Consider the following 230,686-nt stretch of genomic DNA (forward strand, 5'->3'; position numbering starts at 1 on the left):
TTGTACATGTTTCTATTCTTTATTTTTTGTTGTGTTTCTTTGGCTTCATTTTTCTTTTTCTTTTGTTTTTCACCATATCCATAATAACTAATCAATAAAAACAGTATTCCAGCTATAATATCCATTGGAATCCAATACGATTTTAGATATAAATACATTGGAAAAATTGGATTGAATAGTATAGCTATCGGCATAAAAGGCAGTTTCCAAACTAAGGAGGTTTTTTTATGAAAAAATATCAGTATGCACCCTACAAAAGTTAGTATTCTTAAAAAAGAATAATATTGAATAGGTAGATTGGCTATTCCTATGAATAAGGCTAAAGCGCAAGAAGTATTAAATCCTTTTTGAAAAGTATAATATTCCATTTTTCACTTTTAACAATTACACTCAGATCTATCTACATACTCTTTATTCCCATTACTGTTATAGTAATAGCAACCCCCTTTTGGTCCAACAAATAATAATTTACCGTTGTGTGTACCACATTCTCTTTCTTCACTTACTAGTTCATTACTAGAAGTACAGTTAATTAAAAAAATTATTAGGAAAGTTAATACCAAGTATTGTTTTACATTAGTTTTCATTTTTTAAAATTTAATTAGATTCTATTACTCCAAATCTAATCCCCTTATAAAACAAAAGCTTACGGAAATCCGTAAGCTTTTGTTTTATATCATAATTTTTAAATTTCTGTAAACACATCTTTGTAATATATAAACCCGATTGTCTCTGTTCTTTTAACCTTTACTTTAAACCATTCATTGTGAACAGATAATAAAATTAACTCTTCGTATTTATTAAGTTTATTAATAATATAATACGATTCACCTGGACCGCTTCTTAGAGGAGTTTTAGCTTTTTTAATTAATAGTTGTTTTTTATTTGTTTTATTATTTTGTTTAGTTTCTTTATTATTCTTAACATCATAATTTATTCTCTTTATATCCTGTTTCTTTGATTTAGTAATAAATTCTTTCCTCTCGCATACTCCACAAGATCCTCCACTATTGCAATGCTTACATCTACTACGGTTTTTACAAGCTCTACAATAAGGAGAACCTGTACACCTTGCTTCAGATATGGAAACACAAGCCAATGCCGCTGTATTTTTGTTCCTTTTTGGTGATTCTTCAGTTTTACTATTTAATAAAAGTGTAAGTCCTAAAATTATTACTAAAGCAATAGTAGCTTGGTATGCTTTTTTATTTGTTCTTTCATTTATTGCGAGAGACTTTAATTATTTAAAAAAATTAACCCTATGAAAATACTCATAGGGATAAAATAGAAGTCTAATTAACTTGTATGACAAGCTCTGGAACAGTGGTAACAACCATTGACCTTATTGTAATGTTTTTTTGCTTCTTTAACCGCATCTTTACAGTTTGTAAAATTTCCTAAATAAATCCTATTTTCAACTTTTGGAAGCCAAAAACATCCAAATTTATGCACTTCGTGATCTCCATTTTCTTGTGCATTCTTATTTACATAATATTTCGCCATGCGATTTTATTTTTATAATTAATACTAGCTCAAAATTACCTTTACAAAAACACAAAACTCTACGGTAATCCGTAGAGTTATAAATCATTTTAATAATCTTTCAGCTATATCTTTTTCATTAATGATCGTTTTATCTGGCAAAATCATTTCAATTTGTTCACTTTTGGGGTTTCTGTATATTTTAAACCCACCCCGACAATTTTTAAATCGGAATTTAAGTGCTCTTATTCCTTTCCAAAAACCTTTTTGCTCTGTAATTTCAAAAACATAATTGGAGCATGACTTTCTGAATATACAGCAAGGTGTTTTATTTCTTGGCTTTAAAAACCAATAAAGTCGAATACCAACTAATAAAAATTGTTTCATTAAGTTTATCTTTTACTAAAAACAATCATTTGTCTATAAGCTGTATAACCTGGTTTAGCACCAATACCAAAACACCCGAAGTCAGGTAAAATATATGTTTGTACGCTTTCTACTCGTACATATTGCCATCCTTGAACTGTGTAGTTTTCGATAATATTCTCGAGTTGTTTTGCTACTTCTTTTGAGTTTTCTTTTTTTCGATTGATTGTTGGCACAAATGGTATTACTTTATATTCCATATTAATTGATTGAAGTTATTAATACTTCAAACATAAATTCAGAATATCGTTAATCCTTACGGATAACCATAAATTAAAAAAATCTCAACTTTAAATCAATCCAAAATCTTTTGTTATGGCTACTAATTGTGTAGGATTATTTGCATTAAAGTTTTCTTTTAATAGCTTTAATCGTTTTTCTACAGAACTAATGCTTGCAGGTTTTATCTGTTGACTTTTTAACGCTTCACTAATTTCTTTTTGATCTAACCCTTCAGCTAATTGTTTTAAAATGAAAACATCATAAGAGGTCACTTCAAAAGTTTCTTTTGTGCGTAATGCATGTGACAATTGTGGAGAAATGAAAAAGTTTCCATCTTTAACTTCTCTGATAGCCTTTTTTAAGTCTTTTAGTGCATTTGTAGATTTCCACACATAACCATTTAAATCTAAATCTTTACATAACTGTTTTACTCGATAGGCTCTGTCTTCGATTGAAAATATAATTGTTTTTAAGTCAGGTTGTAATTCTTTAACTGCAGTAATTAAGTCTTCTCCTGTATACAATCGCTGTTCATGTGGATTATCGATAAATGACAAATCACTAATTATTAAATCAAAAGGTTCATTTATTTGTAAAGCCTTTTTAAATTTCAAGAACGCCTCATCACAATACTGTGCATAATCTAACTTTGTATTTTCTAAACTTTCTTCTAATGATTTCACCACACCATTAGACTCATGATCTTTATCTTCTGCTATTAGTATTTTTTTGAACATAACTACTTTTTAAATTGGAAATTAACTTGAAATCCTTTTTGATTTTCTGATTCAAATGTAATTGTTCCTCCTATTGATTTTATACGGGTTTCCATATTTTGTAGTCCGCCTTTGAATTGTATTGATGTAGCTCCTAATCCGTTATCTTTATATTGAATTTTAATTTTATTTTTCTCTTCTTTAAAACTGATTACTACAATATCTGCTTTACTATGCTTGTGCATATTAATTAACAACTCTTGTAATACTCTGTACACTATAATTTGCTTCTCCTCAGTAAGGTTTTCAATAAATACTTCTGTAATTCCTTTGCTAATTACCTTACGTGTATCTGTTGAAAAGTCAGTAAATAATTGTTGTAGAAACTCTCTAAACTTTACTCCCGTAACTACTGGACTATTTTCGTGTGAAATATCTCTAGTTTGCGTATAGATATGTTCCAAATCTGAAAGTAAAGACGTTTGAGAATAACTTTCTCCGTTTTGCAACTTATTCATTGTTAAATACACATCGTTCGCCAATTCATCATGAATTCTTTTGGCTAAACGTGTTTCTGTTTTGTATACTTCTATTACTTTTTCTTTTTTTGTTTTTTGCCTCCTATAATAGATATAAGTAATTGAAGTTAGTAATAAAGCTATAGCAGTAAAAATCCATTGTTGCTTTTGGGATTTTTGTTCTAAGTGCTTTGTCTTTTCTTTTGCATAATTTGCTTCTGCTATTAATTTTTTCTTATTCTCTTCTTTATAATTATAAACGGTAGTTACAAATTCATTTCTTTTCTTTTCTTTAGCATTATTTATACTATCAGATAATATTATTCTTTCTTCACTTAATTCTTTCAAGTATGATTCGGATTGTAAAGATAAGATTTGATCAATTGCAAAAACTCTATCATTAGGTCTATTGTGATCTAAAGAAAGCTTATACATTAAATTAGCATAATATTGAGCTCTTTTTAAATTTCTATATTTTTCATTATAATAACTTAGAAAAGAATAACTTGAAAATAAACTTGCTATTTCATTCTTTTCTTTTTTAGCCTCTGCAATTTTTACGAAATCTTCTTCCTTAACAGGTTCATTATTTTCAAGTTTTGCATAGTTATAATTATCGATAACTTTCCACTGTAGATTAAGATTTAAACTGTCAAAGTAGGAACTCGTTTTTATCTTGAATAAGATATCTTTAGCTTTATTATACTTTTCTAATGAAATAAAATTATTAGCAATATTATTTAAATATCGATACTTTTTTACGGAGTCTTTTGTCAACAACAGAGCTTTATTATACCATTCTATAGCTTGTTTGTATTTTTTCGTCGAATTTGCATTAATTCCTAATGAGTTGTATATAGAGGTAGTTATTTTAGACTCTTTCTTTTTATCTTTCAATAGTTTTAAGGCTTCAACAAATGTAGAGTCACTTTTAAAATATAATTCTTTTGCATATTCTATGTTTCCCAAACTATACAATCTTTTTACTGTCTTCAAAGTATCTTTTAGTTTTACATTTAAATTTTTAGACAATAAAATGTATTTATATGCACTGTCTATCTGTGCTTGCTTTTTATAAACATAACCTAATTTATAATAGTATCTTGCTAGATCTTTATCTTCTTTAGTGATTGATATTTTCTTTTTAATTTTTTTGATATCATTATTTTCTTGACCAAACGAAAAATTATAATAAATCAAAAAAAAGAGGAGGACTAATTTGTTCAATTTCATCCTCCTAATTTACCTTTTTATAGATTATATATCAAGTATTTTTATCCATTATCAGATTCTGGATCTGGTTCAGGCTCTGGATCTGGATCCGGGTCATTATTTCCTCCATTTGAACCACCTCCAGTTCCTTGTATTTCTTGTTGTAAATCATTTGTAACTAAATTTTCTTCCGTTAAATCTGTACAAGATGTAAAAGTGGTGTTCCCTATAATCAATGCGAATATTACAAATAATCGTTTCATAATAAAATTCTCTATTAAAATTTGAGCATTAATATTCTTTCCAAGCAAGAGTGCTCAGTTCCAAAATATGCTTGGAAAAACCTAAAATTTTAAAAGAGTCGCGCGCCTCTTTCGCGGGAAGTAAGGTGTCTAATCAGCTTCGTTTAAAAGCTTCCCTTCTTAAAAAGTCAGCTGATATAGATCTCATAGAATGTGAAAAAATCGTTGTGTTTATATTTTGATTCCCCGATCAATCACATTGCAAAGATTCTGATTATTTGAGGTTTAGCATTTATCAAAAATTAATCAATTATTTATTGTAGAGGTATTGTATAGTTTATGGAAAACCGTAATCAATTTTTGGAGAACTCAATTACATTTGGGTAACATTTGTATAAAAATTGAGTAATTATGATTGAAAAACTTATTGTAGATTTTTTTCGTCGAGTGGAAGAAAGAGAAGGCATTACTAAAAGACATGGTAAAGCTAAATTTCTAGTAGAAGAATTACTTGAAAAAAAGTATGGTAAGTTTAATTATATAAGCATACAAAAAGCCTCTAGATTACATAAAAAATATGTTGAAGAGGAACATGATGAAAATGTAGCTATAAATGATTCTTTTCTTAAAAATGTTTTAGCTGAATATCTAGGTTATAAAGACTATGAGGACTTTCAAAAGCAAAACGAAGTTTTAATAGTTACTCCACAAAAGGGTAACGGCGATCAAGAAGTAGAACGAGGAAAAACAGAAGGAATAGAAATTATAAAAGAACCCGATATTCAAATTGCAAAAGAATATAAAAACTGGAAAAAAACAGGATTAGTAAGTATTACTATACTTTCTTCATTATACATTGCTATAATTATAAATAAAGATATTTTATTTAATTCAAATGAATGTATTGTGTGGAAAATTGACCATTATGAGAAATCTTCATGTTTCATCTCAGGTGCCATTGATAATACCAAACACAAAGTCAATATAGATTTATTTAAAAAAGTAGCTGTAGATACTAGCACAGTATTCTTCACTAACGGAAGACCTAATTATTGGTATGGAGAAAATGAAAAAGGTAAAGGTGAGTTCTTTACACATCGCGGTATTCATCCTCAAACAAAAAAAGAATTAAAACCTATAAATAGAATAATTATAAATTCTGAAGGATTATTAAATGAATAAAAAACTCTGTCAACATAGTTATTAACAGAGTTCCATAAAATATTTTATAACCTAAAATTATCTTCTACTATAGTTCGGTGCTTCTTTAGTAATTGCTACATCATGAGGATGACTTTCATTAATACCACTTGCCGTAATTCTAACGAATTTTCCAGTCTCTTTTAAGGTATCAATATCTTTTGCTCCACAATATCCCATTCCAGCTCTTAATCCTCCAACAAATTGATGAATACTCTCATATAATTCACCTTTGTAAGGAACTCTACCAACGATTCCTTCTGGAACTAATTTTTTAATATCATCTTCTACATCTTGGAAATAACGATCTTTAGAACCTTTTTTCATGGCTTCAACAGATCCCATTCCTCTGTACGACTTAAATTTTCTTCCTTCATATATAATTGTTTCTCCAGGACTTTCTTTAGTTCCTGCTAATAATGATCCTAACATTACACAATCTGCTCCTGCGGCAATTGCCTTTGGAATATCTCCTGTATAACGAATACCTCCATCTGCAATAACTGGAACTCCGCTTCCTTTAATAGCAGCAGAAACCTCTAACACAGCCGAAAATTGAGGAAAACCAACACCTGCTACAACTCTTGTTGTACAAATTGAACCTGGACCAATTCCTACTTTAATAGCATCAGCACCAGCTTCAACCAAATATTTTGCTGCTTCCGGAGTTGCGATATTTCCAACAACCACATCTAACTCAGGAAACTTCTCTTTTACATTTTTTAAAACTGTTACCACACCTTTTGTATGCCCATGAGCTGTATCAATAATTACAGCATCAACACCAGCTTTTACTAATGCTTCAGCTCTTTCAACAGCGTCGTACGTTACACCTAAAGCTGCAGCTACTCTTAACCTACCTAATCGATCTTTATTTGCAATTGGTTTTTGAGTGGTTTTTGTAATATCTCTAAATGTAATTAACCCAACTAATTTGTATTGATCATTAACTACAGGAAGTTTTTCAATCTTATTACTTTGAAGAATAATTTCTGCTTCTTGTAATGAAGTTCCCTCAGCTACTGTAATTAAGTTCTCTGAAGTCATTACTTCTGTGATAGCACGATCATTATCTTTCTCAAAACGTAAATCTCTATTCGTAACTATTCCTACAAGAGTTTTCTCTTCATTTACCACAGGAATACCTCCAATTTTATGCTCACGCATTGCCTTTTTTGCATCTAAAACAACAGCATCTAAAGGAAGTGTAATTGGATCTATAATCATCCCACTTTCAGCTCTCTTAACTTTACGAACCTCCTGAGCTTGTTGCTCAATTGTCATATTCTTATGTAAAACTCCAATACCACCTTCTCTAGCAATAGCAATTGCCATAGCACTTTCCGTTACTGTATCCATTGCAGCTGATACAATTGGCACATTAATAGTGATGTTTTTAGTGAATTTTGTTTGAATACTAACTTCTCTTGGAAGAACTTCTGAGTAAGCTGGGACAAGTAAAACGTCGTCGTATGTTAAACCTTCTCCTACGAATTTAGATGAGTGGGCGTTCATGTTGCAATCAATATTAGGTTTCTAATTAATTGCATGCAAATATACTGCTTTTATTGGAATTCTAAGTTTATGTTTATGTTAAGAGAATAATATATAGCCAAAACGCTTATGGTCAATATTCTTACGTTTAAGGAATAAGTTCTAAAATAGCTGAAATCTAAAAATATCTTTGATACAAGATTAGTAAGAAAATTAAGAATTAACCTATAAAACCAAACTATTATGGCTACTTTAAAAGAACCAAAAACATTAATCGACTCAGCTTATTTAACAAAAGGAACTATCGGAAACGTTGGAATGCCTGGAGCTCCTATTGCACATTTTTCTTTAGTTGTAAATGCTGCATCTGGAACAGTATCTGGAATGGTAGAAATTACACAAGCTATTGATAGCGCTCCAATCGAAGTAAAAGTAACTGGAAATGTACGTGCAACTGGATACGGAGAAGTTACTAAAATTGTAAGCTTAAATGGTGAATATGTTGTATCTGTGCCACCTCCTGCAATTGGAAGTTACTTACAAAAATTTGAAGCTCATATGGATATTAATAATGAGTGGAACGGTACTGGAGGATTCTCTTATGGAAGTCATAACATCGAAAATGTTCCAGTAAAATCAGAAAATTAAAACAATAAACTTAGGGGATTATAGCAATCAAGGTAGTACAAGTTTCTTTTAATGAGTGCTACCTTTTTTCTATCTGAAAATTGTATTGTCTCTTACAAACGCGTGTTTATAACGTTCACTAAAAGGAATTTTCTCTAAGTTGTTTAGAATAATCAAATTATCCTCTAGATATATCTCCTTAATACTCTTCATGTTTACTAAATAATTTCTGTGTACTTGCCTGAAATTATCGTTATTCAACATATCTTTTAACTTTACTAAAGATAACTTTACCAAATATCTACTTTCTCCACATTGAAGATTACAGTATTTCTCTTTAACATCAACATAATCAATCGAGTCTACATCAACTTTTACTACACTTCGTTTATGTTTAATGAATAAAAACTTTGGACTTAAAACGGCATTATCGTCATCAAAACTAATACTGTTATTTTGATCATAACAAGATTCAATTGCTAATTCTAATGAGTATAACAACTCTAGTTTATTGAAAGGTTTAAGTAAGTAAACTAGTGGATTAGTCAATTTTGCTTCATCAAAAATTGCCCTACTTTGCATACTCGTTAAAAATAAAAAAGGAACATTTAACCCTTCTTTATTCATACGTTGTGCAAACGTAATTCCTTCTGGTTTACCATCAATCATGATATCCAAGATTACAGCATCAAAAAATCGATTTTTAATCTCTCCTTCGGCTTCACTCATATTCTTGACTCTAATTACTTCGTAATCATTCTCCTCAAGAAAGGCAACAATATCTTTCGCTTCTTCATCAAGATCTTCTAAGAGTAGTAATCGGAGGTTTTTCATGTATAATGGTTTTGAAAGTAAAGATATAAAAAAGTTCCGAGCCTACTAATCTTCACTTCTCGGTAATTGAATAGTAACTTTAGTTCCTTTACCTTCTTCACTATCAAAGGATAAAATTCCTTTATTTTTTTTCACTAAAGTTTGACATAAAATTAATCCTAAACCAACTCCTTCTGATCTATTAATTTTATCAATACTAACATCTTTCAAACTATTAATTTTAGCTAATCTCTCAGCTGATATTCCAATTCCAGTATCTTGAATTGAAACATATGCATAATTCTCAGAATCAACACCCATTTCAATGGTAATTTTTCCTTGACCATTCATATATTTTACTGAATTATCTAGAAGATTTCTTAGCACAATTTTTAACGATTCACGATCTGCTTTAATTAATGAGTTTTTAGTGTAATTTGTTTCTATTTCTACATCATTAGCTTCAATCAAATTTTCATAATCGTACAAAACATGTTCAACAATTGGTTTAAAAGGATATTCTTTCTGTTCAAAAACCATTTGATTATTTTGTTCCAAAGACCAATGCAGAACATTGTTTAATAAATGACTTGTACTTTCGGTAACAGTTATGGCTGAATTATTTGCTTCTTTTATTCCTTCTAAATTATTATTCTCTATATGTTTTTTTAGTTGTAAATGCTGATGTTTGATGGTATTCATTGGAGAACGTAAATCATGAGAAACTACAGAAAATAAATAGTTTTTAGTTTTATTAGCGATTGCTAAATCTTCTTTTTGCTGTGTAATTAATGAATTTTTCTTTTGGAGTTTCTTGTAAAAGAAAGCCAAAAACCCGAGAAAAATTAATAACCCAGAAGTTCCAAAAATTAAACCTTTTTGTACCACTTTTTGCGTTTTTAATTTCTCTTCTTGAATAGCTATTTCACTATCTTTTTGAGCAACTACAATCTCTTTATCTTTATCAGCAAGTTCAATAATTCTATCTCTATTCCATATAGAATCTTTCCACATTATATATTCACGATAGTATTTTACACTTTCTTTATAGCCCTTTCGATTACGTTCTACAACAGCCATGTTTAAAGCAGAATTTTGTTTTAATTCCACATCTGAAAAAGATTTTGAAAGGTTATAAGACTCTAAAAATAACGGAATAGCATCGTCATCAAGATATTGATTATAATACACATTAGCTAATTCCATCTTAGCTCTAATTATTGATGAAGTATCTTTTTTTTTAATTAAAGTAAATTCTTTATTAAAATATAATTTTGCTTTATCATATTCCTTGGTATGAACATAGCATAAACCTAAATTATGATAAACTTCACGAATAGCTATACTGTCAAAATTATCAACTTTAGTTAATAACTTTTCTAAGTACAAAATCGCTTCTTTATATTTTTTGAGATTAATACATACACTTCCTAGTTGTTTATTTCTCAAAAAATCAATAGAACTGTTCTTACTTATAGAAATTAAATTTTCATAGGCTTTCTGATAAATTTCTTTATGTAACGCACTACTGCCTAATAAATATTTTAGAATATCATTTTTAGTCTCATGTATATTATTAGATAATAAAGCCTTAGAGCTATAAATATAACAAGAGTCTAACTCATCAGATTTATAATACTCTAAAGCTAAGCAAAAATTTTCATCCTTACTTTCTTCACATATTCCATGAGATAGACGATATAAATCATTTAATTTAGACTTTGGTCGAATACTCTGAGAAATGGAATATGTGAAATTTAAGATAAATATAAAGGTTAATATTATTTTCAAAATAATGAACTATTTTCCTTTCACTGGAGTAGTCACTGTACCTCTATCCGTCTCTGGATCATCATTTCTTTCATGAACACAAATTGCTTCAGCACTTCCTCCAGTTTGTTCTATAGTATAATCAAATTGTGTATGATATAAATTATAAGTTGTACCCGCAGGTGGATTATCTAAATCTACAGGAGAATTATATTCAAACCAAAATACTCTACAATTCACATCACCTTGATTAATGGATGTATTTACAGCCTGTATCCCATTATATGCCAAATATAAATATCCTGCATTATTATCTAATGAAATCACTACATTCGGATCTGGTGGTGTATCCACATTTAATTGCGTTGGAACATGACTTACGATATTTACAGTATATGTATTTGCAACACCTTCTTTAGCATAAACATTTGCCAATGGTGAGCCTTTAGAAATTTCATCTAATGGTATCGGTTGACAATTAATTTGGTTACAAAAACTTACTTGAATGTTAATCCCATTAATAGATTTTTGGGTGCTCATAATTTATAATTTAGTTTAGTTAGATGAACTAAATGTACAATAAAATTTAGCATAAAAACAAACAACCCTTTCGTAAAAAATGAAAGAAAAATTTTTGTAGAATTAAAAATCAGTAATACAATTAAGAAATTTTATGATACAATTATAACAACCATAAGGGATTTTACTGAATTTTATCATGTTCACTTTTCCACGAAAATTTCGTGAAATTTTTTCCAATTGCTACTCCGTAGAATAATGCCATTCCAATAACTCCTTTTAAAAAGAATAAGAAAACAACAAAAAATTGAGCAACTGTTCCTTCTTCACCAAAAAATAATCTATGAGATAAACCTGTTAATACTATACTTGTAATTAGCAATGAGAAAGCGAAATTATCAAAACTTCTTACTGGCCAATATTTGATTTTTCTTGACAAGTTGATGTCATTTCCCCATTTATCAATTAAATAGTATAAATCGTTACCTAATGGAGTAAACAGTAAAGGATCATCAGCTTTTTTTAATCTGAAAAGAATTGAAGGCGCAACTATTTTAAATTCTTCAATTTTTACATCATGACTATTTTCGAGTTCATTGATTTTGCTAATCGTTTCTACAGGGTAGTCACCTTTGAAGAATGAAGTGCTTAGGAATTTAAGTCGATACTGAATACAAATTGTTCTAATTTGAGAAATATGAAAGATTTTATCTTCTTCAAGTTTTTCTCTTTTAAAATTAGCTACGTAATTATTTGACTGAGAAGAATTCAGCTTAGTTCTAATCATTTCATGCTGACTATCAACATTTTTAAGAACATCATCTACCCATTTCAAAACCTCAATTCCATTAAGGTCTTTTCTTCTATTTTTTAATAACTCTTTGTGAAGATCAACTAAACCTAACATACTGAATATCTTTTACCTAAAAATACGATAAAAAGACAACAGTAAAAAAGGGTTAGAACAACTACCTTTATTTAGAATTATTCTAAAACTTAAACTGCAACGTTGTATACCAATTTCTTGGTGCAGATGGAATTATTCCTGGACCTGGATAACCTGTAGCTCTTCTCGTAAAATAGACTTCATCCAATAAATTATTAACTCCGACTTCTAACTTTAAAAACTTATAAGAATAAGAGGCTGAAAAATCCAATATTCCATAAGATGGAATTGGACCTCTTACCGCATTGGAAGCATCAGGTTGCGCAGAATTATTAGCATCATTAAATTGCTCTGACAAATAAGAATATTGCAGACTTGTTGTAAAATCCTTGTATCCGAATTTTAAACCAGTCTTTAAGTTCACATCAGGTACGAATTCAACTCTATTACCTTTTATATTGTTTTCTTTTGAATCTGTATATTCAGAACTAATAAACGAGGTATTGATAAACGTATTTAAACTATAATCATTTGATAAATCGAAAACACGTTTTAAGTTAACATCGATTAAAGATTCAAGACCAATAATACGAGCTTCTCCAACATTAGTTCTCAATTGACCGACAGTATTAAGTGGAGGAATTGTAGTTGTAAAATCTCCTATTCGATTGTTATAGAATAAGGCAAATCCGCTTAAATCATAAGAAATAAACTTATTTAAATTACCTCTAATTCCAGCATCTATTGTAAAACCTGTTTCATCATCTAAATTTGGATCTACAGCATTTGACGGATTAACAATATTTACATCTGAAAATGTAATAGAACGATAATTTTGGGAAATGTTTCCATATACTTCTAAAACATCATTTGGTTTATAACTCAACCCTAATCCTAATAATACAAAAGAACGTTCTTTGGTGAGATTATCTGATTCTTCTACTGTTCCAATTGGATTACCAGCAGCATCTGTATTTACTCGTTTTCTAAAACCATTACTTCCTGTATTTATATATTCAAATCTAAAACCAGGAGTTACAGAAAACTTATCACTAACGTAAAATATATTCTCTCCAAAAATTGCAATATTCTCATTGGGATTATCAAAATCTGATTGGAAAGTATAATTTGGAAACTGATCAATAGCTGAAGAAAAATTAGCATCACTTTCATCTGTTCCTGGTCCTTGAAAAGAAGTGTTATTTGCGTTATAATACTTACCTCCTATTAAGTACGTTGCTTCTTTTCCGAATAACTTGTATTTATCTAAAAAACGAGCTTCGAATCCAAAATTGCTAAAATCACTAGTTAATAATTCTCTAGCTCCTAAATTATCAGCTAAATCAACTCTTCTATCTCTAAATCCAACGGCATCTCTTGAGGCATTTAAACCAAAGAAGTTAAAGGTAAACTTTGTATTATCAGTAAAATCATGTGTGAATTTTAAATTATATAATAACCAATCTACATTAAACCAATTTCTACTTCTATTACTTTGAAACGGATTATCAGCAAACATTGCGTCGGTTAACCCACCCGCTTGTTGAGCTAAATACGTTAAATATGTTGCTTCTGCCTCTAGTTTTGTTTTTGTATTGAAATCATAACCTACGTAAGCATATGCATTTTTTGAGTTAAATCCAGAGTTTGGTCTAAACCCATCACCTTGTTTATAGTTATAATATCCATAATAACTCAATTTACCAGATGTTCCACCTATGCTAGTAAAGTTTGTAAAAAGATTAAAACTCCCTAAGGTAGTTCTTGAAACAACTTCAAGCGCTTTATTAGAGTTTGGTTTTTTCATTATAAAGTTGATCAAACCTCCAAATTGAGTTCCATATTGTAAAGAAGCAGCGCCGCGAATTACTTGAATTTCCTGAAGTCCTTCTGCTGCTGGTGTATAATAACTCTCAGGATATCCTAATACATCGGCACTAATATCATATCCATTTTGACGTGTATTAAAATTAGAAGTTCTATTAGGATCTAAACCGCGACCTCCAACATTTAATTGTAAACCTGCGTCATCATTTTCAAAAATATTTAAACCAGCAACTTGATTATATAGTTGACGAGCATTATTGGTTGCTAAATTTGCAGTAGATTCTGTTACTAGAACCACTTCTGTTTTTTTACCCGCGTAAATTGCTGTTCCCTCAACGTCCTTTAGTCTTTTTAATTCAAAAGCTTTGCGTTTTTTAGCTTTAATTTCCACTTCTGATAATTCTTCTGAAAAGGAATTTAATGTGATGTTATAAACAGTATTTACATTTGAATCAAACTTTGTTTCTAAAAGTTCGTATTCATCTAAATAAAATACAACTGTAAACACTTTCTTAGTACTTGAAAATTCAAAATATCCATTCGAATCCGTTGTAGACAATACGTTTCCTGAAACATCAAACAACTGTACTTTTTGAAGCTTTTTCTTAGTTTCTGAAGATACAACACCAGTAAACTTTGTTTGTGCAGTTAAGGCAGTTATACATAGAAACAATACAAATACAATACTATAATCCTTTAATTTCAATCTCATCGTTAAAAGGTAAAATCCAATCTTTATGTTTAAAACTTTCTTTTTGTTTATATAAATCAACCTTAGGGTCAATATATAGCTTACTTGGTCTTCCATTTAATGCTACATAGGATTCCACGTATACTTCTACATTTTGATGTCCATCTTTTGTGAAATGGTCTCCTAAAAAATGTGCATACTCTAATATAAAGTCAGGTTGAAAACTCATTTGCTTCTCTTGAAAAGAAGTCAAAAAATCTTTATTATCTACATAGAAAAACTGTTTTGTTTTTCCATCGACTATTTTAAAATTTGAATAACCAGCTTTTTCCATTAACATCACTCTCCATGAAAAACGATATCCTTGTTCAGTCCAAAATAATTCGCCTGGATACAATAAATATCTCCAAGGAAACAACAATTGAATTAAAACAAAAACAGCTACTAATTTAGGAATTACTTGATTTTTATATTGAAAGGCCTCTTTAACTTGAACCTTATAATTCAAAAAACTGATCCTGCTTTTCAACATAGAAATTACTCCTTCATGAAAACTTGGTTCAAAGAAAATCATAGTTGCCACAATCATAATGTATGGAAACATTCCTATTGGGAATAATATTCTCGTAAACACATGAAAAACTACAACGAAAAAGAAACCTATAGTTCTGGTTCTTTTAAAAAGTAATAAAAAAGGAATACACAAATCATAAATCGCACCACTCCAACTCATGGCAAAATGAAACCATTCTTGCTGCATCACATTATTCCCAATTAATGGCAAATCGTACTTAGATGGTAACCATATTTTTAATGGTTGAGCTCTAAAAAGCCAATCTGTATTAAGTTTTGCGAGACCTGCGTAGAAATAAACTATTCCAAGTAAAAATTTAATACTATCAATTGTCCAATTTGGAATCTTAGCATATTCAATTCCTTTATTGTTACTATCAATAGAAAAAGTTGCATTTGCTGGTAAGAAAATCATTAAAAAACTAACAAGACTTACGAAATAGTAATGATTTAGATAAGTCGTTTTGTCCATTAGTTCTATGTAAGTAAAGCTTAAAAAGAAAGAAATTATGGCAATTCTATATTTATATCCAAAAGCTACAAATAATGCTGATAAACCACAAAAAATAAAAAGCAAATAGGTGTAGTTGCCAAAAGGTTTTATCCAATCAAAACCATAGAATGAAAAAAAGAATTTTGGAGCAATGTATAGCTTATCAATCCATCCATTATACCAAAACCTAATAATACTTAAGCACATTAAAACTCCAAAAGCAATTCTAAAAAACGCCAAAGGAGCTGCACTTGTTGTTTTATTTATGTAGCACTTAAAATACAATTATCCTAATACACAAAAAAACTGTCTGAATAAACAGACAGTTTCATTATTTTTTTACTCTTAACTTCTAATCTCCGTCAGCATCTACAAAATCAACGCTTACATTAAAAGCTTGTAGCATGTCTACCTTTAGTAAAACTACTGCTTTTTGTAATTCATCATAAGCCATTAAAGCTGGTTGATTGTTTGTATTGATTTGTTCATATAGACTAGCACTCAATGTATTGATTTGAGTTCTTGCTGATTCAAATTGATTTGTAATTGAAGTTGATAAAGTTGACTTACTCAAACTATTTAGGTAAGTCTGAAAACTAGCACCCGTTGCACTACTTCCATAAGCTCTACCAGAAAACACATTATTTACAGCTGCCAATGCATCTAAAGCTAATTCTTTTGAATATTGTTTTGCATAAAAAGCTTCAACCTTTTCCGGTAACGGCGTAGCTGAAAAGTTACCTACTGGAATACCAAATTTATTTGCTCTTAATCTTTTTTCGTAGTGGAAAATAAAATCATTAACAAACTTATTTAATGCACTTGTAGCAGTGTTACCTGAATTAGAAACAAAATCTCCTCTATAACTTCCATTCCAATCATCTGAAATTTCTGTTGCTATATCAGTCATTTTAGCAATAACATCATTTACATACTTCTTATAATTAGAAGCATTAGCATCAGTAGTATACTTAGCAATGATATCCGTTTCAGTAGCAGCAACTCCAAAGAATAAATAATCTAATGCAGGAAATCCTTGCGCATCATGATTATTTGTACTATTCAAGTCATATGTTCCAGTACTAATATTATTATCTACATCAGCAACAGTAACTGGATAAATGTTAAAATGATTTACAAATTGTAATTCTTCGGCCTTTCCTATTTCGAAAATGGCTGCGTATTGCCATACTTTATATGCATTCAACCAAGATGTTTTAACTGCTGAAAACGTAGTTGTATTTGGAGTTGAATTGAAACTATCAAATTTTGTTTTTAAATCTTCTAGTTTAGCTTTTAAATCAGCAAATACAGGCTTTGCCATATTATCTGCTACGTTAGCTAATAAACTAGATCTATCAAAATTATCTGTACTTCCTCCAGAAGGATCTGTATCTGAACTAGAGCACGAATAAGCTAAAAGTAAGATTGTTAGTATTGCGAAATATCTTCTCATCATAATTATTTCTATTTATTCTAAATAAACTGTGCAAATATAAAAAGTAGCTATGAAACATAGCTACTTTTTAAGTAATTATTTTTATTTAGAATAGATTTAATTAGCAGCCTCAGCTACTGTAAATCCATATGCATTTGCAATCTTAGTTGAAATATCATCTAAAGTTGCGTTAGTAACATCCCAGAAACCATTATCCGCCATTAAAGTTGTTAAGTAACCTTCGATGTCAGCAGCAGGTAAATGCGTTGTATTTGTTGTAGTATTTCTTGTAAATCGTAATGATTGAATAAATCCAAATCCTTCTGATAAATCATGAAATGCTGAAGCTTTATCATTAGCTAATGTAGCCTTTGCTTGTTGTAAATAGTAAACAGCTCTAATTGCAATAATTTTCGAAACTGCATTTCTAATAATAGAAGCTTGTTGGTTTCTTACATTATAATTCTTTGCAACGATTGCAGCTCTTCCTAATTTAAATGCGTCATAAATTTCTTGTGAGATTCCGGCAAAATCTGCATCACCTTCAACTCTGGCAACATACTTACTTAAAAAACTATCTGCACCATATTGTGGATTTTCAGCATCATCTGTACCATATAAATAACCAAATGCCTCATCCCATTTGTGCTCCATTGTTGTATAGTTTTTATCTGTTGCTAAAATATCTGAGTTATTATCAGAAATATTAGAAGCCTCATCTAAAACAGCAGTTCCTAAATAGTTATTTAACATTTGATCTACCATTAAACCACCAATTAATCCTTTGTTAATTGCTTGATTATATTCTAATCCCTTCGCACTAACGTAACGAATTGATCCACCTCCAGCTTCTTGAATTTGACCAGCAACTCCTTCTGATGCTAATGTATTCCAGTTAGGAAAAACCTCAGAAACTTGCGCAGCAATCCATCCATCGAATTTTGCTTTTAAAGTATTGGCTTCAGCTGTATTAGTTGAGAAATAATCTCTCGATGCTGCAGTTTTACTTCTTATACTTTTATCAGATGCATTTAATTCAGCTTCAGAAAAATCATTATTTCCTTCAACATGAGCGAACATTGCGTCTAATTGAGCTTCAGTTTTACTAGGATCTTTTAGAGCAGCAATAAACTCCTCTCCCATTTTAATACGTGTTGTTTGACCAGAATAACTTACTGAAGTACTTCCGTTTCTTTCGAATTTATAAGTTTGAGGTGCTGTTACTCCAGATCCTACATTATCATCATCAGAACATGAAACCATTGACAATGTGGTTAAAGCTAATGAAGCTATAATTACTTTTTTCATTTTATTTAGATTAATTTCAAATAATGATGCAAAAATATAAAAGGATACGAAACCACCAAAGTTTATTTAGAATAATTTAAAATAAATCATTTTGACTTTAAAAAGTCTATGACTGCCTTACGAACGTCATAAGCTTTTTCTTCTTTCGTTGGAGTATAAACCTCTATAACTTCTTTGTTTGAAGGCTTTAAGAATGGGATATCGAATCCTTTTAATAGATAATCTGAAGTTGCTACAATATAAATTTGATCGTCTAAAATCTTCTCATTTTGAATTAACCACTCATTCTTATCAGATTTTTTGATATTATATCGTTGTAAATATGCACCTGTCCCGGAAGCATTTTCGCCATAATCCAAAACTTCATTTAATAAACTTCCCTTTAGTTTTACTTTCAGAACTTCCCCACCATAAGGAAGAACTCTAAATATATCAATTGCTGAGACATCTCCTGATAGAACATCATCGATACGAATTGATCCTCCATTAACAATTGCGCAATCAATGTCGGTATCATAACTTCTACTCATTGCTTCTGCTACAATTTCGCCCATATTAGTCTGTACAGATCGAATTGGAGTATCTCTGGCTTCTAACGGAGTTGTAGTATGGTAAACTATTTCATTAGGGTTTTCTACAACATCTTTTATTTTAGTTGTTAAAATATTGTCCCATTTTTGAACAATCTCCCCTACTCTTTCATCTACTTTAATAGAATCATTTATAGTTTTTAATTCCGATTTAAAATCTAACTTCTTTGTAGTTGGATCAAATTGAAATCTATGAATATAGATGGTTTTAGCGTTAGCATCGGCTTTAGTAATTATTGAATTCCCCAACTTATGATACATATTAGTATGCTCATGACCTCCCATAATTAAAGGGATTTCTGGAAGAAATTTAGCCATTTCCTTATCCTGTTCAATGGTCAAGTGTGTTAAACCAATTACATAATCGGTTTTATCTTTTAATTCGTTGTAAGATTTCTTTGCTTCTTCAAAAACATCGGTATAGGTTACATAACTTTTAGGATTTGATGGAATACAAACACTTATAAACCCTAAATTAATAATATGATCTCCCACTGTAATTCTTTTAGTAAAGGTTGGGTTTAGAGACTTTTTGCTCCCATTGACTACTTTATGAAATGGAACATTCTCACCATTTACATTATGGTATACGTTAGACGAAATCCAATCAAAATTACTTTCATTAATTCTTTTTTGTAGGTTTTCATAACTCAAATCAAATTCATGATTTCCAAAGGCAACTACATCAAAATTCATGGCGTTCATGACTTCAACCATTTGTTTACCTCGGACTCTTTCACCATTGACCTTAATGGTTCCTAATAAAGATGGATTCAGGAAATCTCCAGCTAGAACTAATAATGTATTCGGATCTTCTTTAAGAACTTCTTGATGAATTGTTTCCACTCTTGCCATTCCTCCAAATTTCCCTCCTTGAATAGGTGAAATCTCATATACATCATTAAGCTGAATTATTGTAAAGTATAGCTTATTTGAATCTTTTACGAACTGATATGGAGAAATATCTTGAGCATTCTTATCATCAGAAGGCTTACAAGAAATAATAAATAATAATGTTAAAAGTAGAAGTGCAGTTTTTTTGAAGAAATTCATAGCAAAGGCTAAATTCTATTGGTACTTGCGAATATTTTTTCTAATTACTTTTCTGTAGTATACTAATTCTTCAAATTGGTAGAAGAAATTGATTTTCTTTTCTGCAATAGTTTCAGGATTCTCAATCTTGTCTCCTAATACAAAAGCCGTCCAACTTTCGGCAATATCCTCTTCTGGACTCTCAGCGGCGTAATCAGTTAAAAAATCAGTATAATTATCTTTGTAAAGACCGTATAACTTCTCTAAACAACTTTTTTGTTCCGTAACACAAAAATTACGTTGAATGTAATCCCATTCTTTTAATAATCCACCACCCCAAAACTCTTCGACAAACTTATTGATGTAACTATTTTTTACAGCTACACCTTCAATTGTAACATAAGGTTCACCCTTTTCCTGCTCTCTTTTCTTAGTAGGTTTGATTTGGGTGTGATTTAATGTTAATAAATGTCCAAACTCGTGAACTAGTGTATAAATTGATTGGTGAATTCTTGTTTCATCCTTACTTGTAAAATCTACATCAATAGGATCAAGAACTAATTGCCATTCATTATTCTTATCGTTTAGCGCGCCTAATGCTCCAGTTTTTTCATCTTCACCGTCAGTCATTAAGACTAACTTTTTAATATATCGTTGTGTAATTCTTTTTGGAAACATGTTGTAGAAAATGTTCCAATTATATCGAGCGATGTTAGTTTCTTCGTCGTTATTTTCAATAAATATTCCGTTCTTAATCTCCCATGAACCAAGCGTAACATCAGTATTCGCCGGTGGATCTGGGTGGACTATAGCTCCTAAGAAGAATAATATTAAAAATTTAATTTTCATTACGCAATAGTATTAAAAACTTCTAACGCTTTATTATAAGCACTTTCAAAACTCAACGGCTTAGTATTCGTATTTATTTTGTTAGTAGTAAAATAAGACAACATTTTTTCTGTTGGCATATTTCCCGTTAACTCATCCTTAGCCATTGGGCACCCTCCGTATCCCTTAATTGCTCCGTCGAACCTTCTACACCCAGCTTTAAAGGCACTATCAACCTTTTCAAACCATTTATCTGGAGTTGTATGTAAATGAGCTCCAAACTCAATTTTTGGGTATTTAGGGATCAAACTTGAGAACAAATAATCTATCACCTCAGGTGTTGAACTACCTATGGTGTCAGACAAAGATACAATTTTAACTCCGTAATTTGCAAGTTTTTCTGTCCATTCTGCCACAATTTCAACGTTCCAAGGATCTCCATAAGGATTTCCGAAGCCCATTGATAAATAAGCAACTACTTCTTTATTATGTCTATTCGCAATATTTAATATATCTCTTAATATATCTACCGATTCTGCGATAGTTTTATGTGTATTCCTCATTTGGAAATTCTCTGAAATAGAAAAAGGATAACCTAAATAATCTATTTCTTCAAAAGCACAGGCATCATTAGCTCCTCTTACATTTGCAACAATAGCCAACAACTTGCTTCTAGTAGAAGTAAGATCAAGTAAACTTAAAACTTTATCAGTGTCTTTCATTTGGGGAATTGCTTTAGGAGATACAAAACTTCCAAAATCAATAGTATCAAATCCTACATTTAACAAGGAATTAATATACTTTGCTTTTAGCTCTGATGGAATAAAATGACTTTTTATTCCTTGCATTGCATCTCTTGGGCATTCTATTAACTTTACTTCTTCAATCATTATGCCAAATATAGGAGATATTTTAATATTTTTAAATTATCAATAGGTCAGTTTACTAACAATTTTATTAAGATTTTAAAAATAAAAAAATAAAAAGTGTAACATCTCGAAAATTGAAATGTCTTTACCATAGAAAAGTATTTTTTGAAAGCTGAAAAACTAAATATAGATCAACTAATCGAACGCTGTAAAAAAAGAGACAAAGCAGCTCAAATGCAATTGTATAGGCAATATTACAAGGCTATGTACAATACAGCGTTTCGAATATTAAAAGACGAATTCGAAGCTGAAGATTTAATGCAAGAAGCATTCTTAACAGCGTTTACGAAGTTGAGTACTTTTAAAGGTGAAGTTGCTTTTGGAGCATGGTTAAAAAGAATAGTAATCAATAAAAGTTTAACACAACTGAAAAAGAATAATAGATATTCAGAAGTAAAAATGGAAGTGGTTACAGATAATGATTCTGTTGTAGACGTTGAAATTAACTATGAAGTTTTAGGTGTAAGAAATATTTTAAACACAATAAACAGTTTAAAAGACAATTATAGAATAATTTTGAACCTTCATTTAATAGAAGGTTACGATAATGAAGAAATAGCAGAGATTTTGAGTTATACTAACGAAAATGTAAGAACTACTATTTCTAGAGCAAAAAAGAAATTACAACAAATATTACTCAAAGAAAACCCAAAAATCAGTATGTATGGAAGATAAGTTGAAGGAGTTTTTGTCAAATAACGATTTGGATATTTTTGAGCCTCATTCAGGTCATGAAGATCGTTTTTTAAGAAAGTTAGAAAAACCACAGAGTAAAGGTGTATCATTTAAGTGGTTATCAGTAGCGGCATCGGTTGTATTACTTATTGGTTTCTATTTCGGAACTATGTATCAACCAAAACAAGAAATTAATTTTTCTGATATCGCTCCAGAAATGGGTGAAACACAAACGTTTTTTGTTAACGCTATCAATCACGAGTTAAGAGAAATAGAAAAATATAGAAATCTAGACACAGAGTCTATTATTGAAGAAGCTCTAGATGATATTGAAGAATTAGAAGAACATTATAAAAATTATGTAAAAGATTTAGAGTTTAAAGGAAATGAAGAGCAAATTATTCAAGCTATGGTTACAAACTACCAACAACGCTTGAAAATACTTCAAAGCCTACAAACATTATTAGAAAGATTAAAAAATCCCTCAAATCAAAATATAGAATTCAATGAAACAATTTAGTAAAATAATCATCGCGTTTTTATTATCTCCTCTCTTCTTATTGGCTAGTCCAATAAAAATAAAGAAACATGAGAAAACTAAAACTATTAGCAAAAAGTTTAACGTAAACTCTAATGCAACCGTTTACATTAAGAATAAATACGGTAACGTAAATGTTACTACCTGGGAAAAGAACACCGTTGAAATTGATGTAAAAATCACCGTTAAAGGAAGAAATGAGGATAAAGTTCAGGAAAAACTAAATACTATTAATATTGAATTTGAAGCTACTGAAAGTTTAGTTGAAGCAAGAACAATTTTTGAAAGTATTAAATCTAGCTGGAGCTGGTGGGGAAGCAATAACAATAAGTTAAGCTATAAGATTAACTATTACGTTAAAATGCCTGTTACTAATAATGCGGATTTAAATAATAAGTATGGAAATATTGATTTAGATACTTTAGAAGGTAAAGCAAATATTAATTGTGATTATGGATCTATTCAAATTGATAAGCTATTAAATCCGAGCAATTCAATTGAATTGGATTACTGTGGAAGCTCTGACATTCACTACATGAAAGCAGGAAGTTTGAATGCAGATTATTCTAAAATTACAATTGACAAAACTGATAATGTTAGAGTAAATGCGGATTACAGTGGAGTTAAAATCGGAAATGCTGACAAAGTAGATTTCAACTGTGATTATGGTAGCATAACTATTAATGACGCCAACTCTGTTGATGGAAATTCTGACTACGCTGGAATGAGAATAGGTACTTTAAGAGATTATTTAAGAATTGACACGGATTATGGTGGGTTGCGCGTTAGAGAATTAATGAAAGGTTTCGACCAAGTTATTATTGACGGTAGCTATGCTGGTATCAAAATAGGAACTTCTTCTGATAATAATTTCACTTTCAATGTTGACTTAGGTTATGCAAGTTTCAACTATCCTAGTGAATATGTAGAGACTTTTAAATCAATAAAGAAAACTACTAAGAAGTATTACGAAGGTTCTTTCGGAAAAGGAAAATCTAACTCAAAAATTAAAATTAAATCTAATTACGGAGGAGTTTCGTTGAAGTTAATTGACTAGTATTTATTCTTATTCATAATCATTGCTTTATAAATATAATAACGAGCAATGTAGTACATGAAATGATAAATGACCACATAAAATAAATGAGAGTCAATGTAATTAGCAATTGCTGTTAATACATCTGCAAAAGGCATTAATGTAGTACCTAAAAAGAAATATTTAGAACGTTTATTGTTTTTGTAAAGAAAATTCAAATACGTAAACAGTACTAGAAATACAGATACTACTCCTAAGATAAATGCAGATAACTGAATATCTAATAAATACTCATAAATCAAAAAGTAGATCATTAAAAACGTTAACAGAAAAGGAATAGAATATAACAACAATACTTTCGGCGGATAAGGAAATATTGTTCTTCTGATAATTACGATATAAAGAAATCTATTCAGTATTAAGAAGCCTAAGGCCGGATAATAAAAGGCATCAAAAATAAATAGAGAATCAGAAATTATAGAAAACAAAAGGATCATTACATACCAATGATTCACTTTTAAGGTAGTTTCTAAGTACAAAAAAGACAAAGAAAATAACGCAACAAGTTTTATAGCAAACTCGAGGTTAATATTTTCTATTGCTAAAGCATAAGCTACTAAAATAGAGGTAACAATGTATAGCAACTTTAGAAAACGAGGAATCTTATTATTTACAATTTTGGTTGCCAAGAAATATTAATTCATCTTAAATTTAAAATAAAAAATGAAAAAACTATTATTAGCACTATTAATTTTTAACAGTACAGCAATTTTTTCTCAAAGTTGGTGGAATTCTAAAAAAGTTAGAGGTAACGGAAATGTTGTTACCGAAAAAAGGAACGTTGGATCTTTTGATGAAGTGAGCCTTAGCGGTTTTTTTGATGTAATTTTAGTTAATGGAACTGAGGGAAAAATTACATTAGACGGTGAAGAAAACATTTTACCTTACATTATTACTGAGGTTAAAAGAGGAACTTTAAGAATTAAAGTAAAGAAAAACACAAACATCAGAACTAAAAGAAAATTAACAGTTACAGTTCCTTTTGAAAAAATAAACGGAGTTGCTCTTGGTGGATCTGGTAGTATTATTTCAGAAAAAACGATTTCTGGTAATGAAGTAAGTGTTTCTATTGGAGGATCAGGAAATATTAAAGCTACTGTAGATGCAGAAACTGTAAAGGCTTCAATTGGTGGATCTGGTAATATTAACTTAAAGGGAAATAGCGATAACTTAAAATGTTCTGTTGCTGGATCTGGAAATATTAGAGCTTACGGTTTAGAAGTAAATGATTTAAAAGTATCTGTTGCTGGATCAGGAGATGTAGAAGCAACTGTTTCTAACAAAATTAAAGCAAGTATCGCAGGATCTGGCAGTATTTACTATAAAGGAGATCCTAAATACATTGATACAAATTCAGTTGGATCTGGAGATGTAAGAAAAAGAGATTAAGAAACAATTGTCCTGAAGGTTAAATTAATTCTAGGGCGATGAATCTTTTTTGTGGGAGGTAATCGATGTAACCAATTGGTTTGCGTTTCTCCTTTCATAACTAATAACGAACCATGTTGAAGTACTAATGAAACTACTTCCTTGGTTCGTTTATTTTTAAAGGCAAATTTACGTTCAGCACCAAAAGTAACAGAAGCGATGGCTCCATTCTTTTTCAAATCTTTTTCTCCATCACTATGCCAAGCCATTCCCTCGGAACCATCATGATATAAATTCAACAAACATGAATTATATGTCTCATTGGTTTTACTTTCAACAAAAGACTTTATTTTTAAAAGCTCATCTGTAAACTTTAAGGCAACTTTAGTGATATTTGAATACGAGTATTCAAAAGCTTCTTCTGCGTACCAAGCAACCTTTCTTTTTGTCGTTATTTTTTTTCCGAAAATAATTGCTTGGTCATTCTTCCACTCTATCTCATTTAGTAAATAATCATATAAACTATCAGCCTCTTTTCTAGGAAATACAGATCCATAATAGTTTACCTCTCCTCCTTCTGGTAGAAGATTATTTTTTTCATCAAATTGAGTAAATAAATCCATTAATTTCTAAATGAATTTCTTCGAATTATTCGTTTTAACTTTTGCTTTATATCCGTTCCTGTATCATAAACCATTTGTTCATTTGTAGGAAACTGAACAGCCTCTAATCGTATCAAATCTAAATAACCATCAGTTAAGGCTCTTTTATCACCATCATACTCAGCATAACTGTGTTCAAAAACAAATTCGCTCTCTAATGGGAATTGATCGATAAGCTGATTATTCTTATTATCAATATACTTTACTACTGCATTTACGTTACTGCTTTTAAATTGAGTAAATCGATAAAATTTACAACGCACAGTAATCATATTATCTACTTTTTTCTTTTTACCTAAACTATCTAAAACATAGTTTCCATTCCTATCTCTAAGATATTTCCAGCCGTCTTTTATCTCTTTCTCTCTAATTATCTCTTTTTCTCTTATTTGTTCTGGAGAAACAGCAATTCTTCTAAAATTAAGTTCTAGATCAAAATCATAATCCTGATTTCTATTCTTCTGAGCATGGTAAACTGTCCAGAAATCATTCAATCCGTAAGTATCAATAGCTAATAAATCACTCTCTAATCTTCTAGGAATAATTTGATCCGTTTCATTAAAAACAGCTACATGAACAAAATCAGTTCCTTTAGAATGGCATTCTTCCATTAAAGCATCAATGTCTTTAAAGTGAGGATAAATACGAGAAACTTTTTGAAAATCATCGTACGCTCTTCTGTAGTTCATTTTGTTTACTCTTCCTTGATCATATGAAAGCTTTGCTTCATCATATAAATAAGTGGCATACTCTTTTTGAACAGAAATAATTGCATCGTCATAATCTACAAAATCAAATTCTGCATTCTTACCAGAAGCTAATATTCTAAGTGGTAATAACGGTTTAATTCTTTCTTGTCTATACTTTAAACCATTATACAAATCATATATTGATTTTAGATTTCGAGATTGATTCTCCTTTTCTAAAAACTCAACCCTCGCAATATCTCTTTCTGTAGCTTTCTTAAAAGCATCCTGAAGCATTGTGATATAAGGTTGATTTTTTTCTTTTGTTTTATTCTTTTCAAGGTTTTTAATTGCTATAGACATAGCTTTATCATAATCACCTTTGTTTATTGCTTTCTGAGTAGATTTAACACTACTACATGAAACTAATACAAATAGAAAAACTAGTAAAGTAGAGGGTATTATTTTATACATAAATTAGGTTTTTATCTTTTATGACAAATACAATACCAAAATTACTAATTGTAATTTATTTATTTCAATAATCTAGACATTGCATCTTGAATAATTGCAATGTTTTTTGTTTCGTTGGCTTTATTAGCAGATTTCTGAGTTTTTACCATTTGACGCATTAGTTCAATTCCAACATTATTAAACCCATATTGTTTGTACTGTTTTCCTTTAATTACAATATCATTTACAAGATTTTGAATGGCTTCAGAGTTATTTCCTTTTGTGATTTTATCGTACGCTTTTTTATATAAACGTTGCGTATTTTTATCTTGACTTAAATACATTCCTGATATTACATTTCCGGCAATAAAGGTTAATTCTTCCTCATCATTTTCCTCTAGATAAATTCGGGTTAAAGGTGTAGCAATAATCTTTTTAACTTCATCTGGTAGAGCCTTTGATTTTTGAACCGCTAATTCTTTGTCCACATAATATAAGGCAACTAAAGCTTTACCTATAACTGCATATGATTTGCTTTCTAAACTCTTTTCGAAAATAGGTTTCAATTCTGGTTCTGTAAGTTTACCTAAGGTTTCAACAGCTGCAGCTTGAACTAAAGTTTTAGGATCATTATTAGCCATAACTTTAATCTTTTCAATAACCTGTCTTTTAGAGTTTTTATTGATCAAATTAATGTTTTCTAAGGCTAATTTTCGGATTAAATAGAAAGAATCATTTAAGGCGTTCGACATAGCTCTAAAAGCTTTATTATCATCTTGTTTCTTAGAAACTTCTAACAAGGCTTCTCTTTTATGCATATAGCTTTTAGCATTTCCCAATTGAAAAATATAGTCACTTAAAACTTTATTTTCATTCACATTGCAAAGCAGTACACCATCAGCATTTATTTGAACGAAATCTGGTTGTCTTGTATATGGCAAAGTAAATGACGCTTCTTTTCTATTCACAAAAACTTTGTGTCTTGTTGCTTTACTTCCTTCAAAAACGTCAATTGTTAGTGGAAATTGAAACTGTTGTGTTTGTGTTTGAAATACATTTACAGTTACTGTTTTTCTTAACTCGTTATAATCGTAAGATATTTCTAAAGTAGGATGACCATTTCCAAAAAACCATTGATTAAAAAACCAGTTCAAATCTTTTCCCGTAATTTCTTCAAACACTAAACGCAATTGATGAACTTCTGCAGCTTTGTATTTATAATCCGTTAAGTATTTATTCAATCCTTCGTAAAACGCCTTATCTCCTAAATAAGAACGTAACATATGTAGAATTGCACCTCCTTTATTATAACTTACAGCGTCGAACATATCTTCCTTGTCATCGTAATAAAAACGAACTAAATGTTTATCAAAATTTTGTCCATTTTTATATGCTTCAACATCTTTAAACATATGAGCATCAGCATAGTCTTTCCCATATTTATATTCTTGCCAAAGATATTCGCTGTAGTTCGCAAAGCTTTCATTTAAAGCTAGGTTACTCCAACTTTCTGTAGTTACAAGATCTCCAAACCAGTGATGAAAAGCTTCATGAGCTATAGTATTTTCATGAGAATTACCATCAATTAGTTCTCCAGGAGTTTGATAAGCTTGTTCTCCATGAATTACGGCGGTTGTATTTTCCATTGCTCCACTTACATAATCTCTACCCACAATTTGAGCATACTTATTCCAAGGATATTCTACACCTGTGATTTTAGAGAAGAACTCTAACATTTCTGGTGTTCCTCCAAAAATTTCTTTAGCATAAGGAGCGTATTTCTTCTCTACATAATAATCTACAGGAATATTTTTATACGAATCTTTAACTATTTCATACTCCCCTATTCCCATAAAGAACAGATATGGCGCATGCTTTTGAGTAAAGTTCCAATAATCAGTTCTTGTTCCGTCAGGGTTATTTTTCTGATTCTCTAACTTACCATTAGATAAAGTAACATACTTCTTAGGAACAGTAATATAAATTTCCTGTGATGTTTTTTGATTTGGTGAATCAATTGTGGGAAACCAACAACTACTCGCCTCCGTTTCTCCTTGTGTCCAAATCTGAGTAGGCTTAGTATTATCAATTCCTTTAGGATTAATAAAGTATAATCCTTTTGCAGATGTTATTGCTTTACTTCCTTTTTGTTTTACATTTTCAGGTTGAGCTGTATACTTAATATATAGAGTAAACTGCTCATCTCTTTCATAACTCTTCGGAAGATTTATCGTAATTTCAAAATCATTGTAATTGTAATTCAAATTCTTTCCATCCATCTCAACTTTATGGATTTTCATTGCCTTAGCATCTAAAACAATCCTATCTGTTGTATAAAAATGAGGCTTTGCAGTAATCCAAGCCTCTCCATTCATTGTTTGTTTATCAAAATTAAAATCGACTTTTAATTTTGTGTGTACCAAATTGTGCACTTTATCCTTCTCTCCTCTATATTCCGAAACATTCTGTGCGTTACTTTGTAAACAAAATGACACTAATAAAAACAATAATACTTTCCTCATAAACCATTAGATATTTAGCCAAAAATAAGAATTTTAACATTTGGACTTGTTAATGGCGAGTTAAAACAAAAAAACCACAATTTGAAAATTGTGGTTTATCATTTATATATTGTAGAAAGATATTACTGAACAGGTTCAGCATAAATTTTTTCGGTCTCAAATTGACCTCCGAACATATCTTTAATTTTCTCTAATCCTTTTTCTCTATCCTTATTGTTTACTTTCTGAACCATACTCATTATTTTCTGTGGATTCATATTATTACCTAAAATTCTAGTAACACCAAAACCAAAATCTTTTGCATAAACAATAGCTACAATTTCATCAATTGCATCAGCCTCTCCTGCATAATAAATAGTAGCCTTACCTCTCTTATCATTCACACGGATTAAAGATTTATAATCGGTGTTCTTCATGATACCTTTTAATCTTTTTCTTTCGGTATCAAATTGATCTTCTGTTGCTTTGTTTACTGGTAAAAAAGCAATATTTACCTTTTTTACACTTTTAAAAGTTTCCTGATCTTCTTCAGAAGTAGTTTCGAAATAAGGAGCAAGCATACTTGTTGAAAAATCAAATCGCATATAATCTGCGTTTTCCTCAGATTTAATTAAATAGCTCTGCAAGCTTTCTTCCTTTTTACAAGAAGTTAATACTAAAGAAATACAAATAATAGCAAATGTGAATAGTTTTTTCATGGTATACTTTTTTTAATTTTTTGAATAAGAAACATAGTCTAAATTAATAGACTATGTTAATTTTTGTTTATTAGAAATCTAAATTATTCTTTAGACTTTTTATCATAATCGTTAGCAATCTCTGCTAATTCATTCATATTAATTTCCCCTATTAAAGATATGATTGTAGAACTTGGTTTATCATCTTTTGAATCCTTGCTTTTTACAAACATTAAAACTTCACTTACAATATCTTTATTTTTTGTAGACTTAATATAAATTTTAACTCTAGATCCTTTGTCTTTCACACGCATCAATTGAGTCATGTTTCCTTTTTTGATGGCAGCATTTGCCATAGCTTCCATTTTTGATGCTATTGAAGAATTTTCTGTTGAAAATACTTTTAATTCTTCTAGCCCTTTAGCTGTATTGAAAACTTTCATGTCTTCAGATTTAGCATCTGGAAACTTCTTTAATAAATCGAAAGCTGCTTTTGTTACTACAACTGTTGATACATCATCAAGATCTTCTAAAGAATCGAACATTCCCTGAGCAAAAGTTATGTTTGACATAAACGCTAATGCTAATACTAATATTACTTTTTTCATGATTTACTTATTTACTTAATACTTGGTTTTACTTTTAAAATTTTTAATTTTTTACTTTTTTGAGTACTGTATTTGCAGTGTTCTCATAGATTTTCAATTGCTTAACAGCATCATTTCCTTTGTTTAAATTATCAGAAACTGCATATAATGCGTCATTTCCTTTATTTAGATGAAATGAAACTTTTTGAAGTGCTTCCTTTACTTGAGCAAAATACATTCGCTGTTGGTATTCATCGTACTGAATTTTACCTACGTAAGCACTTACTAGCAAAGCTAAAGATGCTGCTACGGTCATCCATTTAAAGTTCTTTTTTCTTTTGATCTCAGGTTTTAACTTAATGGCTTTTGTATACGTCTCGCTTTGATTCTGTTTAAAATACCCGAACATTATTGCATAATCTTGCAAGTGTTCCGCTACATTTCCTGAAGTAAAATACTCTCTTAATTGAGTTTCTTCTTGTAATGTTGTTTCAGCTTCTAGGTATTTCTCGATTAACTTTTCTATGTTAGCTAACTCCATAGTTATGTTGTTTAATTAATGCTTCTCTAATTGTTTTACGCGCTCTTGATAATGCTACTCTCACTGCTGTTGGTTTCATATCTACCATTTCACAAATTTCATCAAAATCGTATTGCTCAATATCTCTTAATTGAATAATAATCTTTTGTTGTTCTGGTAAATTTTCAATGAGCTTATGAACATTATTTACACTATCCTTATATTCTATCTTCTTTTCTAAAGAAGTATCCTTCTCTTTATAATTGCTATGAACTAAAGTTAAATTACCAGCTTGTTTAGATTTTAATCTATCAAAACAATAATTTTTCGTCATGGTCATCGCAAACGCTTCTACGTTTTTATAATCAGCCAACTTCTCTTTATTTCTCCATAATTTAAAGTAAAGCTCTTGAGTTGCATCTTCTGCTTCTTCCGTAGAAACAAGCAAACGTTTCGCTAAACGAAAAACTTTATCTTTAAATGGTAATACAACTTTTAAAAAGTCTGACTGTTTCATTGTTTGGTAATTGAGTTAGTTGTAATTAATTGATCTTGTTTATGTCTTATTTATCAATTTTACACCCTTACGACGACGCATAAATAATTTTGTTACAAAGAAAGTTAAAAAAAATACTAACTTTGACATAAATTGCGTTATCACTAAGATTAAACCTGTGTATATGATGAATATTTCCCGCCTTAAAAATCTTTTTTTACTTGTTTTAACATTGACTTTAGTTAATTGTTCTAAAACAGAAGACATACCACAAGATATAGAAATTAACGACTTTGTTTGGGGTGGAATGAATGCCTATTATAAATGGCAAGGTGTTGTACCTGATTTATCTGACAACAGATTCTCTACAAGGGAACAATTAAATAGTTATTTAGCTGGAACTGGTACACCAGAAGAATTATTCAGTAGTTTACTTTCTTTACCTAATGAATTTCCGAAAGATCCGGACCGAGTATTTTCTTGGATCACTAGCGATTATATTGCTTTAGAAAATTCTTTTCAAGGAATACGTTTAACTAGTGGAATGAAATTAACTGCTGTTCCTTATGCAGATAATTCAGGGAATACATATGTTGTTGTTACAGACGTTGTAGCTGGATCTGATGCTGCTACAAAAGGAGTAACTAGAGGAATGATTATTTCTGAAGTAAACGGAACACAAATTACAAGTGGGAATGTAAACAGCTTATTTGTTCCAAATAGTTTTACAATAGGAATTGCAGATTTTAACGGTGGTAATCCAGTTGCAAATGGAACTACTTTCGATATTTCTAAAACTGAAGTTACCGAAAATCCTATTAAAGTAGCAACAATTATCAACCAAGGAGCCAATAGAATTGGATACCTAATGTATAACCAGTTTGCTTCTGATTTTGATGCCCAACTAAATCAAGCTTTTGCTGATTTTCAAACTGGAGGCGTAACGGATTTAGTTCTTGACTTACGTTATAATGGTGGTGGTTCTGTAAATTCTGCTATCTATTTATCGAGCATGATTACTGGACAATTTAATGGTGAAGTTTTTGCAAATAAAATTTGGAATGAAAAAGTAATGGCAAGCTTCAGTAGTGAAAGCTTTATTGATAGGTTTACCAACAGAATTATTAAAAAAGATAATAACGGTAATACAACTTTAGATGAAGCTATTAGCAGCTTAAACTTAAACACAGTTTATATTATTGTTAGTGAGCAAACGGCATCTGCATCTGAACTTGTTATTAATGGTTTACGTCCATATATAGATGTTAATTTAATAGGAACGGAAACTGTTGGAAAGCAGGTAGCATCAATTACGTTATATGATTCTGATGATTACACTCGTAATGGACCTAACTTTAATTCACGCCACACCTATGCAATGCAACCTATTGTATTAGAAATTCAAAATAAAGACGGACAGAATGAACCGAATGGATTTACCGCTGAAGTTCAAATATCAGAGGATTATTCAAACTTAGGAGTTCTTGGAGATCCAACAGAACCATTATTGGCAAGAGCTATTCAATATATTACAACTGGATCAAAACCTAGCCCTATTTTAGGAAGAAGAAATCAAGAGAAACCAATTTGGAATTCTCAAATGAGAAACCCAGATTACAATACAATGTATATTACGTTTAAGTAAATATTGGTACAAAAATATATTCCAATCGAGCTACCTAATTTTAGGTAGCTTTTTTATTGAATTAAATTTATAAATTTGAGCAAACCAAAAAAATTAGCTACGCATGATTACCAATACATCTTTAGTATGGAAATATATTTCGAATCTGTTTATTTCAATTGATCAACTAGGAAATGTTCTTGCCGGAGGTTATGCAGATAATACAATTTCATCAAGAATAGGATATTACAATAACCATTATTTTTCTGACAGAAGTCAAGTTCCATTATATTGGAAAATACTAGAACAAATTATTGACTTTACCTTCAAACCTGTTGACGGACCAAATCACTGTAATGAATCTTACTTAATTGATTCTAGTGAGGTTTTTGATAATCGAATAACAAATTTCTGTATTGTATTTGCTTGTATAGTAATTGTAGTTCCGAGCTGTGTTTTTATCGGTGCTTTCCTATATTTAGTTACAGCTTTAGGTATCGTTAAACAGAAAACTATTGATAGAAATAAAAATATTGACAGACGTTTTTCTGGATGTAACAAATACGTTCGTAGCATTCAATATGAAGCAACCAATTACAGAAATCAAGTAAATTTCGAAAATCTAAATGAGCAAAAGGAAGATTTAATTGAAAAAATTAATAACTTAAATTAAAATAAACTTTGTTGTAGCTCTTCATTAGGAATTTTCAAATCTGTTCCTAAAGTAGCATTTAATTTATTGATAAAATAAGCAGCCAATAATGGAGATTCTACTTCTAAATTTTGATGTACAAAAAAATGAATATTTCTAAGTCCTAAATCTACCCATTCCGAGAGTCTTAAAACCCAATCATCCAATCTTCGATAATCTGAAGAATGATTAGCACCTACATAACGAATAAAAGCTTCATTATTTGTTAAGCGCATATGCATCATATCTCTTCTGCCAGCTGTGTCCACAATAGTATTTGAAACACCATTTTTCTCTAATAACTCGTAAAACTCTGATGCTACAGACTCATCGGTAAACCAATCTGTATGTCTACATTCAACCGTTAAAGGAATTTCAGTTGGCCAACTTTCAACAAAATTCTGTAATCGATCAAAATTCTTAGGTCCGAAATTAGCATGTAGTTGCAAAAAAATAGTACCTAGCTTCTCCTCTAACCTAGTAGCTGCATCTAAATAATAATTCACCAAATCTGCAACTCCTTGAAGGCGTTTCCAATGGCTAATATCTTGGGTTAATTTTGGGAAAAATTTAAATCCTTCTGGAGTTTTATTTTTCCATTTCTCAAACTGTTCAGGTGGAAATTGACGATAAAATGTAGCGTTTAATTCTATAGAATTAAATTGACTAGAATAATAAATCAATTCATCCTTAGTACCTCTGGGGTAAAAACCTTTCAGATCTGCTTTATTCCATTTTGCACATCCTACAAAAACAGATAATTTTTCATTCTTATCTAATGAAGATAATACTCTCTCTGTATCTTTATGTGTTTTAGGAAATGAAAAATCTACTAACTCTGGTTGTTCTACTTTTCCAAACTTCATGATGCATCTTTCGTTTTTTTATCAATTAAATCTGGTCTAAAATCATTCATAATTGATAAGTCTTTCATTTTTGCATACTCGTATCCTTGCCTCCACCACGAAGACATTTGAGCTTTATCAAAAATCAAAGAATTTGTAGTTAATACTGTTGGTGTATAATATAAATTAAGTTGAACATCTTGATATCTTGCAGATAACTTCCCAATAGTTACATTGTGTTTTTCCACATGTTCTAACATGAAACCAAAAACATCTAGCATTAATGAGAATGGATTTTTAGCAGGCATTCTATTAATTTGATTTACTTCGGTTTCTAAAATAATCGCGTCAACCTCTTTTGCTCCTCTTTGAATTGCCTCTCTAATTGGCACTAAACATCCAAATCCTCCATCAGCATATTGACAAGAATTTTTTTCCAGTAAACTCATGAACGGAACATAATTACAAGATCCCCATATCCAATCACAGAAGTCTTCATATGAGCAATCTAAAATAGATTTGTACTCAATTTCGTTTGCTGTTAAATTAGATACAGTTACAACAACTTCTTTATGTTGTTCACGAATTATCTCGTACATTTTTGGTGTGATATTAGCACGTATCAGTTTTCTTAAATTCTTACTCTCACCAAATGTTTTTCTTCCATTTAAAAAGTTCCAAAAGGTATTTCTATGACGAATAGAAATAACTTTAACTCCATGTACATTTCTTATTCTAAAAGGATTGTTACTAAAAATACTTCTTTGATTCACATTGGTATACAGCATTTTTAATTCATCAACCATTCCAACTGCCAAATGAGAAACCATTAAACTACCTGTTGATGTTCCTAAAAACAGATCATAATTTTTCTTTTTTTCCTTCATTAAAAACTCAACAACACCACCTGCGAATGCGCCTTTACTACCACCTCCAGAAATTACTAGTGCTTTCTTCATAAATATGAAATGTTTTTGTCTATTTTTAGTTCCATAAAAATAGACAAAAAATGAAACGCTACCTTACAATTATTTTATTAACATTAATTTTCTTTTCATGTCAGCCTGAGTATACCCCTAGAGTAATTAATAAGGTAGAAATAGAGACATTTAAAATTGAAAATTCAAGTATTAGAGCAATTGTAGGTATTGATGAGGAAACCGTATATTTTGCTGGATCTAATGGTACATTAGGAAATACCAAAGACGCGGGTAAAACTTGGAGTATTGAAACCATTCCATATCAAGATTCTATTCAACCTCATTTTAGAAGCATGGCTAAAACAAAGGATGGAGTTTTTGCTTTATCAATTGCTAATCCTGCGCTTCTATATAAGATTAATGATGCTAAAAAGATTGTATATACCGAAAATCATGAAAAAGTTTTTTACGATTCAATGCATTTTTTTGAAAATGAAAAAGACGGTATAGCAGTTGGAGATCCTACAGAAAACTGTCCTTCCATCATAATTACTAACGATGGCGGAAATAGCTGGACTAAAATTCCTTGTTCTGAATTACCAAAATTTGAAGATGGTGAAGCCTTTTTCGCTGCAAGTAATACCAATATTGAAATACTTGGAAATACTGTTTGGATTGGATCAGGAGGAAAAAAAGCAAGAATTTTAAAATCTACTGATAAAGGTAAATCTTGGGAAATTTACACAACACCTGTAATTCAAGGGAATGGACCACAAGGAATCTATTCAATTGACTTTTATGATGAAAATACTGGAATTGTTATTGGAGGCGATTATTCAAAACCAGAAGACAATTGCAAGAACAAAGCTATAACTAGCGATGGTGGTAAAACTTGGACCGTAATTGCGGATAATGAAAATCCTAATTACAAAAGTTGCGTTCAATTTATTCCTGGTGGAAAAGGAAAAGAAATAGTTACTGTAGGGAAAACTGGAATTTCATATTCAAATGATGGTGGAAATACGTGGAAAGAATTATCTAAAGAATCGTTTTATTCTATCCAATTTGTAAACAACACTACTGCATGGCTATCTGGAAATGAGAAAATCGCCAGATTAAAGCTTATGTAATTCTTAATTTTATGTTAAAGGAAAAATCATTGTAGAATTAATTGAATATTTTTAAACGTTATTTCAATTAATCATAAACTACAATGAAAAAAATAGTACTACTATTTCTCTTCTGTGTATCCGTTAGTTTTTCGCAAGAATACTTTCCCACAAATACAGGAGTGAAAACCACAAAAAACACTACTGTTGCTTTTACCAATGCAACTATTTTTTTAAGCCCTACTAAAAAAATCAAAAAAGGTACTTTACTAATTAAAGATGGAAAAGTTCTAAATGTTGGTAAAAAAGTGAGCATACCTAAAGAGGCAAAAATAGTCGATGCGAAAGGAAAGTTTATCTATCCTTCATTTATTGATATTTATTCAAGTTTTGGAATTGCTCCGGTAAAAAGAGCATCAGGTAGAAACAGAGGTCCGCAATACGATGCAAATAGAAAAGGTTATTATTGGAACGATCACATTCGACCTGAAACAGATCCTTTATCTTCTTTTTCGTTTGATCCTAAAAAAGCAAAAGAACTCATCAATTCTGGATTTGGAGTGGTAAACTCTCATTTAGAAGACGGAATTATGCAAGGTAATGGGATATTAGTAGCTTTAAATTCTGATGCTTCTAATGCTTACCGAGTTTTAGATCAAGAAACATCTAATCATTTATCATTTTCAAAAAGTAAAAAATCTGGACAATCCTACCCGACTTCTCGTATGGGAGCTATGGCATTAATCAGACAAGCTTATTTGGATGCAGATTGGTACTCAAAAGGTTATTCAAAAAACTCTGATTTATCTTTAGAGGCAATTAATAAAAACAAAAACTTACCTCAAATTTTTAATGCTGGTGATGCCTTAAATGCACTTAGAGCAGATAAAGTTGGAGATGAATTTGGAATTCAATACACAATCTTAGGTGGTGGTGATGAATTTGAAAGAATTCAAGATATCAAAAACACTAATGCTACTTTTATTATTCCAATAAACTTTAGAAAAGCATATGATGTTAGCAATAAATTTTTAGCTGAAGTAATTTCATTACGTGATATGCGTAAATGGAATCAAGAGCCTTCTAACCCAGCAATGCTTGCTAAAAACGGAGTGAATTTCGCATTAACAACACACAAATTGAAATCAGTTAAGGAGTTTAATAAAAATCTTCAAAAAGCGATCCAATATGGGTTGGATAAAACTAAAGCTCTAGAAGCTTTAACTACTATACCTGCTGGAATTTTAAATAACAATAAAATTGGAAATTTAAATACTGGAAGTTATGCTAACTTTTTAATCACTTCTGGTGATCTATTTGATTCTAAAACTACCATATACGAAAACTGGGTTCAAGGAAACAAAAACGTAATAAACGATATGAGCATCCCGAACTTAGCTGGAACTTATATGGTAAGCGTTAATGGAAAAACATATAACTTAGAAATCTCAGGTAAAGGAAATAAACAAAAAGGTGAAGTTAAATTAGGAGATAAAAAACTAAAATCTACTTTCTCTTTTAAAAATGATTGGATTCAATTAGCCATTAATGATCAAGGTAAATATTTACGTTTAGCTGGAACTGTTGTTAATGATTCAAATGGAATGAGCGGAACTGGAACAGATCATTATGGAAATGATGTTACTTGGAATGCTTCAAAACAGATTAAAAAGTCGAAAAGTAAAAAAGACGCTAAGAAAAAAGCAGATAATAAATCTCCTAAATTAGTTGCAGTTACCTACCCGAATGTAGGTTTAGGAAACTCATTCAAGCCTATATCGCAAACAATTTTAATCAAAAATGCAACTGTTTGGACAAGTGAAAATGATGAAGTACTTACCAACACAGATGTTTTAGTAAAAGATGGAAAAATCAGTAAAATCGGTAAAAATTTATCTGCTGGAAAGGCTAAAGTTATTGATGGAACAGGGAAATACTTAACAGCTGGTATAATTGATGAACACTCACATATTGCAACTTCTGCAGTAAACGAAGCTGGACATAATTCAACAGCTGAAGTTACTATAGAAGACGTTGTTGATCCAGATGATATTAATATTTACAGAAATATTGCTGGAGGAGTTACTTCGATTCAAGTTTTACACGGTTCTGCAAACCCAATTGGTGGTAGATCTGCTATTATCAAATTAAAATGGGGAGAAAATGCAGCAAACATGATTTACAATAATTCTCCGAAATTCATAAAGTTTGCGTTAGGAGAAAATGTTAAGCAATCAAATTGGGGAGATCGTCAAACTATTCGTTTCCCACAAACTCGTATGGGAGTTGAGCAAGTTTTTATTGACTATTTCCAAAGAGCAAAAGAATATGATGCTAAAAAGAAAAGTGGTCAACCTTATCGTAAAGACATTGAATTAGAAGCAATTGCTGAAATCATAAATAAAGAACGTTTTATTTCTTGTCACTCTTACGTACAATCAGAAATAAACATGTTAATGAAAGTTGCTGAGCAATTCAACTTTAATGTAAATACGTTTACACACATTTTAGAAGGATATAAAGTTGCTGATAAAATGAAAGAACATGGTGCTGGAGGATCAACTTTTGCAGATTGGTGGGCATACAAGTATGAGGTTAATGATGCGATTCCATATAACTCTGCTATAATGCACAGACAAGGTGTTACGGTTGCTATTAATTCTGATGATGCTGAAATGTCTAGAAGATTAAATCAGGAGGCAGCTAAAACAGTTAAATATGGTGGATTAACTGAGCAAGAAGCTTGGAGAACCGTAACTATTAATCCTGCTAAATTATTACACTTAGATGATAGAACTGGTAGCATAAAAGTTGGTAAAGATGCGGATTTAGTATTATGGAGTGAAAATCCTTTATCGGTATATAGTAAAGCTGAAAAGACAATTATAGATGGAGCGATTTATTTTGATATTGAAAAAGATTTACAGAAACGTAAAGATATCAAAGCAGAAAAAGCAAAATTAATTGAAATGATGTTGAAAGAAAAGATTGGTGGAGCTCCAACGCAAGTACCATCTAAAAAACATAAGATTTTATTCCATTGTGATACTGAATAAGAACATTAAACGAAACAAAATGAAAAAACAATTTATATACATATTGCTAAGTTTCTTATTCATAGGAAATCTTAGTGCACAACAAACTCCCGCTCCAAAGCAATCTAAAAAGATTGCAATTGTTGGTGCTACTGCTCATATAGGAGATGGAAATGTAATTGAGAATTCTTTAATTGAATTTTCCAATGGTAAAATAACATTCATAGGAAAAGCTTCGGATAAAACTCCTGAAGGTGAAGTTATGAATTACAATGGTAAACATATTTATCCTGGCTTTATTGCTGCAAATACTTCTTTAGGATTGGCAGAAATTGACGCGGTAAGGGCTACGAGAGATTTTGATGAAGTTGGAGGATATTTACCTCATATACGAAGTATTATAGCCTATAATGCAGAAAGTAAAGTTGTAGAATCTATGAGACCAAATGGTGTTTTAATGGCGCAAGTTGCACCAAGAGGTGGAACTATTTCAGGAACATCTACAATTGTTCAATTCGATGCTTGGAATTGGGAAGATGCTATTTTAAAATTAGATGATGGAATACACATTAATTGGCCTTCAAGTTTTTCTAGAGGTCGTTGGTGGTTAGGAGAAGATCCAGCATTGAAACCAAATAAGAACTATTCAAAAGCAGTTGATAGAATAACTTCTTATATCGAACGTGCAAAAAAGTATTTGTTTGGAAATAGAAGTCCTAAGGATTTGCCATTTGAAGCAATGGATAAACTAATAAACGGAAATCAAAAACTATTTGTTCACGTAACTGGAGAAAAACCTATTACTGATGTGATAAATAACTGTAAAAAATTAGGAATAAAAAACTTAGTACTTGTTAATGCTGAAGGCGCAGAAAAAGTAACTGATTTAATTAAAAGTAATAACGTTAGTGTAATTCTTAGAAGATCACACCGTTTACCGAATAGTGAAGATGATGATTATGATTTGCCGTATAGAATGGCAAAAATTCTATCTGAAAAAGGAATTGTTGTTGCATTAGGTATGGAAGGAGAAATGGAAAGAATGAATACTCGAAATCTTCCTTTTTATGCAGGAACTTATGCTGCTTATGGATTAGGTAAAGAAGAAGCTGTTAAATTAATCACATCTAATGCCGCTAAAATTTTAGGAGTTGATGATAAAGTAGGAACCTTATCAGTTGGGAAAGATGCAACGCTTTTCGTATCTGAAGGAGATGCCTTAGATATGAGAACAAATATCATTTTAAACGCTTTTATACAAGGAAGAAAAATTAGCTTAGAAACGCACCAAACCAAACTTTGGAAGCGCTATGCGAACAAGTATAAAAATCAATAAACAAAATAATTCTTAGTTAAAAAGCTCGGTTAAACCGAGCTTTTTTTATTCCTTATAATCAAATAAGTTTTAAGTACTTTTGCGATAATGAAGAATATATCTAGCATTCAAAATTCGTATATAAAAGAGCTTATCAAGCTTCAAGAAAAGTCAAGAGAACGTAAGAAGAAAAAACTTTTTATTGTTGAAGGAAAAAGAGAGATTTCTTTAATCTTAAAAAGTAATTATAAAATCAAAACCGTTTTATGTGTTGATGAATCTATTGAAGCGAATCAAGATATTTTATCTGCTTTATCAAAAGAAGTAGATACAATTGAAATTACGAAAGAAGTATATCATAAGCTAGCTTACAGAGAAAGTACAGAAGGAATTATTGCTGTTGTTGAAACTATAGATTTTTCCTTGTCTAATTTAAAATTCAGAACTGAAAATCCATTAGTTGTGATAATGGAAGGAATTGAAAAACCTGGAAACATCGGTGCAATGCTGAGAACTGCAGATGCAGCAAATGTAGATGCCGTACTTATTGCAAACCCTAAAACAGATATGTTTAATCCAAACATTATTCGATCTAGTGTAGGGTGTATTTTTACAAATCAGATAGCTACAGACTCCTCTGAAAATATTATCAAATTCTTAAAAGAAAAGAATATCAATATTTACAGTGCTACACTTCAAAATTCAAACGAATATTTTAAAGAAGATTATACTAAAGCTAGTGCAATTGTCGTTGGTACAGAAGCCACAGGATTAACTGAAATTTGGCGACAGGGAGCAACTCAAAATATTAATATTCCTATGCAAGGAGAAATTGATTCTATGAATGTTTCTGTTGCTTGCGCCATAGTAATCTTTGAAGCTAAACGACAACGTAACTTTATAAACTAAATAAAAATGAAACTACAATCCCCTCTATTTCTATCACTTTTAATTTTAATTCTGTCTTGTTCATCAGATAATGATTCAGAAGGTAATTCAAATCCGGTTTGTTCAAACTTTTCCAATTATGTTTTTAATGAAAAAGACAATCTTATATTAGTTGAGTTTGAAGACAACGAATTTCCTGCGGGATGGGAATTTAAAACTAGCAGTAGCGCTTCTGGAAAAGGATATTATGTTTGGACCGGTGATCAATCTTTAGGAAATCCAGGTAATGGATTAGTTGAATATAAATTGAATATTACTAATCCTGGAACTTATCGATTCATTTGGTTTACTGCAGTAACAACGGGTAACAATGGAACTGAACATAATGATAGTTGGCTAAAATTTCCGGATGCTGAAGATTATTTCGGAGAAAAAAATGGAAATAAAATATATCCAAAAGGAAGCGGGCAAACCCCTAACCCAAATGGATCATCTGCCGATGGTTGGTTTAAAATATATAGAGGTGGAAATGATTTAGATTTCAAATGGCAAGCCTCTACTTCAGATAACGATGCGCACAATATTTATGTAGAATTTAAAAATCCTGGAGTTTATACCATGCAGGTTTCAGCACGTTCCTCTGGACATGGAATTGATAAGTTCTTATTATATCAAGAAGTATCTTATTCTCAAAATGAAGCCATTAGTGCTTCAACAAGTGAAATTTCTTGTAATTAAATTCTTAGATTTGAGGAATTCAATCGGTTAAATGAAAGAAGTAAAAGAGATAAAATTTAACAACCTTAAAAATCCAAACTCTCAGTTTGATATTATTGAACTGAGAGAATTATTAAGTCGAACCAAATTAGATCATGACTTAACGGTAATTCATAGAGTTGAATTTTATCACATCTTCTTTGTGATTGAAGGTACAGGGAAACATACCATTGATTTCACAGATTACGAATTTAAAAAAGGGACTTTATTTACCTTACGTAAAAATCAACTTCAAAAGTTTTCAAAAGATTATAACGCTAATGGTTACCTTCTCATTTTTACAGAAGATTTTTTAATTAGTCATTTCAATCAAATAGAGATTTCAAAATCCATTCAATTATTTAATAATTTACTAATAATGCCTAAAATAGAATTGAATTCGGAGGAATTCGATGATCTAATGGAATTAGTAAATAGAATTAAAACTGAATATTTTGAAGCGTATGATGACTTCTCTGGAGGAATTATTCGAAGTGCATTGCATATGATTATCACTAAATTATTTCGAATTAAAACGAAAAATAGTGATCACTTACTTCATAAAAAATATTTCAATGAATTTGTTCAATTTCAACAACTTGTAGAGCAACATTATGCAGAAACTAAAAAAGTAGCTGATTACGCAAGTAAGATGAATTGTTCATCTAAAACCTTAAATAATATTTGCAACAGTATCATAGGAAAATCTGCCAAAGTAGTAATACATGAAGTTGTTATTACACAGATTAAGCGTTTATTAATTAGCACAAATTTAAGCGTAACAGAGATTGCTTATACCGTTGGTTTTGAAGAACCTTCAAATTTATATAAATACTTCAAACTGCATTCAGGAACTACACCTGAACTATTTAGAAAATCGAGTTAATTTAACATTTTCCCATTTTTACAGTACAAACATCTTTTTTTACATATTCAGACTTGTATTAAAGACATAATTTTGAACCAGTTATAAATTATTCTTTTAATACAATGAAAATCAACACTATCACAACAATACTTGTATTAACACTAGTATTAACTAATTGTAAAACTCCTAACAAGGAAACTGATTCTGAACAAAGTACTGAACAACAAATAAAAAAAGACAATAAAATGGAATTAACAAACAAAGAGAAAGTAGTAGCACTTTTAAATAGCTTTAATACTGGAGACAAAACTCCTATTTCTTATATCAATCCAGAAAAATATATTCAACACAACTTAGCTGTTGGTGATGGATTAGCTGGATTTGGAGAAGTAATGAAAGCTGCTCCACCACAAGGATTTAAAGCAAATGTAGTTAGAGCATTCCAAGATGGAGATTATGTATTTACACATACAGAATATGATTTCTTTGGTCCAAAAGCTGGTTTTGATGTATTCAAATTTGAGGATGGTAAAATTGTAGAGCACTGGGATAATCTATCTGAAGTGACTCCTCCAAACCCTAGTGGAAGAACTCAATTTGATGGAACTACGGAAATTACCGACTCTGGTAAAACTGAAGCCAATAAAAACATTGTAAAACAGTTTGCTGAAGAAGTATTAATGAATGGTAAAATGGATAATCTTACAACATTGATTAATCCAACAAAATACATTCAACATAATTCTGCCGTTGCAGACGGTTTAGATGGTTTAGGAGCTGCTTTAAAATACTTTGCTGAAAACGGACTAGTAATGGAATATGACAAGGTTCATAAAGTTTTAGGTGAAGGTAACTTTGTACTAACAATTAGCGAAGGAAAATTTGGTAAAGGAGACCATGTAGCATATTATGATTTATTCCGCTTAGAAAATGGACAAATAGTTGAACACTGGGATGTAATTCAACCGATTCCAGAAAAATCTGAATGGAAAAACGATAATGGAAAATTTTAATCCCTTAGAATTTTAAGTATTCTTTGTAAAGATGTTAACTTGTAATAGGTTAACATCTTTTTTTTCAAATAATAAAAACTTGTTCATTACAAATCTTTATAGTACTTTCACTTTATAATGTGAGTAGAAGATTAACAAATCCCCTGTAATGATGGAGTATACTGCAACTGTAGAAGAAGAAAACAAGGAAATAGCAAATCGCTACAAAGATTTGTTAAAAGGGACTTATCAAACATTATCTGAAGAAGATAAAAAACTAATTCGTAAAGCTTTTGAAGTAGCTGTTGAAGCGCACTCAAGTCAAAGAAGAAAATCAGGAGAACCTTATATCTTCCATCCTATTGCCGTTGCAAAAATTGTAGCAGACGAAATTGGATTAGGAGCAACTTCTATTGCCGCAGCATTATTACATGACGTAGTTGAAGACACACATTATACTGTTGATGATATGCAACAGTTATTTGGTGAAACAGTAGCAAGAATTGTAAGCGGACTTACTAAAATATCTCGATTAAAACAGGATCAAGATTACTCAATTCAAGCAGAGAATTTTAGAAAAATGCTATTAACATTACATGATGATGTTCGTGTAATTTTAATAAAAATTGCAGATCGTTTACACAACATGCAAACCATGGATGCGATGCCACCTCATAAACAGGTGAAAATTGCTTCAGAAACATTATACATCTACGCTCCTCTAGCCCACCGTTTAGGTTTATATAACATTAAAACCGAACTTGAAGATTTAGGACTAAAATATACTGAACCCGATGTTTACAATGATATTTTAGTAAAAATCAAAGAAAACAAAGAGGAACAACAAAAATATATAGACACCTTTAATTCTAAGATTCGCGAGGCTCTTGATGATGTTGGATTTAAATATCAAATTAAAGGAAGATTCAAATCTATTTATTCAATTAGAAGAAAAATGCGCAAGCAAAACGTATCCTTCGATGAAGTATATGACAAGTTTGCCATTAGAATTATATACACACCAACATCAAAAGATGAAAAATTTGATGCTTGGAAAATTTATTCTATCGTAACCGATTTCTACAAACCTAACCCAGCTCGTTTAAGAGATTGGATTTCACAACCTAAATCAACTGGATACGAAGCATTACACATCACCGTTGTTGGTCCGGATGCTAAATGGGTTGAAGTTCAAATTCGTTCAGATAGAATGGATGAAATTGCGGAAAAAGGATATGCTGCTCATTTCAAATACAAGCAAGGAAATGAGAACGAGAATGGTTTAGATGATTGGTTGAATAGATTAAAAGAAACCTTAGAAAATAACACGTTAAATGCAGTTGATTTTGTTGAAGATTTTAAATTGAATCTTTATGCAAAAGAAATCTATGTATTTACACCTAAAGGAGATTTAAAATCATTACCAAAAGGAGCTTCTGCTTTAGACTTTGCCTTTGCCATACATACGGATGTCGGATTAAAAACAAGAGGAGCTAAAGTAAATGGAAAACTCGTTCCTTTAAGTCATGAATTAAAAAGTGGTGATCAAGTTGATATTTTAACTTCTGCCACAAACAAGCCAAATTCACGTTGGTTAGATTTTGTAATGACCGCCCGTGCAAGAACTAAAATCAAATCAGCATTAAAAGCAGATGAGAAAAAGATTGCCGAGGAAGGAAAAGCAATTTTAGCTCGTAAACTTCGTCATTTAAAGATTAATTACGATGAAAAATTAATCCATGAAATAGCTAGTTATTTTAATCTACAGACAAGTTTTGATCTATTCTACAGAATTGGTAACGGTGCTATTGACAATACACTTTTAAAGGAATTTGTTAGTCAGCGTTCAAGTCCAATTATGAATTTCTTAAAGAATCCTTTCAAAAGAAATGCTCATAAAAATATTACGGACAACGAAGAAGTAACCAACAAATATGATGCATTAGTTTTTGGTCAAGAAGAAGAAAAATTAGAATATTCTTTATCAGTTTGTTGTAAACCCATTCCAGGTGATGCTGTTTTTGGTTTTGTAACGATTAATGATGGTATTAAGGTTCATAAGAATAATTGTCCTAATGCAATTTCTTTACAGTCTAACTTTGCTTACAGAATTATTAAAGCAAAATGGATAGATTCTACTAAGCAAGAATTCTCTGCAATTTTAATGGTTAGTGGAGTTGATAATAAAGGAATTGTTAATAATATTACTAGAATTATTTCAAGTAATATGGATGTATTTATCAACAGTATTAATATCTCAGGAAATGCAGGTGTTTTCGAAGGAAAAATATCACTTACGGTAAAGAATAGAAACCAGCTTACTAAGATGATGAACAGCATTAAAAAGGTTGAAGGAGTCCAAAAAGTTACACGTGTTAATAGTTTGTAAATATATTCTTAGCTCATATCTTTTTTTATTCATAAATAAGCGTAAATTTGCTTTTTGGTAAAATTCAATTTATATGAGTAACCCGGCTGAAAATCAAGAAATCGTAAAAAAAGTATTTACTTCATTCCTAGAAGAAAATAAACATCGTAAAACTCCAGAACGTTACGCAATTTTACAGGAAATATATGATGCCGATGAGCATTTTGATATTGAATCTTTATATATCAAAATGAAAAATAAAAACTATCGTGTAAGTAGAGCTACGCTTTATAATACGATGGATTTATTACTAGAATGTGGATTAGTTCGTAAACATCAGTTTGATGGACAATCTATGGCTCGTTATGAAAAGAGCTATTTCGATAAAAATCATGATCACGTTATTCTTACTGATACTGGAGAAGTAAAAGAGTTTTGTGATCCAAGAATACAAATCATCAAGAAAACAATTGAAGAAGTATTCGATATCGATATTCACAACCATTCACTTTATTTCTACGGAACTAAGAAAAAATCTTAATAAACTTTAAACACACACATAACAACACACTAAATAATGGCGGTAGATTTATTACTCGGCTTGCAATGGGGAGATGAAGGAAAGGGAAAAATTGTTGACGTTTTAACGCAGAATTACGACATCATTGCTCGTTTTCAAGGTGGACCAAATGCTGGACACACGTTAGTATTCGACGGAAACAAATACGTATTACACACTATTCCTTCAGGTATTTTTCACAAAACAGCTCTTAATGTTGTAGGTAACGGAGTTGTAATTGATCCTGTAATTTTCAAAAAAGAATTAGAAAATTTAGATCAACACAATATCAACTATACTGATAAACTATTAATTTCTAGAAAAGCACACTTAATCTTACCAACACACCGTTTGTTAGATGCTGCTTCGGAAACTTCTAAAGGAAAAGCTAAAATTGGTTCTACATTAAAAGGTATTGGTCCAACTTACATGGACAAAACTGGTAGGAACGGTATGCGTGTAGGAGATTTAGAACTTGATGATTGGAAAGATCGTTATAAAGCTCTTACAGATAAGCATATTAAAATGTTAGATTTCTTTGATGTAGATATTCAGTATGATTTAGAAGAATTAGAAGCTGAATTCTGTAGAGGAATTGACAAGTTAAAGACATTACAATTTATTGATTCTGAAGAGTTCTTAAATAGCGCAATTAAAGAAGGTAAAACTATACTTGCTGAAGGAGCTCAAGGGTCTTTATTAGATATTGATTTTGGAACATATCCGTTCGTAACTTCAAGTAACACTACTGCAGCTGGTGCTTGTACTGGATTAGGAATTGCTCCAAACAGAATTAAAGATGTTTTTGGAATCTTTAAGGCATATACTACAAGAGTTGGTTCTGGACCTTTCCCTACTGAGTTATTCGACGAAGTTGGAGAAACTATGGGAAGAGTTGGACATGAATTTGGTGCTACTACTGGTCGTCCTCGTCGTTGTGGATGGTTAGACTTAGTTGCTTTAAAATATGCAGTTCAAGTTAATGGAGTAACGCAATTAATGATGATGAAAGGTGATGTTTTATCTGGATTTGATACTTTAAAAGTTTGTACAGCATACAAATACAAAGGAGAAACAATTCAGCATTTACCTTATAATATCGAGCCAGAAAATATCGAACCTATTTATACAGAATTTAAAGGATGGGCAGCTGATTTAACTGGAATGACTGAGAAGGAAACTTTACCTCAAAACTTAGTTGACTATATTCAATTTATTGAAAAGGAAACTGAAGTTCCTGTAAAGATTGTTTCTGTTGGTCCGGATAGAAAACAAACAATTATGATGTAAATCATAATTCTTAGATAAAATAAAAAAACCTGCTAGATCAGCAGGTTTTTTTATGTCTAATACAAAGTTCTATTTAGCTTTTAACTCTTCTAATATCTCAGCTCCGTACCTCTCACAAGTATTCAATGTCTCTAACACATCATCCATAGTTGTTTTAGGATTAATTAAACACATTCTTAGTACGATTTGCTTATTTAAAATTGTTGTTACAAATACAGCTTCTCTTGATTCCATTACACGTTTCGAAATACGCTGATTTAGCTCATCAATGGTACTTTCATCAAGATTTTCATTGATTGGGTGATATCTGAAATTAATTACAGCTAAAGTAGCAGGAGAAACTACTTCCCAAACTTTACTCTTTCTTAAATACCCTTCAACTTCTTCAGTTAAATCTATATTATAAGTAACTGCATTTCTGAATCTCTCCAAACCATAGGTTTTGATAGAAGTATAGAATTTTAAAGCTCTTAAACGTCTTGTTAACTGCACTCCGTAATCATAAAAGTTTATTTCAGATTCATTTCCTTCTACATCTCTTAAATACTCAGGTTTTTCACTAAAAGTTCCACTTAACCAAGAAGCATCTTTTACTAATAGGCAACCAATTTCATACGGTTGGAAAAACCATTTATGTGGATCTACTGTTAAAGAATCTGCACGTTCTATTCCACGTAACATTCTTTCTCCTTTTTTTGATAAAATTGCCGCTCCTCCATAAGCTCCATCCACGTGTAACCAAATGTTTTCATCTTCACAGATGTCAGCAATTTCATGAAGAGGATCCACAGTTCCTGTATTTGTTGTTCCAGCATTTGCAATAAAACAAAACGGTTGCAATCCTTCTAACTTATCTTTTGCTATTGCATTTTTTAACTTGTTAATTCCAATTCTAAATTCAAAATCTGTTGGAATAATTCTAATTTGTTCCTTTTTAAATCCTAGAATTCGAATTGCTTTAATATTTGAAGAATGCGCTTGATCTGACAAGTAAATAACTGCCTTTGAGAAATCATCTCCACACTTAAGTCGCCTTGCGGTAACTAAAGCTGTTAAGTTCGCCATTGAACCTCCACTTGTAAAAATTCCTCCACCCTTTTTCACAGGAAAGTTATACATATTTAATAACCAGTTGATGGTTACAATCTCTAATTCCGCAGCTGCAGATGAAACCAACCAACCTCCAGAGAAGATATTAAAACCAGTAGCCAAAGTATCGGCCATTGTACTGATAAAATTACTTGGTCCTGGAACAAAAGAATAAAACTTTGGATGCGATGTATATGTACTATTCGGCAATACATTTTCCACGATAAAATCTAAAACTTTATCTGAATCCATTGGTTGTTCTGGTGCTTCTTGTAAGAAAATCTGATCTAAGTCGTTTCTTGTTTTAGGTTCAGCAAAAGGCTTTTTAGTGTGAATTGTATCCCAATGCTCAGCAATTAAATCAACTATTTTATATCCATAAGACTTCATGTCTTCTAGAGACATATCGAAGTTATTTTTCATGAGTTTATAATTTGCTACAAAATTACCTCCTTTTTAAAAATCAGAAAACTTAATTCGAACTTATTTCCTGTATTACCTCAACAAAAAAAGCGAGACTTTCGTCCCGCCTTCGTTTTCAATTTCAGAATTTTTTGCCTTGCTACTATCGTTAGTTTCCTAATTCTAATTGGTTTTTAACCAAATTGAAATAGTCCGCTTTGTTTTCTACTAATGTTTTATGACTTCCATGCTCAACAATTTCACCATTTTTAAGAACAATGATCTGATCCGCATTTTTCACTGTTGAAAGTCGATGTGCAATAACTACAGCAGTTCTATCTTTAAAAAACTCTTGTAAGTTATCATGAATTATCTTCTCATTTTCCGCATCTAAAGCACTTGTTGCCTCGTCAAAGAAAATGTAATGTGGATTTTTATACACTGCTCTAGCAATTAAAATACGTTGTTTTTGACCACCTGAGATTCCATTTCCAGCAGCACCAATTTTAGTTTTTAACTGTAATGGTAAAGACAAAATATAATCTTCAATATTTGCTATTCTAACCGCTTGTATAAGCTTTTCATAATCAATCTCCTCATCACCTGTTGCAATGTTTCTTTCAATCGTATCAGAAAAGATATAACCATCTTGCATTACTACTCCACAATTCTCTCTAATACTTTTCGGAGATAAACTTAATATATCATCGTAATTGTAATGAATAGTTCCTAACGTAGGATCATAAAAACGAAGTAATAATTTTAATAATGTTGTTTTACCACTTCCACTCGCTCCTACTATTGCAGTGACTTTTCCTTCAGGAATAAGCATACTAATATCTTTCAAAATAAATGGAGATTTTGGACCTTCATATTGAAAAGATAGATTCTTAAATCTTATTCCTTTTTGAATTCCGTTATTCACAAAGATGTTCTCCCCTATTTCTAAGGTTTTCATTTGAGTTTCTTCTCCATTTTCATCAATAAAAGTTGTTTCTTCTTCTGGATGATGTTGCACCTCATTTAAACGCTCTAAACTCAATCTGGCATCTTGTAGCGATCTAAAGAAATCTATAAGTTGATTTACCGGAGAATTCATTTGCCCAATGATATATGAGATACTTAATAACTCACCCAATGTCATTTGTCCTTTAACTACATACATAGCTGCTAAGAAAGTTACCAGAATGTTCTTTAACTGATTTAAGAATTCATATCCAGAAACTTGAATTTGATCGATTTTTAGTATTCTTAAATTCGTTTTGAACAACTTATTTTGAATTTTTACCCAGGCTTTACGCTTAAACTCCTCAAACTGATTCAATTTCATTTCAGATACACCATTAATAATTTCTAAAATAGAATCTTGGTTCTCTGCTCTTTGTTGAAATTTAAAATAATCTAGCATTCGACGCTTTTTTAGAAAATAATACGACCAACCCACTGAGAATACAGTTAATGCTAAATACACTGCAAGAATTGTAAAGTCGTAGTACCATAAAACTCCAAAGAACACTGAGAATGTCATGATAGAAAATACGGTAACTAGACTTTGAGACGTTAAAAACTCTTCAATACGCTCGTTATCATTAATTCGTTGATTAAAATCTCCTACCATTTTAGAATCAAAAAACTTAATGGGTAATTGAAGAGTTTTCTTTAAAAAATCTGAGATAATATTTATACTCAGCTTAGTACCCACATATAATGTGAGTGAATTTCGTATGATTTGTATTGTGATTGCTCCTAAGAATAAACCTAATTGAGCTAAGAGAATAAGCGTAATCATATTCATATCTCCAGCTGTAACTCCTTTATCGATAAGATTTTGAGTTAAAAATGGAAATACTAGAGTTAACAAACTTCCTAATAAAAGCATACCAAACATAAAAGCAACCTGCTTTTTAAACGGTTTTAAATAGTTCAGTAAATATGAAATAGTAAGTTTATTTGATTTTGGTGGCTCGATTTCATCAAACTTTTCTGTTGGCGAAAGAAATAGAACAATTCCTTTATCTTCTTGAGAACACCAAGATTTAGCGAACTCTTCTTCTGATAAGGTAATTAAACCATGAGAAGGGTCTGCAACTTTAAATCTATTTTTACCTGTAAAAATGTTTTTCTTCACATCATGTAATACCACAAAATGATTTTTATTCCAATGTAGAATACATGGTAATGTTCCTTCTTCTAAAAGCACATCAATAGACAATAAACTTGGATATGTTTCAAAGCCTATTTCCTCTGCTGCATCAGAAATACTCATTAAACTCACTCCTTCTTTAGAAATGTGAGAAATATCTCTTAAATATTGTAGTGGATAATCTTTACCATACATTTTTGTGATCATTGCAATACAAGCAGGACCACAATCCATTTGATCGTGTTGCGGTATAAATTTCATATTATTAGTGCTTTTGGTTGAACATACTTTTCTTTTCCTAGTCTCATTTTATAATATTTTGATAGCAATCCATAGAATACTAATTCGTGCATTCTTGGGTTGGTAATTGAAAATCTATTGACATGCATATGGATATAGCTCGTCAAGTTTGATTTCATATTTTGAATAACTACTTCCTTGCCTTCTCCTAAATCTTCATATAATTTTTGATTATGCTTTTCAACTACTTCATTAATTTTAGTTGCTGAATTTTCTATAAGTAGCGAAATATCATTCTTGTACTTTCTGAACTTTGACTCAATTTGTTTCTTAAGATTTTTATCTCCATTGAATTCTTTTAAGAAAGCTTGATACAATTCATTGATATGATTCGATTTTTCTTGTAAAGTATATTGATGTAATTCGTAGAAGTTATCTATGGTTTTTAATATTGGTAACCACGAAATCTCAGAATTGGTGTTTTTAGTTAGATTTAATATTTCTAGAATTAAATCACTATCTCTGTGAAATATAGATTCAGATGGAACTATTAATTCGTTCCCATATCTTTCTAATTCTCTGTTGTAGGTAGATATTTCAACTTTCCAAATAGCATGATTAGAAACATAAGAATGAATTGCTCTATTTAATTTTTCTACAACTTTTCTATGATTTATATTGTTATCACTAACTAAAAATCGAAGTCTTAAGTGAAAATCAGGATCTCTAAATCGAATAAAATGCCACTTCTCAATTAATCCGTTTTCTTTTAAATTATGAATCAAAGGGTGAATTACATCCTGTAATAGTTTTGCTGCTGTTTTAGTACCTGTATATAGCTTAAAATACAACCACTCCTCTCCTGGTATAAAAGTTCTTTTTTCAGTAATATTTTGAACATTTATCTTCCTTGATTTTTTAGCTTCTTTAAAAAAAGGAATTATATACTCAGCATTATAAACCTCATCTCTTGAATCTATAGAATCCACTAGAAGTTCCTCTAATACTAATTGTTTTTTCTTCTTTATGGCTTCAAGTAAAAAAGTATACATGAACTCATTTTCAAGATCAATCCAAAGTGTATGATCTTGTTGCTCTCTCAAACATACATATCTTGGAACATTTTGATTTTTAAGAAAAATTTGAAGTTTCGAAATACTTAATTCTCCGTTTTCATAACAGCTAGCTAACTCATCAATAGAGAAATTCCACTTGGCTGGAGCAAGAATTATATCATCAAAAACAATTCTTGGTCTTGATGTAAACGCCTTGTAATTCACACTTCCTAAATTCAAACCTAGGTATGTATTACAATCTTGCATTTGTAATTCTCCTAAAAACTGATAAATTGGAAGCGAATTATATTGAAAATTGTGAGCAGTAGTATTTACAACCTTAATTCTTTTATTCAGGCTTCTACTTCGTAAAACAATCTTATTATGCTTTATACTGATGTAAATATCATCTAACGCTATTTGTTTTGCATTTTCACTTCCTTTAGTTAGAAAAGAAATTTCGTGTGTACGATGTACATTTCTTAATAAAATATTTCCGGATCTATTATCTGGAACATGTAATAGTTCTACCAAGATTTCATCTCCTTCTTTTTGTTCTTTAGCCAGAGCTTCATTAAACAAATCGTTTAATGAATTGTCTAAACTTGAAAATCTTCCTATTAAATTTAAAGCACCAGTACCTCCAACAACTTCAATAGAAATTTTCTCTTTATACTTGTTAATCATAGTATAAAACGAATCTGATAACTGATCGGTATTTACTGGAAAATCAGATAAATCAATTGTATTAAGATCTATTAAATTTTTATTATTTCTCTTGGCTGTAGTTAATTGATTGGTCCAAAACTTATGAATATTTTTATGATATGAAAGCTTCGTTTCTGGACTTTCATTCCCTTTTAATTTAATATCATCAATCAAAGAAGAGAAATTACTAGCATCTGCATGATCTTGTAAATACCCAACTCCTACTTCATTATCAAGAGCTACACATAATTGTACTTCTTTGTCTTCATATCTTTTATAAAAAGCTTTCTTGAATTCATTTAGATTGACATTATCTTGTTTAATACTAAATCTTGATAAAGTACTAACTGCCTTTTTGATTTTAGAAATCTCTTGAGAAGTTAAATCGTATTGCGTCACAGGTAAGTTATTCCTCATATTAGAATTGATCAGAAACTTCTTATCAAATGCAAAATTGAATTGTTTTGCTATACTAAAAATGTCTTCATATTCCGAAATTGAATTGCCTACAACTTTTGCATCAAGACATTCTAATTTATTCTTTAATTGTGCAAGTAGGTTATAATAATGTAAAAGCTCTTCATTTTGAGTTTTACCTATAATGACGTTCTCAAAATACTGAACAAGTTGCTCGAAAGGAGACTCACCATTAATACTAATATCTAAATCACTTACTAAAAACTGAGCATCGATTAATGAATTGATATAAGTCGTTACGTCTTCTTTGGAAATATCCTCGATAGAATACATCAGTAACTCTACCAATTCATTTAATGTTTGATTTTCCTTTTGAGTTACTTTATAAATTAATTCTAAAACCTCATCCGCTTCTACTTCTACTAAAGTATACGCTCTTTTATTTCTTTGAATTTTATATTCGGCATATCTGAAATTACTACCAATCTTATAAATAGAAGAGTTTGGTGCAAATTTCACGATACTTCTTACAGCATCTTTTTGATTTAGTTGATGTAATAACGTATAGATAAAATCTAAATCTAATCCTGTAAATCGCTGTGGTTCAACTTGCTTATTCTCTTGCTTATGTTGAATTTCTGTGTACCCTGAAAATAATCCAAAAGGAGTACATCTTGTAGTTGATCTTATGTAATACTTAACAATAGATAGTGCTAACTTATATTGCTTTTCAACACTCAATTCAGCCTTTGAAACAAACTTTTCCCATTCATAATACAAATCTGGTGAGGCCAGAAAAATAGATTCTTTGAAAACTTCATCATTAAACAAATCTTTTACAAATTCGATTGTTTCTTCAGAAGTAGTAGGAATTTCTGAGAACTGATGAACACTCTTAATTGGTGTTCTTAAAATGAAACGATTGATATGATTGAAGTTCTTCATTCTTTCTATTAATAAACTGGTGTTAACATTTGGAATTTCTCTGCAATTGCATGAAGGTTTTCTAATTTCTCTTTGTGGGTTCCAGCCACATCATAAAACACAAATTCATCTAAACCATATTCATCATAGTATCTTTGTGTAATCTCTTGTAAACTTTCTGCTGTTACAGGTTCTATAATAAATGCTTCTGCAGAAAGACTTCTTGCATATGCTGTCATTTCATCTACTTTGAACTTCGCTTCTTCTATAGTATCAGCCATTAAAAAGGCAATAGAAATCACAATTTTAGGATAACGTCCGTGCGCAGCATAAAACTCTTCTTTAAATGTTGCTATTTGTTCTTTATCAAATTCTTTTGATTGACCGAAATTGTGAAAAAGAGAAACACAATAATTCGTTCCGTATTTAATTGCCTCCTTATAACTATTGAAAGATGTAGATAAATACCATAACTCTGGCTTAGATCCTTTAAACGGTGGAATTAGAATTTGATTATTATTTAAGTTCTCATCTTCATTTTCTAATAGATCAGAGATTACCTCTAAATTCTTATTGAAAATATCTCGGTTCGTTTTTCTAGATAAACCTGGATGAGCTAATTCTGCAATTTTCTTACTATCTGGTAAACCTTTAGATAAGCCTAAATCAATTCTATTTGGATATAAATTAGATAACAACTTGTAGTTACACGTAACTGCATAAGGAGAATATAATGATAATGACACTCCTGCTGAACCAACTTTGATTTGATCTGTCATTCCAGCTAAAATTGGTAACAATATATCTGGATTCGTATAGGGATGATTTTTAACATGTGCATAATGATGTTCTGCTAACCAAAATCGGTTAAATCCAGCTGAATCTGCTTCAACAGCATATTCAATCATTTGCTCTATAATTTCTAAACTTGTTGCATCGTCTCTTTGACCTAAATCGATAAGACCTATCTTAATATTTTCCATTATATTGTTTTTTTAGTTGATTAAAAAGGCTTCTTTCCACTCAGTAGTAAAGTCCTTTTGATATGATTGAAGTACTAGTAAAGCTCCGAGTTTACCATAGAATAAAGACATATCTCTTTCTGTAAGTTCATTCAATATTCCTTCTTTTAAATATTGAACAGTTCTATTGATCCAATATTCGTGAGCTTCTAAGTATTTTGTATCTCCTAAAAGTGAGTGTAATTCTGAAAATAATTGAGCAACGCCTGAAGAACCATGACACCAATGGTGATTTTCGATTCCGGTTACATTCATTTCTTTTCGTTTAATTACATTTTCACCAATTAGTTCTATTAACTCATTGTACTGAGTATTTTTAGTGCATAAGTCTATTTTAGAAAGTAAGAAAATCAAGCTTAAATCGCTATTACACCATGCTAAACGATTATTTTGGTGCTCGATTAACTTACCTTCATCTAAATAAACTTTATGGGGTTTTATGATATGAATACCATCAACTTTGTAATTGGTATTTATGTGTTTCATGATTTTAGTGATGCACTTATCTATAATTGCATCATAAACGTTTTGTGCTCCGAATGCTTTTTTAGCATCGTTTAATATTTTTATAGTTGATAAATAACCATGAGGAAATCCAAAGTTAATATCACTGATATATGGATTGTCTGAAATCGTACTAAAAAGTAATACAGACTCTTTTGACTTTTGATGAAGCTTATCAACTATTCCATTAAATAACTCTTTATTTTTTACTTTTAATAAGAATAATAATACACCTATCGATCCATGTAAAAAATCATAATTATCAATATCAATCATCTTAATTGCATACGCATATGCAATCTGACTTAAAACTGGAATTTGCTCTTTATACTCCTCATCTAACAAATCATTTTCTATCAATTTGGTTATTACAAAACCTAATCCTGAAATTCCTTCTGCATAAGAAGAGTCGTTTAGTAAATCACTACCTTCTGGGTTTTGAAGTGAATTAAAAATATCCATTAGAATATCTGTAATCTTATCAAAGTAAACTACCTTTTTAGTATCCATGTATACGAACATCAAGTAATATAAAACTCCCAGTTTACCTTGAACTAAACCTCCTGATAATTCATTCACAGGGTAGGACAAAATCTTTGAATTGTAATCGTTTATAATTTTATCTATAGTTATGTTTTCTTCCGTTATCATTTTCTGAAGTTTAAAAAGTTGAGATATTCGTTTTTAATGTCTAATTCCTTACATAACAGCGTTAAGCCAATTCCTAATATTCCTTGTGAAATTCCTAATTGAGCAAAATCGTAAATACCGTTATAGTAAGTATCGTATCCTGCCCAAACAGTATTATTATTTCCTTTGTCTAAAATCTTCTGGAACCAGTATTCTTTTGATTCTTTGAATGCATTTTTAGAAGTCAAACGATACATCATATCGAAAAATGCGTATAAGCCTGACGCTCCGTAGATCATATTCGCATCTCTAATATGGTTATCATTATCATCTTTATATTCTGCAGCATTCTCTAGAACCTCTATTCCTAATTCCGTCCAATACGAATTTTTTAAGGCGTTTCCTGCTCTGTAGAAAGTGTAACCAATACCTAAATCTCCGTAAGACAAATTGTGGTACTGAAGTTTATTGTTTTTATTAGCTGTTTGAGGAAACCAACAGGTATGATCTCTATCTAGGTGTTTCTCTAGAAAATTAAGTCCTTTTGATATTAAGTTTTTGCACTCTTCTTTTCTAACGTTATGTGCATAACAATCAATTAAAAAAGAAATAACTCCTGCAACACCGTGATTATATCCTAATTCTACGTATGAATTTTCAGGTGATCTTAAGTCAAATAACCAATACGCTTGATTTTCATTTTCAATAGCTTTATCTATTACTAAATCTAATACTTGGTTTAGTTTTTCATTACTTATTTTTTCTGAGACGAAGTAATATTGAATTGGAGCAAAAACTCCTGTGATGCTATCTAAATTTTCATCTTTTAATTGATTGGTGAATATTTCATCAATTAAAGAATTAAGATCATTTAAAATAAATTCTACTTCATTTGCTAATACATTATTTTTGAATAAGATGTTTAAGTAGATTCCAGCTTCTATAATATCTTTTTGAGGTGATATACTTGTATAATTATCAGTAAGCATTTCAAGAGAATCCTCTATTAAACCAATAGATTTTTCTAACCATTCTTCTTTCTGAGTATACAGGTAGTTATAGTAATAGAATAAGGATTTTCCTAACAGTCCATTACTCACACCAATACCATTAAGCTGGGTATCTTTCTGTAGACAATCTTGTATTTTTTCTAGTGTTTCCAATTTATGAAGTAGAATTATATTTTGTTATTCCTCTATTCCACCATTACATGTTAAATACAAACATGAAAGTGGTCTTCCTTTTGCTCCTTTTACAGAGCTTAGTTGTTCATCTTGAAGCTTTACTAAAGCCTCTTTCTGAAGATTTAGCTTGTTGTTTAATTTAATTTTCTTCATCTCTAATTTTTTGGGAAAGAAAAGGATAAGGAAAATTATCACCCAATCCCTATCCTTATCCTTTCTATTACATATCGATCTTGTCTTCGCTGCTTCCGTTACAAGAGCTCCATAAACAAGATAAAGCTGCTTTACCTCCTTTTACTTCTGACATTTGATCTTCTTGTAATTTACTTACTGCTTCCTTGTTGATTTGTAATCCCTTAGTTAATTTAATTTTCTTCATTTTGTTTTAATTTTAAGTGTGAATAATTTTTAAAAAATGGGTAAAGAATGATTTGTTAATTGGGATCTTTACCCAGTAAGTTTGATAAAATCTTACATGTCGATTTTATCCTCGCTATTTCCGTTACAAGAGCTCCATAAACAAGATAAAGCTGCTTTACCTCCTTTTACTTCTGACATTTGATCTTCTTGTAATTTACTTACTGCTTCCTTGTTGATTTGTAATCCCTTAGTTAATTTAATTTTCTTCATTTTGTTTAAATTTAAGTGTGAATATTTATTTGATAAATGGGTAAAGTATGTGTTAATAATGAGCCTCTACCCGATGAGTTTAAACTCTGATTATAGCTCTAATTTCTCTTCGCTACTTCCGTTACAAGAACTCCATAAACAAGATAAAGCTGCTTTACCTCCTTTTACTTCTGACATTTGATCTTCTTGTAATTTGCTTACTGCTTCTTTGTTGATCTGTAACCCTTTAGTTAATTTAATTTTCTTCATTTTATTTAAATTTTAATGTATTTGATTATGAGTTATTTATTTAAAGTCCTAAACTCTTATCAGACTATGTTTGCAAACAATATTTTTAATATTTTCTAATCTTTTGTTCTGTCTTTTTCGTCTTGATTTCCGAATTTTTTACGCTTTACACGTACTTTCTTATTACCAAACTTGTACAATAATGATATCCTGAAACTTTGTGTATCGTAGTAATTTCTGAATGATACGTTTACATCATTAGTAACCCCTTCAACTCTTACTCTTTGACCTCTAAAAACATCATAAGCGTTTAGTCCTAGTTGCAAGTCTTTATTCATGAAAAAGAACTTTAAGCTTAAATCTAAATTTGAGGTTGCTGAAGTTGTGTAGATGTCATACACTCCTGGAAATGCATACCAGAAATTTGCACTAGCCATTACTCTCTTCTTACTATCTAATACGAAACTGTTATTTGTAGCTATGTACGTATTGAATCCACTCTCTCCTGCATTTGTAAAGTCTACCAAAGAAGTAGCATCACTATAATGAACATCTAGTATGTTTACGCTTTCCCACCATTTCCACTTCGAGAAAGTGTATGATTCAGTTAATCCGATTTTTACAGTTTCATAATAGTTTTGAGGAGATATTTCCTGAATATTAGTTACTGGATCAACTTGAGCTAACTGTTGAAACCCGTCAGTTACTTTAGAGAAGTATAATGAGCTAACTAATTTTTGTTTGTAAATATGAGTCAATGATAAATTATCTGAAAATGATGGTTGTAGGAATGGATTTCCTCTAATAATCGTAAATGGATTTTGAACATTTTCAAAAGGATTTAAAAACTCAAATGAAGGTCTATTGATTCTTTGATTGTAGGCTAAAGAGAATATATTACTCTGATTAGCAATGTAGTTTACATTTAACGTTGGAAATATTCTACTGTAATCGTTAATATCAATCTGACTTAAACTTGTTGAGTTACCTTCTGTTTGTGTATTCTCAAAACGCAATCCTCCGTTTATAATCCACTGTTGACTTAACATTTTTTCAAGAGAAAAGTAAAGCGCTTGTGTATTCTCTTTATAAGTAAACATATCTGTTCTATTCGCATCTTGAACAGGAGTTCCAGAGGTTAGATCGAAAAACGCTAGAGCATTGTTCGTCTTAGTAAAAGATAATTTACCTCCGTAGCTAAATTTCGCCCATTTTAAAGGAGATTCAATATCCATTCTTAGTGAGTAGTTATCGATGTCTTGGTCTCCAACATTATTCCCTATATCTAAACTTCCAGGAGTTACTGTATTGTTAACTTCACTAAACGTGTTATAAGTTCTCTCTTGATCATTTGTATAATTGAAGTAATCTAAATTGATTTCAACTTTGCTTATACTATCTACTTTGAACTCTGTATGTAGATTCAATGAATGTGTTGGCGTTTCTTCCAAATTATTAGAAGTTGTTCTTATGGTTCTTGATAATGCATTTGTAGTATTATCGAACACATTTACTCTATCATTTCGATTTACAGTTCTAAATCTTCCGTATGTTGTTAGGTATTGAGCACCAATCAGGAAGTCCTTAGTAAAGTTATAGTCTAGAGATAATCTCGCACTAATTGATGGCTCGCTAAAATATCTTCTTGGATAAGTTCCTTCCCAAGTTTCTGTTGGAAAGAAAAATCTGTTTGTATCTGTGATAAGTTTCGATCCATTGGTATAGTATAAGTTACTTGATAAAGCAAACTTATCTTTTTGATAATTAAAGTTTCCACTTAAACTTCCTCTACCATAAGTAGCTTGAGTATATACTCCACGTATTCTACTTCGCCATGAGTTTCTTCTTCCTTTTTTGTAGATAATATTGATTAATCCGCTATTACCTTCTGATTCATATTTAGCAGGAGGATTTGTTATTACCTCAATACTTTTAATATCATCGGCTGAGATGGAACTTAAAAAGTTAGATACTTCTTGCTGTGGAATTTTAAGCAAACGCCCATTAATCATAACACGTAAGTTGTCTTTTCCTATCATAAAAAGTTCATCATTCTGTACTTTTATTCCAGGTGTTACACGAAGTGCATCAAGCATATCTCCTCCACTTGAAGACAAGGATTGTGCTACGTTAAATACAAGTCGATCACTTTTTCTGGTTATTAAGCGTTTCCTCGCTTCAATAACAACTTCATCTAACTTATTATCTAACTCTTTGAGGACAATTATACCGAGATTGGATTTATCTTGGAGCGTGGAATAATCAATAGTTTTCTTTTCAAATCCTATGAAACTTATAATTACATAATATTCATTACCAGATTTAACTTTCAGACTAAAATTACCTTCTTCATCAGTCACAACACCTCCTACAATTTTATTATCGGATACTTGCTGTGCAACTACATTGGCAAAACTTATAGGTTCATTCTTTGAATCCACTACTTTTCCTTCAATAGTTTGTGCGAAAGCAACATTTAGGCATAACAATAAAACTGATATAAAGTGTATGATTTTCATAATTTAAATTCTTTAGGTATGAGATTTTCGGGGTATGTTTTTAAGCTAAATTCTTTTGAGCTAAATTGAACTGATGAGTTTTGATTTCAGCTGTATGAAGTAATAATTTCTTATTATCGTTGTAGAAATCGATTAATCCTTCATAAGTCATACATACAGGAATAGTTTCAGACCCTAAATAGTTTACAGATTCTCCAATTACAGTGGCTTTAATCCCCATAGCCAGCATAATCCTTAATAATTTACTATCGCATTCTGCAAAAGCAATTGAGTTCTTATTTTTACATATTGGTGCAATCGCTTGAACCATTAATTTTTTTAATAAATTGATATTTCTAACATCCTTTTTAATTGCGAAACGTCCAATGTGCCAAATTGACTTTAACACTGTGTTTCCTGTAATATCTAAAGGACTAATTCCAAAGATTTTCTCTAATGGTAACTTCGTTTTATAGTTCCATTTTAAAACTCTAATTGTTCCAAGAATTTCTCCGTAAGCATTTCTTGAGATGAATACCTCTGAATTATCCATGTAATTCACTTCTTCATTATATAAAGCTTCAATGCTTTCATAATAGTTAATCGGTAAACTTCCGTTTGAATGATGTTTGTAGTTTTCCAAAACAACGAATTCAGCTAAATCCATTATTTTGTTTCTTTCTTTGTTAATAAAATTGTTTTCTAGTAGCATGGTTGATATTTTTTACACTTTCAAAGCTACTTATGAATCAAAGCCTTAGCGTTACACAAAAGGGTAGTCCTGCATTTTACAAGGCAATTCTACCCTTTTGTGTAGTTTTTAATTGTTTTATTGAGAAGTTTCATTAAATTTGATTGTCACCCGAAATTTAAAAGCCGAAATGGATAAGAATGTGAATGATTTCTTTTCCTTGAAAAATAGTATTAATGCTATTTCTGAAGAGGATATAAATCAAACTAAAAATTATCTGGCGCCAATTAGAGCATTTGCCAGAACTACGTATAAAAGCATATACATTATAGATTATGAAAAGAAAGGATTTGAATACGTTTCTGAGAATCCTTTATTTTTATCCGGTCATACACCAGAAGAAGTTGAAGAAATGGGATATGCTTTCTATTTTAAATATGTAATAGAAGAAGATCTTGATTTATTATTAAAGATAAACACTGTTGGATTTGACTTCTATGAACAGCTTCCTGTTGAAGAACGATTAGACTATACAATTTCCTATGACTTTCATTTAAAGAATAAAGAAGGAAAGAAGATTTTAATAAATCAGAAACTTACTCCTTTATTTTTAACAAGAACTGGTAAGCTTTGGAAGGCTATCTGTATTATTTCCTTATCTAATGAGCAAAACTCTGGAAATATAAAAGTGTATAAAAAAGGAGAGAATAAAATCTTTAAGTATAATCTTGAAGAGGAGTTTTGGAAAGAGGAAGAAAAGATTAGTTTAACAACACGAGAAAAAGAAGTGTTGAGATACTCGGTACGAGGATTTACTATAAACGATATTGCCAAAGCAATTTTCGTTTCGCCAGATACAGTAAAATTTCATCGTAAAAAACTCTTCGATAAATTAGAAGTTGCTAATATATCTGAAGCAATAGTATTTGCTACAAATAATAAGCTTATCTAATCCATATGTATTGAAGAGAAATAGAACTCAGGAAACTTCTTGATTTCTTTTTGAGTAGCCACATTGTACATTAAATGTACACACATACTTGCAACAACCCAAGAACCTATTGATAATTGAGGAGGAGATAATGTCTCCTTCTCATTTAAATATTGATCTAATACATTTTCAATCCATTCCTGAGGTTCGCCCCAAAATTTCATGTAATTCGTAATGTATTTTACCATTTGAATTTCGTTAAACTTTTCATTTGGTTTAGCTATAGATTCTAAGGTTAAGCCATCTGGAGTTATAACAGCAACTACTCCACCCCATCCTAAATTATACGGATGTAAAACAGTAATGTTATTCTTTTGACAAAGCTTATCAAATTCTAAAGGAATGTCAGAAGTAAAATCTAATGCATTAATAGCTATTTCATAATTCTGTATAAACGACTCTACATTATCAGAATCTAAGAATTCATTATGTACGTTAATCGTAGCATCAGGATTTATAGATTGTAATCTTTCTTGTAATGCTTGGACCTTATCTTTATCAACATCATTAATTGTATAATTCTGTCGATTCAAATTTGATAGTTCAACTTGATCTCCATCTATAATTGTAATATTCTCAAAACCGAGTCTGAGAGCACATTCTGCTATGACACTTCCTATTCCTGATCCTCCTAAAAGTATAGGAACATTCTTAATTCTTTGCTGTTCTTCTGCTGATAAATAAATTCTATTTCTAATGTATCTGGCTTCCATCAAAAAGTTTTTTTTCAAAAATACATTTATAAATATCTCGAGCCACTATACAAAAGTGTAGTTAATCAATTATTTCAAAAAAATCTTTTTTCATAATAATTTAAGAATTTGGCATAGTCTTTTCGTTATTTTTGCGTAACAAAATTTAAAAACTTGAAAAGAATACTTCTTTTTTTACTGGTTGTCATAACCTTCAACCTTAATTCACAAACTAAAAAAATTCAGATTTTATCTTCTGAAATCTCAACCGTTGATGAAAGTAGATTTCCTGGAGCTACTATATTAATTGGTAATGTTAAGGTAGCACATGAAGGTGCAACACTAGATTGTAAAAGAGCACTTTTATATAGAGAAAAAAATGTATTCCAAGCACTAGGAGAAGTTGTAATTGAACAAGGAGATAGTATAATACAATATTCAGACTTTGCCAACTATGATGCGAATACTAAAATTGCTAAGTCTTGGGGAAATGTTGAGGTAAATGATAAAGAGATGAAGTTGTCTACAGATACCTTATACTTTAATAGAACTGACCAAATTCTATTTTATCCAACTAAAGGAATCATTAAAGACAAAATAAATACGCTTACTAGTAATAAAGGAACCTATTATTTAGAAGACAAGAAATTCACTGCCAAAACTAAAGTGAATGTTGTGAATCCAGATAATATTCTTGATTCAGATCATTTAGATTATTATACGAATACCAATCTTGCCTATATATACGGACCATCAACAGTATTCAATAGAAAAGATAGCACAAAAATTTATGCAGAGAGAGGATTCTTTGATACTGATTCTGATATCTCTTATTTCGTGAAAAATGCTAAACTTTTTTCTAAAGATAAAACCGTAGAAGCTGATAGTTTATACTATGATAAAAAAAGAGGTTTTGCTTCTGCTACCAATAGAATTAAAGTTATAGATACTATTCAAAATATGGTAGTTAAAGGAAACTATGCTGAAATATTTGAACTACAAGATTCTTTATTCATCATAAAGAAACCCGTTGCTATATCTATAATGGAAAAAGATTCTCTGTATATTCATGGAGATACAATTCTAGTCACAGGAAAACCAGAAAAACGAATTATTAGAACCTATCACAACGTCAAAATCTTTAAAGAGAATTTGCAAGGTAAATGTGATTCTATTCATACGAATCAAGAAACAGGACTAACAAAAATGTTTGTAGATCCTATTTTATGGTCAGGTAAAAGTCAAATTACAGGAGATAGTATTCACTTTAAAACGAGTCAAACTACAAATCAATTAGATTCTTTGTTTGTATTGAGAAACTCTTTCATCATTCAAAAAGATTCACTCGATTCTAATAATTTTAATCAAATAAAAGGAAGGAATATTTTTGGAAAGTTTGAAGATAACGACTTACGATTAATGCTTGTTAAAGGAAACGCAGAGTCTTTATATTATAATAGAAATGAAGAAACTCAAAAATTAGAAACAATCACTAAAGAAATAGCGAGTGATATTGAGTTTTTACTTGAAAACAATGAAGTTGTTCAAACAAAATATTTTACTAAAACCGAAGGAAATACCTTTCCTCCTTCACAATTCCCAGAAGAAGACAGAAAATTTAGAGGCTTTATATGGCGAGAAGATGAACAACCTAAAAAAATGGAAGACATCTTTATAAAAGACAAAAAAGTAGCCCGAAAACCTAAGAAAAAACTACCAGAGGTTGAAAATGCGAAAGCTATTCTGAATACCGAGTTTAAAAAGAAAAGAAAAAAGAAACGTAAACTGAATTTAGAAGAAGAATAGTGAAAGAGGATTTTTTAAAATATCAGGCTCAAACGACACCACATCCTTTAGCTATTGAGATTTCACATGCCAAAGGAAGTTACATTTTTGATAAAAACAATAAAGCTCATTTGGATTTTGTTGCAGGTGTTTCTGCAAATAGTGTTGGACATTGCAATGAGAATGTGAACAATGCTATTACAAAGCAGATTCAAACATATACTCATGTAATGGTTTATGGAGAATTTATTCAAGAACCACAATTAGATTTATGCAAGAAACTGGCTTCTACCCTACCAGAATCTTTATCTTCTGTTTATCTAGTAAATTCTGGAACCGAAGCAACAGAAGGAGCATTAAAGTTAGCTAAAAGATTTACCAAAAGATCAGAGATTATTGCTGCTAATAATGCATATCATGGAAATACAGCAGGTGCCATGAGTGTATGCGGAGCAGAACAACAAAATAGTGCTTTTCGTCCGTTAGTTCCTGGAACAAGATTTATACAATTTAATAATGAAGATGACCTGCAAAAAATCACCACGAAAACAGCTGGTGTAATCTTAGAAACTATTCAAGGTGGCGCAGGTTTTGTTGAACCACAAAATGACTTTTTACATAAAGTTAAAAAGAGATGTGATGAGGTTGGAGCACTTTTAATATTGGATGAAATTCAATCTGGAGTTGGAAGAACAGGTACTTTTTGGGGATTTGAAAATTATAATGTAACTCCAGATATATTTATTACTGGTAAAGGTTTAGGAGGCGGAATGCCAATTGGAGCTTTTATTTCATCTCAAGAAATAATGGATTCATTAAAGGACAATCCTAAACTAGGACATATTACGACTTTTGGTGGACATCCTGTTATTGCTGCTGCGGCGAATGCTACAATTGATGAAATTTTAAACTCAAACTTACATAAAGAAGCTTTACGAAAAGAACAATTAATTCGAAAATATTTAAAGCATCCTAGAATTAAAGAAATTAGAGGAAAAGGATTAATGTTAGCGTTAATAATGGAGTCTTCTGAAATTGCAGATCATGTTGTTTTAAATGCATTAGACCAAGGTTTAATCTTATTCTGGTTATTATATGAAAAACGTGCAGTACGCATCACTCCACCCCTTACTATTTCTGACGAAGAATTAAGAAAAGGTTGTGAAACTTTAACAAATATTTTAAACAATATCAGTCTCTAATACGCGTTCTAATTATACTTATATAGTTGATTGGGGATTTTATTATTGACTATTGAAATCGGTTAGATAATCTTTTCTAACCGATTTTCTTTTTTACTACACTCAATTTATTTTGTTCCCTTCAAAACTACATTCATGATTTAATTCCATGCTCTTATGGAAAAGACTCTGTAAACAATTGGTTTATCATCTAATTTTAGCTTCATAAACTACAAAATCTACTCGATCATGACTTTAAAAAATCAAAACTTAGAATTTAAAATAACATTGTATATGTTATTGACAGTGATTCTTCTTATGAGTTGTAAACCAACTAATAAAGGAACTGCAGTTGTTTTTGAACCTATTCAAGAAATAAATATTTCATACAATTTACCTGTTGATGTACCCGTAAATGCTAGTCAAGAAGAACTTGCTAAGTTCGCTTGGGAAGAATTTTTTGCATTAAATTGGAAATCAAGCTGGAAAACAAATTCTTTAAGAACAACTCCAGATACTACTTGGACGTATACTAATGATACTGGTGCTGATTTTTTAAGTGTATGGGAAACTTATATTCATAGATCAGAATTAAGACCTGCTAACGGAAAAAGAACAAAGGATTTAAGCAGTGGATCTCCATATTACACATTTGTGGATTCAACTTCAGTAAATGTTACGAATCCAGTTCAATTAGATAATTATTTCAATGTACTTGATGAGGATAATGAAATTGGTTCTGCATATGTTTTTGCTCATAAAAATGAATTTGAAGTATTATATGCAGCTAAAACGAATTTAGTTGAGTATAACTACTTAAAGAACAACTTTCAAACTGATAAAAAACTTTACAAAGCAATTGATAAAAGTAACGACAGTACTTCTTTTAGATCTCGATTAAGAGGTTTATCAAAACAACAAATGTGTGATTCAGAAGGAAATACCAGCGATGGCTATGTATGCTTGCCTTGTTCTACTGATGCTAATAACGAAGGAGCTATAGAGATTAAATTGGCTTTCAGAGAATTAGACCCTAAAAAAGATGATGCTTCAAGATATATGGTAAAGGAAGCTGTTTACTTTAAGGATTCTGTAGCTGGTAATAAAACATACTCTAATGCTTATGTAAAACAATTTGCTTTAATTGGAATGCACATTATCAGAAAAACACAAAACCATCCAACTTTCGTATTCGCTTCTTGGGAACAAGTTGATGAAAGAAATAATGATGTTCAAACTATTGGAATTGATACGGTTACTGTTAATGGTGAACAATATAGCGATGTTGATCCTCACAGATTAAATCCTGTAATTGAAAGAGTTATTCCTGAAACATTACAAAAAGTAAATACTCAAGTACAAAAGATGATTGCAGCAAATAGCAGCAAATCTAAATGGCAATATTATCAATTGATTGGTGTTCAAGGTACCCCTATTGATTATAAAGATAGAACTTCAGACAACAATTACTTCATGGCAAACTTTGTAATTGAATCTGACTTAAAACTTACAAACTTTCACGGTTCTTTTGGAGATCCTTTCGATACTAAAATCAAAAATGTAATTTCTGATGGAAAACAGTTCAATATGGGAGGTTGTATGGGATGCCACGGACAGGGACAAACAACATTCGGAACGGATTTCAGTTTCTTATTAGATAGCGGTGCTGGTAAGCCAGTAATTCGTCCTGATCCATACCAAACTTTTGATGAAGCATTATTCGCGGCACAAAACAAAAAAATTCAAGCTTTAATTCGAGAGTTTGATAAAAAACAATAACTACTACAATCACAATAATCACCCTGAAAATGAGTTTTTTCAGGGTGTTTTTTTTTCATAATGATAATCTCATCTTTTTATAGTTTTTATTATGAACTTTCCTTTTTCAGAACAACTCTATCATAAAACTGTTAAAAAACGCACCTAAAAAGCAGTAATTCAGCAGAAAACAATTTTTGTACAACCAAGGTATTTTTTTTAATTTGCTTGTCACAAATTAAGGTACATATGTCGATTGAAATCACGCGGCTTTTTGATTTTCCCTATTATCAGTTGGAAAAGTATAATCTCCAAAAAGCACTAACTACAAATTACAACGGAAATTGGAAGTCAATTTCAACAAAAGAATACATTGATAAAGCCAATGCCGTTAGTAGAGGACTATTAAGATTAGGAGTACAGCCTAATGATAAAATAGCAGTAATATCTACAAACAACTGTACAGAGTGGAATATTTGTGATATCGGTATTCTACAAACAGGAGCACAAAACGTTCCAATTTACCCTACGATATCAAAAGAAGATTACGAATATGTTTTAAATCATTCAGAAGCTACGTATTGTTTTGTGTCAGATACTACAATACTTGAAAAGTTAAACCAAATTAAGGGGAACACTAAGCTGAAAGAAGTTTTTACTTTCGATGAAATTGAAGGTGAGAAAAACTGGAATGAAGTTTTAGAACTTGGAAAAGATGAAAGTAATCAAAATGAAGTTGACAGCAGAAAGGATGCTGTAAAACCTGAAGATTTAGCAACACTAATTTATACATCTGGTACTACTGGAAGACCCAAAGGTGTTATGCTTTCTCACAACAACATTGTATCTAACGTACTTTCTAGTTCAAAAAGAGTTCCTGTAGATCATGGTCAAGGAAAAAGTTTAAGTTTCTTGCCTGTTTGCCACATTTTTGAACGCATGATTTTATACTTATATCAGTACTGTGGTATTTCAATTTATTTTGCAGAATCTATTGAAAAACTAAGTGAAAACGCTCAAGAAATTAAGCCTAATGTTATGACTGCAGTTCCTAGGCTTTATGAGAAAATTTATGATAAAATTTATGCTAAGGGTACTGAATTATCTGGTATTAAAAAGAAATTATTCTTCTGGGCTATTGAACTTGGATTAAATTATAAGCCATACGGAGCAAACGGATGGTGGTATGAAAAGCAATTAGGTTTAGCACGAAAACTTATATTCTCGAAATGGCAAGCTGCTTTAGGAGGAGAATTAAAAATTATGGTTTCAGGTAGTGCTGCTTTACAACCTCGTTTAGCTAGAGTATTTGCTGCAGCTGGAATGCCTGTTATGGAAGGATATGGATTAACAGAAACTTCTCCTGTAGTATCTGTAAATGATGTGCGTGAAGGTGGTTTTAATATCGGAACTGTTGGACGAATTATTGATGGTGTTGAAGTTAAAATTTCTGAACAAGATGAAGTTTTAGTTAAAGGACCAAACGTAATGATGGGATATTACAAAGATCCTGAAAAAACTGCCCAAGTAATTAAAGATGGATATTTCCACACTGGTGATAAGGGTAAAGTTGAAAATGGATTCTTAAGTATTACTGGACGTATTAAAGAAATGTTTAAGACATCTGGTGGAAAATATGTTATTCCAACTTTATTAGAGGATAAATTAAAGCAATCTCGTTTCATTGAGCAAGTTATGGTTGTTGGTGAAGGTGAAAAAATGCCTACAGCACTTATTCAGCCAAGTTTTGATTTCATTGCAGAATGGGCTCGAAGAAATGATATTGACTTCTCTGATGCTAAAAAATTAGTAAGTAACGAAAAGGTTATCGCTAGACTTCAAGAAGAAGTTGATGATTGTAACTGTAATTTCGGAAAGTGGGAACAGATTAAACGTTTTGAGTTAACTCCTGAAGAGTGGACTATTGATAGTGGACACCTTACTCCTACTATGAAAATGAAACGTAAAATTATCAAAGAGATTTATACTGATTTGTACGAAAAAATGTACGACAGAGCTTAAAAGATAAATACAACAAATAAAAAAGCAGATGGAAATCCATCTGCTTTTTTATTACTCTAAAATTTATTCTGTTTACATCTTTTTAGATTTCACGTAAAAGTTTCTATCAACTTCAATTTCTTTTGAACCTATTTTCTTTGTTTTCCAATTCTCTGTTGGTTTCAAACAAATCTCTTTATTATTAGCTATAATAGTTACAGGCATATTAAATCCTTCCACTACATTATTCCAGCGATATTTAAGTTTTTTACCTTCTATTTTATATTCAAAAACTGGAATTTTAATCGTTCTTAAATATTGGTCAAACACCTTAGTTAAATCAATTTTAGACTTTTTAATCATATAATCTTCAATTTCTTTAGTGCTGACAGTTGTATGGTAAAAATCTTTATTTAAACCTCTTAAAATACTTCTCCATTTTTCGTCATCATTTACTAATTGACGGATGATATGAAGCATATTCGCTCCTTTATAATACATATCTCCAGAACCTTCACTATTTACATCATACTGACCTATTATTGGCTTGTCGTTCGCTATTGATCCTCTTGTTCCGATAACATAATCAGCCGAAGCTTCCTTTCCGTAATAATAATCTAAAAACAAATTCTCCGAATATGCTGTAAAACTCTCATGAATCCACATATCGGCTATATCTTTATTCGTAATATTATTTGCAAACCATTCATGACCTGCTTCGTGAATAATGATAAAATCAAACTTTAATCCCCAACCAGTTCGAGATAAGTCTCTTCCTAAATATCCCTTCATATATTTATTCCCATAGGTAACAGAACTTTGGTGTTCCATTCCTAAATAAGGAACTTCAACGAGCTTGAAACTATCTTCATAAAACGGATATTTACCAAACCAGTGTTCAAAAGCTTTCATCATCTTAGGCGCATCTTTAAAATGAACTTTTGCCTTTTCCAAGTTATCTCTTAAAACATAATAATCTAAATCTAATTCTCCTCCTTCTCCATTATATTTTTCACCGAAATGTACATAATCACCAATATTCACATTTACTCCGTAATTATTAATTGGATTCTTAACTCCCCAGTGGTATGTAGTTGTATTATCATCATGTTTATCAACTTTCTGCAATCTACCGTTAGAAATATTCATCAAATTACTTGGAACTCGAACACTAATATCCATACTTTCTACTTCATCATACATGTGGTCCTTATTAGGCCACCAAACACTAGCTCCTAATCCTTGACAAGAAGTTGCCACAAAGTGGTTTCCATTTCCATCTTTTCTCCAGGAAAAACCACCATCCCAAGGAGCATTTTTAGCTACTCTAGGAAATCCTTCATAATACACAACAATGGAATATTCTTTATCCTTTATTTGTTTTTCTTTAAGCTTAACAAAATGAGCATTTCCCTCTGATCTTACAGTTAATTCTTTCCCATTTTGCGTTACCTTAGTTATCTTCATTGGTTCTTGTAGATCAACCTGAAGCGTTGTAGAAGGGTTTAATACTTTATATTTAATTTCATTATTCCCTTTTATGAATTTCTTATCAGGATCTACTGAAATATCAAGATGATAATAGGTTAAATCCCACCAAACTCTTTCAGGTGTTATACTTCCTCTTAAAGAGTCTTGACGAGTAAAGGTTTCAGTATGTTGAAAAAGTCCATTTTGCCCAAATGAAAACAGGCTGAATAAAGTGCAAAAAAGTACTGTAAAACTTGATCTATTCATTGTTATTTTTGATTGAAATTTAAATCTAAGATAACTCTTTTGATAAAATAGATAATCTACTATACTAACTTAATTTTATCCAATATATCCTCATTATAATTTTCTGTTTCAGAATACTTGAAAAGATTATAGGTGTTTACAAAATGATTCAATATTTTTGACGTATCATTAAACAAACAAATCAAATGAAAAACACTGCTTTAACGCACGTTCATGAAGCTTTAGGAGCAAAAATGGTTCCTTTCGCTGGATATAATATGCCTGTTCAATACGAAGGAGTAAACATAGAACACGAAACAGTAAGAAATGGAGTTGGTGTATTTGATGTAAGTCATATGGGAGAATTCTTCTTAAAAGGAGAAAATGCTTTGGCTTTAATTCAAAAAGTTACAACTAACGATGCTTCTAAATTAGTTCCTGGAAAAGCTCAATATACTTGTATGCCGAATGCTGAAGGAGGAATTGTAGATGATTTAATCATTTATATGATTTCTGAGAACGAGTATATGTTAGTTGTAAATGCATCTAATATTGAAAAAGATTGGAATTGGATTTCAAAACATAACGACTTGAACGTTGAAATGGAAAATCGTTCTGAAGATTGGTCTTTATTAGCAATTCAAGGACCAAAAGCAGCGGAAGCAATGCAATCGTTAACTGCTGTAGATTTATCTGCAATCAAGTTTTATACTTTCGAAATTACAGACTTTGCAGGAATTCCTAATGTTGTGGTATCTGCAACTGGATATACCGGTTCTGGTGGATTTGAAGTTTATGTAAAAAATGAAGATGTGGAACAACTTTGGAAAAATGTTTTTGAAGCTGGAGCTGATTGGGGAATTAAACCAATTGGTTTAGCTGCACGTGATACATTACGTTTAGAAATGGGATATTGTTTATATGGAAATGATATTGACGATACTACTTCTCCTATTGAAGCTGGTTTAAGTTGGATTACAAAATTCACTAAGGATTTTGTTAATGCGGAAGCTTTAAAACAACAAAAAGAAGAAGGTGTTTCTCGCAAACTTGTCGCTTTTGAAATGACAGAAAGAGGAATTCCTAGAAAGGATTATGAAATAGTGGATACTGAAGGATCTGTTATTGGTAATGTTACTTCTGGTACAATGAGTCCTAGTTTAAGTAAAGGAATTGGTTTAGGATATGTTACTTTAGAAAATTCTAAAGTTGATTCTGAAATTAAAATTCAAATCCGTAAGAAGCAAGTAGCTGCTAAAGTAGTTAAGTTGCCTTTTTATAAAGGATAGTAAAAATAAACTACATATTAATAAAATAGAAAACCTACTTTTTAAAGTAGGTTTTTATTATTAAATAATTCTGGTTTAGCAGGTACAATATCTTTATAAAAGTCTAAAAAATGATCAAAATCTTTTTCCATATCATCTGTTAAATCATATGGATCAGCAACCACAATTTGTTTGTTCTTAAAATCAAAAGCAAACATAACAATCGGCACATTCGCACCCTTTGCTATATAATAAAAACCTGTTTTCCATTTATCTGTATATTGTCTAGTTCCTTCAGGAGATAAAGCTAAACGAAACTGTTCCTTTTCATTGAAAATTGATACAATTGCATCTACCAAATTCGTGCTCTTACTTCTATCTACAGGTGTTCCCCCAAGTTTTCTAAAAATGAAACCAAAAGGTGGTTTAAATAAAGCTGCTTTTCCTATATAGTTGATCTCTATTTTTGTAACCGTTCTTGCCAAAATAGCAATAGGAAAATCCTTCCAACTGGTATGTGGTGCTCCAATTACAATATACTTTTTAAGATCTTTAGGAAAATTTCCAACTAATTTCCAACCGAGTAGCGTATGGAATATAAATTTAGATAAGCGTTGTATCATAAATTGACTTTAAAACGGTAAATTTAGCGTTTTAATTTTTTATCGAATGTCAGATCAATTGCTATACATCTTACTTACTGGTTTACTAGGAGTTATACTAGGTTTTCTTGTGGGGTATATTATTCAAAAAAACAAAGCAAGTTTTTTAGAAAAGAACAATTCAAGCTTATCAGAAAGAAATAACTTATTACAAGAAAGTAAAAAGGAAAGTGAAAATGCAATTAGCGAGCTTAAAGATGAACTAAAGTTTATTCAAAGTGAAAAAGAAAGCTTAATTAAAGTAAATACGGAACAAGATGTAAAGTTGAAAAATCTTAACGCCAAACTTGAGGATAATAAAAAAGAAATTGAAGGTCTTCAAGAGAAGTTTACTAAAGAATTTGAAAACCTTGCGAATAAAATATTAGATGAGAAGTCGAACAAGTTTACGGCTCAGAATAAAGAGAATATTAAGAATATTCTTGATCCTTTAGAAAAGAAAATAAAAGACTTCGAGGAAAAAGTAGACAAAACTCACAAAGAAAGTATTGATTACCATTCTGCACTGCGTCAACAAATACTTGGTTTAAAAGAGTTAAATGCTCAAATGAGTAAGGAAACATTAAATCTTACGAAAGCATTAAAAGGAGATAGTAAAACTCAAGGGAACTGGGGAGAATTAGTTTTAGAACGTGTTCTTGAAAAATCAGGCTTAGAAAAAGATCGTGAGTATTTTGTTCAGCAATCTTTTACTAATGATGAAGGAAAACGAATTCTACCTGATGTTGTTATTCATTTACCAGACAACAAAAAAATGATTGTTGATAGTAAGGTTTCTTTAACTGCTTATGAGCAATTAGTCAATTCTGAAGACGATAGCGAAAAAGAACGTTTATTAAAAGAACACACAAATTCTTTAAAACGACACGTAGATCAACTTTCTGAAAAGAAGTATGAAGATATTTATAAAATCGAATCACCAGATTTTGTTTTGTTATTTGTTCCTATTGAACCAGCCTTCGCTGTGGCTTTAAATGAAGATAATTCACTTTACAACAAAGCGTTCGAAAAGAATATCGTAATCGTTACTCCTACTACTCTATTAGCTACATTACGTACCATTGATACGATGTGGAACAATGAAAAGCAACAACGTAATGCAATTGAAATTGCAAGACAAGCTGGAGCTTTATATGATAAGTTTGAAGGGTTATTAAAAGATCTAATTAATATTGGAAAAAAAATAGATGCTACTAAAAATGATTATAGTTTAGCTATGAACAAATTAGTAGAAGGAAGAGGAAACTTGATTACTAGCGTAGAAAAGTTGAAGAAAATGGGTGCCAAAGCCAAAAAAGCGTTGCCAGAAAGTATTATTGAAAGAGCTAGTGACGATTCATAAACTAAAATTGAAATGAAATGCAAAAGTTAAAAAGAGGTTATTTATTTGATTATAAAAAACAGACTTGGAAAGTTACTGATATCTATAAGATAAAGTGGGATGACGGCTCTCAAACTACTGAATATCAAGCAAAAAATAAAAAAGGTGAAGTACGTTACCTAATGTTAGAGTTTGTTCGTAAACAGAAAACGAGCTTTACATTTTGGGAAAAAATTGCAGATATCAATCAATTTCTAAAAACAATTTCTAAAACAGAATCTGACTTTGTTTCTATTGGAAATGCAAAATTCCCAAAACAATTTCAGTACAAGAATGTAACGTATACTTTCGATGAAAGATGTGATGGTACATGTCATTATGATTATGAAACTGAACGTGTAAATTCTTTAGATTATACAAATGACGACGATAGTAAATTCTTTGCTATTCAGTTATGGGATGACGAAATAGAAATTTCTACAGGAATAAGTATTTTAAAATCTCAAATCTCCAATATTCAAGAACGAACTACCTTCATATCTAGTGATTCTGTTTGGGACTTTATAAGTAAATATTTTGTTGGTATAATATTTACTTTATTCATGTTAATGACCTTTTTGCTGAACAAATGTTCTAGTAATTCTTGGGATGGTAACAGAGATCCTAATGATTCCACAAAGGTTTACAGAAATAGTAATAATTATTATAGAGGAAGAAGCTCAAGAGGATTCGGAAAATAAAAGATTATGGAAGAAAATACAATTACTTGGTTAACACATACAGTTACTTACGTTACACTATTTTATATTTCGTTTGTAATTGCCAAATTATTCTTCAAGCTTAAGAATAGAAAAATTAATATTGAAAACGAACTTACCATAAAGGATAATGTAGCTTTTGCCGTAACAGCTACAGGCTATTTTATTGGAACTACTATTATATTTTTAGGTGTTTTACATGGAGAATCTCATGGTTTACTCACAGATGTTATTCTTATATTATTCTATAGCGTTTTTGGTAATTTCTTATTGATTTTATCATCTATAATCAATGAAAAAATTGTCTTTGGAAAGAAGTTCAAATTTTACCGTGAAGTTATTCGTGATGAAAACGTTGGAACAGGATTTATTGAAGCTGCAAACTTTATAGGATCTGGATTAATTATTTTCGGAGCCATTTCTGGAAGGAATATAAATCTATTTCCAGAACATGGAGAATTAGGTCATTATGCATCAGATTTTTTAAGCCTTTTGTTTTTCTGGGCTTTAGGACAAATCATCATCTTTATATTCCTAAAAGTGTACAAAAAAGTTGTTTCTTATGATTTTATCAAAGAAATTCAAAAAGATAATAATGCCATAGGAATTGTATATGCTAGTATTCTAATTTCTGTAGCTTTTTTATATTCATTTGCCTCAAAAGGAGATATAGATTCATGGGAAACGGCTCTTGAAGATATTGCTTATCACCTTGGTTTAGCCATAATTCTTTTACCGTTATCAAGACTTTTTGTTGAAAAGGTTATACTTCCAAAAAGTAATCTTACAGATGAAATTGTAAATCAAGAAATCCCAAATAAAGGAGCTGCTTTAATTGAAGCCTTTGCCTATATCGGAAGTGCAATAATCATTAGTTTCTGTATGTAAAATGGCATCAACCAAGCTTAAAAAACGAATTTTATTCCTCGCTCTTTTTGCAACCGGATTATCTGGTATTGTGGCTGAATATTGTTTTGCTACATTATCTACCTATTTTATTGGCGATTCTGTAAAGCAATGGTCAATAATAATTTCATTTATGCTTTTTAGCATGGGATTAGGTAGTAGAATTACTAAATCGTTCGATGGTAATGTATTTAAATTGTTCATTTATACCGAATTTGCATTATCTATTTTGGTTTCGTTTTCGGCGGTTACGACTTATTATTTAGCTACTCAGGTGGAGTATATTTCGATTTACATTTATTCAATGGCTATTCTAACGGGAATGCTCATAGGAATGGAATTACCTCTAGCTATGCGGCTTAATGAAGATTTTCAGTCTTTAAAATTAAACGTAGCTAATATCTTGGAAAAAGATTACTACGGAAGTTTAATTGGCGGGTTATTTTTTGTTTTTATTGGTTTACCGTATTTAGGATTATCTCATACTCCATTTATACTTGGTTTCATAAATTTAATGGTTGCCATTTTACTACTCTTTATCTTTAAAAATAAACTCAAAAAGAAGGAGAAAAATACTTTATATAGTGCAGCTGGATTTATAGTTGTTCTTTTAATTATCGGTACTATATTTTCTAATAAAATCATTCTTTACGGAGAACAAACAAAATATAAAGACAAAATTGTTTTTCAAGAACAATCCATATATCAAAAAATAGTAGTTACCAAATGGAAAAAGGATTACTGGCTGTATTTGAATGATAATTTACAATTTTCAACCTTTGATGAACCCTTATATCATGAAGTGTTAGTTCACCCAATAATGCAAATCCTAAACAAACCTAGGAACATACTTATTCTTGGTGGTGGTGACGGTTGTGCCGCAAGAGAACTTTTGAAATATCCATCTATCAACAAGATTACTTTGGTTGATTTAGACAAGAAACTAACTGATCTATTTATCAATGAACCAGAACTAACTAAAATTAACAATAATTCATTAACGAATTCGAAAGTACAAATCATAAATACAGATGGTTTCAAATATGTAAGTGAAACTCAAGATTTTTTTGATTTGATAATTATTGATCTACCTGACCCAAGAAATGTAGAACTAGCACGCTTATATTCTAAAGAATTTTATGAGTTATGTAGATTAAAATTAACTCCAAATGGTGGTTTAATTACACAAGCAGGAAGTCCGTATTATACACCATATGCTTATAAATGTATAGAACAAACTATGAATCAGGCTAACTTTAGCGTTTTGCCGATTCATAATCAAGTATTATCTATGGGAGAATGGGGTTGGATTTTAGGAACAAAAGCATCGCTTTCAAAAGATGAAATGATTAATCGATTAGGAAACTTTGATGAAGCTATAATTCCTACCAAATGGTTGAATGCTTCAAGTATGAGTTTAATTACATCATTTGGAAAGGATTTTTACAGTAAAACCAAATTAGATTCACTTGAAACGAATCAAATCAGTAATCCTGTATTGTATCATTATTATAACAAAGGAAACTGGGATATTTATTAGTTATGAAAAGAAAAGAAGAATATATAGCCTTGGATGCTCAAATGTTTCATTTTGATCTATGGATTAATCAATCAAATCCTGAAGAATTGAAAAGTGAAATTGCTTTAATGTTAGAAAAAAGTAAGTTTACCATTGTAAATTTTATCGAACATCATTTTCCTGTAAAAGGTTATACAGCAGTTTGGCTTTTAGCAGAAAGTCATCTTGCAATTCATACGTTTCCAGACCAAGAAAAAACCTATCTACAAATAAGCAGTTGTAATAATAATAAACTACAAATACTAAAAGAAGAATTATCAAGTTTATAATAACCAAGTTTTATTGTAAAATTGAAAAACGACAACGGTTTCGAAATACATAAAAACCACTTTATTACTTTATTTTTTTATTATTTCTCATTAAAAAATCATGAAATCGATTTAGTTATCAACACGAAATCGATTTAGTTGATTCTCTACTTTTTTAAATTGAATATTTCACAATAAATTCGTTAACAAATGAATTATTATTCAATTTTTAACACTATTAAATCAAAGTCTTCAACCAGCTTTTTCAAGTGTTAATTCTTATAATTCTTTTTGACCTTTCAAACCAAATAACTTTAACACAATGAAACAAACCCTAAAAAACTTTCAATTAGTTTTGCTGTTCATTTTTTCCCTAAATGTTCTAGCACAAGACGAAGACGTACTCTTCCAGGCATTCGACTGGAATGTACAAAATCAACCAGCCGGACAAACTTGGTTCGATGTTGTTACTCAAAACAGCAGTGAAATCAATAGTGCTGGAATTGATATGATTTGGCTGCCACCAGTTAGTGATTCTGGAGCTCCTCAAGGATATTTACCAAGAGAATTATATAACTTCAATAGTGCTTATGGATCAGAAGTACAATTAAGAAACCTAATTAATACCTATCATAACTTAGGTATTAAAATTATTGGAGACATTGTAATTAATCACCGTGTGGGAACAAATGATGCGGTTACCTTTACAAACCCAGCTTGGCCTACTACATTTATTACTGCTGATGACGAAGGAAGGAATTTTGTAAACTTTCCTGTAGAATTCAGTATCAATGGAGATTATTTCCCTGGTACAGCATTAAAAGCGGATGGTTCTAATGGAACATATGGTCCAGCAAGAGATTTAGATCATTTCAATCCTGCTGTTCGTCAAGAAATAAAAAACTGGATGAATTTCTTAAAAAACGATTTAGGTTTTGATGGATGGAGATATGATTTTGTTCATGGATATGATCCTATTTTCAACAAAGAATATAATGATGCTACAAATCCGTATTTCGCTGTTGGAGAATTATTAGAAAGTAGCAGAGTTCAAACTAACAATTGGGTAAACTTTACACAACAATCATCTTCAGCTTTTGATTTTAATACAAAAGTTACACTTCAAAATGCCTTTAGAGATAATAATCTTTCTTATTTAAGAGATGGTGGCGGAAATCCTTCTGGAATGATTGGAATCAATCCTACAAAATCTGTTACGTTTTTAGATAATCACGATACTGGAGCTGCTCAACAATGTTGCGGACCAGGTTATGTTTTTCCAGGTGGAGAAACTAATTTAAGAAAAGGATATGCTTACATTTTAACACATCCTGGAAATCCAATGATTTTCTGGACACATTATTTTGACACTGGAACAGGTGTAAGAAATGCAATTAAAGACATGATTGCTATTCGTAAAGATGCAAGAATTTTTGCTGGGTCGTCAATCAATATCGCTGAAGCAAGAAATGATTTATACGCGGCATATATCGACGGAAGAAATGGGACAATTGCTATGAAATTAGGTAGCGGGAATTGGGCTCCAAATGGAAGTGGATGGGTTTTAAGAACTTCAGGAACTGATTATGCTATTTGGACACAAGGAGGAACTCCTCCACCGCCTCCAGCGCAAGTTGATCCGTTTACAGTAAACTTCAAGAAACCTAATTCTTGGAATTCTAATGTAAATGTGTATTTATTTGATGCTTCAACAAACGCTATTATTCCAGGAACAACTGGATGGCCAGGACAATCTATGACTAATATTTCTGGAACTCCTTGGTATTCTTTTCAAGTTAATCCTCCAGCAGGAGTTGCTGCGCAAAATATTAGAGTGATTTTTAATGATGGTACAAATCAAACAGATGATTTAAGTAGAAGTACTGATGGTTGGTATGATAATGGAAGTTGGTCAAATAATTGTCCTTCTGATTGTACTGGGACACCACCGCCTCCTCCTCCACCATCTGGAAACTTAACTGTGCAATTTAAAAAACCGAATAGCTGGAACTCAAATATTAATGTGTATTTCTTTGATGCCTCAACAAATAGTACAATTCCTGGAACTTCAGGTTGGCCAGGGGCTACAACAACTAATATTTCTGGAACTCCTTGGTATAAATACACACTAAATGTACCTTCTGGAACATCATCAAATAATATCAGAATAATATTCAATGATGGTAACAATCAAACTGATGATTTGGCTAGAGGAACTGATGGATGGTACGATAATGGAACTTGGACAAGCAATTGCCCTTCTGATTGTAACAGTACTACACCTCCTTCAAGTACAACAGCTACAATTAACTTTTTAAGAACTTCTTCTTGGGGTAATACAGCAAATGCTTATGTATACAATAAAGCCACTAATTCCACACTTACTGGAACGCCAGGATGGCCTGGTCAACTAATGAGTAACACAGGAGATTGGTCTAACTATACATTTACAGTTCCAAATGGTGTTTCCGCTAATGATATAGGAGTAGTTTTTAATAATGGTAATGGACAACAAACGGTAGATTTAACAAGAGGAACTGATGGGTGGTTTAGAATTACAGGAAGTAGTTCTGGAAAATCAACCGGAGTTTGGTCTGCTACATGTCCTACTAATTGTGTTTCTTCTAGAGCTTCAGTGAATGCAACATCGGAATTATCAATTTTAGATAATGTCTCAATTGCTCCTAATCCAATAAAAAATAGGTCTAACTTGTATATCTCAACGAGCACAAGAGGAATTTTAAAAGTTAGTATATCAAATATATTAGGACAAACTAGAGTAATTTTCAATGGTGAAAAAAGTTCTGGACATCACAAAATTGAATTATCAAATTCTGATTTTGGAGCTAAAGGAATTTACATCATTAACGGTACTTTAAATGAAGTGCCTATTGCTAAACCTATAAAAGTTATTAAACAGTAATAAGTTCGTTTACTATTTATTTATAATCCCCAAAAAAACCGGTAGTTTGAACTACCGGTTTTTTACTATTATAATATAATTTTTAAAAGTGATTACATCACGAATAATCTTCTTTGGTGCATTAAATCATAAACCTTCTCTCCTATTTCATGAAGTTTCTCATCATTTTCTGCATTTTGAATTGCTTCATCAATAAGTTCTACAACAGCTGGCATATCTTCTTCAACTAAACCTCTTGTTGTAATTGCTGGAGTTCCAATACGAATTCCAGAAGTTACGAATGGAGATTCAGTATCAAAAGGAACCATATTCTTGTTTACTGTAATTTCTGCCTTACCTAAAGCGATTTCAGCATCTTTTCCAGTAATATTTTTGTTTCTAAGATCAATTAACATCATATGGTTATCAGTTCCTCCTGAAATAATGTTATACCCTTTATCAACAAAAGCTTGAGCCATAGCTTGAGCATTTGCTCTTACTTGAATCTGATATTCTAAAAACTCATCCGTTAAGGCTTCACCAAACGCAACTGCCTTAGCAGCAATAACGTGTTCTAATGGTCCACCTTGATTTCCTGGGAAAACCGCTCCGTTTAATAACGTAGACATTTTCTTTAATTTTCCACTCTTTAATTTTAAACCAAATGGATTTTCAAAATCTTTACCAATCATAATCATACCACCTCTTGGTCCTCTCAAGGTCTTATGGGTAGTAGTAGTTACAATATGACAGTGTGGTAATGGATCACTTAAAATTCCTTTAGCAATTAAACCAGATGGGTGAGAAATATCTGCTAATAAAATAGCTCCAACACTATCTGCAATTTCGCGGAAGCGTTTAAAATCCATATCTCTCGAATAAGCAGAAGCACCCGCAATAATCATTTTTGGTTTATGCTTTTGTGCTTGCTCATTTAAATGATCGTAATCAATTAAACCAGTTTCTTTATTTACTCCATAAAATACTGGGTTATATAATTTCCCAGAGAAGTTTACTGGAGACCCGTGAGTTAAATGTCCACCATGAGCCAAATCAAAACCTAAAATAGTATCTCCAGGTTTCAAACATGCAGCAAAAACTGCAGTATTAGCCTGACTTCCAGAGTGAGGTTGAACGTTTACATATTCTGCTCCAAAAAGTTCTTTAGCTCTATCTATTGCAATTTGCTCAACTACATCTACGATTTCACATCCTCCGTAATAACGTTTTCCTGGATATCCTTCAGCATATTTATTCGTTAAAACAGAACCTTGAGCTTTCATTACTTGGTCACTCACAAAGTTCTCAGAAGCAATCAGTTCTATTCCATTAATCTGACGCTCTTTTTCATCTTGTATTAAATCAAATATTTGATGATCTTGTTGCATTGTTGTTTTGTTTTTGTTCCCAGTGTTGTTATTCTGGGGTATTAAAATTCTCTGAATTGTCTTTTCTAAATGAACTTGGTAAAATTGTGGGTATCAATTTAATAAGCAAAGGTAATAAAAGTGCTCCACCTGGTAACATAAAAACTGTAAAAGCAGGTATGGCTTTACAGATATCAAGTGTTTGCTCTTTTACCTTCTTTTTTTCCTCTTCAGTTAACGTTGTTGTTATTGATTTCGTTAGTAAAGAAACAAGCTCTTTGCTTTCATTTAGCTCTTCTATAAAACGAGCCTTATTCTTATGCAATAATGCTTTTATTTCTTCTACCGAATTCATTATAACTTTCTACGTTTCTTTTCTGTTTTTATAAGATTTAACTCTCTAGAAGTTTGTCCTTCTACAGATGTATTTTCCTCTGCTCTACGAATTAGATACGGCATAACGTCTCTTACTGGTCCAAAAGGAACATATTTAGCCACATTATATCCTTTCTCAGCTAGATTAAAACTAATGTGATCACTCATTCCATATAATTGTCCAAACCACATCCTTTTGTCGTTTTTCTCAATATTATACTTCTCAGCAAGTTCCATTAATAAATAAGAACTTTCTTCATTATGAGTTCCTGCAAATAAAGCCATATTTTTATGCTCCATCATGTACAAGATTGCTTCATCATAGTTCTTATCCGTAGCTTCTTTATTCTTACAGATTGGAGATGGATAACCCATTTCTTCGGCTCTTTCGCGTTCTTTTTCCATATATGCACCACGAACTACTTTCATACCAATGTGGAATCCTTTTTGATGCGCTCGTTGATGTAAAGCTTTTAAGTATTCCATTCGATCATGACGATACATTTGAAGTGTATTGAATATGATAGCTTTCTCTTTATTGTAGGTAGCCATCAATTCTTCAATTAAATCATCGGCTGCATCTTGCATCCAGCTTTCTTCTGCATCGATTAAAAGAGGTACATCTTTAGTAAAAGCAAGTTTACAAACTCTGTGAAAACGAGTTTTTACTCTATCCCACTCTTCTTGCTCTTTAGATGATAATTCTTTTCCTTCACCAATTTTTTGATATAGAGCAAACCTTCCAAAACCAGTTGGTTTAAAAACAGCAAATGGAATTGAATCTTTCTCTTCAGAAAATTGAATGATTTTCTCTATCTTTTCAACCGCACTATCAAAACTCTCTTCTTCTGCTTTACCTTCCACAGAGTAATCTAATACACTGTGAACATTTCCAGAATTATACATTTTCTCTATACTTGGAATACAATCTTCTTCTGTTACTCCACCACAAAAATGATCGAAAACAGTAGAACGAATTAATCCTTCTACAGGTAAATGTGCTTTAAGTGCAAAATTGGTTACCGCAGTACCAATTCTAACCATTGGTTGACTTTGAATCAATCGAAATAAAAAATAAGCCCTTTCTAACTCAGAATCAGACTTTAACTTGAAAGCTACTTCAGTATTCTCAAAAAGTTTCATGAATAATATTTACACGTTTATTCTTGAAAGACAAATATAGAAGAGAACAATCAATTTTTTTTATAATTTCTATTTATTTTTACATCTTATTTAAAGAAACAATGGAAACCATTCAGGCAACTACATACCCAATTCATTTTAATGAAAAAGCATACAGTGAACTTGCTGTTTTAATTGAACAAAATGCATACTCATCTATTTTTATTTTAGTAGATGATAATACGTTTGAATGTTGTTATCCACGATTTATTCAAAATCTTGAAACTAAAACTCAAATTGAAGTTATTCAAATAGATCCAGGTGAAGTTCATAAGAACATTGAAACTTGTGTTGGAGTTTGGAATGTAATGACTGAATTAGGTGCTGATAGAAAGAGCTTACTGATTACGCTTGGTGGTGGAGTAATTACTGATTTAGGTGGATTTGTGGCTTCTACTTTTAAAAGAGGAATTGATTTTGTGAATATTCCAACGACTCTTTTATCAATTGTTGATGCATCTGTTGGTGGAAAAACTGGAATTGATTTAGGCGTATTAAAAAATCAAATTGGTGTTTTTGCTAACCCGCAAATGGTTTTAATTGATCCTGAGTATTTACGTACCCTTTCAGCGAGAGAAATTAGATCAGGAACTGCAGAGATTATAAAATATGGAATGACTCATGATATTCACTTATTCAATGAAATTAAGGATAATCCTGAAGTTAATATTGTTGATTTGATTCACAAGTCAATAGCTATTAAAAATGAAGTTGTTTCCGAAGATCCAAAAGAAAAAGGATTACGAAAAGTCTTAAACTGGGGACATACCATGGGGCATGGTGTAGAATCATACTTTCTAGAAAATCCTAATAAGGAAGCTTTAACTCATGGTGAGGCTATTGCTATTGGTATGGTTTGTGAAGCATTTATTTCTGCTAAAACTCAGGGTTTTCCTACCGAAAAATTAGAAGAAATAAAGGAAGCTATTATTGCTATTTATGGTAAAGTTACAATTGAAAAAAGTGATATTGAACCTATAATGAATTTACTCAAGCACGACAAGAAAAATGAAGCTGGAGTGGTAAAATTCGTTTTACTTAAGGATTATGAAGATTTTGTGATTAATGCAGAAGCTTCAGAGCAAATTATAGAAGAAAGTCTAAATTTTTACAGACAATAAATAATGGAAGAAAATAAAAATTATAGGAAGTACCAATGGTTACACAACTTCCTATGGTTTTTATTCTGCATTCTAATTGGAATACTAAGTTTTAGACTACGAATTGGTGAAACTTTTGAATTCAAAAATGATATTTTAAATACCATTTTACAATTCTTGTATTACAGAGCTATTTTAGTAATTGGAGGAATTTTAGGGTTACTAACATTCATTTTCTTCAAAATTATTGATTCCAAACTTCTCCGAAGAAAATCGAATTCGAAATGGAGTCCTTTTATTTTTAGACTAATAAGTATACTTTCAATACTTACCATCTTAAGTTTGTTACACTACATTTTAGAATTTGAGTTAGATTGGATTTAATCAAACATCGCTAGAAACAAGCTTTATAAATACTCTCATATTGTGGTAATACTTTATCAAGTGAAAACAACTTCGTATGCTCTTTAGCATTTCTTTTTAACTCTAAAAGTTTAGCTTCATCTTTTAAAATAGAGATCGCATGATTAGCCATACTATTCACATCTCCCAAATCACTTAAATAACCTGTTTCTCCATGAATATTCACCTCAGGCAATCCACCAGTATTAGACGATATCACCACAGTATTTGCTGCCATTGCTTCTAACGCCGCTAATCCAAAACTTTCTGTTTCTGAAGGCAACAGAAATACATCAGAATAACATAATAATTTAGCAACCTCATTACTATTACCTAAAAACAGAATTTTATCACTTATTCCTAAAACTTCCGCAAGTTTCTCCGCTTTAGATCTTTCTGGTCCGTCACCAACCATTAATAGTTTAGATGGAATTTCTTTCTGGACTTCGTTAAAAATCTGAATTACATCTAAAACCCTTTTTACAGGTCTGAAATTACTTATATGTGTTAAAATACGCTCATTCTCATTTGCAATAGCATTCCTCCTACACTCTTCTTCATCTGCCATTTCATATTTCGTCCCATCAATAAAATTATAAACCACTTTAATATCCTTTTGAATATTAAACAATCGTAAAGTATCCTCTTTTAAACTTGATGAAACTGTAGTTACTTCATCAGACATATTAATACTAAACTCTACTGCTGTTTTATAACTCGGATGACTTCCAACTAAGGTAATATCTGTTCCATGAAGTGTTGTGACTACTTTCACTTTAATGCCTTTATCTGAAAGCATTTTTTTGGCCATATAGGCCGCATAAGCATGAGGTATTGCATAATGTACATGAAGTACTTCCAATTGATAACGTTCAACAACTTCTACCATTTTAGTTGAAAGTGCCAACTCATATGGTTGATATTGAAATAACGGATATTCTTCTAACGCGACTTCATGAAAATGTAAATTGTATGAAATAAAATCTAATCGAACGGGTTGGTTATACGTTATGAAATGAACTTCATGACCTTTATTTGCCAATGCCATTCCTAATTCTGTAGCTACTACTCCACTACCTCCAAAAGTAGGATAACATACAATACCTATTTTCATGTGTTGTTTGATTTGTCGGTTTTGACGTAAAAATACGTTTTTGTTTACGCTAGATTGTTAATATTATTAAAAAAAGAAACGCTGCTACTTTTAAGTAACAGCGTTTCAAATTATTATCTATATTTTTCTAGTAATCTCCTAAAGTTGCAGGATTTTGCTCTAATGCAGTAGCTAATTGCTCGTCATTTGGAGCTTTTCCATGCCATGCATGCGTATGCATCATAAAGTCTACTCCGTTACCCATTTCTGTATATAATAAAATACAAACAGGTTTACCTTTTCCAGTTCTAGATTTAGCTTCTTTTAAACCAGCTAAAACAGCTTCAACATTATTTCCTTCTTTAACTTCTAATACATCCCAACCAAAAGCTTCAAATTTTGCTTTTAAGCTTCCCATTGCTAAAACTTGATCAGTAGTTCCATCAATTTGTTTTTCGTTTACATCAACAGTTGAAATTAAGTTATCAACTTTCTTTGCAGATGCATACATTGCAGCTTCCCAAATTTGACCTTCTTGTAACTCCCCATCTCCGTGTAAAGAGTAAACAATTTTATCATCTCCATTTAACTTCTTTGCTTCAGCAGCTCCAATCGCAACACTCATTCCTTGTCCTAATGAACCAGATGCAATTCTAATTCCTGGTAAATGTTCATGAGTAGTTGGATGACCTTGTAAACGAGAATCAAGCTTTCTGAATGTTGCTAATTCTTCAACAGGAAAAAAACCACTACGAGATAAAACACTGTAATATACAGGTGAAATATGTCCATTAGATAAAAAGAACATATCTTCATTTTTACCATCCATATCAAAATCAGTACTATATTCCATGATTTCTTGATACAAACAAGTAATAAATTCAGCACATCCTAAAGATCCTCCTGGATGTCCAGAATTAACAGCATGTACCATTCGTAAAATATCTCGGCGAACTTGTTGTGTAAAGTCTTGAAGTTGTTGTGTTGTTGGCATTTTGTTTTGTTTAATACGCGCAAAAATACAAAAGTGTTCGAAATGTAAATATGGAAATGTGGCTTTTAATGAATAGTTATTAACATATAACCTTAAAAAGGGTCCGTTTTCTAAAGGGGATTAAATTGGTCGTTATTCTTTTTCGTGTAATTTTCCCGTTTTTATATATGTTCCTTCGTAATCGAACCCTTATCTCAAATTTCGTGTTTATGCATTGATTAGACAACAATTGCTTGTCTAGATTCATGAAAACAGAGTCCTAAAACATATAAAACACTGGCTAAAAACACATTAAAAAATTCACCTTTTTCTAAAACAAATACTTAGTTTTACTGTTTAAAATCAACTAATGCCTAAACTGAAAATTATCATTTTCTTATTTTGTTTGTGCTTTTTAAACATTAAAAAGGTATCGAGTCAAAATACGGAAGCTTTTCCTTTAATTGATAAATCATATAAATCATTAAAGGGATATTTTCAAGAAAATATAAATGATTCTATAAAAGCAAAAAAATATGCAAATGCGTATTTTGAAAAAGGTAAAAAAGATAAGTCAATACATAGAATGATTTACGCGAAATATCTTTTAGGCCGCTGTGAAAATAATTTCAGTCAGTTTCATAAATATTGTGATTCCCTTATTTCAAACTACAAGAAGGATCAAGATATTGATCAACTACTAAAAATTCATAGTGAGAAAGGCCGTGTATATTATGAAAATAATCATGTACAAGAGTCATTAAAAGAATTCATAAAAGTAAAAGCTTTATTAAAGAAAAAACATAATGATAGTATTTATAATGTTAGTCAAATCTTTATCGCAGACATTAAAAAGTCTTACGGAGATTATGACAACGCAATAAAAATCTATAAAAGCGTATTACATTCATTAGAAAAGGATAAAAAATGTGAAAATTTACTTCTTAAGTTACCGAAGCGCTTAACATTATCTTATATAGAATTAAAAAAATTCGATTCTGCGTTTTACTATTTGGATAAAGGTCATGAATTTTATTCTAAATATGCGACGTCTAATCAAAGATATCTTCAACATTTAATATTCTTAAGATCAAAAATTCACTTTGAAAAAAAAGAGTACAACAAAGCAATTGAAAAAGTAAACAGATATATTAAATTAATACTTAAAGATCAGAAGTTATTAAAAGAACTATCTGCATCGTATTCTTTGCTAGGAACTTCTTTTAAAAATGTAAAGCTTGCCGATAAAGCATATTTCTATTATGAAAAAGTTGATTCTTTGTACTCGAATCATCAAGTTTTAAATAATGATTATAATGTTGTTTATAATTATTTGATTCAAGAATCTAAAGAAAATGAAAACTTAGAATTACAACTTCATTTCATTACTAATCTTTTAGAGCATAAGAATAAAGCGAAGAATAATAAGACTGAAATTGTAAAATCGATTAATCAGGGATATGACCTTCCTGAACTATTAAATGAAAAGAATGCTCTTATAAATAGTTTAAAGAAGAAATCTGATAAAAACGAAGGTTACAAATTTTTATTTTTCTTTTTGGTAGTGCTGACAGTACTACTTTTAATTTACCAAACAAAAAGAAAAAAAGTATACAAGGAGAGATTTTTAAAAGCTCTAGATAGAAAAGAAAAAGTTAAATTAAACAATGAAAAACTGAAACCAACTGAAAATCATCAGAAACAAGAAAGTTCAGAATTATCTATTCAACAAGAAATAGTAGAAGATATTCTTTCTAAACTTCAAACATTTGAACTTGAATATGGTTTTTTAAATAACGAGCTTAATCTTAATAATTTAGCTGAAACACTTGAAACCAATTCTAATTATTTATCCAAAGTTATTAATCACTATAAGAAACAATCCTTTAGTAATTATATCAATAACTTAAGAATAGAATATGTTCTACGTGAATTAAAAGAAGATGAATTACTCAGAAAATATACTGTTAAAGCGTTAGCTCTCGAAGTTGGTTTTAAAAATGCAGAATCTTTCTCCAAAGCGTTTCAGAAAAAAACTAACATTAGACCGTCTTACTTTATAAAAGAACTAAATAAACTTACAGCTTAATTAAATCATGTTTTAGATTTCCGTTTACTCGGAAATAACACAGTCAAAGGATAAATTAAGTCTTTTGCTTTTTCTTTTTAGCCGCTGGGAACAACACATTATTTAAAATTAAACGATATCCTGGTGAAGTTGGGTGTAAATCTAATTCTGTTTTTGGATCACCTACTCTATGTCTATAATCTTCTGGATCATGTCCACCGTAATAGGTAAACATTCCTTTTCCTTTAGTTCCGTGAATATATCTAGCTTCAGAATTGGTTTTATTTTCTCCTAAAACCATTACCGTAGATTTTACGCTGCTTCTATCAAAAGACGTTGTTTGTCCCATGAATGCTTTTACAACTTGTGTATGATTTTGACATAACATCGTTGGAACTTGATCCCATTTTGCAGAAAACTCTTTCAACACAAAATAATCTGACTCTTGTCTAATTCTGCGCTTACGGGTCATATCAATAGATGAAAACTCGTAGGTAGTTGGGTTTCTTATCAGCTGAAAATTATTAAAAGCAAAGGTCTTATTAAAATCTAACTTTGATTGATAATTTGGCTCTGATGGGTCTCCATCAAACATTGTTTCGCAAATATCAACTCCGTCTGCAGCCAGAGCAATATCAAAACTATCCGTTGCAGAACACATCGCAAACATAAATCCACCTCCAACGACATAATCTCTGATCTTACGTGCGACATCTCTTTTAGCTTCAGAAACTTTTGAATAACCTAATTTCTTAGCCAAGGCTTCTGCATCTTTCTTTTGACGAATATACCATGGTGCGGTTCTAAAGGCTCCATAAAAACGCCCGTACTGACCCGTAAAATCTTCATGATGTAAGTGTAACCATTCATAAAGTAATAACTTATCTCCTAAAACTTCCTCGTCATAAACCACATCGAATGGAATTTCTGCATAGGTTAAAACCATAGTTACCGCATCATCCCAAGGCATTTTATCTTTTGGAGAATATACTGCAATTTTTGGCGCTTTTTCAAGTGTTACAGCTTCTTGATTCTTACTCGGAGAAGATATTTCTTCTAATATTATTTGTGATCGAGCTGATGATATTTCTTCATAAGAAACACCTCTAATCTTACATTCATTAACTACATCTGCATTATTTTCAATCAAAAATGCACCTCCATCATAATTCAATAACCATTTCGCTTTTAATCCATTTTGAAGTGCATAATACACAATACCATAAGCTTTTAAATGATTCTTTTGATTATCATGACTCATCGGTAGATAAATAAAAGAAGCCCAAAGTGTATTTGAAAAGAATATAAATGCTAATAAATAAATGTATTTCCTCATATCAAAAACTAAAATACACAATTACTAAGTAGCAATTGTGTATTTAATATATTTTTAAGAATCGTTATTCTAACTTTTAAAACGGAACATCATCATTAAAATTATCTGATGAAGATTCAGGAGCTCCAAATGCATCTTGTGCAGATGGTAAACTATCTGATGAGAATGAATTCATACTCGATTGGAATTCACTACTAAATCCTTCTTCTAAATCCGAGAATTTTGCTAAATGCCCAGTAAACTTTAAACGGATATTATCCAATCCACCGTTACGGTGTTTTGCCACGATAAATTCTCCCTGTCCTTCACATGGTGAATGATCATCATCATCCCATTCAGTCATACCATAATATTCAGGACGGAAAATGAATGATACAATATCAGCATCTTGCTCAATTGCTCCAGATTCACGAAGGTCAGATAATAATGGACGCTTACTTCCTCCACGAGTTTCAACAGCACGAGATAACTGAGATAATGCAATAACAGGAATATTCAATTCTTTCGCTAATGCTTTTAAGTTACGAGAAATTGTAGAAATTTCCTGTTCACGGTTTCCTCCTGCTCCACCTGCTGTCATTAACTGCAAGTAATCAATAATTAAAATTTTAACATTGTGTTGAGACACTAAACGACGAGCTTTTGCACGTAAATCGAAAATTGATAATGCCGGTGTATCATCAATAAAAATAGGTGCATCAGAAAGCTTTTTAACTTTTACATTTAATTGCTCCCATTCGTGCGGCTCTAAATTTCCTTTACGTAATTTCTCAGAAGTCAATCCTGTTTCAGAAGAAATCATACGAGTAATTAACTGTACTGATGACATCTCTAATGAGAATAAGGCAACAGCTTCATTAAATTCGATGGCCATATTTTTTGCCATAGAAATTACAAATGCAGTTTTTCCCATACCAGGACGTGCCGCAATAATAATTAAATCCGAAGGTTGCCAACCAGAAGTTAACGCATCTAACTTTGTAAATCCAGTGGCTAAACCACTCATTCCTTCTTTGTTAGATATCTCTTGAATTTTATTAATTGCCTGTTGAACTAAACTCTCTGCTACTTCTGCTCCTTTCTTTAAGTTTCCTTGAGTTACTTCAAATAATTTACCTTCCGCTTCATCTAGTAAATCAAAAACATCTGTAGTTTCATCATACGCATTTTCAATAATCTCCGAAGAAATTGAAATCAATCTTCGTTGAATATATTTCTGAAGTATAATACGTGAGTGAAATTCAATGTGAGCAGATGACGCTACTTTCTGTGTAAGATTAACCAAATAAAAATCACCTCCTGCTAAATCTAATTTACCACTAGTTCTTAACTGGTGAGCAACTGTTCTTAAATCAATTGGTTCAGAATTTTGGAAAAGCGCATAAATTGCCTCATAAATAGCTTGATGACGTTTGTCATAAAAAGCCTCTGGGTGTAAAATATCAATTACTTCATCAATCCCTTTCTTATCAATCATCATAGCCCCCAAAACAGTCTCTTCTAAATCTAATGCCTGTGGTGGTAACTTTCCTTTTTCTAAATTTATTATTCTAGATTTATCAACTCTAGTACCCCTTAAACTTTGCGTTCTCTCCATATGGACAAAAGTAATTTTTTACATTGATATTTATGACAGCTTTATCGGTTTTCTTTTTGCACAAAAAATGTAAACAAAATTGTTATTAGTGTGTTAATAACATTAGAACTTCCTATTTTTGGTTCAATGAAACCTAATAAAAAAACTATAATTCTAGCTACTTTATTGCCTCTTCAGATACTTTTGGTGAAATATTTAAGCCAAAAGCCTGAATTTATTGAGCAATACTACTCCAATGGAATTTATCCATACATTTCTAGATTCTTTAGAATTATTTTGGGTTGGATTCCCTTTTCTGTTGGGGACCTTATCGGATTGGTTTTATTATCAATGTTTGTTTTTGAAACTTACAAACTAATTAAAAACAGATTCTCTAATTTACTTAAAAAATCAATACAACTCATTGCATTTTTATCAATAATTTACTTTTGTTTTTATCTCTTCTGGGGATTAAATTATTTTAGAGAACCCTTAGCAAAAAAACTCAATTTAATGCATTCTAAATATTCTACAGAAGAATTAGTTGTTACAACAAATTTCTTCTTAGAAAAACTAAATGCCTTACAGCAAAATATAACAGGAAATGACACAATTAAAATTTCCGTTCCGTATTCAAATTCTGAGATTTATAAAAAAGTACCAAACGCGTTTCAAAACTTAAGTACGGATTATACTGTTCTATCTTATCCAAATCCTGCGGTAAAGAATTCATTAGTCAGTTTATTTCAATCTTATAATGGCACTTCTGGTTATTTGAATCCCATTACCGGTGAAGCTCAAGTAAATAGCATGATCCCAAAAACAGGATTACCATCTACGTCTTGTCATGAGGTTGCCCATCAAATTGGATGGTCAGCGGAAAATGAAGCTAATTTCATCGGTTTTTTAGCCTGTATTTATAGTGATGATATCTATTTTCAATACTCTGGTTACAGAATGGCAGTGCGTTATTGTATTCGAGAAATACGAAAACGAGACAAAGAACTGCACAAAGAGTTTTGGTATAAAATTAATAAAGGAATTCGAAAAGAATTGAAAGATAATTATGAGTTTTGGAAACAATATGAAAACCCAATTGAACCTTATTTAAAAAAGGGATATAACTCCTATTTAAAAGCAAATAATCAAACGAAAGGTATTGAATCTTACAGCTATGTTGTAGATTTGCTTATCGCCTACAGAGAACAAAATAATTTATGAAATTTTCCTACTTATATTCCGCAATAATTGGATGTTTACTTTTCAGTTCTTGCAATTCTAACAAGCTTTCTGAAGAATTTAAATGTGCTTCTCCTGATTTTAATAATTTAGAAGAAGTAACTGATTTTAAAAAGAACTTTACTATTGATCTTCCAAAAAATTGGAAAACGAATTTGTATTATGACGAAGTGGTTTCTTCTATATATTCTGCAGATACAACAGTAAGTATAAAAGAAACTGTAATCATTGATGCCTCTTTTATTCTAAATCCAGTTGAAATTAATAAAGAGTTTATTGCTAAAATAAAAACAGAAAATACCACCGGACAATTGGAAGAATTGATATCCAAAGAAATACAATATTTAGGAAATGATGCTTTTTACAATTATGTAAAGGGTAAGAAAGGAAAATACACCTACCACCTACTTAATGTTTTCACTAAAGCCGATTTAGGGTTTATGCATGTTAAAACTGAGATCTATGGCGATTCATTAGTGGATGAACGCTTATGTAAAGCTGTAAAATTGATAGATAAAATACGTTTGAAATAACTTATTTTTGAACTTTAAATATTAAAGAATGAACAAACAACATATTATAGACAGATTTGTAAAATATGTAACTATTGATACTGAATCTGATCCCGCTAATCCAAAATTCCCAAGTACAGAAAAACAATGGGATTTAGCACGTGTATTAGAGCAAGAATTAAAAGAAATAGGAATGCAAGATGTAGAGTTAGATGAAAATTGTTATCTAATGGCTACACTTCCTAGTAATATTGATTATGATGTTCCTACTATTGGATTTGTTGCGCACATTGATACGAGTCCAGATTTTACGGGTGCCAACGTAAAGCCTCAAATTCACGAAAACTATAACGGAGAGGATATTATTCTGAACGAAAAAGAAAATATCGTTTTATCTCCTTCTTATTTTGAAGATTTACTACAATATAAAGGTCAAACAATTATAACTACTGATGGTACTACATTACTAGGAGCTGATGATAAAGCTGGTGTTACTGAAATTGTTTCTGCGATGGAATATTTAATTCAAAATCCAGAAATTAAACATGGTAAAATCAGAATTTGTTTTACTCCAGATGAAGAAGTTGGTAAAGGTGCTCATTTATTTGATGTTGAAAAATTTGGTGCACAATGGGCCTACACAATGGATGGTAGTCAAATTGGGGAATTAGAATACGAAAACTTTAATGCTGCCGGTGCTGTGGTTACCATTAACGGTAAAATTGTACACCCAGGTTATGCTAAAGGTAAAATGGTTAACTCAATGACTATTGCAAGTGACTTTATCAATACGTTACCAGCTGATGAAGTTCCTGAAAGAACTACAGGATATGAAGGTTTCTTCCATTTACATACTATGGAAGGAAAAGTTGAGAAAACAGTTTTAAAGTATATTATTAGAGACCATGACATGAATCTTTTCAATGAAAGAAAAGAGTTAATGTTAAATGCTGCCAAGAGTATTAATGAAAAGTTAGGTAAAGACGCTATTGAAGTTGAGATTAAAGATCAATACTTCAATATGAAAGAAAAGGTAGAACCGGTAATGTACATTGTTGATATAGCTGAGGAAGTTATGAAAGACATGGGAATTACTCCATTGATTAAACCTATTAGAGGTGGTACTGATGGTTCTCAACTTTCTTATAAAGGATTACCTTGTCCTAATATTTTTGCAGGTGGACACAACTTCCACGGTAGATACGAATACGTTCCTGTTGAGTCAATTATGAAGGCTACAGAAGTGATTGTAGGTATTGCTCAGAAGGTGACTGAAAAGTTTAAATAAGAATGACTTTTACATATAAAATGAAAAAACTCCAGCCTTAGGCTGGAGTTTTTAATTAACCTCCCATTAAAATAAAATCAATAACTAATAACGAATTGATATTCATTTCGTAGCAAATATAAGGGTTGTAGACTGTATTAAACAAAACATTTTCGTCTTTTTTTAGTTAAATTATGACTAGTATAGTATTTCACACATATTTCAATTGTGTTATATTCTAAAATTCAATTTTTTTTCCTTTCGATATAAAGTACTTTTATTGCTTTAAAATAATTAAAATGGATAGAAATTTACTTTTAGATTTGGCTAAGAAATATGATAGCCCTTTGTATGTTTACGACACTCAAAAAATAACAAGTCAGTATAAACGCATTACAAAAGCATTCTCTAAGGTAAAAAATGTAAAGATTAACTATGCTGCAAAAGCATTATCTAATGTGAATATTCTTAAGGTATTTAATCAATTAAATAGTGGATTAGATACTGTTTCTATACAAGAAGTTAAACTTGGATTATTAGCAGGTTTTGAACCAAAAGATATCATCTATACACCAAACGGAGTTTCCTTAAAAGAAATTGAAGATGTAGCTAAATTGGGTGTACAAATTAATATCGATAACTTGTCTATTCTAGAATTGTTCGGGCAAAAGCACCCAGAGATTCCAGTTTGTATTAGAATTAATCCGCATGTTATGGCAGGTGGGAATTCTAAAATATCTGTTGGACACATCGATTCGAAATTTGGAATCTCAATTCATCAAGTTCCACATATTGAACGTGTAGTTGAAAACACAGGAATGAATATCAATGGTATTCATATGCATACTGGTTCTGATATTTTAGATGTAGATACATTTTTAATGGCTACCGAAATTTTATTTGATGTAGCTAAACATTTCAAGAACATTGATTTTATCGACTTTGGAAGTGGGTTTAAAGTTCCATATAAAGAAGGAGATATTTCAACAAATATTGAAGATTTAGGTAAGCATTTATCTAAACGATTTAACGACTTCTGTAAAGAATATGGTAAGGATCTTACTTTAATGTTTGAACCTGGAAAGTTCTTAGTAAGTGAGGCTGGATATTTCTTAGCGTCAGTAAACGTAATTAAGCAAACAACGTCAACAGTTTTCGCTGGTATTGATAGTGGATTAAATCATTTAATTCGCCCAATGTTTTATGGTTCATATCATAAAATAGTAAACTTATCAAATCCAAAAGGTAGAGAACGTTTTTATAGTATCGTTGGATATATCTGCGAAACGGATACCTTCGGAACTAATAGAAGAATTAATGAAATCAGAGAAGAAGATGTTCTTTGTTTCTCTAACGCGGGAGCTTACTGTTATTCTATGGCTTCTAACTATAATTCAAGATACAGACCTGCGGAAGTTATGATTCATGAAGGAAAAGATTACTTAATACGTAAAAGAGAGACTTTTGAAGATATCATGAAAAACCAAGAAATAGTATTATAAATTAAAAAACTCTGACTTTCGTCAGAGTTTCTTTTATATAATTCATAATCCCCTAAAAAATTATATAAAGTATGTAAATGTTATTACAAATATCAATAAATACTTGAATGAACTATAAGGAAAAACACCCTTTATTAAAATTGAGGATTCTTTAATTTTAGTCTAAATAAAAAAGCACATCTCAAAGATGTGCTTTTCCTATATAAAGTTCTAATTGAATCTTATTTCTCAGCTACTACTTCGAAAACAATATCAACAACTACAGCTCTATGTAAACGTACGGCAGCATTATACTTACCTAATCTTTTTACATTACCTCCAGTAACTTTGATAAATTTCTTTTCGATTTCAGTTCCTTGTTTAGATAAAGCTGCTGCAACATCTGCGTTGTTTACAGAACCAAATAATTTATCTCCAGAACCTACTTTAGAAGCGATCTTTAATTCATATCCTTTAATTGTTTCAGCTAACTTGTTAGCATCCTCAACTAATTTAGCTTCTTTAAAAGCACGTTGCTTTAAGTTTTCAGCTAATACTTTCTTAGCAGAAGAAGTAGCTAAAATTGCATATCCTTGAGGAATTAGGTAATTACGACCGTAACCATTCTTAACAGTTACTACATCATCTTTAAAACCTAAATTTTCTACGTCTTGTTTTAATATCAATTCCATGTTTCTACTTCTTTATTATTTTAACATATCACCAACGTATGGCATTAAAGCTAAATGACGAGCTCTTTTGATAGCCTGAGCTACTTTACGTTGATATTTTAATGAAGTTCCTGTTAAGCGTCTTGGTAAGATTTTACCTTGCTCATTTACTAAGTACATTAAGAAATCAGGATCTTTGTAATCGATATACTTTATACCATTTCTTTTGAAACGACAGTATTTAGCTTCTTTCTTAGTTTCAATGTCAAGCGGAGTTAAGTAACGTACTTCACCTTGCTTGTTTCCTTTTGCTTGTTGTTCAATAGATGACATAATTGATTACTTTTTTGCAGTTTTAACTCGTTCTCTTCTCTTCTCAGCCCAAGCAGCAGCATGTTTGTCTAACTTTACAGTTAAATAACGCATAACGCTATCGTCACGTCTAAACTCTAATTCAAACGCAGAGATTGCATCTCCAGCTACTTTGTAATCGAATAAGTGATAGAAACCACTTTTTTTCTTTTGAATTGGATAAGCTAATTTTTTAAGCCCCCAATCCTCTTTGTGGATCATTTCTGCACCTTTAGAAACCAAATAGTCCTCGAACTTTTTTACTGTTTCCTTTATCTGACCTTCAGATAAAACGGGATTCAAAATGAAAACAGTTTCGTAATGATTCATAATTATTGTTTTATTTTAAAGCGTGCAAATATACAAGTTTTTATGAGGATTACATAATCTAGATAAACTATTTTTCTTTTTTGTTATCTTACCTGTCCAAATTATACTTATGGAAATTCCTGAAATACCTAATTTAATTCATTACGCAATTCCCGTTTTTGTTATTACCGTCATTGTTGAAGCCATTTTAACTGTGAAGGTAAAACTAGAAGATTACGAGTTTAAAGATGCCTCTACCTCTATCACAATGGGATTAGGAAACGTAGCCATTGGATTATTTACTAAAGGATTAATCTTAGGATTATTCTTATGGTTATACCAATTTAGAGTTTTTACCATTCCTTTTACTTGGTGGTCTTGGATAATTTTATTGTTCGCAGAAGACTTTGTCTATTATTGGAATCATAGAATTGCTCATGAGAGTAGATTATTTTGGGCAAGCCATGTAGTTCATCACTCATCTCAAAAGTATAATTTAAGTACAGCTTTAAGACAAACATGGACAGGAAGCTTTTATACTTTTATCTTTTGGCTTCCTTTAGTGGTTTTAGGTTTTCATCCTATCATGATTTTAACTCAAATGAGTATTAGCTTATTATATCAATATTGGATTCATACAGAACTTATAGATAAACTTCCTAAATGGTTTGAAGCTATTTTTAATACACCGAGTCATCATAGAGTTCATCATGCCACAAATCCGCAATATCTCGATAGAAATCATGCTGGAATTTTTATTATTTGGGACAAGTTGTTCGGAACATTTGAACCTGAAGTTGAAAAACCAGTTTATGGACTAGTGAAAAATATTGAAACTCATAACCCGATTAAAGTAGCTTTTATAGAATGGTATAATATGCTCAAAGATGTATTTAGTAGTAATACTTCAATAGGAAAGAGATTACAATACTTACTAAAACCACCTGGATGGAAACATGATGGAACAGGAATTCTTTCAACCGATTTAAGAAAAGAATGGGAAAATAAAAAAAGAGAACAATAATTGTTCTCTTTTCTTTTATTTCACTTTTTAGTATTTCAAATCTAGTTAATATCAAATCGTAAACCCATTGAAATGTTTCTAATATTCGTATTCTGAAATAATGGATTTAAATCATACTTTGTATACCATCCTATTCCTTTATAGGATACATATGCACTTAATCCATAATTAATCGTATTTGTATTAAAATCATTCTTTTGCACTTCTTCTATTCTAACACCTTGAGGATTTACGTATTCTAAATACTGACGTGTTCCAAGTTTAAAACCAAAGAACCCTCCTAGCCCAATTCTAAAACTTTTATGAGTTCTATCTCCAATTTCACCGTCAGAATATTTTCTATTCTTTGTAAAATCTAATTCAAAATGCATTGGAAAAGTCATTTGAACATGACGTAATCTACTTTCCGATAATGTATTTGGGTTTACTACCAAGTTTGTTTGATCTCCATTCACAACATGATATAAATTATCATCTGCTCTCAAATTATTCCATAAGAACGAGAATCCATATTTAAAATAGCCTTTTGAAGGGTATTTCGATAACCTTGTTTTCCAAGTAAAACCTAATTCATAAAAACGAGATTGAAAAAACTTGTAGTTCGAATTATTTAAAGAACCAAAATCGTGATCTATCAAAACATTATTCATACCCAATGCAAATACAAATTGTGTTGTTGTTCTTTTATTTCGTCTTCTTTTCCTTTTGTAGGAATGTTCTTCATCATCATTATCTTCATCGTCATCATCGAACATTTTAAATCTAAATGTTCTCTTACCTATTGTAAATGTATCGTAATCATCTTCCTCGCTAGCAATCTTACCATTTGTTTTATCTTGAACTAATTGTTGTAGTTTTAGTTCTTCAGCACTAACTAATACTTCAATTTTATTAGCATGATAGGCTGCAGCTTCTTTCTTTAACTTTTCTGCTTCTTCATAGGTAAGCTCTTTTCTATCTAGTTTTTTATTAATTTCTTTAACCTTTATCTTTAAAGAATCTTTGTGAGACTTTGTAATTCTATCAATTTCTCTTGAAATTTTGTTCACCTCTTTTTCAAAGGTTTTTTCTTGAGATTGAGCAAAAGTAGTGCTAAGAAGCACTAATAAAATTAGTATTCTTTTCATCATTATTTAATTTTTAAAATTTTAATGTAAACTTATTCGGTTGGCCACCTTTTGTTAAGTACTTATTTATTTCTGTCGGCGATTGCGACTATAATATTTGAGATTTTAATTCCTATATTTTCTTTAAAATTTCCTTCATATTCATCATCTTCTATCGATCTTTCGACTTCAGCAAGAATTAATTCAGGGTTAATTTTTAAATTCGATTTTTTCAACTGAAATTTAATACTATCTAATACATCATTCCTATTTAATTTTAAGTTCGCATAGTATTCTTTTACTTCAGTTGGTGTGTGGGTTACAGCATATAATAAATCTTCTCCATTAATTTGAATTCTATTCTTTTTTGTGACTGGTTTTACCAAATTGTCTAAATTCTTTAATTCAACAGGAACATCAGTATTTTTAGCCGCAAAGGACTCTTGATTTTTCTTTACTTCAAATGTTTTATCAATAACCTTAATAGGATTATCTAAATTCACCTCCATAACCTTATCTGATTTATCTGACGATTTTATCGCTTTAACAGGTTCTTTTACTAAAGCTATTTCTGATGTATTTTCAACTATATCTTCTTCTACAGTGATTTTCTTCTCAATTAATATTTTATCCTCTACATTTTCTTTTTCTTCTGGAGCAGTTACTATAATGTTATTATTAACTGGAGTAGTATTTACATCTACTGTATTCGTATTCATTTTCAGGAAAATACCTAATAACAAAATAATACTGGCTGCGATTCCAATGAAATAGAAAACATTCTTCTTAGATTTTTTTTCAGACTCATCTAACATATTCTCCATTCGCTCCCATGAAGAAATTGAAGGTTCAAGGTTTCTATCTTGAAATTTTTCTCTTATGATTCTATCTAATTTACTTTCTTCCATGGCTCACTTCATTCATTTTAATGTAATTGGTTTGCAACCATTTTCTTGCTTTAAATAATTGCGACTTTGATGTACTTTCTGAAATATTCAACTTCTTTGCTATTTCAGAATGTTTGTAACCTTCGATAGCATATAAATTAAATACAATTTTATATCCTTCGGGTAATTTGTCGATTAGATTCTGAATATCTTCAACCGAAGTGTTTTCCATATTTTCAATGGACGCTTCAGAGAACACATATTCTTCATCTGTAAGGACCAATAAATTCTTTTTCCTTAAATAAGAAATACAAGTATTTACCATAATTCTGCGAATCCAACCTTCAAAACTTCCTTCGTTCTTAAAAGCTTTGATATTGGTAAATACCTTTAAAAAACCTGATAGCATTAATTCTTCTGCATGATGTAAATCCTTTACATATTGTCTGCATACTCCTAACATTTTAGGAGAATACATTTCAAACAGCTGCTTTTGAGCTTCTCTGTTTTGCTTTTGTGCCTTTTTAATCAAATTGGCCTGACTTGTATGTAAAGAAATAATTTTCAAAAGTTTTCTTGCTATAAAGTGCCTTACAAATATAAAGACGTACGATTTTTAAAAAGGGTTGCCTGAAGTAAAAAAAAATAAAAAATAAACCTTCTAGTTGGGGGCTAGAAGGTTTAAGTTACATAATCTTATTGATTGTAACTGCGGGGGAATTCAATTGTCTTTTTCTCATTACTAAAATTATATATTTCCTTCAAATTCAAGGCAGGAAAAACACCTTTTAACCTATTGATTAACAAATATTTAAGTGTTTAAAATTATCAAACTAACTCTAAACAAAACAAAACACCAAAAACAACACAAAAAACTGATTTACAATATTTTAAATTCAAGCATAGTAATCTACCGTGACTAATCTTACTTGTTTAGATAGATATTCTCCTCAGGAAAAACACCTAATAAAACACTCAAAATCAAAACCATACCATAACCCAACATTCTTAATACTTGAAAAATTCAAATTTTAATCATTTAGTTTTAGTATTCTATTTACTCGGTTTAATTCAGATTTAAATAAAGTTTCTGAAACGGTTTCATTATAAAATGGAACTATTTTTTCTAATATTTTTTTATTCTTATCAGAAGAAAGTAATTCCGGAAAAGCATTTTCCAATACTTCCAACATAATTGCCGTTGCGGTTGAAGCACCTGGAGAAGCTCCTAATAAACATGTAATACTTCCATCTTTACTACTAATAACTTCAGTTCCGAATTGAAGTTTTCCTCCTTCATATTCATCTTGTTTTATGATTTGTACCCGTTGACCGGCTTTAACAACATCCCAATCCTCACTTTTCGCATCTTTCATAAACTTTCGTAAAGACTCCATTCGATCTTCTTTATTCATCATAACTTGATGAACAAGATATTTTGTTAGTGGTAAATTATGCCAAAATGCTCCCAACATTGGAGAAATATTATCAAACTGTATGGATTTAAACAAATCTAAGTTTGATCCTTCTTTTAAAAATTTTGGACTAAATCCTGCAAAAGGTCCGAATAACAATGATTTTTCACCGTCAATATAACGTGTATCTAAATGCGGAGTAGACATTGGAGGATCTCCAATTCCTGCTTTACTATATACTTTTGCATTATGCTGGCTTATAATTTCCTTGTTATTACAAACTAGCCACTCACCACTAACTGGGAATCCTCCGAATCCTTCTTTTTCTTCTATTTCTACTTTTTGAAGCAATAGCAAACTCGCTCCTCCTGCTCCAATAAAAACATGTTCGGCATCAACCTGTTGTTTTTCCTTTGTTTTCGTATTTTCAACCTCAACAGTCCAATCGATATTCGTATCTGGATCAACATCTAAAACTTGATGATTACAATGAACAGGTGTATCGAATTTTTCTTCAAGTATTTTAAATAATTCTTTTGTTAATTCTCCGTAATTCAATTCGGTTCCTCTATCAATTCGAGATGCAGCCATTATTTCTCCTTCTTTCCTATTGTTCATAATTAAAGGAAACCATTCCCTCATTTTTTCAAAATCCTTAGTGAATTCGATGGAATCAAACATAAAATGGTTTTTAAAAGCTTCAAATCTCTTTTCTAAGTATTCACTATTTTCTTTTCCAGTAACCCAACTGTGATGTTTAACAGGCATTACGAATTTACTTGGATCTTCTATTAAACCTTCTGAAGTTAAATATGCCCACAATTGTTTTGAAATTTCAAATTGAGTACAGATTCTAACTGCTTTTTCTATTGATATTGTTCCGTCTTCTTTTTCTGGACAATAATTCAGCTCACACAATGCAGCGTGTCCAGTTCCTGCATTATTCCAAGCTGCTGAACTCTCTAGAGCAACTTCTTCTAGACGTTCTAATATTAATATTTTCAACGAAGGATCTAACAATTTTGCTAGCAGTGCTAAGTTTGCACTCATGATACCTCCACCTACACAGATTAAGTCGTACTCTTTTTCGAAATTCATTGATTTTATATTATGTTTGAAGTAAATATATTTAGAATAAAATTGACTTGAAAAAATTGATATGATAAAAAACACTGATCATTGTAGATTATGCAATCACAATTTACCTGATATTAAATTAGGATATATCTGTAAGTTAAATAATGAATCTCCTTATTTCATAAAAACTTGCAATAAAATCTTAATAAAGGAAATAGGCATCGAGAGAATTAAACAAATTGACATGAAAAGAAAAAAAATGAATGAATTAAAATTCGATGTTTATGGAGGTATTATTTTTTGGCCACTATTGGGGATAACAGTTCTTATAGGAAATTATCTTTTCTTTAATTATTTATCTTCAAAAGGTATTTTCTCAACGATATCATTGATATTTTTTGTTATTGGTATTTTTTTAATTGCAATGGGAACTGGCCCCTTTATCGAGTTTAAAAAACAAAAAAAGCTAATCGAAGAACAGGTTAAAATTATTACTGAAACATTATCACTTTACAATAAAAAATATGTAGTTAACTATTATCCAAAGAGAAACTTTCTAGATACAAGAATAATGGTTAAAAATGTTGAGATTTTAGAAATATAGAGTCATAATACTAATTAAAAAATGACCTGTTGGAAACTGAAAAAGTAAAAAACACTGATCATTGCGCTCTTTGTGATCTTAGTGAGACCAATTTAAAACTAGGATTGGTCTGTAGTTTAACCAATGATTCTCCTAAATTTCATAATACGTGCACAAAAATTAAACTTAACATTTGTTTAGAAGATAAACTGGAGGAATTAGATGAAAAATCAGAAGAATTAGACTTTAGAAAATCTCAAGTGATTAGAAACTTCTTAATCTACCCTATTTTAGGAATAGCGGTTTTAGTAGGAAGTTACTTTTACTACCTTGAATTTATTAAACCATATGGAGTAATTTCCATTGAAAATGGCGAGCATTATAGCATGAATACTCTAGGAGTTTTCTTATTGTCTTTAATTTTGGGATTTGGACTAATAGGAAAAGCAATTGGGCCTTATTTAAATTATCGAGAGGATAAAGAATTATTAAAGGTTGAATTCAATACAATTGATAATGTATTAGACTTATATAGATTTAGATAAAATCGAATCTTTAAGCAAACTCTCCTGATAATGATTTGATAATACTTTTATTAGATCTTAATTTCAACAACAGCATGGCAAAATCCATCAGATAATCTTTTTTAGAATATTTGAATATTTTCTCTTGTGAAAATTTTGCTCTTTTGTAACTCTTTAAAAAGCGTTTTTTCCAATCGGTTTCATATTGGCCTAAAGGTGTTAAATCATCTTGATGAATGGCATTTACAATTGCCTTACTCGCCATTATTGCGGACTCAAAAATGAATTTATAACCTTCTCCAGCAATTGGATTTACTTGAGAAACACTATCTCCAACACAAACCAAATTGTTTAATACGAACTTATCTAATACTGGAGTTAATGGAATACTACCTCCTTCTACCAATTCATTATCCTTAACTACCATTTTCTTAATAGTCGGAGATTCTAATATATCATTCAATCTTTTCTTTAGATCCTTTACCACCTCTTCATCAAAAGTTCCAAAACCAAAAATTGCTCTTTGATTTTGTAATGGAAATACCCATCCATAACCACCTTTATACTCTTTCCCAACTAATAAATGAACCTCTTTTGGATCACCTAAATACTTCACATTGTATTCTACACCTGTAGCAAGTTTTACTTTCTTTTCCTGTAAACCTACTTTTTTACTAATTACTCCAGCCGTTCCAGAGGCATCTACAATTATTTTTCCTTTATAAGAATTTCCTTTCTTATCTATAACCGAAGTAATGTTGCTGTGCTCATCTTGTTCAACAGAGGTTATCGCAACTTCTTTCTGAATGGTAACGTAATTCATATCTAAAGAAGCTAACATTTCTTCATGTAGTTTTTTCTTATCAAGAACATAGGCACTACCTGTAAGTTTACGTTTGAAGTTTTTAGAATATAGAATTGCTGAATTAATTTCTTGAGCAACTACATTTTCTGTAAGATCAAATTCTTCTAAGTTTATAAAACTACCTAAGGTATTAAACGTAAAGTTTAATAAGTCTTTTTTTCGATCAAGGACTAAAGTGTTTATTTTTTGCTTTCCTAGCTCTCTAGATAACATAAGACCTGCAGTACCAGCTCCAATTATTACAACATCGTAGTTCATTATAAGTGCTCTTGTATTGTGGTCGAAAATACAGTTTTTATTTCAAAATAAATTCAGATAATTAACAAAAGGATTTTATAAAATTAAATTGATGATAAATCTTTATGAAGCCTTTAAAAATGTAACACTTTTCAATTTTATACCACCTATTAGTAAAGCGAAATGAAAAAGGAATCAAATAAAGAACAAGAAAGAAGAAACCGTTGTTATGTTGGTGAACCTTCTGAACTACATTCTTCAGAGTGGTATGGTGCTATTCTCCGATATTTAAGTTCGTACGGAAAAAAAGAATTTAATTCAATTTATACCGAAGAGGAATCCCGTAAAAACATTCTTATTGGTTGGTTGACTAAAATTGTTTTACTCATTGGAGCAATTGTCACTTTGACAATGACTAGCTCTTAGATTTTAGTAGGCATCTACATCTATAATAAAACGAATAGGACGAAATTCCTTAACAGCTTCGAAAGTGGTTTTTACCTTTTGAAGTTGTTCTTTAGTTTTTGCTAAAGACTGTTTGGGAGGAATTTTAATCATTAAATTTTTGATGTATTGATTTCGAACTCTTGATACTGCTGGTGCTGTTGGACCTAATACATTCTCTCTAAATACATTTTGTAGCGCTTTTGCTAACCAATTTACACCTTCATTTACCTTAACATAATCTTTATGTTTTAAGGTGATTTTTATCAATCTATAATAAGGAGGATAATGATATTGCCAACGATCTTGTAATTGTTCGGTATACATTTCCTCGTAACTATTCGTAGAAACTTGTTGTAATATTTGGTGATACGGATTAAAGGTTTGAATTGCTACCATTCCTTGTCTTTCTGATCTTCCCGCTCTACCAGAAACTTGAACCATTAATTGATATGCGCGTTCGTGTGCCCTAAAATCTGGATAATTTAACATCGTATCGGCACTTAAAATTCCAACTAACAACACATTTGCAAAATCTAATCCTTTTGATAGCATCTGTGTTCCTACTAAAATATCTATTTCTTGAGCTTCAAATGCTTCAATTATTTTCTGATAACCAAACTTTCCTCGAGTTGTATCAGAATCCATTCTACCAATATTGTGATTCGGAAATAGTTCTTTCAACTCTAATTCAATTTGTTCTGTACCAAAACCTTTAGTATCTAATGTAGAACTACCACAAGCTCCACAAGAATTAGGCATTGCTCTTTGGTAATGGCAATAGTGACATTTTAATTGATTATTGTACTTGTGATAGGTTAAACTCACATCACAATTTGGACATTGAGGAGAATGACCACATGTTGTACATTCAACAATTGGAGAAAATCCTCGTCTGTTTTGAAAAAGTATGATTTGCTTTTTTTCTTCTAAAACATCATTCATTAACTGAATTAGTCGGTCAGAAAAATGACCTATCATTTCCTTTTTTCTTCTTTTCTCTTTTACATCTATCAATTCAATTTTTGGCATTTGAATATTTCCATGTCTCCTATTCAAATGAACTAAACCATATTTATTTTGAGTGGTATTGAATTTTGTTTCTATGGAAGGTGTTGCAGAACCTAATAAAACTTTTGCGTTATGTAACTTTCCTAAAACTATAGCAGCATCTCTTGCATTATATCTTGGTGAAGGCTCATATTGTTTATAAGAAGATTCATGCTCTTCATCAACTACAATTAAACCTAAGTTAGAAAATGGTAGAAATATGGTTGACCTCGCTCCTAATATGATTTGTGCTTTAACTTTATTCTGTAAAATATTATTCCATACTTCTACTCTTTCATTTACTGAATATTTAGAGTGAAAAACAGAAATTTGATTCCCAAAATAGTTCTGTAATCTTTTTATAATTTGAGTTGTTAAAGCTATTTCTGGTAATAAGAATAATACCTGTTTACCTGTTTCTAAAACCTTCTTTATTAATTTTGTATATACTTCAGTTTTACCAGAACTTGTAACTCCATGTAATAAAGTGATATCGTGCTTTTCAAAACTTTCCTCAATTTCTGAAAGCGCTTTGATTTGATACTCGTTTAAATTTTTAAGAGGATTTTCTTCACCTTTAAACTGGACACGATCGGTTTGGATATGATAAAACTCAAAGATCTCTTTATCCACAAGTGCCTTTATGATTTGAGCTGAAACTCCCGATTTTTCAGAAAGCACTTTTGCTTTTATCGGTTTTTTCTCAGTTTTTAATTGAAAAAAGGTAAGCACAACATCTCGTTGTTTTTTAGCTCTAGATAATTTGGACAATAGCTCTTGTAAACTCTCATCCGATTTATAGTTCTTATTTAAACGAACATACTTTATCAATTTAGGTTTGTACGTTTCGTAAATCTCTTCTTTAACATGAAGCACAGCTTTATCTATCAATTGATTGATTATCGGTAAAACCTTTTTTCTATCTAAAACTTCTGCAACTTCATGTAAGGTTAATTGCGATTGACGCTGTAAAGCTTCATATATCAAATATTCTTGATCTGAAAGTAATTCTGTATTGCTAAAAGATTCGTTTCGATAAATAATTGTTTCACTTTCCAAAAGAAAAGCTGATGGCACAGCTGCTCTATACACATCTCCAAGAGAACACATATAATAAGAGGCAATCCATTCCCAATGCTTTAATTGTTTTTCGTTAACAATTGGTTGTTCATCTAAAATCTGATGAATTTCTTTTGCCTCGTATAATTTTGGTGGTGTTTGATGAATATTAAAAACCAGAGCAGAATACATCTTTGTTTTTCCAAAAGACACCGCGACTCTCATTCCTTTTTGTAAGAAATCAGCTTCTTCTTTAGTTACCGAATACGTAAATAGTTTTTGTATCGGTATTGGTAATATTACATCAATAAAGTAAATGGCTAAACTATTTAAAAACTATATCAAATCTAAGCAAATTTCACTACATTGTTAGAATAAATGATTAAGATTATGACAGCCGAACAATGGAAACAAAAAGGTAATTTCATTAAACTATTTAACAATGAGGTTTTTGTAATTGACGAAGGGAAAAACAATGATAAAACCATGGTAATTTTGCATGGATACCCGACTTCATCTTATGATTATTTTAAAGTTTTAGATCGACTGACTTCTGAGTATCGAGTGATTATTCATGACCATTTAGGGTTTGGATTTTCAGATAAACCTCAAAACTATTCATATTCGCTTATTGAACAGGCTGATATTGCCTTAGAACTATGGAAAAAACTAGGTATTATGGAATGTACATTATTAGCTCATGACTATGGAACAAGTGTAGCTACAGAAATTTTACATCGTCATAATTTCAATCAAATTAATTTAACCATAAATGAATTGATTTTATGTAATGGAAGTATGCATATTGAACTTTCTCAATTACGTCTAATTCAAAAATTACTTAAAAATAAGTACACGGGTAAACATGTTGCCAAGCTTTCAAATGAATTCATTTTTACGAAAAATATTAGAAATGTTTATCATGATAAGTCACAAGCAACAAATGATGAACTTAAAGAAATGTGGCAGCAACTTATGTACAACGACGGTAAAAAAGTAATTCATAGGTTGTCTAACTATATTAATGAACGTTATTTTTTCTGGCATCGTTGGATTGGAGCTTTAAAAGAAACTCAACTCAGAACAAAAATTGTTTGGGCTAAAAATGATCCAGTAGCGGTTTTTAAAATTGCTGAACTCTTAGCATCCGAAATAAAAAACAACACACTACTTCCACTAGAAAACTCTGGACATTTCCCTATGTTAGAATCTCCCGAAAGATGGGTGAATCTTGTTTTAGGTTAGCTAATCTTACTCCAAATACCACTTGTGCGTTGTAATTGAGTTAATCGCTTTAAAATTAATCTATTTTCAGGTGAAGATAAACTAGGATCATCGTTGAGCATTTTAATTGCCGCTTGTCTGGCATGAAATAAAATTGGACTATCCTTTACCACATCGGCTATTTTCAAATTTAAAACACCACTTTGTTGTGTTCCCATTATATTACCAGGACCACGTAGTTTTAAATCTACTTCTGCAATTTTAAATCCATCAGAAGTTTCAACCATTGTTTTTAATCGTGTTTTAGCATCGGAAGACAATTCAAAACTAGTTAACAAAATACAATAACTCTGATCTGCTCCTCGTCCTACTCTTCCTCGTAACTGATGTAACTGACTTAGTCCAAAACGTTCCGAGCTCTCAATAACCATTACTGAGGCATTTGGTACATTAACTCCTACTTCTATTACGGTAGTTGCAACCATAATTTGTGTTTCACCACGGACAAATCGATCCATTTCATATTCTTTGTCAGCAGGTTTCATCTGACCATGAACGATACTTATTTGATATTTTGGTGAAGGAAATTCTCGAGCAATACTTTCGTATCCATCCATCAAATCTTTATAATCCATTGCCTGAGATTCTTGTATTAATGGATATACAACATACACTTGTCGCCCTTTCTCAATTTCATCTTTTAGAAATTTAAAAACACCCAAACGATGGCTATCATATCTATGTACAGTCTTAACCGCTTTTCTTCCTGGAGGTAATTCATCTATAACAGAAATATCCAAATCACCATAAACTGACATGGCTAAAGTTCTCGGAATAGGCGTAGCGGTCATAACCAAAACATGAGGAGGAACTCCTTCTTCTGAACTCTTTTTCCATAATTTACTTCGCTGAGCAACACCAAATCTATGTTGTTCATCAATAATTGCTAACCCTAATTTCTTAAACTGAACTTTATCTTCAATAATAGCATGAGTTCCTATTAAAATATGCAAGCTTCCATCCTCTAATCCTTGATGGATTTCTCTTCTCTTTTTAGTTTTAGTTGATCCTGTTAAAAGCTCTACGTTGATAGGAGTATCTTTTAAAAGATCTTTGATTCCATTATAATGTTGAGTTGCTAAAATTTCAGTTGGAGCCATTATCGTAGCTTGATAACCATTATCAATAGCTAACAACATCACCAATAAACCCACAATAGTTTTACCAGACCCTACATCACCTTGTAAAAGTCTGTTCATTTGAGCTCCGTTTCCTAAATCCTTTCGTATTTCTTTTAAAACTCTTTTCTGAGCATTCGTAAGATCAAAAGGCAAATGATTATTGTAAAAATCTGTAAAGTATTCTCCTACATTCTCAAATACAAATCCTTTAATCTTTGATTTATTAATTAGCTTTTTAACAAGTAATTGCAATTGTATAAAAAACAACTCTTCAAACTTTAAACGATATTGCGCCTTTGCTAATAGTTCCTGACCTTTAGGAAAATGTATATTTAATAAGGATTCTCTTTTATCTAATAATTGATATTGGTTTTTAAAATCTGGCGAGAAACTTTCTTCAATACCTTCGAAAACTACTTGTAATAAATTTTGCATCATAGTCCGCATTAATTTATTACTCATTCCTTTATTGGTTAATTTCTCAGTAGAAGAATACATTGGCTGCATTGCAGATTGCAACTTTTTCTTGTACTCCGTAACTAATTCCATTTCCGGATGTGCCATACTGGCTACATTCTTATACCAATTTAGTTTACCATAAATTACATAAGGAACATTAACTTTTAAACTATCTTTTATCCATTTTGCTCCTTTAAACCAAACGAGTTCCATACTTCCCGTTGCATCAGAAAAAGTAGCTACTAACCTACTTCCTCTTTTTTGCTTTACCGTTTTAATTCCAGTAATTTTTCCAACAACCTGAACTTCCGCTGTGTTTTGGTGTAATTGATTAATAGTATAGAACTGGGTTTTATCAATATACCGATATGGAAAAAAATGAAGTAAATCATTACATGTACGAATTCCAAGCTCAGAATACAACAGTTCTGCCCTTGCTACGCTTACTCCTTTTATATATGTAATTGGTTGATTTAAATTCATTAATCAATATTATTCTGATTCTTCATTTTTAATTTCAAGGAACTTACCTTTCCATGTAAACTCTATAGATTCAGTGATAACTTTCTTGTAATTAGTATCTTCATTTAAAGTTTCACCATGTTCACTAACAAAAAGTATTTTATCTTTTATTCCTCCATGATCTCGTGGAAAAACTACCTTCTCATATTGCCAATATAAATCTCCATCTACCATTCTAGAAAACTGTATTGCTTTAGTCAGAGATTCTCCATCATTAAAAAAGTAACATCCTCCTCCATCAACTCCACATGCTTCAGCCATAAAATCTATCAAAAACATATCTTTAATAGATGATAAGCCTTTATTGTCATACACATCTATTGAAAAAATATCCGTGTCTCTTAGGTTATAAGGTAATTCAATATATTCTAGTGTCTTTTTATTTACTAAACGAATCAACAAATTATATCCTCCTTTAAGAGCATTTTGTTTAAATGAAATTAAATAAATTGAATCACCAACTGCTTTTTGATCTAATGATAATAACCCACCAATTATATACCCTACTTTATTTTTATAACTTACTTTATACCACTTCCAAGAAATTCCATTATAATCATAAGTACTATTTTCTTCCGACAAAACCGTAACTCTAGTGTTTATCTTCAATACTTCAATTACATCTGATTCTGTTGATGGTTCAGCTCTGAATTTTACATCATTCCCAAATAAATAAAAGGTTTCGTTGGGTTGAAATTGAATATTTTCAGTTTCAATATACTTTACTTCTTGCGCATAAACATCCAATAAAAACAGACTCAATGCAATAAGTAAAACATAATTTCTCATAGACTTTAATTTATGTTATAAACGAAAATACAAAAACCCAATAAATCGTAGTATCTTTGCCGTCCTAAATATTTACAATGAGATTACATAGAAACCTAGTTTTTGCAGTAATTGATAGTCTTAGAGACATATTCAATGAAGGAGTTTATGCTGATAAAGCAGTGGAAACTGCCCTGCGTAGAGATAAGAGATGGGGAGCAAGAGATCGTAAGTTTGTTGCAGAAACAATCTATGAAATTGTTCGTTGGAAACGTTTATATGCAGAAATAGCAAATGTTAAAGAGCCTTTTTCAAGACAAGATTTATGGCGTTTGTTTTCTGTATGGTGTGTGTTAAGAGGAATTCAACTACCAGATTGGAACCAAATTGAACCAACTCCAACTCGCCGTATCAAAGGAAAGTTCGATGAATTATCTAAAATCAGAAAGTATAGAGAATCTATTCCTGATTGGATTGATGCTATAGGTTTAGACGAATTAGGAGAAAAAGTTTGGACTAAAGAAATTGCTTCTTTAAACAAACAAGCAGAAGTGATTCTAAGAACAAACACCTTAAATACCTCTAAAGAGGTTTTACAAAAACGTTTAAAAGAAGAAGGAATTGATACCGAGTTTGTTCAAGGATATCCTGATGCTTTGAAATTAGTTGAACGTGCCAATGTATTTAAAACTGAATGCTTTAAAAAAGGATTCTTTGAAGTACAAGACGCTTCATCACAGCTAGTTGCAGCTTATTTAGATGTAGAACCTGGTATGAAAGTTGTAGATACTTGCGCTGGAGCTGGAGGTAAAACATTACACTTAGCTTCTTTAATGCAAAACAAAGGTCAAATTGTAGCTATGGACATTTATGAGAGTAAACTTAAAAAACTAAAAGTTAGGGCTCGAAGAAATGGTGTTCATAATATCGACTTAAGAGTTATTGACTCTACAAAACCTATTAAAAAGTTATACAACAAGGCTGATAGAGTTTTAATTGATGCTCCATGTTCTGGTTTAGGTGTAATTAGAAGAAACCCAGATAGCAAATGGAAGTTACAACCTGAGTTTTTAGACAATATTAAAAAAGTACAACAAGATGTTCTTCAGAGTTACTCAAGAATGGTAAAAAGTGGAGGTAAATTAGTATATGCAACCTGCTCTGTTTTGCCATCTGAAAATCAAGAACAAGTAGAACAATTTTTATCATCAGAAGCAGGAAAAGAGTTCTCTTTTGTTTCAGACAAAAAGGTTCTATCTCACGAATCTGGTTTTGATGGTTTTTATATGGCCCTATTAGAAAAAAATAAATCATGATTAAAAAACTACTTTCAACATTTTTATTTTTTATAGCTATTTCAATTATTGCTCAACAGAGTTATTATAACGATGTTGATTTAACAAAAAGCGGATTAGCTTTAAAACAAGAATTAGCAACAAAAATTATAAACACACACGGTAATCAATTAGATTACACTCCGGATGTTTGGGAAGCATGTAAAGCGACAGATGTAGACCCAAACAATTCAAATCAAGTATTATTAATTTACGGATATAGTAGCTCAGGAACGACTGCAAGAACGAGAGGAATTAATGATAATAGTGGAAGTAATGGAGATTGGAACAGAGAACACGTATATCCTAGAAGTTTAGGTGATCCTAATTTAGGTTCTTCTGGTCCTGGATCAGATGCACATCACTTAAGACCTTCTGACGTTCAATATAATAGTCAAAGAGGAAATAAATCTTTTGCTGACGGATCTGGAAATTCTGGAGATGTTTCTGGAGGTTGGTATCCTGGAGATGAATGGAAAGGTGACGTTGCTCGAATGATGATGTATATGTATTTACGTTATGGAGATCGTTGTTTACCAAATGTAGTTGGAGTTGGAAGTTCTGCCGGAACTCCAGATGATATGATTGATTTATTTTTAGAATGGAATGCTGAAGATCCTGTTTCTGCTATTGAAGATAATAGAAATAATTATCATGAAGATGTTTCTAATCAATATGCACAAGGAAACAGAAATCCTTTTATTGATAATCCAAACTTAGCTACTCAAATTTGGGGTGGACCAACAGCGGAAAATAGATGGGCAACTGCAAGTGTAAATGATAGTACCAAGTTAAATGATGTAAGAGTTTTTCCAAACCCATCATACAATAGAAAGATAACAATTTCAGCTACTCAAAGTCCGATTTCTGAAATCAAAGTATTTTCTGTTTTAGGTAAAGAAGTATTTACTGATAAGAATCCTGTTTTTATAAGTAACAGATATACTATCGAAAGTTTAAAATCTGGAATTTACTTACTAAAAATAAGTAGTGACACCAGTTTTACTACGAAGAAAATAGTAATAAACTAATACTAAAAAAGCGCTCTTTTGGAGCGCTTTTCTAGTTTACTCAACAACCACTTTTTTGGTAATTGTTTTTCCTTTAGAGTAAACTTTTATCAAATAAATACCACGATGTAAGCTAGACAAATCAACCACTCGCTTACCTTTTGAATTGAGGAAAAGCTTTCCGAACTGATTATACACTTCCACTTTTTCAATCTCATATTCATCCGATGAACTGATATTTATTGATGATTTCGTTGGATTTGGCCCAACTTTAACACGGAAACTTGATTTAGGTAATTTTTCAATTTCACTATCTAATTCGTTACTACAGTCGTTTTCATACGTAACTTCAGAAGCATTATTCAAAGTATTTACGAATACATCATACGAAGAAGAATCATTTTTTAATTTGTAATCTAACCAAGGAATGACATAAGTAAACATAATCTCTTGCTGTTCACTTCTAGTAACGGTTATATCTCTTGAAGAAAAACGCTCTCCAAAATCACAATAACCATTTGGCATTGCGTAATAACAATGTGCTCCTCCTGTAATACTAATAAAATACTTACAATTAGAACCTAAGCTTTCATACAAAGGAATATGATTTTCACTTGGTTTTGTAACTCCATCAGCACTACCAGAAAAAACAATTGCCTCCTCTGCTACTTGCGTTGCTGGTGTTGTAGTATTGAATCTTAACTTAGCTGGAGCAAATGTTACTAAAGTATTCACTTCAACCATAGAAGCAGCAACAATGGCCGCTCCTCCACCCATGGAATGACCTAATAGAGCATTTGTATCTCCAACTAAATTATAGATCGGAGAATTACTATCCATAGCTTCTGTTTTTACTTGATTTACCATAAAAGCCAAATCTTCTGCATAAGCTCTATGGTTTGCAAATACTGATCCTTCTGTAGTAACAAATGCTACAATATATCCTTTAGATACAAGTGTATCGAAGAAGTTTTCGTAAGCAGAATAGTTCATAACGAAACCGTGTCCGAATACGATAACAGGATAATTTTCATTAACAGATGTTTGCTGATTTGGGTAATAAATTCTTGCTGTAACTCTCCTGTTTCGACGGTCTGAATCAGTAAATGTTTTTGTATAATTCTCTACCTCATATTCTTGAGCAAAAAGAGAAAGAACAAAAAACATAAAGAAAATAAATGAAAGGGTAATTTTTCTCATGATTTGTTTGATTAATTATTTAGGGTTTAAAAGTTGATTTGAATTGAACAGAATTTCAATTCGACAAAACAAAAGAATCACATTAATCAGGAGAAAAAAAATAAAAACCAAAAAGCGAACAAAATGGTTTAAAATCAGAACAATTTTACAAAAACCTAAATAACAGCTAGTTAACTTGTTTTTAAAATCAAAAAAAAGCTCGAGACTACTAAATCTCGAGCTCTTTCAATCAACTATCAAAAACTAACTAATCACTAACTTTTAAGGAAGTAATTTATATAATTGACGAGTTAATTACAGACTTGTTACATGTTTATAATGCTATTAACTTTTTTTTAAGACTATTAAGTCCAAAATCAATAGTTTTAAACACTTTTTAACGTTTACTGATTTCCTAAAATAATTGGCATTCCGCTTTTACCAGAACCAATAAGTACAACTTTACTATTTGGAGACTCAGATAACTTTAATGTTGCCTCAATTCCTTTCTCTTGTAATATTTTATCAGTTAACGAAGCACTTAAAATTCTATTTGCTGCAGCTTTACCTTCCGCATCAATTCTTTGACGTTCTGCTTCTTTCTTAGCCTTAGCTAATCTAAATTCATATTCTAAAGCTTCTTGCTCTTGTTTTAGCTTTCTTTCGATTGCTTCTTTAATTGTTTTAGGCAACTGAACATCTTCCACTAAAACTTTATTTACCTTAATAAATTGATCTTCTAATTCCTTACTTACTTCTTCTAAAATCTCTTTTTCAATTACATCTCTTTTACTTGAGTATAATTGTTCCGGTGTATATCGTCCAACTACACTTCTTGCTGCTGCATTAATCGCCGGATCCAAAATATCTTTGATATAATCTCTTCCTCTAGTTTTATGTAAATAACCTAATTTTTTTAAATCTGGCTTAAACCAAACCGTTCCGTTCACTGTAACTTCCAATCCATTTACAGATAATACTTTCATTACATCTGAAATAGACTGTTGTTTTACGTTATATACAAATACATTGTTCCAAGGAGCAATAATGTGAAAACCTTCACCTAAAGGTTCTTGATCAGGATCTACTCCTCCAAAGAATCTCCAAACTACTCCAGCTTCACCTGTATCAATAGTTTCTGTAGATTTAATTAGAAAAATAAAGAAGAAAATAAGTACTGGAATAATAAACACTCCTCTCTTCGGAAAATCAAAATTCGCTTGTTTATTCATAATATTTGGTTTTATTGATTGTCTAATCTATCTTTTACGTATTCTATTCTAGTTTTACCATGTGGCACTGGATTTCCACTTTCATCTAAACTTACCATGATAATTTTATCAATAGTAATAATATCCATTCTTGTCAGTTTATTTCTCACTTTACAGTTTAAAGTGATAGAAGTTTTTCCAAATTTTACCACATCGATTCCAATTTCAATAATATCACCCTGACGAGCAGAACTCACAAAATCTATTTCAGACATAAATTTTGTAACCGTTTTTGGAATTTCTAATTGTATAATAGCATATAAAGCTACTTCCTCATCAATCCATTGTAATAATCTTCCTCCAAATAAAGTTCCGTTTGGATTTAAATCTTCAGGCTTTACCCATTTTCTCGTGTGAAATCTCATTATTGTTCTATATTTCTTACTTCAAAATTAACTAATTCATTATGCTCAAATACCGTTGAAACTTGCATTGGATTACAACAAATTTCACAATCTTCTATGTAGGTTTCAGAAACACTTCTATCTAACAACATAGAAATTTCTTCCCAACAATAAGGACATTGAAAAAAATATTCTAACATTATATTTTACCGTAATATTTTCTTAAAAACCATTCTACAGTTAATAAACCAACTATAACAAATAGTAACCATTTCCAGTGAATTAATCCTCTCTCCTTTTCTACAGATTTCTGAACTGTAAAGTATTTTTTATCATCAACCAATTGATTGATTAAATTGTTTTGTTCGTGGCTAAAAAATGTACTTCCTTCTGTTCTCGTAGCTAATTGAGTTAGCTTTTCTGTATTGGCATTAGAAAACTGTTCTTCTATTTGAAAATCGGCAACTTTAAATCTTCCAGACTTTTTTACGGTTTGACCTTCCACTGAAACCAAATACGAATAATCTCCTGGAGCCAAACCATCAACTTCTACTTTGAAAGAACTATTTGAAAGTGAAAATGGGAAGATTTTTTTCTCTTTTGTAATTGTATTTTCTATAGCAATTTGAATGGAAGCTCTACTATCGAATTTAAAATTACTATCTAAATACAATGCAGATATATCTATGGTTTCATTTGCCAAATAGAGATTTTCAATCTTTACATCTAATCGTTTTCTTTTCTTATTTGAAGATAAAAACTGAACTAAATTTCCTACGAACGCATCAAACTCTTGAAAACTAGTTTCTCTTAAATAACTAGCCGCTCTCCATTTCCAAATTCCTTCTCCTAACAATACACCAAATTTCTGTTCTCCTTTTTCGAGAGTTGCTAGAATTGGTTCATCTGTTGTGAAACCTTGTAGCTTTTGGAATAATAAACTTTGATGATCTTTCGCAGATACGGCTCCAAATTTATCTTTTAAAGGAGGAAAGTCATTAAAACCAATATCTTTCTGAATAAAGGTTAAATAATTGCTATTGTAGGTAGCATTATAATCTTCTGACTGATTTATATAAGATTTTGTAATACCTAACTCTAAGGTATTTATAAAATTCCAATCTGTTTTTGAACCTGTAACTATTAAAAAATTTGATTTTCTTTCATCAAAGAATGGCTTAAAATAGATATTCGGTTGATAAGCTATAACGAACTGATATTCTTCAAAACTTCCTTTAAACTTGGTGATATTTGAAACCGTAACACTTCGTTGTTTGTTACTCTCAATAGCTTTTGTGAATGCACCCAAATCAGGATGCATTATAGAAGTAAGAATAAGAACTTTGGCTTGCTCATCGATAACTTCTACTGAAAAATTCTTTGCATTATTCTTTACATTTTTCTCTCCTGGAAGTTTACTAACAGATGCCGAATAATAATGTACTCCTTCTTTATCCGAGGATAAATTTGCTGTAACTGTTATTGAGTTGCTCTCTTTTGAAAGATTCAATGGCTTAGAAAAAATCTTTCTCCCAGATTTAAAAATAGAGTAAACCACATTTACAGGTTTCTCACCATCGTACTGTATTAAAGCTTCAACCGGAAACTTATTGTTAATGTAACTGTACTTATTTACATTCAATTGTCCAATTTTAATATCTTCATACTTCGTAGTATCTCCAATAATAACTGGATAAATAGATTTTTTTGAATTCACATAAGCATAATCCTCTCCTATCGTTTGATTTCCATCTGAAATCAAAATTATTGCTCCATCTTCATCTTTATGAAGGTTATTAATAGATTTAATCGCTTTATGAATGTTCGTATGCGAATCATTAAAAATTAAACTGTCAGCAGATTGAATGTCCTCTCCAAAAGAGAAAAAATCCAAATCAAATTTATCATTAAGTTTATTCGAACTTTTAAATTCACTTATCAACTCCTCTACTTTCTTTTCTTCATTAAAAAATGATGTAGATAAAGAATTATCTATAAGAACAGAAAGCTTAGGTTTTATATTAAATGCTTCTTTAATCTTTAATTGTGGATTAATTAAAAGTAGTAGCAAAAAGAAAATACTTAATGCTCTTAAGGCAAATAATACAATATGATATTTAGGCGCATTTTTTACTTTAAAAAAGTATTGAAAATATCCTACAGCAACTCCAACTAATAAGGCTAAAATGATATAAAAAAGTACGAGTGTTGACACATTTTGGTATTTGAAATGTGAAGATATAAATAACCTTTAAATAAAAAGAAGCTTTTTAGTTAATATGACCAAAATCATATTTTAAAAGATATCGGGAATCTAACTTTGTAGTAAAATTAATAATTATGATTACCACTAATAATATTACAGTTACAACTGCCGAGAAAAAAAATGTTTCTATCATCGAAATGATAAATAAGAAAATAGAAAAGGAACAAGAAAATAGTTTTGGAATTACAATATTGTTTGTAATGATTAGTACTATGATTTCTTCAATTGCGATTGGTTTAGCATTACATGATGGATTCTCTTTTGCAATTGTTGCCTTGTCATCTGTTACAGCAATGGGTACAAATGCAGCTGCATTTAGTCAGAGTCCTTTTAAATATGTAGTTTGGTTAGGAACAATTAGTATCATTACCAATACACTTTTAGTTCTTCTTCAACTGCCTAAATTATTTTAATCGATGCTCATAAATTTTAAAGAAGAGCATAGAAGCTATATTTCGTGCTCTTTCTTTTGCTTGAGTAGCTTTCTCACCAGAAAACAGTTCATCCACAGTTGAAAACCACAATTGTAACCATCGACCGAAGTGTTCTTGTTGAATAGCATTATTGAAATTAGCATCAACATCTCTATGCGCTTTAATTGGATTTCCTTTGAATTTTCTCACAAAGAATAAATTCGTTTCCCAGAAATCAGTTAGCTTTAATAAATGATCATCCCATTCTTCTTCTGGAATTGTTTCTAAGAAAAATTTACCGATTACATCATCCTTTTTAATCTTATCATAAAATGTGGATACTAAAACAAAAACATCCTCTCTATTTTCAATTTGTTTCTTAGCCATTCAACCTATAATTTATCGCTGTAAAAGTATACTTTTATACTGAGGTTACTTTATGACTAAAATCACAATATGATACCTGAAGAAAAACTCATAAAATTTAATGCTGAAGTAAAAGAATTTGATAAAGGAGAAATCATCTTTAATCAAAAATCTAATGCTAGAAATTATTATCAAATTCGAAGTGGAATTGTAAAAATGAACAATTTCAATGATGATGGTAAAGAATTCATACAAGGTATTTTCTATAAAGGACAAAGCTTTGGTGAACCACCATTATTTATAGATATTGATTATCCTGCTAATGCCGAAGCAGTTGAAAATTGTAGTATTTACATTATTTCCAAAGAACGTTTTTTCCAACTCTTAAATACAGATCAAGATATTCATTTAACCATCACAAAGAGTTTAGCCAAACGACTGTATTATAAGGCTATTATTGCTTCTGAAATATCTAGTCAAGAACCTGGACATCGAATTTTACGTTTCTTTGATTATCTAAAAGAAGATGTACATAATGTTACTGGGAAATTCAGTTTAAAAATTGAATATACACGTCAACAAATCTCAGATTTATTAGGACTCCGCGTTGAAACCGTTATTCGTGCCATAAAACAACTTGAAAAAGATGGAGAAGTTAAAATTGAAAAACGAAAAGTATATCGATAAAATCATTTAAAATTAGTAACATAAACTCTTAGGATTTCCTATTTTTGCGCTTTCAACACAACAACAATAAATGAGTTTAACAACATTAAATGCCATCTCTCCTATTGATGGTAGATACAGAAACAAAGTAGACCAATTAACAAATTACTTTTCGGAAGAAGCTTTAATTCGCTACAGAGTAAAAGTAGAAATTGAATACTTTATCGCGTTATGCGAAATTCCTTTACCTCAATTACAAGATATTAATACAGATCTTTTTCCTGAATTAAGAAAAATTTATTCTGAATTCACAACTGAAGATGCTTTAAAAATTAAAGAAATTGAGAGTATTACTAATCACGATGTAAAAGCCGTAGAATATTTCATCAAGGAAAAATTCGACGCGTTAAACTTACAACAGTATAAAGAATTTATTCACTTTGGATTAACTTCTCAAGATATTAATAACACAGCAATTCCTTTATCTATTAAGGAAGCTATTGAAGAAGTATATTTTCCAACGTTAGATACGTTAACTTCTAAGTTAGCGGAATTATGTGAGGAATGGGAAAATGTTCCAATGTTAGCTCGTACTCACGGACAACCAGCATCTCCTACTCGATTAGGAAAGGAATTATTTGTATTTGTAGAAAGAATCAATCAACAAGTATTGTTTTTACAACACATTCCAAATGCTGCAAAATTCGGTGGAGCAACAGGAAATTACAACGCACACAAAGTTGCATATCCTAATATTGACTGGAAAGCTTTCGGTACTTCATTTGTTGAAGAAAGATTAGACTTACATCATTCTTTCCCAACTACGCAAATAGAACATTACGATCATATGGCGAGTTTATTTGATGCCATGAAACGTATTAATACAATTTTAATTGATTTAGATAGAGATATTTGGACATACGTGTCTATGGATTATTTCAAGCAAAAAATCAAAAAAGGAGAAGTAGGATCATCAGCAATGCCACATAAAGTAAATCCTATTGACTTTGAAAATTCTGAAGGAAACTTAGGAATTGCAAATGCAATATTTGAACATTTAGCATCAAAACTACCAGTTTCTAGATTACAAAGAGATTTAACTGACAGTACAGTTTTACGTAATGTTGGAGTTCCATTTGGTCACACCATCATCTCTTTCAAGGCAACATTAAAAGGATTAAATAAATTACTTCTTAACGAAGACAAGTTCAAGGAAGATTTAGAAAACAACTGGGCTGTTGCTGCAGAAGCTATTCAAACAATTTTGAGACGTGAAGCTTATCCAAATCCTTATGAAGCTTTAAAAGGATTAACACGTACAAATGAAAAAATAACTCAAAAGTCCATTGCTGATTTTATCGATACTCTAGAAGTTTCTGATGAAATTAAAAACGAGTTAAAACAAATAACACCATCAAACTATACAGGTATTTAAACTATGAGATTAGGTTTCCTTTTTTGTGTAATATTATTATCATTTGCATCTTGTAAAGTAGAGACTTCAGGAGATGCAGAACGCTTTAAACAAGGAGTTTTTGAGATTCCTGCAGTAAATAACTACAGTAAGACTGTTATAGTCAGAAAAGATAGCTTACAAATAGAATATTACTCAAAAAAGGTAACCATATCTACAGATAGTTCGGTTGTTGAAAAAGAGAAAAAAGAAATTGATACGCTTTACATAACTTGGAAGAACAATTTCGCCTATACATTACAGATTAAAAATCCAAAAACGGAATTGGAAAAAGATCCTATATTCGTTCAAATCACTAAGGTTAAAGACTCTTCTTATGAGTTTACATCTAGAATAGGATATTCTAAACATAAAATTCCTGGAACGCTTTATATCAGCAAAAATCAATCGAAATAAAAGTTCTACAAATCGCTTAAATTCGTTAAAAAACACGGTAAAGTTAGATTAAATAAAAAAATCTCCTTAATTTGGCGGATGAATAATGAAATTGATTCGTAGTTACATATCACTAATCCTCCTAGTATTTTTACTAGCGCCTTCGGCGATACAGCTATCTCATATTATAGCAGAAGAGCATCATGAGGTTGGTATATGTCTATCGGAAGATGAGCAACATTATCATGATCACGATGAAGTTGAATGTGAATTAATTAAATTTCATTTAAATGACTTTTCAGTAAATGCTAGTACAACTATTTCTTCAGTTGCATTTACAGAAATTACAACACCTGAAAACTTTTTTTACTTTTTTAAAAGTGAAAATACTACTTCTTTTAATTTAAGAGGTCCACCCAGTTTAGCTTAATTATTCGAAAAAATAATTTAGTTAAACTAAAAATCATAATGAAATCAAAGGATCTCTTATTGATTGTATTACTTAGCTTTTTCACAAGCATAGTAACAAGTCAAAATTGTACATATACTTTTTCTGGAATAGTAGAAGACACACATGATAAGTCTATTTTAGTTGGTGCAACTGTATATATTAAAAATCAAAATAAATACACTGCAACCGATGTAAATGGAAAGTTCACTATAAAAAATGTTTGTAGCGGAACACTAATCATAGAAGTTTCTCACTTAGCGTGTAACACTAAAGTCTTCGAATTAAACCTAAATAAGGACACTTATAAAGTGATAGATTTAGAACATCATATAGAAGAACTTGATGAAGTTAGTATTAAAACTCAATTGGGTAAGAAAACTAAAACTTCACAAGAAACATTACTTAAGACTAAACAACTAGAAAACTTTAGCGATGCGAATTTGGGGGACGCATTAAAAGAAGTTTCTGGTGTTTCTTCCATTAATACAGGTAATACAATTGTAAAGCCTGTAATTAATGGATTGCATAGTAGTCGTATTCTTACTTCTGTTAACGGTGTCCGTTTACAAGATCAAGATTGGGGTATTGAACATGCTCCTAATGTAGATATTAATTCTGCTGGTAGTATTTCTGTAATTAAAGGTGCTAATGCCTTACAATATGGTGGTGATGCTATTGGTGGTGTAATTGTTATTAATCCTGCTAAAATTATTCGTAAAGATTCTTTACAAGGAAAAACAATTCTATCGCAACAAAATAATGGTAGACTTTTCTCAATGAGTACAAGTCTTAACAAAACAACAGAAAAAGGATGGTTTGTTAACGGTAACGCCTCTTTTAAAAGAGCTGGTGATTTTGAATCTCCAGATTATAATCTTACAAACACTGGTGTAAAATCTTATGGTTTTGCGTTGAGTGGAGGTTATAAAGGTTACAACAAAGGATTTGATGTTCACTATAGTTATTTATCTAATGAAATCGGAATTTTAAGAGCCTCTCATATTGGTTCTACTGGCGATTTAGTTAGAGCTATTAATAACGGTGAACCTTTAGTTATAGAAGACTTTAGTTACGACATTAACAATCCTAAACAAGATGTTACACATCAACTAGTAAAAGCAAAAATGTACAAGCGCCTTAAAGGCCTAGGGAAATTTTCGATTCAATATGATTTTCAGAATAACGAAAGATTAGAGTTTGATATAAGAAGAGGTGGCAGAAGTGAAACTCCAGCTACTGATCTTACACTAAAAACTCATTCGGTTTCAGCAGACATGAAGTTTGATGCAGATCCTCATAAGATTTACAAAATTGGGATTTCTGGTGGATACCAAAATAATTTTTCTAACCCTGATACAGGAGTACGTAGAATAATACCGGACTATGACAAATATAATGCAGGAATTTATGCGATTTCTGAATTTAGTTTTAATGGTTTTCTTTTGTCAGCTGGTATTCGATACGACTATAATCATATTAATGCAAAAAAGTTTTACTTAAAATCTAGATGGAACTCGTTAAACTATGATCAAGATTTTGGTAATCTAATAATTGAAGATTTTGGAACTCAATATTTAGTTAACCCCAAGTTTAACTACCATAATTTATCTGCCTCAACAGGTTTATTATATCAATTGAATCCTAAAAACTCATTTATATTTAACTATGGTTTATCCAATAGGGCTCCAAATCCATCTGAATTATTCAGTGATGGATTACATCATTCCGCTGCAAGGATAGAGTTAGGAAATTTGCGTATCCAACCAGAAACATCCCATAGATTCTCTGGAACCTATAAATTTGATAACACAAAGTTTAATGTATCTATTGAAGCGTTCTTTAATAGAATCAATGATTTTATTTACATCGAACCTTCGGGTACAGAAACCACAATAAGGGGTACTTTTGTTGTCTGGGAATATAAGCAAGTAAATGCTAATCTTTTTGGTGTAGACACTCACATTACTTACAACCTAAATGAAAATATTGTTATATCAAATAAATCTTCATTATTAAAAGGAAGGGACATAGATAATTCTAGGGCTTTAATCGATATTCCACCTTTTAAAACAGTAAGTACGTTACAATATAAAAGAGAAAATTGGAATAACTTTTTTGCTTCAATTCAAAGTGAATTTAATGCGAGGCAAAATGAATTCCCTGATAACAATTTTACAACATTTGTTGCCACTACTGGTACTAATGAATTAGTAGACATAAGTACCCCTCCTAGTGGTTATCATCTTATGAATTTTTCTTCTGGTTTTGACTTTAACCTGTCTAAAACCAAAATTGCAGTTCAGTTTTCAATAAATAACATGCTAAATACATCCTACAGAGATTATCTGAATAGATTACGTTTTTTCTCTGATGATTTAGGTAGGAATTTTAAAATACAATTAAAGATTAATTATTAACCATTAAACACTTAAATTAAATATACAATTATGAAAACAATCAAATTATTAGCTATTGCGTGTATATCAGCTATTACTTTTGCTTCATGTTCTGATGATGAAAACCCAACTCCAACTAACGAAGAAGAGGTTATTACAACAATGACAATTACTTTAACTCCAGCTACTGGATCGGCAGTAACTCTTCAAACAAGAGATTTAGATGGAGACGGACCAAACGCACCTGTAGTAACAGTATCTGGTAACTTATTAGCAAATACTACATATACAGGAGCTATTGTTTTATTAAACGAAACTGAAGATCCTGCTGAAAATGTTACCACTGAAGTTGCTGAAGAAGCTGATGAGCACCAATTTTTCTATAGTGCTACTGGTATTTCTCCAACATTTACTTATGCAGGAACAAATGACTCAAACGGTAATCCTGTAGGTATCAATTTTTCTGTAGCTACTGGAGCTGCTGGTACTGGTACTGTTACAGTTACTTTACGTCACGAGCCAAATAAAACAGCTACTGGGGTAAGCGGTGGAGATATTACTAACGCTGGAGGTGAAACTGATATTGAAGCTACATTTAATGTTACTGTTACTAACCCAGCAGTACTATAAATCTAGTATTTTATAAAAACAAAAAAGAGCTTCGTTATGAAGCTCTTTTTTTATGATACATATTTTGTCTTTTTAAGTCTATTTAAAACGAGTAGAGAAGCTAAAAAGAATATTGCGAGCGATAAAACACTCCATTGCATTGAATTCGTAATTGCATTTAACAATCCATACACTAAAGTTCCCGTTACAATTGCAATTTTCTCTGTAACATCATAAAAACTAAAATAGGTCGCGTGATCATCAGTTTCTGGTAATAACTTAGAATATGTAGATCTTGTTAAAGATTGCACAGCACCTAAAACAAATCCTAATAATCCTCCTAAGCTATAAAAATAGTATCCAACATTAGGAATTCCTTTATGCAACATAAACGCACAAAAACAAACTACCATCCAAACAACAATAGTGATTCTTAAGGCATAAAAGTTCCCTTTCTTTTCAGATAATCTTGAAAAGAATTTAGCACCTAAAATAGCCACAATCTGAATTAGTAAAATGGTTACAATCATATCTTGACTAGGAAGTTCCAATTCGTTAGAACCAAAAAATGCAGCCATAATAATAATGGTTTGCACTCCCACACTACATAAGAAGAAGGCTACTAAAAATCCTTTTAGCGTTTCGTATTGTTTTATTTCCTTGTATACATTCTTTAACTCTTGAAATCCTTTCCATAAATAATTATTTTCAAGTTTATTCTTAAACTTCCTTTTCGGAAGTTTGCTTAAGGTAACTTGAGCAAAACCAACCCACCAAATTCCAACAAGAACAAAAGAAATTCTTGAAGCTTGTCCTGCTGATTCAATTCCAAAAAGATTCGGCATTTGAACTAAAACCAAACAAATCACCAAAAGAATTATAGAACCAATATATCCATAGATAAAACCTCTTGCACTAGCAGCATCTTGCTGCTCTGGTAAAGCTACTTCAGGTAAATAGGCATTATAAAACACAATACTCGACCAAAATCCTATACTCGCCAGAATTGATGCTACAATTCCAATCCAAGTAGTTTCACAATCTTCAAAAAAGTATAAACTCATAACTGCCAAACTACCGAACGTACAGAAGAATCTTAAAAACTTTTTCTTACTACCAGTATAATCCGCAATACCCGACAAAATTGGGGACATAAATGCCACAATTAAAAAGGAAAAAGACATTGCGTAGCTATATAAACTTTCAGGATGTTCCCAATCAATTCCTAAAAAATGAACAATTTTCCCTTTGGTTACTTCTCCATAGTATATGGGAAATATTGCGGTACTAATTACTAAAGAATATACTGAATTGGCCCAATCATAAAAGGCCCAACGGTTAATTAATTTTTTGTCTCCAATTTTATACATACGTCTAAAATAAAAAAACCGTTCTAAAAAGAACGGTTTTGAATATTTTTATAAGATTATTTTATTTTCTCGGAGCTGCTGTTTGCTGATTAAATTTAGCTGCTAACCTTGTAGCTTCAGGTAAATAATTTCTTAAATCAACAATTCTTGTTTGATTATGTGGATGCGTACTTAAAAACTCTGGTGGAGCTTTTCTTCCGCTCTTTTGAGCATTTTCACTCATTCGAACCCAAACATTAACTGCCTCTTCTCCTCTATATCCAGCCATTATCATAAATACTAAACCTAACTTATCAGCTTCTGTTTCATGCGTTCTACTGAACTTTAACATTCCTAAAGAAGAACCAACGCCATAGGCCATATTCCATAACTGAGCATTTTTATTATTCTGAGTTCCAATAGCAACTGCTACTCCACCTAATTGCTGGATTTGAGCTGACGACATACGTTCTTGTCCGTGTTTAGCAAAAGCATGTGCAACCTCATGTCCCATTACAGCTGCTACACCATCGGTATTCGCACAGATTGGCATAATACCCGTATAAAAAACCACTTTCCCACCTGGCATACACCATGCGTTAATTGTTGGATCATTTATTAAATTGAACTCCCACTTGTAAGAATTAGCCTCTGCTTGCATACCATTTGCTCTCATAAATCGATCTACAGCCGCAGCGATATTTTTACCAATAGTTTTCAATTCTTTTGCTTGAGAAGTATTCGTAATAATTTTACTCTTGTTTTCCTTTAAAAATCCATCATACTGCTGAAAGCTCATTGGTAATATTTGTGCATCACTCACAAAATTTAATCGTTTTCTTCCTGTAATAGGAACAGTGCTACATTCCACAAGAAATACTGATATAAATAGTAGGGCTAAAATTCTTCTCATTTTGTTTTGTTTTGATTCTATATGTATATGACTCATTAACTGGGAAAAAGTCACTCTTAGTATATAATTTAAAAATACAAATTCTATCTTTACAATGAAAATTTATCATCTTTTATGATTCAAGCACCGAAAGACAGATTAATTCCAGCTAGTATTGCTATACCTAAACCGATAAAAATTCTTGCAAAAACGATTCAGTTTTTTTCACATGGATTAGTTACTTGGTTCTCTTCTAAACTATTTTCAACTCCAGTTAAATTCCCTACTCCGAAAAGAGAAAAAATGATGTGGGAAAGTGCGCAAAAAAGTAAGCTTGTTATTGACAGTTTAAATTGTGAAATTGAAGTACTGACATACGGTTTTTCTACAAAGAAAGTTTTACTTGTTCATGGTTGGTCTGGAAGAAGCACACAGTTGTTTATGATTGCCGATAAACTTTTAGAAAATGGATATATGGTTATTTCTTTTGATGCTCCTGCTCATGGAAATTCTCAAGGGAAAAGTTCATCGATGCCAGAGTTTGTAGAAGCCATTCATAAAATTGAATCCGAATTAGGACCTTTTGAAGCTGCTGTTGGACACTCATTAGGAGGAATGAGTTTATACACTGCAGTTGCACAAGGATTCGATATTAAAACAATGGTTAGTATTGGTTCAGGAGATACCATTTCTGCAATTATTAGAAACTTTATCGGTAATCTAGAGATCAAACCTAAAATTGCTGATAAAATGAAAAAACGCTTCGATAAAAAACTACAAGTTGATATTGATGACTACTCAAGTTCTAAACAAGCTAAATTAGTTGATATTCCAGCTCTTATAATTCATGACTCATTTGATGGAGATGTTCCTGTAAGTTGTGCCTACAGTATACGTCAAAACTTAAAAAATGGTTCAATTTTAATCACTAATGGATTAGGACACACAAAGATTCTACGTGATAAAAATACAACCAGCAGAGTTGTTTCATTCATTAAAAGTAATACATGAAAAATTTAGTTTTATGCCTATCTCTTATTGGATTCTTCATCAGTTGTCAAACTACTGCACAAGATTCAAAAACTAAGAAAAAATACAAAGTTGAGAAAACACGTCAGGAATGGAAAAAAGCATTGACGCCAATGCAATATTATGTACTTAGAGAAGCAGGTACAGAACGTCCTAATACAAGTAAATTTAATTACTTTAAAGAAAAAGGAACTTTTGTTTGTGCTGGTTGTAAAACACCTCTTTATAAATCTGAACGAAAATATGACTCAGGAAGTGGTTGGCCATCTTTCGATAAGGCGATAGAAAAGAATATTGAAACTGATACAGATTACAAAATCGGTTACGCCAGAACAGAATTAAAATGTAATACGTGCGGTGGACATTTGGGTCACAGATTTAATGACGGGCCAAGAGAAACTACTGGACTTCGAGATTGTATAAATGGAGTCGCCTTAGAATTCGTTCCGAATAAAAAATAACGTATATTAGAGTTGATAATTTTCAACTCTTTTTTTATGTCTTCTTATTTGAATAGTGTTAAAAAACAATTTGAATATTATAAAAGTTTAGGTGATAAAACCTTTACTCAACTCAAAGATGATCATTTTTTCTGGCATCCAAATGAAGAAAATAATTCTATCGCAATTATGGTAAAACATATTGCTGGAAATATGCTTTCTAGATGGACAAATTTTCTCACTGAAGATGGAGAAAAGGATTGGAGAAATCGCGATGAAGAATTTATGGATTCTTTTGAAACTAAAGAGGAAGTAATCGCCTATTGGAATGAAGGTTGGAATTGTTTATTCAAAGCCATCAATCCTTTAACTGAAAAAGATTTAGAGCGAATAATTTATATTCGAAATCATGGTCATTCAGTAACTGAAGCAATTAATAGACAGTTGTGTCATTACTCCTACCATGTCGGTCAAATCGTATTTTTAGCAAAAATAATGTTAGATCAAAATTGGAAATCGCTCTCCATTCCGAAAGGAAAATCACAAGCTTACAATCAAGATAAATTCTCAAAAGAAAAATCAAGAAAGCATTTTACCGATGATTTATGATCTTTTTAAGGTTGTATCTCTTTCTCTTAGTGTAGAATCCACAACAATTTGTTGAATATCTCTTTTCGGTTTTTTAAGTCTTTCCAATAACAATTTAGCTGATGTACGTCCGACTTTTTTACCGTGTTGATCAATCGTAGTTAAACTAGGTGTTAAATGCTCTGACATTGTTTTCCCTGCATATCCAATTAAAAACACCTTACCATTTTCTAAAACACCGTTCTTCTTCCCTGCTCTGAATGATGCTAAAGAAGCTTCTTCATCTAAAGCAATAATTGCTTCGATTTCTTGCTCTTGCAACAAACGATTCATTTTTACTTCAACAAAATCTTCAGGACCTTCAATTAAAATTGGTTCGTGTTGATCCTTAATTCCATCAATATATCCTCTTGTTCTAAGTTGACCAACACTTAACTTATTGATAGTAGAAGCTAAAACAATTTTGTTTCTTCCTTTGAACTTAAGATCTCTAACAGCTTTTAAAATAGCATCATAATCATCAACCAAAACTTTATCACACTGAACTGAATTCTCAACTCTATCAAACATTAAAACATGAATATCGTCAGGAATTTCATTCAAATGAGAAAACTCCTGCAAAACCTGAGTTTCTTCTGATACTGAAATTATTAATCCGTCTACCATTCCATTGGTTAATGCTTCAACAGATTTCACCTCTTTTTCATGAGATTCATTAGTGATAGAAATTATAATATTATAATCTGTGTTCGCAATTACTGATTCTATCCCTCTTAAAGCACGAGCTAAAAAGAAGTTTTTGATACTAGGCAGTACAACACCAATTGTATTTGTTTTTCCTGATTTTAAGTTTAATGCCGCTCTGTTTGGTTTATAGTTATGAAGTTTCGCAGCTTCTTCAACTTTTCTCTTTGTTGATTCACTTATTTCATGACTATCATTAAGTGCTTTTGAAACTGTAGAAACCGATACTTTTAATAATTTGGCTAATTCCTTAAGCGTGATACTTTTTTTCATAAAATCAGAAAATTTGACTAATTGGTATGCTGTAAATTTATCAATTTAAAATTAGTAAAGAAATAAAGAAGGACTTAGTTTTGTAATTTTTCAATTATTTTCTACCAAATGAACACTTACATTTTCACTTCAGAGAGATTGGGATTTAGAAATTGGAAAGCAGATGATGTTGATTTACTTTTCAAACTAAATTCAAATCAAGAGGTAATGCGTTATTTTCCCTCAGCTCAAACTAAAGAGCAATGTGCTGAATTTATTGGACGTATGCAGAACCAATTTGAGAAAAACAAATTCTGTTATTTTGCTGTTGATCTTTTAGAAACTGAAGAGTTCATTGGTTTCATTGGAATTTCTGAACAAACTTATGAGATTGACTTTAATCCATCTGTAGATATTGGTTGGAGAGTTCTACCAAAATATTGGGGAAAAGGATACGCCACTGAAGGAGCGAGAGCTTGTTTACATTATGGTTTTGAAACAATTCAATTAGAAAAGATAGTTTCCGTAGCTCCATCAATAAATATTCCTTCGATAACAGTTATGAAGAAAATTGGTATGGAAAAAGTAAAATCTTTTAATCATCCATTACTAACAGATTTTCCAAAAATAGAAGAATGTGTATTGTTCGAAATAACTAAGAATTAATTACTAAGTAACATTTAAAGTTGTTTATCGTCTTTCATTTTAAGTAACCAAGTCTTTTTAAAATGAAAAACAAACTATTTCCACAGCTCTTTATAATTTACCTTAGATATATAATTGGTTTTGCATTTGTATTTGCCAGTATCGTTAAAATACAAGGTTTACGATTTACTACAGATAGTGGTACCGAAAATCCAATAAATACTGCATGGCATTTTTTTGAAACCATGTATCAATCAGGATTATATTGGAAATTTTTAGGTCTTAGTCAATTAATTGCTGGGTTAATACTGATGACACAAAAATATGCTAAATTAGGAGCCTTACTCTTTCTGCCAATCATAGCAAATGTGTTTGTTATTACAATATCTTACGATTTTAGAGGAACTCCAGTTATTACAGGATTAATGCTTTTCGCAAACTTTATTTTGATCGCTTGGGATTGGAATACTTTGAAAATACTAGTGAACAAAAAACCAAGTTTTCAATCCGAATTACGATTAGAGAATGATTCACTTTGGACTATTTTAGGAATACTATTTTTCGTTTTAACCATAGCGGCCAAAATATTTGCTAGTGCCACTACTCTACTACCTATTACTTTGTCCTTTTTAATTATTGGTGTAGTTGGTTTAGTTATTGGAGTTAAAAAGCATGGAAAATTACAACGAGGAAAATTACATTAATTTCCTTCAAACCAATTTTTAAAAAGTGCCACTTTCTCTCTACTAACAACAATTTCTTTTTCAACGGTTATTGTGGGAGATATTTTTAAACGACTATTAGAATAAACAACCACATCTTTAATAGCATTAATATTAATAATGAAACTACGGTTTACTCTGTAAAATATAGATTGTTCTAATAGTTCTGTAAGTTCTTCTAGTTTAAAATCAACGATAAACTTTTTGTTTTGTAAAGTGATCAAATGAACTGTTCTTCCTTCAGCATAAAACAAAGCTATTTCATTGGTTTTAATGGAATGAATATGATTTCCTAAACGGACTAAAAATCGATCTTTGGTTTTTCTTTTGGTGATATCATTTACCACTTTAGATAACACTTCTTTAGCAGCAAATAAGTTTTGCATAGATTCTAACTTAGACATTGCTTTAGAAATATCAGTAAACGTAATAGGTTTTAAAATATAATCTATACTATTTACCTTGAACGCATCAATGGCATACTCATCAAAAGCTGTGATGAAAATAATAGGTTTTTTAATGGTTAATTGATTAAAAATCTCAAAACTTAATCCATCAGTAAGTTGAATATCCATAAAAACTACATCAAAATCGGTATTCGTTTGAAAATAGTCTACAGCACTAGAAATACTATCTAATTTCTCAACAATTTCAATAGTTGAATTGTATTTTAGAAGATAGCGCTCCAATTTTTCAACGGCCAATACTTCATCTTCTACAATAATTACTTTCATAGTTATGCGTTACTTTTAATAGTTAGTTTGGGTATTTTAATAGTTCGTTTGTAGTCAGAAGTAGTAACATCGATCGTACTTTTACTGTAAATTGCGTACACTCTTTCTATCTCTTTATAGTTTTTAGCTGAGAATACTTCTGTGATTTTATCGTTTGTGAGATAACTAATTGTAAAAAAATCTATTTCTTCATTCAGCTCGATTTCTAAATTAATATTAGAAGAAATTATGGTAGTTCTAATTATTTGTTCAACCATAAACAACAAGCTTCTGGGTACAATTAAAAATGATGTTTTTATGCGATTAACAAGAGATACATTTCTATAAGGCAAGTAATTGAATAACTTGACTAACTCCTCAGTATTCTCCAACTCCTCTGTTAATCCAACTAACTGCTTTTGTTTACTTGATAAGATATACCTATAAATCGTAGCTAAATAATCTATAAAATCATCTGCCTTTTCCTTATCCTGTTTTATCAACACCAATAAATTCTCCAGGCTTTCAAATAGTAAATCTGGATTTATTCCTTGTTTAAATTCTTTGAAATCTTGTTCTATATGCGCTAAATACTCTTGTTCTTCTTTTAACTTCTCGCTGTTGATTTTATGCAAATATTGATGACTTATAAATAGCAATATGTAGATCATGGTAATTACACTGAATACGCTATTAAAAAGCCAAAGTTCTTCTGAGTTTGGAGAAAAACCAAGTACTTGCTTATAATAAATAGTAATACATATGGTTACCACAACGATACTCAAAACAATGGACACAACAACCTGTAAAACAATGGATAAAACTGCATCGTTCAAAAACGAAAATCGTTTAAATAGTAATAATAAAACTCTAGAAAATTCTTGAATTATGTATGACATTCCAATACATACATATAACTCTTCACCAAGGAATTCATTCTGAATTTGAGCTACATTATTATTGACCAACAGAATGAGCAAATACACAATTACTCCACTAAAAACAGGACTTAGAAGACGAAATAATGGTTTATGTACAAATAACTTTTTCATCGAATAATTGGCAATTTTACTAGAAACCTATTTCCGTTTGTGATGACAACTCCTTTTCCTGTCAATAAAACATATCTCGTATTTATATTCTTTAATCCTATTTGAAGTGATGCTACTTTTTTAGGAGTTGACGTGATATTATTTTCAACATAAATAAATTGATCGTCATTAGTAATTTTAACTTTAAGTGGAGATTCTTCACTCAAAACATTATGTTTTACAGCATTTTCCACTAACATTTCTAAAGCTAATGGTGGAATTTTGGTATTCAAAATTTCACCATCAATTAAAATCTCACAACTATACTTAGTTCCAAAGCGATTAGAAATTAGAAAATTATACGAATCTACTAGTTCCAATTCTTTGTTCAGAGTAGTTAATTTGTTCGAATAACTCTTTAAAACATTAGCATACATTTGAGCTAATTTTCTTATAAATAATGATGCTTTATTTTCATCTTTATGAATTAATGAAGAAGCCGTATTTAGTCCATTAAAAAGAAAATGTGGACTAATTTGAGATTTTAAGGCATTCAATTGATGTTCTACTTGATTTCTCTCTAGTTTAACTGTTTCAATTTGTAAAATTGAATATGAATAATATGAGTACAATACAAAATAGACTACTTGAAAAACAATAGAAATCAAGAATAATAAAATCCCAAGCTTAATATTAGTCAGCTTATATGTAGTAAAAAACGAAACTTCACTATTTATTGATGAATAAATATAAAATCCCAATAGAACTATACAAAGAGAAAGTATAAAGTGTGAGATAACACCGGTAAACAATCTTGAACCTTCATATATTTTCCAAGGCATTACTTTATCTAAGAAAATTGAAATAAAGTAATTTAAATAAGCTACCACAACTCCTAGCATAGAGCTACCTAATAATACTAATGAATTTACATTAGCATTTTGCTCACTTACAAGCATATAATAACCTACAAGAAAACCTAATAGAATTCCAATAGTTATGATAAGAATATGCTTTTTCATGTTAGTTAAAGTTCGTTGAGTTGATTTTTGATTGGTTAACTAAGGTAATTAAATATCGTTAAGAAATTCAATCACCTTAGTTTTAGTTGCTATTAGTATATAGCTTTCATAGCTCTCCCGAAATATAAATCCGAGTTTATTGATTTTGCTCTTCTCATATAGGCATCTTTAACTCTCTGAGAAGCATTCTTAACATTTGGTGCAAAAGCAATCAATGCACTTGATAAATAGCTACTCGAGTTAACATTACTTAAAGAGTCTAGCACTTTGATTAATTGATCTTCAGATAATTTTTTCTTTGCTAACTTTTTATAAAGTGAACTAGCATAATAATCTGAACCCACATTTTTATTGATTAAATCTAACAATTGAGTTAATGATGCATTATCTAAATTTTTCTTTAATAAATCCTCAATAATACTTGAAGAGTAGTAATCTGAACCTACATCATCAATAGAAGAAATAAAGGTTTTATAGTTTTTATCTGAAAGATTATTCTTTTTCAATGCTTTCTTTAGAACTTGGCTCTTATAATAATCTGAACTAATGCTATTCGAAAGGCTCATTATCTTTTCCATATTAGATTTATTTAATTCACGACTATCCAATATTTTCCCAAGAACCTGAGATAAATAATAATCTGACTGAATGTTTTTAGAAATCTGTAATAAATCTCCTAATTGATCATCTGAAATCTCATCATTTTTCACAGCTTTATTTAAAACTTGAGACATGTAATAATCCGACTGTATATTTCTCGTAGCCTTTATGTAAGCAGATAATGTTTGAGAGTTTCCTAAAAATGCACGTTGATTTTTCTGTAATAACTGAGCTAAATAGTAATCTGAATCAATTTGATTTCCTGCAATTTCAACAACTCTAGTTAATTCTGAGGCATTTAAATTGTAATCCATTAGATAAGAGAAATAAGCAGAACTTACATAGTCACTCTCTAATCTTTCAATTTCTTTTAAAACAGCATTTGCTCCTCCTCTATTATAGAATCTCTTTACACGAGCTTCGGCTCCAATAGTCGTATTTCTAATAATTTCTGGAAGAATTTCTGCCAACCAAGCTTTTCCTTCTGGTTCATAGCTTTTTTCACTCCAACCAACGAAATAACGTTTCTTAAGAGTTCCGCTTTCGGCTTCAATTACAACTCTTCTCTTTTTTCCAAAGCTTGATTTTTTAATTTCAATGAATCCTCCTCTAGAAATTGAAACAATATCTTTATCATCATCAGATAACACAATATCGCCTTCATATTCTATTTTGAAATCACCTTTTCCTTTAATATCAATAGAAAAATTCCCAATTCTTTTCGATGAATTTGAACTGTATACAACAGTACTTTGTGCAAAACTATTTGTAGTGAACAAAACACTAAAAACAGTTAGTAAAACGGTTAGTAAAATTGTTTTGGTTTTCATATGTACTCTTTTTTTGTTTTTAATTACACTTCAAAAGTAGGACGGGAATACAACCTAAAAAAACAAAATGTAGTCAACTGTAGTTTTTATGTAGTCAATTGTAAAACTTCATAAATTTCATATCTTTAAATGAAATATTCTAACGTATTATGGAGAAAAAAGCAATAAATAATTTACTAGAAGAAAAGCATCAAGAATTATTTAATTGGTTAAATAAGCAAGAACAAAATTACTGGGAAAATGGTCCGGAAGGAAAATGGACAACAGGTCAGCATATTCAACATTTAGTAGATTCTATCAAAAAACTGAATCATGCTCTTAGTTTTCCTTCATTTGTCTTAAAATATAAGTTTGGAAAAGCTAATCGAGAAGTTAGACCTTACGAACAAGTTGTACAACGATATCAAGATAAATTGGTTGAAAATAAAGAAAAAGCAAAGAATTATAATGCTGCTGTATCAACACCTACTGAGAAAAAATTCAAACACTTGTTAAGAACACTTAATGTACAAAACAAGAAGTTACAATATAAAACCAATAAGATGAGCGATAGCAAGTTAGATAATCTTATTGTTCCGCATCCTTTAATGGGTAAAATGCCTCTAAGAGAAATAATTATGTGGACCGCTTATCATACTGAACATCATACTAAAGATTTAATTGAAAACTACTCTTGAAATACCTATATTTGTGCCTCTAAAAAAATGTAGCAGACACCAATGTTTAATAATTTAAGCGAAAAATTAGATAAGGCGTTACATACGCTGAAAGGACACGGAAAGATTAATGAAGTTAACGTTGCAGAAACGTTAAAAGAAGTTCGTAGAGCCTTACTAGATGCCGATGTTAACTTTAAAATAGCAAAGCAATTTACAAATACTGTTAAGGAAAAAGCTATGGGAGCAGACGTATTGACTACGTTAAACCCTGGCCAATTAATGGTAAAAATTGTTAAGGATGAATTAACAGAGTTAATGGGTGGTGATACTGTTGGTATTAACCTAGGTGGATCTCCAACAGTTATTTTAATGTCTGGTTTACAAGGTTCGGGTAAAACTACTTTCTCGGGTAAACTTGCTAATTTCCTTAAAACGAAGAAAACAAAACAAGTTTTATTAGTTGGTTGTGATGTGTATCGTCCTGCCGCTATAAACCAGTTACAAGTAGTTGGTGAACAAATTGGTGTTGAAGTTTATGCTGAAGTAGGAAATCAAAATCCTGTTGAAATTTCTCAAAATGCAATTAAGCATGCAAAAGCAAACGGAAAGAATGTGGTTATTATAGATACCGCTGGTCGTTTAGCTGTTGATGAGGAAATGATGACAGAGATCTCGAATATTCATAAAGCTGTTACTCCTAATGAAACATTATTTGTTGTAGATTCTATGACAGGTCAAGATGCTGTAAATACGGCAAAAGCCTTTAATGATGTTTTAAATTTTGATGGTGTTGTACTTACAAAGTTAGATGGTGATACTCGTGGTGGAGCTGCTTTATCTATTAAGTCTGTTGTAGACAAACCAATTAAGTTTATCGGTACAGGTGAGAAAATGGATGCAATTGATGTTTTCCACCCAGATCGTATGGCAGATCGTATTCTTGGAATGGGAGACGTTGTATCGTTAGTAGAACGTGCTCAAGAACAATACGATGAAGCTGAAGCAAGAAAACTTCAAAAGAAGATTGCTAAAAATCAGTTTGGTTTTGATGATTTCTTAAACCAAATTCAGCAAATAAAGAAAATGGGAAGCATGAAAGACTTAGTTGGAATGATTCCTGGAGCTGGAAAAGCATTAAAAGGAATGGATATTGACGACGACGCTTTCAAAGGAATTGAAGCGATCATATATTCTATGACTCCTGATGAAAGAAGTAAGCCTTCTTTAATTAATGCAAGTAGAAAGAAAAGAATCGCGAAAGGATCTGGTACATCCGTGCAAGAAGTAAATCAGCTAATGAAGCAGTTTGATCAGATGAGCAAAATGATGAAGATGATGCAAGGCGGAGGCGGAAAACGCATGATGCAAATGATGCGAGGAATGAGATAAAAAAATAGAACTAAAAGAGAAGTGTGCGCTTCTCTTTTTTATTTAGACATATATACACACAACACACTAACACACAACAATGATTTTATTAGACGGAAAGAAAACTTCTGCAGACATTAAAGAGGAAATCGCTTTAGAAGTAGGTGAATTAAAAAGAAACGAAAAAAAAGCACCGCACTTAGCTGCTATTATTGTAGGAAATGACGGAGCTAGTTTAACTTACGTAAATGCAAAAGTGAAAGCTTGTGAACGCGTAGGCTTTGAATCTACTTTAATTCAACTTCCCGAAGAAACTACAGAAGCTGAACTTTTGAATGAAATTGAAATTTTAAATGTTGATAATGATATTGACGGTTTTATCGTTCAGTTACCATTACCAAAACATATTGATGAACAAAAAGTATTATTAGCTGTTGATCCTGCTAAAGATGTGGATGGATTCCATCCTGAAAACGTTGGTAGAATGGCTTTAAACTTACCAACTTTTATTTCTGCTACTCCTTTTGGAATTTTAGAATTATTAGAACGTTATGAAGTTGAAACTTCGGGAAAGAACGTTGTTGTAATTGGTCGTAGCCACATTGTTGGAAGTCCGATGAGTATTTTATTATCTCAAAAAAGAAAAGTTGGAAATGCGACGGTTACATTAACACATAGTAGAACGAAAAACTTAGAAGAAATAACTAAAGAAGCAGATATTATTGTAGCGGCTTTAGGAATTCCAGAATTCTTAAAAGGTGAAATGGTAAAAGATGGAGCCGTAATTATTGATGTTGGAATTACTAGAGTTGCAGATCCTTCTAAGAAAAGTGGTTTCAGATTAGTTGGAGATGTTGCTTTTGACGAAGTAGCTGAAAAATCATCTTTCATTACACCTGTTCCTGGTGGAGTTGGACCGATGACCATTGCGATGTTATTAAAAAATACGTTAATAGCAAATAAGCGAAGAAATTCATAAAGAAGATCGATATATAAAAACTAAAAAAGGGAAGCTAAATGCTTCCCTTTTTTAGTTTACTCGCTTTCTAATTTCTAATAAAGAATCATCAATTAATAATTTACCATCTCTAAATACTTCTCTTAATTCTCCTTCTTGTTCTTCTGCCCAACTCACTTCATCGATTAATTGATATTTTCCTTCTTCTTTTATTATTTTCAATAAACCTTTTGCCGATTTTTTAGTTCCATCATCCGTTATTGGATCTTTATAAATAGCTCTTCCTTCTCCATTAACTTCTCCGTAAGTTGCTTTCATAGCAAAACCAAAAGTATCTCTCGTGTTATACTGATACGTAAAAGAACCAATTCCTAACACAACATTAGTAGAAGCAAATCCATTTTGCTTTAATCGCTCACAAATTTGTGTTGCTCTTTCTATTGTAATACTATCTCCATAAATAGCTCCAATATGTGGATCTAATTCTTTAAACCCTTTTTCATTTATTTCACCTCCAAACACTTCCCAAAGTAGCTGAATTACACCTTTTTGTTCAACTTCTGTTGTACCATTTGGGTTACCACAAATAATATCTACAGGATCACCACTATCTGGACGAATAACAACTTTTCCATCTCGACTTAAAACTTCTTCTTTTAAATTCGGTAGATATTCTGTTAGCACTTTCCATAAATCCCAAGTATCAGAAACAATAGAAACAATTCCATTAGGATAAACTTCTGTAATTAATCTTTTAAATGTTTCTTCTTCTCCACTATTTGTTCCCATACACATAACAGAGTGTTCCGTTGCAGCAACTGATCCTCCAACAAGTTCTTCATTTGCATTAGCATTGTAATATTCCTCTAGAAAATCTATAGCCGGAATTGTGTCAGTTCCTGTAAAACTTAATAAGTGACCTGAAGCTGACAAAACAGCTGCTTCTAATCCTGCCATTCCTCTCATTGAGAAATCGTGCCCTTGCCAATCTACAAATTCAGGAATACTTGAGGTTTCTTTCGCATATGCATCCAATATTTTTCTGTATTGCTTGGCAATTGTAGCAGAATTACATGGCATCCAAATAGTTGTTGATAGCAGTGTTTCAAAATAGTTTGTTAACCAGAAAAACTCAGGTAATGTATTATACATAGTAAACATTGGAACTCGAATTGGAACTGAAGCACCTTCTGGCAATGCTTTGATTACAATTGGTAAGAAACCTAGATCGTGTAAAGCTCCAATATGCTCTACACCTACTTTATTTTCACCTAAATAGTTATTTATTCTATTAGCATATTTTTCTAGAATTTGTTCTTTAGGTTGTTGAAAAAAGTTCTGATTGAATTCTTGAATCACATATTTCTTAATGAAGTATTGTAATCCGAAAAATACTACCTCATTCACTCCTTCTATTCTACTTTTTCTTGGTGTCCAGTTTGAATATACTAAGGTTGTATTATCTGGATATTGTCTTCTGTGATCTACTTTGTAACCGTCTGTATATAATAATGGATTCATCATAATAATTTGTTTTTGCGTAATAACAACACAAATATAAAAGAATAAATCTATCTTTCAAATTATTTTGCGTATTATTTACACATATTTAAAAACTTCTTGAAGATTATGATATATTGATGTGTTATATCTATCACAAATTGTACTCACATAACGGTATTGGTAAAATTCTTTTGGACATACAACAATAAGTTTATTTGATTTCATGTATAACCCAAATTCAACCAGTGAAATTGGAGATTTAGCTTCTGGAAGAAAATTAAGAATGATCATATCCGCTAATTCTAATGCTTCTAATTCCCAGTGAATATGACACACCATTTCCTGATTATCGAGTGTATCATGATCTTCTCTTGTAGGATCAAAAAAGATCGTATTCTTAGAGCTTCCTTTAATTATTGTATCTCTCCAAGATGTAGATTCCTTAAAATCGATACTACCTGCTAGAAAACAAAAAGTTTCATCTTCATTCTTTACAGGTAGTTTATCTTTTGCAGTAAATACTCTCATACTATTGAAGTTGATCACGTACTTCCATCAAAGCATAACCTAATAAATTATGACCTTTCCATAAATTTGGATTCATCACATTTTCATTATCTACTGCCATTCCAATTCCCCAGATATTATCAACAGGACTTGCCTCTACGAGAATACGATCATTCGTTTGAATTAAGAATTTCTTTAATTCATCATCCTGAGAAAACTTTGCTAAATTGCCTTTAACAACAATATCGAACTTATGTTTATCCCAAGTTTTAGGATCAAAATTCAATACTTTTCTTCCCAATTTCTTCGCATCATGTGGATGTTTTGATTCTATTATTTTTGTCAGACTTTCTTGATCATTAAATAATCGAGCCTTTTCGGCCATCATAAAATGTTCAGCTGATTTATAAACTATTCCATCTATTTCAAAATCTGATTCCCACCATTGACTAAAACAACCTTTACCTGCACTTCCATCTTTATTGGGTTGATGTCCCCAAAAAAACAAAAACTTTAAATTTTCATCGTGATTATACTTGTCTTGTATTGTACGGTTTGAATATTTCATAACTTTTTTTCTTTCTTCTATTTAAAAACAACATATAACTAACTCAACTAATTATTTTATGAACTAGATGTTTTTCACTTCTTCCTTATGAGGACGCTCATTCCTTCCTGCTTCTTCTGGATATAAAAGATAAACAGGATCGGTTTGAACAAACTCTTTGGTTTCAATATTTAATGCAGTTAAACTTCCTTTAAACGCTGCACCAGTATCGACATTCCAAACATTACAGCCTTGCATTGGTTCCAATACATTGTAATTTGTTGTTGGTGTATGTCCGATATAAATTTCATTAAACAGTAATAAACGTTTTGGAAATAATAGAGAATCCTTCTTTATTCGTTTATCCATGGTTAAGGCCATTTCCCACAAAGTTCTATCCCAAGTGTAGTTCGATTCATAAACTTCTTGATATGGACCATGCATAGAGGTAAATCCTGCATGTATAAACAACCTATTTTCATCATCTACATGAAAAAGCTTCATACGCTCCAAGAATTGTAAATGTTCGTTCTTCTGATTTTCAGAATACTCATAGTAACTGGTAATTGTATTCTTTCCACCGTGGAATAACCATTTGTCAGGCTTCACGCCGCTTTTTAACCAATTTTCGCAATACACATCATGATTTCCTTTAATGAAAATACATTTATGACTTTTATCCAATTCAATTAGATACTCTAAAACCTGAGCAGACTCACTCCAACCATCAACATAATCACCTAAGAAAATAAGTACATCATTAGCTGTTAAATCCAACTTAGATATAAGTTGTTTCAAGGCTTTTAAACCTCCATGTATGTCTCCTATTGTGAATGTTCTCATCCTTTCATTAAATTCTTAAACAATTCCAAAAACTCTTTAATATCACCTCTAAATTTGAAAAAGTTTTTCTTACTAATAAAGTTTTCTGTAAAATTATTATCCTCAAGATTTACATCAATAACATATCCTCCATACTTTATAGTTTGTTGTACAAGAGCATTTGGTAAGTTAGTGGCTCCTGAGCTACCTAATATTATTAATAGCCCCGAATTTTTCGCAATCTTTAAGGTAGTATCTAATTTAAAGTTTCTTTCATTATAAAATTCATCAAACCATAATATATTTGGTCTAGTATCTTCTCCACATTTTGGACAGAATAATAACTTTTTCTCATCATAAGTCAAATCCTCATCAATATTTTTTAGTGGTATATTTGGCATTTCATACACGTCTTTTGAACATTCTTCTGAGCATCTCATTTCTCTTAAGTTACCATGTATTTCATAAACTTTTTTGCTACCTGCTCTTTGATGTAGATTGTCGATATTCTGTGTAATCAAATTAAATTTATCAGGAATACAATCTTCAATTCCTTTTAATAAATAATGTGAATCATTCGGTTTAGCTTCAGAAAACATTTTTTTCCTGAAAAAAGTGTATTGCCATACTTCATCAGCATTTTTAGAAAAGTGCTCAAAAGTTCCAAATGATTCAGGTTTATAATATTTTGTTCCTTTAATCCAAATACCATCGCTTCCTCTGTAAGTAGGAATTCCACTAGCTGAGGATATTCCTGCTCCAGTTAAGAACGTAATATAATTTCTTGATTTTTTAGTTTGTACTTCTTGTAATATATTCTTTAACTCTTTCATATTAAAACTGTATAAATTTGCTAGGAACTTGATGTGTTAACCAAACCCCATTTTTAGATTTATAAAATTCGTAACCTTCACGAAACATCAAACCTGAGTTGATCACCAAGATTATTGGTTTTCCTCTTCTGCTTCCAACTTTTGTGGCTGTTATTAAGTCTTCACTTAAATGTACATGTTGTCTGTTCATTTTTTGAAGGCCATTTGCTTTTATAGATTCTAAAAACTTTTCAACGGTTCCATGATATAAATTTTCTGGTGGCTCAATAGCTTCAAACTCCAGATTTATATTCTTAATAGAATGACCTTGATTCGCCCTAATTTTAGATTTATCTTCATTAAAACTAAAGCGTTGTTTATCATTTTCTGCCACTACTTTTTCTAAATCTGATATCGAAAAATGCATTCGTCTTTTTTTCGATTTATGAATTAATTCTTCAACATCTGCCCATCCATTTTCATCTAAATTCAAACCAATTGTTTCTGGTTGATGTCGTAACAGCAGACTTAGAAATTTACTTATTCTTTTTATTTCTTTTTCGTTCATTTTTCTATTTTTATTTAAAGTCATACACGATGACTTCAATATTTTCTTTACTTAGATTCTGTTTTAAAATAGGTTCTATATGTTTCCACTTTCCTCCTGCCAAACCACAACCAATTCTTGGCATGTGAACAGATGCATTTAATTCTTTTGCCTTTTTTGCCACTTTTTCCATTCCTAAATTAATAGCATCATATCGAACTGGCGGATTTCCAAATTCATCTTTTCTTATTTTTCGTTGACCAATTAAATTTGCCACCCACAAATTATCTTCCACTTGTACAAATTGAACTTTACCTAATTCAAAATTTTCTCCAGATTTAAACCATTCTCTATACTTTTGCTCGGGTTCTGGCCAACGCTTTGAAATTGCTACAACAAATCCTTTTCCCCAGCCTCCTATATCATTGCAAACATGAACTATAATTTTATTCTCTTTACCTTGTGGTTGCGTTGCATCTCCTTCTATATATTTAATTTCCTTCATTCTTTTTCTAAATAATTTTTATAAATCTTATAATTCTCATCATCAAAACAGACAAAAATTACCTTTTCTAAAACTAAATTCTCTCTAACCGTTTTTATGGCAATTTGAGCAGCCAACTCTTTTGGAAACTTATAAATTCCAGTACTTATATTGGGAAATGCTATGCTTTCAAAATTATTCTCTTTAGCAAGTTCTAAACTATGCTTGTAACAGTTAGCCAATAACTCTTTTTCCTTTTCTAATCGTTGACCTCCATTATATACTGGTCCAACTGTATGAATCACTTTTTTTGCTGGCAAATTACCCGCTATTGTAATAACTGCTTCTCCTGTTTTACATTTTCCTTGTCTATTTCTAATTTTCTGACAATCCTCAAGAATTTTTGATCCGCCAGCTCTATGAATTGCTCCATCTACGCCTCCTCCTCCAAGTAAACTTGAATTAGCAGCATTGACAATCACATCAACTTCAACTTTTGTAATATCGCCTTGTATTACTTCTATTTTCATCTTTCTAAACTTTTAGAAAATCGATAAGATAAATCAATAATCTCTTCTCTTTTTACTAAATCATTCAACCAACTTTTTGGTATGCTTTCTTCTTCATAATACAATCCGGCTAAAGCTCCGGTAACGCAAGCGGTAGTGTCAGTATCTTCTCCTAAATTCACCGCCTTTAAAACTGCATCAGCATATGAATCTGTAGTCAAGAAAGTCCATAAACTTGCTTCTAACGTATTTAACACATACCCTGAACCACTAATTTGCTTTTCATCTAATTCATATAATCGCTCAACTGTATAATCACCTATTGGATTCTCGAATACTCTATGAAAGTTATCGATTTCTTTTTGTGAACAAATCGCGTTTTCGTTTAGAAATTTATTTACGGTTAGTTGCATGCTCTTGTAAGCTTCAAACTTGTCTATTCCGTTAAATAATTCTAACATGAATTCAACATAAATAAAACAACTCAAAACAGAACGAATATGAGCATGTGTAATTGATGAAACTTCCTTTACCTTTTGGAATCGTTCTTCTATTGGCATATCTTTAATGTAAAATACCAACGGACTAATTCTCATTAGAGATCCATTTCCATTATCAAATTCACCTGTTCCACCTGCCAATGTTGGTGGAGTTCCTTTAGCAAAAGAGTCTATAGCTTTACTTGTGGCAATTCCTATGTCAAAAACTTCACCATGTGCGGTCCAATAATTCTCACTGTACCAACGCATAAAGTTTGCGGCAATAGTTTTCGTATTATAACCTTTACATAAACTTTCCGCTAAACAAAAAGTCAAAGAACTATCATCACTCCAAGTTCCTCTAGGTTGATGATGAGAACCAAACTCTCGCATTGTCTTTACAGGATTTTGCTGTAATTCAAATCTTGACTTAAATTCTACAGGAACTCCTAAAGCATCACCTATAGCTAATCCTAAAAATGTTTTTTCTATTTTCTTTTTCATTTTTCTATTCTTTCAATTTTCCCAATTAATTCTTTAATGATTGTACTATCTGAAGATTGATATTCTTTTCCTATATATACTTTGACAACTTCTATTTCTCCAACAATTGCTGAATTAAAAACATCCAAATCTTCCGATGGCACCCACAATTCATTGTGAATTTTTCCTCCAACATTTTCTATTTGATACTTATTAAATTCCTCTTCTGTAATTGAAAACTTAGTTACAAATCCTAAAAAATTACCGAAAGGATCAGTTGTATTCCATTTTTCAGCTATTTCACTAGCATACTCTTCATTTAATACAGGATAAAAAATTGGTTGTTGTTCCAAACGAGAAGGGAAATTTTTAAATCCACTTTCAGCAATTAATAACATTTCTTTCTCTCCTACTGGTCTATATAATGTTTTCATTTCTTAATAGTTAAAATAATTCGGTAAAAGCTTCAATAAACTTTTCATTTCTAGAATAAATGGCAAAAACAACTTTCTTAAATTTATTCTTGAATCTTCCATTGAATTGTTGGTGAAACAATTTTGCTATAACCTTAGGATCATTTTGAAATACTCCACATCCCCAAGCACCAAGAATTAATGTCTCGTAATTATACTTTTCGCTTAAGGTTAAAAGTTTTTCGATTCTCTTATTCATTATAGCAGGTACTTGATCTAAAACTTCCACTTCCCTGAGTTTAACTACCCCCAAATTAACCGCAGCAGATGTAATTATTCCACACTTAACAGGTGTAGCTAATAGTTTTCCATTTTTATCTCTAAAAAAAGGAACCTCCGGACTATGGATCATACCATCGGTATAAATACAAGATTTCATGTTTCTGTGAGTTTCGTAAAAATCGAAAACACTCATTTGTGAACCATACAGAGCAGATGATACTGCTAAGCTTTCTTCTTGAGCTAAAGCTCCATTCAAAAATCCTCCTCCAGGATTTTTAGCCGAAGCAAAATTTAAACACATTGTTTTACTGTATTCAGATAACCTAATGATTGAGCTTACTGAATCTTCGTGTTTTACCTCGAACTCTGTAACACGATCACTTTTAACTTCTTGGTCTTCATTCAATTCATTTTCCAAATCTTGACTTGAATAGTATTTTGTATTTGAGATACAAAACTCTATTTCTTTTGATATATCAATCTTAGTATTATCTTTTTCATTTTGATAATACCCATTATCTATAATTTCTAAAGTTTCTTTTGCTTTTAATTTTCTTGTTGACTTTTTCATAATTCTTCTTTTTAATTGCTTTACTAATTCAATATATCATTCAACTTTAATTGAATAATTCCTTCTACATCTCTAAAACTATCCGTTGCGAAAATTTGTGTAAAATGTTCCTGTAAACTTTCGACTCCCTTGCTAAAAATTCCGTGACTTACGGCTAAATATAAATCACCAGCATTTTTCTTTTTTAATTCTTCAGCAAGTCCCATAAAGGTTCCTCCTCCATCACAAATATCGTCCACTATTAAACAGTCTTTTCCTTGTAAATCTTCTTCATATACTTTAAAACCTTCTAATTTTCCATTAGTAACATTCCTCTTTTTAGAACATTCAATCACAGCAATTCCCCCTAAATATTCCGATACTTTATAAATCTTTTTCAATGCTCCTCCATCTGGAGAAATTAACAACACTTCTTTTCCTATTTTTTGAATAACCTTTTCTATAAACGTGTAATTTGTAACGACTTCACAATTATCTAATACTGCTGGCGTAACTTCAGAATGTGGGTCAAAAACAATTACTTTATCCACACATAAGTCATTTAATATCTCTGCATACACTTTTACCGTTAAAGGTTCTCCTGGAATCATAACTCTATCTTGTCTTGCTCCTGGAAAATAAGGTATGAACACATTGATAATAGAAACACCACTTCTTCTTAAAGCATCAACAGTACAAATCAACAATCCGAAATCATTAAATGATTTAATTCTCATGGTAACGGATACTTCCGAAATATCCTTTACATCTGTTTTAATTTTAATGTGCGGTTCACCTCCAGAAAAAACAAAAGATTCAAAATCAATTTGGTTTGCTCCTAGTGGTTGAAAAGATGGATCTAAATTTAAAATCATTTTTGTGTTATTTTTACGCAAAACTAAAACATAAAAATAGACTGACAAAATATTTTGTGTAAAATTTACACTATCTTAATTTCAAAATGAAATCCTTCGTTAAGTAATTGACTGTATTTCTTATTATTAAACTTAAACAGTTTAGCAGGACGACCACTCCCCTTTTGATGAATTTTATCCGTTTCTTCAACAATTTCAAAGCTTAAAATTTTCTTACGGAAATTTCTACGATCGATTTTATGGTCAAGTATTGTAGTATATAGATTTTCTAAATCAGAGAATGGAAACTCTTTATTAAGTAGATCGAAACCAATAGGTTGATACTGTAGCTTCGCTTTTAATCTCTCTTTAGCAATATTTAGAATTGTTCCGTGGTCAAAAGCTAAATCAGGAAGTTCTTTCACTGGAAACCATTCTACTTCTTTCGCATCCGTAGCTGCATGAATTTTAAAATGGTTTGGCCTTACTAATCCAAAATAACTCACAGAAACAACCCTATTTCTTGGATCTCTTCCTGGTTTTCCAAAAGTATATAACTGTTCTAAATAATCAATCTGAACACCCGTTTCCTCTTTCAATTCACGAGTCACAGCAGTTTCTAACGATTCATCATCCATAACCAAACCTCCTGGTAATGCCCAGCTATCTTTAAAAGGTTCTACACCTCTTTTAATTAATAAAACTGAAAGTTGTTTTGCGTCATAACCAAATACAACGGCATCAACAGCTACTTTAATATCTTGAATTGCAGGCATATTTTGTGTTTACTTTACACAAAATTACAAATAATTATGCTAAAGTTTCTTTGGTTATTTTAGTTTCTGTAGGTAATTCAACTGCCTTCTGACCTTTTCTAAACAATCTAGCAGACAATTCTCCTTTAAGTTTAATCTCATTATTAGAAACTTCTAACCAACTTCCTTCGCGTAAACCTAAAACTGGAGTTTCATTAAAAACATGAAATTCTTTAATTCTAGTTTCTCTGGTTTCCCCCATATGTTTAGAAGATGGATCTGGATCTAAATAGTGCGCATTGATATTGAACGGAATAAATTCCATCGTATCAAAACTTGGCGGATAAACAATTGGCATATCATTAGTATTCATCATTGTAATTCCACAGATATTACTTCCAGCGCTTGTTCCTAAATATGGAATACCAGATTCTACCCTACTTTTTAGGATATCTATCACATCATTTTTATATAATTGATTGACCAACTCGAAAGTATTTCCTCCACCTGTAAAAAACGCTTCAGCTTTAGAAATCGCTTCTTTGGGGTTATCAAACTCGTGAATTCCCTTAACCTCAATATTAATTTTAGCAAAAGCTTCTTTTGCTTTGGAAGTATACTCACCATAAGAAATACCACCAGGTCTTGCATAGGGAATAAATACGATAGTTTCTATATTAGAAAAAAATACTGTTAACTCAGGAAGTAAATACTCTAAGTAACCACTACCATGAACAGTAGAAGTACTTGCAACTATTAATCTTTTCAATTATTTCAAATTTATGTACAAACAAAAATATTAAAAAACCTATATTCGCGTCACTTAAAAATTTTAAATTTTATACTATGAAAAAATTACTTTTATTATTCGTTTCTATGTCTTTATTTGTTTCATGTTCAGATGACAATGGAGAAACTTTAGTTGATGTAGACGCGAGCGAAATTGTTGGAAAATGGGACTTAATTGATTTCAAATCTGATGGAAAAACTAATACTGATGCTTTTGGACAGTCAATTGAATCAGAGTACACATCTTTCGGAAAAGATTTCGATTTTGAAGTTGATTTTGCAGACAATCCTAAAACTGCAACTGGTACAGGTAGTTATACTACTGTAATTACAACTAAAATTTTAGGACAATCTCAAACTCAAGAAGTTCCAACTACATCTGCAAATGGTTTAGAATCTGCTACTTGGAGTGTTAATGGTGGGATTTTAACAATTACTCCTACTAACTCTGATACTCCTAACTTAGCAAGTGATGCTAAAATTATTGAGTTTGATGGAGAAACTATGAAATTAAAGTTTGAAATCAACGAAACTGTTGAAGAAGAGCAACAAGGAATTAAAGTAACTATTAAAGTTAATGCTACAGCTTATTTAACATTAAAAAAGCAAGTTTCTACAGCTCTTTAATTAAATACTACATTTTAAAATAAAAGCTCACTTCGAAAAGTGAGCTTTTTTTATGTCATGATTAATTGCATCCAAATATCTTATCTTCTTACTGCGATTAAATCTCTATTACTGTCTTTATCCGAACGAACACGTCCATCAGATGTAACTCCACCAGATAAAAGTAATCCAGTTACATGAGGAGCAGCCATAGAAGTACCACTAATTCTGTTGTATCTTCCTCCTGGCCAAGTAGACCATACATCTGTTCCTGGAGCAGCATAATCTACAGGAGAACCATAGTTTGAAGTAGCTGCAATTCTCTCGTTGATATCCATATTAGAAATTGTATAGATATTAGTTCCATTAACTCTAGCAGGAGAATAAAATCTAGAATCATCATTTGAATTTCCAGCAGCCATAACTACTCTAATTCCTCTATTAGCAACGTTTCTTACAGCTCTATCAATAGCATTGTCAGTATATCTGCTACGTGGACCTAAACTCATGTTTACAGCGTCTCCACTTCTTCCATTTGCAGCAACATAATCTAAAGCTTGAATTGTCCAAGAGAAATCTCCTGTTCCATTTCCTGCTAATACTTTTAATCCAACTAAATCAACTCCTGGTGCAACACCAATAACTCCAAATCCGTTATTTAATGCACCAACTGTTCCTGCTACGTGAGTACCATGACCATTTCTATCGTCAGCACTTGAAGCATCGGCACCAGTAGTTACAAAAGTTCTACTTCTACCAGTGTTAACTCTTAAGTCTGGATGATCTAAGTCAATCCCACTATCAATAATCCAAGCAGTTCTGTTAATTGGATTTGCAGGTCCACCTACTCTATCAATTCCCCATGGGAAGAAATCTCTAGTAGCGGAAGAGTTATCTCTAGATTGAGAATCGTCATACTTTTCAAGAGAAATTTGGAAATCTCTTTCAATTGATTCAACCCTTGGATCTCCAAGTAAGTTTTCATACTCTCTTTTTGTTAAATCTGCTACGAAACCTTGTAAAGCATATCCGAATGTTCCTTTTAAATTAGTTTCTTCAACTCCTAATTTTTCGAAGTCAGCTACAACTTCTTTTTTTAAGGATTCCATTTCGTTTTCATAAGCTAATTTGGTTCCTCTTGTTTGTGGTAATTTTAAGGTTCCTTCTTTCAGTACTACGATGTACTGATTCTTAATAAAATCAGAAGAAATGTCGTCTGTAGCATTGGGAGTTGCTACATCTTCTGCATTGTTACAGGCAAAAAAGCCCATACTTGCGATTGTTAAAATCGCAACCTTGAAATTGATTTTTTTCATTTTTAGAAAGGTTTTTGGTTTTTATCTGAAGCAAATTTATTTTTTTAACATTTAATAGAAAAATATTTTTAAATCCATAATTTAAATTGCTTTCACAAAGCAATTAAAGCAACTTAATTGCATTAATGTTTTTAACATATATTTAATTTCCTCTTATAATTTTTTAAGAATATCACTTGCTTTATTTGTACATCAACTAATTATATGCAAAAACTATTACTCAAAACATTATTATTATCAATCTTCTGCTTCTCTGTTTACGCACAGAGAATAGAGATATCTGGAGTACTTACAGATAAATTGGGAAACATAGCTGACGCTCATATTGTTAATAAAACAACAAAACAAGGAACGTTCTCTAAATTGAATGGTGAGTTCAAAATTAAAGTACAACCAGACGATGTTATTGTGATTAGTTCTGTGCAACACCACAATCAAACCTTCACGTATTCAAAATCAGCCTTAACAAATAATCAATTAAAGATATTCTTATACCTTAAAGACTACTTACTGGAAGAAGTTGAGGTTAGAAAAACTGACTTGCAAGGAATACTTTCTAATGACTCGAAATCCATTGGAAAAAGTAATCGACAGGAAGTAATGGAAAATTTAGGGTTTGATCCTTTTCCTAAGAAAATGTCAAAAATAGATCGTGAAATAAAAACTGCTTATGCAGGTGGAGTTCAAATTGGTTTAGGAGCTATGGTTTCTCTAGATTACATTATAAACTCTATGTCGGGGAGAATTGATATGCTAGAAAAACAAAAAAAATTGCTTGAAAATGAAAAAAAACTAAAGTACATGGAATACACCTACAGGCATTTCATTACAAAGTCTCTTAACATTGATTCTTCTCAAGTCGCTCGCTTCTTATATTTCAGTCATTTTGATACTAAGTTCAATGAATCTTTTAACGGAGGTGATATCAAAATCATTCATTTTTTAAAAGAACAGGCGGTACTGTTTAAAAAAGATTCCCTGTGAAAAAGAAATTCTTATTACTTGTTATTATAACTCTAACTAAAGGAGTTTTACTTCATTCTCAAGAAATTACCATTAAAGGGAAAATTGAAGATAATGTTGGAATTGTAAAGAATGTGAACATATTAAATACGGAATCCAAAAAAGGTACATTTACTGATGATGAAGGATTTTTTTCTTTAAAAGTTAAACTAGGAGACAAACTTGAATTTACCAGTATTCAGCACTATAAAAAAGAAGTATACATTGATTTAAATACGATCAAAACCAAAACTTTAAATCTTAAACTCCAATCCAAAGATTACTTATTAGACGAAGTGGAAATCAAAAAAACATTACTATCAGGAACACTTGCCGTTGACACAAAATTTGCTAAAGAAACGAAACGTGAAGAAGTAATGAAAAATTTAGGGTTTAACCCATACATTAAGAAAAAGTCTCAAATTGAAAGAAAAATACATACGGCTTCCACAAGCTCAGGAATTATTCCACTTGGCTTATTAATAAATACATTAAGTGGTAGAATGAGAGTATTAAAAAAACAAAGAGAAATTGCTGAAAATGAAACTAAGATGAATTATATAGATAAGAACTACAGAACTCATATAATTCACGATCTTAAAATTGATAGTATCAACGTTGATCGATTTATCTACTTTATGCACCTAGATAAAAACTTTGAAGAAGTGTACAAAAAGGGAGACATAACACTCATTCCTTTTCTCAAAGAGCAAGCAACTCTTTTTAAAAGAGATTCATTGTGAAAAGGAAACTATTCATATCATTGTTATTAACTATAATTTCAGTATTCACTTATTCTTACGGCCAAGAAATTACCATTCATGGTAAGGTGGTAGACAAAATTGGAGTTGTGAGTAATGTGAATATATTAAATAGAACCTCTAAAAAAGGAACTTTTTCTGACGATCTTGGAATCTTCAATATAAAGGTGAGTTTGGGAACTGAACTTGAATTCACAAGTATTCAACATTACAAAAAAGTAGTAGTAATAGATCATAATATTTTAACTAAAAAATCTCTTACAATAGAACTTTATTTAAAAGACAATTTACTTGAAGAAGTAAATGTATCAAATAAGAAGATGTTCGGCACGTTTAAAAGAAGTCTTACACAATCTACTAGAGATATAGCTGTGGTAAAATCTAGAAGTGCTTTAGATTTTTCCGAAATAAAGATTGAGGAAAATAAAAACTATCACAAAGCTACAACTTTAAATAGAGAATTGAATAATATCACAGACCCAACTCAAAGGTTTGAAGGTGTGAGTTTAAGAGGGGCGTTTATTCCATTTGGTAGTATTTTAAAAAGAAGAAAGCAGAAAAAGAAATTCGAATTTAAGAGAAACTTCCCAAGTCTGATTTTAAAAGAATTAGGTGAACGCTTTTTCTTTAAAGAACTAAAAATACCTGAAAATAAGTTCTATCACTTTTTAGAATATTGCAATCCACTAGGAATAGAAAAACTGTATCAAGAAGGTAATATTTTAGAAGTTATAGAGATATTGACAAAAGAATCTAAAGAGTACTTAATTAATGATATGCATAAATAATATTAATTAAAGCATAATAGTTATTCAGCTCAATTTTTCGTATTTTTATTGAAGGTGCTAATCTCTTTTAAAACTTTCGATTATGAAAAAAATTACTCTTTTTATATGCTTATTTATTACCATTCAAAATTTCGCTCAAAGATCAACAATTCAAGGAGTAATTTCCGATAATATTGGAATTGTAGCTAACGCACATGTTGTAAATATTACTTCTATGGAAGGAACATTTTCCGATACCAAGGGGTATTTCAATATCAATGCTCAATTAGGAGATATTTTACAGATTACCTCTATACAACACTATGATAAGAACATCAAGGTATCTTCAATTTCCATGGGTAGAAAAAAAATAAATATACTGCTTGAAATACAAGAGCAAATATTAGAAGAAATTGAAGTTAAGAAGACACAATTGATACAATCCTTATCTGCAGATTCTAAAAAAACTCCAAAAAACAAAGGAAAATCAAAATCAGAGAAGGCTAGAAATTTCGAAAATACCAAAGCAACGGATAATGTTATCATGGCATCTGCTTCAGAAAAAAGTGCCGCTGAAAGAAAAACAGACCCTGTATTAGCTTTTGAAGGTCTTACACTTTTAAAATTCTCTTTATTTACTTCAAAAGAAGAAAAAAGATTAGAGCAAAGAATTAAAAAACAAGTTTTTAGAGATCATCTTCCTGAAAGAATCATAACTATTGTTGGTAAGGAAAACTTCACTAATAAACTTAACATTCCAGAAGAACAAGTTCTTAAATTCATTAATTACAGTATAGATGAAGAAATAGAAAACAATGTGCAACGTGAAGAGCATTTAAAAGTTATTGAAAACTTAAGAATTAAAAGTGTTAATTATTTGAAAGAATTAGGTGGATAACATTCTGTTCATCTAAAAAATCTGTAATTTGGCTCATCTTTTGTTATTTACAAATCATGAAAAAATTACTTATTCTATTTGTTGGGATTTCATTTTTATCCTTCACAGCACATAAATACTACTTAGCTCTTACTGAAATTAAGCACAGTACAACCAATAATTCTATTCAAATGATTATGAATGTATTTATGGATGATATTGAAGTTGCAATAAATAAAGAACAAGGGGTGGACTTACAATTGACCACTAAAGACGAACCAAAGAATGTAGACGAATATTTTCACAACTACCTCAAAGACAACTACATAATAACTATAAACAACAAAAAAGCAGATTATAACTTTATTGGAAAAGAATATGACGGTGACATTGTTTATTTCTACCTAGAAATTGAAAATGTTATAAAAATAGAATCATTTGAAATTGAGAATAACGTTTTAGTTTCACATTTCCCTGAGCAACAAAATCTAGTAAAAATTACAATTAACGATACCAAGAAAAGCCTAATATTAACTAAAGAAAATAATAAAGGTTTGTTAAATTACTAACAAATTCAGTTTCTTTGCTTTAATTTTATCAACCAAATCTTTTAATAAATACAAATAATGAAAAGAACTCTTTACTCATTTCTTTTGATTTGTTTTGTTTGTTCATTTACTGTTAATGGACAAAACCGTCAAAGAAAAACTCAAAAAGGGCACACTAACGAAAATAAATTCAAACAACTAGAAGACCTTTTACCTACCCCGAATGATAAACATACAGCTTCTGGAGCTCCTGGTGTGAAGTATACTCAGCAAAAAGTTGATTATAAAATGGATATTGTTTTAGACGATGAAAAACAAAGGATTACTGGTAGCGAAAATATTGTATATCATAATAATTCGGAAGATGCTCTTCCTTATTTATGGGTTCAGTTAGATCAGAACATGCGTGCAGCTGATTCTAAAACTCCGGATATTATGACTTCAAAAGTTCCTAGCAAAATCAGTAAAAAGCGTTTCGAACGTTTTTATCCTGAAACACCTTTTGATGGAGGATTTAAAATCATGGAAGTTACCAATACAGATGGTAGTAAACTACCATATGTAATTAACAGAACTATGATGCGAGTTGATTTACCAAAGGCAATTCCATCTGGAGGAACTTTCTCATTTAATATTAAATGGTGGTATAACATCAATAACCACAGAACTCAAGGAGGAAGATCTGGTTTTGAACACTTCCCTGAAGACAATAATAATAACTACGTAATTGCTCAGTTTTACCCAAGATTATGTGTTTACGATAATGTAGAAGGATGGCAAAATGATCAATTTTGGGGAAGAAGTGAATTTGCTTTGGAATTCGGAGATTTTGATGTAAATATTACAACACCTGATGATCATATTTTAGGTGCTACGGGAGTTTTACAAAATGCAAATGAAGTTTTAACTAAAAAGCAAAGAGATCGTTTTGCAAAAGCTGAAAAAACTTTTGACAAGCCAGTTTTAATAGTTACACAAGCTGAAGCAACTAAAAAAGAAAAAACGAAATCTAAGAAAACAAAGACTTGGAAATTCTCTGCAAAGAATGTTAGAGATTATGCCTTTGCAACTTCTAGAAAATTTATTTGGGATGCAATGGCTGTTAACATTAATGGTAAAACAGTAATGGCACATTCATTATATTCAAAAGAAGCTAATCCTTTATATGGTGATCATTCTACCAGAGCTGTAGCGCAAACATTAAAAACTTACTCTAGATACACTTTTGATTATCCATATCATAAAGCAATTTCTGTTGATGGACAAATGGGTATGGAATATCCACAAATTTGTTTTAATCCAGGAAGACCAAATCCTGACGGGACATACTCTGATAGAACTAAATACAGAATGATTAAAGTTACTGTTCATGAAGTTGGACATAACTTCTTCCCTATGATTGTTAATTCAGATGAGAGAAAATGGACTTGGATGGATGAAGGTTTAAATTCTTTTGTTGAAATGATGGCAGAATTAGATTATGATCCAAACTTCCCTATCGTAAGAGGATTGCCTAAAAACATTATTAAATACATGGATGGAGATCAATCTACAATTGCTCCAATTATGTCGAAAGGTGATAATGTGTATAGTTTTGGTAACAATGCATATGGTAAACCAGCAACAGCATTATATATTTTACGTAATAGTGTAATGGGACCAGAATTGTTTGATTATGCTTTTAAAACGTATTCTAAGCGTTGGAAATTTAAACACCCAACTCCAGCAGATTTCTTTAGAACTATGGAAGATGCTTCTGCAATGGATTTAGACTGGTTTTGGAGAGGTTGGTTCTATACAACGGATGTAACCGATATTGGAATAAAAGGAGTTAAAAAGTATTATACTAAAGAAGATAAATACGGTAATATTGACTTTATCCAAGATGAATCTGAAGGATTAGGTTTTGGAAAAAATAAGAATCCTAAATCAAAGTTCCACTATGAAATTACGTACAATAAGCCAGGTGGTTTAGTAATGCCAATTATAGTTGAGTTTACATATTCTGATGGAACTAAAGAAAGAAAAAAATATCCAGCGCAAATCTGGAGATTGAATGATAATGAGATTACTAAAGTTTTCTCTTCTAGTAAAGAAGTGAAAAATATTCAAATTGATCCTGATTTAGAAACAGCTGATGTTGATACAACAAATAATAGCTGGCCAAAAAATAAGGAAACTAAATTCGGTAAGTTCAAGAACAAGATTAAAGGATAAAACATAATTCATTATAAAATTCTAAAAAAGTGATAACATTTTTATTTGTTATCACTTTTTTTATAAAGGTTTGTTAAAAATTTTAACAATAGTAAACATTAACTAATTTTATTGTTAATTTCCCCAATCAATTTAATACCAACTTTAATCATAATGAAAAAGCTATTTTATGTATTCTTATCAGTTTTTTTAATTTCTGCAGTAGGGTTTGCTCAGGAAGCTGATAAGGAAAAAAAAGAACCTCAAAAGGGACATGTTGATGAGAATAAATTCCGTCAATTAAAAGATGTTCTTGCTACACCAAACGATCAGAGAACTGCTTCAGGTGCTCCTGGTCATCAATACACTCAACAAAAAGTAGATTATGTAATGAATTTACGTCTTGATGAAGCTAACAATAAGCTTTATGGAGATGAAACAATTACATACCATAATAATTCTAAAGATAATTTAGAGTACCTATGGTTACAATTAGACCAAAATATGCGTGCTCCAGATTCTCAAACTCCATTAGCTCAATCAAAAGGTGCTTCTGGTTGGCAAACTCCAGAGCAGTTTGTAACTGATAACATGGGTAAAAAGAAAGATTTTGGTTTTAAAATAGAGGCTGTAAAATACGAAGATGGTAGAGATTTATCTCACACTATCAATCGTACAATGATGCGTATTAATTTACCAAAACCTTTAGCACCAGGAAATACATTTACATTCAAAATAAAATGGAATTATTTAATTAATAATGTTGTAACTGATGGAGGTCGTTCAGGAGTTGAAGAATTCTCTGATGGAAATAAAGCTTTTATCATAGCTCAATTTTTCCCTAGATTATGTGTTTATAATAATGTGGAAGGATGGCAAAACATGCAATTCTGGGGACGCAGTGAATTTGCTTTAGAATTTGGAGATTATGACGTAAAACTTACTGTACCAGCTGATCATATTTTAGATGCCACAGGAGAATTACAAAATGAAAAAGAAGTTCTTACCAGAGAGCAACGTAAAAGACTAGAAAAGGCAAGAAAGTCTTACAAAGATCCTGTGATTATTGTTACACAGAAAGAAGCTGAAGAAAATGAAAAAGCAGGTACTACTAAAACTAAGACTTGGCATTTTAAAGCTAAAAATGTAAGGGATTATGCTTTCGCTACATCAAGAAAGTATATTTGGGATGCTATGGCTGTTGATATTAACGGGAAAACGGTTATGGCTGTTTCTTTATATCCTAAAGAGGGGAATCCTTTATGGGAAGAGCATTCAACTAGAACTGTTGCAAATACTTTAGAAGAATATTCAAAATTAACGTTTGATTATCCTTATCCAAAAGCTGTCTCTGTAAATGCAAACGATGGCATGGGAATGGAATATCCAATGATCTGTTTTAATTTTGGACGTCCTAACGCAGATGGAACATACTCAGACCGATTGAAAAGTGGAATGATTGGGGTAATTATTCATGAGGTAGGACATAACTTCTTCCCTATGATTGTTAATTCTGATGAAAGACAATGGACTTGGATGGATGAAGGCTTAAATTCATTTGTGCAAATTTTAGCTGAGTTTGATTATGATGCAGAGTTATTCGCACAGAATCCAACTAAGAATATTACAAGATATATGAGTTTTGATCAAAGTAATTTATCTCCTATTATGTCTCAGGGAGATTATGTCAAAAACTTTGGTCCAAATGCATACACAAAGCCAGCTGCTGGTTTATATATGTTACGTAAAACTATCATGGGTCCTGAATTATTCGATCATGCATTTAGAACATATTCAAAAAGATGGATGTTTAAACACCCAACTCCTGCTGATTTCTTTAGAACTATGGAAGATGCGTCAGGTATGGATTTAGACTGGTTCTGGAGAGGATGGTTCTATACAACAGATAATTGCGATGTAGGTATAAAAGAAGTTAAACCTATTTATTTAACAAATAAACCTAATGAAAGAACTAAGCAATTACAAGCACAATATCCTGGATACTTTGCAAGGCTAGGAAAACTAATCTTCTTAACTACTAATAAGGAGGATGCTAACTCAGAAGATGTAAAAGCTTACATTAATGGTTTATCTGCTGATAAGAGAGCAAACATAAAAGAGCTTCCTAAGTATATGTATCAAGTAGAATTCGAAAAACCAGGTGGATTAGTAATGCCTATAATATTAGAAATAACTTATGCTGATGGAACTAAAAAACGTGAAGTTTATCCTGCGCAAATCTGGAATAAAGATGATAATAGAGCTTTCAGAGTATTTACATCTAGTAAAGAAATTACGAACATAGCTATAGATCCAGACGAAGAAACTGCTGACGTTGATACATCTAATAATTCTTGGCCAAAGAAAACTGAAGATAAATTCAATCAGTTTAAAAACAAGATGAAAAACTAAGCATTCTATAAACTACAATTAAAACGCAACAAATTTTGTTGCGTTTTTTTTGTTTAATTTATGTCATGAACAACTTAATTCAATACATATCAAATAACATTTCTTTATCTGAAGATCAACTTCAAAAACTAGAGCAACTTTTTCTATATGAAGAACACAAAAAGAATGACTACTTTTTAAGACAGAATCAAAAGGTTAATTTCATTTACTTTCTAAGCAAAGGAATTGTTAAAGGGTATGAATTCGAAAATGGAAATGAAGTTGTACAACATCTCGTAGAAGAAAATAACTTCTTTACAGACTTTGAGAATTTTCAATCAAAATCCACAACCATACAAACCTTTCAAGCGGTAATTGATTGTGAAGTATTTAGAATTTCCAAAAGTAACTTCGATTATATTTTAAAAAAATTTCCAGATTTTCAAATATTTGTAAACTCCATCATGCAAGAATCACTTGCTTGTAAAATGGAAAGATTATCAGATTTCCAAACACTAACTGCTACAGAACGGTACTTGAAATTATTGAATACTAGTCCAAATCTTATCCAAGAAGTATCCATAAATGATTTATCTTCTTTTTTAGGAATTGCTCCTTCTTCTCTAAGTAGAATCCGAAAGCAAATTTTCTAACATTTGTCATTTTTCACGACTCAATAAAATTAGAATTTTGGAAAAAAAAACAAATGAATACACTTTCTTTAGTAACCGGAGCTAATGGTCATTTAGGTTACAATTTATGCAAACTATTAATTGATAACGGAGAACGAGTAATTGCTACTTGTAGAAATTCTAAAAACATAAAAATATTAGAAGAGTTAGGTTGCGAAATTCTAATAGTAGACATTACTAATCAGGAATCAATGTTAAATGCTTTTAAAAACGTTACACATTTATATGCCGTAGCAGCTTCTTTTAAAATGTGGTCTAAAAATCCAGAAATAGATTATAACAACAATGTAGAAGGAACCAGAATGTTGTTTGAAGCTGCTCATAAATCTGGAATTAAAAATATTGTTTATGTGAGTTCTGTTGCTGCGCTAAATTTTAAAAAACTTCCAGCAAAAGAAAGTAATGGATACAATTTCGATAGAAGAAATTGGTATTACAATTCTAAAAACGACTCTGATAAACTTGCTCTGGATCTAAGTCGAAAATTTAATATTAGAACAATTATAGTTCTTCCATCAGCAATGATTGGAAGTAAAGCACATAAACTTAGCTATTCTAATAGGTTAGTTCATCAAATTTTAAATGGAGAAATGATTGCCGACACTAATATTACCTTAAACTGGATTGACGTAAAAGATGTAGCTAAAGGAATGTATCTTGCCATGAATAAAGGAAGAAATGGTGAACGCTATATCTTAGCAAATAAAAACCACACATCAATTCAAGATAGTGTTAGAATAGCTTCAAAAGAATTTCCAGAACTAAACTTAAAAACTCCTCCTAAAATTTCTAAGTTCTTATTATATATAATTGCTTTCTTTATGCGAATTAAGAGTCAACTTACTGGAAAAGAACCACTACTACAAAAGGAATATATTGATATGTTTTATGGTTTAAAACAAGATTATGATATCAGTAAAGCAAAAAATGAACTAGGATTTTCACCTAAGAATTCAAAACAAGCTCTAATTGACGCTTTACATTACTTAAAAAATGAATGGAATTTTATAAATTAACGATAACGATATTTTTATCAATCAACTAATTTAAAGCACATTATACACATGGGAATTACCAATATCTAAAATTACTTATTTGATTTTTACAATTAACCCAATTCAAAATCATCAAAACTGATAGAAACAAATTAAACTATAGGCGTCAAATTTGATTATTTGGAAATTAATGGTACATTTAACCCGATGAAACTAAGCAACACATATATCTATATGACAGACGTAACTTCTGCGTCTATGTTTGCTTACACAACGATTTCTACAATTATTACGACCCTTTAGGGGTTGTTTATTTACATATAATTTTTCGTGCTATTTGTTTTTCATTCTGAAAAACAACATCAAATCAAATTAGTTTTTCAATTATAATTTTAAAAAAATGAAAGTCCTAAAATTCGGAGGTTCATCAGTAAGAGATCATCATAACATCAAAAAAGTATTAGAAATAATTACTAAAAAATCACAGGAAGATAAATTAGCTGTGGTTGTATCTGCCTTCGGAAAAACAACCGATAATCTATTAAAAAGTGCTGATCTTGCTCAAGGTAAAAATGAAGAATACTTAGCCATTCTTAATGAAGTAGAGAAACATCATTATGAAACTATAGAACAACTAGATTTAAAAAATTCTTCTGATGTTATTGAACATGTAAACCTACAATTCAATCAACTTAAAACATTATACAAAGGTTGTTACTTACTAGAAGAGTTAAGTCCGAAAGCCAAAGCTGTTATTAGTAGTTTTGGGGAAAAACTATCTTCATATATTATCTCAGAAGCTGCTAAAACAAAGTTAAATGCAACTTTTAAAAATAGTCAGGATTTAATTATAACAGACGATAATTATTTAAAAGCTCAAGTAGATTTTGAAACTACTTATAGTAATTGCTCTACCTATTTTAGTGAGAATTCTCATCAAGTTGTAATTCTACCTGGGTTTATTGCAAAATGTTATAACGGTCAAACAACTACTTTAGGAAGAGGCGGATCTGATTATACTGCATCTATTTACGCGGCAGCAATTCATGCGGAAGAATTACAAATTTGGACTGATGTAAGTGGAATGTTTACGGCAAATCCTTCTATTGTAAAGCAGGCTAAGCCCATTCAACATATATCTTATGAAGAAGCTATGGAAATGTCTCACTTCGGTGCAAAAGTGATCTACCCTCCTACTATTCAACCTGTACGAGAAATGAAAATCCCAGTTTTGGTGAAAAACACTTTCGAACCAGAACAAGCTGGAACTTTAATTGCATTAAATTCAGACAAATCTTCTCCTGTAAAAGGAATCACATATGTAGAAAACATCTCTCTTCTTACAATTGAAGGAAGCGGAATGGTTGGAATGTCAGGAGTTTCTAAACGATTATTCGAAGCGTTGTCTGACGATGAAATCAACGTTATTCTTATTACTCAAGCATCATCTGAGCATACGATTTGTGTTGGGGTTTTAGAAGAAGACGCTGAAAAAGCAGTAAAAAGTATCTCTAAAAAATTCAATAATGAAATAGATCAACATAAAATTGATCCTGTTGTAGTTGAAAGCGACTTAAGTATTATAGCCATCGTTGGTGACAACATGAAAAACCACCAAGGATTAAGTGGTAAGATGTTTAGTTCATTAGGAAAAAATAACGTAAACATTAGAGCAATTGCTCAAGGAGCATCTGAAAAAAACATTTCAGCAGTAATCAAAAGAGTTGATGCAAAAAAAGCTTTGAATACTTTACATGAGCAATTTTTCGGAGACAATATTAAACAACTCAACTTGTTTGTAACTGGTGTTGGTAATGTTGGTAATCGTTTCTTAGCGCAATTACATCAACAGAAAGAGTATCTACAATCTCAACTAAAATTAAATATAAGAGTTATAGGGATCTCTAACTCTACTAAAATGTATTTTGATGAGGAAGGTGTTGATTTAGAAAACTGGAAAGAACTATTACTGAATAAAGGTGAATCAACAAGTTTAGATAGCTTTTTGAATAGAGCAAAACAACACAACTTAAGAAACAGTGTATTTGTTGATAATACTGCTAATGAGGAAGTTTCTCAAATGTATCAACACTATTTAGAAAATAACATTGCAGTGGTTACTTGTAATAAAATTGCTTGTGCATCAGAGTTGAATAACTATAAAACTTTAAAAAAGGTTTCTAGTAAATTCAACGCTCCATTCTTATTTGAAACCAATGTTGGAGCTGGATTACCAATAATAGATACACTTAAAAATTTAATTGCTTCAGGTGATCGTGTTCACAAAATACAAGCGGTATTATCCGGAAGTCTAAATTTTGTATTCAACAATTTTAATGATAATGTAACTTTTCACAATATCGTTGCAAAGGCACAAGAAGAAGGTTATACAGAACCTGATCCTAAAATAGATTTAAGTGGTGTAGATGTTGCTCGTAAAATTCTAATTTTAGCTAGAGAAAGTGGTTATGAATTAGAGCTTTCTGATATAGATAATAATTCATTCTTACCACAAGAAAGTTTGAACACTAATAATAATGAAGAATTTTATAAAAGCTTGACGAAATTTGAAAATCATTTTCAAGACATCTATGCTCAAGCCAATTCGCAAAATTGCAAACTTAAATATGTTGCAGAGTTTGAAAATGGTAAAGCTAAGGTTGGATTACAACATATTCCATCAGATCATCCTTTTTATAATTTAGAAGGAAGTGATAATATTGTGTTGTTTTTTACTGATAGATATCCAATTCAACCATTACAAATCAAAGGAGCTGGTGCCGGTGCCGATGTCACTGCTTCAGGAATCTTTGCTGACGTAATTCGAATTGCAAATAACTAAATTAAAATGAATCAAATTAAAATATTCTCGCCTGCAACAGTCGCAAACGTATCATGTGGATTTGACTGTTTAGGCTTTGCTGTAAATGATTTAGGTGATACCATGACATTTACTAAAACTTCAAATAAAGAAGTTAAAATCACGGATATTAAAGGAGCAAACCTTCCATTGGAGGCTGATAAAAATGTGGCTAGTGCAGTTGCTTTATTAATGTTAGAAAAACATTCTGCAGATTTCGGATTAGAAATTTCAATTCAAAAAGGATATTCTCCTGGAAGTGGTTTAGGAAGCAGCGCTGCAAGTGCGGCAGGTGCAGCATTTGCCGTTAACGAATTATTAGGTAAACCATTCTCTCAATTAGAACTTACCAAGTTCGCTATGTATGGAGAAAAGGTAGCTTGTGGTTCTGAAATTGCCGATAATGTTGCCGCAGCTTTATATGGAGGATTCATTTTAGTTCAACAATATGAACCACTAGCTATTGTAAAAATTCCTGTTCCAGAAGAGTTAATGTTAGTTGCAATTCATCCTCAAGTTAAAGTAAAAACTAAAGATGCCAGAGATGTATTACCTGAAAACATTCCATTAACGGACGCTGTTACGCAATGGGCAAATGTTGGTGGTTTAATAAGTGGATTATACTCTCAAAATTTTGAAGTAATTGCAAATTCACTTCAAGACATTGTGGTTGAACCGGCAAGAAAACATTTAATTCCTCATTTCGATTTAGTAAAAGAAGCTGCCATTAATGCTGGAGCTTTAAATGCAGGAATTTCAGGTTCTGGACCAACAATCTTTGCTTTATGTAAAGGAGAAGAAAGCGCGAAAAAAGTATACGACGCAATTGAAGATACATATGCTGATAAAGGTATCGATTTTACAATGGTCTATTCCAAAATAAATACAGAGGGAGTTAAAATTTTAGAACAAAACTAAGCATGAATTATTTTAGTCTTAATCAACAATCAAAATCAGTTTCTTTTAAAGAAGCTGTAATTAATGGATTAGCTCCTGATAGAGGTTTGTATTTTCCTGAAAATATTAGTCCATTACCAGAAGAGTTTATCACAAATATTGATACGTATTCTAATGAAGAAATTGCGTTTGAAGCCATTAAACAATTTGTTGGTGATGAAATTCCAAAATCAACTTTAAAAGAAATTGTTTCAGAAACTATTGATTTTGAATTTCCAGTTGTTAAAGTCCGAGAAAACATTGGAAGCTTAGAATTATTTCATGGTCCTACCCTAGCATTTAAAGATGTTGGTGCGCGATTTATGGCCAGATGCTTAGGTTATTTTAATAATCAAAATCCAGAAAAAGTTACTGTATTAGTAGCAACTTCTGGCGATACTGGTGGTGCTGTAGCTAATGGCTTTTTAGGAGTAAACGGTGTTGATGTTGTTATCTTATACCCTAGTGGTAAAGTCAGTGATATTCAAGAAAAACAGTTAACTACTTTAGGCAAAAACATTACAGCTTTAGAGGTAAATGGAGTTTTTGATGATTGTCAAGATATGGTGAAAACTGCATTTTTAGATGATCAAATTTCAAGAACTTTAACTTCTGCAAACTCTATAAATGTTGCAAGATGGTTACCGCAAATGTTCTATTATTTCTTTGCTTATAAACAGTTGTACAAAAAGCATCCAAATTTAGTATTCTCTGTTCCAAGTGGAAACTTTGGTAATATTTGCGCAGGTATGATGGCACAAAAATTAGGTCTTCCAATTCAACATTTTGTTGCTGCTACCAATGTAAATGACACTGTCCCTGAGTTTATGAAAAATGGAGAGTATAAACCTAAAGCTTCCAAAGCAACAATATCAAATGCAATGGATGTAGGTAATCCAAGTAATTTTATCCGAATTCAGAAATTGTTTAATAATAGTTTCGAAAACTTAAAAGGTGGATTTTCTTCTTTTTCTTTTGATGACGATGCTACAAAAGAATCAATGAAGAGAATTTACAAAGAATCAAATTACATTGCAGATCCACACGGAGCAGTTGGTTATTTAGGTTTAGAAAAACATCAATTAAAAAAGGATGAATATGGTGTTTTCTTAGAAACAGCACATCCTGTAAAATTCTTAGATGTTGTAGAAAGTACATTAAACTTAAAACTTACTATTCCTGAAGAAATACAAGAACTTATAAAAAAAGAAAAACATTCTATTAAGATTAGCACTTATGATGAATTAAAATCTTTTCTAAACGCATAAAAAAAGTCCGAGATTGCTCTCGGACTTTTTTTATTGAATTCAGTTAGAATTACTTTTTGAATAAATTCGTAATATCTTCAGCAGTTAATAATCTTGAAACTTTTACTGTCTCAGCAATTTCAGGATCATCACCACTTGTCATTTGAATTTGTAAGAAAGCCTCTCCGTCTTCTCTTGTATATTTTAACCATACAATTTGTCCATTCGCTTTCATTTTCAATGGATCTCTTGGAACATTTTGGAATCCTTGCATTAATCCATTGTATAATTTATCGATATCATTGTCTACGTTTTTGAAACTAAAGTTTACATATTCGTGCCCAATAGCGTTGATGTTTTTGAAAAAGAAATTATAATCACTTTCTCCAACCTTCTCTAAATACACATAACTCACTTTACCAACAATCTCACTTTGGCTAGTTTCTAAAAATTCAATTTGTGCATAAGCTGCTGAAGAAGAAACTACAAACAATAACAACAATAAAGCTTTTCTCATAATTTTAATTTTAGGGATTTATAATTTTATTAAATCTATTTTAATAACGCCTAAAAATAGAATTATTATATCAATTTTACTATTTTTCGGCGATTAAAAGTGAAAAATGAAAGTTTGTATAGCCGAAAAACCTAGTGTTGCACGAGAAATTGCTAACATTTTGGGTGCCAATACGAAACATGATGGATATTTTGAAGGAAATGGATATGCTGTGACATATACCTTTGGACACTTATGTACTTTATTAGAACCAAAGGACTATAAACCGCACTGGAAAAGTTGGGATTTGAATAATTTACCAATGCTTCCGGACAAATTTAGTACAAAAGTCACTGAAGATTCGGGAATTCAAAAACAGTTTAGAATTGTAAAATCTCTGTTTGATAAAGCAGATGTAGTTATAAACTGTGGGGATGCTGGTCAAGAAGGAGAATTGATACAGCGTTGGGTTATTAATCAAGCTAATTATAAAGGTAAAGTTCAGCGATTATGGATTTCTTCACTTACTGAAGAAGCTATAAAAGAAGGTTTTGATAATTTAAAAGACGAAGAAAGTTATAATAACTTGTACTATGCAGGGTATTCTAGAGCAATCGGAGATTGGTTATTAGGATTAAATGCAACACGATTATATACTGTAAAATTTGGTGGTTACAAGCAGGTATTATCAATTGGTAGAGTCCAGACTCCTACTCTGGCCATGTTGGTAAATCGTTTTAATGAAATTAAAAACTTTAAACCACAACCATATTGGGAGTTACAGACTACTTATAGAAATACAGTGTTCAATTGTGAAGAAGGTAGATTTTTAAAAAAGGAAGAAGGACAAGCATTTGCTGATAAGGTAAAAGAATCTGATTTTGAAATCATTTCTGTTACTAAAAAGAAAGGAAAAGACTATGCACCTAAGCTTTTTGATTTAACAGGTTTACAAGTATATTGTAATAATAAATTTGGTTTTTCAGCTGATGAAACTTTAAAAATAGTTCAAAAGCTTTACGAAATGAAGGTTGTTACTTATCCTAGAGTAGATACAACATTCTTACCTAATGATATCTATCCTAAGGTTGCTGGAATACTTCAAAGACTAACTAATTATAGTGAAATTACTGCTCCTCTTTTGGGTAAGAAAATAAAGAAGTCAACCCGAGTATTTAACGATAAAAAAGTTACAGATCACCATGCTATAATTCCTACAGGAATTCAAACCAATTTGCAATATAATCAGCAACAAGTTTATGATATTATTGTAAGAAGATTTATTGCTGTTTTTTATCCTGATAGTGATATTTCTAATACTTCAGTAATTGGAAAAGCAGATGAAGTTTCATTTAAAACTACAGGAAAAGAAATACTAACTAAAGGATGGAGAGTAGTTTTTGAATTTAATGAAGAACCTAAAAAAATAAATACTGAACAAAGTATACTTCCTAATTTTGAGAAAGGTGAAAAGGGTCCACATGAACCAAGTTTCCTTGAAAAAGAGACTAAGCCACCTCGAAATTATACGGAAGCGAGTTTACTTCGTGCTATGGAAACAGCCGGTAAACAAGTAGATGATGATGAAATGCGTGAATTAATGAAAGAGAATGGAATTGGAAGACCATCTACACGTGCAAGTATAATTGAAACCTTGTTCAAAAGAAAATATATTGAACGCCAAAAGAAATTAGTAGTTCCAACACAAACTGGAATTGACTTAATTGCTCTTATTGACAATGAACTTTTAAAATCTGCTGAATTAACTGGGCTTTGGGAAAAAAGATTAAAAGAAATTGAACGTGGTGAGTTCCATGCAAGTTCTTTTATTAAACAAATGAAGGCCATGGTTGATCATTTAGTTTATGAAGTTCGTTCTAGTAAAAAAACTGCACGTCTATCCGCTGAAAACAATACCCAAAAACCAACAACAGCAAAGAAAAAAACATCAACTAAGAAAACAGTAGTTGGTAAGGATTGTCCTAAATGTAAAAAAGGAAATTTACTAAAAGGGTCGTCTGCATATGGATGTTCAGATTATAAAAACGGATGTAATTTTAAACTTCCTTTTTCTTTTATGGAAAAGAAAATATCTGAAAGTCAACTTATTCGATTGTTAGACAAAGGAAGCACAACGAACTTAAAAGGTTGGAAATCGGAAAATGGTAAAATAGAAGGGCTGATTCGTTTTGATGATAATTTCAACCTTAAATTAGAACCAAAGAAAGGAGCTACAACAAAAAAGGTTCCAGATACAATTACGTGTCCTAAATGTAAAAAAGGCACCGTTTTAAAAGGTAAATCTGCCTATGGATGCTCTGAATATAGCAATGGCTGTACTTTTGTTTTTCCTTTTGCAAAAATTAAAGAACTAGCTAATGGTAAAGAGTTAACAAAGGAATTAGTTTACCAGATATTACAATCTCATTAAAGTAATGAGTAGTTATTTTTGATAAAAAGAGATTACAAAATATATTAAAAAACTAATTCTTTTGACTATAATAAAAACTCTTATGTTTTTCTAGATTCTTAATAGAACTCTCAATCCATTTGGCATAAGTTTCATTTTTCTCTTCTTCCGTAAGTTGCCAATTAATCTCAGACTTCCTTAGTCTTGTTGTAACATCCTGAAGAACAATTGCAGCTGCTACAGATATATTCAAACTCTCTGTAAAACCAACCATTGGAATTTTTAAGTATCCATCTGCATTTTCCAACATAAAATCAGAGACTCCTTCTCTTTCTACACCAAATACAAAAGCGGATTTCTTGGTAATATCAAAATCTGACAAATAACAAGAATCATTATGCGGAGTAGTTGCTATGATTTGATAACCTTTATTTTTCAAAGCATTAAAACAATCTTTAGTATTGCTGTTTTCATCTTTAAATCGATGAAAATCCAACCATTTTTGACTGCCCTTTGCTATTTTTCTAGAAACTTTATTTATGTAACTATTTTCAATCGTATGTACATCTTGTATTCCGAAAACATCACAACTTCTCACTACAGCACTGGCATTGTGTGATTGAAAAATATTCTCCAATACAACCGTAAAATGTCTAGTTCTATTGGAAATTACTTCTTTAAAAATTCGTCTTCTTTTCTCTGTTACAAACTCTTCTAAATATTGTAATAAGTTTTCATCTACCATAAAGCAAACTTATAAAAATTATTATTTTAGACTTATGAAAAAAATAGTTGTTTTAACAGGTGCAGGAATCAGTGCTGAAAGTGGAATAAATACATTTAGAGATGCTAATGGATTATGGGAAGGTCATGATATAATGGAGGTTGCCTCACCAATTGGTTTTGAAAATAATCCTGCTTTAGTATTAGATTTCTATAATAAGCGTCGTCAACAATTATTTGAAGTAGAACCTAATGAAGCTCATCATAACTTAAAACGCTTAGAATCGCAATATGAAGTTCATATTATTACACAGAATGTAGACGATTTACATGAAAGAGCAAACAGTTCAAACATTTTACATTTACATGGAGAACTTTTAAAAGCAAGAAGTTCAGCTGTCAATGATTTTATTTGTCATTGGGAAAAGGATATTAACTTAGGTCATCTAGCGAAAGATGGATCTCAATTAAGACCTCATATTGTTTGGTTTGGTGAGGATGTACCATTACTAGAAAAAGCAGTAGAAATTACCGAAAAGGCTGATATTTTAGTTATCATAGGAACTTCGATGCAAGTATATCCTGCAGCCAGCTTAATAAACTTTATTAAGGATGAAACTCCGATTTACTTTATAGATCCTAAACCTTATATAAACAAAAACGCCTTTAATAATTTAACTATTATTAAAGACGTTGCTACCTTGGGGACAGATAAACTATTAAAAATGCTTATGCATTAATTTTTAACGTATGTAATCATTAAATTATCGTCTGCTGCTCCCTTTACATCTTCTACTAGCTCAACAATTAGCTTATCACTAGAAATTTCAATAATTCTATGAAAAACCGTATCTGAACCAGAAATTTTAATCATCTTTTTGGTCTTATCGTAATTCCATGAAGAAGTTTCCATCTCTCCAAAGTGAGATTCTTCAACTTTTCCATCTTTAGAGAATAATAACCACTCATCTTCTTTATTTGAAGATAATTCAGGTTCCTCTCCTTTCTCCTGTACTGATTCTATAAACCATTTACCAGAAGTAAGAATTCCTTCTACATCCTGAGCATTAACTGCAAAAGATGCTAGACCTAAAAAAAATGCAAATACTATTTTTTTCATTATATACAGATTGTGTTTCTATTCAAAAATAAGCAAAAGTTAGACCAAAAATAAATTATGTTGATAATTAACTTATAATTTTTTCGAAAAAGGCAAATAATTCGCCATTTGATATACTACTTCCTTTCTCTATTAAGTCAAAGATTTCAGGGTTTCTTTCTTCAGAATATGGTTTGTTACCATGTAAAAAAGAAACTTCTGGGGATTTATAATGTTCTAACAACCAAGTATAACCATTTTGAGTTAATAAGTCAATATCTTTTTCAACTTTTATTACAATTCTTTTTATTTCTTGATCCTCACACTTGAATAAATTAATTGTTTTTGGAGAAAAGTGTTCTAAAAATTTAGTTCTTGTCAGTACATCTTCCCAAACAACATCACTAAATAAATTCATCTCTTCCTCTGCAAGTTTCGGATTCTCAGCTTTAATCGTGGTCCACTCCTTAACATCAATACTTTGAGTAGCTAAAAATTGCGCAAACTCTTGATGTAATGATTCAAATTGCTCTTTCGTAAGTTGTCTATATTTCATTTGGCAATTTTAAGAGTAAATTTGGATTTGGGCAATTTTGTTCATAAAATTTAACTTCCAATTCTGAACAAACTCCTGGATAATCACCTTCTTTATTTTCTATATCTAAAATAAGTTGAAAATGTAAATGTGGAGCATAGTCACCATTCACTTCACTTTTACCTAACGTACCTATTTCTTCGCCTTGAGTTACACTCTGACCAATTTTAAGATTTTCAATAGAAGATAAAGCTAAATGACCATAAAGAGAATAAAAAGTTTTTCCTTCAATATTATGCTCTATAATAATTGTTGGTCCGTAATCTCCATGGTTTAAATTATTTTTAAAACTGTGGATTTTACCATCTAAAACTGATAAGACCTTCGTTCCTTCATCACACCATAAGTCAATTCCTAAATGAATATTTCTTTCATTAGTATCCGAAGTATTAAAATATGAACTTCTCTTATATATGTCTCTCTTCTCTAAATATCCACCGTAAGCAACTTTAGCTTTCTTTTTATTTAAAAATGACTCTAAATAATTTTTCCATTCTAATGAAGATGAAACATCAAAAGAGTTTAATTCTTTATTATTTGAAGAAATTGAAACTGGAACGTAATCCGATAGTTCAATGGATTGATCTATTACTTTAATTGGAGTATCAGTAATAGTTTTTAAAAAGTTTGTCATTTTGTAAAAATAAAAAAGTGCAGCTAGAAAAACTAACTGCACTTAGAAAACTCTGGTTTATAACTAGTTTCTATTAACTGTTATCGAATTTGAGAGGTCAAAACATCCTTTTAAATCGTTGGCGTTTTTACCCATTTCTAATCCTTCCAATCCATCTTCATAACGGATATACCAGATTAGACATACTCCAACTCCTGCTCCATCAAAGTTTACACCTTCTAAAGCAGCCATTGTTGGCGGTAATCCTAAAATATTACCCATATCATCTGTTACGATGAAAGAATTATTAGCTCCAACAGGAGTTCCTGTTAAAGTAATTCCTGAAACGTTATCTGCAGTTCCATCAACAGTAAAGTTAAATGGACCTCCATTTAATGTTCCTGCTTCTGTTGGAGAACAACGTAATACTTCAATTGAATTAGATAAACTAAATAGTCCTTTTAAGTCATTAGCATTTTTACCCATTTCTAACCCTTCTAATCCATCCTCATAACGGATATACCAGATTAAACAAGTTCCAGCTCCTGCTCCATCAAAGTTCACACCTTCTAATGCAGCTAATGTTGGTGGTAATCCTAAGATATTACCCATATCATCTGTTACAATAAATGAATTATTAGTTCCGACCGGAGAACCTGTAACTGCAACTCCAGATACATTATCTGCTGTTCCATCAACTGTAAACTTGAAAGGACCTCCTGTTAATGTTCCTGCCATTGGAGCAGCAACTCTATCTACAATAATTTCATTAGATAAATCGAAACATCCAGATAAATTATTAGCATTTTGTCCCATTGCTAAACCTTGGATTCCATCTTCGTAACGTAAATACCAAATTAAACATCTTCCGACTCCAGCTCCATCAAAATCAACACCTTCTAAAGCCGCCATTGTTGGAGGTAATCCTAAAATATTCCCCATATCATCAGTTACCACAAACGTGCTATTTGTTCCTTCAGGAGAACCTGTTACTGCAATACCAGAAACGTTATCTGCTACACTATCTCCAACTCCAAACTTAAATGGCCCACCAGTTAATGTACCTGCTTCAGTTTTCGAACGAATAACATCAATAGAATTAGATAAACTGAATACTCCACTTAAATTGTTTGTATTCTCTCCCATTGCTAATCCAGTTAATCCATCTTCATAACGAATATACCAGATTAAACACTTTCCAGCTCCTGCTCCGTCAAAATCAACACCTTCTAATGCAGTTAATGTTGGAGGTAAACCTAAAATATTCCCCATGTCATCTGTAACAATAAATGAACTGTTCGTTCCTACCGGAGAACCAGTAACGGCAACACCAGAAACGTTATCAACAGTTCCATCTACACAGAAATTAAATGGCCCACCAGTAAGCATTCCAGCAACTGGTCCTCCATTTCTATTTACTGTAATTGAATTAGATAAATCGAAGTTTCCTTTTAAGTTATTTGCATTTTGACCTACTTCTGCACCTTCAATTCCATCTTCAAATGCTAAATGCCAGATTAAACAAACACCTACTCCTGCTCCATCAAAATCAACTCCTTCTAAAGCAGCTAATGTAGGAGGTAATCCTAAAATATTCCCAGTATCGTCTGTAATGACATACGTAGTATTTGCTCCTTTGATATCACCCGAAAGTGTAATTCCAGATACATTATCAGCTTTACCATCTACAAAGAATGTAAACGGACCACCACTCAATGTACCTCCTTCTGTTATTACAACATTATCATCATCATCACATGATGTAAATGTTAGTGCTAAGGCTAAAAATCCTAATAGTAATTTTCTCATGGTTGTAATTTATATAACGGTTTATACAAAACTATTCCAAGAGATTTTTATAAAATGTAAGCTAGCTTACATTTAGGCAGTTTTTTTCAATAATCTGATTTCTTTTCTATTAAAATCAATGATTTCATTGTGTTTTAATTCGTTTAATAATGAATTTAATGTAGGACGTGAAGTACCAATTAATGAAGCAATATCTTTTTGAGTATATGGATGTCTTATGACATGATCACCTGTTTGATCACATTCATATCCATAATCTTCACAAAGTTCATCTAAAAACTCAAGTAGTCTTGTTTTAGCGTCTTTAAAAAGTAAAAGTTCTAGTCTTCGTTCTAATCTTTTAATACGTAAACCAATGAATTTATAAATTTTAAAACTTATCGAAACATTATCACGCATTAATTGAAACATGGTATCTTTTGATACTGGACAAATTGAAGTAGTATTGTCTATAGATTGTGCAAATTCATTTCTTTTATCAATACCTAAAAGTGCTTTTTCACCAAAAATTTCTCCTTTGGTTAATATTGCTTTAATGACTTCCTCTCCATCTTCAGTATAATAGCCTAGCTTAACCTTACCTTTATCAATAAGGTAGATTTTATTAGCGTTATCGTCAGTAAAATAAATGTAATCACTCTTTTTATACTTATCAATATCGTGTTCCTTTTTGTACGCTGGATACTTATGTGGACACAATATTTTAAAGAGATTTACATCTTCAAAATACCATAAAGCACTCATAGTTCTGCAAGTTTATAATAGTATGTCCTGAAAATAGTAAATTCCTTACAATAGAATTGATGAAATTTTCAAAGTTTATATACTTATTTTTTCAACTAGATTCTCAATCATTTGAACACCAAGGTTTAATTGCTCAATTGAAACAAATTCATTAGCTCTATGTGCTTGTTCAATTGAACCTGGGCCACAAATAATACTTTCAAAACCAGCTTCAGCAAATTGTCCTGCCTCCGTTGCATACGCAACATAACTAGGAATATTATTACCTGATATTTCTGAAACTAAATCAACTATAGATGCATCTTCCTCGGTTTGCAGTCCTGGCACAGGTGGATGCAATAATTCATTTTCAATTTTAAAGTCGGGAAAAATCTTTCTTTTCTCTTCTTGAAGTTCGTTACAATACTCTTGAAAATCATTTACAATATCGGTTATACTATCTTCAGGAATAGATCTTACATCCCATTGAAACACTGTACTTCCAGCAACAACATTCGTAGCAATTCCTCCTTTTATTTGACCAACATGCAATGTTGAATGTGGTGGTAAAAAAGATTCATTTCTTGTGTTCGAAGCTAACTCTTTCATTTTATTTTCAAGCCATAAAATCAACCTAGTACTTTCATGTATAGCACTAACTTCTTTTTCTATTCTACTGCTATGCCCCTGACTTCCATTAACCGTTGTTTCAACATATAAAACTCCTTTTTGACCAACAATGGGTTGCATCATAGAAGGTTCTCCAATGATTGCATACTTCGGCTTTTCGGAATAATAAGAATTGATATGTTCAGCTAATTCAGGAGCTCTTAAACAACCAATTTCTTCATCATATGAAATGGCAAAATAGATTGGAACAGACAAATCTGCTTGAACCATTTTAGGTAAAACTGATAAAAAACAAGCCAAGTAACCTTTCATATCGCAAGCTCCTCTTCCATATAACCTGCCTTCTTTTTCAACAAGTTCGAAAGGATTGGTATCCCAAGGTTGTCCTTTTACAGGAACAACATCTGTATGTCCCGAAAGAATTATCCCGCCGTCTACTGCTGGTCCAATTCTACAATGCAATGAAGCCTGAGTTTTTTCTTCATTGTAAACATAAACAGTTTCAATATTATACTGTTTTATATAGTCAGTAATCCAGTTTACTAAATCAAGATTATTTTGTTTACTTAATACATCAAAACTAACAAGTTTTGCTAATATCTCTTTCGCTGTCATTCTAATAATTTATAAAAGTAGCAATTGTTAAAACCGTCCATGAAAGTACTAATATTATCATCACTAACGGTAAAATAAATTTGAACCATCTGTTCAATGGAACTCTGCACATACTAAGCATTCCTATCAACCCTCCTAAAGTTGGATTTACCAAATTTGTAACTCCATCACCTATTTGAAATGCTAATATTGTTGTTTGTCTAGTTAATCCTAAAACTTCACCTAATGGAATCATTACAGGTAATGTTGCTAGTGCTTGCCCACTTCCAGAAGGAATAAACAAGTTGATAACACCTTGTGAAATAGACATTCCTACGGCTGCAAAAAATTGAGGTAATCCCTGTAAGATATTAGACATTTCATAAGAAATTGTATCACCAATATTACTCATATCCATCAATACTTTTATAGTTGTCGCGAAACCAACCATAAATGCACCAGGAGCCGCTTTAGAAACTGATTTTAGAACTGTTTCACTAAATGTATTTTGATCCATTCTAGTTACTAATCCTACTAAAATTGAAATGATTAGAAAAATCGCAGATAACTCAATAAAATACCATTTGTAGGAAAATACTCCCCATACAATAACTCCTAACCCGACAATAAAAATTGATAAAACAAGAATATTTATACCAGTAATTCTATATTCTGATATTGGTTTAGACAATTGAATTCCACTTTCATCTAAACCTTTACCTAAGGATTTAGCAGGTGAATCTGATATTTTCTTTAAATATCGAATATTATACATTGCTAATATAAATAGCGCTGTAATACATAATAGTGTTCTTAATAATGCTCCCGAAAACAAAGGAAGTTCTGCCAATTTATGACCAATACCCACCGTGTATGGATTGATTGGCGATAAACCAAAACCAATTGTAACAGCAGCGACAGAAATTCCTGCAGCTAAAATTAAATCACCGCCAATTGCAATACTTAATACGGCAGCAATTGGAATCATCGCAATATTATGTTCGTAACCTACAAACACACCTAATGCTCCATAAAAAAATGTAATTAAGAACACGATTAAATATCTCTTTTCGTTTCCTAATTTTCTCACTAACGTACCTGCAGCATTTTCAATAGCTTTTGATTTCTCGATAACTCCGAACATAATTCCTCCAGCTAAAACAATAAAAATGATATTTACTGCAGTCTGAAAACCTAAAGGAATTGCCTTGAATATATCAAAAAAGCCAATTGGAGAACTCTCTATTTTAGTGTAAGAGTTTGGGATTACTGTATTTTTCCCATCTATTAAAATACGTTCAAACTTACCAGCCGGTATTTTATGAGAAAGTGCTGAAACCAATAAAATTATTAGAAATAATAAGGTTAAAGCGTGCGGGATTTTAATATTTTTCAAGAGATTGATTTAAAACATACATATCTTCCAAAAATAAAAAAGTGCAGTTAATTACTGCACTTTCTTTTATAATATTTGATATCTAGAAATTTAAGCGTTTTGTTTTTTTATCAAATTCAACGCTGAACCTTCATTGTACCATTCTATTTGACCTTGGTTATACGTATGATTTACTTTAATAGTATCCTTACTACCATCAGCATGAACAACCTCTATTGTTAATGGTTTTCCAGGAGCGAATTCATGTAAATCTAAAAAGTTAAACGTATCATCTTCCTGAATTAAATCATAATCAGCTTCATTATCAAAAGTTAAACCTAACATTCCTTGTTTCTTTAGGTTAGTTTCGTGAATACGTGCAAATGATTTTACAATTACTGCCACTACTCCCAAATGACGTGGTTCCATTGCTGCGTGCTCACGAGAGGAACCTTCTCCATAATTATGATCACCAACTACAACAGTTGGAATTCCAGCTGCTTTGTAGGCTCTTTGCGTTTTAGGAACAGCATCATACTCTCCATCAATTTGACTTTTAACAAAATTGGTTTGTTTATTATAAGCGTTTACTGCTCCAATTAAACAGTTATTAGAAATATTATCTAAATGTCCTCTGTAACGTAACCATGGACCAGCCATAGAAATATGATCTGTAGTACATTTTCCAAAAGCCTTGATTAATAGTTTTGCCCCTTTAATCTCATTACCAATTGGTGTAAATGGAGTTAATAATTCTAATCGTTCAGAATTTGGATCAACTGAAACTACTACTCCACTTCCATCAGCAACAGGTTCTAAGTAACCGTTTTCTTTTACTTCAAATCCTTTTGGAGGCAATTCCCATCCCGTTGGTTCATCTAACATTACTTCTTCACCATTTTCATTGATTAATTTATCCGTTATTGGATTGAAATCTAATCTTCCCGCAATTGCAATTGCAGCAACTAATTCTGGAGAAGCAACGAATGCATGTGTATTCGGGTTTCCATCTGCACGCTTCGCAAAGTTTCTATTAAAAGAATGAACTATACTATTTTTCGGTGCATTTTTAGGATCTTCATAACGCGCCCATTGACCAATACACGGTCCACAAGCATTGGTAAAAATAGTAGCATCTAACTTTTCAAATACATCAAGAATCCCATCTCTTTCTGCAGTATAACGAACTTGTTCTGACCCTGGATTAATACCAAATTCTGCTTTGGTTTTTAATCCTTTATCTAATGCCTGTTGAGCTATAGAAGAAGCACGAGATAAATCTTCATATGAAGAATTTGTACAAGATCCGATTAATCCCCACTCCACTTTTAATGGCCAATCGTTAGCATTTGCTTTTGCCGTCATATCAGGACCAGCTTCTGTAGATAAATCAGGAGTAAATGGCCCGTTTAATAATGGTTGTAACTCTGATAAATTAATTTCTATAACTTGATCAAAATACTGCTCTGGATTAGTATATACTTCAGGATCTGCGGTTAAATAACTCGCCACTTCATTTGCTGCATCCGCAACATCTTCTCTATCTGTAGCACGTAAATAACGTTCCATAGACTCATCATAACCAAAAGTGGAAGTTGTTGCACCAATTTCCGCTCCCATATTACAAATAGTTCCTTTTCCAGTACATGACATTGCTGTTGCACCAGGTCCGAAATACTCAACTATTGCTCCAGTTCCTCCTTTAACAGTTAGAATTTCTGCAACCTTTAATATAACATCTTTAGGAGCTGTCCAACCTGATAATTTACCAGTTAACTTTACTCCAATTAATTTTGGAAATTTTAATTCCCAAGGCATTCCAGCCATAACATCAACTGCGTCAGCTCCACCTACTCCGATGGCAACCATTCCTAATCCTCCTGCATTCACAGTATGGGAATCAGTACCGATCATCATTCCGCCAGGGAACGCATAATTTTCTAAAACTACTTGGTGAATAATTCCTGCTCCTGGCTTCCAAAATCCAATTCCATATTTATTTGAAACCGATTCTAAAAAATTGAAAACCTCGTTACTTGTGTTTAAAGCATTTTGTAAATCACTACTTGCCCCATTTTTTGCTTGAATTAAGTGATCGCAATGTACCGTAGTTGGAACTGCAACTTTTGCTTTTCCTGCTTGCATGAATTGCAATAAAGCCATTTGCGCAGTTGCATCCTGACAAGCCACTCTATCAGGTGCGAAATCCACATAATCCTTTCCTCTTTGAAAAGCTTTTGTAGGATTTCCGTCCCAAAGATGCGTGTATAATATTTTCTCTGCTAAAGTTAAGGGCTTACCAGTAATTTTACGAGCAGCATCCACTCTTTCCACTACTTTACTGTAAACCTCTTTTATCATTTCTATATCGAAAGCCATAAAATTTGAGTTGTTTTTAATCAGTCTGACTAATTTAGCAAAAAAATGAATAGAAAATTCTTATAAATTAACTCCATAAAAAAAGCTCAAGTTTAAAAACTTGAGCTTATAATATTTATGATAGTTGCTAATTATACAACTAAAAGCTTTTGTGAAGGCTTGAATTTAGTTAACACAATTCCTTCAACAGCAGCCTGATACTCTTCTAATGTTGGAGTTCTTCCTAAAATTGAAGATAATACAACTACAGGAGTTGATGATAACAAAGATTCTCCTTTTTTCTCTTGTGAATCTCTTACAACACGACCTTGGAATAAACGAGTTGATGTTGCCATTACAGTATCTCCTGGCTCAGCTTTTTCTTGGTTACCCATACAAAGGTTACATCCTGGACGCTCTAAATATAAAACGTTTTCATACTTTGTACGCGCTGCTGCTTTTGGAGCATCATCATCAAATACAAATCCAGAATACTTAGCTAAAACATCCCAATCACCTTCTGCTTTTAACTCATCAACAATGTTGTATGTTGGAGGAGCTACAACTAAAGGTGCATTAAACTTAACTTCACCTTGTTGAGCTTCAATGTTCTTTAACATCTGAGCTAAAATCTTCATATCTCCTTTGTGAATCATACATGATCCAACAAATCCTAAATCAACTTTCTTAGTTCCTCCGTAGAAAGATAAAGGTTGAATATTATCGTGAGTATAACGCTTAGAAACATCTTCGTTATTTACATCTGGATCAGCAATCATTGGCTCAACAATCTTGTCTAAGTCAATAACAACTTCTGCATAATACTTCGCATCAGCATCTGGTCTTAAAGCTGGTCTACTTCCTGACTCTAATTCAGCAATACGATTATTAGCTTTATCAACTAAACCTTGTAAAACTTGTTTCTCATTATCCATTCCTTTATCGATCATAATTTGAATACGATCTCTAGAAATTACTAGTGATTCAATTAATGTTTCATCCTCTGAAATACAGATAGAAGCTTTAGCTTTCATTTCTGCAGTCCAATCTGTAAATGTAAATGCTTGATCAGAAGTTAATGTACCAATGTGTACTTCGATAATTCTTCCTTGGAATACATTCTCTCCTTCAAACTGATCTAACATTTGTTGTTGTGTAGCATGAACTACGTCACGGAAATCCATGTAAGGAACCATATCTCCTTTGAAAGTTACTTTAACTGACTCAGGAATTGGCATTGTTGCTTCACCTGTTGCTAATGCTAAAGCTACTGTTCCAGAATCCGCTCCGAAAGCAACACCTTTTGCCATTCTCGTGTGTGAATCTCCACCAATAATAACATCCCAATCATCAACAGCGATGTCGTTTAATACTTTGTGAATTACATCAGTCATCGCATGGTAAACTCCTTTAGGATCACGTCCTGTGATTAAACCGAAGTCATTCATAAACTTCATTAATCTAGGAATGTTAGCTTTAGATTTGTCATCCCATACAGAAGCTGTGTGACATCCTGATTGATATCCAGCATCTACAATTGGAGAAATAACAGTTGCTGCCATCATTTCTAACTCTTGAGAAGTCATTAATCCTGTAGTATCTTGAGATCCTACGATATTAACTTCTACACGAGTATTAGAACCTGCATGTAATGTAACTCCCGGAGTATTTCCTACAGCGTTTCTATTGAAAATTTTCTCTACTGCAGTTAATCCTTGACCTTCAATTGAAATTTCTTTAGAAGGAGCATATACTTGAGGAACATCAATTCCTAAAACTTTACAAGCAAAAGTTTGTAATTTCTTACCGAAAACTACAGCGTAAGAACCTCCTGCTTTAATAAACTCCATCTTTTGAGGAGTTAATGCAGTTGATATATCTTTCAACTCAGTATCTCCATTATATAATTTCTTTTCTTTAGTATTTATAGTAAGAACTGTACCTGTTTTAACAGAATATACTTCTTTTAATATTGGATCTCCTTCTTCATCAACGATAGTATTACCATTCTCGTCTTTCTGCTTCACCCAATTCTTTAAATCAATTCCAATACCTCCAGTTACACCAACAGTAGTCAAGAAAATTGGAGCTATTCCATTTGTTCCAGCAATTACTGGAGCAATATTGATAAAAGGTACATAAGGACTAGAAGGAATTCCTGTCCATAATGCAACGTTATTTACACCTGACATACGAGAAGAACCAACTCCCATTGTTCCTTTCTCTGCAATTAACATTACTCTTTTATCTGGATGTTGTTTCTGTAATGCTAATAATTCATTTTGCATATCTTTATTATGCTCAAACATAGATTGACCGTGTAACTCACGATCTGATCTTGAATGTGCATCTGCACCTGGTGAAAGTAAATCTGTAGAGATATCTCCAACACCTGCTATATATGTTACTACTTCAATCTTTTCATCTATCTCTGGTAACTTCGTAAAGAACTCCGCCTGTGCATAACTCTCTATAATTTCCTTAGCAATAGCACTTCCAGACTTCATTGCTTCTTCTAAGCGCTCAGTATCAGCTTCATATAAAAACACTTGAGTTTTTAATACTTTCGCCGCTTCATTTGCAATTGCATCATCATTTCCTAAAGCTAAATCTAAAAGCACTTCTACTGAAGGACCTCCTTTCATGTGAGATAACTGCTCAAAAGCAAACTCAGAAGAAATTTCCTCTACTACAGTTTCTCCTAAAATGATTTCCTTTAAAAATTTAGCTTTTACACCAGCAGCACTAGTTGTACCTGGTAAAGTATTATATATAAAAAAATGAAGAGAATCTTTTCTATGTGGGTTGTTAGCATCTTTTATTTGTGCAATTACCTCACTTAATAATTCCGCTCCATCGATTGGTTTAGGATGTAAACCTTGACTCTTTCTCTCTTCAATTTCTTGAATGTAATCTTTGTAAGTGTTCATAAATCTTTTTAATGTTAAAGGCTGTTATGAAATCGTTTTCGTTAATTTCAATCAGACAAAAGTACGACTTTAGCTAATATTTTGAAAATAAACAACGAAACTTCGAAATAACTAAATTATCAATAATAAAAACTGTTATTTTTACGAATAATTAAGTTTTAACTCTTTCGAAAAGTTAAAATATTATCAAGTTGATAATTTCGATATGTTTTTTTCATTTCACCATACCTTAAACTAATTCTAAATAAGCTAAAAAAGGAAAAAGCAGATCAATAAGCCGGATTCTGTAACTTAAAAAGTTCTTATCATTTATCTAGGTTTATGATTACTCATAAAATCTATCTGCCTACCCCTTAGAATCGTACGAGTAGCACTCAAGCTCTAATATACGTGGCATTGCACCGCATAGAGTTTACCTGATTTCACTACAGCATTACCTGTACATTCTTTCTGTTGCACTTGTCCTCAGTTTACACTGGACGGATGTTATCCGCTATGCTTACTCTTTGGTGTCCGGACTTTCCTCTAAAGTTTAAAATACTCTAGCGATAAGACTGATCTGCATTATGTATTTATATATCTTTCAAAAGTATCTTCATAAAAAAACCCACTCAAAGATTGAGTGGGAAAATTGCTATGAAAAAGAAAAAGTATCTAGAACGTCTTCTAGATGGTACAAATATACCATATTTTTTTACATGTAACAATAAAAAAATAAAAAATCTTTATTTTTTACGAGAACATGTCCTTCACTTTTTCAAAAAATGATTTGTCGTTTTTTTGAGGATTAGGTGAAAAATTATCATCCCCTAACATTGATTCAAAAAACTTACGTTGATCTTTTGTTAATTCTTGAGGCGTCCACACATTAATATGGATTAAGAAATCACCATTTCCATATCTTTCGATACTTGGTAATCCTTTACCTTTTAATCTTAAAATCTTTCCTGATTGGGTTCCTGCATCAATTTTAATCTTAACCTTTCCTGTTACAGTTTCGATTTCTTTAGAAGTCCCTAGAACTGCTTCAGAAAAATTGATGTATAAATCATAGTGAATATTACTTCCTTCTCTCTTAAGCGTTTCGTGTTGTACTTCTTCAATTAATACTAGTAAATCACCTGGAATAGAGTTTTTACCTGGAGCTTCGTTACCTTTTCCTCCTACTTTTAATTGAACACCTTCTGTAACACCTTCTGGAATATTAATAGAAACCGTTTCTTCCTTTACAATCATTCCATGTGCATCTGCATCATTCGGACGATTATCTATTACTTCACCAGAACCTTGACAAGTACTACATGTAGTTGCGGTTTGCATTCTACCTAAAATAGTATTTGTAACACGCATAATTTGTCCAGAACCGTTACATGTTGAACACGTTTTATACGTTACTCCATCGGCTTGAACTTTACGACGTACTTTCACCTTCTTCTCTACTCCATTCGCGATTTCTTCTAAAGTAAGTTTAACTCTTATTCTAAGATTCCCTCCTTTAACTCTAGCTTGACGACGACCTCCGCCACCAAAACCACCGAAACCTCCTCCAAAGGCTCCTCCAAAAATATCACCAAATTGGCTAAATATGTCATCCATATTCATACCGCCGCCGCCGAAGCCGCCTCCGCCTTCAAACGCTGCATGTCCGAATTGATCGTAACGAGCTTTCTTTTGCTCATCACTTAAAACCTCATATGCTTCCGCACACAATTTAAACTTTTCTTCAGCCTCTTTATTATCAGGATTTTTATCAGGATGATATTTAATCGCCATCTTACGATAAGCCTTCTTGATTTCAGCTTGAGTAGCCGATTTAGAAACTCCTAATATTTCGTAATAATCTTGTTTTGCCATGTTTTTTCAATTATCAATGATCAATAATCGATTATCAATTTGATACTAATTTATTGACCAGTGTACATTGTTTATGTTTATGATTGTCCCACAACTACTTTTGGGTGACGAATAATTTTATCTCCTAACTTATATCCCTTTTCAACGCAATCAATAATCTTTCCTTTTAGATCTTCTGAAGGTGCTGGAATTTGCGTTATTGCTTCATGAGTATCTGCATCAAAATCATCTCCTTGCTTTACATCAATTGCAGATAATCCCTTTTGCTCTAACGTTTTTAGAAGTTTTTGATATATTAATAAAACACCCTTTCTTAGCTCTTCTGCCTCTTTATCATCTTCAATATGTGTCAAAGCTCTCTCAAAATCATCCAAAATTGGCAGTAAAACTGTCATTAATTCCTGACCTGCCGTTTTAAATAATTCAATTCTTTCTTTGGTAGTTCTCTTTTTATAATTTTCAAACTCTGCAAATAGACGTAAATATCTGTCTTTCTCAGCTTTTAATAAATCCTCAGTTGTTGGTTCTTCTTTCTTTGTTTCCTCTTTATTTTCAGCAGCATTATCTTCAGGATTTATTTTTAAATCACCGTTTTCAACAGCATCTTTAATCTCATCCTCCTTTGTATATTCACCTTTACTCATTGTAAAATAGTTTCTTTATAATTTTCTCATACAAAATTAGCAAGAATACTGCCATTAGTTAAATAATGCCATATTGACATTAACATAAATCTAATACAAGTATAGTTTTAATTTAAAACCAATCTAAAACCACATTCTTATTTTTTTATTACCTTGTCTTTCAATAAAATATAAAACACCCCTATTATGAAAACGACTTTATTAAAAGTTTTAACTGCTAGTTTAGTATTAATTACTGTTTCGTGTAAAAGTAATCCAGCTGAAAGTCCAGAACATAAGGCTTTAGTGGCAGAACATGAAACAATGATGAAAACTCATGAAGAAATTGAAAAGAAACACGCTGCAATGAGCGATGATCATAGTAAAATGGTTTCTTCTCATAAAGATTTAGAAAATGATTCGATTCATGTAGCTAATGAAAAAAATCATGCAACAATATTGAGTTCTCACACTTCTTTGATAGAAAAACACAAACTTCTTGTTGAAGAACATAAAGCTCTTGAGGAAAAGCATGCTACAGGTAAAATTAGCTTAGAGGAAATGACTAAAGATCATGAAAAACTTAAGAAACAGCATTTAGAAATGATTGACGAACATCATAAAATGCTTAAAGATCATGAAACTGTAAAGGCTGAGGACACAAAAATGTTAGAAGAGCATAAAGAAGAGCCAAAAGAATCTACTGAAGGAAAGTAGATTTTCAACTTTAACTTACTAATAAAAAAGCATCTAAAATTTAGATGCTTTTTTTTAACATTTATTTTTTCGAGAATCTCTACCTAATTAAAACTTACTTTCATATTTTTAAAATAGTTTAATCAAATATTAACTTAAAAGTCCCTTTGGAAATCATGAAAAAAACAATTTTAAACGTGAAAGGTGCTACTACATTAAGTAAAGCACAACAACAAGAAGTAAATGGAGGAATCGATTTAATCGGTTACGGAGATTTAAGTAAATGCGGATGCGATTGTGCTGGTAATGTTACTGGTCCATTGTATTGCCAAAAGTTTATGGCTTGTCCTCAAGTTTACACTTGTGAAGAAATTATGTAAAATTAGATTTTTATGTAAAAAAAGGCGTCTGAAACAGACGCCTTTTTTATTTATATCAGAATGTGATACTAATTTTCAATTCTTTCAATTTTTGCACCTAATGCTTGAAGTCTAGGAACAATTTTTTCATAACCTCTATCGATTTGCTCAATATTATTTATGATACTCGTTCCTTTAGCTGATAATGCTGCTATTAATAATGAAATTCCAGCTCTAATATCAGGTGATGTCATTTTAGTAGCTTTCAATTGACTTTGGAAATCATGACCAATTACCGTTGCTCTATGTGGGTCACATAAAATCACTTTTGCTCCCATATCAATTAACTTATCTACGAAGAACAAACGACTTTCGAACATTTTTTGATGAATCAATACTGTTCCTTTGGCTTGAGTGGCCACTACTAAAACAATACTTAATAAGTCTGGTGTAAATCCAGGCCAAGGTGCATCTGCAACAGTTAATACAGAACCATCAATATAATTTTGTATCTCATAACTATCTTGTTCTGGAATATAGATATCATCACCTTTCTTTTCAAGATTGATTCCTAATTTCCTGAATACATTAGGAATTTGACCTAAATCTTTCCAACTTACATCTTTAATTGTTAACTCAGATTTAGTCATAGCAGCCATTCCAATCCAGCTACCAATTTCAATCATATCAGGTAAAATTCTGTGTTCACATCCACCTAAACTCTCAACACCTTCGATAGTTAATAAGTTTGAACCAACACCAGAAATCTTAGCTCCCATACTATTCAACATTTTAGATAATTGTTGAATATAAGGCTCACAAGCAGCATTGTAAATAGTTGTAGTTCCTTTAGCTAATACCGCTGCCATGATAATATTAGCAGTTCCAGTAACAGAAGCCTCATCAAGTAGCATATCAGTTCCTGTTAAACCTTCCTCAGCTTCTACACCATAAAAATATTCTTCTCTATTGTAACGGAATTTAGCACCTAAATTAATGAAACCTTCAAAGTGTGTATCTAAACGACGTCTACCAATTTTATCTCCACCCGGACGAGGAATATAACCTTTACCGAAACGAGCAAGTAATGGTCCAACAATCATAATTGAACCTCTTAACGAACTTCCATCTCTTTTAAAATCTGCACTTTCAAGATATTTTAAATTAATCTCATCAGATTGAAAACTGTATGAATTATCTCCAAGTTTTTCGATTTTCACACCTAATTCTCCTAGGATAAAGATTAACTTATTTACATCAATAATATCAGGAATATTATTAATTACAACTTTTTCTGGAGTTAATAACACTGCACAAATTACTTGTAAAGCTTCGTTTTTTGCTCCTTGAGGCGTAATAACTCCTTTTAATTTATGTCCTCCTTCAATTTTAAATGACGCCATTTACTTTTTTCTGTTTTTAGAATTTTTGTTGTTTGTTTTTTTCTTCCCTTGACTTGTTCTAGTTCTTTGAATACTCTTAGCATCTACAAGTTCATCTTCTCTTCCTTTAAAGTTTATTTGACCATCAGTTAATTCAAATAAATGATCAAATATTACTTCATCATCAACATTATCTTTATTCCAATTTAAATAACATTTTTTCATATGATTTGCAATTGCAAAAGCAAGTGCTTCCTTCATTTCTCCTTCTTCCCAAGTCAATGCAACATCAATCATTGTTTGAATGTTTGTACCATAAAACCTGTATTTAGAAGCAGATTTAGGATATGGTAAAGAATCAGGTTTTTCTCTCAGTTCCTCTTGAGATGGTTGATCATATGGAGAATCTACATCCAATTTAAAATCAGACATAATATGTAACTGATCCCATAATTTGTGTTTAAAATCTGGAACGTCTCTTAAATGAGGTTGTAAATTACCCATTACATCAATTATGGCTTTCGCCATTTTATTTCTTTCTTCTTTCGAAGGTAAGCTTACACAATGATCTACAAGCTTCTGTATATGTCTCCCATATTCTGGGATAATTAATTTTGTTCTTCCTGAATTATATTCTAAATCAAACGTCATATTCGTTTTTTATTTATTGCAAAGTAAGGATTAATTGTCAGTTATCAATTATTGCTTAATACTAATCTTAATTGCTGTTAAAAATGAGTTTTTAACCAATCACTTTAAGTTTAGCAAACTGTAATAATAACTTTTTCTTCCCTGCCGTTGCAAATTGTATTTCTGCTTTTTTATTTGGCCCTTTTCCTTCTAGTCCTACAACCTCTCCTTTTCCAAACCTATTATGTTCTACTATATTTCCAATCACAACTTCACTATCAAATAAATTAGTTTTTGAAGTAACTTCAGAAACCTTCTTCATTTTCCCTTTTGAAGGAATTAAATCGCCAGACTTTTTAGCCATAAATTCCTTACGCTTCTTTTGAATTGGCTTTTGGAAACGGATTTTCTTAGGTGCATCTTCAAATAAACTTGCATCTATAAATCTATTTGCAGAAGGTTCAGGTAATCTTGGAGCTATGTACTCTAGATATTGATCATCTATTTCCTCTAGAAATCTACTCGGTTCTCCGTCTGTAAGTTTTCCCCAACGATATCTGGTTTGTGCATAAGTTAGGTAGGCTTGTTTCTCAGCTCTAGTCAACGCTACATAAAACAACCTTCTTTCCTCTTCTAATTCACTTCTCGTGTTCATACTCATTGCAGAAGGAAATAAGTTCTCCTCTAAACCAACAATATAAACATATGGAAACTCTAATCCTTTAGCCAAGTGAATGGTCATTAATGAAACTCTTGGTGTTTCGTCCTTTTTATCAGAATCAAAATCTGTAGCCAAAGCAACATCTTCTAAAAAGATTGGTAAAGAAGCATCTTCTCCAGCTTCAATTTTATCAGTAATAAAATCTTTTATACCATTTAATAATTCCTGTACATTTTCAACTTTACTTACACCTTCAGGAGTTCCATCTTTCTGTAAATCCTTAACTAACTGAGTTTGTTTCACAACTAAATCAGCAACTTCAAAGGCATTTTTTGATTGTGCCTCAATTTGAAAACGCTGAATCATATTCGCAAAATTCTCAAGTTTTGTTTTCGTACCCGAGTTTACATTTACATCTAAAAGCGGTAATGTTTGAATTACTTCGAAAATAGATTTCTTGTAATGATTAGCGGCAATAGTTAATTTATCTATTGTAGTTTGACCAATCCCTCTTGCTGGATAATTGATCACTCTTTTTAGAGCTTCCTCATCGTTTGGATTGATTAACAATCGTAAATAAGAAAGTAAATCTTTAATCTCTTTTCTTTGATAGAATGAAATACCTCCATAAATTTTATACTTAATATCTTTTTTACGAAGTGCATCCTCCATTGCTCTTGATTGAGCATTGGTTCTATACAAAATGGCAAACTCATCATTAGTGAGTTGATTGTTCATCTTATTATCAAAAATCGATTGCGCTACAAAACGTCCTTCTTCTCCATCTGAAATGGTTCTCATTACTTTAATAGAACCTCCATCATCATTAGCTGTCCAAACTTCTTTATCTAATCTCGTTTTATTTTTAGCAATAACAGAATTAGCTGCATTAACAATATTCTTCGTAGATCGATAATTTTGCTCTAACTTAAAAGTTTTCACATCTGGATAATCCTTCTGGAAATTTAAGATGTTTTGAATATTTGCTCCACGGAAGGCGTAAATACTCTGTGAATCATCTCCTACTACACAGATATTTTGGAAACGATCTGCTAATGCTCTTACAATTAAATACTGAGAATGGTTTGTATCCTGATACTCATCTACAAGTATATATCTAAATCTATTTTGATATTTCGCCAATACATCGGGAAATCTAGCTAACAATTCATTGGTACGTAGTAATAAATCATCAAAATCCATTGCTCCAGATTTAAAACAACGATCCACATATTCTTTATAAATATCACCTGTTTTTGGTCGGCTTGCCATTAAATCTGCCTCTTGTAAGTCAGAGTTATTAAAATACGCTCTAACTGTAATTAAGCTATTTTTAAATGAAGATATTCTACTTAATATTTGCTTAGGTTTGTATCGATCTTTATCAAGATTCATTTCCTTGATAATTGATGTAATTAACCTAACAGAATCCTGAGTATCATAAATTGTAAAATTCGATGGATATCCCAATTTATCGGCCTCTGACCTCAAAATTCTAGCGAATACGGAGTGAAAAGTTCCCATCCATAAATTCTTAGCTTCGCTATATCCTACTACTTTACCAATCCTCTCTTTCATTTCTCGAGCTGCCTTGTTGGTAAATGTTAAAGCGAGAATATTAAACGAATCTACTCCTTGCTCCATTAAATGAGCAATTCTAAAGGTTAATACTCTAGTTTTACCAGAACCTGCTCCTGCAATAATAATCATTGGGCCATCTTTTTGTAATACGGCCGCTCTTTGTGGTTCGTTAAGTTGTTCTAAATAAGTACTCAAAGAATATAAATTTGATAAGTATTTAAAAGTGTTAAATTAGTTATTATTTCTACTTTAGAAACCATAAAAGGTTAAATTTTATTCACAATTTAATCTTTATAAACTTGAGTATATCTTACCTTTAGAATAAAGAAGAAAATATAACAATACTTCATAACAGCTTTTCGCTTTTATGTTTATTATATTTGATACATGAGAAGGTATTAGTTCAGCTATCCTTTTCCGAATCAAATCAAAGAAACGTAATTCAACTATTTAAAATGAAAAAATACAAAGCCCTTCTTTTTCTTTTAGTATCAATTACTGGTTTCTCACAACAATTAAATAAAGATTGTGAGGCTATCGAACAGAAAGTAATTGAATGGAGAAGAGATTTTCACCAAAACCCTGAACTTTCAAATCGTGAATTTAAAACTGCAAAAAAGATTGCAAAACATTTGAAATCTTTAGGTATTGAAACTCAAGAAAATGTTGCCAAAACAGGAGTTGTTGGAATTTTAAAAGGAAAAAAGCCTGGAAAAGTAATTGCTTTAAGAGCGGATATTGATGCTTTACCAGTTGTAGAAAGAAATGACTTAGCCTTTAAATCGACTGTAAAATCGACCTATTTAGGTAAAGAAGTTGGTGTAATGCACGCATGTGGACATGATACACATACTGCAATTTTAATGGGTGTTGCCGAAGTTTTATCGAAGCATAAAGACAAAATAAAAGGAACTGTAAAATTCATTTTTCAACCTGCTGAAGAAGGAGCGCCAGAAGGCGAAGAAGGTGGTGCAGAATTAATGGTTAAAGAAGGAGTTTTAAGAAACCCTGATGTTGATGCAATTTTTGGATTACATATTTCTTCTGGATTAGACGTTGGAACAATTAGTTATAAACCTGGAGGAATTATGGCTGCTTCCCAAACATTTAGAATAAAAGTAAAAGGAAAACAATCTCATGGTTCTAGACCATGGGCAAGTATAGATCCAATTATGATTTCAGCTAAAATTATTGACGCTTTGCAAACTATTATCAGTAGAGAAGTTGACTTAACTAATGAGGGAGCTGTTATTACTGTTGGAAAAATTGATGCTGGTGTTAGAAGCAATATTATTCCCGAATCAGCAGAAATGATAGGAACTATTAGAACTTTAGACTATGGAATGCAAAAACAAATTAATGATAGAATGAAAGAAATGGTGCCTGCTATTGCAAAATCGTACAGAGCCGAGGCAACAATTGAGATTGAAAAAGGTTATCCTATTACGTATAATAATATTGAATTGACGAAACAAGTACTTCCTACACTCCAAAATATGGCTGGGAAAGACAATGTAAAACTTATTAAAGCGATTACAGGAGCAGAAGATTTTTCGTTTTTTCAAAAGGAAATACCAGGATTTTATTTCTTTTTAGGAGGAAAAACTAAGGGAAATAAGAATCCTTATCCACATCATACCCCAGATTTTCAAATTGATGAAAGTGGAATGTTATTAGGCGTAAAAACTATGACACAATTAACTTTAGATTATTTAAATAATTAACAAACTGAATTGAATACATGGAAGACAAAATAATTGAAGGACTTGCATTTGCATTACCTGCTTTGGTAACTGGTGGAGTTGCTTACTTTATGTTTAGTGCTTTTTTACAAAGAGATGAAAATGAAAAAAAGTTTGAAGCCCTTATTCAAAAGAAAAAGGACAGCTTACCAACAAAACTTCAAGCATATGAACGATTACTATTGTTTTGCGAACGTATAAACCCTGCAAAATTATTAACAAGAGTTAATCCTATCGGAGCTGATTCTGATAGTTATGCGCATTTGCTGATTGCAAATATTGAACAAGAATATGAACATAATTTAGTTCAACAAATTTATGTTCATGAAGATGCGTGGAAAGCGGTTGTTGGTTCTAAACTTTCTATTATTAATAAGATTAGAAATACGGCAGAATCTAGTGATAATGCTCAAGTACTCCGAGAAAATTTATTAATTGATTATTCTCAAGTTGAAAGCCCAACAGAGACAGCAATAGCTATTATAAAACAACAAGTTAAGAGACTTATATAAAAGTAAAGAGGTTACCAAAAATGGTAACCTCTTTGTTTTAACAATAAATAGAAATGATGGTTTAAAATCTTGCTTCAAACTAACATCTAAATTTTACTCTTAGTTAAAGTATATTTTTGAAGCTCCTAAAGGCGCATCCATTGTCTTTGTTTTATCTGTAGTACTTAAATCAAAAATGTTTAATTTACTTACATCTGTAAAACTTGCATCTAGAGCATATAGCTTTCCGTCTTTTACTTCAAAACCATATAAATATCCATCAACAGCAGTTAATAATTTTGTAGATGGTAAAGCCGAGGCAGTAACATCCATTGAAAATACATCACTTCCAATTGTGTAATATAACTTACCATCATTAACTACCATTAATCCTGGATGAACTTCATCAGCAAATTCAATTTCAGAAGTAACTGAGTTCGTAGAAGTATTAATTTTTGCAATAGCTGCTTTTGTATGACCAATTACGTTGAAACTAGAATCATATAATGTTCTTCCTTCAGATAACACCACTAATTCATTATTAGAAGTGAAATACATTTCATCTGGTCTGTCTTTTACAGTTACTGTAGCCACATTTTTAGTGCTAATATCAATAACAGAAACAATGTTATTATTAGTGAAAGCTCCCTTATGAGTTACATATAACTTTCCATCTTTTTCCTTGATTCTTTCTGGTCCGTTTCCAACAGAAATTTTTTCAACTAAACTAGAAGTAGTCATATCAATTACAGCGATAAAATCATCTGTTTCATCTGAAGTAGATCCCCAGTTTGTTACATACCCTCTGTTTCCAACAACAGCAATATATCTTGGTGTTGATAATTGATCTGTAATTTGTCCTGTTTTTTGAAATGTGTAACGGTTTACAACAGTTACTGAATTTTGATTATCAACAACAATGTATGCGTTGTCTCCGTTAAAGCTAATTGACTGTAGATATATTCCTAAATCAGTACTATTTACCTTATTATAAATCTTATTCTCAGCTGTGGTGTAATCATTTGAAATGTAAGATATAGAACCAGAGCCAGCTCCGGATCCTTCTCCACTAATTAAAATACCATTTTCATAATCCCCTTTTGGTAAAACAGGATCATTGTCATCGCTACAAGAAGCAAGAAATATTGTTCCTGATAATAATAAGGCTTTAAAAATGAAATTAATTTTTTTCATTGTTTAGAATTTATAGTTTATGTTTAAATTATAGTTAATACCAGGCATAGGTCTATTTTGAACTACCGAATACTTGGTGTTCAAAACATTATTGACTTTAAATCCTATGCTTAAGTTTTGTCCTTCAGTTTTAATTAGATTATAATTACCTCCTATATTAGAAACGGTAAAACGATCTACTACGTAATCCTCATGATTACTTTCTGTTGTATATACTTTATCATTGAATAATAATTGATAAATCATAGAAAAACGATCGTAACTCAATCCAATATTTGAGTTACCTATATGTTTAGGTACAAAAGGTATCGATGTACCTGTTGCTTCATTTACTGCATCTACATATGTATAATTAAGAGATACATTTGCATCAACTTTATCAAATATTGATTGATTATAGTTTACAGCTAATTCAATTCCTTGATTTGTTGTTTCATCAAGATTAATAGGAACCCAAACTCCTGGTCTCGTAGGATCTCCATTTGGTGTCCAAATAATCTTATCTTTTGCATTAATATTGAAATAAGCAACATCAACAAACAATCTTTTCGATTTATATCCTACTCCAAACTCTCCCTGCAATGATGTTTCCGGAATTAAATTTTCATTTCCTTGACCTGGCCAAAACAAATCATTATATGTTGGGACTCTATAGTTTCTCGAGGTATTTGCTCTGAAAAAGAATTTATTGAATGGCGTTAATTTGAAACCAAAAGCATAACTCAAAGGAACATCAAAATCAGAATTATAATCCTTTCTCAACTTAATATCATAAGAAAATGCTCTTTTAACTTTATGATTGAAAATGAAAGCCTGAGAGAATTCTCGTCTATTACGTTCTTGTATTTGATCTGTTCTTCCAAATATACTTTCGAATCGAGTATTCGAAGTTATAGTTGCATTTATAGATGAGAAAGAATAATCAACTGTGACATCTGAATATATTCTGTCTGAATTTCCGAAATTGAAAACATCTAAATTTTTATCTCCGAAATACTTATACTTCTGAAACAAATACCCTAACCTTCCTGTTAATCGCCAGTTGTTCTTTTTATATTCAAGAGATAATAAATTTCTTTGATTTATATCTTGATACTTGTCATTGGCTGAAGTTGGATTTGGTAGTTCTCCAGAAAACAAACGATCACCGAAATAATATGTAGTAAAGAATTGTAAAACTAGTGCGTCTGTAAATTTATACGCATTAGAAAAACTAACTGTATAATTTTCAAAAGCTCCATTTGAATTTCTAAACTCTGAATCTAAAAATGGGTAATCATTGTCCGATTTACTGTAAGAAACACCAAAATTTAAAGCATACTTTTCGGTTGCATACTTTAATTTATACAAACTATTAATTGAAGTAAAACTACCTACTGTACTAACAATTTGATTTGTAAATGTTTTATCTTCTTTAAATTCTAAAACATCGTTCAAGTGAATTGTTCCTCCTATAGCTCCAGATCCAAACTCAATACTTCCTCCTCCACTTCTTACATTTAATTCATCATACAAACCAACCGTTAAAGAATTAAATCCTGTTTGACCGTTATTAATAGAATTAATATTAATACCATTCCACATTACTGCAGTATTTGATGAACTTGTTCCTCTAAAACTAGCAGAACTTGTTCCTCCCACTCCGTGTTCTCTTAAATAAATTGGAGTATTGAAACGTAATAACGTAGTGAACGATTCTAGATTATTTACAATTATAGAATCATTCAAGTTTACCACCTTTAAGGATTTTGAGTTCATTAGCAATCTCTTATTCGCCTGAACTACCACTTCATCCAAAGGATTATACAAACTATCTTTTTGTGCGTTTACTTTAACTATTGTAACACAAAAACAAAAAATGATAAATAAAACTTGCTTCATTATACGTCCTCTAAAAACCTTTATCCCGAAGGTTTGTTATCATATAACTCTTGGCAGGTCTCCTGGCTTGCGTATTGTAACTCACCTTCCCGCTTTCGCAGTGGTAAAAAGTAATAGCTACAATCGTATTAGCTTACAGTTGCGGGAACAGCTTCGGTTTCTCACCGAATTCCCTTTTAATTTATTCCAATGACATTAGAATAAAACCAAAAATCGAGGCAAATTTATGTTTTAATTACAAATTAGCAACTACTAAATCATGATAATTTGCGAATTTAACGTTTAACTCTTGTGAAATTGAGTACTATTCAGTGTAAATAATCACTGTAAAAGCTTAATTTATTGCTAGTCCTTTTTATTAAAATCTACATTTTTTCCATAACTGGATGTTTACTTTTTAAAATCCATTCACACTAAGAGTTGATGATTCATCAAAACATCATTAAATAAAATCAAAAACTCAAGTAAAATGAAAAAATTAAGAAAGCTAATGATCATTGGAATTCTTGCAGTAGGACAAGTTCTAATATCACAAAATCAAACCATCTCTAAATCATTCAGTAAAAAAGCCAATAAACCTTTACTGAACACGATAAAAAATCAATCTTTTACAGGAACTTGGAACACCTCTTTTGGTGAACTAAGACTTAAACAGTCTGGGAATAAAGTGTACGGTGATTATAAAAACGTTGGGAAAATAAATGGAATTTATAACAGCAAAACAAAAAAACTTACAGGTACGTTTACCAATAGAAAGAAAAAAGGATTTATAGAATTCATATTATCTGGAAATAAATTTACTGGTAAATGGGGTTGGAATAAAGGTAAACTTAATAGTACATGGAACGGTACAAAAACTAATTCAGCATCGAAAACTACAGTAACTAAAAACTTAACTGTTTCTAAAAACAAGAACATTAATTGGAAACGAATTTTTAAACAACCTGTGGTTATTAATTCATATAATAAAGGTACTGCACCAAAAGCAAACAGACCAGTTGTAAAAACTGTAAATGGTGAGACTGTTACGGTATCTATAAATGAAAAAGGTAAATTCAGTAATCGCCAGAGAGAAACCAAAACTGTACAAAAGGATAGGGATTGTGTACAAAGAACCTATACCATGGATGTTAATACAAGTACAATTGATTTTATAAAAATGAATCAAAATGCAGATTGGTTACAACCTGGAGCTTTGTTAGAAACTCAATCGGTATTAACGGGAAGCAACGCTGTAGCTTATCAAGCAAGAAATCCTATTAATTTAGCCATTACTGCAAACGGAGAACGAATTATTAAAAGTGTAACTGTTAACAATCCTACTCCTACTCAATTAACTAGTGAAGCTAACAGATTGATTTCTCAATCTAACAGTTATGCATCAGGAGCGGAAATTAAATACGAGTCAAAAGAAATTCATTCAGAAAAGGATTTTGCGTTAAAAGTAAATGGATATTACAATGATATTTCAGGAATCAAAGCTAGTCTAGGATTTAACTTTAGTAAAAAAACGAAACGTAATTATGTACTTGTAGATTTTACACAAAGCTATTATACAATTTTTACAGATCCTTTGAACCCTACACAAGTTTTTAAAAATCCATCTGACAATTCTAAAGTTAATGATTACGTATATATCAGTAGTGTTACTTACGGTAGAAGAGCATTGCTTATGCTAGAAACTGATTATACAGCAAAACAAGTAGAATCAGCATTAAACGCAGAATATGATGCTGCTGGCACTCGAGGAGGAGTAAATATTGATGTAAACATGAAAGATATTATCAGCAACTCAAATAAAAAACTAATTGTTTACGGAGGTAGCGCTAGAGATGCAGTAAAAATCATTAATGAAAATGATATGTTGAAAGGGTTTAAAAATTACATTCAAAGTTCTTTTAATGGAGTTGGTACAGGAAATGGTAAACCTATTGGATATTCGTTCCGATTTGCTTCTGATAATAAATTATGTGCACTAAGAAGTCAATTCAAACAAACAAGAGAGGAATGCAAACCATTTGTACCTGAAGTGAAAGTTAAATTAACGATTTCTAAAGTAAAGTGTTTAGCAAGTGATGATAGAGATAACATGGATGATTATATCATTAATCTTTCTGCAAAGAGTAAAAACCATAATGGAAAAATAATTCCAATGGTACAGCCTGAATTTTTATTTAGAAATGCGATACATGATAATTTATACAAATCCAATAAAAACAATGTCCGTCTTATCAAATCAGATGAAAAAGCGCAAATTCACATAAGAGAAGGTAAAACTCAATCAATTTATAACTCTGGAATCTATAAAATATCAAAAGAAGATATTGGATCTAATGCTTCCATTGATTTAACATTAGACATCGTGGAAAGAACTGGTAAAGACAGGATCAGAATTGCAAAAAATGAACTAAGAAGGATCAACTTAAAAGAGGCATTACGCTATCTTCAAAAAGTAACCAACTTTACCGATTACGGAAACCCTATAAATAAAAGTGGTGATATTAAAGGTAGATACATAAAATTAAAACAAGGATATACTATTATGAAAGAAGTAGGAAATCCAGATGGTCAAAGAGTTTTAGAAGGATATTTTTGGAATGGAAACAAAAAAAGAAAAACTGCTGTTTTCTTCACCTTAGAACTTGTAGAAGACAATTAAAATACTAATATTGACTTAATACAAAGATTCTTCGTTTTGAAGAATCTTTGTTGTTTATTTCTAAAATATGTTTAATCTATAATCCGTTATGAATAGAAACAAATTCATGGAAGATTTATAAATCAGCCACTAATAAATCGTGATAATTTGCGAATTTAACGTTTAACTCTTCTGAAACTGAATAATATTCAGGATGAATCATTGCTGCCAAACATTCAATTCCATCAACTAAAGTACTTGCAGATGACTGCGTAAACATTGCAAAATCTGCTATGTACACTTGTTTATTTTTTACAGCTCTTAATTCATTCCAATTTGGTTTATCAATTAAAAACTCCATGTCTTCCATCGTTCTTTCTATACCATAACCACATGGAGCAATAATTAAAACTTCAGGATCATATTTTACTATTTTATCCCAAGAAATAACAACACTATCACCTGATGGATGCGATAATAAATCTATGCCTCCAGCATAACCAATTTGATGAGGAATCCAGTGACCACAATTAAACAATGGCTCAATCCATTCCAATAACATTATACTTTTCGATTGAATCTTATGCTCTCTTTGTACATCAACTACATTGGCTATTCTCTCTTTCAATCCATTAATGTAATTTATACCAATAGTTTCTTGCTTCATTGCTTTAGCTATTGTTAACGCATTATCAAAAACATCTTCTAAAGAATTCGGTGTTATGGATACAAGTTCAGGTACTTTTGGCAATTTATAAGCTGATCTTGCCACAGACTCCGTATCAATCTGACAAACATCACATACATCTTGAGTGAAAATTAAATCTGGCGCAACACTTTCTAAAATTGGCTCATCTACATAATATAATGTTCCTCCTTCAGCTTTAGTTTTAGAGAAGATTGCATTGATTTCTTCACTCGTTAAAGTTTGTCCTTCCAATTTATATTTTACCACAACTTTTTTCTCTTCTAAAGCAATTGATGGACACTCAAATGTGATTCCTTCCAAATAGTTTTGAAGTCCCATATCATAAATCATTTGCGTTACCGCAGGCATAAAAGAAGATACTTTCATAATAGTAAATTTAACATAGCAAAAATACGCAGTTCTGAATTATAATTTTCTTTTTGCAAAAAATCTTTCAATCTTTGTTCCGACTAAATAATTCTTCAATATGATGTATTATATCACAGGAGGTGAACGCTCTGGAAAGAGTAGTTATGCACAAAAATTAGCAGAATCTTTATCCGAAAAACCTTATTACTTGGCGACTTCAAGAATTTGGGATGAAGATTTTAAAAATCGTGTAAAACGACATATTTCTGATCGCGATGAGCGTTGGACTACGATAGAGGAAGAAAAGAACATTAGTGCTGTTATTCCTGAACAAGCAACTGTTGTTATTGATTGTGTTACCTTATGGTTAACTAACTTTTTTGCTGATACAAAAAACAATATTGAAGAATCTTTGCGTCTAGCCAAAGAAGAAATTACAAAACTTTCAGAGTTAAATGCAACCATAATTATAATTTCAAATGAAATTGGAATGGGACTTCATGCACAAACAGAGTCTGGCAGAAAATTTACCGAACTTCAAGGTTGGGTAAATCAGTTTATCGCCAATAAAGCTGATAAAGCCACATTCATGGTCTCAGGTTTACCATTAACTTTAAAATAATCAACTGAATGATTCAACCAATATCAACCGAATTAGAAAATCAATTACAAGAGAAAATAGATTTTAAAACGAAACCAATTGGTTCTTTAGGAACTTTAGAAACCATAGCCAAACAAATTGGTCAAATTCAAAATACACTTTCACCAACCTTAAACCAACCTACTATTGTTGTTTTTGCTGGAGATCATGGAGTTGTAAAAAGCAAACCTGTGAGTCCGTACCCACAAGAAGTAACGCAACAAATGGTCCTCAACTTTTTACAAGGTGGAGCAGCTATTAATGTTTTTTGTAATCAAAACGACATTAATTTACACATTGTAGATGCTGGTGTAAATGGTGATTTTCCAGAAAACGAGAAGTTGATAAACGCTAAAATAGGATTAGGAACTTCGGATTACAGCGAAGGACCTGCCATGAATAGTTCGCAACTTGAAGAAGCTTTAGTAAAAGGGAAAGAAATAGTTAAAGATCTGCACCAAAAAGGAACCAACATCATTGGATTTGGTGAAATGGGAATTGGTAATACTTCTTCAGCATCTTTGCTAATGACTTATTTTACTGGAATTCCTATTGAAGAATGTGTTGGAAGAGGAACAGGATTAGACGATAATGGAGTTCATAAAAAAGCAGAAGTTTTAAGAAATGTTTTCGATTTACATAGTTCTAATATCAAAACACCTAAAGATGCTATTCAATTTTTTGGAGGTTTTGAAATCGTAATGATGGTTGGTGCTATGTTGGAAGCTGCCGCTTTAAAAATGACCATTATTGTAGATGGATTTATCGTAACTTCAGCTTTATTAAGCGCTTACTATTTAGACAAAAACATCCTTGATTATTGCATTTTTGCGCACACATCAGGAGAACAAGGACATCAAAAAATGTTAGATCATTTAAAGGTTACTCCGCTATTACATATAGGAATGCGATTAGGAGAAGGATCTGGAGCTGCTGTTGCCTTTCCAATTATCAAATCTTCTGTTGAGTTCTTAAATAAAATGGCCACGTTTAAAAGTGCTAATGTTTCTGAAGCGAATTAAAAATCATATTCATTTGACATAATGAAAAAACAAGTCCATTATTTTTTAACCGCAGTACTATTTTTCACGAGAATTCCTTGTCCGAAATGGGTAGATCATTCTCCAGATGTTCTGAATAAAAGTAGCAGGTATTTTTCTCTCGTAGGAATCGTTGTTGGATCAATTTCTGCTTTGATTTATTATTTGGCGAGCTTTGTATTTTCAACAGATATTGCTTTAGTGATTAGTATGGTAAGTTCAGTTTGGACAACCGGTGCTTTTCACGAAGATGGTTTTGCAGATGTATGTGATGGATTTGGTGGTGGTTGGACCAAAGAGAAGATTCTAACAATTATGAAAGATTCTCGTTTAGGAACATTTGGAGTTATTGGCCTAATTAGCATTCTAGCGATTAAATTTCTAAGTCTTAAAGAACTTTCATTACAAAACTCAATTCCATTTATTTTGATCTCAGGTCATGCTATAAGTCGGTTTATAGCAACAGTTTTACTTTACACACACGAATACGTTCGAGATATTGATAGTTCTAAAGTAAAACCAACTACAAAACAAATGAGCACAAAATCATTAGTGATTTCTGGGATATTTGGAGTTTTACCTCTCTTACTGTTTCAAGATAAATTAGTATTCCTATCAATAATTCCTCTTTTTATCTGTTATGCCTATATGGGGCGTTTTTTCAATAAATGGATCGGTGGTCAAACTGGAGATTGTGCAGGGGCTTTACAACAAGTTGCTGAAGTCGTTTTTTATCTTTCATTATTAGTAATATGGAAATTGTTCTAGTAAGACATACAACACCAGATATAGCAAAAGGAATTTGTTATGGTCAATCTGATATTGATGTAGTAACTTCTTTCGAACAAGAAGCTCAATCCATAGTTTCAAAACTTAAGAAATATAATTTCGATAGCATGTATTCCAGTCCTCTGCAACGCTGTAAAAAATTGGCCCATAAAATTGGAAAGGATTTCAGTTTCGATGATAGGTTACTCGAATTAAATTTTGGGGACTGGGAATTGAAACCGTGGGACGATATTCCTAAAGAAGAAATAAATCCTTGGATGGAAGATTTTGTCAACCAAACTCCCAAAAACGGAGAATCTTATGTTGATCTTAACAAGAGAACGACTTCATTTGTAGAAGAAACTCTTAAAACATCTTATGACACTGTTCTTATTGTAACACACGCAGGTGTTATAAGAAGTCTCTGGGCTTATTTTCATCAAATTCCGTTAGAAAAATCATTTGATTTAAAATTAGAATACGGAGAAATATTAACAATAAACACTCTTGATTTACATCATGAATCTTAAATATACTTTCTATTTTATTTTCATTTTTACGTTATGCATCAGCTGTAAAAAAGAAACAGTTAAAAATACTTCTGAAGTCGTTAAAACTTCTATTAAATATGCTAAAGGTTTTGATATTGTTAATGAAAATGGAAATCGCTATTTAGTACTAAAAAAAGTATTTCAAAATGGAACTAACTCATATAAATACTTATTATCAGATAAGAGTAATTTCCAGAATAACACCTTAAAGGTTCCAGTTGAGAAATTAGTAATTACGAGTACAACTCATGTTCCTATGGTTGAACTTCTTGAAAAAGAAAAAGCAATTGTTGGATTCCCAAACACAAAATACATTTCATCTGAAAGAACAAGAGCCTTAGTTGACTCTGGTGCAATAACCGAACTAGGATCAGAACAAAGTATGAACACCGAAATTCTAATTGACTTGGAACCAGAATTGGTAATCGGTTTCTCTTTGCATCCAAACAATAAATTATACAACAACATTAAAAAGTTAGGAATCCCTGTTGTTTTTAATGGAGAATGGTTGGAAGAAACACCTTTAGGTAGAGCAGAATGGATTAAGTTCTTTGGAGCTTTATTAGGCAAAGAAAAGAAAGCAGATAGTATTTTTTCAGTAATTGAAAAGAATTATTTGGAAGCAAAAAAAATAGCTCAATCAACAAAAAAAAAACCAAAAGTATTATCAGGAAGTATGTTTAAAGACACTTGGTATGTTCCTGCAGGTGAAAGTTTCATGGCAAAATTTATGTCTGATGCAAACCTAAATTACATATGGAAAGATACTCAAGGAACAGGTAGTTTACAGTTGAGTTTTGAAAGTGTTTTAGATAAAGCACAGTTTGCTGATTTTTGGTTAGGTTGTGGTTTAAGTGAAACTAGAGAACAACTCATTAGCTCAAATCGTCATTACGATAAATTCGACGCTTTTAACAATAAAAAAATCTATACTATTGCTTCAAAAAAAGGACCAACTGGTGGTTTAATCTATTTCGAATTGGCTCCTACTCGACCAGATTTAGTTTTGAAGGATATGATAAAAATTACGAATCCAGAAACTTTACCAGATTATGATTTATTCTTTTTCAAATCCATGGAATAATCTTATTCTTTAATTCTTCAATCTTATTACTAAAAATTCTTTTGTCATTACAATTTGCAAATCTTAGCTGCATAGGATGAATAATTTAGAAGTGTCTCTAAAAAGAGAATTACTCTAATTAAACATCAATATTATGGCTAATAACATTAAGCATATTGTATATCTAATGCTAGAAAATAGATCTTTAGATCAAGTTTTAGGATGGTTATATGATGACAAAAATCCACCAAAGAAAAATATTCCATCTCAAACAACTCCAACATATAACGGTTTAAAACCAAGTTATTTTAACGTTGATAGTTCTGGACAAAAACATTTTGTTGTTAAAGGAACAAATAATAATATGAATGTACCTGTTCATGATCCACATGAAGAATATGCTCATGTGAATAATCAAGTATTTGGAACTACAACTACACCAACATCTCCTACTCCACCAACAATGGGAGGTTTTTACCAAGATTTTGCTTCTTTTAATGTTAAAACTGGAGAAATCATGGAATCTTATACTCCAGAAGAATTACCAGTTTTAAATGGTTTAGCAAAGAATTTTGCGGTTTCTGATATGTATTTTTCTTCTGTTCCAACGCAAACGGACTGTAATAGAGCTTTTGCCGCTTGTGGGAATTCATTAGGAAATACGAATGATAATGTATTAGAAGCTTGGGTGAATAACAGAGGAACTGATTATATTCCTCCAAACTTAAGTCAACCTAAAGGAAGACAGTTCAATCAAAAAACGATATGGAATGTATTATCAGAAAATGGATATGACACACCAAATGATTGGATGTTGTATAACAGTAATGGTAGTTGGTTAGAAGACCTTCTTGGAGTTGAAGGATATTCTTATACTCGAGATTTAATGCAAACAATTCAAGATCCTTCTTTTGATAATCATTTTGCAAATATGTCTGACTTTCTAGAAAATGCTAAAGCCGGTACTTTACCAACTTTTAGTTTTTTAGAGCCAGAATGGGGTTTAGAAATTCCGGTAGACATTCTTGGAGATTATATTGATATCGGTGCTCAAGGAACAGATTATCATCCACCAACCAATTTAGCACCAGGTGAAGTATTTGTAAAAAGTATTTATGATGCTTTAACTTCTAACAAAGAAGCATGGGATCAAACCTTATTTATTATCAATTTTGATGAACACGGTGGAACTTACGATCATGAACCTACACCTTGGAGAGCAAAAGCACCGTGGGATAATAGCACTGATGGAACACCAACTCCTGCACAATTTGAAGGAGATTTTCAATTTGATCGTTTGGGTGTAAGAGTTCCATTGATTTTGGTTTCTCCACTAATTGAAGCTTCTACTGTTTTCCGTGCAGAAGGAAATACACCTTATGATCATACTTCAGTATTAGCCACCATATTAAATATCATAGGAATACCTAAAGACAAATGGCAATTAGGAAGTAGAACTGCTAACGCTCCAACTTTTGAAAATGTTTTTCAAGGAAATTCATTAAGAACTGACATTCCTGTAATTACTGCAAATGCAGCAACAGTAGTTGATAACTCTTTAAGAAAAACAGTTGGTGTTAATGATATTCAATTACGAATGATGGAGAGTATTATTAATAAAACAATGAAGGAGAAAGGCTTAACGGCGAACAACTTGGATGAACTAGCCATAAAAAAACTCGACAAGAGTAAAACACTTGCCGAGCTTAGTTCTGATTTTGTAAATATTATTAAGAAGATTAAAGGAATCTAATAAATTCTTTTTCTAATGATTATCCTTTAGTAACTCAGGAAATTTACGCTTAAATCTATTTAATCTTGGAATGGAAACATTCTTAACATAAGGATTATTTGGGTTTAAGCGTTCATAATTTTGATGATACTCTTCAGCTTCATAAAACTTCTTCAGTTTTGTTACTTCCGTTGCTATTTTATTATCGTAAAATTGAGTGTTTAAAATCTTAATATAGTCTTCAATTATTTTCTTCTCTTCTGGATTAGAATAAAAAGCAATTGATCTATACTGAGTTCCATAATCAGGATGTTGACCGTTTACCGTAGTTGGATCATGTGAACCAAAAAACACTTTTACTAAAGTTTTAAAACTAACTTTTTTCGGATTGTAATACACAGCAACAGTTTCAGCATGTCCTGTAGTTCCTGTTCCTATTTTCCTGTAGGTTGGATTTTTCGTATTTCCTCCGGCATACCCTGAAACTGCTTCACTTACACCATCCACACTTTCGAAAATAGCCTCTACACACCAAAAACATCCACTAGCAAAATAAGCTACTTCTTGCTTTTTTTGAGCATTACTCACTGCAATTAATCCAACAAAAATTATCGTTATAAGTTTCTTCATTTTTAATCGTTTTGAACTTCGTCGTATGGTCTTTTTAATTCTTTCATTAAAATAAATAAAAAAAAGCTATTCGAGCCATTCGAATAGCTTTTCAGATTAAAAACTAACAAAATTCAACTTAGATGACTATTGAATATTTTTGTCTCCTACATTTGGGTTATAAACGTAGTTAAATGTGAAATGTCTTGCGTTATCTGCATTAGATGGATCATTGTCTTTATAATAGCTAATGATTTCCATTTTAGCATAGTTCCCATCCACAGTTCTTACAACAATAACTTTTCCTGCTAAAGGACTAATTAAATGCGTTGGCGGACCTGCATAGTTATACCATCCATTATCACTTCCTGTTGGTAAAGCGTAAGTCCCAGTAGCGTCTTGTGAATATGAAGCTGCATCTGCTGGTGCAACAACAACATCTCCGAAAGTTCCTGTCATAACTGTTAAAGCAGCATCACCCGTTCTTTCTGGTTCATCTGTTAATCCGCCAATTTTCGCTCCTCCGTTTACTAAAATTGTTGTTCCTCTAAAAGCAATATCCCAACTACTATCTGTTACTATTTCTCCCGTTTTAAAACTAAAACCTGTAAATGTTCCCGAAGTTACAGGTGGACTTTGAGTATAATCTGTGGTTTGTAAAGCTGGTAAATTAGTAACCGTTTTTGATTCTACCGGTAATACATTTGATCCATCATTGTTGTCGTCATTACATGAAGTGAAGACGAAACTTACAATCATTAAACTTGCTATTAATTTTAAGCGTTTCATATGTTTACTATTAATTGATAATTATTATTAAATATTAAATTGAATTCTGGTGTAAAAAGTTCTTCCTAAACGAAGAGCCGCATCTAGATTTTGAAAATTTTCTATATTTTCATTTCCATCACTATCAAAGAGATTATCAACTCCTAATTGAAGGTTCAGAGTATTGAAAAATTCTTTTTGAATTGCGATATTCACTAGTGTATTGCTCGCCACAAAATCATCAAAAGCATCTATCACATCTCCACTGTTATTGGTATCAAATAGTGCATATTTACTTCTGTAGAGTACACGAACGTTTGCTGAAAAATTATGCGTAAAGTTTTCATAAAATAGTTTAGCATTAGCGGTATGCTTTGATCTATTCGCTAAACCGAAATAATTACTTAGTGTTAATCTTTCTGAAGGAGAAGTTGTGGTTCTTCTAAAAAATACTTCTCCATTATTTATCCTTTGAATTTCTTCCTTATCACCCGTATCTAAAAACTGATAACCTAAAGAGAAACGGAGATTATTATTTACCTTATAATTAACATCTAACTCAACTCCTTGAGTAAATACTCGATCTCTATTTTCATATGAAAAAACTGATGTATTTGGTAAATCTGGAAAGTTTGTTGAAACGACGAAAGTGTTAATTAAATCTTTAATATCATTTCTAAACAAATTGATATTAATCTTTAATTGAGATATTGGTTTTAATTGAAAACCTAAGTTATATCCAATAGAACTTTCTGGTTTTAGCTCCTTACTTAATGAACTCACCTCTGGCCTATCTCCGTATAATTCGTGTAATACTTGAGTTCCCAATACAATATATCCTCCTGCTGTATTTCTAAAATTGAAAAATAATTGCCTAAAATCAGGGACTTTATATCCAAATCCAACTGAGGTTTTTGCTGTTAACCAAGTATTGATTTTATAGTTTGCAGAAAGCTTTGGACTAAAAGCAGACTTAAATTTATTAAAGGCATCGAATCTTAATCCGGCAATTACATTTATTCGTTCTGAAATATTTGTATCAAATTGACCAAATGCATAGTATGCATTAAACTGTTCTTTACCATCAAAAAAAGTTCTTTCTAAAGCATCGAAATTCCCACCAATACCTGTAACTAAAGTTCCACTATCTAAATGTAATTCTGTTTTAATTTCAGGTCTATATAGTGTTTGATTAAAAACTGAAGATTCTCCATTAAAGACACTTTCTGTTTTAAAACGGGTACCATATAACAGATAATTTATCTTAAATGAATCACTGAAATTATGCGATGTTTTTATGGAAGCTCCATAGTCCGTTCTTTTACCATCTCCTGAATCATTAAAAATTTCTTCAGTGAAATATCTTCCATCAATTGTAGTGTTTAGTTTTTCATTGAATTTATATGTTAAACGAAGATTCCCCGTACCATTTTGATATGCTTGTGCTGTATTAGAATTATCTCCTGGAGATAAATCATAAGCTCCTCCTGAGTTTAAATTTATTCCCGCGTCAATACCAAATCGGTTTTTACCATAAGTTAGATTCGCATTGATATCAAGTTCTTCTCTGGCTTGAATTCTAGACATATAACTTACAGAACCTTTAGTAACACCATCTTTTGGATTCTCCGTTATAATATTTATTACGCCTCCTAGAGCTTCAGATCCATATAAAGAAGATGATGGTCCTTTTACAATTTCTATCTGTTTGATGTTATTGATAGACAATCTATTCAAATCAATATTCCCTGAAGTTCTTCCTATTAGCGGTAATCCATTAACTAAAATTAAAGTGTAATCAGCATCTACACCTTGCATTTGAACACCTTCTGAATTACCAAAATCAGAAACCATAACTAATCCTGTTTGTTCTAAAATGATATCTCGTAATCGTGTTGAACCTGTTTGAAAAATTTGCTTTTTAGATATTAAAGTAACAGGCATAGGAACTGATGAAAGTTGTCTCTTCGTTCTTGTTGCTGTTACTATAACTTCATCTAGTTTATTATCTAAACTGTCTTTCTTCCTGTTTTCTTGGGAAAAAGACGGTATAATCGATATTACTATTAGTATTCTTAAAATCTTATTTAGAAACATTCTTAATAATTTTGACGCAAATATATGTTTTATTTTTAATCAATCTAAATAAATATTATAAATTTGCAGTATCAAAATTTTAAATACACCGAGATGAAAAAACTAATAATGGTATTAACGGCAACTGCAGTTGGTATTTGTTCAATTAATGCTCAGAAGAATAAAAAGCAGCAGGATAGAGATGCTATAAAAGCAATGAGTGGTTGTTATAAGGTAGGTTTTAATTTTACTGAAACCTTTAATTATTCAACGGATAGTTTATATAAACCTTCTAAAGTTAAACATGATAAAGCACTAGAATGGGTTGAAGTTGTAACCGACAAAAACAATAAAATTCAATTACAACATTTATTAATAGTTGGTCCTAAAAACAGACCACATATTGTAAAACATTGGCGTCAAGACTGGTTATTTGAAAACCAAGACATGTTTATGTTTCAAAAAGGAACGCACTGGAAATATGTAGAGTTACCAAAAGAAAATGTTGAAGGACAATGGACTCAAAAAGTATTTCAAGTTGATGATAGTCCTAGATATGAAGGAACTGCAACTTGGGTACATGTTGATGGCAAAAGTTATTGGGAAAATGGAACTGATGCTCCTTTAGCCCGTCGTGAGCATACCAAAAGATCTGATTACAATGTAATGCATAGAAGAAACCGTCATGAAATTACTTCTGAAGGATGGATTCATGAACAAGACAATGATAAAATCGTTAGAGAAGATAATAAAGAAGATTTCATTCTTGCTCAAGAAAAAGGATATAATACTTACGTAAAAGTTGAAGATTCAAAATGTGAAGCTGCTCAAAAATGGTGGGCAGAACACAAAGGATTATGGAAAAAAATCCGCAAAAAATGGGATAAAGCTTTTGATATGAAAAAAGATATTACACTTCAACCAAAAGTAAATAATAAGAAATTATTCTCTCATCTATTTGCTCTAAAAGCAGATGCATCTAAGAATGAGGTGAATACGATCATTGATCAATTTTTAAATTAATGTTCTCAATTTGTGTTGTTTTAAATCTCACTCTTAATCACTTAGGAGTGGGATTTTTTATTGTTCACAACTTTGTTTGCCAAAACTAGTTGGGTTTCCTACATTTGTTAAAGAATTCAAGAGTATTAATGGAACACTTTATAGTATCTGCACGTAAATATAGACCTCAAAACTTTGAGGATGTTGTTGGGCAACAAGCCATAACAAATACGTTAGAAAATGCTATTAAAAACAACCATTTAGCACAGGCGCTTCTATTTACTGGTCCTCGTGGAGTTGGTAAAACATCTTGTGCTCGTATTCTTGCCAAACGAATCAATCAAGAAAGTTCCGACAATTCTGATGAAGATTTTGCATTCAATATTTTTGAATTAGATGCAGCTTCAAATAACTCAGTTGATGACATTAGAAACTTAACTGATCAAGTTCGTATTCCACCTCAAACAGGAAAATATAAAGTATATATTATTGATGAGGTGCACATGTTGTCTCAAGCAGCATTCAATGCATTCTTAAAAACATTAGAAGAACCACCAGCACATGCTATTTTTATATTAGCAACTACAGAAAAACACAAAATCATTCCAACGATTTTATCACGTTGTCAGATTTTTGATTTCAAAAGAATTGGTGTTTTAGATGCTAAGAATTATTTGAAAATCATCTGTGAACGTGAAAACATTACAGCAGAAGATGATGCCTTGCATATTATCGCTCAAAAAGCAGATGGTGCCATGCGTGATGCATTATCTATTTTTGATAGAGTTGTAAGTTTTTCTGGAGATAATTTAACTCGTGAAGCTGTAACTCAAAATCTAAATGTTTTAGATTATGAAGTTTACTTTAATATGACGGATTTATTATTAGAAAATAAAATTCCAGAAGTATTAATGGCTTATAACGATGTTTTATCTAAAGGATTTGAAGGACAACATTTTATTAGTGGATTGGCTTCTCATTTTAGAGATTTATTAGTTGCAAAAGATACTGCAACTGTTAGTTTACTTGAAGTTGGTGATACTGTAAAAAAGAAATACTTAGAGCAAGCTGTAAAAGCATCTATGCCTTTTTTACTTCCTGCAATAGATAAGGCTAATGATTGTGATCTAAAATATAAGTCCAGCAAAAACCAACGACTCCTGGTTGAACTTTGTTTAATGCAACTTGCCTCTATCTCTTTTGATGGAGAGAAAAAAAAAATCTAGCAACTTTATAATTCCGGCTACATTTTTTACTTCTTTATCTCCAGTTATTAAAAAACTAGCCAAAGAAGCAGCTCCTCCAACACCTCAACCTAAAGCAAAACCAGTAGTTACTCCTACTCCTAAAAACGAGGTTAAAAAACCTTCAATAAAAAATATTAAAAGAAGGACTTCAGCTTTATCATTAAAAAGTTTACAGGAAAAACGAGAAGTTAAAGTAGTTACTGAAGTTGAAGAAAACTTTGATAATCACCCAAGAACTCCATTTAATGAAGAACAATTAAAGGAAGGTTGGAAAAAGTATTATTTCAAACTTCAGGAACTTGGAGAAAAGAATATGGCTTCTATTTTATTGGCAGGACAACCATCATTAAAACCTAATTTTGAAGTTTTAGTTACGCTTCCAAATAAGTTGATGAAAAGTCAGTTAGAGAAAGGAAGACCTGCTTTATTAAGGTTTTTACGAGAGAAACTTAATAATTACGGAATTGCTATTACTATTGATGTAAATGAAACTGTAGAAAAGAAATTTGCCTATACTCCTCAAGAAAAGTATAACAAACTAAAAGAAAAAAATCCTCTTTTAGAAAAGTTGAAGAATACTTTTGGTTTAGATATTTAATTTATGCTACAGTACTTAACGCTCTTTTCTGTTCCAACCATAAATTAACACCACCTAACTCTTCTGCTTGATAGAAATTCTCCTCTCTAGATATGCAATCAGCAGTCGATGTGTTATCAACTTTAATAAATTGATATAAAACAAGCTTAATAATTGATTCTTTAACTTCCTCATAAGTTAAGTCTTCGTTACTATTATCCACTATGATCGAGTTGATAAAGTTTTCTATAGTTGCAAATTTTGTATCTCCTTGTAATGCTTTAAAAACGATTTCCTCCATAAATAACATCTTTATATTCACAAAACTAAGAGCTAGTTAAGTGTTAAAAAATGTATTTAATGCATTAAAAAGTGTGGATTTCCGAAATTCGTTTATGCAACTTCCTGACCTACATAAACAATTACATCATTCTCTTTTATGTCTTGTTCATTTACCTCAGCTAAAATCTTAATTTGAGCATTAGATTTTAAGAATAAAGGAATAGCACTATCATTTTCATTTATAACTTGAACTTTTTCTTTAAAGTCCTCTGATGAAGAAACTTTTAACTCATTGATTTTTGGAAAATCTCTAATCGTTTCTGTTAAGTTAATAAAGTCGTCATTCGCAGTGAATAGTGTATCCGAGTTTTCAGGATTCTTTGAGGTAACTTCTCTAGATGTTGCAAGTCTGTATGCTCCCATTTCTCCAAAGACATCAGAAAAGCGTTCTAATGCATATTTATTAATTACATCACTACCTGTCATGGCAATTAAATACCCAACATCGCTTAACTCAACATTACTATCTAAATTATCATTATAAATATCAATATTAAATGCTTCGATGCCCATTTCTTTTGCATCATTCACATAATCTTTATTACTATCTAATAAAATTACTCTTCGATTGTTATCAATTAAAAACTTCGCAATTAATCGAGCAGATCTAGATGCTCCAACAAACACAATAGCCTCAGATTTCTTTAAGAAAACACCTATCATTTTAGACAACATTCTTGCAGTTGTTGCATTCAGAAGTACTGTACCCAATACAACCATAAATACCAATGGTGTAATATAGTTTGCGCCTTCTACTCCTTGTTTCATCAGTTTAGTTCCAAATAGAGAAGCTATACCTGCAGCAACAATACCTCTTGGTCCTACCCAGCTGATAAAAATTTTCTCGTTCAACTGTAAAGTTGATTTATGTGTACTTAAAAACACACCTAACGGACGAACAACAAAAACTACTAAAGCAAATAGTAAAACTGTTTTCCAGTTATAAATTAACTCCAACTGAGCCATATCCATATTAGCCGCGAGTAAAATGAATAATATTGATATTAATAAAACTGTTAACGATTCCTTGAAATATAGTAATTCATCAAAGCTTTTTAATTTACTGTTAGCAATTACCATTCCCATAACCACAACTGCTAGTAGTCCAGATTCATGCGCTAATAAGTCAGATAATACAAAAACCAATAATACCATTGATAATGATACTACATTCAATAAATAATGAGGAACAAACTTTCTATTGATAAAGAAAATTAATGCTTTTGCAAAAACAAATCCTAAAGATGATCCAAATAAAATAATCTTAAAGAATTCGATTAGTGCGGTTTGCGTAAAACCATCCTCTCCTCCTACACTAATAAATTCAAATACAAGTACCGCTACTAATGCCCCAATTGGATCAATAAGAATTCCTTCCCATTTTAATACAGCAGCCACATCTTTTTTAAGTGGGATATTTCTCAAAATTGGAGAAATTACTGTTGGACCTGTAACAATAATTAATGATGAAAATAGCAAGGATAATTCCCAACTCAGATCGAAAATATAATGAGCGAAAATACCAGCTAAAAAGAATGTTACAACAGAACCTAAAGTAATAAGTTTTGTAATAACCGGACCAACATTATTGATTTCGCTTTTCTTCAATGTTAATCCTCCTTCAAAAAGTATAATACTAATAGCTAAGGAAACAAAATAGAACAAACCTTCTCCAGGAAATAATCCTTTCTCACCATTCCAAATAGGTTCTATCCATTTACTTCCATTTTCACTTAAGAATTCAGCAGCTACAGGACCAACTAAAAGTCCTATTAAGATTAATGGTAAAATAGCTGGGATTTTTAATTTCCATGCTACCCATTGTGCTAAAATTCCTAATATTATTATACCTGCTAGTTCTAACATCTTCTGAAATTAATAACTGTAAATGTAGAGCTTTTATTCTAAATAAAACTCAAATAATTGGCCTGTTTATTGAATAATTAATATTCTTTTAAACTCATTCCCAGAATCATCAATTACTGTTATCACATGCTCTCCAACACTAGGTTTAACTGGTAGTTCATGATAATCAACAGTTTGCTTTATAAACTCATCATCCAAATACCAAAATATCTTAGCATTTGGGTTTGTGTGTGTTAATTTTAGGATAACTGGATTCAATTCTCCATCGTTCCCCTTAGTAAGAGATAGCTTAGATTTAAATTTTGTAGGAAATATAAAATCAATAACATTCTTCTCTGTAACGTTACATCCTTCTAAGTAATCAGGAATCTTGGTATAATCAGGATTTTTTTGTTTATAAAAATACGCTGCTAATGGTGATAAGGTAAACCAAGTTTTGGTTTTCATTTGATTAATTGGATAACAATTGGAATTAACTCTATAACTTTCGGTTGCATCTAATTGTATCTCCTTGTGATGTGGACATGATGCTGCTCTAACACCATTCTTTGAAATTCTCTTTCTCACTTTTGGACAAATTGGCAATGCTAAATATCCACTTTCCTCACAAACCTCTTCTTCTATAAGATCTTCAAAAGGCTCTAAAAACCATTTAGATTTGGGTAAAACATCAAATATTTTGAACATAAATGGAGCAGCACTTCCAACACCCGTAACATCAGGTCTTCCTTCTCCATCTGAATTACCTACCCAAACTCCAACTACATATTTAGATGTTGTTCCAATTGCCCAAGCATCTTTATTCCCAAAACTTGTTCCTGTTTTCCAAGCTATTTTCTGAGAAGAATCATAATACTTCCAAGCTTGATCCGATAATGGTCGATTTACCTCTGTCAGCGTATTCAATGTGAGATAAGCTGAACCTGCATCAATACGATTTGATTCTTCAGAAATTCTACCATAATCTATTTCATCATCTTTAAGATACTTCGGTTCTTGAAATTCATTTTGATAATATTGATGCTTTAAATCTTCGTAATGATTTACTGTACCTGCATAACCAGCAAAAACTTTACACAAATCCCATAAACTTGCTTCTGCACCACCTAAAACTAGAGATAATCCATAATAATCTGCAGACTTATTAATGTACTGCATATCATAATCTTTCAAGTCTTGTAAAAATTTTTGCAAGCCATACTTACGAAGTAATCTAACCGCGGGAATATTTAATGATCTTGTTAAGGCTTCATTCGCAGGAACTGCCCCGTCATAATTCAAGTCAAAATTTTTGGGAATATAACCCGCAATATCTGTTGGAATATCTTTCACTAACTGTGTGGGAAGTAAATCACCAGATTCTAACATATGAGCAAATAAAAATGGTTTTAACGTACTTCCTGTGCTTCTTGGAGAAATAACATTATTTACATCTTTTTGATGTTTTGTATCTGTCGGAGAATTTCCAACATATGCCAATATTTTTCTAGTTTCTACATCTAATACAAGTGCTGCTAAATTATGAACTTCATTCTGCCGCATTAATTGATAATGTTGTTTGGCTAAATCATTTACTTGCTTTTGTAAAAAATAGTCAACTGAACTTATCACCTTTTCTCCAGAATGTTTCTTTTTTAATTCATGAAGAAAATGAGGAGCTAATGTAGGTAAGAGATGAGGCTTTTGAGGAAGTTCTTCCTCAATGGCTAATATATAAGTGATACTATCTATAATTTCTTTTTTGTACAACTTTTTTAATAATCGATCTCTTTTGTTCTTAAGATTGATTTGATTTTTTCCTGGATAAATTAACGAAGGAGCATTTGGTAAAACAGCCAAGGTTGCACTTTCTGCCCATGACAGTTGCTCAGGACGTAAACCGTAATAACGCCATGCCGCCATTTCTAAACCGACAACATTACCTCCAAAAGGAGCATGTGAACTATACAAATTGAGTATTTTTTCTTTAGAATACCGAAATTCTAAACGTGTAGCCAATACCAGTTCTTTTAGCTTTTCCGTATATGTTCTTTTTTTATTCTTTCTAGAAAGACGAATTACTTGTTGCGTAATTGTACTTCCTCCTCTTACAATTCTTTTTGCTCTTCTATTTTCAAAAAATGCTTTACCTATTGAAATAGGATTAAAACCAAAATGCTTGTAGAAATGAGCATCTTCAAATTGTAAAACACAATTCTTAAATTTAAAAGGAACAGAATCTAATTCAGGAAAACGCCATTGCCCATCATCTGCTATTGTAGCTCCTAATAACTCATTGGCATCAGATAAAAGGACTGTTGAAGTAGGATCTTTAAACAGTTGTTTAGGGAGAGAGAAAAAGTAAATTAAGAATAGAACAAGAAATATAGAAATCCTTTTCCATCGTTTAGCAAGAATGTATTTTATCTTATTCATTTACTTTTCTTGAACATAAATTTTGACTAAAACTACTAACATTTTCAACAATTATCAAGGGTTGCACACTTCTATTTTTAATCAAAAAACTAAGAGTGTGAATTCAAATAACGCAACTCTGTTGAATTAAACATTAATTGTTATAAAATCAAATCAAAAGCACTAAAATTAAACACCTAATCATCAACTACTTATTCGCTTTTTAGTTAAATTTATGTTAATTAACCAAAACCCTATTTATCATGAAAAAACAATTATCCATTGTTTTATTCTTGGTGTCATTTATTGCAATGGCCCAAAAGACCAAACACAAACCATTTTATCGAGGAGCAATTTCATCTGTTGAATATGTTGCTCCGTTATCCCAAAGATCTGCTGATCTAGTTCCTTTTAAAAACGTTTTCAAGGAGGCTAAAGACAAAAAATCAATGGGAAATGAGATTGTAGCTGGTAAAGACCCCCAAAATCAAGATGATTATTTCAAAAGGAATAAACATCCACAAGAACAAAGTGTAAGAATGAGAAATGCTGGCTTAGTATTCGATACTTACTCTTCAAACTCTCAACCAACGGATCCTTCACTAGCCGTTGGTCCTAATCATGTTATGGTAGTATTTAACACTGGATTCATGATTTATGACAAACAAGGAAACGAATTATTAGGAGAAACAGCACCAAATCCTGCGATTTTCCCATCAGGAGGATGTTGTGACCTTACCGTTTCTTATGATAATGCCGCTGACAGATGGGTATTATCTTTTTTAAACGGAGCTGGTGCAGGTGCACAAATTGCAGTTTCCGATGGACCTAATCCTTTAACTGCTGGATGGTATATTTATAATATATCTCAAATCCAAGATTATCAAAAATTATCTGTTTGGAGTGATGGTTATTACATTACAGATAACACTAATGGTTCTAATCGCGTATGGGCTTTAGAAAGAAGTGCTATGCTTGCTGGAAATTCTAACGCAGGAATTTTAGGATTTAACTTGCCTAACATCAGAACTAGTGGTTTTTATAGTCCGCAAGTATTAAGTGTTACAGATAATAATTTACCAGCAACTGGTGGTGCAACAGTGGTGTATATGCAAGATAACGCCTGGACAGGTGTTTCAGTTGATCATGTAAAGGTTTGGACCATTGACGTCAATTGGTCGAACACATCTAGTTCTACAGTTTCTAATCCACAAGAAATTACAGTAACACCATTTATTGGAGTTTTTGATGGTGGAAGTTTCTCTAACTTACCTCAACCTAATGGAGGTGCAACAATTGATGCCTTACAAGCTACAATTATGAATCAGGCTCAATTTAGAAAGTTTAGCACTCATAATTCTGCAGTATTCAATTTTGTAGTAGATACTGATGCTTCTTCAGGAAAATTAGCTGGTATCCGTTGGATGGAATTTCGTCAAAGTGGTGATAACCAACCATGGTCATTGTATCAAGAAGGAACATACAATGCACCAGACTCTAGACATGCGTGGAATGCTAGTTTAGCAATGGATGCAAGTGGTAATATTGGAATGGGATATACTTCGTTATCTAGTTCTGCAAGTTCTAATACAACACGTGTAAGTTCATATTTTACTGGAAGATCTAATGGTGATCCTTTAGGAACTATGACTGCCATGGAAGGTTTAATCGCAAATGGTAATCAAAATATTCCAGGAACTCGTTATGGAGATTATAGTAAAATAGATGTTGACCCTTCTAATAATAGTACATTCTGGTATATTACAGAATATATGAATAACGGAAGAAAAGGTGTAATCGGTACTTTTGAAATGCAACCTGCTGGTCCACCAGATACGGAATCACCAACGAATCCTTCAAACTTAACAGTTTCAAATATTGGAGGAACAACAGCTACTTTAAATTGGACAGCTGCAACAGATAATGTTGGAGTTGCGAGATATTTAATTTCAATCGATGGTAACCAAGTAGGAACATCAAGTACGACATCATTTAATGTTACAGGATTATCTCCAACAACACAGTATACAGCTTCTGTAATTACTCAAGATGCAGCTGGTAATAATTCAGGAAGTGTTAGTGTAACTTTTACCACAACTGCTGCACAAGTAACCTATTGTGATTCTTCGAGTAACAATGTTAATGATGAGTTTATTAGTAATGTTACTTTAAATACAATAAACAATAATTCTGGAGCTCAATTCTACTCTGATTTTACAAGTATTTCTACCAACTTAAGTGAAGGACAACAATACACTGTTAGCGTTACTCCAACTTGGACTGGAACAACTTACGCTGAAGGTTACGCTGTTTGGATTGATTATAATAACAATGGTGATTTCACAGATAGTGGTGAATTGGTATGGTCTAAATCTCCATCTACTGACACTAATAATAGCGGTTCTTTTACAGTTCCAAATGGTACTGCAAAAACTGCCGTAAGAATGAGAGTTTCTATGAAGTATAACGGAATTCCATCTTCTTGTGAAAACTTTACTTATGGTGAAGTTGAAGATTATACAATAAACTTAGAAGAAGGTAATGGTAACGGTGGCGGAACACCTGGTGTTATTGCTGGATATAGTTTTGAAACAGATCGTGAAGGATGGAGCGATCCAGGAAGTGACTGTGCACGAATTAACAGTCCATCTAGATCTTATGATGGAAGCTTTTCTATGAGACTTAGAGATGATACTAGTACTTCGAACACGGTTTCTCCTGTTTTAGATCTTTCTGGTAACACTGAAGTTACTTTTGAGTTCTTTGCCTTCATTAATAGTTTCGAAACCGGAGAGGATTTCTTCGTAGAATTTTTCAACGGAACTTCATATGAAGTTATTGGAAACTATGTAGTTGGAGTTGATTATAATAATGAGGAATTCTTTACTGATAAAATCACCTTAAGTAGTAACGATTTCAATTTCAATGCTAATAATCGTTTCCGTTTCCGTTGTGATGCAAGTGGAAATGCGGATCGTGTATATTTTGATCAAATCACAATTAGCGGTGATAATGTAAGCTCTGTAAGAGATACGACAGAAGAAGATACACCGACTCCTGGAGATGAATTAATCTCTTTTACAGAAGAATCTTTAAAGAAGATTAAGTTATATCCAAATCCTGCAAATAATATCTTAAATATTGAGATTTTAAATGGAGAATTTGAAGAGATGACTATTTATTCTGTAACGGGAAGAATTGTGTATAGTACTAAAGAAAAAGTAAGAAATAAATCAACTGTAGATGTTACTCAATTTGCTGCTGGAAACTATTTTGTAAAATTTGTTTCTAACGGTAAAGCAGTAACTAAGAGGTTTATTAAGAAATAATATAAAATAGAATTCTAGTAAAGAAAGGTCATCTGAAAAGATGACCTTTTTTATTTTATATCATAAAAAACTAATTAATATCACCTGATTTTAGATAATTAATAATTCGTTGAATAGATCTAGACTTTGATTTCAATAGGGTTTTCTTAAAATTAAATAAAAAAACTGACGTATCACCTTTAGATTTGAACTCTAGAACTTTTTTTCTAGTCTTCCCATCATAAATACTAACTCCAACATTTAAAATGCAACGCTCATTAGTTGTTCTTCCTTTTTTATTATTAGTATCTCTATAAGAAACTTCACTAATTCTATTAATAATTTGAAAGTATGTAAAATCGATTACATAATCGGTATTTATATTTGAAGGTAACTCATACAATATAGAACTATCCTTCGTTCCCTTTGATAATTCTCTCCAATTTCTAACTTCATTAGTTTCATATTTTAGAAATAAACCTTCTCTTTTTGCCAGCATTATAAACTCATCAATATATGATTTTACAAACTCTTCATTTGTTTTAAAATTATTACTAAAAGTTCTATTAAAACTATTAATAGTTACAAAATCTAAACCTGTTACTAATACACTTTTAGAATTTGTCATTAATAACTCTCTATTTTTTGAAATGTTGGTTATATAACTCTCTTTACTTTTACAAGAACATAATAGCAAAAGACAAACAAGGGTAATTTTAAAGTAATTTTTCCTAATCATAAGTTTATTTTAATACAGGCTAAAATAAAAAAAGTAGGTACTTAGACCTACTTTTAAATCTACAATAAAATATCTTTCTTATTTAACAACCTTAATCCATTGTCCTTGGGTTCTTGCTAAATAATCATTATCATACATTGCTTCACCTTGCACACCTGGTAAGTAATAATCTCCTAGATAAGAAGCATTCAATACTACTTTAAACGTTTTAGATTGATACTTATTTAGTGTAAAGTAATTACTAATACTAGCATCTCTAATATCTGTATAATCTACAGCATCAGAAGTTGTATTACTACCAAAGTCGGTAAAACGTGTATTTACAACTTCCCAACCAGAAGGTAAATATTGAGTTAATGCAATATTCTCTACTTTCTGATCTGTTGAGTTTTTAATTCTGATTTCAGCAACAAAGTTTGTTCCTTGAGATAAGTTCGAAACATCAATACTACTTCCATTCTTATCTTTATAAACTATAGAAACATCTAAGTTTTTCTGAACCACTTTTTCCTGTCCAACAGGTAAAATTCCTTTGTTATATAATCTTACGTATAACACTCCACCAGAAGTATTTTTGATCTTAAAAGCATTCTGTTTTTTCAACCCTTGTAAATCTTTCAGTACTAAAGATTTCGCTGATGTAATTCCGTTTACAGCTCCGTTAAATGTGTAATCTGCAGTTATTCCAGAATTATCACCATTCTTTAATGCATATTTAGAAATAGCCATTAAACTATAAGCAGTAGTTTGAGTACTTAACCATCTAGAACTTGAAAGACTTTCCGCAACATCCTTAGCTAATTTAATTGCTTTCACATCATCTCCTAATAAAGTATAAGTTTCTAGAGCCATTGCTTTGTTTCTTGTTTCTGAACCATAATAGTAATAATAACGTTTAGTATATCGTTCTTCAGAAAGGTTATTCAATATTGTTTTTGCTATTGAACCTTTTCCTATTAAAGCATAAGCCGCCGCTAAACTTCTTTTTGCTTGATTTGAAATTCCTTTTGTTTCTCTCAAGCGGTTCATAGAAGCTAAATCTGGACTATTGGCTAAACATAAAGTATATAATCTATATGCTTGAGCTAATTCGTTTCTATAATATCTTTCAGATCTATGTCTCCAATTTCTAGCTGTAATCTTTTGATAATTAATCCACTTTGATTTAAAACCAATTGGTAATGCATATCCTTTTTTAGAAGCTTCAATTAAGAAATGTCCTGCATAAGACGTTCCCCAATCATTTGTGTAACTAGATCCTGGCCAATACGACAATCCACCATTTGATTTTTGGAAACCTGATAATCGTTGAATCGCTGCTTTCACATTTCTATCGATAGATTTTTGTTTCTCTGCTGATAAATCGAATAACTCCGTAAAGTATAATTGTGGGAACGCACCTGAAGTTGTTTGTTCAACACATCCATGCGGATAACGGATTAAATATTGCAAACGACTCGTAAAGTTCATAGGTGGTAATGACGAAAGTTCAATACTTGCTGCATTTGTACCTTGAGTTCCGAAAGTTGCAAAATCTAATGTTTTCTCTTCATTTGCTTGAAGTACTATTTCTTTTACATCTGTAGTAACTGGATTTGGATTTAAAACATCAATTTCTACTTCATAAAATGCCTTTTCTGAACCTGAACTTGCCTCTACTCTAACTTTACCTATTCCTTTAAAATCTTTAACTTTTAAAGTAAAATAAGCCATTTTTTCATCTGGTTGACTAAAAGCTAAGTTCTGTGTGTTACTTCCAACAATATCATACGCTTCGTTAGGCTTCACTTCTACCTTTACATTTTTTACATTTTCCTTCATTGCAAAAACTGTAACTGGTAATGTAACCGTTTCTTGCGGTGTAATTTTACGCGGTAAAGATGCCAATACCATGACTGGTTTACGAACGAAGGCTGTTTTATCATCTTTTCCGTAAGCTTCATTATTTGCATCAGAGGCAACCACCATAGCTCTAACCGAACCAACATAGTTTGGTATTTTTACGCTATGTGTTTTTACTTCTCCAGAACCTAATTTAAAAGGTCCTAAGAATTTCACCATTGGTTTAAAACGATTCGCTTTTTTATTTTTACTTCCAGCTTCTGCTTCATCTCCACCAATACTTAAAATTTGATTCACTTTTCCTCCATAAGCTCCAATTACATCATCAAAAATATCCCAAGTTTTTACACCTAAAGACTGTCTTGCATAAAATGTATGCCACGGATTTGGAGTTTTGAATCTTGTTAAATCTAATAAACCTTCATCAACAATTGCAACAGTATAGGTCATAGGTTTTGAGTTTACCTCTTTTACTCTAAATGTTGCTGTACTTTCTGGTTCTAATTCATCAGCCAATTGAATTTGTGGTTCCAATTTCGTTTTCGGGTTACTAACCAATAATGGAATAGAACCATACATACGAATTGGTAAATCATTTTCTGTCTGTCCATGTTTCTGTAATAACGATATGTTCACAAATACATTCGGAGTATAGGAATCTAATACAGGGAAACTAAACTCAGTTTGCTTATCTTTTGTATCTACCCAGAAATAATCTAAAACTTCTGTTCCGTTTTCAATTGTGATTAAAGCTCTTCCTCCCTCAGAAGAAGGGAATTTAACTGTTGCCTTTTCATTAACATTATAAGCATCTTTATCACTAGAGAACACCAACATTGTAGCATTCGTTTTATCTTGACTTCCTCTTTTCTTTCCATACCAAGAAGGCCAGTCAAAATAAACTACAGAAGATGTTACGTGATTACTCTTCTTATCTTTTACTTTAATTAAAAATCTTCCCCAGTCATTCTTGTCTATCTTTAAATTGAATGATCCTTTTCCTGTTGAATTTGTAGAAACTTGTTTCGTTGTATATCTATCATGATATCTAGATCCATCGTAATAAGATAATCCATTTTCTGAAGAATTCCACCACCATCTCCAACTCAATTTATACACTTCAACTTCTAAGTTATTGGCAATTCCGTTTCCATCTTCACTAACAGAAGCTACGTTAAACGTATAATCTTGATCGGTAAATAAGTAGTTTTTAGATTGTTGTTCTTCTGCTTTATTTAAACCAGCATACGAACTATACGGAGAAGCTTTCATGCTAAACACATCTGTACTAAAATCACCTCCATTTTCATATACTTTAGTAATAAAAGTAGCCTTAACCATACCTGGAACTCTTGCCCCTAAGTTTGGTTTTTCTGTGAATTGGGTTTTACCTTCGTTATCTAAGTTGCCGGAAGCAATAGTATTTGTTGTTGTATTGAATCTTCTTGTAATATCATCAAAAGTATAATTTCCAAACTTCTCGAATGTGGTTGTAGTTTGTGTGAACTTCGATTCTATATCGTATTTTAAACCTCTTGCTATTGCTCCGTGTAACCATTTAACTTCAATATCTCCTTTTATTTCCTCAGAAGCTTTAACAACTTTATTGTCTGTATTGAACTTAATTTTTAATCGGTTTGGTTTTATCGTTTCAATTTTTAAGTTTTTATGAAACTTCGCCGCTCCAACATTTACTTTTACTTTCCAATTTCCGGTAATGGCATCTTGATCTGTTTTCGGACTGTAGGTGTATACATTCATTGCATTTTTATAAGCAACATGTCTGTCTATAATTTTTCCTTGAGGATTTACCAATTCAAATTTAATAGGATGTTTCTCCGGAATTGGATTTGCTTTGTCATTTAAAACAAAAGATAAGAATAATTGATCTCCAGGTCTCCAAACTCCTCTCTCTCCATAAATAAAGCCTTTAATTCCTTTTTGTAATCTTGCTCCAGAAACATCAAACTTACTCATAGAAAGTGCATTTCCATCATTCAACTTTACGTAAGTTGTACTATTTGCATTAGAAACAGCAGCAAAATAAGCTCCTTTTACTTGGTCAAATTCTGCGATTCCATCAGAATTCGAAGTTGAAGAAGTAATCACTTGTTTTTGTAAATTGATTAATTCAACTTTTGCTCCACTAATCGGTTGAGCTGTTGTTAAATCTGTAACCGCTACGAAAGTTTTATCGTTATTACCTTTCTTAACAATTGCTCCAATATTAGAAGCTAAAATATTAGTACTAATTTTAGTATCTCGGTAATATGAAACTTTACAAGGATCTTTTCTCTCATTCCAATTATACTCTTCGTAGTAATAATCGTCATAATACGAATAACTTCTTTCTCTATCGAACTTTCTTGTGTCTATTTCCTTCTTTCCATAAACAATAGTTTCTTCACTTGTTTCACCATCACATGAATAATTAGAATACGATTTTGGGAATGACAATTCAACACGGTACATTGCTCCATTCTCAACATCTATTAAATCTGCTAAGTCAACAGCAAAAGCATTCGGTTGCGACAATTCTAAACCTTGATCTGAAAGATTTACGGTATACTTTGCAGTTGGTCTTCCTACATAACGTAAATCTCCTCTATTATTTAAATTGTTATTCTGTAAAAACTGAAGAACGTTGTTCTTATAAATTTTATACACTAAAACATCAACTGCCTTTAAATTGGTAGCTTTAAAGTTGATTTTTAAATTACTAGAATTCGGTAAGATAGTTCCACTTTTAACAAACTTAATTTCAGGCTTTAACTGTGTGAAGTATAATGTACGTACCACATTATTTTTCAATGTATAACCTTCTGTATTTTTAATTCCTTTAAATACTTCAATATCTAATTTAGTTTCTCTTGTATTTGTAGGATAAACAGTAACTACATTTCCTTTAATATTATAAGTGAAGACTTTAGTTCTAGTATCTACAAATTGAATTAAACCTTTAAGATTTTGAGATTCATTTAACACATCTGAAAAGTGAATTTCCACACGTTTCTTTCCTTGATCAAATACATCAAAAGACAGTACTTTAAAGTTAGATTTCCCAGTAATTGTTAGATCTCTTTCTCCTTTAGAATCTGAATTGATACTACTTCCGTTCCATGAAACTAATAATGATTTATCATCATCAAAACGTTTTAAACTATCAATCTTAAATTGAACAGTTGATGTAAAATCATCAACTACATCAAAGGTAATTTCTTTAGCCTTTCCATCATATTTAGATTTGATAACCTCTGTTAGTTTTTTACCATCAAAAACATCACTTGCTGTTAATGTTCCTTCTACGTAATACCAATCCTTATCATAAATTGAAGGGGAATTTAAGGAAACTCCAAAATTCAATTCTTTGGTTTTTAAATTTAGGGTGAACGTTTCAAGGTCTTTTTCAACATCATTGTATAACTTGTCTAAATGTAAACTCAAGTTATACTCCTTGTTACTTTCTAATTTTGATTCTGGTATAAACGATAAAATATTATCTTCTAAAATCACTTTACCTTTAACTTTTGGTGATAGAGAAATTACATCATCCAAAACCTTATCTACATCAACTTCTTTATTCAAATAAAATTTAAGATTAGGAACTACTGAAATAGACTTTTGCGGATAAACACTGATGTAATTACTAAATGCATTAACATCACTTTCTACTTTTTCTTTTTTCTTACAACTGATAATTGTAACAAACACAATTAGTAGACTATAAATAAGTTTTTTCATGGTTAAAGGTTTCTTTTTCTATGAGTTGAATTCCAAAATTAACAAAATACTCGACAAATAGGACTGAGATTTACTATTTTTGTCCACTATTTTACAACGAGCGATTTTAAAATTATGTTAGGATTAAAATTTGAAACTGAAACTTCTTGGGTAGATGTTGCTAGTAACGGTTTAGAACAATTATTAACTGATCATGCTTTTGCAGAAATAAAGGCCTCTGGAAATGCAACTTCTATTATTATAAATTACTCCGAAGAAACTGAATTGGTTAAAGACATGAGTGATATTGCCATCGAGGAAATGGAACATTTTAGAATGGTACATAATGTAATGATCGAAAGAGGAATGGTTTTAGGTCAAGCAACAAAGAATGATTACGCTTTAAATCTTCAGAAGTTTTTCCCAAAAGTTCATGATAGAAAAGAAGCTCTTGTGCATCGTTTATTAGTTGCTGCTCTTATTGAAGCAAGAAGTT

Annotated in this window: 207 protein-coding genes, 1 other RNA gene, 1 pseudogene and 1 riboswitch (2 of these 210 cut by a window edge); of the genes and pseudogenes, 89 read left to right on the forward strand and 120 right to left on the reverse strand. The window is 31.2% G+C overall.

The annotated features are described in order from the left end of the window. The 9 genes from ABNT61_RS03500 to ABNT61_RS03540 all read right to left on the reverse strand — a co-directional run. A protein-coding gene (locus ABNT61_RS03500) for a DUF6804 family protein (RefSeq protein ID WP_348744882.1) crosses the window boundary here: on the reverse strand, positions 1-368 show its 5' portion. The gene continues 13 nt to the left of window position 1, outside the view; the window shows 368 of its 381 coding nt (coding positions 1-368); it begins with the start codon at positions 366-368; its stop codon lies off the left edge, out of view. Between the two features lie 9 nt (positions 369-377). After that, positions 378-587 carry a hypothetical protein gene (locus ABNT61_RS03505; protein ID WP_348744883.1) on the reverse strand — a complete coding sequence of 70 codons (210 nt, stop codon included), beginning with the start codon at positions 585-587 and terminating at the stop codon, positions 378-380. 98 nt (positions 588-685) lie between these two features. Further along, a complete protein-coding gene (locus tag ABNT61_RS03510; protein ID WP_348744884.1) occupies positions 686-1,099 on the reverse strand; it encodes a hypothetical protein in 414 nt (137 codons plus the stop codon). 197 nt (positions 1,100-1,296) lie between these two features. Continuing rightward, the gene (locus ABNT61_RS03515) at positions 1,297-1,503 is read right to left on the reverse strand and encodes a hypothetical protein (RefSeq protein WP_348744885.1); all 207 of its coding nucleotides are present in this window, start codon (positions 1,501-1,503) and stop codon (positions 1,297-1,299) included. A gap of 84 nt (positions 1,504-1,587) precedes the next feature. Then, entirely contained in the window at positions 1,588-1,869 is a 282-nt protein-coding gene (gene yidD / locus ABNT61_RS03520; RefSeq protein WP_348744886.1) for a membrane protein insertion efficiency factor YidD, read from the reverse strand. A gap of 5 nt (positions 1,870-1,874) precedes the next feature. Further along, positions 1,875-2,108: a hypothetical protein gene (locus ABNT61_RS03525; protein WP_348744887.1), complete on the reverse strand. Its 234-nt coding sequence runs from the start codon at positions 2,106-2,108 to the stop codon at positions 1,875-1,877. A 90-nt stretch (positions 2,109-2,198) separates the two neighbouring features. Further along, positions 2,199-2,867 (reverse strand): response regulator, encoded by a 669-nt coding sequence (locus ABNT61_RS03530; protein ID WP_348744888.1) that lies wholly within the window; start codon positions 2,865-2,867, stop codon positions 2,199-2,201. 2 nt (positions 2,868-2,869) lie between these two features. After that, the gene (locus ABNT61_RS03535) at positions 2,870-4,597 is read right to left on the reverse strand and encodes an ATP-binding protein (RefSeq protein ID WP_348744889.1); all 1,728 of its coding nucleotides are present in this window, start codon (positions 4,595-4,597) and stop codon (positions 2,870-2,872) included. A 41-nt stretch (positions 4,598-4,638) separates the two neighbouring features. Continuing rightward, a complete protein-coding gene (locus ABNT61_RS03540) occupies positions 4,639-4,839 on the reverse strand; it encodes a hypothetical protein (protein ID WP_348744890.1) in 201 nt (66 codons plus the stop codon). Between the two features lie 390 nt (positions 4,840-5,229). Between ABNT61_RS03540 and ABNT61_RS03545 the strand changes: the two genes are divergently transcribed. Beyond that, a complete protein-coding gene (locus ABNT61_RS03545) occupies positions 5,230-6,000 on the forward strand; it encodes a hypothetical protein (RefSeq protein WP_348744891.1) in 771 nt (256 codons plus the stop codon). 57 nt (positions 6,001-6,057) lie between these two features. On the opposite strand, the gene guaB is transcribed toward ABNT61_RS03545, so the two are convergent. Next, positions 6,058-7,533, reverse strand: coding sequence for an IMP dehydrogenase (gene guaB, locus ABNT61_RS03550; RefSeq protein ID WP_348712131.1), 1,476 nt, complete (start codon positions 7,531-7,533; stop codon positions 6,058-6,060). A 222-nt stretch (positions 7,534-7,755) separates the two neighbouring features. Between guaB and ABNT61_RS03555 the strand changes: the two genes are divergently transcribed. Further along, the gene (locus ABNT61_RS03555; RefSeq protein ID WP_348744892.1) at positions 7,756-8,160 is read left to right on the forward strand and encodes a DUF1842 domain-containing protein; all 405 of its coding nucleotides are present in this window, start codon (positions 7,756-7,758) and stop codon (positions 8,158-8,160) included. Between the two features lie 69 nt (positions 8,161-8,229). Here ABNT61_RS03555 and ABNT61_RS03560 read toward each other — a convergent pair whose 3' ends face one another. The 11 genes from ABNT61_RS03560 to ABNT61_RS03610 form a co-directional block, all read right to left on the reverse strand. Beyond that, entirely contained in the window at positions 8,230-8,973 is a 744-nt protein-coding gene (locus ABNT61_RS03560) for a DNA-binding response regulator (RefSeq protein WP_348712135.1), read from the reverse strand. A gap of 45 nt (positions 8,974-9,018) precedes the next feature. Next, positions 9,019-10,743, reverse strand: coding sequence for an ATP-binding protein (locus tag ABNT61_RS03565; RefSeq protein WP_348744893.1), 1,725 nt, complete (start codon positions 10,741-10,743; stop codon positions 9,019-9,021). Positions 10,744-10,752: 9 nt separating this feature from the next. Then, positions 10,753-11,262 (reverse strand): hypothetical protein, encoded by a 510-nt coding sequence (locus ABNT61_RS03570; protein WP_348741991.1) that lies wholly within the window; start codon positions 11,260-11,262, stop codon positions 10,753-10,755. A 163-nt stretch (positions 11,263-11,425) separates the two neighbouring features. Continuing rightward, positions 11,426-12,148, reverse strand: a complete 723-nt coding sequence (locus ABNT61_RS03575; protein ID WP_348744894.1) for a hypothetical protein — start codon at positions 12,146-12,148, stop codon at positions 11,426-11,428. 82 nt (positions 12,149-12,230) lie between these two features. After that, positions 12,231-14,666: a TonB-dependent receptor family protein gene (locus tag ABNT61_RS03580; RefSeq protein WP_348744895.1), complete on the reverse strand. Its 2,436-nt coding sequence runs from the start codon at positions 14,664-14,666 to the stop codon at positions 12,231-12,233. Continuing rightward, a complete protein-coding gene (locus ABNT61_RS03585; protein ID WP_348744896.1) occupies positions 14,641-15,951 on the reverse strand; it encodes an HTTM domain-containing protein in 1,311 nt (436 codons plus the stop codon). The genes ABNT61_RS03580 and ABNT61_RS03585 overlap by 26 nt, the downstream gene beginning before the upstream one ends. A gap of 112 nt (positions 15,952-16,063) precedes the next feature. After that, complete coding sequence (locus ABNT61_RS03590; RefSeq protein ID WP_348744897.1) at positions 16,064-17,170, reverse strand: imelysin family protein; 1,107 nt, start codon at positions 17,168-17,170, stop codon at positions 16,064-16,066. 96 nt (positions 17,171-17,266) lie between these two features. Continuing rightward, positions 17,267-18,457 (reverse strand): DUF4856 domain-containing protein, encoded by a 1,191-nt coding sequence (locus tag ABNT61_RS03595; RefSeq protein ID WP_348744898.1) that lies wholly within the window; start codon positions 18,455-18,457, stop codon positions 17,267-17,269. Positions 18,458-18,543: 86 nt separating this feature from the next. Further along, positions 18,544-20,100 (reverse strand): bifunctional metallophosphatase/5'-nucleotidase, encoded by a 1,557-nt coding sequence (locus tag ABNT61_RS03600; RefSeq protein WP_348744899.1) that lies wholly within the window; start codon positions 20,098-20,100, stop codon positions 18,544-18,546. Positions 20,101-20,115: 15 nt separating this feature from the next. Further along, positions 20,116-20,928 carry a hypothetical protein gene (locus ABNT61_RS03605; protein ID WP_348744900.1) on the reverse strand — a complete coding sequence of 271 codons (813 nt, stop codon included), beginning with the start codon at positions 20,926-20,928 and terminating at the stop codon, positions 20,116-20,118. Beyond that, entirely contained in the window at positions 20,928-21,797 is an 870-nt protein-coding gene (locus ABNT61_RS03610; RefSeq protein ID WP_348712145.1) for a hydroxymethylglutaryl-CoA lyase, read from the reverse strand. Before ABNT61_RS03610 ends, ABNT61_RS03605 begins: the two co-directional genes overlap by 1 nt. A 144-nt stretch (positions 21,798-21,941) precedes the next feature. Here ABNT61_RS03610 and ABNT61_RS03615 point away from each other — a divergent pair, with 144 nt between their 5' ends. Genes ABNT61_RS03615 through ABNT61_RS03625 form a run of 3 tightly spaced genes read left to right on the forward strand, consistent with a single transcriptional unit; the run spans position 21,942 to position 24,106 of the window. Then, positions 21,942-22,511 carry an RNA polymerase sigma factor gene (locus ABNT61_RS03615; RefSeq protein ID WP_348725262.1) on the forward strand — a complete coding sequence of 190 codons (570 nt, stop codon included), beginning with the start codon at positions 21,942-21,944 and terminating at the stop codon, positions 22,509-22,511. Then, positions 22,501-23,031, forward strand: coding sequence for a hypothetical protein (locus ABNT61_RS03620; protein ID WP_348744901.1), 531 nt, complete (start codon positions 22,501-22,503; stop codon positions 23,029-23,031). Before ABNT61_RS03615 ends, ABNT61_RS03620 begins: the two co-directional genes overlap by 11 nt. Beyond that, positions 23,018-24,106: a hypothetical protein gene (locus ABNT61_RS03625; protein ID WP_348744902.1), complete on the forward strand. Its 1,089-nt coding sequence runs from the start codon at positions 23,018-23,020 to the stop codon at positions 24,104-24,106. The genes ABNT61_RS03620 and ABNT61_RS03625 overlap by 14 nt, the downstream gene beginning before the upstream one ends. On the opposite strand, the gene ABNT61_RS03630 is transcribed toward ABNT61_RS03625, so the two are convergent. Then, positions 24,103-24,774 (reverse strand): hypothetical protein, encoded by a 672-nt coding sequence (locus tag ABNT61_RS03630; RefSeq protein WP_348744903.1) that lies wholly within the window; start codon positions 24,772-24,774, stop codon positions 24,103-24,105. The genes ABNT61_RS03625 and ABNT61_RS03630 overlap by 4 nt on opposite strands. 34 nt (positions 24,775-24,808) lie before the next feature. Here ABNT61_RS03630 and ABNT61_RS03635 point away from each other — a divergent pair, with 34 nt between their 5' ends. Beyond that, on the forward strand, positions 24,809-25,534 hold the full coding sequence (locus tag ABNT61_RS03635; RefSeq protein ID WP_348744904.1) for a head GIN domain-containing protein: 726 nt from the start codon (positions 24,809-24,811) through the stop codon (positions 25,532-25,534). Here the strand turns inward: ABNT61_RS03635 and ABNT61_RS03640 are convergent. The 7 genes from ABNT61_RS03640 to ABNT61_RS03670 form a co-directional block, all read right to left on the reverse strand. Next, complete coding sequence (locus ABNT61_RS03640) at positions 25,531-26,136, reverse strand: alpha-ketoglutarate-dependent dioxygenase AlkB family protein (protein WP_348712151.1); 606 nt, start codon at positions 26,134-26,136, stop codon at positions 25,531-25,533. The two genes, ABNT61_RS03635 and ABNT61_RS03640, sit on opposite strands and share 4 nt — an antisense overlap. Next, entirely contained in the window at positions 26,136-27,335 is a 1,200-nt protein-coding gene (locus tag ABNT61_RS03645; RefSeq protein WP_348744905.1) for a hypothetical protein, read from the reverse strand. Before ABNT61_RS03645 ends, ABNT61_RS03640 begins: the two co-directional genes overlap by 1 nt. 59 nt (positions 27,336-27,394) lie before the next feature. Beyond that, positions 27,395-29,836 (reverse strand): M1 family metallopeptidase, encoded by a 2,442-nt coding sequence (locus tag ABNT61_RS03650; RefSeq protein WP_348744906.1) that lies wholly within the window; start codon positions 29,834-29,836, stop codon positions 27,395-27,397. Between the two features lie 122 nt (positions 29,837-29,958). Then, positions 29,959-30,534: a DUF4252 domain-containing protein gene (locus tag ABNT61_RS03655; protein ID WP_348742005.1), complete on the reverse strand. Its 576-nt coding sequence runs from the start codon at positions 30,532-30,534 to the stop codon at positions 29,959-29,961. Positions 30,535-30,617: 83 nt separating this feature from the next. Further along, positions 30,618-31,121: a DUF4252 domain-containing protein gene (locus ABNT61_RS03660; protein WP_348712155.1), complete on the reverse strand. Its 504-nt coding sequence runs from the start codon at positions 31,119-31,121 to the stop codon at positions 30,618-30,620. Between the two features lie 43 nt (positions 31,122-31,164). Beyond that, entirely contained in the window at positions 31,165-31,641 is a 477-nt protein-coding gene (locus tag ABNT61_RS03665) for a hypothetical protein (RefSeq protein WP_348725252.1), read from the reverse strand. Next, positions 31,628-32,137 carry a sigma-70 family RNA polymerase sigma factor gene (locus tag ABNT61_RS03670; protein WP_348712157.1) on the reverse strand — a complete coding sequence of 170 codons (510 nt, stop codon included), beginning with the start codon at positions 32,135-32,137 and terminating at the stop codon, positions 31,628-31,630. Before ABNT61_RS03670 ends, ABNT61_RS03665 begins: the two co-directional genes overlap by 14 nt. 211 nt (positions 32,138-32,348) lie before the next feature. On the opposite strand from ABNT61_RS03670, the gene ABNT61_RS03675 reads away from it, so the two are divergent. Together ABNT61_RS03675 and ABNT61_RS03680 are read left to right on the forward strand one after the other, a co-directional pair. Further along, a complete protein-coding gene (locus ABNT61_RS03675; protein ID WP_348744907.1) occupies positions 32,349-33,761 on the forward strand; it encodes a S41 family peptidase in 1,413 nt (470 codons plus the stop codon). Between the two features lie 103 nt (positions 33,762-33,864). Next, positions 33,865-34,413, forward strand: a complete 549-nt coding sequence (locus tag ABNT61_RS03680; protein ID WP_348744908.1) for a hypothetical protein — start codon at positions 33,865-33,867, stop codon at positions 34,411-34,413. Here the strand turns inward: ABNT61_RS03680 and ABNT61_RS03685 are convergent. Together ABNT61_RS03685 and ABNT61_RS03690 are read right to left on the reverse strand one after the other, a co-directional pair. Continuing rightward, entirely contained in the window at positions 34,410-35,297 is an 888-nt protein-coding gene (locus tag ABNT61_RS03685; RefSeq protein ID WP_348744909.1) for a DUF72 domain-containing protein, read from the reverse strand. The genes ABNT61_RS03680 and ABNT61_RS03685 overlap by 4 nt on opposite strands. Continuing rightward, entirely contained in the window at positions 35,294-36,235 is a 942-nt protein-coding gene (locus tag ABNT61_RS03690) for a patatin-like phospholipase family protein (RefSeq protein WP_348712162.1), read from the reverse strand. Before ABNT61_RS03690 ends, ABNT61_RS03685 begins: the two co-directional genes overlap by 4 nt. Before the next feature lie 50 nt (positions 36,236-36,285). On the opposite strand from ABNT61_RS03690, the gene ABNT61_RS03695 reads away from it, so the two are divergent. The 10 genes from ABNT61_RS03695 (at position 36,286) to ABNT61_RS03740 (ending at position 49,376) form a co-directional block, all read left to right on the forward strand. Then, positions 36,286-37,326 (forward strand): sialidase family protein, encoded by a 1,041-nt coding sequence (locus tag ABNT61_RS03695; protein WP_348744910.1) that lies wholly within the window; start codon positions 36,286-36,288, stop codon positions 37,324-37,326. 83 nt (positions 37,327-37,409) lie between these two features. After that, on the forward strand, positions 37,410-40,361 hold the full coding sequence (locus tag ABNT61_RS03700; RefSeq protein ID WP_348744911.1) for an amidohydrolase family protein: 2,952 nt from the start codon (positions 37,410-37,412) through the stop codon (positions 40,359-40,361). Between the two features lie 19 nt (positions 40,362-40,380). After that, on the forward strand, positions 40,381-41,676 hold the full coding sequence (locus ABNT61_RS03705; RefSeq protein ID WP_348744912.1) for an amidohydrolase family protein: 1,296 nt from the start codon (positions 40,381-40,383) through the stop codon (positions 41,674-41,676). An 87-nt stretch (positions 41,677-41,763) separates the two neighbouring features. Then, positions 41,764-42,564 (forward strand): RNA methyltransferase, encoded by an 801-nt coding sequence (locus tag ABNT61_RS03710; protein WP_348744913.1) that lies wholly within the window; start codon positions 41,764-41,766, stop codon positions 42,562-42,564. A 6-nt stretch (positions 42,565-42,570) separates the two neighbouring features. Then, positions 42,571-43,281 carry a hypothetical protein gene (locus ABNT61_RS03715; protein ID WP_348744914.1) on the forward strand — a complete coding sequence of 237 codons (711 nt, stop codon included), beginning with the start codon at positions 42,571-42,573 and terminating at the stop codon, positions 43,279-43,281. A 31-nt stretch (positions 43,282-43,312) separates the two neighbouring features. Further along, a complete protein-coding gene (locus tag ABNT61_RS03720; protein ID WP_348744915.1) occupies positions 43,313-44,185 on the forward strand; it encodes an AraC family transcriptional regulator in 873 nt (290 codons plus the stop codon). 104 nt (positions 44,186-44,289) lie between these two features. Beyond that, positions 44,290-45,180, forward strand: coding sequence for a nuclear transport factor 2 family protein (locus ABNT61_RS03725; protein WP_348744916.1), 891 nt, complete (start codon positions 44,290-44,292; stop codon positions 45,178-45,180). A gap of 151 nt (positions 45,181-45,331) precedes the next feature. Then, a complete protein-coding gene (locus tag ABNT61_RS03730) occupies positions 45,332-47,548 on the forward strand; it encodes a bifunctional (p)ppGpp synthetase/guanosine-3',5'-bis(diphosphate) 3'-pyrophosphohydrolase (RefSeq protein WP_348712391.1) in 2,217 nt (738 codons plus the stop codon). Positions 47,549-47,621: 73 nt separating this feature from the next. Further along, positions 47,622-48,068, forward strand: a complete 447-nt coding sequence (locus ABNT61_RS03735; RefSeq protein WP_348712170.1) for a transcriptional repressor — start codon at positions 47,622-47,624, stop codon at positions 48,066-48,068. A 36-nt stretch (positions 48,069-48,104) separates the two neighbouring features. Beyond that, positions 48,105-49,376: an adenylosuccinate synthase gene (locus ABNT61_RS03740; protein WP_348725234.1), complete on the forward strand. Its 1,272-nt coding sequence runs from the start codon at positions 48,105-48,107 to the stop codon at positions 49,374-49,376. Positions 49,377-49,445: 69 nt separating this feature from the next. Here ABNT61_RS03740 and ABNT61_RS03745 read toward each other — a convergent pair whose 3' ends face one another. From ABNT61_RS03745 to ABNT61_RS03800, 12 genes are all read right to left on the reverse strand, one after another. Next, positions 49,446-50,888 carry an aspartate aminotransferase family protein gene (locus tag ABNT61_RS03745; protein WP_348725233.1) on the reverse strand — a complete coding sequence of 481 codons (1,443 nt, stop codon included), beginning with the start codon at positions 50,886-50,888 and terminating at the stop codon, positions 49,446-49,448. Between the two features lie 148 nt (positions 50,889-51,036). Further along, positions 51,037-53,271, reverse strand: a complete 2,235-nt coding sequence (locus ABNT61_RS03750; RefSeq protein ID WP_348744917.1) for a peptidase domain-containing ABC transporter — start codon at positions 53,269-53,271, stop codon at positions 51,037-51,039. Further along, positions 53,268-56,375 carry a lantibiotic dehydratase gene (locus tag ABNT61_RS03755; protein WP_348744918.1) on the reverse strand — a complete coding sequence of 1,036 codons (3,108 nt, stop codon included), beginning with the start codon at positions 56,373-56,375 and terminating at the stop codon, positions 53,268-53,270. The genes ABNT61_RS03750 and ABNT61_RS03755 overlap by 4 nt, the downstream gene beginning before the upstream one ends. 8 nt (positions 56,376-56,383) lie before the next feature. Continuing rightward, positions 56,384-57,337: an LLM class flavin-dependent oxidoreductase gene (locus tag ABNT61_RS03760; RefSeq protein WP_348744919.1), complete on the reverse strand. Its 954-nt coding sequence runs from the start codon at positions 57,335-57,337 to the stop codon at positions 56,384-56,386. Between the two features lie 12 nt (positions 57,338-57,349). Beyond that, the gene (locus ABNT61_RS03765; protein ID WP_348744920.1) at positions 57,350-58,531 is read right to left on the reverse strand and encodes a lanthionine synthetase LanC family protein; all 1,182 of its coding nucleotides are present in this window, start codon (positions 58,529-58,531) and stop codon (positions 57,350-57,352) included. After that, the gene (locus ABNT61_RS03770; protein ID WP_348744921.1) at positions 58,528-59,673 is read right to left on the reverse strand and encodes a lanthionine synthetase LanC family protein; all 1,146 of its coding nucleotides are present in this window, start codon (positions 59,671-59,673) and stop codon (positions 58,528-58,530) included. Before ABNT61_RS03770 ends, ABNT61_RS03765 begins: the two co-directional genes overlap by 4 nt. Positions 59,674-59,697: 24 nt before the next feature. After that, positions 59,698-59,847, reverse strand: coding sequence for a class I lanthipeptide (locus tag ABNT61_RS03775; RefSeq protein ID WP_348712178.1), 150 nt, complete (start codon positions 59,845-59,847; stop codon positions 59,698-59,700). A 67-nt stretch (positions 59,848-59,914) separates the two neighbouring features. Then, positions 59,915-60,073, reverse strand: a complete 159-nt coding sequence (locus ABNT61_RS03780) for a class I lanthipeptide (protein WP_348712179.1) — start codon at positions 60,071-60,073, stop codon at positions 59,915-59,917. Positions 60,074-60,165: 92 nt separating this feature from the next. After that, positions 60,166-60,324 carry a class I lanthipeptide gene (locus ABNT61_RS03785; protein WP_348712180.1) on the reverse strand — a complete coding sequence of 53 codons (159 nt, stop codon included), beginning with the start codon at positions 60,322-60,324 and terminating at the stop codon, positions 60,166-60,168. Between the two features lie 90 nt (positions 60,325-60,414). Then, positions 60,415-60,573: a class I lanthipeptide gene (locus ABNT61_RS03790; protein ID WP_348712181.1), complete on the reverse strand. Its 159-nt coding sequence runs from the start codon at positions 60,571-60,573 to the stop codon at positions 60,415-60,417. A 95-nt stretch (positions 60,574-60,668) separates the two neighbouring features. Then, complete coding sequence (locus ABNT61_RS03795) at positions 60,669-63,071, reverse strand: outer membrane beta-barrel protein (protein ID WP_348744922.1); 2,403 nt, start codon at positions 63,069-63,071, stop codon at positions 60,669-60,671. Positions 63,072-63,111: 40 nt separating this feature from the next. After that, positions 63,112-63,762 (reverse strand): hypothetical protein, encoded by a 651-nt coding sequence (locus ABNT61_RS03800; protein ID WP_348712183.1) that lies wholly within the window; start codon positions 63,760-63,762, stop codon positions 63,112-63,114. Positions 63,763-63,931: 169 nt separating this feature from the next. On the opposite strand from ABNT61_RS03800, the gene ABNT61_RS03805 reads away from it, so the two are divergent. Further along, complete coding sequence (locus ABNT61_RS03805; RefSeq protein WP_348744923.1) at positions 63,932-64,693, forward strand: response regulator transcription factor; 762 nt, start codon at positions 63,932-63,934, stop codon at positions 64,691-64,693. On the opposite strand, the gene ABNT61_RS03810 is transcribed toward ABNT61_RS03805, so the two are convergent. Further along, on the reverse strand, positions 64,690-65,445 hold the full coding sequence (locus ABNT61_RS03810) for a ThiF family adenylyltransferase (protein ID WP_348712185.1): 756 nt from the start codon (positions 65,443-65,445) through the stop codon (positions 64,690-64,692). The genes ABNT61_RS03805 and ABNT61_RS03810 overlap by 4 nt on opposite strands. A gap of 153 nt (positions 65,446-65,598) precedes the next feature. Here ABNT61_RS03810 and ABNT61_RS03815 point away from each other — a divergent pair, with 153 nt between their 5' ends. The 4 genes from ABNT61_RS03815 (at position 65,599) to ABNT61_RS03830 (ending at position 72,170) form a co-directional block, all read left to right on the forward strand. Next, complete coding sequence (locus ABNT61_RS03815; RefSeq protein ID WP_348744924.1) at positions 65,599-67,230, forward strand: OstA-like protein; 1,632 nt, start codon at positions 65,599-65,601, stop codon at positions 67,228-67,230. Beyond that, on the forward strand, positions 67,230-68,411 hold the full coding sequence (locus ABNT61_RS03820) for an aspartate aminotransferase family protein (RefSeq protein WP_348744925.1): 1,182 nt from the start codon (positions 67,230-67,232) through the stop codon (positions 68,409-68,411). The genes ABNT61_RS03815 and ABNT61_RS03820 overlap by 1 nt, the downstream gene beginning before the upstream one ends. Positions 68,412-68,708: 297 nt before the next feature. Next, positions 68,709-70,169, forward strand: a complete 1,461-nt coding sequence (locus tag ABNT61_RS03825) for a hypothetical protein (RefSeq protein WP_348744926.1) — start codon at positions 68,709-68,711, stop codon at positions 70,167-70,169. A gap of 228 nt (positions 70,170-70,397) precedes the next feature. Continuing rightward, a complete protein-coding gene (locus tag ABNT61_RS03830; protein WP_348712189.1) occupies positions 70,398-72,170 on the forward strand; it encodes a long-chain fatty acid--CoA ligase in 1,773 nt (590 codons plus the stop codon). Between the two features lie 72 nt (positions 72,171-72,242). On the opposite strand, the gene ABNT61_RS03835 is transcribed toward ABNT61_RS03830, so the two are convergent. After that, complete coding sequence (locus ABNT61_RS03835; protein ID WP_348744927.1) at positions 72,243-73,886, reverse strand: M1 family metallopeptidase; 1,644 nt, start codon at positions 73,884-73,886, stop codon at positions 72,243-72,245. A gap of 185 nt (positions 73,887-74,071) precedes the next feature. Between ABNT61_RS03835 and gcvT the strand changes: the two genes are divergently transcribed. Continuing rightward, a complete protein-coding gene (gcvT, locus tag ABNT61_RS03840; protein ID WP_348744928.1) occupies positions 74,072-75,154 on the forward strand; it encodes a glycine cleavage system aminomethyltransferase GcvT in 1,083 nt (360 codons plus the stop codon). A 41-nt stretch (positions 75,155-75,195) separates the two neighbouring features. Here the strand turns inward: gcvT and ABNT61_RS03845 are convergent, their stop codons facing one another. Then, on the reverse strand, positions 75,196-75,756 hold the full coding sequence (locus ABNT61_RS03845) for a 1-acyl-sn-glycerol-3-phosphate acyltransferase (RefSeq protein WP_412766930.1): 561 nt from the start codon (positions 75,754-75,756) through the stop codon (positions 75,196-75,198). Positions 75,757-75,802: 46 nt separating this feature from the next. Here ABNT61_RS03845 and rmuC point away from each other — a divergent pair, with 46 nt between their 5' ends. The 6 genes from rmuC to ABNT61_RS03875 all read left to right on the forward strand — a co-directional run bounded on the left by rmuC (position 75,803) and on the right by ABNT61_RS03875 (position 83,530). Further along, a complete protein-coding gene (rmuC, locus tag ABNT61_RS03850) occupies positions 75,803-77,137 on the forward strand; it encodes a DNA recombination protein RmuC (protein WP_348744929.1) in 1,335 nt (444 codons plus the stop codon). A 17-nt stretch (positions 77,138-77,154) separates the two neighbouring features. Continuing rightward, positions 77,155-77,856 (forward strand): DUF4178 domain-containing protein, encoded by a 702-nt coding sequence (locus tag ABNT61_RS03855; protein ID WP_348744930.1) that lies wholly within the window; start codon positions 77,155-77,157, stop codon positions 77,854-77,856. 6 nt (positions 77,857-77,862) lie between these two features. Continuing rightward, the gene (locus ABNT61_RS03860; protein WP_348744931.1) at positions 77,863-78,762 is read left to right on the forward strand and encodes a DUF350 domain-containing protein; all 900 of its coding nucleotides are present in this window, start codon (positions 77,863-77,865) and stop codon (positions 78,760-78,762) included. Between the two features lies 1 nt (position 78,763). Beyond that, positions 78,764-80,320 (forward strand): polyamine aminopropyltransferase, encoded by a 1,557-nt coding sequence (locus ABNT61_RS03865; RefSeq protein WP_348744932.1) that lies wholly within the window; start codon positions 78,764-78,766, stop codon positions 80,318-80,320. Between the two features lie 2 nt (positions 80,321-80,322). Next, the gene (locus ABNT61_RS03870; RefSeq protein WP_348744933.1) at positions 80,323-80,628 is read left to right on the forward strand and encodes an S-adenosylmethionine decarboxylase; all 306 of its coding nucleotides are present in this window, start codon (positions 80,323-80,325) and stop codon (positions 80,626-80,628) included. 301 nt (positions 80,629-80,929) lie between these two features. Further along, positions 80,930-83,530, forward strand: coding sequence for a starch-binding protein (locus ABNT61_RS03875; protein ID WP_348744934.1), 2,601 nt, complete (start codon positions 80,930-80,932; stop codon positions 83,528-83,530). Between the two features lie 92 nt (positions 83,531-83,622). On the opposite strand, the gene glyA is transcribed toward ABNT61_RS03875, so the two are convergent. Genes glyA through ABNT61_RS03890 form a run of 3 tightly spaced genes read right to left on the reverse strand, consistent with a single transcriptional unit; the run spans position 83,623 to position 86,394 of the window. Beyond that, positions 83,623-84,897: a serine hydroxymethyltransferase gene (glyA, locus tag ABNT61_RS03880; RefSeq protein WP_348712200.1), complete on the reverse strand. Its 1,275-nt coding sequence runs from the start codon at positions 84,895-84,897 to the stop codon at positions 83,623-83,625. Between the two features lie 28 nt (positions 84,898-84,925). Continuing rightward, positions 84,926-85,231 carry an LETM1 domain-containing protein gene (locus ABNT61_RS03885; protein ID WP_348725207.1) on the reverse strand — a complete coding sequence of 102 codons (306 nt, stop codon included), beginning with the start codon at positions 85,229-85,231 and terminating at the stop codon, positions 84,926-84,928. Further along, on the reverse strand, positions 85,231-86,394 hold the full coding sequence (locus ABNT61_RS03890) for a proline dehydrogenase family protein (RefSeq protein ID WP_348744935.1): 1,164 nt from the start codon (positions 86,392-86,394) through the stop codon (positions 85,231-85,233). The genes ABNT61_RS03885 and ABNT61_RS03890 overlap by 1 nt, the downstream gene beginning before the upstream one ends. A 101-nt stretch (positions 86,395-86,495) precedes the next feature. Here ABNT61_RS03890 and aroB point away from each other — a divergent pair, with 101 nt between their 5' ends. Beyond that, the gene (gene aroB, locus ABNT61_RS03895) at positions 86,496-87,554 is read left to right on the forward strand and encodes a 3-dehydroquinate synthase (RefSeq protein ID WP_348744936.1); all 1,059 of its coding nucleotides are present in this window, start codon (positions 86,496-86,498) and stop codon (positions 87,552-87,554) included. Positions 87,555-87,557: 3 nt separating this feature from the next. After that, entirely contained in the window at positions 87,558-87,917 is a 360-nt protein-coding gene (locus ABNT61_RS03900; RefSeq protein ID WP_348744937.1) for a hypothetical protein, read from the forward strand. 10 nt (positions 87,918-87,927) lie between these two features. On the opposite strand, the gene bshA is transcribed toward ABNT61_RS03900, so the two are convergent. Together bshA and ABNT61_RS03910 are read right to left on the reverse strand one after the other, a co-directional pair. After that, positions 87,928-89,049 carry an N-acetyl-alpha-D-glucosaminyl L-malate synthase BshA gene (bshA, locus tag ABNT61_RS03905; protein WP_348742036.1) on the reverse strand — a complete coding sequence of 374 codons (1,122 nt, stop codon included), beginning with the start codon at positions 89,047-89,049 and terminating at the stop codon, positions 87,928-87,930. Between the two features lie 127 nt (positions 89,050-89,176). After that, a complete protein-coding gene (locus tag ABNT61_RS03910) occupies positions 89,177-90,022 on the reverse strand; it encodes a transketolase (RefSeq protein WP_348712206.1) in 846 nt (281 codons plus the stop codon). A gap of 349 nt (positions 90,023-90,371) precedes the next feature. Between ABNT61_RS03910 and ABNT61_RS03915 the strand changes: the two genes are divergently transcribed. Then, positions 90,372-92,090, forward strand: coding sequence for a helix-turn-helix domain-containing protein (locus tag ABNT61_RS03915; RefSeq protein WP_348744938.1), 1,719 nt, complete (start codon positions 90,372-90,374; stop codon positions 92,088-92,090). Positions 92,091-92,145: 55 nt separating this feature from the next. Here ABNT61_RS03915 and ABNT61_RS03920 read toward each other — a convergent pair whose 3' ends face one another. Both ABNT61_RS03920 and dnaB read right to left on the reverse strand, forming a co-directional pair. Then, the gene (locus ABNT61_RS03920; RefSeq protein WP_348744939.1) at positions 92,146-93,405 is read right to left on the reverse strand and encodes an asparagine synthetase B; all 1,260 of its coding nucleotides are present in this window, start codon (positions 93,403-93,405) and stop codon (positions 92,146-92,148) included. Positions 93,406-93,481: 76 nt separating this feature from the next. Next, positions 93,482-95,002 carry a replicative DNA helicase gene (gene dnaB, locus ABNT61_RS03925; protein ID WP_348712209.1) on the reverse strand — a complete coding sequence of 507 codons (1,521 nt, stop codon included), beginning with the start codon at positions 95,000-95,002 and terminating at the stop codon, positions 93,482-93,484. Between the two features lie 126 nt (positions 95,003-95,128). Here dnaB and ABNT61_RS03930 point away from each other — a divergent pair, with 126 nt between their 5' ends. From ABNT61_RS03930 to lysA, 4 genes are all read left to right on the forward strand, one after another. Then, positions 95,129-96,202, forward strand: a complete 1,074-nt coding sequence (locus ABNT61_RS03930; protein WP_348744940.1) for a DUF3810 domain-containing protein — start codon at positions 95,129-95,131, stop codon at positions 96,200-96,202. Beyond that, complete coding sequence (locus ABNT61_RS03935) at positions 96,199-96,753, forward strand: hypothetical protein (RefSeq protein WP_348742042.1); 555 nt, start codon at positions 96,199-96,201, stop codon at positions 96,751-96,753. Before ABNT61_RS03930 ends, ABNT61_RS03935 begins: the two co-directional genes overlap by 4 nt. 28 nt (positions 96,754-96,781) lie before the next feature. Next, the gene (gene pepT, locus ABNT61_RS03940; protein ID WP_348744941.1) at positions 96,782-98,020 is read left to right on the forward strand and encodes a peptidase T; all 1,239 of its coding nucleotides are present in this window, start codon (positions 96,782-96,784) and stop codon (positions 98,018-98,020) included. Positions 98,021-98,298: 278 nt separating this feature from the next. Continuing rightward, positions 98,299-99,501 (forward strand): diaminopimelate decarboxylase, encoded by a 1,203-nt coding sequence (gene lysA, locus ABNT61_RS03945; RefSeq protein ID WP_348712214.1) that lies wholly within the window; start codon positions 98,299-98,301, stop codon positions 99,499-99,501. A 221-nt stretch (positions 99,502-99,722) separates the two neighbouring features. On the opposite strand, the gene rplI is transcribed toward lysA, so the two are convergent. From rplI to rpsF, 3 genes are read right to left on the reverse strand one after another with little or no spacing between them, the layout of a single operon-like run. Next, positions 99,723-100,172, reverse strand: coding sequence for a 50S ribosomal protein L9 (rplI, locus tag ABNT61_RS03950; RefSeq protein WP_348712215.1), 450 nt, complete (start codon positions 100,170-100,172; stop codon positions 99,723-99,725). Positions 100,173-100,187: 15 nt separating this feature from the next. Beyond that, positions 100,188-100,487, reverse strand: a complete 300-nt coding sequence (rpsR, locus tag ABNT61_RS03955; protein WP_198517162.1) for a 30S ribosomal protein S18 — start codon at positions 100,485-100,487, stop codon at positions 100,188-100,190. 3 nt (positions 100,488-100,490) lie between these two features. Then, positions 100,491-100,832: a 30S ribosomal protein S6 gene (gene rpsF, locus ABNT61_RS03960; RefSeq protein WP_348712216.1), complete on the reverse strand. Its 342-nt coding sequence runs from the start codon at positions 100,830-100,832 to the stop codon at positions 100,491-100,493. A gap of 109 nt (positions 100,833-100,941) precedes the next feature. Between rpsF and ABNT61_RS03965 the strand changes: the two genes are divergently transcribed. Then, positions 100,942-101,835 (forward strand): sterol desaturase family protein, encoded by an 894-nt coding sequence (locus ABNT61_RS03965; RefSeq protein ID WP_348744942.1) that lies wholly within the window; start codon positions 100,942-100,944, stop codon positions 101,833-101,835. A 41-nt stretch (positions 101,836-101,876) separates the two neighbouring features. Here the strand turns inward: ABNT61_RS03965 and ABNT61_RS03970 are convergent, their stop codons facing one another. The 4 genes from ABNT61_RS03970 to mqo form a co-directional block, all read right to left on the reverse strand. Continuing rightward, positions 101,877-102,962, reverse strand: coding sequence for a hypothetical protein (locus ABNT61_RS03970; RefSeq protein WP_348744943.1), 1,086 nt, complete (start codon positions 102,960-102,962; stop codon positions 101,877-101,879). Positions 102,963-103,024: 62 nt separating this feature from the next. Then, positions 103,025-103,849, reverse strand: coding sequence for a hypothetical protein (locus ABNT61_RS03975; RefSeq protein WP_348744944.1), 825 nt, complete (start codon positions 103,847-103,849; stop codon positions 103,025-103,027). Continuing rightward, positions 103,836-104,396: a sigma-70 family RNA polymerase sigma factor gene (locus ABNT61_RS03980; protein ID WP_348744945.1), complete on the reverse strand. Its 561-nt coding sequence runs from the start codon at positions 104,394-104,396 to the stop codon at positions 103,836-103,838. Before ABNT61_RS03980 ends, ABNT61_RS03975 begins: the two co-directional genes overlap by 14 nt. 463 nt (positions 104,397-104,859) lie before the next feature. Further along, positions 104,860-106,341 (reverse strand): malate dehydrogenase (quinone), encoded by a 1,482-nt coding sequence (gene mqo, locus ABNT61_RS03985; RefSeq protein WP_348744946.1) that lies wholly within the window; start codon positions 106,339-106,341, stop codon positions 104,860-104,862. 223 nt (positions 106,342-106,564) lie between these two features. On the opposite strand from mqo, the gene ABNT61_RS03990 reads away from it, so the two are divergent. Next, positions 106,565-106,924 (forward strand): hypothetical protein, encoded by a 360-nt coding sequence (locus ABNT61_RS03990; RefSeq protein ID WP_348744947.1) that lies wholly within the window; start codon positions 106,565-106,567, stop codon positions 106,922-106,924. A gap of 29 nt (positions 106,925-106,953) precedes the next feature. Continuing rightward, positions 106,954-107,448: a hypothetical protein gene (locus ABNT61_RS03995; protein WP_348744948.1), complete on the forward strand. Its 495-nt coding sequence runs from the start codon at positions 106,954-106,956 to the stop codon at positions 107,446-107,448. A 10-nt stretch (positions 107,449-107,458) separates the two neighbouring features. Here the strand turns inward: ABNT61_RS03995 and ABNT61_RS04000 are convergent, their stop codons facing one another. Next, positions 107,459-108,550, reverse strand: coding sequence for an NAD(P)/FAD-dependent oxidoreductase (locus ABNT61_RS04000; RefSeq protein WP_348744949.1), 1,092 nt, complete (start codon positions 108,548-108,550; stop codon positions 107,459-107,461). A 162-nt stretch (positions 108,551-108,712) separates the two neighbouring features. Here ABNT61_RS04000 and ABNT61_RS04005 point away from each other — a divergent pair, with 162 nt between their 5' ends. After that, entirely contained in the window at positions 108,713-108,955 is a 243-nt protein-coding gene (locus ABNT61_RS04005; protein WP_348744950.1) for a hypothetical protein, read from the forward strand. Positions 108,956-108,958: 3 nt separating this feature from the next. Here ABNT61_RS04005 and priA read toward each other — a convergent pair whose 3' ends face one another. Continuing rightward, positions 108,959-111,400: a primosomal protein N' gene (gene priA / locus ABNT61_RS04010; protein ID WP_348745672.1), complete on the reverse strand. Its 2,442-nt coding sequence runs from the start codon at positions 111,398-111,400 to the stop codon at positions 108,959-108,961. A 72-nt stretch (positions 111,401-111,472) separates the two neighbouring features. On the opposite strand from priA, the gene ABNT61_RS04015 reads away from it, so the two are divergent. Beyond that, positions 111,473-112,327, forward strand: a complete 855-nt coding sequence (locus ABNT61_RS04015; RefSeq protein ID WP_348744951.1) for an alpha/beta hydrolase — start codon at positions 111,473-111,475, stop codon at positions 112,325-112,327. Here ABNT61_RS04015 and recG read toward each other — a convergent pair. Beyond that, positions 112,324-114,429, reverse strand: coding sequence for an ATP-dependent DNA helicase RecG (gene recG, locus ABNT61_RS04020; RefSeq protein ID WP_348744952.1), 2,106 nt, complete (start codon positions 114,427-114,429; stop codon positions 112,324-112,326). The two genes, ABNT61_RS04015 and recG, sit on opposite strands and share 4 nt — an antisense overlap. Positions 114,430-114,438: 9 nt before the next feature. Further along, on the reverse strand, positions 114,439-115,257 hold the full coding sequence (locus ABNT61_RS04025) for an SH3 domain-containing protein (RefSeq protein ID WP_348744953.1): 819 nt from the start codon (positions 115,255-115,257) through the stop codon (positions 114,439-114,441). Positions 115,258-115,334: 77 nt separating this feature from the next. Here ABNT61_RS04025 and ABNT61_RS04030 point away from each other — a divergent pair, with 77 nt between their 5' ends. Continuing rightward, a complete protein-coding gene (locus tag ABNT61_RS04030; RefSeq protein ID WP_348744954.1) occupies positions 115,335-116,552 on the forward strand; it encodes an RsmB/NOP family class I SAM-dependent RNA methyltransferase in 1,218 nt (405 codons plus the stop codon). After that, positions 116,549-117,601, forward strand: a complete 1,053-nt coding sequence (locus tag ABNT61_RS04035) for an endonuclease (RefSeq protein ID WP_348744955.1) — start codon at positions 116,549-116,551, stop codon at positions 117,599-117,601. Before ABNT61_RS04030 ends, ABNT61_RS04035 begins: the two co-directional genes overlap by 4 nt. A 36-nt stretch (positions 117,602-117,637) precedes the next feature. Here the strand turns inward: ABNT61_RS04035 and ABNT61_RS04040 are convergent, their stop codons facing one another. The 5 genes from ABNT61_RS04040 to ABNT61_RS04060 form a co-directional block, all read right to left on the reverse strand. After that, positions 117,638-118,780 (reverse strand): T9SS type A sorting domain-containing protein, encoded by a 1,143-nt coding sequence (locus tag ABNT61_RS04040; RefSeq protein WP_348744956.1) that lies wholly within the window; start codon positions 118,778-118,780, stop codon positions 117,638-117,640. A 383-nt stretch (positions 118,781-119,163) separates the two neighbouring features. Further along, positions 119,164-119,991, reverse strand: a complete 828-nt coding sequence (locus ABNT61_RS04045; protein ID WP_348712233.1) for a prohibitin family protein — start codon at positions 119,989-119,991, stop codon at positions 119,164-119,166. Between the two features lie 11 nt (positions 119,992-120,002). After that, positions 120,003-120,395, reverse strand: a complete 393-nt coding sequence (locus tag ABNT61_RS04050) for an acyl-CoA thioesterase (protein ID WP_348712234.1) — start codon at positions 120,393-120,395, stop codon at positions 120,003-120,005. Continuing rightward, positions 120,395-120,574, reverse strand: a complete 180-nt coding sequence (locus ABNT61_RS04055; protein WP_348742058.1) for a CPXCG motif-containing cysteine-rich protein — start codon at positions 120,572-120,574, stop codon at positions 120,395-120,397. The genes ABNT61_RS04050 and ABNT61_RS04055 overlap by 1 nt, the downstream gene beginning before the upstream one ends. Continuing rightward, the gene (locus ABNT61_RS04060; protein WP_348744957.1) at positions 120,574-122,589 is read right to left on the reverse strand and encodes a VWA domain-containing protein; all 2,016 of its coding nucleotides are present in this window, start codon (positions 122,587-122,589) and stop codon (positions 120,574-120,576) included. Before ABNT61_RS04060 ends, ABNT61_RS04055 begins: the two co-directional genes overlap by 1 nt. 125 nt (positions 122,590-122,714) lie before the next feature. Between ABNT61_RS04060 and ABNT61_RS04065 the strand changes: the two genes are divergently transcribed. Next, entirely contained in the window at positions 122,715-123,053 is a 339-nt protein-coding gene (locus ABNT61_RS04065) for a hypothetical protein (RefSeq protein ID WP_348712237.1), read from the forward strand. On the opposite strand, the gene ABNT61_RS04070 is transcribed toward ABNT61_RS04065, so the two are convergent. Next, positions 123,045-123,440 carry a group III truncated hemoglobin gene (locus ABNT61_RS04070; protein ID WP_348744958.1) on the reverse strand — a complete coding sequence of 132 codons (396 nt, stop codon included), beginning with the start codon at positions 123,438-123,440 and terminating at the stop codon, positions 123,045-123,047. The genes ABNT61_RS04065 and ABNT61_RS04070 overlap by 9 nt on opposite strands. A gap of 69 nt (positions 123,441-123,509) precedes the next feature. Between ABNT61_RS04070 and ABNT61_RS04075 the strand changes: the two genes are divergently transcribed. The 6 genes from ABNT61_RS04075 to ABNT61_RS04100 all read left to right on the forward strand — a co-directional run bounded on the left by ABNT61_RS04075 (position 123,510) and on the right by ABNT61_RS04100 (position 129,411). After that, complete coding sequence (locus tag ABNT61_RS04075; RefSeq protein ID WP_348744959.1) at positions 123,510-124,106, forward strand: Crp/Fnr family transcriptional regulator; 597 nt, start codon at positions 123,510-123,512, stop codon at positions 124,104-124,106. A 70-nt stretch (positions 124,107-124,176) separates the two neighbouring features. Then, positions 124,177-125,520: an adenylosuccinate lyase gene (gene purB / locus ABNT61_RS04080; protein WP_348744960.1), complete on the forward strand. Its 1,344-nt coding sequence runs from the start codon at positions 124,177-124,179 to the stop codon at positions 125,518-125,520. Positions 125,521-125,523: 3 nt separating this feature from the next. Then, positions 125,524-125,955, forward strand: coding sequence for a hypothetical protein (locus tag ABNT61_RS04085; protein WP_348712241.1), 432 nt, complete (start codon positions 125,524-125,526; stop codon positions 125,953-125,955). Between the two features lie 85 nt (positions 125,956-126,040). After that, positions 126,041-126,364 (forward strand): hypothetical protein, encoded by a 324-nt coding sequence (locus tag ABNT61_RS04090; protein WP_348712242.1) that lies wholly within the window; start codon positions 126,041-126,043, stop codon positions 126,362-126,364. A 38-nt stretch (positions 126,365-126,402) separates the two neighbouring features. Beyond that, positions 126,403-128,802, forward strand: a complete 2,400-nt coding sequence (locus ABNT61_RS04095) for a TonB-dependent receptor (protein ID WP_348744961.1) — start codon at positions 126,403-126,405, stop codon at positions 128,800-128,802. A 30-nt stretch (positions 128,803-128,832) separates the two neighbouring features. Continuing rightward, positions 128,833-129,411: a type 1 periplasmic binding fold superfamily protein gene (locus ABNT61_RS04100; RefSeq protein ID WP_348742065.1), complete on the forward strand. Its 579-nt coding sequence runs from the start codon at positions 128,833-128,835 to the stop codon at positions 129,409-129,411. 50 nt (positions 129,412-129,461) lie between these two features. On the opposite strand, the gene ABNT61_RS04105 is transcribed toward ABNT61_RS04100, so the two are convergent. Continuing rightward, positions 129,462-130,760, reverse strand: coding sequence for an MFS transporter (locus ABNT61_RS04105; RefSeq protein ID WP_348744962.1), 1,299 nt, complete (start codon positions 130,758-130,760; stop codon positions 129,462-129,464). A gap of 61 nt (positions 130,761-130,821) precedes the next feature. Then, complete coding sequence (locus tag ABNT61_RS04110; protein WP_348742067.1) at positions 130,822-131,652, reverse strand: M48 family metallopeptidase; 831 nt, start codon at positions 131,650-131,652, stop codon at positions 130,822-130,824. A gap of 114 nt (positions 131,653-131,766) precedes the next feature. Here ABNT61_RS04110 and ABNT61_RS04115 point away from each other — a divergent pair, with 114 nt between their 5' ends. Genes ABNT61_RS04115 through ABNT61_RS04125 form a run of 3 tightly spaced genes read left to right on the forward strand, consistent with a single transcriptional unit; the run spans position 131,767 to position 133,709 of the window. Next, entirely contained in the window at positions 131,767-132,642 is an 876-nt protein-coding gene (locus ABNT61_RS04115) for an alpha/beta hydrolase (RefSeq protein ID WP_348744963.1), read from the forward strand. Then, the gene (gene msrB, locus ABNT61_RS04120; protein WP_348744964.1) at positions 132,639-133,121 is read left to right on the forward strand and encodes a peptide-methionine (R)-S-oxide reductase MsrB; all 483 of its coding nucleotides are present in this window, start codon (positions 132,639-132,641) and stop codon (positions 133,119-133,121) included. Before ABNT61_RS04115 ends, msrB begins: the two co-directional genes overlap by 4 nt. Positions 133,122-133,157: 36 nt before the next feature. Beyond that, on the forward strand, positions 133,158-133,709 hold the full coding sequence (locus ABNT61_RS04125) for a DUF1572 family protein (RefSeq protein ID WP_348744965.1): 552 nt from the start codon (positions 133,158-133,160) through the stop codon (positions 133,707-133,709). Here ABNT61_RS04125 and ABNT61_RS04130 read toward each other — a convergent pair. Further along, positions 133,704-134,705, reverse strand: a complete 1,002-nt coding sequence (locus tag ABNT61_RS04130; RefSeq protein WP_348744966.1) for a LacI family DNA-binding transcriptional regulator — start codon at positions 134,703-134,705, stop codon at positions 133,704-133,706. The two genes, ABNT61_RS04125 and ABNT61_RS04130, sit on opposite strands and share 6 nt — an antisense overlap. Positions 134,706-134,813: 108 nt before the next feature. On the opposite strand from ABNT61_RS04130, the gene ABNT61_RS04135 reads away from it, so the two are divergent. Both ABNT61_RS04135 and ABNT61_RS04140 read left to right on the forward strand, forming a co-directional pair. Beyond that, positions 134,814-135,350, forward strand: coding sequence for a GNAT family N-acetyltransferase (locus ABNT61_RS04135; RefSeq protein ID WP_348744967.1), 537 nt, complete (start codon positions 134,814-134,816; stop codon positions 135,348-135,350). Between the two features lie 62 nt (positions 135,351-135,412). Beyond that, entirely contained in the window at positions 135,413-136,033 is a 621-nt protein-coding gene (locus tag ABNT61_RS04140) for a hypothetical protein (protein ID WP_348744968.1), read from the forward strand. On the opposite strand, the gene ABNT61_RS04145 is transcribed toward ABNT61_RS04140, so the two are convergent. The 4 genes from ABNT61_RS04145 to ABNT61_RS04160 all read right to left on the reverse strand — a co-directional run bounded on the left by ABNT61_RS04145 (position 136,030) and on the right by ABNT61_RS04160 (position 140,247). Further along, positions 136,030-136,785, reverse strand: coding sequence for a LytTR family DNA-binding domain-containing protein (locus ABNT61_RS04145; protein WP_348742073.1), 756 nt, complete (start codon positions 136,783-136,785; stop codon positions 136,030-136,032). The genes ABNT61_RS04140 and ABNT61_RS04145 overlap by 4 nt on opposite strands. Positions 136,786-136,787: 2 nt before the next feature. Beyond that, complete coding sequence (locus tag ABNT61_RS04150) at positions 136,788-137,816, reverse strand: histidine kinase (protein ID WP_348744969.1); 1,029 nt, start codon at positions 137,814-137,816, stop codon at positions 136,788-136,790. Continuing rightward, entirely contained in the window at positions 137,813-138,817 is a 1,005-nt protein-coding gene (locus ABNT61_RS04155; RefSeq protein ID WP_348744970.1) for a sensor histidine kinase, read from the reverse strand. The genes ABNT61_RS04150 and ABNT61_RS04155 overlap by 4 nt, the downstream gene beginning before the upstream one ends. A gap of 92 nt (positions 138,818-138,909) precedes the next feature. Beyond that, positions 138,910-140,247 (reverse strand): hypothetical protein, encoded by a 1,338-nt coding sequence (locus ABNT61_RS04160; protein ID WP_348744971.1) that lies wholly within the window; start codon positions 140,245-140,247, stop codon positions 138,910-138,912. Positions 140,248-140,396: 149 nt separating this feature from the next. Between ABNT61_RS04160 and ABNT61_RS04165 the strand changes: the two genes are divergently transcribed. The 3 genes from ABNT61_RS04165 to folD all read left to right on the forward strand — a co-directional run bounded on the left by ABNT61_RS04165 (position 140,397) and on the right by folD (position 143,253). Next, positions 140,397-140,924: a DinB family protein gene (locus ABNT61_RS04165; protein ID WP_348712257.1), complete on the forward strand. Its 528-nt coding sequence runs from the start codon at positions 140,397-140,399 to the stop codon at positions 140,922-140,924. 42 nt (positions 140,925-140,966) lie between these two features. Next, a complete protein-coding gene (gene ffh / locus ABNT61_RS04170) occupies positions 140,967-142,295 on the forward strand; it encodes a signal recognition particle protein (RefSeq protein WP_348712258.1) in 1,329 nt (442 codons plus the stop codon). 79 nt (positions 142,296-142,374) lie between these two features. After that, complete coding sequence (gene folD / locus ABNT61_RS04175; protein WP_348744972.1) at positions 142,375-143,253, forward strand: bifunctional methylenetetrahydrofolate dehydrogenase/methenyltetrahydrofolate cyclohydrolase FolD; 879 nt, start codon at positions 142,375-142,377, stop codon at positions 143,251-143,253. 51 nt (positions 143,254-143,304) lie between these two features. Here the strand turns inward: folD and ABNT61_RS04180 are convergent, their stop codons facing one another. The 14 genes from ABNT61_RS04180 to pepE form a co-directional block, all read right to left on the reverse strand. Next, positions 143,305-144,753 carry a nicotinate phosphoribosyltransferase gene (locus ABNT61_RS04180; RefSeq protein ID WP_348745673.1) on the reverse strand — a complete coding sequence of 483 codons (1,449 nt, stop codon included), beginning with the start codon at positions 144,751-144,753 and terminating at the stop codon, positions 143,305-143,307. Positions 144,754-144,831: 78 nt separating this feature from the next. Next, the gene (locus ABNT61_RS04185) at positions 144,832-145,263 is read right to left on the reverse strand and encodes a nucleoside 2-deoxyribosyltransferase domain-containing protein (RefSeq protein WP_348744973.1); all 432 of its coding nucleotides are present in this window, start codon (positions 145,261-145,263) and stop codon (positions 144,832-144,834) included. A gap of 1 nt (position 145,264) precedes the next feature. Then, on the reverse strand, positions 145,265-145,810 hold the full coding sequence (locus ABNT61_RS04190) for an NADAR family protein (protein WP_348744974.1): 546 nt from the start codon (positions 145,808-145,810) through the stop codon (positions 145,265-145,267). 63 nt (positions 145,811-145,873) lie between these two features. Beyond that, the gene (locus ABNT61_RS04195; protein WP_348744975.1) at positions 145,874-146,632 is read right to left on the reverse strand and encodes a metallophosphoesterase family protein; all 759 of its coding nucleotides are present in this window, start codon (positions 146,630-146,632) and stop codon (positions 145,874-145,876) included. Continuing rightward, entirely contained in the window at positions 146,629-147,444 is an 816-nt protein-coding gene (locus ABNT61_RS04200) for an SIR2 family NAD-dependent protein deacylase (RefSeq protein WP_348744976.1), read from the reverse strand. The genes ABNT61_RS04195 and ABNT61_RS04200 overlap by 4 nt, the downstream gene beginning before the upstream one ends. A gap of 1 nt (position 147,445) precedes the next feature. Continuing rightward, positions 147,446-147,991: an RNA 2'-phosphotransferase gene (locus ABNT61_RS04205; protein ID WP_348744977.1), complete on the reverse strand. Its 546-nt coding sequence runs from the start codon at positions 147,989-147,991 to the stop codon at positions 147,446-147,448. Between the two features lie 10 nt (positions 147,992-148,001). Continuing rightward, positions 148,002-148,475, reverse strand: coding sequence for a macro domain-containing protein (locus tag ABNT61_RS04210; protein WP_348744978.1), 474 nt, complete (start codon positions 148,473-148,475; stop codon positions 148,002-148,004). Continuing rightward, complete coding sequence (locus ABNT61_RS04215) at positions 148,472-148,984, reverse strand: O-acetyl-ADP-ribose deacetylase (RefSeq protein WP_348744979.1); 513 nt, start codon at positions 148,982-148,984, stop codon at positions 148,472-148,474. Before ABNT61_RS04215 ends, ABNT61_RS04210 begins: the two co-directional genes overlap by 4 nt. Then, entirely contained in the window at positions 148,981-149,946 is a 966-nt protein-coding gene (locus ABNT61_RS04220) for an ADP-ribosylglycohydrolase family protein (RefSeq protein ID WP_348744980.1), read from the reverse strand. Before ABNT61_RS04220 ends, ABNT61_RS04215 begins: the two co-directional genes overlap by 4 nt. Beyond that, complete coding sequence (locus ABNT61_RS04225; RefSeq protein WP_348744981.1) at positions 149,943-150,359, reverse strand: ADP-ribosylation/crystallin J1; 417 nt, start codon at positions 150,357-150,359, stop codon at positions 149,943-149,945. The genes ABNT61_RS04220 and ABNT61_RS04225 overlap by 4 nt, the downstream gene beginning before the upstream one ends. Positions 150,360-150,369: 10 nt before the next feature. Beyond that, positions 150,370-151,191: a TIGR02452 family protein gene (locus ABNT61_RS04230; protein WP_348744982.1), complete on the reverse strand. Its 822-nt coding sequence runs from the start codon at positions 151,189-151,191 to the stop codon at positions 150,370-150,372. A gap of 23 nt (positions 151,192-151,214) precedes the next feature. Then, positions 151,215-152,045 carry a ribose-phosphate diphosphokinase gene (gene prs / locus ABNT61_RS04235; protein ID WP_348744983.1) on the reverse strand — a complete coding sequence of 277 codons (831 nt, stop codon included), beginning with the start codon at positions 152,043-152,045 and terminating at the stop codon, positions 151,215-151,217. Positions 152,046-152,110: 65 nt separating this feature from the next. Beyond that, the gene (locus ABNT61_RS04240) at positions 152,111-152,800 is read right to left on the reverse strand and encodes an NUDIX hydrolase (protein ID WP_348744984.1); all 690 of its coding nucleotides are present in this window, start codon (positions 152,798-152,800) and stop codon (positions 152,111-152,113) included. Between the two features lie 34 nt (positions 152,801-152,834). Further along, positions 152,835-153,548 (reverse strand): dipeptidase PepE, encoded by a 714-nt coding sequence (gene pepE / locus ABNT61_RS04245; RefSeq protein WP_348744985.1) that lies wholly within the window; start codon positions 153,546-153,548, stop codon positions 152,835-152,837. A gap of 77 nt (positions 153,549-153,625) precedes the next feature. On the opposite strand from pepE, the gene ABNT61_RS04250 reads away from it, so the two are divergent. Beyond that, the gene (locus ABNT61_RS04250; protein WP_348744986.1) at positions 153,626-154,195 is read left to right on the forward strand and encodes a hypothetical protein; all 570 of its coding nucleotides are present in this window, start codon (positions 153,626-153,628) and stop codon (positions 154,193-154,195) included. 80 nt (positions 154,196-154,275) lie between these two features. Here the strand turns inward: ABNT61_RS04250 and ABNT61_RS04255 are convergent, their stop codons facing one another. Next, positions 154,276-155,490, reverse strand: a complete 1,215-nt coding sequence (locus ABNT61_RS04255) for a S8 family serine peptidase (protein WP_348712275.1) — start codon at positions 155,488-155,490, stop codon at positions 154,276-154,278. Between the two features lie 204 nt (positions 155,491-155,694). On the opposite strand from ABNT61_RS04255, the gene ABNT61_RS04260 reads away from it, so the two are divergent. The 12 genes from ABNT61_RS04260 (at position 155,695) to thrC (ending at position 170,783) form a co-directional block, all read left to right on the forward strand. Then, complete coding sequence (locus tag ABNT61_RS04260; RefSeq protein ID WP_348744987.1) at positions 155,695-156,474, forward strand: carboxypeptidase-like regulatory domain-containing protein; 780 nt, start codon at positions 155,695-155,697, stop codon at positions 156,472-156,474. Beyond that, positions 156,471-157,235, forward strand: coding sequence for a carboxypeptidase-like regulatory domain-containing protein (locus tag ABNT61_RS04265; RefSeq protein ID WP_348744988.1), 765 nt, complete (start codon positions 156,471-156,473; stop codon positions 157,233-157,235). The genes ABNT61_RS04260 and ABNT61_RS04265 overlap by 4 nt, the downstream gene beginning before the upstream one ends. Continuing rightward, positions 157,232-158,041, forward strand: coding sequence for a hypothetical protein (locus ABNT61_RS04270; RefSeq protein WP_348744989.1), 810 nt, complete (start codon positions 157,232-157,234; stop codon positions 158,039-158,041). Before ABNT61_RS04265 ends, ABNT61_RS04270 begins: the two co-directional genes overlap by 4 nt. Positions 158,042-158,123: 82 nt before the next feature. Further along, positions 158,124-158,918: a hypothetical protein gene (locus ABNT61_RS04275; protein ID WP_348744990.1), complete on the forward strand. Its 795-nt coding sequence runs from the start codon at positions 158,124-158,126 to the stop codon at positions 158,916-158,918. A gap of 56 nt (positions 158,919-158,974) precedes the next feature. After that, positions 158,975-159,466 carry a DUF6702 family protein gene (locus ABNT61_RS04280; protein WP_348744991.1) on the forward strand — a complete coding sequence of 164 codons (492 nt, stop codon included), beginning with the start codon at positions 158,975-158,977 and terminating at the stop codon, positions 159,464-159,466. A 57-nt stretch (positions 159,467-159,523) separates the two neighbouring features. Next, positions 159,524-161,662: a M1 family metallopeptidase gene (locus ABNT61_RS04285; RefSeq protein ID WP_348744992.1), complete on the forward strand. Its 2,139-nt coding sequence runs from the start codon at positions 159,524-159,526 to the stop codon at positions 161,660-161,662. A 153-nt stretch (positions 161,663-161,815) separates the two neighbouring features. Continuing rightward, complete coding sequence (locus ABNT61_RS04290; protein WP_348744993.1) at positions 161,816-164,053, forward strand: M1 family metallopeptidase; 2,238 nt, start codon at positions 161,816-161,818, stop codon at positions 164,051-164,053. A 65-nt stretch (positions 164,054-164,118) separates the two neighbouring features. Continuing rightward, complete coding sequence (locus ABNT61_RS04295) at positions 164,119-164,685, forward strand: Crp/Fnr family transcriptional regulator (protein ID WP_348744994.1); 567 nt, start codon at positions 164,119-164,121, stop codon at positions 164,683-164,685. Positions 164,686-164,738: 53 nt separating this feature from the next. After that, a complete protein-coding gene (locus ABNT61_RS04300; protein ID WP_348744995.1) occupies positions 164,739-165,740 on the forward strand; it encodes an NAD-dependent epimerase/dehydratase family protein in 1,002 nt (333 codons plus the stop codon). 379 nt (positions 165,741-166,119) lie between these two features. Beyond that, a complete protein-coding gene (gene thrA / locus ABNT61_RS04305) occupies positions 166,120-168,561 on the forward strand; it encodes a bifunctional aspartate kinase/homoserine dehydrogenase I (protein ID WP_348744996.1) in 2,442 nt (813 codons plus the stop codon). A 6-nt stretch (positions 168,562-168,567) separates the two neighbouring features. Then, positions 168,568-169,497: a homoserine kinase gene (locus ABNT61_RS04310; protein WP_348744997.1), complete on the forward strand. Its 930-nt coding sequence runs from the start codon at positions 168,568-168,570 to the stop codon at positions 169,495-169,497. A 2-nt stretch (positions 169,498-169,499) separates the two neighbouring features. Continuing rightward, positions 169,500-170,783, forward strand: a complete 1,284-nt coding sequence (thrC, locus tag ABNT61_RS04315) for a threonine synthase (protein ID WP_348744998.1) — start codon at positions 169,500-169,502, stop codon at positions 170,781-170,783. 49 nt (positions 170,784-170,832) lie between these two features. On the opposite strand, the gene ABNT61_RS04320 is transcribed toward thrC, so the two are convergent. After that, positions 170,833-171,279 (reverse strand): hypothetical protein, encoded by a 447-nt coding sequence (locus ABNT61_RS04320; RefSeq protein WP_348712288.1) that lies wholly within the window; start codon positions 171,277-171,279, stop codon positions 170,833-170,835. A 106-nt stretch (positions 171,280-171,385) separates the two neighbouring features. Here ABNT61_RS04320 and ABNT61_RS04325 point away from each other — a divergent pair, with 106 nt between their 5' ends. Continuing rightward, a complete protein-coding gene (locus ABNT61_RS04325) occupies positions 171,386-173,689 on the forward strand; it encodes a DNA topoisomerase 3 (protein ID WP_348744999.1) in 2,304 nt (767 codons plus the stop codon). A gap of 52 nt (positions 173,690-173,741) precedes the next feature. On the opposite strand, the gene ABNT61_RS04330 is transcribed toward ABNT61_RS04325, so the two are convergent. Further along, entirely contained in the window at positions 173,742-174,413 is a 672-nt protein-coding gene (locus ABNT61_RS04330) for an RNA methyltransferase (RefSeq protein WP_348745000.1), read from the reverse strand. Between the two features lie 34 nt (positions 174,414-174,447). Here ABNT61_RS04330 and ABNT61_RS04335 point away from each other — a divergent pair, with 34 nt between their 5' ends. Further along, entirely contained in the window at positions 174,448-175,131 is a 684-nt protein-coding gene (locus ABNT61_RS04335; protein ID WP_348745001.1) for a Sir2 family NAD-dependent protein deacetylase, read from the forward strand. On the opposite strand, the gene ABNT61_RS04340 is transcribed toward ABNT61_RS04335, so the two are convergent. From ABNT61_RS04340 to ABNT61_RS04395, 12 genes are all read right to left on the reverse strand, one after another. Next, positions 175,128-175,511, reverse strand: coding sequence for a hypothetical protein (locus ABNT61_RS04340; RefSeq protein ID WP_348712295.1), 384 nt, complete (start codon positions 175,509-175,511; stop codon positions 175,128-175,130). The genes ABNT61_RS04335 and ABNT61_RS04340 overlap by 4 nt on opposite strands. Before the next feature lie 67 nt (positions 175,512-175,578). Then, entirely contained in the window at positions 175,579-176,046 is a 468-nt protein-coding gene (locus ABNT61_RS04345; RefSeq protein WP_348712296.1) for a DUF6495 family protein, read from the reverse strand. Beyond that, complete coding sequence (locus ABNT61_RS04350; RefSeq protein WP_348745002.1) at positions 176,036-176,719, reverse strand: peptidoglycan DD-metalloendopeptidase family protein; 684 nt, start codon at positions 176,717-176,719, stop codon at positions 176,036-176,038. The genes ABNT61_RS04345 and ABNT61_RS04350 overlap by 11 nt, the downstream gene beginning before the upstream one ends. Before the next feature lie 63 nt (positions 176,720-176,782). Further along, on the reverse strand, positions 176,783-178,507 hold the full coding sequence (locus tag ABNT61_RS04355) for a hypothetical protein (protein WP_348745003.1): 1,725 nt from the start codon (positions 178,505-178,507) through the stop codon (positions 176,783-176,785). Between the two features lie 72 nt (positions 178,508-178,579). Continuing rightward, positions 178,580-179,251 carry a Crp/Fnr family transcriptional regulator gene (locus ABNT61_RS04360; protein ID WP_348712299.1) on the reverse strand — a complete coding sequence of 224 codons (672 nt, stop codon included), beginning with the start codon at positions 179,249-179,251 and terminating at the stop codon, positions 178,580-178,582. Positions 179,252-179,326: 75 nt separating this feature from the next. Then, positions 179,327-180,475 carry an acetylornithine deacetylase gene (gene argE / locus ABNT61_RS04365; protein WP_348745004.1) on the reverse strand — a complete coding sequence of 383 codons (1,149 nt, stop codon included), beginning with the start codon at positions 180,473-180,475 and terminating at the stop codon, positions 179,327-179,329. Between the two features lies 1 nt (position 180,476). After that, positions 180,477-181,850, reverse strand: coding sequence for a YfcC family protein (locus tag ABNT61_RS04370; protein WP_348742114.1), 1,374 nt, complete (start codon positions 181,848-181,850; stop codon positions 180,477-180,479). Between the two features lie 90 nt (positions 181,851-181,940). Then, on the reverse strand, positions 181,941-184,208 hold the full coding sequence (locus ABNT61_RS04375) for an aconitate hydratase (protein WP_348742115.1): 2,268 nt from the start codon (positions 184,206-184,208) through the stop codon (positions 181,941-181,943). Between the two features lie 131 nt (positions 184,209-184,339). Further along, a complete protein-coding gene (locus ABNT61_RS04380) occupies positions 184,340-187,117 on the reverse strand; it encodes a bifunctional aconitate hydratase 2/2-methylisocitrate dehydratase (protein WP_348742116.1) in 2,778 nt (925 codons plus the stop codon). A 257-nt stretch (positions 187,118-187,374) separates the two neighbouring features. Continuing rightward, an RNA gene (gene rnpB / locus ABNT61_RS04385) (RNase P RNA component class A) lies at positions 187,375-187,683 on the reverse strand. 166 nt (positions 187,684-187,849) lie between these two features. Beyond that, positions 187,850-188,971, reverse strand: coding sequence for a molecular chaperone DnaJ (gene dnaJ / locus ABNT61_RS04390; RefSeq protein ID WP_348745005.1), 1,122 nt, complete (start codon positions 188,969-188,971; stop codon positions 187,850-187,852). A 77-nt stretch (positions 188,972-189,048) separates the two neighbouring features. Continuing rightward, the gene (locus ABNT61_RS04395) at positions 189,049-189,615 is read right to left on the reverse strand and encodes a nucleotide exchange factor GrpE (RefSeq protein ID WP_348712305.1); all 567 of its coding nucleotides are present in this window, start codon (positions 189,613-189,615) and stop codon (positions 189,049-189,051) included. Positions 189,616-189,801: 186 nt separating this feature from the next. Here ABNT61_RS04395 and ABNT61_RS04400 point away from each other — a divergent pair, with 186 nt between their 5' ends. Together ABNT61_RS04400 and ABNT61_RS04405 are read left to right on the forward strand one after the other, a co-directional pair. Continuing rightward, positions 189,802-190,311, forward strand: coding sequence for a hypothetical protein (locus ABNT61_RS04400; protein WP_348712306.1), 510 nt, complete (start codon positions 189,802-189,804; stop codon positions 190,309-190,311). 155 nt (positions 190,312-190,466) lie between these two features. Next, positions 190,467-190,670, forward strand: a complete 204-nt coding sequence (locus ABNT61_RS04405; RefSeq protein WP_348745006.1) for a hypothetical protein — start codon at positions 190,467-190,469, stop codon at positions 190,668-190,670. 68 nt (positions 190,671-190,738) lie between these two features. On the opposite strand, the gene murA is transcribed toward ABNT61_RS04405, so the two are convergent. The 3 genes from murA to ABNT61_RS04420 form a co-directional block, all read right to left on the reverse strand. Continuing rightward, positions 190,739-192,052: a UDP-N-acetylglucosamine 1-carboxyvinyltransferase gene (gene murA / locus ABNT61_RS04410; protein ID WP_348745007.1), complete on the reverse strand. Its 1,314-nt coding sequence runs from the start codon at positions 192,050-192,052 to the stop codon at positions 190,739-190,741. Continuing rightward, positions 192,053-192,682 (reverse strand): DUF4290 domain-containing protein, encoded by a 630-nt coding sequence (locus ABNT61_RS04415; protein ID WP_348742120.1) that lies wholly within the window; start codon positions 192,680-192,682, stop codon positions 192,053-192,055. 91 nt (positions 192,683-192,773) lie between these two features. After that, entirely contained in the window at positions 192,774-195,098 is a 2,325-nt protein-coding gene (locus ABNT61_RS04420) for an ATP-dependent helicase (RefSeq protein ID WP_348712310.1), read from the reverse strand. Between the two features lie 260 nt (positions 195,099-195,358). On the opposite strand from ABNT61_RS04420, the gene ABNT61_RS04425 reads away from it, so the two are divergent. Beyond that, positions 195,359-196,627: an amidohydrolase gene (locus tag ABNT61_RS04425; protein WP_348742121.1), complete on the forward strand. Its 1,269-nt coding sequence runs from the start codon at positions 195,359-195,361 to the stop codon at positions 196,625-196,627. A 17-nt stretch (positions 196,628-196,644) separates the two neighbouring features. Continuing rightward, positions 196,645-197,157 carry a hypothetical protein gene (locus ABNT61_RS04430; protein ID WP_348712312.1) on the forward strand — a complete coding sequence of 171 codons (513 nt, stop codon included), beginning with the start codon at positions 196,645-196,647 and terminating at the stop codon, positions 197,155-197,157. A gap of 99 nt (positions 197,158-197,256) precedes the next feature. Here ABNT61_RS04430 and ABNT61_RS04435 read toward each other — a convergent pair whose 3' ends face one another. Together ABNT61_RS04435 and ABNT61_RS04440 are read right to left on the reverse strand one after the other, a co-directional pair. Beyond that, on the reverse strand, positions 197,257-198,330 hold the full coding sequence (locus ABNT61_RS04435) for a cell surface protein (RefSeq protein WP_348742122.1): 1,074 nt from the start codon (positions 198,328-198,330) through the stop codon (positions 197,257-197,259). Between the two features lie 3 nt (positions 198,331-198,333). Beyond that, positions 198,334-200,211, reverse strand: a complete 1,878-nt coding sequence (locus tag ABNT61_RS04440; protein WP_348742123.1) for a TonB-dependent receptor plug domain-containing protein — start codon at positions 200,209-200,211, stop codon at positions 198,334-198,336. Positions 200,212-200,245: 34 nt separating this feature from the next. Beyond that, positions 200,246-200,437: riboswitch (cobalamin riboswitch) on the reverse strand. Positions 200,438-200,680: 243 nt separating this feature from the next. Between ABNT61_RS04440 and ABNT61_RS04445 the strand changes: the two genes are divergently transcribed. Beyond that, complete coding sequence (locus tag ABNT61_RS04445) at positions 200,681-202,870, forward strand: thiol-activated cytolysin family protein (protein ID WP_348742124.1); 2,190 nt, start codon at positions 200,681-200,683, stop codon at positions 202,868-202,870. A 115-nt stretch (positions 202,871-202,985) separates the two neighbouring features. Here the strand turns inward: ABNT61_RS04445 and ABNT61_RS04450 are convergent, their stop codons facing one another. Next, positions 202,986-203,924, reverse strand: coding sequence for an ABC transporter substrate-binding protein (locus ABNT61_RS04450; RefSeq protein WP_348742125.1), 939 nt, complete (start codon positions 203,922-203,924; stop codon positions 202,986-202,988). Positions 203,925-204,024: 100 nt separating this feature from the next. On the opposite strand from ABNT61_RS04450, the gene ABNT61_RS04455 reads away from it, so the two are divergent. From ABNT61_RS04455 to ABNT61_RS04480, 6 genes are all read left to right on the forward strand, one after another. Then, positions 204,025-204,528, forward strand: a complete 504-nt coding sequence (locus tag ABNT61_RS04455) for a bifunctional adenosylcobinamide kinase/adenosylcobinamide-phosphate guanylyltransferase (protein ID WP_348742126.1) — start codon at positions 204,025-204,027, stop codon at positions 204,526-204,528. Between the two features lie 8 nt (positions 204,529-204,536). Then, complete coding sequence (cobT, locus tag ABNT61_RS04460; RefSeq protein ID WP_348742127.1) at positions 204,537-205,568, forward strand: nicotinate-nucleotide--dimethylbenzimidazole phosphoribosyltransferase; 1,032 nt, start codon at positions 204,537-204,539, stop codon at positions 205,566-205,568. A 21-nt stretch (positions 205,569-205,589) separates the two neighbouring features. Continuing rightward, positions 205,590-206,354: an adenosylcobinamide-GDP ribazoletransferase gene (locus ABNT61_RS04465; protein WP_348742128.1), complete on the forward strand. Its 765-nt coding sequence runs from the start codon at positions 205,590-205,592 to the stop codon at positions 206,352-206,354. Further along, complete coding sequence (cobC, locus tag ABNT61_RS04470; protein ID WP_348745008.1) at positions 206,339-206,884, forward strand: alpha-ribazole phosphatase; 546 nt, start codon at positions 206,339-206,341, stop codon at positions 206,882-206,884. The genes ABNT61_RS04465 and cobC overlap by 16 nt, the downstream gene beginning before the upstream one ends. After that, positions 206,874-207,989, forward strand: coding sequence for an ABC transporter substrate-binding protein (locus ABNT61_RS04475; protein ID WP_348745009.1), 1,116 nt, complete (start codon positions 206,874-206,876; stop codon positions 207,987-207,989). The genes cobC and ABNT61_RS04475 overlap by 11 nt, the downstream gene beginning before the upstream one ends. Positions 207,990-208,122: 133 nt before the next feature. Continuing rightward, positions 208,123-209,721 (forward strand): alkaline phosphatase family protein, encoded by a 1,599-nt coding sequence (locus ABNT61_RS04480; RefSeq protein ID WP_348745010.1) that lies wholly within the window; start codon positions 208,123-208,125, stop codon positions 209,719-209,721. A 12-nt stretch (positions 209,722-209,733) separates the two neighbouring features. Here ABNT61_RS04480 and msrA read toward each other — a convergent pair whose 3' ends face one another. From msrA to ABNT61_RS04495, 3 genes are all read right to left on the reverse strand, one after another. Further along, positions 209,734-210,330, reverse strand: coding sequence for a peptide-methionine (S)-S-oxide reductase MsrA (msrA, locus tag ABNT61_RS04485; RefSeq protein WP_348745011.1), 597 nt, complete (start codon positions 210,328-210,330; stop codon positions 209,734-209,736). A 126-nt stretch (positions 210,331-210,456) separates the two neighbouring features. Then, positions 210,457-211,098, reverse strand: coding sequence for an HmuY family protein (locus tag ABNT61_RS04490; RefSeq protein ID WP_348745012.1), 642 nt, complete (start codon positions 211,096-211,098; stop codon positions 210,457-210,459). A gap of 27 nt (positions 211,099-211,125) precedes the next feature. After that, entirely contained in the window at positions 211,126-213,174 is a 2,049-nt protein-coding gene (locus ABNT61_RS04495) for a TonB-dependent receptor (RefSeq protein ID WP_348745013.1), read from the reverse strand. A gap of 93 nt (positions 213,175-213,267) precedes the next feature. Here ABNT61_RS04495 and ABNT61_RS04500 point away from each other — a divergent pair, with 93 nt between their 5' ends. Beyond that, positions 213,268-214,176 carry a DUF6607 family protein gene (locus ABNT61_RS04500; protein ID WP_348745014.1) on the forward strand — a complete coding sequence of 303 codons (909 nt, stop codon included), beginning with the start codon at positions 213,268-213,270 and terminating at the stop codon, positions 214,174-214,176. 128 nt (positions 214,177-214,304) lie between these two features. After that, positions 214,305-216,000 (forward strand): annotated as a pseudogene (dnaX, locus tag ABNT61_RS04505) (DNA polymerase III subunit gamma/tau). Between the two features lies 1 nt (position 216,001). Here dnaX and ABNT61_RS04510 read toward each other — a convergent pair. The 3 genes from ABNT61_RS04510 to pbpC all read right to left on the reverse strand — a co-directional run bounded on the left by ABNT61_RS04510 (position 216,002) and on the right by pbpC (position 220,602). After that, on the reverse strand, positions 216,002-216,280 hold the full coding sequence (locus ABNT61_RS04510) for a hypothetical protein (RefSeq protein ID WP_348712328.1): 279 nt from the start codon (positions 216,278-216,280) through the stop codon (positions 216,002-216,004). A gap of 92 nt (positions 216,281-216,372) precedes the next feature. Beyond that, positions 216,373-218,187: a cation:proton antiporter gene (locus ABNT61_RS04515; protein WP_348725064.1), complete on the reverse strand. Its 1,815-nt coding sequence runs from the start codon at positions 218,185-218,187 to the stop codon at positions 216,373-216,375. A gap of 66 nt (positions 218,188-218,253) precedes the next feature. Further along, entirely contained in the window at positions 218,254-220,602 is a 2,349-nt protein-coding gene (pbpC, locus tag ABNT61_RS04520; RefSeq protein ID WP_348745015.1) for a penicillin-binding protein 1C, read from the reverse strand. Between the two features lie 242 nt (positions 220,603-220,844). Here pbpC and ABNT61_RS04525 point away from each other — a divergent pair, with 242 nt between their 5' ends. Beyond that, positions 220,845-223,910 carry a GEVED domain-containing protein gene (locus ABNT61_RS04525; RefSeq protein ID WP_348745016.1) on the forward strand — a complete coding sequence of 1,022 codons (3,066 nt, stop codon included), beginning with the start codon at positions 220,845-220,847 and terminating at the stop codon, positions 223,908-223,910. A gap of 70 nt (positions 223,911-223,980) precedes the next feature. Here the strand turns inward: ABNT61_RS04525 and ABNT61_RS04530 are convergent, their stop codons facing one another. Beyond that, positions 223,981-224,517 carry a hypothetical protein gene (locus ABNT61_RS04530; RefSeq protein ID WP_348745017.1) on the reverse strand — a complete coding sequence of 179 codons (537 nt, stop codon included), beginning with the start codon at positions 224,515-224,517 and terminating at the stop codon, positions 223,981-223,983. A 189-nt stretch (positions 224,518-224,706) separates the two neighbouring features. Further along, positions 224,707-230,211, reverse strand: a complete 5,505-nt coding sequence (locus tag ABNT61_RS04535) for an alpha-2-macroglobulin family protein (RefSeq protein ID WP_348745018.1) — start codon at positions 230,209-230,211, stop codon at positions 224,707-224,709. A gap of 114 nt (positions 230,212-230,325) precedes the next feature. Here ABNT61_RS04535 and ABNT61_RS04540 point away from each other — a divergent pair, with 114 nt between their 5' ends. Next, positions 230,326-230,686, forward strand: the 5' portion of a protein-coding gene (locus tag ABNT61_RS04540; RefSeq protein WP_348712334.1) for a tRNA-(ms[2]io[6]A)-hydroxylase. Its footprint extends 221 nt past the window's final position; only the first 361 of its 582 coding nucleotides appear in the window; its start codon is at positions 230,326-230,328; the stop codon falls past the right edge of the window.

Source organism: Tenacibaculum sp. 190524A05c (assembly GCF_964036595.1).
Taxonomy (GTDB): Bacteria; Bacteroidota; Bacteroidia; order Flavobacteriales; family Flavobacteriaceae; genus Polaribacter; species Polaribacter platacis.

Excerpts from the sequence above, each read along its gene's own strand:
- ABNT61_RS03515 (WP_348744885.1), bottom strand. The coding sequence starts at position 1,503 with ATGGCGAAATATTATGTAAATAAGAATGCACAAGAAAATGGAGATCAC.
- ABNT61_RS04375 (WP_348742115.1), bottom strand. The coding sequence starts at position 184,208 with ATGGCTTTCGATATAGAAATGATAAAAGAGGTTTACAGTAAAGTAGTG.
- ABNT61_RS03505 (WP_348744883.1), bottom strand. The coding sequence starts at position 587 with ATGAAAACTAATGTAAAACAATACTTGGTATTAACTTTCCTAATAATT.
- ABNT61_RS03650 (WP_348744906.1), bottom strand. The coding sequence starts at position 29,836 with ATGAGGAAAGTATTATTGTTTTTATTAGTGTCATTTTGTTTACAAAGT.
- ABNT61_RS03580 (WP_348744895.1), bottom strand. The coding sequence starts at position 14,666 with ATGAGATTGAAATTAAAGGATTATAGTATTGTATTTGTATTGTTTCTA.
- ABNT61_RS03915 (WP_348744938.1), top strand. The coding sequence starts at position 90,372 with ATGCCTAAACTGAAAATTATCATTTTCTTATTTTGTTTGTGCTTTTTA.
- cobT (WP_348742127.1), top strand. The coding sequence starts at position 204,537 with ATGATTCAACCAATATCAACCGAATTAGAAAATCAATTACAAGAGAAA.
- ABNT61_RS03530 (WP_348744888.1), bottom strand. The coding sequence starts at position 2,867 with ATGTTCAAAAAAATACTAATAGCAGAAGATAAAGATCATGAGTCTAAT.
- ABNT61_RS04165 (WP_348712257.1), top strand. The coding sequence starts at position 140,397 with ATGGAGAAAAAAGCAATAAATAATTTACTAGAAGAAAAGCATCAAGAA.
- ABNT61_RS04350 (WP_348745002.1), bottom strand. The coding sequence starts at position 176,719 with ATGACAAACTTTTTAAAAACTATTACTGATACTCCAATTAAAGTAATA.
- ABNT61_RS04285 (WP_348744992.1), top strand. The coding sequence starts at position 159,524 with ATGAAAAGAACTCTTTACTCATTTCTTTTGATTTGTTTTGTTTGTTCA.
- ABNT61_RS04145 (WP_348742073.1), bottom strand. The coding sequence starts at position 136,785 with ATGAAAGTAATTATTGTAGAAGATGAAGTATTGGCCGTTGAAAAATTG.
- ABNT61_RS03900 (WP_348744937.1), top strand. The coding sequence starts at position 87,558 with ATGGAAGAAAATAAAAATTATAGGAAGTACCAATGGTTACACAACTTC.
- rmuC (WP_348744929.1), top strand. The coding sequence starts at position 75,803 with ATGTCAGATCAATTGCTATACATCTTACTTACTGGTTTACTAGGAGTT.
- ABNT61_RS03810 (WP_348712185.1), bottom strand. The coding sequence starts at position 65,445 with ATGGAAGCCAGATACATTAGAAATAGAATTTATTTATCAGCAGAAGAA.
- ABNT61_RS04105 (WP_348744962.1), bottom strand. The coding sequence starts at position 130,760 with ATGTATAAAATTGGAGACAAAAAATTAATTAACCGTTGGGCCTTTTAT.
- ABNT61_RS04340 (WP_348712295.1), bottom strand. The coding sequence starts at position 175,511 with ATGAAAAAAATAGTATTTGCATTTTTTTTAGGTCTAGCATCTTTTGCA.
- ABNT61_RS03970 (WP_348744943.1), bottom strand. The coding sequence starts at position 102,962 with ATGAAAAGAATACTAATTTTATTAGTGCTTCTTAGCACTACTTTTGCT.
- ABNT61_RS03670 (WP_348712157.1), bottom strand. The coding sequence starts at position 32,137 with ATGAAACAGTCAGACTTTTTAAAAGTTGTATTACCATTTAAAGATAAA.
- ABNT61_RS04220 (WP_348744980.1), bottom strand. The coding sequence starts at position 149,946 with ATGAAAAAGAAAATAGAAAAAACATTTTTAGGATTAGCTATAGGTGAT.
- ABNT61_RS03610 (WP_348712145.1), bottom strand. The coding sequence starts at position 21,797 with ATGATTGAAGAAGTAAAGTTAATAGAATGCCCAAGAGATGCAATGCAA.
- ABNT61_RS04290 (WP_348744993.1), top strand. The coding sequence starts at position 161,816 with ATGAAAAAGCTATTTTATGTATTCTTATCAGTTTTTTTAATTTCTGCA.
- ABNT61_RS04380 (WP_348742116.1), bottom strand. The coding sequence starts at position 187,117 with ATGAACACTTACAAAGATTACATTCAAGAAATTGAAGAGAGAAAGAGT.
- ABNT61_RS03750 (WP_348744917.1), bottom strand. The coding sequence starts at position 53,271 with ATGAAATTTATACCGCAACACGATCAAATGGATTGTGGTCCTGCTTGT.
- ABNT61_RS03600 (WP_348744899.1), bottom strand. The coding sequence starts at position 20,100 with ATGAATTTCTTCAAAAAAACTGCACTTCTACTTTTAACATTATTATTT.
- ABNT61_RS04395 (WP_348712305.1), bottom strand. The coding sequence starts at position 189,615 with ATGAGTAAAGGTGAATATACAAAGGAGGATGAGATTAAAGATGCTGTT.
- ABNT61_RS04320 (WP_348712288.1), bottom strand. The coding sequence starts at position 171,279 with ATGAGAAAAGCTTTATTGTTGTTATTGTTTGTAGTTTCTTCTTCAGCA.
- ABNT61_RS03830 (WP_348712189.1), top strand. The coding sequence starts at position 70,398 with ATGTCGATTGAAATCACGCGGCTTTTTGATTTTCCCTATTATCAGTTG.
- ABNT61_RS03935 (WP_348742042.1), top strand. The coding sequence starts at position 96,199 with ATGAAATTTTCCTACTTATATTCCGCAATAATTGGATGTTTACTTTTC.
- ABNT61_RS04240 (WP_348744984.1), bottom strand. The coding sequence starts at position 152,800 with ATGCCTGCAATTCAAGATATTAAAGTAGCTGTTGATGCCGTTGTATTT.
- ABNT61_RS03655 (WP_348742005.1), bottom strand. The coding sequence starts at position 30,534 with ATGAAAAAACTATTCACATTTGCTATTATTTGTATTTCTTTAGTATTA.
- ABNT61_RS03725 (WP_348744916.1), top strand. The coding sequence starts at position 44,290 with ATGAAAATCAACACTATCACAACAATACTTGTATTAACACTAGTATTA.
- ABNT61_RS03720 (WP_348744915.1), top strand. The coding sequence starts at position 43,313 with ATGAAAGAAGTAAAAGAGATAAAATTTAACAACCTTAAAAATCCAAAC.
- ABNT61_RS04015 (WP_348744951.1), top strand. The coding sequence starts at position 111,473 with ATGACAGCCGAACAATGGAAACAAAAAGGTAATTTCATTAAACTATTT.
- ABNT61_RS04185 (WP_348744973.1), bottom strand. The coding sequence starts at position 145,263 with ATGAGAGTATTTACTGCAAAAGATAAACTACCTGTAAAGAATGAAGAT.
- ABNT61_RS03745 (WP_348725233.1), bottom strand. The coding sequence starts at position 50,888 with ATGAAAAATAACTTCGATATGTCTCTAGAAGACATGAAGTCTTATGGA.
- ABNT61_RS03765 (WP_348744920.1), bottom strand. The coding sequence starts at position 58,531 with ATGATAACGGAAGAAAACATAACTATAGATAAAATTATAAACGATTAC.
- ABNT61_RS04295 (WP_348744994.1), top strand. The coding sequence starts at position 164,119 with ATGAACAACTTAATTCAATACATATCAAATAACATTTCTTTATCTGAA.
- ABNT61_RS04475 (WP_348745009.1), top strand. The coding sequence starts at position 206,874 with ATGAATCTTAAATATACTTTCTATTTTATTTTCATTTTTACGTTATGC.
- ABNT61_RS04455 (WP_348742126.1), top strand. The coding sequence starts at position 204,025 with ATGATGTATTATATCACAGGAGGTGAACGCTCTGGAAAGAGTAGTTAT.
- ABNT61_RS04055 (WP_348742058.1), bottom strand. The coding sequence starts at position 120,574 with ATGTTAGAATATTTTTTTCAATGTCCTTATTGTTGGGAAGAAATTTCT.
- ABNT61_RS03885 (WP_348725207.1), bottom strand. The coding sequence starts at position 85,231 with ATGAATTCGGTAGAAGAAATAAAAGCATTATTGCATAAGAATAAGGCT.
- ABNT61_RS04180 (WP_348745673.1), bottom strand. The coding sequence starts at position 144,753 with ATGAATCCATTATTATATACAGACGGTTACAAAGTAGATCACAGAAGA.
- ABNT61_RS03760 (WP_348744919.1), bottom strand. The coding sequence starts at position 57,337 with ATGGAAAATATTAAGATAGGTCTTATCGATTTAGGTCAAAGAGACGAT.
- ABNT61_RS04070 (WP_348744958.1), bottom strand. The coding sequence starts at position 123,440 with ATGGCTAAGAAACAAATTGAAAATAGAGAGGATGTTTTTGTTTTAGTA.
- ABNT61_RS03890 (WP_348744935.1), bottom strand. The coding sequence starts at position 86,394 with ATGAAACTTTTTGAGAATACTGAAGTAGCTTTCAAGTTAAAGTCTGAT.
- ABNT61_RS03570 (WP_348741991.1), bottom strand. The coding sequence starts at position 11,262 with ATGAGCACCCAAAAATCTATTAATGGGATTAACATTCAAGTAAGTTTT.
- ABNT61_RS04250 (WP_348744986.1), top strand. The coding sequence starts at position 153,626 with ATGAAAAAATTACTTTTATTATTCGTTTCTATGTCTTTATTTGTTTCA.
- ABNT61_RS03910 (WP_348712206.1), bottom strand. The coding sequence starts at position 90,022 with ATGCCAACAACACAACAACTTCAAGACTTTACACAACAAGTTCGCCGA.
- folD (WP_348744972.1), top strand. The coding sequence starts at position 142,375 with ATGATTTTATTAGACGGAAAGAAAACTTCTGCAGACATTAAAGAGGAA.
- ABNT61_RS04280 (WP_348744991.1), top strand. The coding sequence starts at position 158,975 with ATGAAAAAATTACTTATTCTATTTGTTGGGATTTCATTTTTATCCTTC.
- ABNT61_RS04345 (WP_348712296.1), bottom strand. The coding sequence starts at position 176,046 with ATGAAATATAGACAACTTACGAAAGAGCAATTTGAATCATTACATCAA.
- ABNT61_RS03560 (WP_348712135.1), bottom strand. The coding sequence starts at position 8,973 with ATGAAAAACCTCCGATTACTACTCTTAGAAGATCTTGATGAAGAAGCG.
- ABNT61_RS04360 (WP_348712299.1), bottom strand. The coding sequence starts at position 179,251 with ATGAGTGCTTTATGGTATTTTGAAGATGTAAATCTCTTTAAAATATTG.
- ABNT61_RS03775 (WP_348712178.1), bottom strand. The coding sequence starts at position 59,847 with ATGAAGAAAATTAAATTAAACAACAAGCTAAATCTTCAGAAAGAGGCT.
- msrB (WP_348744964.1), top strand. The coding sequence starts at position 132,639 with ATGAAAAATTTAGTTTTATGCCTATCTCTTATTGGATTCTTCATCAGT.
- ABNT61_RS04150 (WP_348744969.1), bottom strand. The coding sequence starts at position 137,816 with ATGAAAAAGTTATTTGTACATAAACCATTATTTCGTCTTCTAAGTCCT.
- ABNT61_RS04500 (WP_348745014.1), top strand. The coding sequence starts at position 213,268 with ATGAAAAAACTAATAATGGTATTAACGGCAACTGCAGTTGGTATTTGT.
- ABNT61_RS03575 (WP_348744894.1), bottom strand. The coding sequence starts at position 12,148 with ATGTTAGGTTTAGTTGATCTTCACAAAGAGTTATTAAAAAATAGAAGA.
- ABNT61_RS03740 (WP_348725234.1), top strand. The coding sequence starts at position 48,105 with ATGGCGGTAGATTTATTACTCGGCTTGCAATGGGGAGATGAAGGAAAG.
- ABNT61_RS04525 (WP_348745016.1), top strand. The coding sequence starts at position 220,845 with ATGAAAAAACAATTATCCATTGTTTTATTCTTGGTGTCATTTATTGCA.
- ffh (WP_348712258.1), top strand. The coding sequence starts at position 140,967 with ATGTTTAATAATTTAAGCGAAAAATTAGATAAGGCGTTACATACGCTG.
- ABNT61_RS04225 (WP_348744981.1), bottom strand. The coding sequence starts at position 150,359 with ATGAAAACATTATATAGACCAGTAGGAGAGAAAGAAATGTTATTAATT.
- ABNT61_RS04490 (WP_348745012.1), bottom strand. The coding sequence starts at position 211,098 with ATGAAACGCTTAAAATTAATAGCAAGTTTAATGATTGTAAGTTTCGTC.
- ABNT61_RS03785 (WP_348712180.1), bottom strand. The coding sequence starts at position 60,324 with ATGAAGAAAATTAAATTAACTAAGGGATTACAAATCAACAAGGAAGCA.
- ABNT61_RS04045 (WP_348712233.1), bottom strand. The coding sequence starts at position 119,991 with ATGAATAAACAAGCGAATTTTGATTTTCCGAAGAGAGGAGTGTTTATT.
- ABNT61_RS03795 (WP_348744922.1), bottom strand. The coding sequence starts at position 63,071 with ATGAAAATCATACACTTTATATCAGTTTTATTGTTATGCCTAAATGTT.
- ABNT61_RS03865 (WP_348744932.1), top strand. The coding sequence starts at position 78,764 with ATGGCATCAACCAAGCTTAAAAAACGAATTTTATTCCTCGCTCTTTTT.
- ABNT61_RS03700 (WP_348744911.1), top strand. The coding sequence starts at position 37,410 with ATGAAAAAAATAGTACTACTATTTCTCTTCTGTGTATCCGTTAGTTTT.
- lysA (WP_348712214.1), top strand. The coding sequence starts at position 98,299 with ATGGATAGAAATTTACTTTTAGATTTGGCTAAGAAATATGATAGCCCT.
- yidD (WP_348744886.1), bottom strand. The coding sequence starts at position 1,869 with ATGAAACAATTTTTATTAGTTGGTATTCGACTTTATTGGTTTTTAAAG.
- ABNT61_RS04535 (WP_348745018.1), bottom strand. The coding sequence starts at position 230,211 with ATGAAAAAACTTATTTATAGTCTACTAATTGTGTTTGTTACAATTATC.
- murA (WP_348745007.1), bottom strand. The coding sequence starts at position 192,052 with ATGGCGTCATTTAAAATTGAAGGAGGACATAAATTAAAAGGAGTTATT.
- ABNT61_RS04515 (WP_348725064.1), bottom strand. The coding sequence starts at position 218,187 with ATGTTAGAACTAGCAGGTATAATAATATTAGGAATTTTAGCACAATGG.
- ABNT61_RS03990 (WP_348744947.1), top strand. The coding sequence starts at position 106,565 with ATGAAAAGAAAAAAAATGAATGAATTAAAATTCGATGTTTATGGAGGT.
- ABNT61_RS04300 (WP_348744995.1), top strand. The coding sequence starts at position 164,739 with ATGAATACACTTTCTTTAGTAACCGGAGCTAATGGTCATTTAGGTTAC.
- ABNT61_RS03780 (WP_348712179.1), bottom strand. The coding sequence starts at position 60,073 with ATGAAGAAAATTAAATTAACTAAGGGATTACAAATCAACAAGGAAGCA.
- ABNT61_RS04065 (WP_348712237.1), top strand. The coding sequence starts at position 122,715 with ATGATTACCACTAATAATATTACAGTTACAACTGCCGAGAAAAAAAAT.
- rpsF (WP_348712216.1), bottom strand. The coding sequence starts at position 100,832 with ATGAATCATTACGAAACTGTTTTCATTTTGAATCCCGTTTTATCTGAA.
- ABNT61_RS03825 (WP_348744926.1), top strand. The coding sequence starts at position 68,709 with ATGAGTTGTAAACCAACTAATAAAGGAACTGCAGTTGTTTTTGAACCT.
- ABNT61_RS04125 (WP_348744965.1), top strand. The coding sequence starts at position 133,158 with ATGTCTTCTTATTTGAATAGTGTTAAAAAACAATTTGAATATTATAAA.
- ABNT61_RS03920 (WP_348744939.1), bottom strand. The coding sequence starts at position 93,405 with ATGAGGAAATACATTTATTTATTAGCATTTATATTCTTTTCAAATACA.
- glyA (WP_348712200.1), bottom strand. The coding sequence starts at position 84,897 with ATGCAACAAGATCATCAAATATTTGATTTAATACAAGATGAAAAAGAG.
- thrC (WP_348744998.1), top strand. The coding sequence starts at position 169,500 with ATGAATTATTTTAGTCTTAATCAACAATCAAAATCAGTTTCTTTTAAA.
- ABNT61_RS03535 (WP_348744889.1), bottom strand. The coding sequence starts at position 4,597 with ATGAAATTGAACAAATTAGTCCTCCTCTTTTTTTTGATTTATTATAAT.
- ABNT61_RS03805 (WP_348744923.1), top strand. The coding sequence starts at position 63,932 with ATGGATAAGAATGTGAATGATTTCTTTTCCTTGAAAAATAGTATTAAT.
- aroB (WP_348744936.1), top strand. The coding sequence starts at position 86,496 with ATGGAAACCATTCAGGCAACTACATACCCAATTCATTTTAATGAAAAA.
- ABNT61_RS04275 (WP_348744990.1), top strand. The coding sequence starts at position 158,124 with ATGAAAAAAATTACTCTTTTTATATGCTTATTTATTACCATTCAAAAT.
- cobC (WP_348745008.1), top strand. The coding sequence starts at position 206,339 with ATGGAAATTGTTCTAGTAAGACATACAACACCAGATATAGCAAAAGGA.
- rplI (WP_348712215.1), bottom strand. The coding sequence starts at position 100,172 with ATGGAATTGATATTAAAACAAGACGTAGAAAATTTAGGTTTTAAAGAT.
- ABNT61_RS03705 (WP_348744912.1), top strand. The coding sequence starts at position 40,381 with ATGAAAAAACAATTTATATACATATTGCTAAGTTTCTTATTCATAGGA.
- ABNT61_RS04050 (WP_348712234.1), bottom strand. The coding sequence starts at position 120,395 with ATGAGATTTCACACGAGAAAATGGGTAAAGCCTGAAGATTTAAATCCA.
- ABNT61_RS04075 (WP_348744959.1), top strand. The coding sequence starts at position 123,510 with ATGATACCTGAAGAAAAACTCATAAAATTTAATGCTGAAGTAAAAGAA.
- ABNT61_RS03590 (WP_348744897.1), bottom strand. The coding sequence starts at position 17,170 with ATGATGAGAAGATATTTCGCAATACTAACAATCTTACTTTTAGCTTAT.
- ABNT61_RS03715 (WP_348744914.1), top strand. The coding sequence starts at position 42,571 with ATGAAACTACAATCCCCTCTATTTCTATCACTTTTAATTTTAATTCTG.
- guaB (WP_348712131.1), bottom strand. The coding sequence starts at position 7,533 with ATGAACGCCCACTCATCTAAATTCGTAGGAGAAGGTTTAACATACGAC.
- ABNT61_RS04205 (WP_348744977.1), bottom strand. The coding sequence starts at position 147,991 with ATGAACGAAAAAGAAATAAAAAGAATAAGTAAATTTCTAAGTCTGCTG.
- ABNT61_RS04190 (WP_348744974.1), bottom strand. The coding sequence starts at position 145,810 with ATGAAATATTCAAACCGTACAATACAAGACAAGTATAATCACGATGAA.
- ABNT61_RS04095 (WP_348744961.1), top strand. The coding sequence starts at position 126,403 with ATGAAATCAAAGGATCTCTTATTGATTGTATTACTTAGCTTTTTCACA.
- msrA (WP_348745011.1), bottom strand. The coding sequence starts at position 210,330 with ATGAAGAAACTTATAACGATAATTTTTGTTGGATTAATTGCAGTGAGT.
- ABNT61_RS03755 (WP_348744918.1), bottom strand. The coding sequence starts at position 56,375 with ATGAAGAACTTCAATCATATCAATCGTTTCATTTTAAGAACACCAATT.
- ABNT61_RS03540 (WP_348744890.1), bottom strand. The coding sequence starts at position 4,839 with ATGAAACGATTATTTGTAATATTCGCATTGATTATAGGGAACACCACT.
- bshA (WP_348742036.1), bottom strand. The coding sequence starts at position 89,049 with ATGAAAATAGGTATTGTATGTTATCCTACTTTTGGAGGTAGTGGAGTA.
- ABNT61_RS03875 (WP_348744934.1), top strand. The coding sequence starts at position 80,930 with ATGAAACAAACCCTAAAAAACTTTCAATTAGTTTTGCTGTTCATTTTT.
- recG (WP_348744952.1), bottom strand. The coding sequence starts at position 114,429 with ATGAATTTAAATCAACCAATTACATATATAAAAGGAGTAAGCGTAGCA.
- ABNT61_RS04335 (WP_348745001.1), top strand. The coding sequence starts at position 174,448 with ATGAAAAAAATAGTTGTTTTAACAGGTGCAGGAATCAGTGCTGAAAGT.
- ABNT61_RS04480 (WP_348745010.1), top strand. The coding sequence starts at position 208,123 with ATGGCTAATAACATTAAGCATATTGTATATCTAATGCTAGAAAATAGA.
- ABNT61_RS03710 (WP_348744913.1), top strand. The coding sequence starts at position 41,764 with ATGAAGAATATATCTAGCATTCAAAATTCGTATATAAAAGAGCTTATC.
- ABNT61_RS03660 (WP_348712155.1), bottom strand. The coding sequence starts at position 31,121 with ATGAAAAAAGTAATATTAGTATTAGCATTAGCGTTTATGTCAAACATA.
- ABNT61_RS03555 (WP_348744892.1), top strand. The coding sequence starts at position 7,756 with ATGGCTACTTTAAAAGAACCAAAAACATTAATCGACTCAGCTTATTTA.
- ABNT61_RS03620 (WP_348744901.1), top strand. The coding sequence starts at position 22,501 with ATGGAAGATAAGTTGAAGGAGTTTTTGTCAAATAACGATTTGGATATT.
- ABNT61_RS04200 (WP_348744976.1), bottom strand. The coding sequence starts at position 147,444 with ATGAAAGAGTTAAAGAATATATTACAAGAAGTACAAACTAAAAAATCA.
- ABNT61_RS04140 (WP_348744968.1), top strand. The coding sequence starts at position 135,413 with ATGAAAAACAAACTATTTCCACAGCTCTTTATAATTTACCTTAGATAT.
- ABNT61_RS03735 (WP_348712170.1), top strand. The coding sequence starts at position 47,622 with ATGAGTAACCCGGCTGAAAATCAAGAAATCGTAAAAAAAGTATTTACT.
- ABNT61_RS03625 (WP_348744902.1), top strand. The coding sequence starts at position 23,018 with ATGAAACAATTTAGTAAAATAATCATCGCGTTTTTATTATCTCCTCTC.
- ABNT61_RS03665 (WP_348725252.1), bottom strand. The coding sequence starts at position 31,641 with ATGGAGTTAGCTAACATAGAAAAGTTAATCGAGAAATACCTAGAAGCT.
- ABNT61_RS03605 (WP_348744900.1), bottom strand. The coding sequence starts at position 20,928 with ATGAAAATTAAATTTTTAATATTATTCTTCTTAGGAGCTATAGTCCAC.
- ABNT61_RS03975 (WP_348744944.1), bottom strand. The coding sequence starts at position 103,849 with ATGGAAGAAAGTAAATTAGATAGAATCATAAGAGAAAAATTTCAAGAT.
- ABNT61_RS03855 (WP_348744930.1), top strand. The coding sequence starts at position 77,155 with ATGCAAAAGTTAAAAAGAGGTTATTTATTTGATTATAAAAAACAGACT.
- ABNT61_RS03845 (WP_412766930.1), bottom strand. The coding sequence starts at position 75,756 with ATGATACAACGCTTATCTAAATTTATATTCCATACGCTACTCGGTTGG.
- ABNT61_RS03595 (WP_348744898.1), bottom strand. The coding sequence starts at position 18,457 with ATGAAAAAAGTAATTATAGCTTCATTAGCTTTAACCACATTGTCAATG.
- ABNT61_RS03695 (WP_348744910.1), top strand. The coding sequence starts at position 36,286 with ATGAAACGCTACCTTACAATTATTTTATTAACATTAATTTTCTTTTCA.
- ABNT61_RS04215 (WP_348744979.1), bottom strand. The coding sequence starts at position 148,984 with ATGAAAATAGAAGTAATACAAGGCGATATTACAAAAGTTGAAGTTGAT.
- ABNT61_RS04435 (WP_348742122.1), bottom strand. The coding sequence starts at position 198,330 with ATGAAAAAAATTAATTTCATTTTTAAAGCCTTATTATTATCAGGAACA.
- dnaB (WP_348712209.1), bottom strand. The coding sequence starts at position 95,002 with ATGGAGAGAACGCAAAGTTTAAGGGGTACTAGAGTTGATAAATCTAGA.
- ABNT61_RS04160 (WP_348744971.1), bottom strand. The coding sequence starts at position 140,247 with ATGAAAACCAAAACAATTTTACTAACCGTTTTACTAACTGTTTTTAGT.
- ABNT61_RS03965 (WP_348744942.1), top strand. The coding sequence starts at position 100,942 with ATGGAAATTCCTGAAATACCTAATTTAATTCATTACGCAATTCCCGTT.
- ABNT61_RS03685 (WP_348744909.1), bottom strand. The coding sequence starts at position 35,297 with ATGAAGTTTGGAAAAGTAGAACAACCAGAGTTAGTAGATTTTTCATTT.
- ABNT61_RS03930 (WP_348744940.1), top strand. The coding sequence starts at position 95,129 with ATGAAACCTAATAAAAAAACTATAATTCTAGCTACTTTATTGCCTCTT.
- ABNT61_RS04195 (WP_348744975.1), bottom strand. The coding sequence starts at position 146,632 with ATGAGAACATTCACAATAGGAGACATACATGGAGGTTTAAAAGCCTTG.
- prs (WP_348744983.1), bottom strand. The coding sequence starts at position 152,045 with ATGATTTTAAATTTAGATCCATCTTTTCAACCACTAGGAGCAAACCAA.
- argE (WP_348745004.1), bottom strand. The coding sequence starts at position 180,475 with ATGACAGCGAAAGAGATATTAGCAAAACTTGTTAGTTTTGATGTATTA.
- ABNT61_RS04330 (WP_348745000.1), bottom strand. The coding sequence starts at position 174,413 with ATGGTAGATGAAAACTTATTACAATATTTAGAAGAGTTTGTAACAGAG.
- ABNT61_RS04430 (WP_348712312.1), top strand. The coding sequence starts at position 196,645 with ATGGAAGACAAAATAATTGAAGGACTTGCATTTGCATTACCTGCTTTG.
- ABNT61_RS03635 (WP_348744904.1), top strand. The coding sequence starts at position 24,809 with ATGAAAAAACTATTATTAGCACTATTAATTTTTAACAGTACAGCAATT.
- ABNT61_RS04260 (WP_348744987.1), top strand. The coding sequence starts at position 155,695 with ATGCAAAAACTATTACTCAAAACATTATTATTATCAATCTTCTGCTTC.
- ABNT61_RS04530 (WP_348745017.1), bottom strand. The coding sequence starts at position 224,517 with ATGACAAATTCTAAAAGTGTATTAGTAACAGGTTTAGATTTTGTAACT.
- ABNT61_RS04090 (WP_348712242.1), top strand. The coding sequence starts at position 126,041 with ATGAAATTGATTCGTAGTTACATATCACTAATCCTCCTAGTATTTTTA.
- ABNT61_RS03730 (WP_348712391.1), top strand. The coding sequence starts at position 45,332 with ATGGAGTATACTGCAACTGTAGAAGAAGAAAACAAGGAAATAGCAAAT.
- ABNT61_RS04005 (WP_348744950.1), top strand. The coding sequence starts at position 108,713 with ATGAAAAAGGAATCAAATAAAGAACAAGAAAGAAGAAACCGTTGTTAT.
- ABNT61_RS04415 (WP_348742120.1), bottom strand. The coding sequence starts at position 192,682 with ATGACGTTTGATTTAGAATATAATTCAGGAAGAACAAAATTAATTATC.
- ABNT61_RS04355 (WP_348745003.1), bottom strand. The coding sequence starts at position 178,507 with ATGAGAAAATTACTATTAGGATTTTTAGCCTTAGCACTAACATTTACA.
- ABNT61_RS04210 (WP_348744978.1), bottom strand. The coding sequence starts at position 148,475 with ATGAAGGAAATTAAATATATAGAAGGAGATGCAACGCAACCACAAGGT.
- ABNT61_RS03860 (WP_348744931.1), top strand. The coding sequence starts at position 77,863 with ATGGAAGAAAATACAATTACTTGGTTAACACATACAGTTACTTACGTT.
- ABNT61_RS04405 (WP_348745006.1), top strand. The coding sequence starts at position 190,467 with ATGAAAAAAACAATTTTAAACGTGAAAGGTGCTACTACATTAAGTAAA.
- ABNT61_RS04445 (WP_348742124.1), top strand. The coding sequence starts at position 200,681 with ATGAAAAAATTAAGAAAGCTAATGATCATTGGAATTCTTGCAGTAGGA.
- ABNT61_RS04000 (WP_348744949.1), bottom strand. The coding sequence starts at position 108,550 with ATGAACTACGATGTTGTAATAATTGGAGCTGGTACTGCAGGTCTTATG.
- ABNT61_RS04155 (WP_348744970.1), bottom strand. The coding sequence starts at position 138,817 with ATGAAAAAGCATATTCTTATCATAACTATTGGAATTCTATTAGGTTTT.
- purB (WP_348744960.1), top strand. The coding sequence starts at position 124,177 with ATGAGTTTAACAACATTAAATGCCATCTCTCCTATTGATGGTAGATAC.
- ABNT61_RS03640 (WP_348712151.1), bottom strand. The coding sequence starts at position 26,136 with ATGGATTTATTTACTCAATTTGATGAAAAAAATAATCTTCTACCAGAA.
- ABNT61_RS04115 (WP_348744963.1), top strand. The coding sequence starts at position 131,767 with ATGATTCAAGCACCGAAAGACAGATTAATTCCAGCTAGTATTGCTATA.
- ABNT61_RS04085 (WP_348712241.1), top strand. The coding sequence starts at position 125,524 with ATGAGATTAGGTTTCCTTTTTTGTGTAATATTATTATCATTTGCATCT.
- gcvT (WP_348744928.1), top strand. The coding sequence starts at position 74,072 with ATGAAAAACACTGCTTTAACGCACGTTCATGAAGCTTTAGGAGCAAAA.
- mqo (WP_348744946.1), bottom strand. The coding sequence starts at position 106,341 with ATGAATTTCGAAAAAGAGTACGACTTAATCTGTGTAGGTGGAGGTATC.
- ABNT61_RS04425 (WP_348742121.1), top strand. The coding sequence starts at position 195,359 with ATGAAAAAATACAAAGCCCTTCTTTTTCTTTTAGTATCAATTACTGGT.
- ABNT61_RS04100 (WP_348742065.1), top strand. The coding sequence starts at position 128,833 with ATGAAAACAATCAAATTATTAGCTATTGCGTGTATATCAGCTATTACT.
- ABNT61_RS04230 (WP_348744982.1), bottom strand. The coding sequence starts at position 151,191 with ATGAAAAAGTCAACAAGAAAATTAAAAGCAAAAGAAACTTTAGAAATT.
- ABNT61_RS04025 (WP_348744953.1), bottom strand. The coding sequence starts at position 115,257 with ATGAGAAATTATGTTTTACTTATTGCATTGAGTCTGTTTTTATTGGAT.
- ABNT61_RS03645 (WP_348744905.1), bottom strand. The coding sequence starts at position 27,335 with ATGTATAAAATAATACCCTCTACTTTACTAGTTTTTCTATTTGTATTA.
- ABNT61_RS04310 (WP_348744997.1), top strand. The coding sequence starts at position 168,568 with ATGAATCAAATTAAAATATTCTCGCCTGCAACAGTCGCAAACGTATCA.
- ABNT61_RS04450 (WP_348742125.1), bottom strand. The coding sequence starts at position 203,924 with ATGAAAGTATCTTCTTTTATGCCTGCGGTAACGCAAATGATTTATGAT.
- ABNT61_RS04400 (WP_348712306.1), top strand. The coding sequence starts at position 189,802 with ATGAAAACGACTTTATTAAAAGTTTTAACTGCTAGTTTAGTATTAATT.
- ABNT61_RS03870 (WP_348744933.1), top strand. The coding sequence starts at position 80,323 with ATGAAAAGAAAAGAAGAATATATAGCCTTGGATGCTCAAATGTTTCAT.
- ABNT61_RS04510 (WP_348712328.1), bottom strand. The coding sequence starts at position 216,280 with ATGGAGGAAATCGTTTTTAAAGCATTACAAGGAGATACAAAATTTGCA.
- ABNT61_RS03525 (WP_348744887.1), bottom strand. The coding sequence starts at position 2,108 with ATGGAATATAAAGTAATACCATTTGTGCCAACAATCAATCGAAAAAAA.
- ABNT61_RS04130 (WP_348744966.1), bottom strand. The coding sequence starts at position 134,705 with ATGAAAAAAAGTATCACGCTTAAGGAATTAGCCAAATTATTAAAAGTA.
- thrA (WP_348744996.1), top strand. The coding sequence starts at position 166,120 with ATGAAAGTCCTAAAATTCGGAGGTTCATCAGTAAGAGATCATCATAAC.
- ABNT61_RS03800 (WP_348712183.1), bottom strand. The coding sequence starts at position 63,762 with ATGCTACTAGAAAACAATTTTATTAACAAAGAAAGAAACAAAATAATG.
- ABNT61_RS04495 (WP_348745013.1), bottom strand. The coding sequence starts at position 213,174 with ATGTTTCTAAATAAGATTTTAAGAATACTAATAGTAATATCGATTATA.
- pbpC (WP_348745015.1), bottom strand. The coding sequence starts at position 220,602 with ATGAATAAGATAAAATACATTCTTGCTAAACGATGGAAAAGGATTTCT.
- ABNT61_RS03690 (WP_348712162.1), bottom strand. The coding sequence starts at position 36,235 with ATGAAGAAAGCACTAGTAATTTCTGGAGGTGGTAGTAAAGGCGCATTC.
- dnaJ (WP_348745005.1), bottom strand. The coding sequence starts at position 188,971 with ATGGCAAAACAAGATTATTACGAAATATTAGGAGTTTCTAAATCGGCT.
- ABNT61_RS03835 (WP_348744927.1), bottom strand. The coding sequence starts at position 73,886 with ATGAATAGATCAAGTTTTACAGTACTTTTTTGCACTTTATTCAGCCTG.
- ABNT61_RS04465 (WP_348742128.1), top strand. The coding sequence starts at position 205,590 with ATGAAAAAACAAGTCCATTATTTTTTAACCGCAGTACTATTTTTCACG.
- ABNT61_RS04030 (WP_348744954.1), top strand. The coding sequence starts at position 115,335 with ATGAGATTACATAGAAACCTAGTTTTTGCAGTAATTGATAGTCTTAGA.
- pepT (WP_348744941.1), top strand. The coding sequence starts at position 96,782 with ATGAACAAACAACATATTATAGACAGATTTGTAAAATATGTAACTATT.
- ABNT61_RS04040 (WP_348744956.1), bottom strand. The coding sequence starts at position 118,780 with ATGAGAAAAATTACCCTTTCATTTATTTTCTTTATGTTTTTTGTTCTT.
- ABNT61_RS04135 (WP_348744967.1), top strand. The coding sequence starts at position 134,814 with ATGAACACTTACATTTTCACTTCAGAGAGATTGGGATTTAGAAATTGG.
- ABNT61_RS04325 (WP_348744999.1), top strand. The coding sequence starts at position 171,386 with ATGAAAGTTTGTATAGCCGAAAAACCTAGTGTTGCACGAGAAATTGCT.
- ABNT61_RS04255 (WP_348712275.1), bottom strand. The coding sequence starts at position 155,490 with ATGAAAAAAATCAATTTCAAGGTTGCGATTTTAACAATCGCAAGTATG.
- ABNT61_RS04035 (WP_348744955.1), top strand. The coding sequence starts at position 116,549 with ATGATTAAAAAACTACTTTCAACATTTTTATTTTTTATAGCTATTTCA.
- ABNT61_RS04440 (WP_348742123.1), bottom strand. The coding sequence starts at position 200,211 with ATGAAGCAAGTTTTATTTATCATTTTTTGTTTTTGTGTTACAATAGTT.
- ABNT61_RS03680 (WP_348744908.1), top strand. The coding sequence starts at position 33,865 with ATGATTACCAATACATCTTTAGTATGGAAATATATTTCGAATCTGTTT.
- ABNT61_RS03545 (WP_348744891.1), top strand. The coding sequence starts at position 5,230 with ATGATTGAAAAACTTATTGTAGATTTTTTTCGTCGAGTGGAAGAAAGA.
- ABNT61_RS03790 (WP_348712181.1), bottom strand. The coding sequence starts at position 60,573 with ATGAAGAAAATTAAATTAACTAAAGGGTTACAGATCAACAAAGAAGCA.
- ABNT61_RS04110 (WP_348742067.1), bottom strand. The coding sequence starts at position 131,652 with ATGAGAAGAATTTTAGCCCTACTATTTATATCAGTATTTCTTGTGGAA.